This is a genomic window from Pedobacter jejuensis (assembly GCF_003725795.1).
GTDB lineage: Bacteria > Bacteroidota > Bacteroidia > Sphingobacteriales > Sphingobacteriaceae > Pedobacter > Pedobacter jejuensis.
In genome coordinates this window covers 1-166,544 of sequence record NZ_RBEE01000008.1, presented here as the reverse complement: position 1 = coordinate 166,544, position 166,544 = coordinate 1, and the positions used below count along the sequence as shown (strand labels likewise).

Here is a 166,544-nt window from a genome sequence, read left to right as displayed (position 1 = left end):
CAATGAAATGGATAATGTATATAGCGATAGTTATATGGCATTAGCCTAATTTTCATAGCGTTTCAACCAAGGAAAGGGCAAAAAATTGGATGATTTATTTAACGATTTGCATAATTCATTACCGTTGGTTGAAACTAACGGCAATGAAATGGATAATGTATATAGCGATAGTTATATGGCATTAGCCTAATTTTCATAGCGTTTCAACCAAGGAAAGGGCAAAAAATTGGATGATTTATTTCACCATTTGCATAATTCATTGCCGTTGGTTTCAACCAACGGTAATGAAATGGGTAATGTATATAGCGATAGTTATATGGCATTAGCCTAATTTTCATAGCGTTTCAACCAAGGAAAGGGCAAAAAATTGGATGATTTATTTCACCATTTGCATAATTCATTGCCGTTGGTTTCAACCAACGGAGAACAGATTAAGAAGAGAAATAATTGGCTTTAGCCAAACCTACTTTCCAAACAGGGTTTTATAAATCGAATATTTATAATTATCCGGAACCTCACTAGCTTTAAAATACGGAGCGCCAAAAAGTTCGATAAGTTTTTCTCTAAGCTTGGCCAAAAACAAAGGTTTTATTTCTTCAAGAAAATCTCCACGCAAAACCTGTCGGTTAGATTTAAACCAAACGCCTCCATAAGTTGGGTCGTTCATGGTTTTTACGATGTACAAATTGGGCTCTACACAAGTTTTGCTGGCAAATTGTTCATAAGCATAAGTATAAAGCAACGTTTGAATCAAAGCTTTGTTAATGTGTTTTCCATCAGAATTAAAAAGTTCATCAATATCTTTGAATGCCAGTTTATCACTCCCTGTTTTGTAATCGATGATTTTAGTAATGCCATCTTTAACATCAACCCTGTCTATGTAACCGAAAATTTTAATGCTTTCTTCTTTACCGTTTAATGGGAAACTAATTTCGGCTTCTATCTTTTGTTCTAAACTGATGATATGGAATGGCGTTTGAGAAATATCCTGATTGAGGATAATGTTTACGTAAGCATCAACAATGGCTAAAATTACTTTTTGCATGCCCTTATATTCCATTACCAAATCCGGGTGTTTAAACATCACAGCATTAAAAGCTTTCTGAATCAATTGTGGAACTTTCTTCCGTTGGCCTTCTATACTTTCTTTCGTAATTTCTGCTTTACGTAAATCGGCGTAGAAGTATTCCATCACTTTGTGCAAAATTGAACCAATTTCATTGGCTTCAACCACAGCACTAATTTCTTTTGGCTCTTTAATTTCAGCGATGTAGTTAAAGAAAAAATCAATCGGGTTGGAAATATATTGTGTAATTGCCGAAGGTGATAGCGATTTTGTTTTATCCAAATAACGTTTCAGTTTATTCTGAATGAAATCATTACCATTTTTTTCGATTTGAACGTCTCTAAATTGTTCTGTTTTGACCTCGAAATTAAGTTCGTTATAGGTGAAATTAAAACCACTTTCATATTCCAGCTGCTTTAAAATTCTACTGGCTTCGCCCGATGTACTTTCATCCGTTAGGCTGTTGTACACGAAGTTGATGTTTTTTGCCCTCTGCATTAATCGGTAAACCATGTAAGATGAAATGGCATCTAGATTTTCTAAAACAGGCAAGCCGTAAACTCTACGAATGGAATCGGGGATAAAACTATTTCCGATGGAAGATTTGGGAATAATGCCTTCATTAAAACCTAAAATTATTACTTTATCAAAGTTTAGATTTCTGGTTTCGAGTAAGCCCATTACCTGGATACCATTAAGTGGGTCGCCGGAAAGCGGTACGGCAATAGACTGCAACGATTTTTGAACCAGATAAATTACGAAAGGAATTTCTTCCTTGCCAATGTGATTGCTAAATGTATCGTGCAGTCGGTTTAACTCTTGAATCGTTTTTACAAAAAGCTCTGCATCGATTTTTTTTAGTGTTTTTGCGTTTGATAACCTGGTTAAAACGAAATCTAAAACCTCTAGTAAATTGGTAACCACAAACTGCGGTTCTTCAATTTTTTTATAAAAAACTTCAAACAAACCACTTTGTCTCAATAGACGTTTGTGGTCAACTTCAACTCTATTTTCTTGTAATAATGCAGTTAGTATTTTATCTCGCATTTTTTGTGATAAACCCGAAAGTGGATGCGTTAGAAATGCCTCAACATTTTTATACATTACTTTATCTGCTTGCAAAATTTCTAGCTGACTGGTTAACCATAGATCAACCAAACCAAAAATGCTCGAAGTAGATAAAGCAAAACCCATGGTTACATTTAGGTCGATTGGAGAACCATTATGACTTGTTGGAATGGTTTGTAAAGTTGGAATCAGTAAGCCTTCATCAGCTAAAACCACAACTGTTTTGCATACAGTTTCTGAGTTCGTATAATCTTCTTCTAAAATTGTGTTAAGGATTTTTGCCTGTGCAGATTGGCCCTGAACTTTAAAAATATTTACATTATGTTCGGCGGTTTTCATTAAACTTTCCTTGCCAGAAAACTCATTTTTTAGTCCAATAAGATGTAAGTTTTTCCTTAAGAATAAACCGGCTTCCTGTTGAGTATCATCTAAATAATAGCTGTCTGCATCAAAGTAAAATAGTGCTTTATCAGCTTCCTGTAACTGTGTAAATATTTTAGCTTCGGCACGGCTTAATGCATTGAAACCAACAAAAATGATTTTTCCTTTATCAAAATTGGAGATGAATTCCTGATGATTTGTGATGTCATCGGCCAAATGTCGATAAACCGAACCGTTAGTTAAATAACCTTGGTCTTTCAACTTCTCATGAAATTTTTGATACAGCTTTGGCATTCTTCGCCACATCTTTATAAATAGTTCCTGCTGTTTTTTATGTTTTCCTTCAGAATAGGAAGTCCAGAATTGAGCAAGAAATTGGTATTGCTCAGGACTTAAATAATCAAACTCTTTATTGATGACAGAAATATCTTCCAAATCGCGATATAGCTTTTCTGCATCGACTAAATCTGCATCAATTTGGTTAAAATCGCTTAAAATAATTTTTGCTAAAGGAAAAAATTTATGGCTGGAAATCGTTTCCAGTTTTTCTTCTGCCAGTAGTTGATTATATATTCGGTGTAAAGTGAAAAACTGCAAATAGAAATCGGCAATTTTATAACTTGTTGAGCAAGCAAAAAATTCCTGAATGGTAAAAACTGATGGGCTGAAAAAAGGTTTACCAATGATATCTGCAAAATGCTTTTGCAAATAAGCAGCTGGCCTTTTATTATTGAAAACAATAGCACAATTTTCCAGTTGATTTCCAAACCTGGCGACTAAATCTTCGGCAACTTCTTGTAAAAATGGTTTCATTTGCGTCTTCATGTTATACCAATTTCAATTTGCCTTTTACTGCATAAAATAAATAGGTTTTTATGTTTTTAAACCCCATCTCGGCTAATAGATTTCTATATTTATCTACTTGTTCGATGTGTTTATTGCTCTCTTCTAAAGTAAATTTATAATCCAGAATAATAACTTCATCGGCATTAATTAAAACCCTATCCGGGCGGTGAAGCTTACCATTTGCATCAATAATATTTTTTTCAGTAATGCTTTCGGTTGCTTTATTCAAAATTTCCTTAAGCTCGGGATGGTTTAATACTTCCAATGCAGAATCAATTAACTTTTGCTTTTCCTCTTCTTTAATAATACCTTGTAAAACAAGATTGGTGGTGTAATCAAAAACTCCTTTTTCGGTTGTTGCACTTGCCAAAATATCATGAAGCAAAGAACCTTTTCTGCCTGATTTTTCGATGTTTACCAAATGCTTTAAATGCTTTTCTTCTGAGGGGATGTAAAGTTCTGATAAACGTGTAGTTGTTGGATAACTGTTTAAAGTAATAAAATTAGCATTGGTGATTTTGTTTTCTACAGTCACATAATCAACGATTTCATAAACGCCATTTTCATCAAACTCGTTATTAAATGTTAAGTTTAATACGTCGCCCATATTAGATAAGTTAACCTCTTTGCTTCCTTTTGCTTCGGCCTTGCCCATTGTAGAAATATAGAGGTAATCTTTTGAGCGTGTTGTTGCTACGTAAAGCATATTTAAGGCATCCATGTTGTTGTAAAGCAACTCTTCGAAATAGGCTTTGGCGATGGATGAATCGGCTAAATCTTTATTGTATTTTAACGGAATTCCACGAAGTTCCTTGTAAACGGTATCTTCTGATGAAACCCAAAAAGTTGAGTTGGGCTTGCCTTTTACTTCCCAATTGCAGAAGGGAACAAAAACTGCCCTGAAAGCTAAACCTTTAGATTTGTGAATGGTAATAATTTGTATCGCATCTGCGCCCTCAGGTGATGGAAGCGACTTTTTGACGCCATCTTCATCCCACCAGGTTAAAAATGAGATTATTCCTTTTTCTCCTAACCTGCCTGCGTTCGCTGTTAAATCTCTAAATGCTAATAAATAAGGAAGATGTTGTGTTAGGGTTTTCACATCATAAGCTTCAATTAAAATTTCTACGAGTTCGGGCAAAGGAAGTTGCAACCATGACTGCCAGTTTTCGCAAAGCGATTTAGGAAGTACATTGCTTAATGAGTTTAAAGTTGCATGATTAAGGTTTAGATAATGGTTTGCATTTGCTTCTTTTCCGTGCAAAGAATGGAAAAGTGCAATGCAATTTGCTTTATACAAAGCCGTTTGCGCATCTAAACCAATTAAAACTTTTAGCGTATTAATGATGAGCTGAATGGCAGAGTTATTTGAAATTAACAAGGCATCTCCAGAGAGTACAGGTGCCTTTTGCTCCATCAATTTCTGTACAGTTAGCAATGCCTCGCTATTGGAGCGAACCAAAATCGCAATGTCTTTTAAATCATAATTTTGCGTGTCTTTGAGGTAAAAAATTTCTTTTATAACATCATCTAAAGCAATATCTCTAAAAATAGTTTCGCTGAAACGTGCTTCGTTTGGCGCATGTTCTTTGCTACACTTTTTGATTTTAATTGTTCCGCCTTTTAATGTGTTTTTAGCGAAATTTTGTTTAGAACCGGCATAAATATCTGTGATAATTTGGTTGTAGTTTTGGCTATTCCACCATGTCGAAATACTTTCGGGTTTGCTGGTTAAATTTTCGTTCAGTTCATTTTGCAAGGTTAAAGGAATGGAGCGATAGAGAAAATTATTAAAAGTGATGATGTTCTCCGCACTGCGATAATTTTCTGCTAAACTTTCTTCGATAACATTGTGTGCGCCAACATCTGTTTTAGCATGTTTATGCAAGATATTCCAATCGCCATTTCGCCAGCGATAAATGGATTGCTTCGTATCGCCGACAATTAAATGGTCAATAGAATTGAGGCTTGGCGTAGCAATCGCATTAGTTAAAAGCGATTTAAAACTTCCCCACTGACTTGTAGATGTATCTTGAAATTCATCAAATAAGAAGTTTTTGTATCGATTGCCAACTTTTTCCCAAATAAATGAGGGATTATCGCCAGCATCTTCTGTAATTCCGGAGATTAATTTTTGGGCATCACTAATTAGAAGATTATCATTTTCGGCTCTATATTCTTTTAATAGAACTGCAATTTCTTGCATTAACCGTAAATAGTAAAGGTTTTTGTTGAACGCAATAGCCAGCTGATAGTTTGGTAAATGCGTTAGATAATGAACTTTAATTTGATGTAAAATAGGATTTATGGTTTCAAATACTTCAGATGAATAGGCATTTTTTTGAAACCACTCTTCGGGTTCATCGATGAGGATAAACGTTGATTCGATCTTCGAAAAGTCGCCTCGAGCTACTGAAATTAACTTGGTTAGCGGATTTCTTGATTTTCCTTTAAGCTGGTCGTTTTCTACTCCTAAAACCTCGAGTGCCGAATGCGCATCAGTTGCCAATCGAATGATTTCATCCTCAAAATTTTTAATTTCCTCTTTGGTAACGTTGATGTATTTTTTGAAGAGTTCATCAATGTTTTCCAATCCCAGTTCTTCAACTGCCGCTTCGAAAATTTGAAAACGTTCAGAGAAAATTTCACCAATCAGGTTATAAAGTTCGATTTTGTAATTCCAGCTTTTGTTATCGCTGATGCGCTCGATGGCTAAATCGATAATCCATTGCAAAAGCTGTTTATTATCGTTTAAAGCATTATCAAGTTTGTTAACTAAATCATCTTTAACCTTATCATAATTCATTTCTAAATTGTAATCGGCATTTAAACCAAGTTCAAAAGCGAAACCGCGAATTACTTTTTGCACAAAACCATCAATAGTACTTACCGAAAAACGACTATAATCGTGAAGGATTTTTCGGTAAATTTTATCTGCTTTAGCTTGTAGCTCTGGAAGAGTTAATTGTGGATAAGCAACTAAAATTAGTTTGCGATAATCATCAATTTTGGCCGATGGATTTCCTTGGGCCAAACCTACAAGCACTTCCAAAATCCTTGATTTCATTTCTTCAGTAGCCTTATTGGTAAAGGTTACGGCCAAAATTTCACGGTATTTATTTTCTCCGGAAAAAAGTAAAGTAAGGTAATGTGCCGTTAAACTGAACGTTTTACCAGAACCGGCAGAAGCTTGAAGAATTTTTACGGGTTGGGGCATGTTGCTATCTTTTTAAACACCCCGCCCTGCGGGCACCCCTCTGGAAGAGGGGAATATTGGATGCAGAAACTTTCTTATCTAATCTTTCTTTGTCGTTTTGTAATTATGCGCTGTGTAATTCCCCTCTTTTAGAGGGGTGGATGCGCAGCAGACGGGGTGTTTCTTATCAAAGTTACCCCGAAATAACTCCATAATGTTCAATAATATATTCTTCTAGTCCCATTTTTACAAAATCCATATTTTTCATTATATCGTCAACCGTAATTCTGTAAATTTTTAATCCTAAAGAAATAAGATAGTCTTCCCTAACCTTATCATAAAGTTCCTTATCATCATGGCTTGAACCATCAATTTCTATTATTAATCCTAAAGCTTTGATGTAAAAATCGACAATGTAATTTCCAATAATTCTCTGTCTATCGAAGTCGATTTTATGGAAATTACCTTTTGTAACCTGCATCCAGAATAGTACTTCGGGTAAATTTCTTGCTCTTCGAAGTAGTTTAGCTCTTTCTTTAAGACGAGGCTGGTAAGGTAAATCTGTAATTACACTTTGCTTTATTTGAATTCCATCAATAGTAATTTCTTTATGCAATACCCCATTCTGAAGATTCCCATCTGGATGATGGAGAAGGTTGGTGCCAGAATTGGCAGGTGTATAATTAGATAGTTGCATTTTTAGGCAATTTGTTTAAGGCGCTTTGTAGTTCCCTTCTTAGAGGATTGCCCGCAAGGCGGGGTGGTTTTTACAACACCTAACTTACAACAATTTAAAATTTTACCGAAATCATTATATCAACAATTGGTTGGAAAGAACCTAAGGACTTTTCTTCTTTTTCTTCGCCAAAGTTTTATGGCTAATCCTTAATGGTCTTTCTGCCATCTCAATTTTTAGTCCTAACAAATCTCTTATTACAACAGAGGCACAAGCCCCACCAAATGCTGCTGGAAGATATGAAACGGTTCCATAAGCAGAGCGCTTGAAATTACTGCCATCAGTCATAATCATGGAGTTTTTATCCATTTCTTCGATAGAGAAAACAGCTTTAATTTTATTGGCACCTACCAATTTATTTAATCGTTTACGAACATAACTTGCAAAAACGCACTGATAAGTATCGGGCAACATGGCAATTCTTAATCTGGTTGGGTCCATTTTTCCGCCTGCACCCATAGAACTTACGATAGGAATATTTTGCTCTAATGCAGTAGATAATAAGGTGATTTTCGGCATCACGCTATCAATACAATCCATTATATAATCAAAATTTGATTGTAAAATCTCCCGGCATTTTTCTGGCGTTAAAAAAGTGTTTACGACATGTAATTTCAATTCAGGATTTATTGCCAGTAAACGTTGTTGCATAATTTCGGCTTTGCTTACACCGTGATTGGTAGCTAAAGCAGGTAATTGTCTGTTTCTGTTTGTAGGGTCAACAACATCACCATCAACAATTGTCATTTCGCCAATCCCCGAACGACAAATAAATTCTGCAGCAAAAGAACCAACACCGCCTAAACCGATTATTAAAACATGTTTGGATTGCAGTTTATCAATCCCATCATTCCCAACTAAAAGTGCAGAGCGTGAAAGCCAGCTTGTATCAGACATTTTGCTTAATTTTTTACTACAGATAAAAAGGATGAACACAGATATTTCAAGCTTTAATCTATAGTTAATTTATTTTTGCCACGGAAAAACGGATTGACACGGAATTTTTTATGTAAATTCTGTGCTCTCGTGGCTAATTATATTTTATAATTTTAAAATTAGACGCCATAATCAGTGTTGATCTATGTCCATCTGTGGTTAAACCAAATTCAATTTTTTCCAGTCGGCAAAAATACGTGCTTTAAGTTCATCAACTGAACATTTTTTTAAACTTGCTGCGGCTTCATAAATTTCTTGTATTGAGATTTTCGAATCATCAGTTTCTAAAAAGAAGTTATTCGTATTTTGGATTAGTTGTGCGGCACCAGAATCCCTTCTTAAAATGGAAGTACCAAATGATAAATAAAAACCATTTGAAATTAATTGTTCTCCAAGCGATTTGTGTTTTTTAAAACCATGAATTATCATCGGTGTATTTACTTTTAACCGTTTTTTAACCTCCAATAATTCTGAGAAACTTTTTACGCAATGGAGGATAATAGGTTTGTTTAATTTTTCTGCCAATCTGATTTGATTTTCCAGTATTATAGTCTGATTGGTAATGCTTTCCCCTCTTAATTTATCCAAACCACATTCGCCAATCATTTTTACGTTCGGTTGCTGTGCTTTACATTCTAGGTGTTTTAATTGAACCTCCAGGTTTTCTAATTTAGCAAACCAGGGATGCAAGCCCACAGAAATCGACCTATTACAAGTTAATGGATATAAATTTCCATCAGTTAATGATAAACTTAAAATACTTTGCACATCTTTTTGCTGTAATGATTGATGTGTATGAATATCAAGATATTGCATTTTGTTAATGGGTGTATTGTATAAATGTAGTCGCTCTGTAAAGAATCAACAAATAATCTATAAAATTAGTAGACTTTATTATTTTTACAGCATCATTCTTAATAAATCATGAAAAAAATATTAATATTACTTACAGCTGTGTTAATTTCTAGTGCAGCGTTTAGTCAGGCGAAACAAGAAGGTGTACATATTTATAACCCTGAAGCAAATGCATTGGCAGATTTAAAAGCTGCTACAGATAAAGCTGCTAAAGCAAACAAACATGTATTGGTACAGGTAGGAGGGAATTGGTGTAGCTGGTGTATCGCTTTTCATAATTTGGTTGATACAACTGTAATTTTAAAGCAAACCATTAACGATAATTACGAATATGTTCTGGTAAATTGGGATAAAGACCACCATAACGATGAAGCTATGAAATATCTTGGCTTTCCAAATCGTTTTGGTTATCCGGTTTTTGTCGTTTTAGATGGAAAGGGTAAAGTGCTACATATCGAAAATTCATCTTATTTAGAAACTGATGAAATTGGATCAAATGGCAAGAAAAAAGTTGGTCATGATGTGAAGAAAATCACGTCCTTTTTAAAAGGGTGGACTGTTGCTGCAGTAAATCCTGAAACTTACAAGCCAAAAGCCAAGTAAGTTAGAGGGTAGAAAGGTGTAAGGTAAAAAGGTGGATGGTTAAACCAAATAACCAAAAAAAGCCGCTGATTTTCAGATATTAATCTGCGAATCAGCGGCTTTCTTTTCTAATCATCTAAATCCTCTTCATCATCTTTAAGGTCATCTACATTCAATTCGTAAGATGCTCTTGATGCTTCATCGGCTTGTTCCAACAAATCTTTATCGTGTTTTATGTTGGTACCATCGCCGTCTAATTCATTAATATTTTCTGTATCATCCTCTCTTCGTAGAGCATCATTCGGGTCGTTCGAATAATCTTCGTCTTTTGGGTCTATCATAACTTTAAGTTTTATAAATAGATAATGATTTAGACCAGATAATTGTTTTAAGTTTTTAGCAGAAGTCTGAAGTTATTGTCATTTAGCTATGCTTCAGTCAAAATGACGAAACGCGAAATCAAGGATGATATATTCAGAAAATCAAAATCTGTGTTTATCCGTGTGTATCTGTGGCAAAAAGAAAATTCACGTAGTTTTACAAACCATCACCAAACTTATAATTCGGCAAAATGCTTACCGGTAATTTTCCTGTTGGTACCAATCGATTATTAATAACGGCTGCGGCCGAAATCTGCATGTAATCTTCTTTTTGATAGCCAATAACCAAGCCTTTACTATTCTCTAATCCTGGTAAACCAGCTAAATTATATGGATTGGCAAATAGTGCGAAAACTGCGTTTTTGCCAGACAGTTCTTTAATAAAATTTTTAACACCAGCATTTAACGGTATATTATTTCCTGGTCTTGCTCTACTATCATGAATGCCCACAATTACCTGGTCAAAAGCGCCAATTTCGCGAGCAATGTTTGAAATTTGTGTTGCAGTTGCATCTTTGTCTAGCACATAGTAAACTGAGTTGTAAAAGCCTTTCGAAATCTCTTTCTGGAATCTCGTAACAAATGGAACGCCGATACTAATAATAGCCGTTCTTCTAATCGGAATCATATTTTTAATATAATCTTTCCCTTTAAGCAAGGTAACCGAAGCGTTCGCCAACTCTTGCACTAATGCGTTGCTAGCGTTACGGTTTACGTTGGCAACAATACCTTGTGTTACAATCGTATCGCGTTTATCCAAGCCTGCCCAATATTTTGCAGTTAAAATCTTACGTACACTTTCATCAATGGTTTTTATATCAATTCTGCCTTGACGCACCGCTTTACGAACTAAGTGAATTGCTCTGTCGCTGTTTTCCGAAAGTTCTAAAATATCGTTACCTGCAATTATTCCCAGTAAATCTGCTTCACCGTTTTTAAAATATTTCACAACGCCTTTCATATCCATCGCATCAGAAATAATTAAACCTTTAAAGCCTAATTTCTCTTTTAAAATTCCGGTAACAATAGGTTTTGATAACGTTGATGGCAAATTTGGTGTATTATCTAAAGATGGAATATTCATGTGCGCAATCATAATTCCAGCTGCACCTTGTTTTATCAGTTCCTTAAACGGATACATCTCCAAACTATCTAAACGGGCAGCACTAAACGTAAGCTGTGGTAAATCGTAATGCGAATCCACATCTGTATCACCATGACCAGGGAAATGTTTTAGCGTGGTTAGCAAACCGCCATCTTGCATTCCTTTCATGTAAGCGGCAGTTTTTGTGGCTACATTATATTTGTTTTCACCAAAAGAACGGTAGTTGATTACGGGATTTTTTGCGTTATTGTTTATATCTGCGTCGGGTGCCAAATTCATTTGCATGCCCATGCGTTTATAATCTTTAGCAACTTCTTGCCCCATTCGGTAAATCAAATCTTTGTTCTGAATGGCGCCTAAAGTCATTTGATAAGGGAAAGAAATTGTACTGTCTAGGCGCATGCCTAAACCCCACTCACCATCGTTTGCTATAAGTAAAGGTACATGACTAACTTTTTGGTAAGCATTGGTTGCAACGGCTTGGCGGACCGGGCCACCTTGAAAAAAGATAACACCACCAAGCTGCTCTTTCTTAATCACCATACCAACAGAATCAGTATATTTCTGCCCTAAATTAGTATGCGCCCGAACAAAAAACATCTGAGCAATTCGCTCTCTACGATTTAATTTTTTAAAAACCGAATCAACCCATTTTGGTTGATTGCTTAATAAATCCAGGTAGGTTTGCTTTTGAGCATTTGCCGAGAAAGTGGCAACACAAAATATTAGTAATAAGAATAAGTTTTTTTTCACGATGTTTTATTGTAACCAGATGGCTAAATTAATAAGTTAAAAGCGAATTAAACAAAAACCAATCCAAGTAATTAATTTAATACAATATATAGCGTTAGGTTTTTTAAAATTTGAAAACGAACGTTCAGTAGTTCTTAGGTAACCACAGCCCCGCTGTTCGCTTTAGCCTCACCCGATAGAAAAAATCGGGTTCGGGCTACCGCTATCATCGGGTTTATTAACAAAGTTAGTGCTAAGCAAAACCTATTAAAGCCCTGTTTTAAAAATCATTTAATCAAAAAATAAAACATAATTTAATGAAAGCGGTTATAATATTAACGCTTTGCAAATATTTAACTAAATTTTATAATTATGAAAAATGTAAGCACACCGAAGAACAATCCTACTACGCAAGGAAGTTCGATAGCAGACAGAGCTAATCACGATGTTAAAGTTGATAAGAAAATTCAAGGTATTACGAATGGCGGCGGACAACGTTCGGACCAAACATCTAACAAAGATAACCAGCGTAAGCACGATAATAAAAAATAACGTAATGGAAGATGTGAAATGTAAAATGGACAATGGTTAACACCTTGAAAGCTCCATCTTACATTTTACCTCTACCATATCCCATTTACCATCTTCCATTTTCCCTAAATTGGTTCACTTGCCAACGCAATAATATCATTTCCTTCCAAAATTTTTCTTCCGTTAGTATGGCTTAAGGTATTTATCATGGCATCAGCTAATTCTTGCATTGTACAAAAACCTGAAGAATAAATCGTTCTTCCTATTGGGAACAGCCAGTTAATGTATTTATAAAATTTATGGGCATGTTTTTGATTTTGTAGTGGCTTTATAAAACCAGGACGGAAATTGTAAACCTGTTCAAAGGGTAATTTCATTAAATCACTTTCCGTTTTACCTTTAACCTGAGCCCATTTTAGTCTGCTATTTTCATTTGTTCCACTGCCTGATACGTAACAAAATGTCATAGCTTCATTCAATTTAACCAGCGTTTTAGCGACGTGCATGGTTAAAGTATAGGTCATTTTGTAATAAGTTTCCTCATCGGCGCCAACCGAAGTAATCCCTAAACAAAAAAAGCAAGCATTGTAACCTGTAAGTTGATTTTCTATTGTTGCGAAATCAAAGAAATCTTGATGGATAATTTCCTTCAATTTGGCATGAATATATCCACAGGGCTTGCGGTTAATTACCAAAACAGAATTAATCTCTGGGTTATTTAAGCATCGCATTAAAACACCTTCTCCAACCATGCCGGTTGTACCTGTAATAATTACATTGTTTTCCGATCTTGATTTTCCCATAAAAAATTTATTTCATCAAACTTAGCACTAATTTTCTTCACCAGGCTTGATAAATTCTCTATAGCTTTTCTTTACATAAAGCAGTATTTGGTAATCGTTCATTTTCCGTACCTCAGTTGCCGATGGTTTATACTGCTTTATAAAGTTTTTTAAAGAATCTCCTTCTAGTTTAGTTATACCGGCAATCTTTTTAGCATCAAAACGGCGGTTAACGTAAGTTGTTTCTTCATCATTTAACTCAACTTTTTGCAACTTAGATATGGATGATTTATTCTTCGTAATTAAGCCAACGGTTTTTAAAACATCTAAGCTTACGATGGATGTAGTGGAATTAGAAACTAAATTATATCCAATTGTTGGATATTGCCAACCTTTTTGCACCAATACATCTTCTAGGGTAGGTGCTTTATAGGCAAATACTTGCTCATTATCTGCTCTCATTTTTAAAGAATCGGCAACGTAATCTCGTTTTGATAATATAGTAACATCATTCAAATCTATTGACGTTGCTTGAAGATAAACATTCAAATCTGGCAAACTGCTGTTTAAATTTAAGTCATATTCGTCATAGCCAAGCTTTTTTATTTTTACGGTTGATATTGATGGAATTTTCTCCAATTTAAATCTTCCATCAGCACCTGTAATTAGTTTGTTTACCATAACTAACAATCACCTGCTCAATCGGTAATTTTGATTGAGCATCTAAAACTTGTCCATTAAACTGTTGAGCATAAAGTTTATTCGATAAAATGAGTATGGATAGGAGGATAAATATTCGCATGCTTCGGGTTAGATTTAACTAAAGTAGAACATAAATTACTGTTGATATTAACTTTAACAAATCTTAACTTTTATAGTTTTATCGTTTAAGATTGTTACAAAAAAAAAGTCTCAACTTTAGTCGAGACTTTCAAAAAATGTTCAATTTACCTCTGTGTTGGTGGTTTCATTTGGTAATCATAAGGTGGTTGTACACCTAATAAATTTTGAACGAAATAATCCCATCTTCTTCTCATCATGTATGGCGAGTACGCACCATAACCATGTGCACTATTCGGAAATATTACCAAATCGAAAGATTTGTTTGCTTTTTCTAAGGCTTCTACAACTAGTAAAGTATTGTATGGCGGAACATTATCGTCCATCATTCCGTGAACCAGCATTAATTTTCCTTTTAAATTTTTAGCATAATTTTGATTGGCTTGTGCTTCATAATCAGCATTTTCAACTAAGCCATTATAACGTTCACCCCAATCATCCTCGTAGTTTCTATTCTCATGGTTTCCAGATTCTGAAATACCAACTTTAAAGAAATCAGGATAACGAAACATGGCTGTTGCAGTTGCAAACCCACCACCAGAATGTCCCCAAATACCAACTTTGGTGGTATCCATTGGATATTTAGCAGATAATTGTTTTATGGCTGTGATTTGATCGGGCAAAGTATTTTCTGCCATATTTCCGTAGCTCATGTCGTGGAAACTTTTTGAACGGTTTGGATTGCTGGTTCCTTCCATAACCACTACTATAAAACCTAATTCTGCCAGGCATTGATTATCTCCGCGAGATGTAGCAAACGACCAGCTTCCAACACTTCCGCCTTGCGGACCAGGATAAATATAGTCGATTACCGGGTATTTCTTGCTGGCATCCATCTTAGTTGGTGTAAAAACCAAGCCATAAATATCTGTCTTGCCATCAGAAGCTTTTACCGAAACAGGTGTTGGCGCTTTCCATCCAGTTGCTACTAATCTAGATATATCTGTTTTCTCTAACTCCATAATTAATTTTCCATCCATGCTGCGGAAATTACTTACAGATGGAACATCAGGCTGAGAATAAGTATCAATAAAATTCTTTCCTGACAGAGATATTGTAACTATGTGATTTCCTTCTTCTGGTGTTAAATCTGTTAATTTTTTTCCATCAAAACCAATTTTGTAAAAATGCCCGAAGTAAGGATTTTTTTTGTCTTGACCGTTTGCTATAAAATAAAGCGTACGGGTTTTTTCATCAACTTTAAGCAATCGGGTTACAACCCAATTTCCTTTAGTAATTTGGTTTTTAACTTTGCCTGTAGTTGCATCATATAAATACAAATGTCCCCAGTTATCTCTTTCCGAATACCACAAAATTTCTTTCGTTGCAGGTAAATAGCGCCAGTTAATAGCTCCCTGACCCGATTCAAATTGTGTTTTCACCGTTTCTTCAAATACTTCGCGTACAGCGCCTGTCGCAGCATTTGCAATGCGAAACTTCTCAATTTTATGGTCGCGAGAGGTGGATACAAATGCAACTTCAGATCCATCAGCTTTCCAGTCGATATCATCAAAAGTTCCACTGCTCGAAATATCGTCGCTCAAAGTGGCACGGTGTGGATCCGGCGGAATATTCAGCGAAATAACTTTCGGGTTTTCTACATCAATAACAACTCTTCTGATGGTAGGAATTTGCTTATCACCCGGTAAAGGATATTTCCATGCACTAAGTTTTGGCGAGCCAACATTTGTGCTTACCAGGTACATATCTTTCGTGTTTCTTTGGTCTTGCTGAAAGGTTGCTATTTTTTTTGAATCTGGCGACCAACGTAAAATTGCTCCATCGCTATGTTTCCAGCCGGCATTATCAGTTGCGTAACCGTAATCTTTTACGCCATCGGTTGTTAATTGGGTTAATTTTCCGGTTGCAATATCTTTAACATAAAGGTTATAATCTTTTATTAATATCGATTTTTTGCCATCTGGAGATACAACTTCCTCACTATTTCTACGTCGTGCTGGTGGTGGAGAAACATTTTTATATTCCGTAGTGATAGCTCTGGTTTTCTTACTAGGATCTACCAAATATGTTTGTACACCACTTTGATTGCGTGATACATACCAGAATTTATCATCTGCTAACCAATTTGGAGAAACTCCAGGGTTATCGATGTATTTTGCAGTATTGTAGCTTAAAAATGTTTCAGCATGTTCATAATCTTTTGCGGTAAGCGATGTGCCTTGTTGTGCATTGGCTGTAACCACTATTGCATAGGCCGCTGCAGACAGTAAATATTTATTCATATTCTTTTTGTTCTTGAGGATAAAAATAACACTGTTTTATAAATTGATTGGTATTAATCATGATACAAATAATTCCTAATCCTCGCTATTTTATCTGTTAGCCAATATTAGCCGTTTGTGATATAAATTTGCTTATTAATAAATGTTATATAGACATTTATCATTTTTTGATAACTTCGTTTTATTGATTTGGTTAAATAATATCGCCAAGTCCACATCAAATAAATTATAATCATACCACCCATAAATCTCAAAAAATGAGTTTTTCAAAACATCATCGCTTGCCGATACTTTTTTTATTGCTATCCGCATTTTTAGTTACAAATACTTCTGCTCAAACCAGGACTGAATATTTATTAGAAAAAAACTGGAAATTTAGTAAAGGCAATCATCCCGAATCTACCAAAGAAAATTTCAATGATAGTAGTTGGGAAACGGTTACAGTGCCACATGATTGGGCAATAAAAGGTCCGTTTGATGGTGCAAATGATAGTCAGGAAGTAGCAATTGTGCAAAACGGTGAGAAACAAGCTTCGAAGAAAACAGGTAGAACAGGTGGATTACCTTTTATTGGAAAGGCCTGGTACCGAAACACATTTACTGCACCAACTTTTAAAAAGGGCAAAAAGGCAGTTGTTTTAATTGATGGTGCGATGAGTTATCCTGTTGTATACCTAAATGGCGAAGAAGTTGGCCGTTGGGCTTATGGGTATAATTCTTTTTCGATTGATGTAACCGCTAAAATGAAAGAAGGTAAAAATGTTTTATCAATTGGATTGGAAAATTTACCAGAAGCTTCTCGTTGGTATCCTGGAGCTGGATTATACAGAAATGTACATGTAATTATAACCGAGGATGTGAGTATTCCAGTTTGGGGAACTTACATCACTACACCCGTAATTAATAAAGATTTTGCAAAGGTTAAGATTAACACCAAGGTGACTGCTGCAAATGGAAAATATGATGGCTTGAGTTTAAAAACCACCATCAAAAATGCCAAAGGAGAAACGGTAGCCACAGCAACCAAAACTTTAAATGATACAGATTTACAAGAATTTGAGCAAGATTTGATTGTTAGAAATCCTGCTTTATGGTCGCCAGAAACACCAAATTTATACCATGCAGAAACAAAGTTATATGCTGGAAAAACCCTTAAAGATGAATATTCAACAACATTCGGCATTAGAACAATTAAGTTTGAAGCCCAAAAGGGATTTTCATTAAATGGTGTTTACCGAAAGTTTAAGGGCGTTTGTAATCACCACGATTTAGGTCCTTTGGGGGCAGCAATAAACGTAGCAGCTTTACGCAGACAACTTACTTTACTACAAGATATGGGATGCGATGCCATTCGAACCTCTCATAACATGCCTGCTCCAGAATTAGTAAAACTTTGTGATGAAATGGGTTTTATGATGATGGTAGAATCTTTTGATGAATGGAAGGAACCCAAAGTTAAAAATGGTTATAGCCATTTATTTGATGAATGGGCAGAGAAAGACGTGGTCAATATGATTCATGCCAATAGAAATAGCCCATGTGTAGTAATGTGGAGTATTGGAAATGAAGTGCCAGATCAAGGAACGAAAAATGGCGGGAAAATCTTAAAATTCCTACAGGATATTTGTCACCGTGAAGATCCGACCAGGCCTGTAACGGTAGGTATGGATAGGATTCAAAATGCTTTGGATAATAACTTTGCTTCTGTATTGGATGTGCCTGGATTTAATTATAAGCCAATGCTTTACGAAAATGCTTATAATCGTCTTCCACAAGGTTTTATTTTAGGTACAGAAACGGCATCAACGGTAAGTTCGAGAGGAGTTTATAAATTCCCTGTAGAATTTTTTAAAATGAAGATGTATGATGATAATCAAAGTTCATCATACGATTTTGAATATTGTAATTGGTCGCAAATTCCTGATGATGAATTTGTAAAACAAGATGATTTAAAATTTGTAATTGGCGAATTTGTTTGGACAGGCTTCGATTACCTTGGCGAGCCTACACCTTATGATGAAAAATGGCCTTCGCACAGTTCGTATTTTGGGATAATCGATTTGGCTGGAATCCCGAAAGATAGATTTTATTTGTACCGTAGTAGATGGAATACCGAAAAACCAACCTTGCACATTGTACCACATTGGACATTTCCAGGTAGGGAAGGACAAGTTACGCCGGTTTTTGCTTATACCAATTATCCATCAGCCGAACTTTTTATTAATGGTAAAAGCCAAGGAAAACAAACTAAAAATAACTCATCTAATACCAACAGATATAGGTTAATGTGGAAGGATGTAAAATATCAACCAGGTACAATTAAAGTTGTAGCTTACGATGCCAGTGGTAAAGCCGTTGCAGAAGAAGTTGTTAAAACTGCTGGTAAACCACACCATATTTTGTTAGAAACAGATCGTAAAGCCTTAACCGCTGATGGTAAAGATTTAGCATATGTAACCGCTAGTATAGTTGATGTAAATGGTAATTTATGTCCGGATGCAGATAACAGTTTATCATTTGATGTTAAAGGAGCTGGACAGTTTAAAGTAGTTGCCAATGGTGATGCTACAAGTTTAGAACCATTTCATTTACCAAAAATGAAAGCTTTTAAGGGTAAATTGGTGGTAACCATACAATCAAGCGAGCAGGCTGGAAAAATAAATTTGCAGGTTTTATCAAAAGGATTAAAAGCAGGTAACTTAACCGTTGCGACTAGAAAGTAAATTCAAAAATGTCTTTGGTTTAAAAACCAAAGACATTTCTTATTTCGCGGAGAGGGCGGGATTCGAACCCGCGGTACCTTGCAGTACACACGCTTTCCAAGCGTGCTCGATCGACCACTCTGACACCTCTCCGTTTTTTTTGCAAAAGTATATTTTTTATTCAAAAAAAAATGCAAAACTCAGGCAAATTAAAACATATTTTGGTGTTAAAATTAGTCGATAACCGTAATTTTCAACATATTGGTTTTGCCTTTAGCTTCCATCGGGATAGCAGCGGTATTGATTATAATATCACCTTGTTTAACCAACTTTTTGCTTTTCAGGAATTCATTTACCTCGATAATTGTATTGTCGGTACTTTCAAATTTATCGTAATAGAAACCTCTCACACCCCAAAGTAAACTTACTGCATTTAATAAAGCCCTGTTGCTGGTAAATATAAAAGTTAAAGCTTCTGGTCTGTGGCTAGAAATTTCGAAAGCCGTATAACCACTTAATGTCATCGAAACAATACCAACAGCATTAGTTTGTTTAGCTAAGAAGCATGCCGAATCACAAATCGCATCACTTAAAAATGATGGAGATTTTGGTTTCAAAAATTTATCAGGATTAAATGGATAATTGTTTTGTTCGATGTTTTGAATAATTTTCTGCATCGTTTCGATAACGATTAACGGAAACTCACCAACCGATGTTTCACCACTTAACATTACTGCGTCAGCACCATCCAAAACAGAGTTTGCAACATCATTAACTTCCGCACGTGTTGGGCGAGGAGTAGTAATCATGCTTTCAAGCATTTGTGTCGCAACAATAACAGGTTTAGAAGCTGCTCTACATTTAGCAACAATCATTTTCTGTAACAACGGAACTTCTTCCATCGGGCATTCCACACCTAAATCTCCACGGGCGACCATAATACCGTCCGAAACAGCGATAATTTCATCGATGTTGGCAATAGCTTCAGGTTTCTCTATTTTAGCAATTACGCGAGCAGTTTTACCACGTTCGGCAATTATTTTTTTAAGTTCGATGATATCATCTGCCTTACGAACGAATGATAAACCAATCCACTCTACATCATTCTCTAAAACAAATTCTAAATTTTCACGATCTTCTGGTGTTAATGAAGGAATAGAAACTTTAGTATTTGGAAGATTTACACCTTTTCTTGAGGTTAAAATACCACCATGAACGATTTCGCAAACAACCTCATCTTTTAAGTTTGTAGAAATAACTTTCATTTGAAGCTTTCCATCATCCAAAAGGATTATTTCTCCTGCCTGAACATCTTGAGGAAAACTTTGGTAGGTGATATAAATACGTTCTTCATTACCAATACATTCCGTAGTAGTAATTACGGTTGTTTTGCCATTAATTAAGTTGATACCGCCTTCTTTTACCAAGCCGATACGAATTTTCGGGCCTTGTAAATCAGCCAGGATACCAACGTTATATTCGTATTTTTTATTTAAATCGCGAATGGTATCTAAAACTGCTTGATGATCGGCTTGAGAACCATGAGAAAAGTTTAATCGACAAACATCTAAGCCAGCGTTAAACATGCTATATAATACTTCTGGTTTAGCTGATGCAGGGCCGAGTGTGGCTACAATTTTTGTTCTGGAATGAAAAGGTTTCATTTAATATTTGATTTAGCAATGCAGTTTATACTCTTAATTAATTAGCTAAAATTAATTAAACTGCATTAAATTTTATAGATATTTTGTTGTGTATAGTTTTTTATAACCCTCAAATATAGTGTAATTAATACACCAAGTATATAATTTTTATATTACCAAATTCTCTTTCGATTTTAATTTAGTAGGTTCTATTTTTGCAGCTACCTGTATATCAGGGAGTTTGTTAAGTCCGTTAATTAAATAATCAAGATCTTCTTTATCAATAAATTCTTTTATAATAATAAAAAAATCTACGTTACTCATTTCCGGAACCAACACGCCATCGCTACTTTTATTGCTAATAAGGTAGTATTCTACATCGCCTTGCTCAACAAAAAAGTAATATTTAGAGAAAGACCAGGCCGGTTCATCAATGTTAAAAAAAATTTCATGATCCTCTACTTTAGCAAACTGTGTATTTAATCGCGTATTAATTTTGTGGCACAACACATAGTCTTTTAGCGGTGCGGTTACTGCAATTAATATGAAATCAAGGTCTAACGTTAATTTTAGATAAGTTTTATTCAAGTCGAAATAAATTATTTACAGAACGAAATTAAAAAACTAATTCTATATTCGCTTGTTATTTGAGAGCCAAATTTAGGTATCGAAATAAAAACATTTGAAAATTGTAAGAATTTATTTTTCTTTGCACAGAATTATTTAACCATTAAATTATAAAATTATGTCTGATATTGCTTCAAGAGTTAAGGCTATTATCGTAGAAAAACTAGGTGTTGACGAAAGCGAAGTTACGCCTGAGGCTTCATTCACCAACGATTTGGGTGCAGATTCTTTAGATACCGTAGAATTAATTATGGAATTTGAAAAAGAATTTAATGTAGCTATTCCTGATGATCAGGCTGAAACCATCGGTACAGTTGGTCAAGCAATCGCTTATTTGGAAAAAAACGTTAAATAGAATTACGCTTTTTCAGTATAAATGGAATTAAAAAGAGTAGTAGTAACAGGGTTGGGTGCGCTCACTCCTATAGGCAATAATGTTCCTGATTTTTGGGAAGGATTGACTAACGGGGTGAGTGGCGCTGCTCCTATTAAAGGTTTTGATACTGAAAAGTTTAAAACCAAATTTGCTTGCGAGGTAAAAAACTTTAATCCTGAAGATTTTTTGGAGAAAAAAGAAGCTCGTAAATTAGATCCGTTTGTACAATATGCTTTGGTAGCAACTGAAGAAGCTGTGAAAGATGGTGGTTTTGATTTTGAAAAATTAGATACCAACAGAATCGGCGTTATTTGGGGCGCAGGCATAGGTGGATTGAAAACTTTTTTAGATGAAATCTCGAATTTCGCTAAAGGAGATGGTACACCAAGATACAATCCATTTTTTATCCCTAAAATGATAATTGATATTGCTCCAGGGCACATATCTATTAAATATGGCTTACGCGGGCCAAATTTTGCAACTGTTTCGGCATGTGCTTCATCTACAAACGCAATGATAGATGCATTTAACTATATCCGCTTGGGTATGGCTGATGTGATTATCAGCGGTGGTTCTGAAGCCATTATCAACGAAGCTGGAATGGGTGGCTTTAATGCCATGCATGCATTATCTACGCGTAATGATGATCCACAAACTGCTTCTCGCCCTTTTGATAAGGATAGAGACGGTTTTGTTGCTGGTGAAGGTGCAGGAACAATTATTTTGGAAGAACTAGAACACGCCAAAGCAAGAGGTGCAAAAATTTATGCAGAACTTGTTGGTGGAGGTATGAGTGCTGATGCTAATCACATTACAGCTCCACATCCAGAAGGTTTAGGTGCCAGAATGGTTATGACTAATGCTTTAAAAGACGCGGGTTTAACTACTGCCGATATAGATTATATTAATGTTCATGGTACTTCTACACCGCTTGGTGATATTAGTGAAACCCGTGCCATTGCTGATTTATTTGGAGAAGATGCCTACCGCTTAAACATCAGTTCAACAAAATCGATGACTGGTCACCTGTTGGGTGCAGCCGGAGCTATCGAAGCCATTGCTGCAATTCTTTCTGTTAAAAATGATATTGTACCACCTACAATTAATCACTTTACAGATGACCCGGCATTTGACCCTAAACTAAATTTCACATTTAATAAAGCTCAAAAACGTACTGTTAGGGCTGCATTAAGCAATACTTTTGGTTTTGGAGGTCATAACGCTTCTGTGATTTTCAAAAAATATGAAGATTAGTTAAACCACTCCTGCTATATAATTTTGTATGCTAATTAAAAATAGATAACTTAGTTAAATATGCTGATTAGCCGTTAATTGTGTTATTTATTTAATGCCGATATTAAGATTATATAAACTTTATCTTTCTCCTGAAAAGGAGTTTGTTAAAAAGCTGAAAAACATTTTGGGATTTGTACCGGGAAATGTAACGCTATATAAAATGGCGTTCAGGCACCGTTCTGCTGCAAAAGTTCTAAAAAATGGATCACGCAGTAGCAACGAGCGATTAGAATTTCTTGGTGATGCTGTTCTAGGTTCTGTAATTGCTGAATTGCTTTTCAAACATTACCCATATAAAGAAGAAGGCTTTTTAACAGAAATGCGCTCGAAAATTGTAAATCGGGCAAATTTAAATCAACTGGCTAAAAAAATGGGTTTTGATAAGTTAATTCAATTCGACCAGCGTTCTGTAAGCATTCAAACCAAACACAACTCTATGTTAGGTGATGCATTCGAAGCAGTTATAGGCGCCGTTTACATGGACAAAGGTTATAACTTCACTAAAGACTTCTTACTTCGGAGGATAGTTAAACCACACATCGATATCCACACTTTAGAATTAACGGAAACCAATTTTAAAAGTAAATTAATTGAATGGTGCCAACGCCATGGTAAAGATGTGCTTTTTGAACTTGCTGCAAATGGCGAAGGCGAAAGTGCGAAACTATTTACAATTAGTGCAGTAGTTGAAGGTAAAAAAGTAGGCGTTGGTAGAGATTATAATAAGAAAAATGCCGAAAAGCTTGCCGCCGAAAAGGCGTGTGAAACACTAGCAATTTAACCCATTCATTAGTACAATTTAGTAATCAGAAATTAAAACTGAGCACTCGATTACTTTCCTTTTCCTAAAGTATCTATAAATTTCTTTGAAGATTCTTTTATATATTTTATGTAATCGTAGCTATTCCAATATTGTGCCTTTTGGAATTCCGGTCGATAATCTATCATGTATTTCTCTAAAGTATCTCCTCGTAGTTCGGTATTGTTTTTTATGATGCTTGGGTTAAAATACACATCAATTTGCGATTGTTTAATTTCATTATCTGCATATCTGCTAAACCTCCTTGCATTTTTAGGATCTTTACCAATCAAATTGTACAATCCGTTAATCGGATTAAATACAGCTGAAAGGAAAGATGATTTACCTCCATTAAAAACTCCTTTGCTTTGAAAATCTCTTTTAATATCAGCTAAATCTTGCTTTTTTGTACTCCCAAGGATGGTAACCTCATTTAGTGTTGTACTACCCCGAATCATATAAATCAAAATGTCTTGCCTTCCAAGAACCAAAATTCGTTGATCGTTTAAGTATGTTTTACCAATTTGTAGTGTATCGCCAATTGCAGCTTTAAGCTGAAACATGCCTAAATCATTACTGGTTACGCCCGTCTTTGTACGTAAGTTGGTAATGCTGGCAAGTGCAACCCGTACATTCGAACCTTTCTCCAGTACAACACCTTTTACAATAAAATCTTGCGCATTAACAATTGAAGAAATTGTAATCAAGCAAAGTAATATCGTTATAAATGGTAAGCGAACTTTCATTGAAAATAGTGTTTTGGGTAAAATTAACAAATGTTAACGTAGTAAACTGTTAAAATAACGTTAATGCTAGCGTTAATGTTTGTAGCTTATTCTTATTTAAGTATTAAAATTAATTTAAAATGACAGCACATAGTTAACGTCTGATTGCTACAACAAAGCAAAACTGTATATTAATTTTTTCTATCTTTGCGCATGATAAAATCCATGACAGGATACGGCTTAGCAACAGCCGATTATGCCAATGCAAAATATAGTGTCGAAATCAAATCGCTCAATAGTAAATTTCTAGAGCTGAATTTAAAATATCCTAAAGCCTTTTCTGATAAAGAATTAATTCTGCGTAATGTTTGTAGTAAAGACATCGAACGTGGAAAGGTAAGTTTAAGCATTACAGTAGAACGTAGTTCGGGTGAGGTTACTGGTGCTACTATAAATACAGTTTTACTAACTCATTATTATAATCAATTAATCGCCGCTAATGAACAGTTGAATGCAAATAGTACTAATTTGTTGCAAACCGCATTAACGTTTCCTGAGGTTATCAGCTATAAAGAAGAAAGCGTAAGTGAAGATGAATGGAATCAATTGTACGCTATATTTACTGAAGCTTTAGCCAATTTCAATAGGTTTAGAGAAGATGAGGGTGCAGTTCTAAAAGCTGATTTAGAATTAAGAATCAAAAATATTCTTTCCTACTTTAAATCTGTTGAAGCATTAGAACCTAAAAGACTAACTGCTATTCGCGATAAGTTTTCACAGTTTTTAGATGATGCTGTAGGTAAAGTGAATATAGATCAGAATCGTTTTGAACAGGAATTAATCTATTACATCGATAAAATAGACATTACAGAAGAAAAAACCCGTTTAAAAAGTCATTGCGATTATTTTGTTCAAACTTTAACAAGTAAAGAAGCTAATGGCAAGAAACTTGGTTTCATATCTCAGGAAATTGGTAGAGAAATAAATACCATGGGTGCCAAAGCAAATGATGCGCAAATGCAACAATTTGTAGTTGGTATGAAAGAAGAATTAGAAAAGATAAAGGAACAATTACTGAATGTATTATAAAAAGCTTAAAGTTTAAAGCTCAAAGACTTAAGCTTTGGACTTTCTGCTTTGAGCTTTATGCTTAAAAAAAATGAAACAAGGTAAATTAATCATATTTTCAGCACCATCGGGAGCAGGAAAAACCACAATAGTACATCACTTATTAACGAAGTTTCCTGAACTTAGCTTTTCTATTTCTGCAACAACCCGCGAACTTAGAGGTGCAGAGCAACATGAAAACGATTATTATTTCATTACTAAAGAAGAATTTCTTCATAAAGTTGCCCGTCAGGAATTCGTTGAATTTGAAGAGGTTTACAATGGCACTTTCTACGGCACATTACGATCAGAAATTGAACGCATTTGGAATGAAGGAAAACATGTTATTTTTGATATTGATGTTGAAGGTGGAATTCGTTTAAAAAGAAAATATGAAGATGATGCTTTGGCAATTTTTGTCCAGCCGCCATCATTAGAAGTTTTAAAAGAGCGTTTAAGCGGCCGTGGAACGGATAGTCCTGAAAAATTACAGGAACGTTTTGTTAAAGCAGAAAAGGAATTACTCTATGCTGATAAGTTTGACGTGATTTTAAAAAACTATGATTTGGCAACCGCCTGCGCTGAAGCTGAAAAACTGGTAGGAGATTTTTTAAGAAGTTAGCAGTTCGCAATTAGTAATTATCAGTTTTGGATCCATAATCCTCCGAGAGTAAATACCTTGGAAAACAATTTGAATATCTAACAAAGTATATGGGCGGTTTCTCTGATTTGTTGGCTTATAAAAAATCATTTGATTTAGCAATGTGTATTTTTGAAGTGAGTAAGTCTTTTCCAAAAGAAGAAATGTACTCTTTAACGGATCAAATAAGATGGTCTTCGCGTTCAACAAATATTTGTATGGTTGAAGCATATAGGAAAAGAAGATATAAGGCACACTTTATAAGCAAACTTTCTGATAGTGATATGGAAAACAGCGAAACTAAGGCGTGGTTAAAATTTGCGCTTGCGTGTAAATACCTTGGTGAGAATGAATATAATAAATTGACGTTACAAAGCGACGAGGTTGGAAAATTATTAAACCACATGATGAATAACCCTGAAAAATATGGCGTTGTTTAATTATTTTTTGGGAGCATCTAATTAAAAATTGCGAATTGAAGGTAATAACTGAAATTTCAAACTGAAAACTGAACAATGTCAACTGAATAATGTCAACTGAAAACCGTAAACTGAAAACTGGCCTATTCTTTGGTTCTTATAATCCCATACATACTGGGCATTTAATTATTGCAAATTACATGGCTAACCATACTGAACTTGATGAAGTTTGGTTGGTTGTTTCTCCACATAATCCTCTAAAAGATAAAAGTGGCTTAACCAATATGTACGATAGGCTTGAAATGGCAAAACTGGCAACCGAAAATGCAGAAAATATTCGTGTAAGCGATATTGAGTTTTCGCTACCCCAACCATCTTATACAATTGATACGCTGACTTATTTACATGAAAAATATCCTGAGAAGGAGTTTGTACTTATCATGGGGGCAGATAATTTGGTTTCGTTTAAGAATTGGAAGAATTATGGAATTCTGTTAAAAAACTACCAAATTTATGTTTATCCTCGGCCAGGTTCTGATGTTTCAGAATGGGAAAATCATCCTTCAATAACTTTTACAAAAACACCATTGATGGAAATTTCTTCAACTTTTATCCGCAAGGCGACAAAAGAAAAGAAGAATGTTCAATTTTTCTTACCTGATAAAGTTATAGATTTTATTGAAGGCAAGGGGATGTATCGTTAAAGGAAATTTAGTCGACTATTTCTTTAAGGTCTTTATACCTCAGAATAGCACCATTAGGATTTTCTTCAATGCCTACTTTCAAACCTTTTAATTCTGCTCCAGAATAACCTAAGCCTTTCGTTCCTTTAATTTTTTCAAGCTTATTCCAATTATCGACTAAAATGATACCTGTCGCATTAAAATCAGGGCCTTCTATATTTACATTTAAGAATTCTTTACCGTTATTTTCTTTGTAAGAATTTAAGATATAAATAATATTATCTGTGTCTCCTGCAATTTTTCTAGCTAATGCATCCTTGTAATTTTTGTTACTCGGCTCTAATCTTGTAAAAATTGAAGTTTGACTTTCATTGTTTTTACACGATGAAAGGATAGTTAAACAAATCGAGGCAATTATAAAGAGCGAGTTTTTCATTGCGTTCATTTTAGAAGTTTAATTATTCTAAGTTAAACATTTATAAGTAAACCCGATAGGTTTTTAAAACCTATGAGGGTTTAGATAGCGCACAATGATTAATACAACAAAAATATTGCTGGCTTTTTATGCAAATCTATCTCTTCTTTACGCCAGTTATAAATGCTTTGCGTTTTTATAAATTCATCTTCAGCGGTTAAATTACAAGCAATGCAAAGTTGTGTTTTAGGGTTACAACTTTTTAAAACTTCTTCGAGCATTTGATTATTACGAAAAGGTGTTTCGATAAAAATTTGTGTCTGTTTGTATCTACTAGCTGATAAATCTAAATCTTTAATGCGTTTGGTTCGTTGTTCTTTATCAATGGGCAAATAGCCCCAAAAGGCGAAACTTTGTCCGTTAAAACCAGACGCCATTAATGCCAAAAGTATAGAGCTTGGGCCAACTAGAGGTACTACTTTAATACCTCGCTTATGTGCTTCAGCTACAATATCAGCACCAGGATCTGCAATACCTGGGCAACCGGCCTCACTCATTAATCCAACATCTTTACCAGCTTTTAATTCTGTGAAAAATTGACCTAAGTCGGTTCTGTTATGCTTACCGTAATCATGAACTATTAAATCTTTCTGAGGAGTTTTCAAGCCTGCTTCTTTTAAAAATCTACGGGCTGTTTTACTATTTTCTACAATGTATGTATCAATTTGATTTATCGTATCAACCAGGTATGGTGTGAAAGTTTTGTGGGCTACCTCTTCTGCCAGAGGTACAGGAATTAAATATAGTGTGCCGTTTTGCATGTCACAAAAATACTTACAATTAATATAATTTAAGTTCTAAAATTCATTGTATATGCAATATAATCTCTTTCGCAAATATCGGTGTAGCAAATTTTATTTTTTTATGACTTATTTTCTGCACAATTATGCCAAGGCTAAAACGTTAAATAATAGTTAAATATGCATTTAGAAGCCATAATAACAGCAATTACTAGAAACTATGCTTGCATATTAAACCATCAGCATTTTTGGTTCTCTAATTGATACACACATGTTAGGTTATTAAATATAAACACACAAATGAAAACACCGAAAACTACGGCACTTGTGCTGGGGCTTTTTGCGCTCCTTGCCGGAACCACAACCTTAGCCAGGGCACAAGGCTACGAAGAAAATTACCAGGATGATGGTTACAACACCGGTAATGTTTCTCTTCAAACATTTTACGATGAACTTTCGCCCTATGGTACCTGGATTCAGGATCCACAGTATGGTTATGTTTGGCGTCCTGATGTAGATCAGAATGAATTTCGCCCTTACTATACTAATGGTCGTTGGGCAATGACAGAATATGGCAATACTTGGGTTTCTAATTATGACTGGGGTTGGGCACCATTCCACTACGGCCGTTGGGTAATTAACAGCTACAGACAATGGATTTGGTTGCCAGATACAAACTGGGGACCAGCATGGGTAGATTGGAGAAGTGGAGACGGGCAATTCGGTTGGGCTCCGATGGCACCAAGTATAAATATCAATTTAAGTTTTGGTCGCCGTTATGTGGTTCCAGAATTTTGCTGGAATTTTATTCCGCAATCAAATATTTATATTAATGCTTTTCCAAGATATGATTATGGAAGAAACAATGTTTTCATCCGCAACACTACCATCATAAACAACACTTATGTTTACAATAGAAGAAGTTATTATGGTGGCCCAAGGATAGAAGATATTAGGAGAGCTACAAACCGTAATGTAACTGTTTACAGATATGCACAAAGTAACAGGCCAGGTGCAAGCAGGATAGATAATCGATCTGTTTCTATTTACAGACCAAGGCCAGAACGTGGTGCGGTTGATAATCGTAGTGCTGCTCCAAGAAAATTTGAACAAGGTAACGCCGGCTTTAATAGAAATGGTAGGGGTGATAACAGTTATAGTCGCGACCAAAGAGGAGGCAGTAACGATCAACGATTTGGTCAGCGGAATGATAATAATAGAATGGCTCAACCCAGTAGAGGTGATAATGGAAATGTAGATAATCGTAGGGAAAATGGAAATCAGCCAAATACCAGAGGAGATGTATTAAATCGCAATACTAACGGAAGATCTGAAAGAGGTAATCAAAACCTTGGTTCTACCGACCAAAGAAACAGACAAATTGGTGAGCGTACTCCAGAACAAGGTAATCGTGATCAGCAACGCATACAGCAGATGCAGCAAAGGACTCAACAAGATAGAATGAGCCAGGACCAACAACGTGTGCAACGCGATGTACAAGGTCAGCAGCAACGTACTCAACAATCAGATCAGCAACGTCAGCAAATGCAGCAACAACGTTCGGCACAAATGGAACAACAAAGAGCTCAACGCGATCAGCAAATGCAACAGCAACGCAATCAGCAGGTAGAACAACAACGTTCAGCTCAAATGGAACAACAAAGAGCTCAACGTTCTCAACAGGCAGATCAACAACGTCAGCAACAACAAGAGCGTTCGCAGCAAATGCAGCAACAGCGTAATGAGCAGGCTCAGCAACAAAGAGCTCAACAATCTCAACAGCGTGAACAAATGCAACAACAACGTCAGCAAAGAGCAGAACGCCCAGCTGAAGTTAGGCAGCAAGCACCTCCTCAACAACAAAGTCGTGGTGGAGAAAGAAGCGTTGAAGGCGGAAGACCAGGTAGAGGTGGAAGATAAAATGAATTAAAAATAAAAAGTCCCGACTAAAATCGGGACTTTTTATTTTAAGTATAAATGTTTTTCAGTAACGTTTTCTTACAATATTAAACTTGACCAGCAGCCTGATGTAAATTACTAAAGTCTTTCCCTCTAAAAGTAGTTTCAGCATCTGGGTGCAGGTTTTCAGGATCTAACAAAAAAGTGGTTAACCCTAATTCCAGCCCAAATTTTATCTCCGATTCTGCATCATCACCAATTACTAAAATTTCTTCTGTATTTAAACCGTATTTACTAATTAGCGCTTCAAAAGCATCTTTTTTGTTTTGGTTAGATGTTGTAACATCAACAACATAAACTTCTTCAAAATCATTTTCAATGCCAAGCATTTTAACTTTTGTCGTTTGCTTTTTTAAAAACCCTGCGGTTACAACAAATTTACGTCCTCTTAACGATTTTATGTAATGATAATCTTTACTCGGAGTTAAGGGTTTTGTTACTTCGCCAGTAATTAAATAATCTATCGCATTATCAATTGCCGCTTGTTTAAAACCATATTTTTCTGCAACTTTTTGGAAAGGCATTCTCAACATATCTTTCTTTGCCAAAAGATATAATTCCTCGGAAATCCCCAAGTCTTGCTGCTCTAAAACATTGTACAAACCACGCATAAGCTGCTCTTCATTAGGTTTGGTAAAGTAAATTGTATTATCTAAATCAATAAAAAAAATGCTTTTCATTATGGACTGGTTTTTGTATTGTTAAAAAAATAAAACAGCAAGAGCTTATTTATGTTTATTAATTAAAAAAAATAAAGTTATGACAAAGGAAACAAAAATTATAGTTGGTGTATTAGCCGGAGCGGCATTAGGAGCAACAATTGCATTAGCATTATCTTCAGATTCTACTGATGATTTAAAAGGAAAAGTATCTGATTGGTTAAGCGATATTTTAGATTCATCTAAAGATAAGCTAGCAGGACTTGCTGATAAAGCATCTGGAGTAGCAGACAAGGTAAAAGATAAAATAGCTGATATAAAAGCTTAAAAATAATTGGAGATGCCGGATAATTCCGGCATTTTTATTCAATTATAATTTCTAACCATTTAAAAATGAAAATCTCTTTTCATGGTGCTGCCCGAACAGTTACAGGAAGCAAGCACCTTATAACGCTCAATAACGAAACTCAAATTTTATTAGATTGTGGCCTTTTTCAAGGCATGGGCAGCGTTACTAATAAGCTAAATAGCTATTTCGGTTTCGATGCCAAGAAGGTTACCTACCTAATCTTATCTCATGCACATATAGATCATTGTGGATTACTGCCTAGATTAGTGGGAGAAGGCTTCGAAAGAAAAATTTTCTGTACCTCAGCAACAATGGATTTGGCTCGTATTTTAATGATGGATTCTGCAAAAATTCAAATGCAGGATGCCGAATTTTCAAACCGTCATTTAAAGCCAGGACAAGAAAGAGAAGAACCTTTATATACTGATGAAGATGTTGTAAAGACAGTTGGTAACATGAAAATTGTGGAGTATGAGGAAGATTTTGAAATTGAACCTGGTATAAATTTAAAATTTACAGATGCCGGGCATATTTTAGGTAGTGCGGCAGTGCATTTAACAATTACAGAAAACAACAAACCTACTCACATCACTTTTAGTGGAGATGTTGGTCGTTATGGTGATTTACTACTTAAAAGTCCACAACAATTCGACCAGGCAGATTATATTTTATTGGAATCTACTTATGGCGATTCGCTGCATAAAGATTTAGATCCGATTGAAGATATGCTGCTCCAAATAATCGAAAACACCTGTAATGTTAAAAAAGGCAAAGTAATTATTCCGGCATTTAGTGTTGGGCGAACGCAGGAACTTTTATATGCGCTTAACGGGTTAGAGTTAAAAGGTAAGTTACCAGATGTTCTTTATTACGTTGATAGTCCGCTATCATCTAAGGCTACCGAAATTTTAAGAAACCATCCTGAAGTGTATAATAACGGAGTCAAGGAAACACTTAAAATAGATCACGATATTTTCGGTTTCAAAGGATTAAGGTTTGTAGAAACGGTTGAAGAATCAAAAGCCTTAAATAACGATCCTCGCCCTTGCGTAATTATTTCAGCGTCTGGAATGGCAGAAGCCGGCAGGGTAAAGCATCACATTCGTAATAACATCAGTAATTATAAAAATACCATCTTAATGGTTGGCTATTGCGAGCCCACCTCGCTGGGTGGAAGATTAATTGCCGGACAAAAAGTTGTTGATATATTCCATGATGATTATGAAGTAAAAGCTGAAGTACGCTCTATAAAATCAATGAGCGCTCATGGCGATTATGATGATTTATTACAGTTCTTATCTGGTCAAGACCCACAAAAAGTTAAACAACTATTTTTGGTTCATGGTGAATATGAAGTGCAACAGAAATTTGCTGAACGCTTAAAAAATCACGGATTTAAAAATGTAGCAATTCCAGAATATCATCAAGAATTTACCCTAACCTAAGCCGTCTCCGAAGGAGAAGGAGGTTAGTATGTTAACTATGGTCTTTGATCTTTGATCTTTAATCTTTTAGCTTTATTCTTTGGTCTTTATTCTTTTAGCTTTAGTCTTTAATCTTTCATCGCTATCTTTGGAACCATGGATGTTTTTGGCAAAGCTTTAACAGATTTCTATAAAACCGGCGAAGCTGAGGTACTTTGGTTAAATAATTCTTACGGTGAACCAGAAGAAATGCCTGTTGATTTTTTCTTTCGTGACGATGAAGATATGCCTGTTATGGAACTTCAGGCATTGCAAATGTGTGAAGGAAAAGTTTTAGACATTGGCGCCGGTGTTGGAAGTCATGCTTTAGTTTTACAGGCTTTTAACGTGGATGTTACTGCAATTGATGTTTCAAAAGCTGCGGTTAATATTATGAAAGATAGAGGTGTTAAAAAAGCCTTTTTACAAGATGTTTTCACTTTAGATGCTAAATTCGATACCATTATAATGCTGATGAACGGCATCGGTTTAACTGGAACATTATCGGGGTTTAAGGATTTTTTAATCAAGCTTAAAAACTTAATCAATCCTGGCGGACAAGTACTTTTCGATACTTCCGACATCTCTTATTTGTATGATGATTTGGAAAAACCTGCAGATAAATATTTTGGTGAGGTTTCTTATCAATATGAATACAAAGGCGAAAAAGGCGAATCGTTTAATTGGTTATATGTTGATATAGAAACTGTAAATAAAATTGCTTCAGAAACCGGATGGAAAAGTGAAGTCATTTTTGATGATGATGAAGACCAATATTTGGTGAGATTAACGTGAAATGCATTTTGACTCACGAAGTTCTAATAGTTAAATTTTAGAACTTCGTAAGTCTCATATGTCTTTAAAACCTAAAAAAGGTGTCTTTTCCACCAACTTTTCCACCAAAGTTTTGAATGTTGTACGTAAAGGTCAACATCGAATATCTACCTAAATTATTATAACGAGCATCGCGGATTGAGTTTTCGGTAATCGATACATATCTTCTTGTATTGGTATTCAAAATATCATTAACAGAAAACTTTAGTTGAGCCCTATCGTTCTTCATGAATAGATATGTTAAACCGGCATTCCAGATTTGAATTTTATTATTAAAACCGGCAACCGTTTATGTGTTATAATTTATGCGATAGGTCGTTTCCCACACCAATTTTTTAGGTAAACGAACTATCAACTCGCTTTCGCTTAAATGGGTAAAATAGTTTATGCTGGTAAAATAGCTATCGTCATACCTGCTGCTATTTATGCCTAAATTATAGCTGGTAGAAATCTCTAATTTATCATTCAAGTTTAGTTTACCGCTCACCCGCGGATTAAAACTTAAAATTTTGGCATAGCTGCGTATATCGTTTACAAGAACTAGATTTCTGGTAAAGTTTGTATAAAAACCTGTACCAATAGTAACCTGTCTTTTGTCCTGCTTAATATCTTTACTAAAATTTAAGCCAGCATTTAATCTTATTATTCCATCAACATTTATTGGTGTAGAAGTTTGTAACCCATTTGGAGCAATAGTTCTTGCCATAATCACAGCATCATTATCAATATTTGCGCTTCCATAGGCATTGTAATTGAGTGTATGTTTAACATCGTATTTGTATAAGTTTAAATAAATTTGATGGGTTTTTGTAGGCACCAAATTTGGGTTTCCATTTTGAACATATAATGGATTTGTATTGTTTGCAACTGGTTGGATGTAACTTACATCAGGCTCACGAAAGCTCGGAGTATAATTTATGCTAAGGTCTTTGTAGCGAATTACAGCAGATGGTGCAAAGAAATTAAAGTTTTGATTAAAAGAAGGGAAACTAGAGAAACTGTTTTCTAAATTAATGGTATTAAAAACTAAACCGGGTTGAATGGTAAAAAATTTGGTAAGTGCCCATCTTAGTGATGCACGGTTGTTGGTTTTATAACCTTGTTGGTTTACCGTTTGCGAAAGCGTTGGCACTGCAATATCATACGCTTGGTTGTTTGGGTCTTTATAAAATGTCACTAAAGCATTCTCGTTATCCAGGTAATTTCCAGTTGTTGATAGCGTTAAACTTAGCTTTTTGGTTAGCGTTTTAGTAAAATTTACGCTTAAATAAACTCCCTGATTCCTGATATTGTTATCTCTTAATTGATCCAACACTTGTGTAGAGTTGGGGTTATAGAAATTGCTAATCGTATTGTTAAAATAATCAATCAGATTATCTTTTCTTGTTAAATCTAATGTTGCATTTAAGCTTCCTTTGCTTTTTCTTAAATCTTTCCAGTAATTTGTTGAAATCTGATAATCAATATTATCGCCCACATTTCTCGATTCGTTAAAGCCATTATTTAAGAGATTGTTATTAATATTTCTTGTCTCTGTTAACAGCAAACCACTGTTTCTGGTATTGGTAATGGATACTGACGGCGAAATAATCAATTGGGTTAAGCTATCCAATTTAAACTCGCCACGTCCGCTAATGTTGTGGTTGTAATTTTTGTTTCTTTGGTTTTGATTGGTTGATGACAATAAATCTCCAGTTCCCAAACTTTGTCTACTATCTGTTAAGGTAATAATCTCTTGGTCATTTGCTCCAAAGAAATACTTAAGGTTAAGTTTTGCTCCTTTTTTGGTTAAAGTATTAAAGTTTGCACCAGCACCGGCAGATTGCTGAATACCGCTTGCAGCACCACCGAATGAAATGCCATTGAGTGCATAACCACCATCACTGTTTACCATCATTGAGTTAACTCCAGTACGTTGCATCCCGCCAATTCTCATCACATCACTTACCGAAAACCCTGGTTTATTTACATTATTGCCGTAACCTAAAATACTTACCTGGGTAGTATCTCTAAAAAAATTAATGATTCCCCCGGTTTCATAGCGGCTGTTTGGTAAGCCAAAGCCACCATATATTTTTCCAAAAGCACCTTGTTTAATAGCTCTTTTAAGCTTTAAATTAATTACCTGAGGTGTATTTACAGCAAGCAAATCAGGATCGGCTCGTTTTGCATCTTTATCATCCATTACCTGTACTTTATCTATAATATTAGCAGGCAAGTTTTTGGTAGCAATTTGTTGGTCGCCACCAAAAAATTCTTTTCCATCAACCAATATTTTACTTACTGCTTTACCATTAACTTGAATAGAACCATCTGCAGCTATAGCAACTCCGGGCAGTTTTTTCAGTAAATCTTCTACTACAGCAGATGGCAATGTTTTAAACGATTCGGCATTAAACTCAATGGTATCTTTCCGAACGATAACTGGCGGTCTTTCTGCAATGATGTTTACTTCATTTAAATCGTTAGCTTTTGTTGAAAGATAAATTGTGCCTAAGTTTGCTGTTGGTTTATCAGCTGTTAATTCGATTTCTTTGCGATACGTTCCATATTGCCAGGCAGTTATAACCAATCTATACTTTGTTCCGGTTAGCAAATTATTGATTTTAAAAACTCCTTTATCATCAGATAATTTGTAGGTTGTTAGTACACTATCGCCAACTTTATAAACGGAAACCGTTGAATAATTTAACGTGGTTTTATGGTTTGCACTATCTGCAAGGACGCCACTAATGCTACCGTTTTTTTGCGCAAAGATTACTGTTGAGATAAGAAGCAAGGATAAAATAGAGAAAAGTTTCTTCATAAAATGTTGGTTTGTTGGCAAGTTTAACGAGTATTTTTTTATCAATACCTATAATGTGATGAACCGGGTTTTAAATGTGATGAGCGCTATTTAATTCTATATTTTCAATAAACGACAGTCTAAATATCAAGATGTTGCATCAAAACCAAAAATTAACTAAACTTTTAGGTAAATATAGTTTTGGGATGATATAATTGCAACCGGCAACAAGAAAATTACATAAATAAAAAACCCCCATCATTTTTGTGATGGAGGAATAGTCGTCAAATTTAGATTTAAAAGTTGCTTTAATAGATGTGTTGATGGAGGTCTTCTTTATGATAAAAGCTTACTTTAAATCGTTATAATTCACAATTTTTACGTCTTTATTTTTGGCTAAAATTTCTTCCATCCATGTTCTGTGCCCTGCGCCAACACCAACAACCACTCTTTTAGCATTTTTTGTCTTTGCTTGCTCGATAATGTTTTTGCACATGCCTTCGTTTCTTAAAGTCCACTGAGCTACCATATCTTTAACATTATCGGTTGGAAAACCTGCGTATCCATAAAATTTTCGTCCACCGTAAAAATTCCAGGCTTCTATTAATGCGCCGTATTTTTCGGTATTCATGCCTGCATATTGGTCGGCATTAAATTGTTTAGCTTCTTCAGGATTAAAGCTCCAATATTTATCAATGGCGCTCATAGTTTTGCCCTCAGGCGATAGAGAATCGGCTTTTGCTTTTGTTGCCATAATTTTAAAAAGCGAATCAGTTTTCGCCCAGGCAACGCTCCAGGGTTTATCATACGTTTGGCAATCCATATTGTAAATTTGATTTTGACCAAGTTGATATATTAGCGGAAAATATATTTTGTTGTATTCGCTTCCTGGTCTGTTAATGCCTAATTTTTTCAAAGAATCGGTGCTTCCAAACATTTTATTGTACTCTGCCAATTCTTCTTTGCCGAATTTTGGTTTCATGACGTTTTCTAACACAAACATTTGATAATCGAAATTTCCTCTATCCCAAATTTTGGCGTATTCTAGTGCCAAATTCATTCTGGTTTTGTGGTAAAATGCAAATGATGCTAATGCCTTTTGATTCCTTTTTATTAGGGATGGAATATTCTTTGGCGTTTCTGGGTTTAAGCGATTAACGTAATTTACTTTTTTTTGGAATGCCTCTTTAGCCCAATTATCGTCTTCTAGTTTAGCATAATCTTCGGCTGGTAAATATTCGCCAAAAACCATATCAGGTTTAAAGTTTTTCAACTTATCTATAACAGCCTGAAAGTTTTGATTGGATTTAGAATTATCGTGACTTGATGCAACAATCACAATTTCAATTTGAGCATTCGACTTTACAGCTAAAGAGATAAAGAATAAAAATGCTAGGCTAAGTTTTTGTATGGTTTTCATAATGAATCTTGTTTTTGATTTGTTGATTCAAAGATGATTATACAAAGGCTGGTGTTAAATTCAATTATCCCAAAGGCTTAGAATATTATCCCAATTAACAGCGATAGATTTGAATCGTTGATAACTCTAAATCCCATGTTTATACCTAGATTCAAAGCTTTCGTCCTAAAAACTAGGACTATTCCATCAGCTTTTTATTAAAAGATATTATCAGTTTAAATAAGTCGTTATACTCGGTTAAAGGCAATGTTTCAGCTTTATCAAATACATCATGGTAGGCGGAAATTCCTCCTTGAGTATAGAAAAAGAATGCCGGAACACCTTTTTCGGTAAAAAAATAATGGTCGCTGTTCGCTGCCTTACCTCTCGAATTAATTTTAGTAATTAACTTCTGCTCAGCATTAATTTGATTTAAAATTGAAAACGCTTTAGGATAAACACTAGCATTAACGACCGTCATTCCACTTTCGCCTGTACCAACCAAATCAAGATTTATCAAAAACTTAATTGTACTTAATGGCAATAATGGGTTTTCAGTAAAATATTTCGAACCGAGCAAGCCTGCTTCTTCGCCTGCAAAACAAATAAAACCAACCGAATAAGGCTTTGGATTTACCGCATAATATTTTGCTAAACTTAGAAGCGTTGCTACGCCTGCTGCATTGTCATTTGCGCCAGGGAAATAGGTGTCATTTCCCATTCCGCCTAAATGATCGTAGTGAGCGGTTATCAACAATACCGAATCGGGATATTTTGTGCCTTTTACAAAACCGCAAACGTTGGAAGCCTTGAAATCAGGAATGAATTTATTTTCTATATCAACATTAATCGTTTTTGGAATTTCTGCAAATGCTTTCTTATTGATTTGAATAATGGTTTTATCAGCAACTTCTGTAGCTACCGACCAGGTAAGCTTGTCTTTTAACACAATCTGAAGATTTAAACCAGCCTGGTAATTAACTGAATCTATCTTATCAACAGTAGCTTGTTTTTTCAGAGAAGGGCTTTCATTGTTGATGATAAAATCTTTCCCGGGTATTAGTTTTTTTCCATTAATTATAACCAGCATTTTCCCGGGAAACGTATTTACAGGATAATTGAAAGATTGCTTATAATCTCCTTGAAATGGTAGAAGGCCAATTTTTTTATATTCAGCAGATAGGAAGTCGGCCGCTTTTGTCATTCCATCCTTAGTATAACCTCTTCCCCAAAATGTTTTGGATGTTAGTTGCTTAATCGTTTGCCTTACATAAACAGAGTCTTGTGCGAAACCGTTTAATGAAGATAATAGAAAAAGCAGTAAGATAAACCTTTTAACCAATGAGCTTTGCATGCAGCAAATTAAGCATTGTATCTGAATTTGACATTATCTTCAATTTCAGTGAGCAAAAATTTCGAATTTGTTGATAAATCTACATCGATTTAAAAAGCGTTTGCTGCGGCTTTCTTCTTCTTTTTACTTCTGCCAATCCATATTAATACACCCGTAATTGGCATACTTGCGGCAATTAAACTTGCAAAAAAGGCGATAACTTTTCCTGTTAAACCAGCAATAGAACCAACATGTATGTCGTAATTCATCCTATAAATTTTATCGGCTACCGTGGTGTTTTTTAATTTTCCATAAGCATGGTTAACTTCAATCTCCTTTAATGTATGCTGATCGAAATATCGGTAATCCGATTTCCAATAAGTTTCTGGGTCGGGGTTTTTAGCAATTTCTATCGAAGCTTTTTCATTTTCAGGAACATGGACATCCAAACTACCTTTAAATTCAGGGTCGGCTTTTAAGTAACCCAACCAAATTTTATCTGCAGCTGATGTATTGATGGCAAGTTTTGCATTTCTGGTTGTATCAGAATAGGTTTCTTTAAATTCTATTAGCGATTTACCGCCAGAGCTTACAAAATAGACTGATTTAGCAAACCATTGAAAGCCCATAACCATTCCGGTTAATGCGATAAATATTATTACCCAGGTAATGTAAAAGCCTAGAACATTGTGAAAATCATAGTTCACTCTTCTCCATTTAGCGTTCCACTTTACCGTAAATCGTTGTTTAGAAGCCGCTTTATTTTTTGGCCACCACAATATCAAGCCGGATATAAGTAGTAATACAAAAATTAAAGTAGCACTAGTTAAAATTGGCTGCCCAATTGCTGGGGGCAGCCATAAATAATAATGTCCCATTATCACAATCCTGAAAAAATCATCATTCATGTTTTTAACTTTTACCACTTCGCCAGTGTATTGATTTACAAATACGATATAGTAATATTCAGGATCGAAATTATAGTAAACTACCTGAGCAGTTTTGCCTGGTTGGTAATTAATGCTGTGGGCTTTTTTGTTGGGTAAAGCTTTATCAGCAATTTGCTTTAGCAGTGTTGGAGGCAGTAAAGCTTTGTTTTGCACTGCTAAATTTCTATAAGGTTGAGAAACGTTTTCAATTTCTCTTTCAAAAGCCAAAATACAGCCTGTAATTCCTAAAAAGCACACAAATAGCCCGGAAATTAATCCGAGCCATAAGTGTATTCTTCCTACCCAATATTTAAAGGTTTTGTTTTTTTTCTTTTCAGACATGTAAGCTGATTAAAATTTGTATGCAATACTTACTCTGTAATTTCGAGGTGCTTCTGCCTGGTAGTAATAGGCATTTAACCATTGATAGTATGAACCGCTGAATAAGTATTTATCTAGAATATTGAAAGCATTTCCAGTAATTCTAAACTTAGAACGTTCATAAAATAACCCACCATCTAGTTTAAAATAATTTGGTAATTTCTGTAATCCAACGCTCCAAGTATCTGTTGCACGGTCGGCTAGATATGTAAATCCGGCAGAAATACCCGAACCTTTAAGCATGCCTTTTTGCAAAGTATAGGTTAACCAGGCATTAGATACATGTTTGGCAAAACCAGGTACAACATCGCCAACATTAATGCCTGTAACACCTGGTGTAACTTCGGTAACTTTAGAGTCTGTATAAGCATAATTTGCGATTAAAGTTAATCCATCAGTTATTTTTCCTCTTAAATCAAACTCAATTCCTTGCGATCTTTTTTCGCCCAAAACAACATTAAAATTTTGCCCTGGCGTATTTGTTGGATCGGCTGTTAGTTCATTTTGTTTAAGAATTCTGTATGCCGATAGTGTTGTATTCCATTTTCCATCAAACCAATCTTTTTTAATTCCAATTTCATTATTTGTACCAGTAATTGGCTCAACTTTACCGCCATCTCTAACCAGGCCGCTTTGAGGTGTGAAGGCTTCATCACGCACAGCATAAATTGCCGTGTTTTTATCTATAGAAACACTTAAGCCTACGCGAGGTGTAACTTTTTTGGCTTTATCTGCTGCTGCTCCAAAAGCCGATTGGCTTACATAAGTATATCTTCCTGCTAATGTTAAACGTACTTTATTGTTGAAAAAACCCAATTCATCTTGAGCATAAGCACTTAAATATTTCGAATCCATTAATCCGCCTGCATTAATTGCTCTTTGCTCCAATGAAGTAATTCGATCGAAGTTTGGATAACCATTTGATGGAAAACCATAGTTGGGATTATTTAAATCGAATGGAGAAGTTGGTAAATCTAAATTATGAGATTGACCCCAATCTGCCATATAGTTTTTATTACCTCCGTCAAAGCCTGCTAAAATTCGATGGTTTATGCCACCAGTTTTAACCTGTCCGTTAATAAACAATTGTGCAAGTTTCATACTGCTGGCTGCATCCCAAATACCAACATTTCTAATCACGGTTCCGTTTGTATTTACTGCCGATGGCCATGAACTCATACCAACTTGATCGTAATTAAAATAGGCTGCTTGTGCGGTCATTTTCCAGTTATCATCAAAGCTGTGTTGTAAATTTAAAAACAAGCTTTGGTCGTTAATTCTTGTTGCTGGCAAACCTGGCTGTGTCATTGTTAATTCTCTTGGATAGGTTGCATAACCATTGGGCGAGAAGATATAATATGAACCAACCTCGGTCATTTTTGCATTTTGAAAAGTATATTCAGCCGTAATTTTAGTTTTATCTGTTATTTGATAGCTTAGAACCGGTGCTATGCTGTAGCGGTCATTTTGCTCATAAGGACGAAACGAACCCTTGTTTTGAACCGCTCCATTTAACCTGAAAAGCAATTTGCCATCACTTGTTAATTTATGGTCGAAATCTATTGTTGTCCTGTATAAATCATAACTGCCCAAGGTAAAGGATACTTCTCCACGGTTAAAGCCTGTAGGTTTTTTTGTAACCACGTTGTATAAACCACTCGGGTCGCCGTTACCTAACATAAAACCTGCCGGACCTTTAACAAATTCTATATGGTCAACAAAACTCATGTCCTCGGTTAATGGTCCCCAAAAAGATGAAACCACATTAAAACCGTTTCGCATTGCTTGAATTTGCGATCCACGCATCGTTATATTCGTGTACATGTCTCCCCAGTGCTCAACCCTTACCGCTCCACTCACATTCCTGATTAAGCCATCACTCATGCTAATAATCTGTTGATCTTTTATAACCTGATCACTTACGGTTTGAATATTTTGAGGAGCTTCTAAAAGTGGCTCATTTAGCCTTAAAGATGCTGATGGAAGACTTATTTTATACCTGTTATTTTTTCCGGCTACGGTAACTTCTTCTAAAGCCTGGTCATTTTCTGATAAAACAAAGTCAATTGTTTTATTCTCACCAGCCAAGAGCGTAACCGATTTTTCGGAAGCATTTATGCCCACTGCTGATGCTTTAATAGTGTATGTTCCGGGTTTAATGCGATGGATGGTAAATTTTCCATTGTCATCGGTAGTTGTTCCATTGCCATTTCCTTTCAAACCTACTGAGATGTAAGCGGCAGGTTTGCCATTTGATGTTGTTATTGTTCCCTTTATGGTTGCAAGTTGTTGTGCAAATGTTGTTAAACAAAAAAGGGAGAGTAGAAACGTAAAGCTAATAGGTACGATTTTATGCATCTTAAATTTATTTGGATTAATTCTAAACTGCTGCAAAATAACGGCGCAAAAATTTATAATCCAAATTATTTTGAATAATTCTAAATAAGGTGTGTAAAAAATACAATATGTCCAATTCAAGAAATATGAATAATCAAATCTTTTGAATGAAAAATGAAAAAAAAAGGATTATCCCAATTAAAGGACAATCCTAACTATTGCAATTTTTGGATTAAGGGTTTTATTTGATGGTTAATACGTGTAAACCAATTGGTCTTTCAGTATCATTAGCAGGATTAACTAACCCACCGCAAATCACATCGTAATGATATCCGGCTACGAATACGGCGTCGGTTATCGTTGTTTTTACCGAACCCGTTGTGGTATCTTTCGCATCCAATGAATAGGTTCCTGCATCAACAGCAATAAATCCGCTAGCAGCTTTAAAAGCTTTGTTTGTTGCGTAAGATGTTGTTGTTGAGGTTTTAAACAGGTCAAGCGCTGGTGCATCTGGCGATAAATTGATGAAACGGATGTAAGCTTTATCTGTTGCTGGCATACTTAAATCATCGCCAATTAATAAACCATCCAATTGGCCAGGCTTGTTAATCAAATAATAAGAATATCTAGTGTTTTGATTTAAGGCAACATCTTTCGTCAACAAACTTTCTGTGTTGCTGCCAGATGTAAACTTTAAGCTATACGTTCCTGCAGTTTTTGAAGTATAGGCCAAAGCACCCGCAAAAGGTAATGAAGCTGAGTTTATTGCGCTACCATTTAAATATACATTATAGGTTGCCAAGCCTGGAGATGAATTTACCACCCGTAAATAGGAAATAGTTGTATCTATAGCATCAGTTTTACCACATGAGCTGATGATGGCCACCATAAGCAATATCGCTAATGAATAAAAATTTGATTTTCGAAAAAAGGAGTTTGTAGATTTTTGCATAACTAAGTTGGGATTTGATTTATTATTGATTGCAATTAAAACGACTGCAGGAAAGCATTCGCTACAGCTCTACAAATATTGTGTTTAAAGGACTTTGGAGGATGTTAAATGTTGTTAAGCGGATGTTAAAGTTTTAAGGGTTTTTTTAACAATAATTAGTTGATGTGAATTTGTACACATACTAGATCCTAAGAACTGCAATAAATAGGGATTTTAAAACGTAAATTATTTGAGTGTTTTTACTTCACAGATTTGTATTAATTTTTAAAAAAATTAAAAAACATTGTGTAACTCGATTTTTATTTAAACCTTTGCACCTCAATAGAGTTAAAGTCGTTTTAATACGCAACGGATGATAAAACAATTTTTACATAAACTTTCTGCATTTACAGCAATACACATTGCTGCGAAGAGTTTGTTTATTAATCGTTTTCAGCCTGTTTTCTATTATCCCTTAAGTCGGCAAAATTTTACGCCGCGTATTTAGTACATCTTACTAATACTTATGAGGAATTGATCCTCTCTAAAAACCCAATTAACAAGAATACCTTAATTTTTCGTTAGAAAACGAATGGATATTAATGAATTTATAGTACAAGTAGCCATTGCTGAGCATCATGTCTTTGCAGAGCAGATTGTTACTGAAATGGCAGAATCTGCAAAAGCTCGTGGAACTGGTATTGCAAAACGTTCGCCAGAATATGTTGCCAATAAAATGAAGGAAGGTAAAGCTGTTATCGCCTTTCATAAAGATGGCTCCTGGGCTGGCTTTTGCTATATCGAAACCTGGAGCCATGGTCAATTTGTGGCTAATTCTGGTTTGATTGTTTCTCCTGAATATAGAAAAGCGGGTTTGGCCCATGCTATTAAAGAGCATGTTTTCGAACTCTCTAGAAAATTATATCCGAAGGCGAAAATTTTTGGTTTAACCACTGGTTTGGCGGTAATGAAAATCAACTCTGATTTAGGTTACGAACCGGTTACTTATTCTGAGTTAACGCAGGATGAAGAGTTTTGGAAAGGATGCCAAAGCTGTGTAAATTTCGAAATTTTGAAAATGAAGGAGCGTAAAAATTGCATGTGTACCGCTATGCTTTACGACCCAGCCACTCAAAAACACGATGCAGCCAAAAAATTTGCAGAAGAGTTACAACGGAAACCCAAGTTATACGAGCGCTTTATGCGCATTAAGCAACGTTTGGTTGTAAAACCTAAGCCAAAAACGGGCTTAAAATCCCTTTTATTTTTACTTACCCTTTTATTTCATAAATGATGAAGAAAGTTGTTTTAGCATTTAGCGGAGGTCTTGACACCTCATTTTGTTGCATCCATTTAGCAAAAGACCGCAATTTGGAAGTTCATTCTGTAATTGTAAATACGGGTGGTTTTTCTGAAGAAGAATTACAAGAAATTGAAAAACGTGCTTATGCTTTGGGTGTAGCCTCTCACGCTGTAGTTGATGAAACTGAAAGTTATTATAAAGAATGTATTAAATATTTAATTTTTGGTAACGTATTAAAAAATGCTACTTATCCGCTTTCTGTTAGTGCAGAGCGTGTAAGTCAGGCTACGGCAATTGCAAACTACGTTAAAAAAGTTGGTGCTGATTACGTTGCTCACGGAAGTACAGGTGCGGGTAACGACCAGGTTCGCTTCGATATGATTTTTAACATCCTAATTCCAGAAGTTGAAATCATTACTCCGATTAGAGATTTAAAATTATCCCGCGAAGCGGAAATAGAATATTTAGCGAAACATGGTGTAGAATATAGTGCGGAGAAAGCAAGATATTCAATCAACAAAGGCCTATGGGGAACCTCGGTAGGTGGAAAAGAAACTTTAACATCGAACGAAACATTACCAGAAAGCGCTTGGCCAACTCAGGTTTCGGAAACGGAATCTCGTAAAATTGAACTGACTTTTGAAAAAGGCGAATTGGTAGCCATTGATGGTGAAACTTTGGAGCCTGTTAGAGCAATTCAGAAATTACAAGCCATTGCGCAACCTTTTGGCATAGGTAGAGATATTCATGTTGGAGATACGATTATCGGTATTAAAGGTCGAGTGGGTTTTGAGGCTGCGGCACCGGTTTTAATTATAAAAGCACACCATACTTTAGAAAAACATACTTTAACCAAGTGGCAGTTAAGCTGGAAAGAACAATTGTCTTCTTTCTATGGCAACTGGCTACACGAAGGTCAATTCCACGACCCAATTATGCGGAATATTGAAGCTTTTCTAACCGATACCCAGAAAATGGTTAGCGGTAAAGTTTTCATCGAATTATTGCCTTACCGTTTCCAAATTATCGGTATTGAATCTAATCATGATTTGATGAGCAATAAATTTGGCAGCTACGGCGAAATGAATAACGCCTGGAGCGGAGAAGATGTAAAAGGTTTCTCTAAAATATTTGGCAACCAGGTAATGATTTGGCATAAAGTTAACGGAGAAGAAGCAAAAAGCTAAAAGACTAAAGGGGAAAGCTTTCCTTCCACGTTGTCATCCTGAGCTTGTCGAAGGACCATCAATAAAATATGATAGAAATCCTTTCAAAAGAAAATTGTTTAAGCCATTACAAATGGGGTGATAGTTGTGATGGATGGAATTTTGTAAGTAAACCTGAGGCTGCAATTAAACAAGAATTAATGCCTGCTCAAACTGCTGAGAAATTACATTATCATACTTATGCAGAGCAGTTTTTTTATATTTTGAAAGGACAGGCAAAATTTTTAATTGAAGGCGAAAGCGTTTTAGTCAACGCAAATACTGGACTGAAGATTAAGGCAGGCGACAAACATAAAATCTCGAATGAAACAAATCAAGATTTAGAATTTATACTTTTCTCTTATCCATCAACACAAAATGATAGAACAGACTGTGAATAGTAAAAAAATAAAAGCAGGTATAATTGGCGGTGCCGGATACACAGGTGGCGAAATGCTCCGTATTTTGGTTAACCATCCAAATGTTGAAATTGCTTTCGTTAATAGTACCAGTAACGCAGGAAATTTAATTTCTGATGTGCATACTGATTTAATTGGCGATACAGATTTGCGCTTTACAGATAGTGTAAATTTTGATGGGCTTTTTGAAGCCTCACCTTCTGGGGGAGGTTTGGAGGGGGCTGTACTTTTTTTATGCGTTGGCCATGGCAATGCAAAGAAATTTTTAGCAGCAAATTCAATAAATGAAAACATCAAAATCATCGATTTATCTCAGGATTTTAGGTTAAAGGCCAACTCCCTCCCTTCTGGGGAGGGTCGGGGTGGGGCTTTTATTTATGGTTTGCCTGAGCTAAATCATGATGCAATAGAATCAGCAAAAAACATTGCTAACCCAGGATGCTTCGCAACTTGTATTCAGTTAGGTTTATTGCCTTTAGCTGCAAAAGGTTTGATAAAAAGCGAAGTTCATATTAATGCAACAACTGGTTCAACCGGCGCCGGACAAAGCTTATCAAAAACATCTCATTTTAGCTGGAGAAATAATAATCTTTCCATTTACAAAGCTTTTGAGCATCAACATTTGAATGAAATCGGAGAAAGTTTATTGCAATTGCAGCCATTGCCGATAGATGCTTTGAGTTTCATCCCACAACGTGGTGCTTTTACTCGAGGTATTTTAGCAGCAACATATTTAGAAAGTGATTTAACTTTAGAGGAGGCTCAAAGCATTTACGAGGACTATTACAGTACGCATCCTTTTACGCATGTGAGCCGGAATAACATTGATTTAAAGCAGGTTGTTAATACGAACAAAGCGCTGGTTCATTTAGAAAAACATGGTAACAATTTATTCATCATCAGCATTATCGATAACCTGCTCAAAGGCGCCAGCGGACAAGCGGTTCAAAATATGAACTTAATGTTTGGATTGGAAGAAACGGCAGGGTTGAAGTTGAAAGCGGCTTATTTTTAGTTGTACGTTATAAGTTTTAAGTAATAAGTGTATGCAAAATTTCAAAGAATTAAAAGTGTGGGAAAAAGCGCATCAAATTACACTTAGTATTTATAGAGTTAGTGCAAATTTTCCCAAAGAAGAGGTGTATAGTTTGACAAATCAACTCCGGAGGGCTGCTTCATCAATCCCAGCTAATATCGCAGAAGGATGTGGTAAAAATACCCAAGCAGATTTAGCTAATTTTTTAAATATATCTTTAGGTTCGGCTAATGAAACAGAATATTTTTTGATTTTATCTAAAGATTTAGATTATTTAACCCAAGAACAGTTTTCAATTTTATCAAACAGTATTAATGAAGTTAAGGCAATGCTTATCAGCTTGATTGGAAGAGTGAGAAGTAAATCTGCTTCCAAACCTACAACTTAAAACGTACTACTTATAACTTAAAATACAATGCAACTATTCGACGTTTACCCACTTAACGATATAGAAATAACTAGAGCATCTGGCAGCAATGTTTGGGATGCTAACGAACAAAAATATTTAGATTTATATGGCGGTCATGCTGTGATTTCAATTGGTCACACCAACCCGCATTATGTAAGTCGCTTAACCGACCAGTTAAGCAAAGTTGGCTTTTACTCCAATTCAGTTAAAATTCCTTTGCAGGTTCAGCTTGCAGAGAAATTGGGTCAGGTTTCTGGTAAAAAAGATTTCCAGCTGTTTTTAGTAAACTCTGGTGCTGAGGCGAACGAAAACGCCCTTAAATTGGCATCTTTCTATAATGGCAGAAAGAAAGTCATCGCTTTTACGGGTGCTTTCCACGGACGTACTTCTTTAGCGGTTGCCGTTACCGATAATCCAAAAATTGTTGCACCAGTTAACCAAACTGAAAATGTAATTTTCTTGCCTTTTAACAATGAAGTTGCTTTGGAAGAAACTTTCAAAGCACAGGGAAATGATATTTCAGCCGTAATTATTGAAGGTATTCAGGGCGTTGGTGGAATTAAAGAAGCCTCAAAAAGTTTCTTACAAAAAATTCGCTCGCTTTGCGATGAATACAATGCAGTTTACATTGCCGATTCAGTTCAATGTGGTTATGGCAGAACTGGTTTGTTTTATGCCCACGATTATGCTGGTGTAGAAGCTGATGTTTACACCATGGCGAAGGGAATGGGAAATGGATTTCCCGTATCCGGAATTTCTATTGCACCAAAATTTAAACCATGGCATGGTGAATTGGGTACTACTTTCGGTGGCAACCATTTAGCTTGTGCAGCCGCTTTGGCCGTTTTAGAGGTAATGGAAAGAGATAGCCTGATGAAAAATGCAGAAGAAGTTGGGGATTATTTAATCACAGAACTGAAAAAATTTGAGCAGGTAAGAGAAGTTCGTGGTCGCGGATTAATGATTGGAATTGAATTACCAGAGGAATTAGCACATGTAAAAAAGGAATTGTTATTTAAACATTTCATTTTCACAGGCGAGGCTAAACCAAATGTAATTCGTTTATTGCCAGCCTTGAATTTAACTAGAGCACATGCTGATGAATTTTTGGCAGCTTTTGGAAAGTTAGTAAAGTAGCTTAAAGCTTAAAGCTGAAAGGAGGTTGCAGTTAGCAATTATGATGGTAAAGAACTAAATTAGAGGAATCCCTATTTTCAATTGCAAAGACTTTGTCTGTTGCTAAACACTAAGTTTAAACGAAAATGAGAGATTATCAAAAATTAGAAGTTTGGAAGAAAGCTCACTTGATGGTGCTATTTGTTTATTCAGATATCCTTCCATTGTTCCCATCATCAGAAAAGTATGATTTGCATAGCCAAGTTAAAAGGGCTGCATATTCGGTCCCTTTAAATATTGTCGAAGGAGCTGGAAGAAATTCTGCAATGGATTTTGCTAAGTTCTTAGACATGGCATTAGGCTCTTGTCACGAAATTGAATATGCTTGTTTACTCGCAAAAGATTTGAGATACTTGAATGAAGAAAAGTATAAAGAGGTAAATAATAAAACAAACGAGGTTAAAGCAATGCTGATTGGCTTGCTGAAACGTTTAAGAAATAATTGACTAAGGTCTGGGTCTGTTTTTTGCATTGGCAGGAAGCTTTCAGCCTTTAACTTTAGTCTTTAAGCTTTAAAAAATGAAACTTTTCACTTCCGTACATGATGTTCCAAGCATCAAACAATTTGTAAAAGATGCGCTTGAATTAAAGGCGAATCCCTATGCATATCAAGAATTGGGTAAAAACAAAACTTTAGGGTTGGTTTTTATGAATCCAAGTTTGCGTACCCGTTTAAGCACTCAAAAAGCAGCGCTCAATTTGGGTATGAATGTGATGGTGATGAATCTGGATAAAGAAGGTTGGGCTTTAGAAACGCAGGATGGCGTGGTCATGAATGGTTCAACAGTTGAGCATATTCGTGAAGCTGCCGCGGTGATGGGGCAGTATTGTGATATTTTAGGATTACGTTCTTTTCCCAAATTGAACAACCGTGAGGAAGATTACAGCGAAGATTTCTTTAATAAATTTGTAAAATATTGTGCTGTTCCTGTCGTAAGTTTAGAAAGTGCTACTCGCCACCCGCTGCAAAGTTTCGCTGATATTACTACGATAGTGGAAACTTGGACGAATAAACCTGTTGATTCAAAACCAAAGGTAGTTTTAGCTTGGGCGCCACATGTTAAAGCTTTACCACAGGCGGTTCCAAATTCTTTTGCCGAATGGATGTGCAAAGCCCAAGAAGAAGGATTGATTGATTTTAAAATTGCTCATCCTGCAGGCTATGAACTAGCAGAACAATTTACAACTGGAGCTACTATTGAACATAATTTAGATGAAGCTTTAGCTGGTGCTGATTACGTTTATGTGAAGAATTGGAGTAGCTATAAAGATTATGGTAAGGTGTTAAATTATCCAGATGGCTGGATGATGAATAATGAAAAATTAAAACTGACTAATGATGCTAAAGTGATGCATTGCTTGCCAGTTCGCCGTGATTTGGAATTATCTTCCGAAATTTTAGATGGACCGAATTCTTTAGTTATTCATGAAGCGGGAAACCGATTGTGGGCTGCGCAAGCGGTGATTAAGGCAATGCTGGAGAAAATGTAAATCTGTGGTGAGTTACCAGTTGTGAGTTGCCGGGCTGGATGCTTAAACCTTGAACCTATAACACCGTTCAAAAGAAAAATTGTAACAATGCCTAAACCAATTAAAAATATTTCATCAGATTTTGAGCAGGTAATTCTGCTTATTACTGAAGCCCGTAACAGGGTTTACAGTAAGGCAAATGCCGAATTGGTGTTGTTGTATTTTAATATTGGTAAAATTGTATCAGAAAAAGTTTCGTTAGGTAATTGGGGCGATGGAACTGTAAATGATTTAGCAGATTTCATTACCGAAAAGCAGCCTTTATTAAAAGGGTTTAACCGTCGCGGACTTTATAGAATGAAACAATTCTATGAAGTTTACAGCGATGAAGAAATTGTGTCACCACTGATGACACAATTGAGTAACGAAAAAGTGTCACCAGTGGTGACACAAATGGAAAATCTGGTTCAAAGATTTTGTGATAAGATATTATCGAAAATTAGCTGGACACACCATTTATTAATATTATCAAAAACAAAAAGTATTGAAGAGAAATTATTTTATCTCAATCAATGTTTAAACGAGAAGCTATCTAAACGAGAACTCGAGCGCCAGTTAAATTCAGCTGCCATCGAGCGAACGATGCTCGGAAATAAATTTAGTAATGCAATAACTTCAAAATTACCAACTGGAATTTTTAAAGACCCATATGTCTTTGAGTTCCTGGCATTGCCTGAAATACATTCTGAAGATGATTTACAACATGCTCTAATTAAAAATCTTCAAAATTTTATTTTAGAAATGGGCAAAGGTTTTACTTACATGGGCAGCGAATATAGGTTGCAAGTTGGTAATAAAGATTATTACACCGATTTACTTTTTTATCATCGAGATTTACAATGCATGGTTTTATTTGAATTAAAAATTGAGGAATTTCAACCAGAATTTTTAGGTAAACTAAATTTTTATCTGGAGGCACTGGATAGAGATGTAAAAAGACCACATGAAAACCCGAGTATTGGTATTTTATTGTGCAAAGGTAAGGATGAAGAGGTGGTAGAATATGCCCTTTCCAGAAATATTTCCCCAGCATTAATAGCCGATTATGAAACCAAGTTGATTGATAAAAAACTGCTAGCAGAAAAATTGCATCAACTCTCTGAAATTTTTTATAGAAATGAACAATAAACAACTTACCATCATCAAAATCGGCGGAAACGTAATAGATAATTCTGAAAAGTTACATGAATTTTTGATAGATTTTACTGCTTTACCGGGTGATAAAATCTTGGTTCATGGTGGCGGAAAAATTGCAACAGAGCTGGGCGAAAGTTTGGGTATTGAGACCAAGATGGTAGAAGGGCGAAGAATAACCGATATTGAAACTTTGCGCATCGTTACGATGGTTTATGCCGGTTTGATTAATAAAAACATGGTTGCTCAGTTACAAGCAAAAGGTAGTAATGCCATTGGTTTAACTGGTGCAGATGGAAATATTATCAAAGCTAAAAAGCGACCAATCATTAAAGTTTCCCCATCAGGGGGAGATTTAGAGGGGGCAGAAATTGATTATGGTTTCGTAGGAGATTTAGATGATAACTCTGTTTCGGCTGAAATGATAGATAGTTTGCTTAAAGCAGGATTGGTTCCTGTTTTGTGTGCAATTACGCATGATGGAGCTACTCAACTGCTAAATACCAATGCCGATACCATTGCATCATCGGTTGCGGTGGCCATGTCTTCACTTTATGAAACGCGTTTGGTATATTGCTTTGAGAAAAAGGGTGTTTTGAAAGATGTAAATGATGATGCATCCGTTGTGAGGGAAATTAAAGCCGCTGAATTTGAGGGTCTGAAAGCTGATGGAACCGTTCAAGGTGGGATGATTCCTAAATTGCATAATGCTTTCGAGGCGATTAAAAAAGGTGTATCAGCGGTTTATATTGGCAAAGCCGATGAATTAAATGAACTTGCAAATGGAACTTTTGGAACTAAAATGTTGAAATAAGATAGAAGGTTAAAGGTCTATGGTTGGAGGTCTTTGCGATGAGCATAAATAGTATAACGTAAATAATTACCACAAAGACACCAAAAACTTCAAGAAAATAGATATTGTGAACTTTTGCCTTGGTGGAACAAATAACGCGAAAGTTATTGGCTACTGAAATGAAAAGGAACCGATTGCTACTGTATTTGCAATTTAAACCTGATAGCAGTGAAAAGCTTTTGTTTGTCAGTCTGAGCTTGTCGAAGACCAAACAAAACTTGTAACGAATAGCAGGACTAACATAAAATAGTATTCCAAAAATTGCTTTTCGTAAAACGATTATGCTCTTTAAAACATTGTAAATCTGTGAAATCATATAATCGGTGTAATTAATCCGAAGGAAAATATTCTAATCATGACAAAAAAAATAGCAATTATAGGTTCTGGAAATATTGGAATTTCTTTAGCAAAGGGATTGGTGAAGGCCGACTTTGCGCAAGCTGCCGACATTACGCTAACCCGAAGAAATATCGATAATTTAAAATCTTTCGCTGATGCAGGATTTATAGTGAGTAGTGATAATAAACAGGCCGTAGCCGCTGCTGATGTTGTAATTCTGGCGGTATTGCCTCAACAATTAAACACGGTTTTAGACGAAATTCAACCGTCGATTAATGCTACAAAACACTTGGTTATTTCGGTGATTTCTGGGGTAAGTTGTGCTGCGGTTCGTGAGAAATTGGGTGATGATGTTGAAGTGGTTAGGGTAATGCCAAATACGGCGATTGCGATTGGCCAATCAATGACTTGTATGGCTAGCGATAATGCATCGGCAGAAAATATTGCCGACGTGACTAGAATGTTTGAAACGGTGGGTTCGGTTGTGAAAATTAATGAAGATTTAATGACTTCTGCTACAGCACTTTGTGCCTGCGGAATTGCCTTCTTTTTAAGGGCAATCAGAGCAGCCTCCCAAGGTGGAGTAGAAATCGGTTTTCATGCAGATGAGGCTTTAAAAATGGCAGTGCAAACGGCAAAAGGTGCGGCAGATTTGCTTTTATTGCATGGCACTCATCCAGAATCAGAAATAGATAAAGTAACTTCGCCAAAAGGTTGTACCATTGCCGGTTTAAACGAAATGGAACATAACGGCTTTAGTTCATCACTGATAAAAGGAATCAAACTTTCGGCTTTAAAGGCAGGGAATTTATATACAAAAGAAGGTTAACAATCTATGTAAAATGGAAGAGGTAAAATGGAAAATGTGCCGAACCAATAGTTTAAATTTTTTGAGGCAATGTGGATTTTGGACAATGTCTTGATACTTGATACTCAGTATTTGATACTATGATAGAAAATATACAAAAGGAATGTCTGGATTTGTTGCGTCAGCTGATTCGCATCCAATCTTTTAGTAAAGAGGAGGATAAGACAGCTAATTTAATCGCTCAGTTTTTGGAGGAGAGGGGGATTAAAACCCACCGTAAAATGAATAATGTTTGGGCTTACAACAAACATTTTGATGCAAGTAAACCAACATTGCTTTTAAATTCACATCATGATACGGTTAAACCAAATTCTGGCTACACCCGCGACCCTTATGATGCCGCAATTGAAGGCGATAAGCTTTTTGGTTTGGGCAGTAATGATGCTGGTGGTTGCTTGGTTTCTTTAATCGGCACGTTTTTATACTATTTTGACAAGGAAAATTTAAAATATAACATCTGTTTAGCTGCAACTGCTGAAGAGGAAATCTCTGGCAATAATGGTTTGGAATTGGTTCTGCCAGATTTAGGAGAACTGGAATTTGGTATTGTGGGTGAGCCAACAGAAATGAATTTGGCCATCGCTGAACGAGGTTTGTTGGTTTTGGATTGCGTTGCTCATGGTAAGGCTGGTCACGCGGCACGAGAAGAAGGCGAAAATGCAATTTACAAAGCTTTGGCAGATATCGAATGGTTTAGAAACTATCAGTTCCCGAAAGTTTCTGAGGTGTTTGGTTCGCTAAAAATGACGGTTACCATTATTAATGCAGGCTCTCAACACAATGTGGTGCCAGCAAATTGCACTTTTACGGTTGATGTTCGCGTTACAGATGCCTACACAAATGAAGAGGTTTTGCAAATTATCAGAGCGAATGTGAGTTGTGATGTTACCCCGCGTTCTATCCGTTTAAAGCCATCATCGATTGATAAAAATCATCCTGTTGTACAAGCTGGCGTGAGTTTGGGTAAAACAACTTATGGTTCACCAACTACGTCAGACCAAGCTCTATTAGATATTCCATCAGTAAAATGTGGTCCAGGTTTTTCTGGTCGATCGCACATGGCTGATGAATTTTTATATGTTAAAGAAGTTGCCGAAGGTATAGAGGGTTATGTAAATATGCTAAAACCCGTGATTAAAGGTTGAAGGTAGAGGTTGTAAGTTTGAGGGATTGGATGCTGATTTCATATGTTATTATATATCTTACATGGTTAAACTACCATAAAATAGCTTTGTGTGCTTTGCGAAAAACTTAGCGACCTTTGCGTCTAAATTCAAATCATTATAATATTGTTTATCTTTGTGTTATGAAAACTTATTCTAATTTCATAGAAATTAATGCTAACAAACGATTTGGAAAGCCATGCATTAAGGGTACTAGGATAGCTGTTTACGACGTTTTGGGATGGTTGGCCAACGGTATGAGTATTAATGAAATTTTGGTTGATTTCCCTGAAATTACTGAAGTTGACGTCTTATCGTGCCTTGCTTATTCAGCAGATAGGGAGCATAAAATAAGAGTTGCCTAGTGAAATTGCTATTTGACCAAAACATTTTACACAGAATCATCAAAATTCTTGAGGCTGGCTTCTCATCTTGCGACCAAATAAGACGATTGAGATTAGAGGACAAATCTGATAAGGAAATATGGACTTTTGCAGGTAAGAACGATTATGTTATTGTTACTTTCGATGCGGATTTCTATGAGTTCTCCAATCTTTACGGTCATCCACCAAAAATAATCTGGTTACGTTTCGGAAACAATACAACATTTGGAATTGCAGAAGTATTGATAAAGAAAAAACAATTGATAAATGATTTTATTGAACAAGATGAGTTTTCTTGCTTGGAAATACAATAATACTTAGTTAGTCGTCATTGCGAGGCACGAAGCAATCTATTTTGCAAATGTTTAGCATTAATTTTTTTAAAACCAAAGAGGATTGCTTCGTGCCTCGCAATGACGAAGAAGGAATATGAAAATCTGGCAAAAAAATATAGATGTAAATAAATTTGTAGAAACTTTTACCGTTGGGAAAGACCGCGAATTGGATTTACAAATGGCAAAATTTGATGTTTTGGGTTCTTTAGCACATACTCAAATGTTAGAAACCATTAACTTGCTTACCGCTGATGAATTGAAAACCGTTCAGCAGGAACTTAAAAATATTTACGCAGAAATTGAGGCTGGTAATTTCATTATCGAAGATACCGTTGAAGATGTACATTCTCAGGTAGAATGGCTATTAACTCAACGCATCGGTGAAGCCGGTAAAAAAATTCATAGTGGGCGTTCCCGTAACGACCAGGTTTTGGTCGATTTAAAGCTATTTTTTCGTGCGTGCATCGAGGATATGGTGAACCAAACGTCAACATTGTTTAACCAATTGATTGAGTTGAGCAATACACATAAAGATAAGTTGATGCCAGGTTATACCCATTTGCAAATTGCAATGCCATCATCTTTTGGTTTGTGGTTTGGTGCTTATGCCGAAAGCCTTGCCGATGATATGGAATTAATGCTTGCGGCTTGGAAGATTACCAACAAAAATCCATTGGGTTCTGCAGCGGGTTATGGTTCATCTTTCCCTTTAAACAGAACCTTAACCACAAATTTATTGGGCTTTGAAAGCTTAAATTATAATGTGGTTTATGCACAGATGGGGCGTGGAAAGACAGAAAGAATTTTGGCTCAGGCGATGAGTGCCGTGGCAGCAACTTTGGCCAAAATGGCAATGGATGTTTGCTTATTCATTAATCAGAATTTCAGTTTTATCAGTTTCCCACCAGAATTAACTACCGGTTCGAGCATTATGCCGCACAAAAAAAATCCCGATGTTTTTGAATTGATTCGTTCGCGTTGTAATAAAATTCAGGCATTGCCCAATGAAATTGCGATGATGATTACCAATTTGCCATCTGGTTACCACCGCGATTTGCAGTTGTTGAAAGAGAACCTTTTTCCTGCAATTGCTTCATTAAACGAATGTCTTGAAATCGCGACTTTTATGTTCCAAAACATCACTATAAAAGATGATATACTAAAAGATAAAAAGTACGATTACTTATTTAGTGTTGAGGTTGTTAATGATTTGGCTTTACAAGGCGTTCCGTTTAGAGAGGCTTATAAAATAGTTGGCGAGCAAATTGAAAATGGTACTTTTGCACCATCAGGCCAAATACATCATACACACGAGGGGAGCATCGGCAACCTTTGTAACGAGCAAATTTCTGCAGCAATGGAAAACATTTTGGCTCAATTTGGTTTTGAGAAAGTGAATAAAGCAATAGAAGATTTGGTTAAATAAATTGATATTGCCAGATACTTTAATCCTAAATGAGATGAGAAGAAAAATTAAGACTAATATAGTTGCAGAAATTATTCGAGCTTTAAAAGAGATAAAGGCAATGCAAGCAGGTAATAGAAAGGCTCTTTCATTAAAAGATATTTAGAATCATTCTGACTAATGGTACTAACAGATAAAGTATATTTTGAGCAATATCGAGCTTTAATTGGAAAGGATATAGAAAATCTGGTCAGCCAATTTGATTTTATTGAACAAAATGGAGATTTGGGCTACCAAACTCAAGTATCCGCAGTATATTCTTCAAACATTGAGGGAAATACTATTGATTTAAATTCCTACATGAATTTGACTTTTGCTAAAGAAAAATTTAAGCCTACAAAAGAAATACAGGAAATTGAAGATTTGATTTCAGCTTATAAATTGGCTCAAGAAACCAATCTTAATGAGAAGAATTTTTTAAAGTGCCACAAACTTCTGTCAAAAAAATTGGTTATTGCAAGTTTAAGAGGTAAGTATAGAAACGATAAAGTAGGTGTCTTTGGTCAATCAGGATTAGTTTATTTAGCAGTAGAGGCAGAATTTGTTGCAGAAGTTATGAAGGAGTTCTTCGAGGAAATAAATCAACTACTTTCTTCAGCCATAACTATTGAAGAAGTATTTTATTTCGCCTCATTAATTCATCTGCGTTTTGCTCATATTCATCCATTTAGAGATGGGAATGGCAGAGCGGCAAGATTACTCGAAAAGTGGTTTTTAGCAGATAAACTCGGATTAAATTTTTGGAAAATTCCATCAGAAAAATATTATAAAGAACATCAGTCTGAGTATTATCAAAATATTAACTTAGGCATAAATTTTTACGAACTAAACTACAACAACTGTTTGCCATTTTTAACGATGTTACCAAATAGCTTGAAGTAGAATTAAGAATATAAATATGAAAGTTTCAATATTAGCCAGCGCTTTAGTTGGTTCAGAAATTATAAAAATTGGTAACGAAGTTAATGAGATGAAACGCAAAGGCGCATCAATCGCTAACTTAACCATAGGTGATTTCGATTCAAACATCTACCCAATACCAACCGAATTAAAAGCTGGAATTGTAGATGCATACCATGCCAATCAAACCAATTATCCACCTGCAGATGGCGTTTTGCAATTAAGAGAAACCGTTTCAGAATTATTAAAAGAAAGGTTTGGTTTGGAATATAATACCAACAGCATTTTAGTTTCAGGCGGTTCTCGTCCGTTAATTTACGCAACTTATCTGGCACTAATAGACCCAGGCGATACCGTAGTTTTTCCGGCACCATCTTGGAATAACAACCATTATTGTCACTTAACTTCGGCAAAAGCAATTGCGGTAGAAACTGATGCAGAGCATAATTTTATGCCAACCGCTGCACAATTGAAGCCACATTTAAAAGGTGCAACTTTGTTGGCTTTGTGTTCACCATTAAATCCAACAGGAACCATGTTCGACGCAGATTCTCTTGCAGAAATTTGCGACGTTGTTTTGGAAGAAAACGCATATCGTGGAGCGGATGAAAAGCCATTGTATTTAATGTACGATCAGATTTACTCATTGCTTACTTTTGGTAAAGAACATGTAAATCCCGTTTCTTTACGTCCTGCAATGCGTGAGTTTACTGTTTTTGTTGATGGCAGTTCGAAGTGTTTGGCAGCAACTGGTGTACGTGTGGGTTGGGGTTTTGGTCCAGAAGATATTGTAAACAGAATGAAAGCTTTGGTTGGACACATGGGTGCTTGGGCGCCAAAAGCTGAGCAAGTTGCCATGTCGAATTATTTCAATGACAAAACACAGGTTGATACGTTCTTAACCAACTTTAAGAGCCAAATTCAAGATAGCTTAAATGCACTTTACAATGGCTTTAATGAATTAAAAAATGAAGGCTTTAATGTTGATGCAGTTGAACCGATGGGTGCCATTTATTTAACAATTAAAATTGACTATATCGGAAAAACTACGCCAGATGGTCAGCTTTTAAAAGATAGTGCTGATGTAAACTTCTACTTAATTAAGGAGGCTGGAGCAGCATTGGTTCCTTTTTCTGCTTTTGGTAATGAACACAGTATGCCATGGTTTAGGGCATCTGTTGGCGCATGTACTTTGCAAGATATTAAAGACATGTTGCCGAGAATTAAAGCTGCACTTAGTAAGTTGAAATAAAATATTTAAATATCCTTACGGGTTTTTAAAAACCTGTAAGGATTGAATACCTTAAAGCTCTGAGAATATAGATTTTTAAATTTATATTTTCTTAATTCGTTAATGTGTGCAAGCATCATAAAAGGATAATTTTTAAATTTGTATATTAGTTTAAAATCAAAGTCAATATGGAAACTTATCTAGTCCATCCAAATAAAATTCAAGAAAAAGCCTTGAAAGCTTTTTAAAAGCTTTGGAAGTCCCTTACGAAATTAATAGTGATGAAGCCCTTCCTGCTCATGTCATAGCCGGAATTAAAAAGGGGCAGGAAGATATCAAATCTGGTAAAAGTTTATCATTTGACGAATTCAAAGAAAAAATTGTCATTATTTGATGAGCTTACCAATAGTAATATCAAATACAGCATTCCAAACTTTTGAATCAATTTGTGTTCAAATTAAGGATAGGCTTGGAGATAAAGCTTTAAAAGATTTTAAAAAAAATACAATTAAAACTCTTGAATTAATTAGCAACTCACCATTAATCTATAAGGAAACCGAGTTCAATCCAAACATCAGACAAGCAGTAATAAAAAAGCTTTCATCAGTATTTTATGAAGTTAAATCTGATAGGATAGAGTTCTTTTCTTTTGGGATAACAGACAAGAACCACTACTTTATTAAGAAATTGGAAATTATATTTTAAATGCTTTCCATTAAATAAATACAGAAAGTCCTATCAAGTTTGAAAAGATGATAGGACTTTTTTGCTTGTAAAGCCCCTTTAGTGGTTTAGGTTATTTAAACTCGCTAGTTTTATGGAAATCAATATCAGGATAATCCTGTTTCGTTAAATTTATCATATAATCACTATCCGATAAATAAACAGGATTTGCTTCTTTATCGAAACCGATGTGTTGTTGTTTACGTTTAACAAACTCATCTAACTTCTTTCTATCACTTGATGTTACCCAGCTCGAACGTGTATAACTCAATGTACGGAAGCGACATTTTGCACCATACTCATGCTCTAAACGGAAGTTAATTACCTCGAACTGAAGTTCTCCAACGGCACCAATTACTTTTCTGTTTCCTGGCTGCATGACAAATAATTGCGCAACACCTTCATCGGTTAATTGTTCAATGCCTTTTTCCAACTGCTTGGTGCGCATTGGGTCCATGTTTTCAACCTCTTTAAAAATAGACGGAGAGAAACTCGGAATTCCCTTAAACTGCAACTTTTCACCTTCGGTTAAGGTATCACCAATTTTAAAATTGCCACTATCATACAAGCCAACCACATCACCTGGCCAAGCCTCTTCCACAATACTTTTTTCGTTCGCCATAAAATCCATCGGGTTCGAAAATTTTAGTTTCTTATCCTGGCGGGTGTGGTAATAAAATTTGTTTCGCTCAAATTTGCCCGAACAAATACGCAAGAAAGCAATTCTATCGCGGTGTTTTGGGTCTAAATTGGCGTGAATTTTAAATACAAAACCACTAAAATTTTTCTCTTCCACCAGCACATCACGCTCTTCAGCCTCTCTGTGTCGCGGACTAGGAGCAATATCAATAAACGTATCTAAAAGCTCTTTAATCCCGAAATTGTTAATCGCACTGCCAAAAAATACGGGTGCTACTAAACCTTCGGTATATAAATCTTTCTCAATTTTTCCGTAAATCCCATCTACCAATTCCACATCATCTTTCAGAGTGTTTATTTCGTTTTCCTTCAAATAATTTAATAATGATGGGTCGTTTAAATCGTTAGCTGCCACAACCGAATCCGTCACTTTAGTTTTATCCGAATTGAATAAATTTAAGTGTTTATTGTAAATGCTATAAACGCCTTTAAAGGTATGTCCTTGCCCAATTGGCCAAGAAAGCGGGCACAAACTGATGTTCAGTTTTTCCTCAATTTCATCCAATAAATCGTAAGCTTCTTTACCCTCACGGTCCATTTTATTAACGAAAATGATTACAGGCGTATTCCTCATTCGGCAAACCGACATCAGTTTTTCGGTCTGTTCCTCTACACCCTTCACACAATCTACCACCAAAATTACGCTGTCCACAGCCGATAAAGTCCGGTACGTATCTTCCGCAAAATCCTTGTGGCCAGGCGTATCCAGAATATTAATCCGCTTGCCGCTATACTCAAAACCCATTACCGAAGTTGCTACCGAGATACCACGTTGTTTCTCAATTTCCATAAAATCGGAAGTATTGCTTTGGTTCGCTTTATTCCTTTTTACCGCTCCGGCAGTGTTAATTGCACCACCAAAAAGCAGAAATTTTTCTGTTAATGTGGTTTTGCCTGCATCGGGGTGACTTATAATGGCAAAGGTTTTACGTTTTTCTATTTCAGGGTTAAGCATAATAAAATTTTGGGTAAAAAGTGGCGATGAAACCTGGTTAAAGGAATTTAACTGCGATAAGATTTGAATAGTGTTGTTTCATCTGGCTGCAAAGATAGCAAATTTGCTCAACTGTTTGAACTGGTTAATCGAGAATACTATGAGACCATAATTCTGTTCATAAAAGATTTTTAGAGATAATTTTAAGAAAAGCAGTTCTAGTGATTCTTGGGTTGCTTCAATCCCGCCATACATTCCAATCTTTTTTAAACTCCTGTCATTTTATGGTTGAAAGCATTTGTTCTATCGGCTGATTTGCAAGTATAACTCAGGTTTCTGCAATAAAAAGGATTTCCATTTCTGTCGGGTTTGGATAACTTCTTCAGTAATTCTTTGGATTGTTTTTAAAACCTATAGTCTGTAAATTTTTCATGCTCGAAGTTTCGATGTTGCCAAATAGCCCAGGGTTTAAACCCTGGGCCATATTTTTATTAATCTACGGTATGCTTGCTTGTTTTACAGGTTTCATCGGTATAAAGCGAATGGCAGGACTGCTTTTCCAAAGAAATACGGAACGCTCATTTCCAAGAAATCAGAATCGCATTTTAATAGTTAACGATGCGAAAAACCTTCATATAAACGATAATCTTACAAATCATACTTATTTTTGTGCTAAAATTGTTAGCTTTAAATATCCCTTCAAAATAAAGCAACCAAAAATCTTATTGCCAATGCCAGAATTAGAAGAAACTTCTATGGCCGCAGAAATTGCGACTAAATTTGTGAATTATACCTCCAAACATGTTTTCTTAACGGGAAAAGCCGGAACAGGTAAAACTACTTTTTTGCGGAAACTGATTAAGCTAACCCATAAAAAGGCAGTAATTTGTGCGCCAACTGGTATTGCTGCTATTAATGCCGCAGGTGTTACCATTCATTCACTTTTTCAGCTGCCATTTGGGTCGTTTTTTCCTGATGCTGCAGCAAATATCATCAACCAAAACATCACTTTTAACTTCAATACCCCACGCTCAATTGTTAAGCATTTAAATATGCAAACCAATAAGCGGCGTATGATTCAGGAGTTGGAACTACTGGTTATTGATGAAGTGAGTATGCTTCGAGCCGACATGCTTGATGCGATTGATTTTGTTTTACGCTATGTTCGGAGGAATAGAAATGTGCCTTTTGGCGGTGTCCAGCTTCTTTTTATAGGCGATTTGCACCAATTACCACCCGTTGTAAAAAACGATGAGTGGCGGGTAATGTCGGTTTTTTACAAAAGCATTTACTTTTTTGATGCATTAGCATTGCAAAGTAATCCTCCGATTTACATCGAATTGGATAAAATTTACCGTCAGAGTGATTCGGTTTTTATCAACCTATTAAATAACCTCAGAAATAATCGGATTACCGCCGAAGATACTGCTTTACTAAGGCAGCATTTTAAGCAAGACTTTAAGCCATCGGAAGACGAAAATTACATCACGTTAACTACCCACAATAATAAAGCTGACACGATAAACCGGGAACGTTTAACACAACTGAAAACCAAATCATACTTTTTTGAGGCGAAAGTTACCGGCGAATTTAACGAATATGCTTATCCGAACGATAAAAGTTTAGAGCTTAAAGTTGGTGCTCAAATCATGTTTATTAAAAATGATATGTCTGCCGAAAAGCGCTATTACAATGGTAAAATTGGCGTTGTTCATCACATCGAAAAGGATATTATTGAAATTGAATTGCCTGAAGATAAGGTGGTAATTGATGTTTCCCCATACACCTGGGAGAACGTAAAATATAAACTGAACGAAGCTACAAATGAGATTTCAGAAACTGTTGCTGGTTCTTTTGTTCAGTATCCAATAAAGTTGGCTTGGGCCATTACTGTTCATAAAAGCCAGGGTTTAACTTTCGATAAGGCGATTATAGATATTGGTGATGCTTTTGCCCCCGGACAAGCGTATGTTGCTTTATCGCGTTTACGCTCATTGAATGGTTTGGTTTTGACCTCGCATTTGCGGGAAAACGGTTTGCAGCAAGACCAAAACATTCATTATTTTTCTAAAACTAAACAACCTGCCGAAGTGCTGAATCAGCAGATTAGTTTTGAGAGTTACGATTTTATAAGGACGTATTTATTAGCAGCTTTCGACTTGAATCTGGTTCGCTATTATTTAAAAGAGCATGTTCAAACTTTTGATAAAGGAGAAAAATCTACCAAGCAGAAATACGATGAGTGGACGATGGAACTTTATCGTGATTTTCAAAAAATTACGGCAACTGCTGATACTTTTATTAACCAACTTAAAAATTTATTTGCTACACAAACGGAACACACTTTATTTAATGTTTCTAAAAGAGTGGGAGCAGCTTTGAAATATTTTAATCCGTTGGTAAGAGAAATTTCCGATAGGCTTTTAGCTCATATTGAGTTAATTAAGGAAGATAAACAGATTAAAACTTATTTAACAGAATTGCTGGAGCTAGAGATTTTAGTGTACGAGCAATTGAAAAAAATGCACAAGAGTAAAGCACTTTTGCAAGCTATTATTGACGGCAAGGAATTTAGCAAAGCTGACACCGATGCTTTATTAAATACTGCCGAACGCAATCAACAATTGCAGAAGGCAATTCAGTTGAAAGGCATGACAATAAAAGTAAAATCTGCTACAGAAAAGAAAAATAAGGAACCAAAAGTTGATACGAAATTGGTAAGCTTTGAACTATACGAAAAGGGGAAAAGCTTAGAGGAAATAGCCAAAGAGCGAGGTTTTTCTGTCGGGACTATCGAAGGGCACCTGGCGTATTATGTTTCTACGCAACAAATTGATGTTGCTAAATTGGTTAAACCGAATAAAATAAAAAATATTGCAGATGCGGTTGAAAGTCAGAAAACAAAATCGATGGCCGTGATACGGGATTTTTTAGGGAAAGATTATTCATTTGGAGAGATTAAGTTAGTGTTGGCATCATTGTTTCCATCGGAAGAGTAGGGAAAATCTAATCGTAAAGTAGATAGTTTTAAAAAAATAGGAAGCTTGTTAATAGAAGATTTATTAACTAAATAGGATTTTTACCACAGAGCAAACAGAGCTAAGGCACAGAGAACACAATGAATTTATTTGGTAAATTTTTTTAGTATCATTTCACATTGTGTTTTTCTTAAGGCCCACTAAGAATAAGAATATGAAAGAAGATTTGTTAACAAGAACAATTATAGGGTTAGCTATTGATGTTCATAAAGCCCTTGGGCCTGGATTACTCGAAAGCGCATATAAAGAATGCTTATTCTATAAAATCGAAAATGCAGGGTTTTTAGTTGAAAAGGAAAAAATGATGTCTTTAACTTTTGAGGATATTAAAATAGATTGTGGTTATAGAATAGATATTTTAGTGGAGAATAATTTAGTTTTAGAGTTGAAAAGTGTAGAGAAAATCGCCGATATACATTTAGCGCAAACCTTAACATATATGAAATTAGGTGGGTTCAAATATGGTTTGCTGATAAATTTTAATGTTTTACTCTTGAAAGATGGAATAAAACGAGTTATTAATGGTTATTGATTAAACTTAGTTTCCTCTGTGAAAATCTATGTGACCTCTGTGGTAAAAAGAACCATGCATGTCTGGTCATCTCAAGTGTTTAGAGTAATATATAATTGTGTTTATTGTGTGAAAATCTTAATGGCCTCTGTGGTTAAAAAATTGAAAAAATACTATCTTAGCATTCGTGGAGAAAGTTAATGTTTTAGCGCAATATATGCCTGCCCAGGCTGCACCACTAATTGCAAAATGGATAGATTATTTTCAGTGTGAATTTAAAATTGCCAAAACCCGTTCTACCAAACTTGGCGATTACCGACATCCATATCAAGATAAAGGACATCGAATTTCCGTAAATTTCAATTTAAATCATTACGCTTTTTTGGTTACTACCGTTCACGAATTTGCACATCTTTTAACTTGGAACGATTTCAAAAATAAAGTAAAACCACATGGGTTAGAGTGGAAAAAAAACTTCCAAAGAATGATGGTTCCATTTTTTGAAATGAATATTTTTCCAGATGATATTCATAAGGCGATAGATAATTATATGTCGAATCCTGCCGCGTCCAGTTGCTCAGATTTACATTTATCAAGAGCTTTAAAAAAATATGATTCTGGTAAGACCGAAACCTTACATTTAGAACAATTGCAAGTAAATACCATTTTCAGAATAAAAGATGGAAGGCGGTTTACCAAAGGAGAGCGAATAAGAAAGCGGTATCGATGCGTTTGTTTAGACGACAAACGGATTTATCTTTTTAATCCTTTGGCGGAGGTTTTTGTGGTGGATTAACCTATTACCGAAAATAAAACTAATTGATTAACTTTACTTTATGGAACAAATTTTCGACCGTATTTATATTGATAGTGATATTTGTAATGGAAAACCAATTATTAGAGGTAAGCGGATTACTGTACAAACGATTATGGAATTTTTATCGGCCGGAGAATCTGCAGAAGAAATTTTAAAGCAATATCCATCGTTAGAACCAGAAGATATTACAGCCTGCATGCGTTACGCAACTGAACTTTTGAACCACAGCTTTGTTATTAAACAGTCAGTTGCTTAAATGACTCAAAAGTTTTTAATTGATGTAAACCTACCTCGATTTTTCGCTTTGTGGAATTCAAATGAATATATTCATCAGTATGATTTAGGGGATGAATGGACAGATTCAAAAATATGGCTTTATGCCAAAGAAAATAATTTAACCATTGTCACAAAGGACAGTGATTTTTCTTCGCGTATACTTTTACATGTTCCTCCGCCAAAAGTGATTCACATTAGATTAGGAAATATGAAAATGTCTTCCTTCTATAACACACTAAAAGCATTATGGCCAGAAGTTATTCAATTAAATATTGACTATAAATTAGTAAGTGTATTTAGCGATAGAGTTGAAGGTTTTAAATAAACCTAAATTCATCCCCATCAAATAAACCTTTATTGCTCAATTTTAAATGTGGAATAACCAGTAAAGCCATAAAAGAAAGCGTCATAAAAGGAGCTACTAATGTAGAGCCAAGTTCTTTTGAAAACCTATCAATAGACGTATATAATTCAGCTACCTCATAACCATTGTGGTTGCTCATTAAACCTGCCACAGGTAGCGGCAAAACTTCTTCTTTTCCATTTCCTACAGCCACTACACCACCAGTTTCTTTGATAACCAAGTTTACCGCCTCACAAATACTTTTATCATCTACACCCACGGCAATAATGTTATGACTATCATGCGCTACGCTCGATGCGATTGCACCTGCTTTTAAACCGAAATTTTTAACAAAGGCCACGGCAATTGGTGCATCAAAGTAACGGTTAACCACAACCATTTTTAAAACATCATTGTCTAAATCGCTATTGATATTTCCCTTTTCTACTTTCGGTAAGCAAAACAATTTATTGGTAATTAACTGCCCATCTAAAGCTTCGATAACTGGTATTTGCTCTTGACCTGCAAAGGGAAACACAAAATCTGCCTCTTTTTTTGAGCTGCATTTAAAATGATTTACAGATGCTTTATCTTCAACTTTTTGTATCCAATTACCAACTGTCTTGCCGTTTTCTGCCAATAAAATTCCACCAATATAGGTTTGCTTTACCTTAAAATTTATTAAATCTTCAATGACGATGAAATCGGCATAGTCGCCAACCTGCAAAGCGCCAACATCTAATTTATAGTGTAGAATTGGATTGATGCAGGCAGCTTGTAAAACATTAAAAATATCGATTCCTCTTGAAATTGCTCTGGCGCAAAGTACGTTAATGTGACTTTCAACCAAGCTATCAGGATGTTTATCATCACTGCAAAACATCATCATTTCTGGCCAATCGTTTAATAAATCAATTAAAGCATCGAAATTTTTTGCAGCACTTCCTTCGCGGATTAATATTTTCATACCCCTTTGAAGTTTATCCAAAGCCTCTTCAGCAGTAAAACATTCATGGTCGGTAGAAATTCCGGCATCAATATATTGCTGAACAGTATCGCCGCGTAATCCTGGTGCATGTCCATCAACAGGTTTGCCCAATTCGTGGGCAGCTGCTATCTTCTTTAGAACTTCTTCATCCTTAAAAAGTACACCAGGGAAATTCATCATTTCACTCAGGTATTTTATCTCCGGTCTTTCTAAAAGTGCCTTAACATCATCGTGGTTTAACTCAGCACCAGCTGTTTCAAAAATGGTTGCCGGAACACAACTCGGTGCACCAAAGTTGAATTTAAAAGGAACGGTATTTCCATTATTTATCATAAATTCAACACCTTCCATTCCGCAAACGTTGGCAATTTCATGTGGGTCGCTGATGGTTGCAACCGTACCGTGAACAACAGCAAGCCTCGCAAATTCACTCGGAATAAGCATGCTGCTTTCGATGTGGACATGGCTATCAATAAATCCAGGCAGGATGAAAGGAATTCCATCCCTTTGCTCAGCAATTTTATTGATGGATTTTATCTTCCCATCTTCAACTTCAACCTCGCCAAAGAAAATACTTCGCTTTGTAATATCTATAATGTTTCCTTCAACCTTAAAATTACTCATCGTATATGTCTTATTTTAACGTCACCCTAAATTCATTTCAGGGTCTTAATAGCAAATAAGATGCTGAAATAAATTCAGCATGACGATACGGAAATAACCGTTTCTAAAATTTCAATAATTTTTCTATCGTTTCAGCTAATCTGGCTTTTGCCAAAAAGTTATCTTCTAATGCTTTATTCATGGGTATTGCCGTATCTAAACTTGCGCAACGCATTACCGGTGCATCCAAATGCAGAAAGCAATGTTCTCCAATCCATGCAGAAATTTCGGCTCCGAAACCATTGGTTAAAGTGTCTTCATGTAAGATTATAACTTTTCCAGTCAATTTTACAGCCGCTAAAACTGTTTCCTTATCCCAAGGCTGAAGTGTGCGTAAGTCAATCAGAGTTGCATCAAATTCAGGGTTATTTTTCAGGTAATCTAAAGCCCAATGAACACCTAAGCCGTAAGTAATTATCGTGAACTGTTTTCCATCAGTTAGCTTAACCGCTTTGCCAATTTCCGTTGTAAAATAACCATCGGGAACGGGACTGCTTAAACTTCTATATAAATATTTATGTTCGAAATACAATACTGGATTTGGGTCTTCAATTGCAGCCAGCAATAAACCTTTTGCATCCTCAGGGAAAGCGGGATAAACGATTTTCAAGCCGGGCGTTTTGGTAAACCACGCCTCGTTACTTTGCGAATGAAAAGGACCAGCAGCTGTTCCGGCGCCTGTTGGCATTCGAACTACAACATCGGCCTTTTCGCCCCATCGGTAGTGCGTTTTAGCCAAATTGTTTACAATCTGATTAAAGCCAACGGTTACAAAATCTGCAAACTGCATTTCTACAATGGCCTTAAAACCATTGATGGATAAACCCAATCCTGCACCCACAATTGCCGATTCGCAAATTGGTGTATTGCGAACCCTACCTTTTCCGTATTTAGCTGTAAAGCCATCAGTAATTTTAAATGCACCGCCATAATCTGCAATATCCTGACCCATTAAAACCAGATTGGGATACTTCTGCATCGCCAAATCCAAGCCATCTGTTATTGCATCTAAATATCTTTTTTCTGTTGAAGATGAAGCAGGTTCAATTACTTTTTGTACAAAAGGAAAATACATATCGCTTTCCTCTATAATGGAATCCACTTTAGGTTCTGGCTCTTCAAAAGCTTCTTCCACTTCTAATTCGATAGCCTTTTTGATTTGAATTTTGATATCAATGATTGAATCGGATGTTAAAATCCCCTGAGTAATTAAATAAGATTCATAATTGCTTAAAGGGTCTTTCTTTTCCCATTCATCAAATAATTCTTGCGGAACATATTTTGTACCCGACGCCTCCTCATGGCCACGCATCCTAAAAGTAAGGCACTCTACCAAAACTGGTCGTGGGTCTTTTCTAATTTCGGATGCCAGTTGATTGATGGTATCGTAAACTTCCAAAATATTGTTTCCATCAATTTGAACACCTTCAATGCCGTAACCAATCGCTTTATCTACCAAATGTTTACAGCGGAATTGTTCGGATTTCGGAGTAGATAAGCCATAACCATTGTTTTCAATAATGAAGATAACAGGCAAATTCCAAACAGCAGCTACATTAACCGCCTCATGAAAATCGCCTTCGCTTGTGGCGCCCTCACCAGTATATACCAAAGTCGCTTTTTGCTTGTTGGCTAATACATCGGCTAGTGCAATACCATCTGCCAAAGCCATTTGCGGACCAAGATGAGATATCATGCCAATAATTTTATAGTCTTGTGTACCAAAATGAAACGAGCGGTCGCGGCCTTTGGTGAAACCCGTTGCTTTGCCTTGCCATTGTGCCATCAATTTTTTAAGCGAAATATCGCGACTGGTAAAAACACCTAAATTCCGGTGCATGGGTAGAATATATTCATCGCTTTGCATGGCTAAAGTGGAGCCAACCGCAATGGCTTCTTGTCCAATACCCGAAAACCATTTACCAATTCTACCCTGACGCAAAAGTTTGAGCATTTTTTCTTCAACCATTCTCGGATAAAGCAGTCTCTTGTATAAATTCAATAAGAATTTGTCGTCTTTATCTTTTCGATTGAATTGCATTTCGGTTCTCAGTTTTTAGTGAGCAGTTGATAGGAAACCTAAGATTCCTTACTTTTCTTCAAATCTTCCCACTGTTTTGCAAAAGATTTATCTGCTACTTTTGGCATTTCACGGTACTTACCCCAGCTTTTTTTGAAGAAACTTTTAAGCATGAAATTTTTAAATTTCCCACCAAATAAATCCATCCACTTGCGTTTTTGCATCATTCGGTTAAACATTCCCCAGCCAATTTCTTCAACTTTACCATTTTCGTGGCTGGTTGCCGCATCTCGGCGATTGAGTAAAAGCATTTTGTGTATGTCGATTTTAACCGGACAAACTTCAGAACATTTTCCACACAGGCTGGAGGCATAGCTTAAGTGCTTAAATTCTTCCATACCCTTTAAATGCGGCGTAATCACCGAGCCTATTGGTCCGCTGTAAGTGGTGTTATAAGTATGACCGCCGATATTTTTATAAACCGGACATGCATTTAAACATGCACCACATCGAATGCAGTATAAACCTTGTCGCTGGTCTTTTTGAGCCAAAAGATTCGTACGCCCGTTATCTAAAAGGATAACATACATTTCTTCCGGTCCATCGGTTTCATTTGGTTGGCGTGGTCCGCTTAAAATAGTATTGTAAACAGTTAAATTTTGTCCAGTTCCATGTGATGCTAATAAAGGCCAGAACAAGTCCAAATCTGCCATCGATGGAATTATTTTTTCGATACCAACTATGGCAATATGTATCTTCGGAAATGTTGTACTTAAACGGGCATTTCCTTCATTTTCGGTAATGGCGATACTACCAGTATCGGCAATTAAAAAGTTTCCTCCACTAATTCCAATATCAGCATTTAAATATTTATCGCGAAGTAACTCTCTGGCTTTTTGCACCAATTGAGGAGGCGTTGCATCAATGGGCGTTCCGAACTTATCATGAAACAATTTTGCTATATCTGTCGCACTTAAATGCATTGCAGGTGTAACAATATGGTAAGGCGCTTGGCCAAGCAATTGAACAATGTATTCGCCTAAATCACTTTCTAACGATTCAATTTGATTACTTTCCAGGAAATCATTCAAATGAATCTCTTCGGTCGTCATCGATTTTGATTTGATAACCGTTTTGCCGTTATTCCTTTTGATGATGTTTAAAATCTCTTGTTGTGCTTCTTCGGCATCATTTGCCCAAATAACTTTTCCACCTCTGCGTTGAAAATTCGATTCAAATTCGGGTAAAAATTTATCCAGATTTTCCATCACACGCCATTTTATAACATGAGCTTTCTTTTTTGATGCCTCCAGGTTTTCGAATTTTGATAATCCGCGTTCTACAGCTACATTGTATTTGCCAATATTGTAATTGATGGTTTTACGATGTGGCAAATCGAAAGCTTTCTCATCAGACTTCTCTAAAAATTCCTCGGCAGTTTTCATCATAACTCAAAGATAGGAATTTCTAATGCTGCCTAAAGTAATGTGCATAAAAAAGCCTCCCGAATAATCAGGAGGCTTAATATTTTGACTTAATTATTTCTTTGGATTTCCTTTTCCATCCATATCAACGGCTGGTCGTTTTGCTTGGTTAGCCAATTCCCATGCAGTATAGTAGGTTAACTGTGCTCTTTTTGCCAACAGCGGGAAGTTAATTTTGCTAACCTCATCACCTGGTCGGTGATAATCTTGCTGCAACATACCATCGTAAAAGAAAATAATCGGAATACCAAGTTTTGCAAAGTTATAATGGTCTGAACGATAATAAATTTGTTCTGTATCGTTTGGATCATCATATTTATAATCTAGTTTCATTTTGGTGTACGTTGCATTTACGCGTTCGCTTAAGTTAGCCAGCTCACTACTCAACATTTTAGAACCAACTGAATAGATGTAATTTGCAGAATCCGGTTTGCCTAAATACTCCTCACCAATACGACCAATCATATCTGTATTTAAATCGGCAATTGTGTTTTCAACAGGAAAAACCGGATGCTCAGAATACCATTCAGAACCCCATAAACCTTTTTCCTCACCAACAACTGTCATGAATAAAATGCTACGTTTAGGGCCTTTACCTGCTTTTTTCGCATCCATAAAAGCTTTAGCCATCAATAAAACGCCGGTTGTACCAGAGCCATCATCATCGGCGCCATTATTTACTTTATCAGTTGCATTTGGGTCGGTTACTAAACCAATATGATCGTAATGGCCAGTTAGCACCAATACTTCTTTTTTAAGCACAGGATCTGAACCTTCTAAATATCCAAGTACATTTTCGCATCTAACAGGAACTTCATTTTTAGCAGCACTTGCAGAGAAAGGAACATTTAATACTGATGAAGATGGAGCTTGACTATCTACAATTTTCTTTTGCAAATCTGCAGCTGTAGTGTTCGATGCTTTTAATAATTCATTTGCTACTATGGTAGAAATAGAAATACGAGGAATTTCATTTTGTTTTTGCGCTTCAATAGCTGCATTGGTTTTAACCATTACTCTGCCTTTATTTTGAGCATTTTTGGTATTTTCAGTTATTCTATCCACCATTGGGTCGATAAGGATAATTGCTTTTACCTGGTTATCTGCAAAATATTTTGCTCTCTTCTCTAGCATCGCTCGGTAAGCTGCCCTGTCAATCCTCGTTCCCGGTTTCATTGTTGGGTCGCCAGAACTAAACATCATTACCACTTTGCCTTTGATATCTACACCTGCAAAATCGTTATAGTTATCTTTATTGATGGCGTAGCCTACAAAAACAATTTGATCTGTCGAAAAAGTAAATCCTTTATCGCTAATTAAGCTAGGCGATACAACATAATCTTTTTGGTATTCTTTTGGCTGCCCATTTACGGTTACCTGGCTTTGCTTTAAAGTAACATTTACCAAATCGATTTTTTGAAAATATCCACCATCTACTGGACCTTTTAAGCCAATAGATTTAAAATAATCGCGGATGTAGTCTGCAGCCATCCAAGCACCTTTTGTTCCTGTCTCACGACCTTCATATTCATCAGATGATAAAACAGAAAGATGTTTAAGTCCATCCGCAGGATTTATAGCCTTGCTAAACTTCATTGCATCTTTATTAGGCGCAAGTGGTTTAACTTGAGCAAAGCAACTCGCTGTAAGGAGCGATGCAATACTAAGGGTTAAAATTTTTTTATTCATTATGTAGTAAAAGTTAGTTTTTTATTAAATCAACACGAGATTTTATTAACCCGATTTTGGTGACGACCGCCTTCAAATTCGGTATTTAAGAAAGTTGTGGTAATTTCTTTTGCTTCTTCTTCTGAAACAAACCTGGCGGGAATGCATAAAACATTTGCGTCGTTATGTTTTCTAACTAAAGATGCAACTTCATTTACCCAGCATAAGCCAGCTCTGATGTGTTGATGTTTGTTTGCTGTTATAGCTACGCCATTGGCCGAACCACAAAGTAAAATGCCGTATTTGCAATTTCCATTCTCTACTGCAGATGCCACTGGGTGTGCAAAATCAGGGTAGTCAACAGAATCTAACGTATGTGTTCCGAAATCTTCAACCTCATAATCATAAAGGAATTTCTTAAGCATTTCTTTAAATTCAAAACCAGCATGGTCTGCACCGATGGCAATTTTTATTTTATCGTTTGGCATTGTTCAAATTTATAGAGAATTATGAAATCTGTTCGTAATGTTTTTGTTAGTTAGCATAGAAGGCAGCATCGGCTTTTTTCTTCTTTTTTTCTATATATGCTGATACAAAAATACTCGCTTCGTATAATAAAAATAGTGGTGCTGCTACGGTAAGCATTGTTAAAATATCCGGCGTTGGTGTAACAATTGCTGCAATAATGAGGATGATAACAGCAGCATATCTTCTGCTTGATCTCATTAACTTTGGTGTCATTAATCCAAGTTTGGATAATATAAATATGATGATTGGCAGCTCAAATATAATCCCGGTTCCGAGTGTAAGTGTTGTTATCGATGACACATAAGAATCTATAGTGAACGTGTTTTTAATTTCAGAACTAACCGTGTAACCAGTCAAGAAATTAATTGACAGTGCACAAATTATAAAATAGCCGAATATGATTCCAATTATAAATAGAACTGAAGCAAAAAACACAAAACCGCTTGCAGATTTCCTTTCTTTTTCGTGTAATGCAGGTTTAATAAAGCGCCATATCTCCCAAAGTAAGTAAGGGAAACCAAGTACAATACCACACATTACGCATACATTTAATTGCAGGTTAAATTGTCCTGCCATTTCTGTGTTAATAATCTCACCATTTATTTTGGTGATACACATATCTTTACCTAGTGATGGGAAATGTTCTACCAATTTACACATCATTCTATAGGTCCAGAAATCAGGCTTTTTAGGGCCAAAAATTACCTTGTCTAGTATTTCTTCGTTAAAATAGAAGGCAATTCCGGTAAATACGCCGATGGCAATTACAGCTCTGATTAAGTGTTTACGCAGTACATCGAGGTGATCAAAAAAAGACATTTCTGCCTCTAAGGTTGTTCCTTTACTCCCGATAGCTTTTAATAGTGATGATTTGTTAGTGTCGCTCATGTTGAAAACAAAAATACCATTCTAAATGAATAGAATGGTATGTACGTGCTAAATATAGAAATAGTTTAGGTTATTCTGAGAATTCAAATGTTTCCATAAATTTTGTTGTGAAATTTCCAGCTCTAAAATTTGGATCTTTCATCAACTGCAAGTGAAATGGAATTGTTGTTTTTACCCCTTCAATTACAAATTCTCCTAATGCTCGTTCCATTGTACAAATCGCTTCTTCACGTGTTTGTGCAACGCAAATTAACTTTGCAATCATCGAATCGTAGTTGGATGGAATTTGATAACCAGCGTACACATGTGTATCTACGCGAACTCCATGTCCGCCTGGTGAGTGAAAGTTGGTAATCTTGCCCGGTGAAGGGCGGAAATTATTCGCAGGGTCTTCTGCATTTATGCGACATTCAATCGCATGCATATTTGGAAAATAGTTTTTACCTGAAATTGGAATTCCGGCCGCAACTTTAATCTGTTCTTTAATTAAGTCGAAATTAATAACTTCTTCTGTAACCGGATGTTCTACCTGAATTCGGGTATTCATTTCCATAAAATAGAAGTTACGGTGCTTATCTACTAAGAATTCTATTGTTCCCGCACCTTCGTAATTTACAGCAGTTGCACCTTTAATTGCAGCTTCACCCATTCTTACACGAAGTTCATCCGTCATGAAAGGCGATGGCGATTCTTCAACTAATTTTTGGTGACGACGTTGAATAGAGCAGTCGCGTTCTGATAAATGGCAAGCTTTTCCATATTGATCGCCAATAACCTGAATTTCTATATGGCGTGGGTCTTCGATATATTTCTCTAAATACAATCCATCGTTACCAAATGCCGCACCTGATTCCTGGCGAGCACTATCCCAGGCATTTTCGAAATCTTCATCTTTCCAAACCACACGCATACCACGGCCACCACCACCGGCAGTTGCTTTAAGTATAACCGGATAGCCCATTTCATTAGCAATCGAAATACCTTCTTTTACACTTGTCAATAATCCTTCAGAACCTGGAATGGTAGGAACACCTGCAATTTTCATCGTTTCTTTAGCAGATGCTTTGTCGCCCATGCCATTTATTTGCTCTGGTGTAGCGCCAATAAATTTGATGTTGTATTCGCGGCAAATATTTGAAAATTTAGCATTCTCAGATAAAAATCCGTAACCAGGATGAATTGCATCTGCATTGGTTAGTTCTGCAGCAGAAATAATATTCGGGATATTTAAATAAGAATCTTTACTTGGTGGTGGGCCGATACAAACTGCTTCATCTGCAAAACGTACATGCAAACTTTCTCTATCTGCTGTAGAATAAACAGCAACCGTTTTAATGCCCATTTCCTTACAGGTACGGATGATACGCAAAGCGATTTCGCCCCTGTTGGCAATTAGTATTTTTTTAAACATAGTTTTTTAATTGTTGATTACACTGATTATTCGATTACACTGATTTATTCAGTGAAAAATAATATACATAATCAAATTCTAAATTAAATGCCATGAATCGTGTCTCTACGAACCATTTTATATTTTATTCGATTTGTGCAAATACAAAATCGAGGCGTAAAATAGACAATTTACTAAATAGGTTCTACTAAAAATAGCGGTTGGTCATATTCAACCGGAGATGCATTATCTACCAATATTTTAACAATACGGCCAGAAACTTCACTTTCAATTTCGTTAAAAAGTTTCATTGCTTCAATAATACAGATTACTTTGCCAGTACCAATTTCATCGCCAACATTAACAAACATTGGTTTATCAGGACTTGCAGAACGGTAAAAAGTACCAATCATTGGTGATTTTACTGTAATGTAATTTGATGTATCTTCTGCAGCAGGTGCAACTGGAGTAGCAGCAGGAACAGTAGGAGCAGTAGCAACCGGTGCAGCTGCCTGTAAAAGCGGAGCTTGTGGTACGGTAGCATGCACAACTGTTGGTGCTTGGTTGGTTTTAATCGTAATCTTAAAGTTTTCTTGCTCTATGGCAACTTCGTTTACACCCGAACGAGAAACAAATTTAATAAGTTCCTGTATTTGTTTGATATCCATTTTTTAAGCTTGTTATGTAAAAAATAGTGTTAATGAATTAACTAAGTTATACTTTTTTTGTTTTATTTTTAATTGTTTAGTTTTTGGATGTTTCGTTGTTTAGTCAACTATGTTCGATATTTAACTTACAAACACAAAAGAACTAAACCAAACAACCAACTAACTATTGTAAGCCCATTTAAGGTAGATAGAACCCCAGGTAAAGCCACCGCCAAAAGCAGCTAAGATGATATTATCGCCTTTTCTTAATTTGCTTTCCCATTCCCATAAACATAAAGGAATAGTGCCATTGGTCGTGTTTCCGTAGCGTTCTATATTTATCATTACTTTATCGGTGCTTACACCCATACGGTTTGCAGTGGCATCAATAATTCTTTTGTTGGCTTGGTGAGGCACTAACCATGCAACGTCATCGGCTGATAAGCTATTGCGTTCCATAATTTCTGCAGCAACATCTGCCATATTGGTAACCGCAAATTTAAATACAACTGGTCCTTCCTGATGAGCATAATGCAATCTTGCATCAATACTTTCGTGTGTAGCTGGGATAACTGATCCACCTGCCTTCATGCCTAAGTAATCTCTTCCAGAACCATCTGTTCTTAAAATTGAATCTAAAACACCTAATCCTTCTTCATTTGGTTCTAGTAAAGCACAGCCACAACCATCTCCAAAAATGATACAAGTTGTACGGTCTTCATAGTTTATGATAGATGACATTTTATCGCCACCAACAACCAATACCTTTTTATGCCTGCCAGATTCTATGAATGATGCTCCTGTTGATAAGCCGAAAATAAAGCCAGAACATGCTGCCTGTAAATCGTAACCCCAGGCATTTATTGCACCAATTTTATCAGCTAAAACATTTGCTGTTGCTGGAAAAGTAAAATCAGGAGTTGTAGTGCAGAAAATAATTAATTCAATTTCTTTGGCATCAATACCTCTTTTTTTTAGCAAGCCATTAACAGCATGAACTGCCATATCTGAAGTGCCTAATCCTTCTCCTTTTAAAATTCTACGTTCTTTAATACCCGTTCTGCTGGTTATCCATTCATCCGAAGTTTCAACCATGGTTTCTAACTCTGCGTTTGTAAGCACATAGTCGGGGACGTAACCATTTACTGCGGTAATAGCAGCGTGAATTTTACTCATTTTAATAAATTATTTAAATGCCATTCTAATTTTTTCTACCAATCCGGTGGTAATCATTTCTCTGGATTGAAGAACCATATTTTTCACGGCACGTGGACTTGAAATTCCATGTCCGATAACTACCGGAGCATTAACACCTAAAACCGGACTTCCGCCATATTGCTCGTAGTTAAAACGATCAAAAAATTCATCTTTCATCCCTTTCTTAACAGTTAATACATAAAATGATTCTGCTAATTTAAGTACTACGTTTCCTGTAAAACCATCGCATACAATAACATCAGCCTTCTCATTAAATAAATCTCTGCCTTCTACGTTACCTACAAAATTGAATAGATTGGTTTCTTTCATTAAAGGAAAAGTAGCCATACTTAGCATATTGCCCTTTTCATCTTCCTCGCCTATGTTTAATAAAGCTACTTTTGGCGAATTTATTTGCCACAAGTTTTCTGCATATAAACTTCCTAAAACACCAAATTGTAGTAAAATATCAGGTTTACAATCTGCATTTGCACCAACATCAAGCAATAAGCCTGTGCCGCCTTTAATTTTCGGAAGTATGGTACATAAACATGGGCGTATAATGCCTGGAATGGTTTTAACGCTGAAAACTGCGCCTACCAGCATTGCTCCAGAATTACCTGCACTGGCAAAAGAATCGATTTTTCCTTCTTTTAATAAGTTAAAACCAACAGCAATGCTCGAATTTGGTTTCTGAACAATTGCTTTTGTGGGATGTTCGCCCATACCAATTACTTCATCAGTATGAACGTATTCAAAATGATCCGGATTAAAACCCTCTTCAGCAAGAATTGGTTTAATCAGTTCGGTATCGCCGATAAGAACTAAATGTTCACCAGCGTTTAGCGATTGATGAGCTGCTATTGCTCCTAAAACAATTGCTTTAGGAGCATAGTCTCCGCCCATTATGTCGAGGCCTATTTTCATAGAAAAAATCTGTCTGTGTTAGTTTTAGGTTAATCCTAAAATTTTCAGTTGACTAAGGTATGACTAAAGCCGCTGAAAACACAAACAATTTTTTAAGAAAATTACCCGATTTGAGTATTTTCGATAACCAATTTACCGTTATAGTATAGGTTACCATCAACGTTGTAAGCACGGTGAGGTACGTGGATAGCACCTGTTGCTGAGCATGTTGCTAAAGAAGGAGTTACTGCTTTATAGTGCGTTCTTCTTTTATTTTTTCTCTGTTTCGAGATTTTCCGTTTTGGATGTGCCATTGGTGTATAATCTAATTATTTTTTTAACTTATTAAGTGCTTCCCAACGTGGGTCGCTATTTTGTTTATTTTCTTCTGCTTGCTTATCGATGGATAGTTGCTCCAATCGCTCAATCATTTCCTGGTCGCAATCTTTATCTGCTTGCTCACAGTTTTTAATATATGGTACTGCTACGTTAATCATTTCGTATAGCGGACCTGAAATATCAATTGCGGTTTCTTTTCTGCTCAGCGAAATAATTTCATCATCATCGCTTTCTAAATCATCACCTGCAAATTTTACAATCTGTCTTTCGTACAAATTTATTGGTAGAGGAAATTCAGATAAGCATTTGTCGCAATCTAAATTTACGGTGCCAATAACTTTAAATCTCAACAGCAACATGGTTTCTTGTTTATCAAGTTCCAGGTCAACTTTTAAATTACCGCTTTTAATTAATGAGTACTCGAAAGCATTAAAAAAGGTGTCATCAAGCTCATATTCAAACTGATGGATTCCCAATTTTAATCCGGTAAACGGTACTGAAAATTGTTTTAGCGGGTTCAAAGTACTATAAAATTTTAGCCTGCAAATGTAGGGATAAATAAATTAGATAAAAAATGTTTTTTATAAATTGTTGGCTGTTAAAAATCTGCTGAGTTTTAATAACCACACAGATTTACTCTTTTAGAATCATCTCCTTATCATTTCTACTCCATTCGCTCCATGAGCCAACGTAAAGTTTTGGAATGTCCAGACCAGCATAATCCATAGCTAAAAGCGTGTGACAAGCGGTAATGCCTGAGCCGCAATGTACAATCACATTTTCGGCATGTACATCATTTAAGGCTTTAAAATATTTATCTTTTAATACTTCTGGTGATAAAAATAAGCCATCAGCATCAAGGTTTTCGGTAAATGGAATATTCGTTGCGCCAGGAATATGGCCGGCAATTAAATCTATAGGTTCGGTTAAGCCAGCAAAACGGTTGGCATCACGAACATCAACAACAATATATTCATCTGTTTTAGCTACTTTTTCAACTTCGTTAATGTCTGATAGCGGTAAATTCCAAGAACTTACCTCGTATTTTTCAACAGTTCGTGGTATTTCAACTTTGTTTGATGTTGGGAAGCCTGATTTAATTGCTGCCTGAAATCCACCATCAATTACCTGAACTTTTTTGTGGCCGATTGATTTTAACATCCACCATAACCTTGCAGCAGCATTACTACCGCTTTTATCATCATATACAATTACGCGAGAATCTTTCGTAATGCCAAGCTTCTGTAAAACGTTTGAAAATTGTTCGAAAGTTGGCAATGGGTGTCGCCCGCCTATTGCAAAGTCTCCAATATTGGCTAGGTCTTCGTTCACATCTGCAAATAATGCTCCGACTAAATGTTGTGCATCATATCTTGCTTTCGAACCGGCACTGGCATCTACAATAACAATTTCTTCATCCTGATTTAGCCAGGTTAACTCTTCTGGCTTTATAATTGGCGATAGTGACATGTCTTTATAAATTTCTTATTATTTTCAATACTTCAATACTACTGAAATCATTTTATTTTGAAATTAAGTTTAATGCAAAACTTTAACAAAAATAAACTTAGAAGTGAAATACTTCTGATAAAACCAATAAGGTTTTTAAAACCTTATTGGTTTGAAAAAGATTCGAACGCTCGCCTGTTAGAGGGGTTGAGAAAGCAGGACTACAGGAACCGATAAAAACCGAACCTTGCTTTACAAAACGTATCTTAAGAATACTAATTAGTTTTATGTTTTACCTCAAACCTTCATGCCTTCAGCCTTATGAAGCATCATCCTTAATGTCGAATTGTGTTTCTACCACTTTACCACCGCCGCGTAATTGGTTGCTTAGCAATTCTTCTTGTTCTCTGCGATTTTTAACAATGTGGATAGCTGAAAATAAAGCTTCGGTAAATGAGGTAGAATCGGCTAAATTTTTCCCCGCAATATCGTAACCTGTTCCGTGGTCGGGAGAGGTGCGTACGAAATTTAAGCCAGCTGTATAATTTACGCCATTGTGGAAAGCCAACGTTTTGAAAGGAATTAAACCCTGGTCGTGGTACATGGCCAATACAGCATCAAATTTTTTATAACTGCCGTTACCAAAAAAACCATCTGCGGGATAAGGACCGAAACAAACAATACCTCTATCGTAAGCTTCTTGGATAGCAGGAGCAATAATTTCTGCTTCTTCGGTACCCAACAAACCATTGTCGCTAGCATGTGGATTTAAGCCTAAAACTGCTATTTTTGGTTTCTCAATCCAGAAATCCTTTTTTAAACTCTCGTTAATCAGTCTGATTTTGTTAACTATTTTTTCTTTGCTAATTGATGAGGGAACAAATGAAACGGGAATATGTCCGGTAACGACACCAACACGCAAGTTTTCGCTGATTAAAAACATCAATACATCTTTACTTCCGCTTTTTTCTTGCAAATATTCGGTATGACCCGGAAAAGAAAATGTTTCTGATTGAATGTTGTGTTTATTAATTGGAGCCGTAACTAAAGCATCAATATCTCCAGCTACTAAATCTGCTGTTGCTCTTTCTAAAGATAAAAGCGCATATTTTCCGCCTGTTTCAGTAACCTGGCCAAGTTCTATTTTAACATCTTCTTCCCAGCAATTAATCATGTTTGCTTTTTTAAGCTGCGCTTGATTGGCATGATTAATTACGTTAAAACTAAAATCGCCAAGGTTATTGGCTTTTCTGTGAAAAGATGAAACTTTAGTGTGGCCATAAACAATTGGTGTACAATAATTTAGAATGGCAGGATTAGATAATGTTTTAATAATTACCTCCAAACCTATGCCATTTACATCGCCTATACTAATACCAATTTTAAGTTTATTGCTCATAATTACCGGAAAATTTTAGCGCAAATTACTGATTTTCGTTTAAAGACTTTAAAAAAAATGAAACACCAAAAAAACACTAAGTCATTTGCAAAGAAATATTAAGCCTATCTTTGAAGCTTAATTTAATTTTAAAAGTCCTGATTTATCGGGATTCGAGGTATGAGTTTAGTAAAAGCAAAGAAACATTTAGGTCAGCATTTTTTAACCGATAAAGGCATTGCCAAACGCATTGTAGAAAGCTTGATAAGTACCGATAAGTACAACCAGGTTTTAGAAGTTGGCCCAGGTATGGGAATTCTTTCTGATTTTTTGTTGCAGCGCACAGATTTGCAAACTTACCTAATCGATATCGATACAGAATCTTTTCATTTTTTAAACGAAAAATATCCGCAGCTTGGCGATAAGTTAATCAATGGCGATTTTCTTAAGTTAAACTTCGATGATATTTTTCCTGATAAATTTGCCATTATAGGCAACTTTCCTTACAATATTTCCTCGCAAATTTTATTTAAAATTTTAGATAATCGGAATAAGGTGGTTGAAATGGTGGGTATGTTTCAAAAAGAAGTCGCCCAGCGATGTGCTTCGCCTGCCGGCACCAAGGAATATGGTATTTTAAGTGTGTTTCTACAAGCATATTATAAAATTGAATACCTTTTTACGGTAAAGCCAGGCACTTTTAATCCGCCTCCCAAAGTTCATTCTGCCATAATTCGTTTAACCAGAAATGAAGTTGAGGCTTTAGATTGCGACGAGAAATTGTTTTGGCGTGTAGTAAAAGCCGGTTTTAATCAAAGAAGAAAAACCTTGCGAAACGCACTTTCTGCAGCCATGCCCAGAGATAAAATGGATGACCATATTTACTTTGAAAAGAGAGCCGAGCAGTTAACTGTTGAAGATTTTGTTGCTTTGACAAAACATGTGAGTTCTTTAACTACAATTTAATTTTTTTGAAAAGCAGGTTTCGGAGCTTTTAGGTTACAGCAGCCCCGCTTTACATTTCAAGTCCTTGCTACGCCGCGGGCTTTCCATTTCAATCGGGTTTAGAAACCAAAATAAAATGCAATAAACACAAATTAAAGGTAATTTGCATAATATATTTCTTGCAAATGGATGATTAATCTGATTGATTTTCTGCTTTCCTTTGCATCATAATTTAAAAATCATGGTTAATTACAGCGAAATTTTCAGCGGTCAAGGAATGGATTATTTAACATATCGTGCCTTGATAGATAAACTTTTGTTAGAGGGAAAAGCCACGGGCGATGTAACTTACGATTTGCATTATACTAAAATGAATGTGCAAAGGATGAGTCGTGTTGATAAGACGATTAACTTAACAGATGAATTAACATCAACTGTAAATCAACTTAAAGAAAATTATAAGTTTTTAGTAATTACCGAAGGTTGGTGTGGTGATGCCGCACAAATAGTCCCGGTGTTTAACAAAATTGCAAATGCATCTTCAGGTAAAATCGATTTAAAATTTGTTCTTCGCGATAAAAATTTGCCTTTAATCGATGCGCACTTAACCAATGGTGGTAGAGCAATCCCTGTTTTAATCATTCTTAATGAAACTGGCGATAAAGTTTTGGCAACTTGGGCGCCACGGCCACAAGTTTTGCAAGAGCTTTTAAAAGAGTGGCGTAAAGAAACTACCGAAATGACAATTTTATCAGAAAAACTTCATGGTTGGTATGCTAAAGATAAAACGCAAACTACACAAGCAGAATTAAATCAGCTTTTGAAGGGCTTGGAAAATTAATTAATCTAGAGATTTTAAAACAGAATGAAGTTGGTGATCAGAGATGGAATCTCGATCAGATTTATCATAAATAGAGAGCAAATAGATTGTTTTATTAACAACCCTTACTCGGGTAATTAACCTCGCTCCAGAAGATTTACCTCTCCCTTTGCTAGTAATGGCGATTCTAATTTTGAAACAATCATCTCCAATAGATATGCCTTGTTTAGGATTTAATTTGAGTTGCTCAACAAAGGAGATTACATCATGTTTAGCAGATTTATGTTTTTTACATAATTTTTTAAATTCTTTATCGAAAAGGGATGAAGTTAAAACTTCATATTTCATTAATTAAATCTTCAAAACTTTTTAACTTCAATTTTCCTTTCTCGGCTAATTCAGATTCCTTATAAGCCTGGGCTAAATCATTAAGATACTTATCTTTGGTTTTAGAAAAATTTTTAATTTTAATGCCTTTCATAGTTCTCAATGTTTCCAATATCGAAATGGCTTTATCGTCTTTTATTTCCAATGTAACTTCCATAAAAATCTAGTGATTACTTAAAGATACAAATATTTTATTGCGTATTATACGTTCTAATCAACAGTAACACTTAAACCTTCTTGCTGCAAAATTTTTCTATAAACTTCCATTTCGGTAAATGAACCTTCCAAAACCGGGCATTTGCCTTCATTATGAACTTTCCAGGCAATTTTTTCTGACTGAGATTCGTTGTAATCCAAATACTTCATCATGCAATATATAACATGTTCGAAAGTATTTACATCATCATTCCACAAAATAAGGCGATGTACGGTTTTTAGAGAAGTTAGAATTTCTTCGAGCGTAAAGGTCTCTTCTTTGGTTTCTGTAGACATGGCGCAAAAATACTAATTTTATGGAAGATGTAATAGTTTATGTAAGATGGAATAGGTAAAATGGATTAGGATTAAAATAACAAGCGCATTTCTCATCTTCCCTTCTACATTTTACATATTCTTCCATCAGTTTTAATACATTTGTTAACCAAATAATATAAGAGCATGCACCAATCCAAAATCGCAGGAATCGGATACTACGTTCCTAAAAATGTATATACCAATAATGATTTAAGTCGCTTTATGGAAACCAGCGATGAATGGATTCAGGAACGCACCGGAATAAAAGAACGCCGATTTGCAGATAGGTATGAAGAAACCACTACAACAATGGGTATCGAAGCTTCCAAAATCGCGATAGAACGGGCAGGAATCACAGCTAAAGATGTTGATTTTATTGTGTTTGCAACTTTAAGTCCTGATTATTATTTCCCGGGTTGTGGTGTTTTATTGCAACGCGAAATGGGTATGGGCGAAATTGGGGCATTGGATATTCGCAATCAATGTTCAGGCTTTGTTTATGCATTATCTGTGGCCGATCAGTTTGTTAAAACTGGCATGTATAAAAACGTTTTGGTTGTTGGTAGCGAAAAGCATTCTTTCGCAATGGATTTTGAAACCCGAAGCCGAAACGTATCTGTAATTTTTGGTGATGGTGCTGGAGCTGTGGTTTTACAACCAACTGATGAACCGGGCAAAGGAATTTTAAGTACGCATTTGCATAGCGATGGTGCGGATGCCGAAATATTGGCTATGTACTATCCCGGTTCTCATGCAAATAAATGGATGAAAGATAAACCTGCGTTTCCAGATCAGGAATTGGGAGGTTTGTTTATGACGCCCGAAATTTTAGCAAGTGGTGCCGCGTTACCTTATATGGACGGGCCATCGGTTTTTAAAAAAGCAGTTGTAAAATTCCCCGAAGTAATAAAAGAAGCTTTGGCTGCAAATAATTTAACAGAAAAAGATATAGATATGTTGGTGCCGCATCAGGCAAATTTAAGAATCAGCCAATATGTACAGCAATTGCTTGGTATAAAGGATGACCAAGTATTTAACAACATTCAAAAATATGGCAATACAACTGCTGCATCGGTACCAATTGCATTGTGTGAGGCTTGGGAAGCAGGCAAAATTAACGATGGCGATTTAGTCTGTTTAGCGGCTTTCGGGTCTGGCTTTACCTGGGCAAGCGCCCTATTACGTTGGTAAATTCCGTTTTAGTATCTAATTTTTGATATTTCGTGTAAAATAACTGTGATTCAACAAGATAATGTTTAGTTTTATCTTGTCCCTACAGTTACTATATGGCAATAAACGTTTACTCAGGAAATTTCGGGTCTAAAGAGTTAAATCATTTACTAAAACGCACATTATTTGGCGCCAAAAGAAATGATATTAATACGCTTGTGGGTCAATCGGTAACGCAGGTTGTCGATTTGCTTTTAAAAGATTTGCCACTTCCGAATCCTCCAATAAATAATTATAATGATACTGGTTACACAGATGCAAATGTACCAGCTGGGCAAACCTGGGTAAATGCAATTTATACCGATGGAACTGCCAATAGTCGTCGCGTTGCTTCCTTTAAATCCTGGTGGTTAACGCAAATGCTTAATCAACCAATATCTTTAAGAGAGAAAATGACGCTTTTTTGGCACAATCATTTTGCCACAGAGGCCGATACAATTGATGATGCTCGATACATTTACAAACACAATAATTTACTGCGCAGTTTAGCCTTCGGTAATTTTAAAACTTTAGTTAAGCAAGTAACCATCGACCCAGCAATGGTTCGTTATTTAAATGGTTATGCAAGTACAAAATCGGCTCCTGACGAAAATTACAGCAGAGAGTTACAAGAACTTTTCACGGTTGGTAAAGGCCCTGATTCTAAATACACCGAAGCAGATGTAAAAGCTGCTGCTCGCTTATTAACAGGTTATAAGTTAGATGGTATAGCAATAAATACAGTTTTTGATGCCAACAGGCACGATGCTACCGACAAACAATTTTCATCATTTTATGGCAGTAAATTAATTAAAGGAAGAACAGGTGCCGACGGAGCAAAAGAGGTTGATGATTTGCTTGATATGATTTTTACGCAGGTTGAAGTAAGCAAATACATTTGCCGAAGATTGTACCGCTTTTTTGTGTATTATGATATTGCATCTGATGTTGAATCGAATATTATAATTCCGTTAGCCGAAATATTTCGAAATGCCAACTACGAGATTAAACCTGTTTTAAAAGCATTGCTCACTAGTAGTCATTTCTTTTTACCGCAAAACCGTTCTTGTAATATTAAATCGCCAGTAGATTTTGTAGTTGGATTGGCTAGAGAATTCGAAATCGTTTTCCCGGATGCTTCTGATTATGTGAATGTTTATTACATGAGTGATTATTTACGAAGTACGGCGTCGAACTTGCAGCAAAACCTGGGTGATCCACCCAATGTTTCTGGTTGGCCTGCGTATTATCAGGTACCTCAGTTTTACGAACTTTGGATTAACTCCGATACATTACCTAAACGAAATATTTTTACCGATAGATTTATCAGTACAGGTTATACCAGAAATGGCAAAAAAATAGTAATCGACCCAATAGCTTACACATCAAAATTTAGCAAACCCGAAGACCCAAATGTTTTGGTTGATGAAGCTATTGCTCATTTATACACAATTGATGTAAGTGCAGAGGTTAAAAAGTTTTTGAAAAGTATTCTTTTAAGCAATCAGGTTACGGATAACTATTGGACAACCGCCTGGTTGGATTATAAAGCTGCACCAACAACTATGAAAACCACCATCGTGCAAACCCGATTACAGGAGTTTTATAAATACATTATGAACCTTGAAGAATATCAGTTATCATGAAAAGGCGTGACTTTTTAACCAAGGCAATGCCAGCAGGTGTGGTAATTCCTTCATTACTGGGTGGGTTTTCACTAAAAGCTTTTGGTGCGTCGAGTTTGTTATCTGCAATAACGGCTGCTAATCAGGAAACAGATCATGTTTTGGTTATCATTCAATTAAATGGTGGAAATGACGGTTTGAACATGATTCTACCGTTGGATCAATACGATAATTTAACTTTGGCCCGCCCAAATATTATCCTTCCGAAGAATAAAATTATAAAGCTATCTGGCTACAATACAGGCATTCATCCAGCCATGTCTGGCTTAGCTGGCTTATATGATGATGGTAAAGTACAGGTTGTGCAATCTGTTGGTTATCCGCAGCCAAATTTTAGCCATTTTAGGGCTACTGACATTTGGCTTTCTGCATCAGATTCTGACCAAGTGGTTGATAGTGGTTGGGCCGGAAGATATTTGGCAGAAGAATATACCAATTTCCCGATAGGTTATCCGAACTCGGTTATGCCCGATCCCTTAGCCATTCAAATTGGATCTTTTATTTCACCTGCTTTTCAAGGTCCATCTGTAAATATGGGCATGGCGATTTCCGATCCGGTAAATTTTTACAATCTGATAAATGGCATACAATCTCCGGCACCAAATACAAATGCAGGCAAGGAGCTAACTTACGTGAGGCAAGTTGCGCAACAAACGCAGCAATATGCTTCAGTTATAAAAACAGCTGCCGGCAAAGTTACCAAGCAGGGCACGTATCCAAGCAATAACTCACTAGCCGACCAACTAAAAGTGGTAGCTCGCTTGGTTGGCGGAGGCTTAAAAACCAGGCTTTACATGGTAAATATCGGTTCTTTTGATACCCATGCATCGCAAGTTAATACTGGTGCAAACGAAACAGGAACTCATGCGGTTTTGCTTCAAAAAGTAAGCGATGCCATTAAAGCTTTTATGGATGATTTGAAAGGCTTGGGTGCTGCTAAACGAGTTGCAGGAATGACTTTTTCTGAATTTGGCAGACGTATAAAATCCAATGCAAGTAATGGAACAGATCATGGCGCTGCGGCTCCGTTAATCGTCTTTGGCGATGCCATTCAAGGTGGTGTTTTAGGGAAAAATCCAACGATATCTGCTACAACATCTGTCAACGATAACATTCCGATGCAATATGATTTTAGGTCGGTTTATGCAACTTTGTTAGAGAAGTGGTTCTGTGTAGACAAGGCAACTTTATCGGGCGTAATGCTTAAAGATTTTCAATCTTTACCACTTATTCAGGCGGGTACAAATTGCATGTCAACCAGTTTGGCTCAGGCAAATCATTTAAGTGGCGAAAGTTTAATATCAAATTATCCAAATCCATTTTCAACCTCAACTACTATAAAATATTCATCCAAAGGCGGTCATGTTTTAATCCAGGTTTTTAATACGATGGGTAAGTTAATTACCACCGTTGTTGATGCCGTAAAGGAGGAAGGCAACTATAATATTACCTTCGAAAATCAAAACTATTCACCAGGTGTTTATTATGCTCGTCTCCAAAATGGCGAATTGCAGCAGGTTAGAAATATGCTCATCGTAGCCTAATCTAAAAATCGGTACCTTTGTTGAAACGAAGAGCTGAATCATAATCGATTTATCCTAAGGTCTTGTCGTGTTGAGCTTGTAAAAACGCCTTCACAAATTCTTCTACAGGCCTAAGATTACATTTCGAATTTATGCTAAAGTTCTTAATTCAATATTTTTAAAATGAAATTTAAGCTGGGTGATTTTGTGCGTTTTGTTGATGAAAAACGTGAAGGCTATGTAACCAAGGTTATTGATGCGCAAACGTTGGGTGTTACGGATGAAGATGGATTCGAAATTCCTGTAGCCATTAGTAATTTAACTTCCGTTCATGGGCATGGCGTTATTGCCGAAGAAATTGATGTGCCAAAACCTATTCAGGTTAATATAGCAAGCATAAGTACGTTAGAAAATGGAATTTACCTAGCTGTGGCAACAGATGATAAAGCTGGAAATGTTGTTCATTTTCACTTACAAAATCAATCGGCAAATGTACTTTTAACCACACTTACAACAGAGCGTAAAGACAAATATGCAGGCTCTTTTTACGGTATTTTAGAGGCATATCAATCTAAACTGGTTTATTCTGCTTCCCTTGCCGATTTAGATATCTGGCCTGAATTTACTTTTCAGGTTTTACTGTTTAGCAAAGCTGATGTAAAACCTGCTGAACCTTTAGTAATTAAAAAGAAATTTAGAGCTAAAGATTTTTCTGGTGAACAAAAAGAACTGCCTCAGTTAAAAAACAAAGGATGGTTAATTCGCTTGGATGAATTGCCTTCTATTACCATAGATGCTCAGAAATTAAAAGAAAGCTTTTTTAAATCTCCTGCTGAGAAGAAAACTGTTGATGTTCCGTTAAAAGAGATTGATTTGCACATAGAAAAACTTAGGGATGATCACCATTTTTTAGAAGCGGATGAAATGTTGCAAATTCAATTATCTCATTTCCAAAATGCATTAGATGCTGCAATTGTACACCACTTCGATAAAATGATTTTTATCCATGGTTCTGGAAATGGAACGTTAAGAGATAAAATTCACAAACTGATAAGCAAAAATCCTCACATTAAAACCTATATGGATGCAAGGAAAGAAAAGTTTGGTTATGGCGCTACCGAGGTAATTTTTAAATAATTGAACATTGTCTTTGTAAAATGAGCAAATAAGTTTGTTAATTGGCGGCTTAAAACTTCCTTAGAAAACGGGCGGTTTTAGCTCCAATACCAATACAACTGCATTATTGCTTAGTGCTGCTAAATTTACAATACTCGTATTCCAAAGGGCTAAGCCATCTCTTGCATGCAAAAGGCTACCTTCAATTTTAAAAGCGCCATCAATAATGAATGCATAAAATTTATTTTCAGGATTTTGCATTTTATAAATTGCTTCTTCTTGTCCGGCAAAAATTCCTGCACTAAATTTAAATGGCAATTTTGGGCTTGAAATAATTTCAATAAGTTGATTTTTATTTTGTTCAAAATCAATATTATACAGCATTTCACTATTTCTCAGTAGAAATATATCGGTGCTTATTCCAATTTGAAGATAGTTGACAACATCATCTTTATAGGGATTGCTAATTTCTAGAACCTCACCTTTGCTAACATTTAGCACTTGAATTTGTCCGGTTTCCAATTGATATTCTTTGCCATTTGATACAACGTCCAATCCACCGGTAATTGGCATAAGTATCTGTAGCGAATCTTGTTTTGACAGGAAAAAAGTCATTTTTCCACCCGATATCGAATCATCATTTAATAGAAATAATTCTGCGAAAGGTTCTTTATGCTCGTTGTAAAATTTTTCAAAATTGAAAGTACTATATCTTCTCAGTATCGGTGACTCATCCAAGCCTCGTTGGTCTGCTAAATAAATTTTTCCTGGTGAATCCATTATGCAATTGTTTTGATAGAATGAATGCTTACAAAGGTTGAAGTTGAGATATTATTTGTAATAACCTCGCTTCCTCTCTTTTCAGTAATTTGAGAAACCAAAAGGTGTTCTCCTATTATATCGTGCCAAATTAATGGTTTTGAAAAGAAGTTTAAAGCAGTTTTATGTTTTTCGATAATATGGATATCTGAATTAATAATTGAAACTTATCAAATAGCGAAAATGCCTACCAGAATGGTTCAAAATATAAGGTGTTATGTTTTGGATGCAATGGAATGCGAATCACTTAAATAGCTATAACTCGAGGTTTTGTGCAAATGATTTAATTTATCATGAAGCAATATAACCGATAATTTAGAATATATCCTTAATTTTAGCCGCTGATAACTGCCAAACTGACTTAGCAATAGCTATGGCGTGGTTGTTGTAACACACCAATTTTTAAAATAAATACGATTTAAAATATAATGTTAGGATTTTTAGCGAAGGTTTTCGGAAGTAAATCAGAAAGAGATATAAAAAGCATACAGCCTTTGGTTGTTAAAATAAATGAAGAGTACGCTAAGTTATCTTCAATTAGCAATGATGAGTTGCGTGCTAAAACAATAGAATTTAAAGGTAGAATTTCTGCTTTTTTATCAGATATTGACGGTAAAATTTCGGCTTTGAAAGCTGATGCCGAAAATGAAGATTTAGATCTTCATCAAAAAACAGCTTTGTATGATCAGGTTGATGCTTTAGGTAAAGACCGTGATACAGAATTAGAGAAAGTACTTTTGGAAATTCTTCCTGAAGCTTTTGCAGTGGTAAAGGAAACTTCTCGACGTTTAAGTGAAAACGAATACCTTGAAGTTACGGCAACACAATTCGATAGAGATTACGCAGCAAGAAAAAGTAATGTAAAAATTATTGGCGATAAAGCACATTGGGCAAACCGATGGGATGCTGCGGGTACAGAGGTTGTATGGAACATGGTTCATTACGATGTTCAATTAATCGGTGGTATTGTTTTACACAGCGGTAAAATTGCCGAAATGGCTACTGGTGAAGGTAAAACTTTAGTAAGTACGCTTCCTGCTTATTTAAATGCACTTGCCGGACAAGGCGTTCACATCGTAACTGTAAATGATTATTTAGCTCGTAGAGATAGTGAGTGGAATGGTCCTTTATTCGAATTTCATGGCTTAAGTGTAGATTGTATTGATAAACACGAACCAAATTCAGAAGAAAGAAGAAAAGCTTACGCATCAGATATCACCTACGGAACGAATAATGAGTTCGGTTTTGATTACCTGCGTGACAATATGTCGCAAACACCTGACCAGTTGGTGCAGCGCAAACTACATTTTGCTATGGTGGATGAGGTCGATTCAGTTTTAATTGATGATGCACGTACACCATTAATTATTTCCGGACCAATACCTCGAGGTGATGAACACGAATTTTATGAGTTAAAACCGCGTATCGAACGTTTGGTAAATGCTCAGAAGGCTTATGTTTCTTCTGCTTTAAATGAAGCTAAAAAATTAATTAATGCAGGCAATACCGGAACCGAAGAAGGTGAAGGTGGTTTAGCATTATTACGTGCTTATCGTGGTTTGCCTAAAAACAAAGCTTTAATCAAATTTTTAAGTGAAAGCGGTGTTCGTGGTTTATTATTGAAAACAGAGAACCATTACATGGCAGATCAATCGAAGAATATGCCTAAGGTAGATTCTGAATTGTTCTTCTATATTGATGAAAAAAATAATCAGGTAGAATTAACAGAAAAAGGTATCGAATTGATTACGCAATCAGGCGAAGACCCTAACTTTTTCGTTTTGCCAGATGTGGGTACTGAAGTTGCAGATTTAGAGAAATCTGATTTGCCACTAGAAGAAAAAGTGATTACAAAAGATGCTTTAATGAGAGATTACTCTGTTAAAGCAGAACGTATTCACTCTGTTAATCAACTTTTAAAAGCTTATACTTTATTTGAAATTGATGTTGAATACATCATTGATGAAGGTAAAATTAAGATTGTTGATGAGCAAACAGGTCGTATCATGGATGGCCGCCGTTACTCTGATGGTTTGCACCAGGCAATTGAAGCAAAAGAAAATGTAAAAGTTGAGGATGCAACGCAAACGTACGCAACAGTAACCTTGCAAAACTATTTCCGTATGTACCACAAACTTTGCGGTATGACGGGTACTGCAACTACGGAAGCGGGAGAGTTTTGGTCTATTTATAAATTAGATGTAGTTGAAATTCCAACCAACAGGAACATTTCTAGGTTAGATGACCAGGATTATGTTTATCGTACAGTTCGTGAAAAATATAATGCCGTTGCAGATGAGATTGTAAAGTTAACGGAAGCATGCAGACCTGTTTTAGTAGGTACAACTTCAGTTGAAATTTCGGAATTATTAAGTCGCATGCTTAAACTTCGCGGAATTAAGCACAATGTATTAAATGCTAAAATGCACCAGAAAGAGGCTGATATTGTTGCCGAAGCTGGTCAGGCAGGACAGGTTACCATTGCAACCAACATGGCTGGTCGTGGTACAGATATAAAATTAGGTGCAGGCGTTAAAGATGCAGGCGGTTTAGCAATTGTAGGTACCGAGCGTCATGAATCACGTCGTGTTGACAGACAGTTACGTGGTCGTGCTGGTCGTCAAGGTGACCCAGGTTCATCTCAGTTCTTCGTTTCATTAGAAGATAACTTAATGCGTTTATTCGGTTCTGAAAGAATCTCGAGCATAATGGTTCGTATGGGAATTGAAGATGGTGAGGTAATTCAACATTCAATGATTACCAAATCTATCGAACGAGCTCAGAAAAAAGTAGAGGAAAATAACTTCGGTATTCGTAAACGTTTATTGGAATACGATGATGTTATGAACTCTCAGCGTACCGTTATTTATGCTAAACGTAAAAATGCTTTATTTGGCGAACGTTTGGATGTAGATATGAACAACATGGTTTATGATGTTGCAGAAGATATCGTTAACGAATATAAACAAGAAGCAAATTACGATGGCTTCAAGCTAGAAGTAATTAAAAACTTCTCGTTAGATACGGCAATTACGGATAAAGAATTTTCATCTACAAACGCTGCTCAATTAACAGAAAGATTATTTGAAGAAGCAGAAACGTTTTATGCCCGTAAGTCAGAATCAATTATTCAGCAATCATTACCTGTTTTAACCCAGGTTTATGAAGAAAGAGGACAACACATCGAACAAATTGTTGTTCCTTTTACTGATGGTATTCGTGGTATCCAGGTAGCGGTAGATTTAAAGAAAGCTATTGATAATAAAGGTAAGGAAGTTGTTCGCTCATTCGAAAAAACAATCGTTCTTGCTTTGATAGATGATAGCTGGAAAGAGCATTTACGTGAGATGGATGATTTAAAGCAATCTGTTCAAAATGCAGTGTACGAACAAAAAGATCCATTAGTAATTTATAAAATGGAAGCTTTTAATTTATTTAAAAACATGCTAACCGCTGTTAATAAAGAAGTTGTAAGTTTCTTATATAAAGGTGGTATTCCTGTTCAGCAAGAAGCTGATGAGGTTAGAGAAGCACCAGCACCTGTTAAGCAACCAAAGCTACAAACCACTAAGCAAGAATTTGGTAACGAAGCGCCAGGTATAGAATTTGGAGATACTAGTGAGGCTGTTCCTCAACAACCGATTCGTAAAGAGGCAACAGTAGGGCGGAATGAGCCTTGCCCTTGTGGAAGTGGTAAGAAATACAAAAATTGCCACGGAGCGAATTTGTAATCCATTAAAATTCATGTAATGCCGAAATTCAAAAGATTTCGGCATTTTTTTCATCTATTTAATAGACGGATAAGATCTTTTCATTTTAACTATCCTTAACTTATAAATAAGAACTATTAGCAATCTAATAGCATTTTTTACTACAGTTTTTATGACCGTAAAATTTGAGTTAATTTTATTATTTTTGATTCATGGAAACATTAACAATAAATATTCCTGATGATAAAAGCTTAATGGTTAAACAAATTCTTAAGGAGTTTGGTGTAACTATTATTGATAAAGCTTCCAAATCTGAAAATTTAGAATTATCCCCCGAGCAACAAAGAGAAATCATTTCATCCCAAGAGCAAATAAAAAAGGGCTTATTTGTAGAGCAATCTACGCTTGATGATGAAATAGAAAAATGGCTAAAAAAATAATTTGGTCGCACCAGGCAAGAATTAAATTATATACAATTTTAGAATTCTATGCCGAGAGAAATGGTAATAAAAAATATTCCTTAAAACTTTATAAAAGATTTAATAAAGAGATTAAACTCCTAATAAAAAATCCTCAAATTGGGATTCAATCTTCCAATAAAAATATTCGAGGATTGATAGTCTTAGAATATATCATTTTTTATGAGTCTAATAAGGAGCATATTATAATTCATACGCTTTGGTCAACCAATCAAAATCCTGATAGCCTGGTTCTTTAATTAATCCATTTGCACAACCCACAAAGAATGCCGAATTTTGCAGAAAGTTCGGCATTCGTGTTATTAGCCAACTTTAAGTCAACAAAAATGAAAATAATTTATACCATTGCATTCTTGCTCATCATAATCAATACTTCCTTCGCTCAAAAAGGTGTAGTTACTGTAGTAAAAGATCCTTTAATTGATAGCCTGATTGCTAAACGAATAGAAGTTTACAGAACCGGAGGCGATGTAACAACAAAGCCAAACAAACCAGTTGTGTCTGATTATGGTTATCGGGTACAGGTTTTTTATGGCTCCGATAGAAGGGAAATTTTTAACCAGCAATCACGTTTTAAAGGGAGTTATCCAAAAATTAATACCTACATCATTTACAAAGAACCTAATTATTATTTGCGTGTTGGTGATTTCCGCACACGTTTGGAGGCTCAACGTTTAATGAGCGAACTTCGGTCAACCTTCCCAACTTTATTTATTTTTAGGGAAAAAATTAATGCACCAACTTTAGATACAACAACTGATGATCAAAGATAAAATTAAAGACTTAGCCAGAAGCATTTTTAATGATGTGGTAGGCTATCGTCGCCATATACATGCAAACCCCGAATTATCTTATAAAGAATTTGAAACCTCATTGTTTATTAAAGATAAACTAGCAAAATGGGGAATAGAATTTACCGATTGTGCAAATACAGGTGTAGTAAGTTTAATAAAAGGAAATCTTGCTTCAGATAAAGTTATCGCACTTCGAGCTGATATGGATGCTTTACCAATTCACGAAGCGAATGATAAACCTTACCGTTCTAAAAATCAAGGTGTAATGCATGCCTGCGGTCATGATGTTCACACTTCTTCATTGTTAGGAACTGCCTATATTTTAAACCAGTTAAAAGATGAGTTTGGCGGAACCATTAAACTGATTTTTCAACCTGCAGAAGAATTGTTACCAGGTGGCGCAAGCATAATGATTAAAGAAGGTGTTTTAGAAAACCCTAAACCAGATGCTATAGTTGGCCAACACGTTATGCCTTTAATTGATGCCGGTAAAGTAGGTTTTCGTTCAGGAATTTATATGGCTTCAACTGATGAATTATACGTTACCGTAACGGGTAAGGGTGGTCATGGAGCACAACCACATCAAAATATCGATCCGGTTGTAATTGCATCACATATCATCATAGCATTACAACAAATCGTTAGTCGCAATGCAGATCCGCGTTTGCCTTCCGTTCTTTCTTTTGGGAAGGTGATTGCGAATGGTGCAACGAACATTATCCCAAATGAAGTAAAAATTGAAGGCACTTTTAGAACTTTGGATGAAGACTGGAGAAATGAAGCGCACAAACGCATGAAAAAAATGGCCGAAGGTATGGCTGAAAGTATGGGTGGAAGTTGTGATTTTGATATCCACAGAGGTTATCCTTTTTTAATCAACGAAGAAAAATTAACTGCCAACGCAAGAAGTTTTGCAGAAGATTTTTTAGGCAAAGAAAACGTTATTGATTTAGACATTTGGATGGCTGCCGAAGACTTTTCTTTCTATTCTCAGGTAACTGATGCCTGTTTTTATCGTTTAGGAACAGGGAATTTAGAGAAGGATACCAGCTACTCTGTACATACTCCTAAATTTGATATTGATGAAGATGCACTAAAATTATCTACTGGTTTGATGGCATACATCGCGGTTAAACAATTAGGAAATTAATTAAGATGTAATGAGATGTAAAATGTAATGATGTAAGATGGAGTCCTGAGTTTTCCATTTACAATCTCACTTCATCCTTATTCCATTTTACCTCATACATATTTTAAATGGGCATCATTTTTGAACACATAGCCAATACATGAAAAAATTACTTTTTTTAATAACCTTATCGCTTTTTTTTCTACAAAGCTATAGTCAGGTTATCGATAGATTCAATCCTGATACAGTTAAAACCATCACATTAGATTCGACCGTAAATATTAAAGCTGAACGATTAAACGTTGAAACTTTTATTAAAGCGGTAATGAATGACACGTCTTTCTATCAGGCTTTCCGGGATATGAAGCGATATACATTTATCGCCGAAAACCGCATTTACAGTTACGATAAGAATAACAAAGTTGATGGAAAAATTTATCGTAAGATAAGACATAACAATAGTGGGCCTTACAAAATGGAATATTTGGTAAAGGAGGACGAAGGCAAGATGTATAAGAAGAATGGTAAGTATCAGCTTTATACGGTAGAAATGTTTGATTACATTTTTATGAATGCTTACAATACTGATTTTGTTCCAAATGCACCGGCTGCAGATGGCAAAGGTGGCACCAACGAGAGCTACAAAAACAAATTAAAAACCTTAATCTTTAATCCTGGTCGCCCAGTTAAAGTACCATTTATTGGAAGCAAAACAGAGATTTTTTCTGCAAATATGCGCCAATATTACGATTATGCTTTTACAAGTGGAACTTATCTGGATTCTATTCCGGTTTATCGGTTTAAGGTTTCTATAAAACCCGATTTAAGCAGCTGGACTAAAGATGGCCTTATGATTAAGGATTTGGTGACCATTTTTGATAAGCGAAACTTCAATATTTTAGGTCGCTATGTTGACATGAAATATAGCAACATGATTTTTGATTTCGATGTTCAAATGAACATCGAAATGGGTTATTTTGGTGAAGATAAGCTACCTACAAAAATCACCTACCAGGGAAATTGGGATTATCCTTTTAAAAAGGAAGAACGGGCAAGTTTCCTCATTCTACACAAAGATTATAAAATGGAAAAGGGTAAGTAACATCATTTTTAGGATTAAAAGATTTATTATCTTTAACATTCTAAAATGTTTGTGAATGCAGTCCAATTTTTCATCAAAAAATATATTTGTCTATTCTGCTTAATTCATTAATTATTGGCATTTCAAAGGCTAATATTTTAACAAAGCTGATAGATGACTTTGTCGAGAAATCTTTAAAGACATTTAATATTTGTGAAATTGTTTTTCATTAAGCTACAATGCAATTAGCAATATTTTACAATGGAAGCGATTTTACCACCCGTATTTTAGCTTTGATTTTTAGAACCAGGATTTGGAACCAATAGATACAAAATAATCATTATGAGAACCACATTAAAAATCACCCTATTCTTTGCAAGTTGTATTTTATTATTTACTTCAATGACGTTTAAACCGAAGCGAATTATATTTTTTGGCGATTCGATTACACAGCAAGGTGTATCAGCAAAAGGCTACGTTACTTTAATCAAAAAATCTTTAGATTCTACTAAATATACTGTAATGGGCGCTGGTATTGGCGGCAATAAAGTGTATGATTTGTACCTGCGTTTAGAAGATGATGTATTGAATAAGAAACCAGATTTGGTAGTGATTTATGTGGGCATTAATGATGTTTGGCATAAGCAATCATCGCATACCGGAACCGATTACGATAAGTATTTAAAATTTTATCAGGCACTAATCAACAAAATTCAAGGTGTTGGCAGTAAAGTCGTTTTGGTAACACCATCTGTAGTTGGCGAGAAAAAGGACGGTACGAACGAATTAGATGCTGACTTAAACAAATATGCTGAAGGCATTAGACAACTTGCTGCTAAAAACAATTTGCCCGTTTGCGATTTGAGAAAAATATTTGCTGACTATGAAGCTAAAAATAACCCTGAAGATAAAGAAAAGGGAATTTTAACAGTAGATAGAGTTCATTTAAATGAGATCGGTAATAAACTGGTAGCCGACCAATTGTTACCTTTGGTAAAATAGATCTTGGGTTACAAGTTAACGGTTGTGGGTTTCTCAAACGTTTAACTTGTCACCTATCTTGATACTCGATGCCACATAACTGATACAACATTCTTAATACTACATTGATAAACCGCGAAACTATAGATAAAATCATGGACACCGCTCGAATTGAGGAGGTAGTCGGTGATTTTGTGCACTTAAAAAAACGCGGAACCAGTTTAATTGGAAATTGCCCTTTTCATGGTGAGAAAACGCCATCATTTCACGTATCGGTAACAAAGGGTATTTACAAGTGCTTTGGCTGTGGTAAAGGTGGCGACTCGGTTCGTTTTATCATGGACCACGAGAAGTATAACTATCCAGAAGCACTTAAATTTTTAGCCAATAAATATAATATTGAGGTTGAAGAAACTGAATTAACACCTCAGGATACAGAAGCTCAAAATGCTAAAGAAAGCTTATACATTGTTTCTCAATTTGCGGCATCATTTTTTGTAAAACAGCTTTGGGAAACCGATGAAGGTAGAGGTATTGGGTTAAGCTATTTCAAAGAGCGTGGTTTTAGAGAAGATATTCTAAAGAAATTTGAAGTTGGTTATTCACCTGATGTTTGGGATGCAATGACTCAAAGCGCCATTAGCAGTGGTCATAAACTTGAATTTCTGGAGCAAACAGGTTTATCTATAAAAAATGATAATGGCAAAATTTACGATCGTTTTCGCGGGCGTGTAATGTTTCCCATTCATAATTTTACAGGTAGAGTGATTGGTTTTGGTGGTAGAACTTTAAAAACAGATAAAAATGTTCCTAAATATGTAAACTCACCAGAAAGTGAAATTTACCACAAATCGAACGTGCTTTATGGTTTGTTTCATGCCAAAAAGGCCATCCGCGATTTAGACAATTGCTATTTAGCAGAGGGATATGCCGATGTGCTTTCGGTTCATCAAGCGGGGATTGAAAATGTTGTTGCTTCATCAGGCACGTCTTTAACGGTAGAGCAAATCAAACTTATCGGTCGTTTTACACAAAATGTTACCATTCTTTTTGATGGAGATGCCGCTGGTATTAAAGCGTCGCTTCGTGGTTTAGATATGATTTTGGAGGAAGGCTTAAACGTTAAAATCGTTTCTTTTCCTGATGGTCATGATCCCGATTCATACATGCACCATGTTGGTGCAGGTGCCTTCAAAACTTACATCGAAGACAATCGTAAAGATTTTATACTGTATAAAGCAAACGTACTTTTAAAAGAAGCAGGAACCGACCCGATTAAACGGGCAGGAATTATTCGTGATATTGTAGAAAGTATCGCAAAAATTCCAGATCAGATTAAAGCTTCTGTTTTTATTCGTGAGTGCAGCAGTTTATTGGAGATAGAAGAGCGTGTTTTGCTTTCCGAACTCAATAAAATCCGATCGGCCAAAAGCAAAAAATCTTTCGAAAGCAATCAAAGGGCTAGTAATTCCAATCAAAAATCATATACTTCGGGTGCTCCAGAACCGCTTGGTCCGCCAGATGATTTATGGGATGATAATGCAGGTGCATCTGTAGAAACTTTGGATAACGATGAGCACCAGGAAAAGGAAATCATTCGTTTATTACTCGCTTATGGGCATGAATTTGTAAACTGGGATAACATTGATGACATGGTTATCGGTTCTTTTGTAATGCAAAATTTAGCTGATGTAGATTTTGAAAATCAACTTTGTAAGAAAATAATCGATTATTATAAATCAGAGATTGATAATGGAAGGTTGCCTACCGCAAATCATTTTATTAAACATGAAGATAGGGCGATTGCAGATTTAGCAATTACGCTTTCCACTTCCGAATATTCGTTAAGTGAAAATTGGTTAAACAAGCATCAGATTTATGTTAAAGATGAAACGATGCATTTGAAGGCTACAATTCTTGGTGGAATTTTTCATTTAAAAAAACGTAAAGTGGATAAAATTTTATCTAATTTATTAAAGGAAATTAAGGATGAAACCGATGGGGATAATCAGATGATATTAATGCAACGATATGGCGTTATAAAAGGAGTAGAGCGTGAAATTTCCAAATTTTTAGGTTCTGTAATTGTTAAATAGGTTAGCATTTACAAGATTATTCTATTTTAATTGGTGCGTTATTTTATGATATAGGATTATGCTATATTCACTTCATTATTGACATAAATGGCTACTCACAATGAACTCGGTCAGAAAGGTGAACAGATTGCAAAAGCATATCTTGAAGAAAACGAATATGAAATTTTGGATGAAAACTGGGTGCACGGCAAAGCGGAGATCGATTTGATTGTTTACAAAAACGGCATAATAGTTTTTGTTGAAGTTAAAAGCAGAACCTCAGTAGCATTTGGTCAGCCCGAAGACTTTGTTCAGCAAGCAAAACAGAAACAAATGGAAATTGCTTCGCTTGAATATATTGAAATTATGAACCATCAAAACGAAATACGTTTTGATATCATTGCAATAACATTTAAAAAAGATAATACTTACACATTAAAACATATTGAAGATGCTTTTTGGCCTGAAGATTAACCAAATAAAAGTTCTGTTTCTTGTTGCTATAGCTATAAATCTGGCCAGTTCTTGTAAAGATGAGCCGGCTGTTGGATACAGCAGTTTTGTTAGTCCTTCGGCAGGTACAAATATTACCTCAGGAAAGGTAATTGATGTCAAAGTCGACTTTGCTAAAACGAGTAAGATAGATTCTGTAGTTTATTTTATGGATTCAACCAAAGTAGTTATAGCCAAAGATACACTTGGTTTACAGCTTAAATCTTTAGGATTGAAATTAGGCAATCACCTAATTACTGCAAAAATTTATCAAGGCGAAAAGTCTGATGACATCACCTCAAATATTGTCGTTTTGGCGTCTAAAGCACCAGATTTATATACGTACAAAGTCGTTACAAAATTTCCGCATGATACTGCAGCTTACGTTGAAGGTTTAGAATACCACGATGGCTTTTTTTATGAAGGAACAGGCGAAAAGGGAAAATCAGACTTGCGGAAAGTAAATATTCAAACCGGTAAAATTTTGCAGCAGGTTAAACTAGATACTGCTTACTTTGGTGAGGGTATTACTGTTGTAGGAAATAAAATTTTACAGTTAACGTGGCAGGAAAAAACAGCCTTTGTTTATGATAAAGATAGCTTTAAACTATTGTCAAAGTTACCATATACCGTTGGCAGAGAAGGTTGGGGATTGACGTTTGATGGAGAAAAAATTTATACTTCAGATGGTTCCAATACCATCTATTTTATGGATAAAAATACCTATCAAAAAATTGGTTCGATTGATGTTTTCGATGATAAATCGGCAATAGAAAATTTAAATGAATTGGAATACATCGATGGGAAGATTTATGCCAATGTTTACCAAACCAACTCAATCTTAATAATAAACCCACAAACTGGTGCTGTAGAAAGTAAAATTGATTTAACCGGATTGTTTTCTGCAGATAATTTTAAAACAGATTGGGAAAAGGGAAATAATGTTTTAAATGGAATTGCTTACGATAAAGTAAATAAACGCTTATTTGTAACAGGTAAAAAATGGCCTTACATCTATGATATAAAGATGATTAAAAAGTAGCTAGATTTGAATGAACAAAAACAATCTCAATCATTAAAGATTTTCTAGACTCAATAAAATACTATTTATAAAGTAATCTTATACCTCCGGTACAATGCCATATTTCGTTCTGTGAGCATCTGTGTTTTCGTGGCAAAAATGATACTATAAAGATTCTGGTTTCTTTTTCTTTGGTTCCGCTAAAAATCCATTAAAGTTAATTGCCTGTTTATTTACGCTATTTACCATTAATGATGCATAGCCGTTTTGAGATATTCGTAGAAACAGCTGATAATTTTCTGTTTTTAAATCATTAGTGGTAATGCTAACTGTATAGCCACCTTTTTTTGCTTTATCCTCTTTGTAAGTGAAATTTTTTGAAGTGAACTTTATACCGCCATCATTTGGGTTATAAGGTGCATTAAAGGCTCTACCGTAATATGGTAAATAAGCAACAATGCTATCTTTCGTTACTTTTAAATCATACTGAGAGCCCGTTAAGTTTATCGTTCCACCACCACTCATACCTCCGGGAAACTGCATCAGAATTCTATTTATATCGTTACTGGCTAAGGGCATTGCGCTGTTTGCAGTAAATACGTAATTTTTATCGGCTACAATTTTCATTGTAGTTTCTTTATCCGTTTGAGAAAATGCTTGAGATATTGTTAAAGTAAACAGTACGCTCAAAATAAATTTTATGTTTTTCATTTGTGTTGTTTTGAATGTTAACAATTTTAAGATGTTGAAGTTTATTGTTTTCCATAAAATGAATTTAAATTAAAAGCGTTTGTATAAAGATAAGTGATTCATTTCCAATAACAATTGGTTTGATGTACGGGCATTGTAATAATAAATTTATATAAATCTTCGAATAGAATTAAAATTATAACACACAAAAAAACCGCTCATAAATTAATATGAAGCGGTTTTTAAGTTTTTATTTATGCTTAATTAAAATCAGCAGCTTGTATCGCAGGATTAACTTTAGTTTCTTTAATTACAATACTAAATTCTTGTCCACCTTTTGCCGTTTGTACACTTTGAGTAAGCGTGTGGGCAAACATAATATCACCGACTTTTTTATAGTCAGAAAACTCTGTGGTAGATGTTACTTCAACACCATCTTTTGTAGTTACCTTTTCTTCCTTAAGTAATAAGCCAGAATTTACATCGTAATACTCTGTTTTCTTTTTACCTAGTGCATTGGTAACAATAAGTTTATATGCGTCTTTTGTACCTAGCTTTGTTGTTCCAGCTAATTCGAGTTTGGTGCCATCCGTTGCATAATACAATTGATTAAATAAACCCTTATCGGCTTTTGCTTCCAGCACTTCATCAGTCGTCATATCAACCTTTTTGCCCATTTGCATGGTATATCCCGCTGTGCCGTTAAAAGATTGTTTCATAACGCTTTGGCCCATCATCGTTGCTTCCATACTATTTAAGTTAGGTGCAAGTTTTTTCATTGTCAGCCCTAACTTATTTCCTTGAATATCCATGTCTGCTGTTTGTTCTATTGCAGTAATTTTTTTCAAGGCTGCTTCACCACCGATTGCAGTAATGTAATTATTAATAATTTCTTTAGCCGATTTTGATGGCGCTGTGCTTGTTGCAGCAGTTTCTGCTTTAACTGGATTTGCAAAATTATCAAATTGATTTACCGTGAAACCTGCTTTTGTTAAACCCGGTACAAATGCATCGGTTTTACCAACAACAACAACTCTTGTATCATCATAATTGAAATATTTTTTAGCAACCCTTAAAATATCATCCGTAGTTACTGCATTTAACTTTTGCAGGTAAGTGCGATAAAAATCTTTAGGTAAATTATTAATCAAAATACTGCTTGCAAAACCAGCTGTACGAGCTGGGTTTTCTAAACCCAACGCAAACGAACCATTGTATAAGTTTTTGGCATTTTGCAACTCTTCTGCAGATACTTTGGTTGTACGGATGATGTTTATCTCTCTTAAAAATTCTACAACTGCACTATCAACTTTTTCGTTTCTAACTGCGGCAGTTGCCGAAAATTTAGATTGAAAACGACCAGAACCTGTACTAGCATAGGCACCGTAAGTAAATCCGTGTTTTTCGCGAAGATTTGTAAACAATCTCGATTCTGCACCGCCACCTAAAATTTGATTCGCTAGTAAAACAGCGAAATAATCAGGACTGCTCAATGGCAAATCTAAAAGGTTGGTAACTGTGATTTCAGATTGAACCGCATTACTCACATTAACAACATCAACTTCGGTTTTAGCAGGGTTTTTTACTTTTGCTAAAACAGGTAAGGTCAATGTAGTGCCTTTCCAATCGCCAAAGGCTTTTTCTGCCAATGCTTTTGCAGCTTCAGGCTTAATATCTCCAACAAAAGTTAAATAACCTCTTGATGGCGTAACGTATTTCTTGTAAGCTGCTTTTACATCATCTAAAGTAATACCATTAATAGAAGCTTCGGTTGTAAATTCGCCATAAGGATTGTTTTTTCCATAAGCCAACGCATTTACAACACGAGAAGAAATGGCTTTTGCACTTTTCTCGCTCGATTTTAAACCTGTAATGGTTTGTGATTTAATTTTCTCAAATGATGCAACCGGAAATGAAGGTTGGCGAATACTTTCTGCCATTAACATAAAAGCAGGACTAAAGTAGCGTGTTAAAGCCGAAACTGTTCCGCCTGATGCTCCTGCACTAACATCTGCACCTAACTGGTCAACAGCCTCATCAAATTGTGCTTTAGTTTTGGTTGTTGTACCTTCATTTAGCATACTTCCCATTAAACTTACAACACCTGCTTTGGCGCCTTCTGTAATTGGTCCTGCATCAATGCTATAGCTAGCAGAAACTTTTGGAAGTTTATGGTTTTCGACTACCAAAACGGTAATGCCATTGGCTAGTTTATAAATTACGGGGTCTGCTACGGTAATAACTGGTGCTGGACCTGGTTTTGGTTTTTGGCTACGATTTATTGTTTGTGCTGATATACCTTGAGCCAATAAGGAAAATGCAGCTATTATGAATATTTTTTTCATTGTTTTAATTTTTTTTAATGCTGATGAAGCCTAAATAATCGAACAGAAGTTTTGTTCGTTTATCAAATGTTAGCAAGTAAAACGATTATTTTTTTGGTAAGTAATACAAAACAACTCTCTGGTTTTTGTTTAGATATTTCTTTGCAACATCTCTAATTTCTTCGCGAGTGATGGATTGTATAACGTTCAATTCTTCATTAATATCGTTTGTATCCTTATTGTGAAAAGTATAGCCATTGGCTAAATTTTCTGCAACGCCAAGCATTCTGCTGTTTGCACTAACGTAACTGTTTTCAAACTGATTCTGCAATTTCTTGTAGTCGCTTTCGCTAATCAAATCTGTTTGCAAACGCAAAACTTCTTCGTCAATATCTTTTAATAAATCGTTAAGTGGTGTGTTTTTATTTGGAAGTGCTAATGTAATGTAAGCACCATAATCTTCTAGCGTGTAGTTAAAAGCTGCAACTTGTAGAGCAGTTTTCTTTTCATCAACCATTTTGGTGCTTAATCTCGAACTTCCGCCTCCAGATAGAATGGAGCTAATCATACCCAATACTTTACTTTCTCTACTCTTCATACCCGGAACGCGGTAAGCAGCAAAAATTGCAGGTATTTGGATGTTTGCATCATAGGCAGTATCAATAATTTCTTTAGTAATTTCTGGTAATTTATATGTTGTACGTACAACAGGAGCACCCTTCGGAACTTCGGCAAAATATTGTTTAACCAAGGTTTTAGTTTTCTCAATATCTAAATCGCCGGCAATGGTTAACACGGCATTATTAGGCGTATAGAATTTTTTATTGAAAGCAATAAATTCATCCAATTTAGCTGCATCCAAATGTGCCATAGAACCAATTGGCTGCCACCTGTAAGGATGACCGGCAAATAAATGCGAGAATATTTTTTCGGTAAACTTACCATACGGAGAATTATCAACACGTAGGCGTTTTTCCTCTTTTACAACTTCATTTTGAGTTTTTACGCCAACCTCATTTATCACAGGTTGTAACATTCTTTCGCTTTCTAACCACAAACCTAATTCCAGTTGGTTAGATGGAAATACTTCGTAATAAAATGTGCGGTCTTGAGAGGTATTGGCATTGTTTTGTCCGCCGTTACTGCTCACCAATTTCATAAATTCGCCCTTTTTTATGTTTTTAGAGCCTTCAAATAATAAGTGCTCAAAGAAATGGGCGAAACCTGTACGCGTGGTATCTTCATCTTTAGAGCCAACATGGTACATTACCGAAACGGCAACTACAGGAGCGGTTTTGTCTTGATGTAGGATTACGTGGAGGCCATTGTCCAAATCAAATTCGGTGAACTGTACTTTTTGTGCAGATGCACTTAAGCACAAACCGGAAATGGCCAGAGCAAAAAGAATTCTTTTTTTCATTAGATAATTTGTTTGGATACCATTGCAGTTAACACAACGATATCATTTTGTAAATAATAAGTTAATTGGTTGTTGTTTAAAACTAAACAGATAGGTGATTATGCTAAAGTAACAATTTTATAACAAAAAAAAAGCGAATGTTCAATTCGCTTTTTTATTTTTTATCTCCAGGATTTATATTGGTTGATTAATCCGTTGGTAGAGCTATCATGACTGGAAACCTTTTCATCACCTTCCAGTTCTGGTAAGATTTTTTTAGCCAGTTGTTTGCCTAGTTCTACACCCCATTGGTCGAAACTAAAGATGTTCCATATCACTCCTTGTACAAATATCTTGTGCTCATACATAGCAACAAGGCTTCCCAAACTATAAGGAGTAATCTTTTTTAATAAAATTGAATTTGTTGGTCTATTTCCTTCGAAAACTTTAAATGGTGCGAGTTTTGCAATTTCATCTGTTGTTTTGCCATCTTTCTTCAATTCTGATGAAACTTCTTCTTCGGTTTTGCCATTCATTAAAGCTTCGGTTTGCGCAAAGAAATTTGATAATAATATTGGATGATGCTCACCTAAAGGATTTAAACTTTGAGCAGGTGCAATGAAATCAGCAGGAATAATTCTTGTTCCCTGATGAATTAACTGGTAGAAAGCATGCTGACCATTTGTGCCTGGTTCACCCCAAATAATTGGTCCAGTTTCGTAATCTACTTCATTACCGTTTCTATCTACATGTTTACCGTTGCTTTCCATATCACCTTGTTGAAAATAAGCAGCAAAACGATGCATATATTGGTCGTAAGGTAAAATTACCTGCGTTTCTGCGTTGTAAAAATTAATGTACCAAACACCCAATAGGCCTAAAATTACGGGTAGGTTATTTTCAAATTCTGCGGTTTTAAAATGGTTATCTGTTGCGTGTGCACCGGCAAGTAATTCTTTAAAATTATCAAAGCCAATGCTTAAAGATATCGATAACCCGATTGCGCTCCATAACGAATAACGACCGCCAACCCAATCCCAAAACTCAAACATGTTTTCGGTATCAATACCAAAAGCCGATACATCTTTTGCATTTGTTGATAGGGCAGCGAAGTGTTTTGCAATGTCACCTTCTTTACCACCTTTACCTAAAAACCAACTTCTGGCAGAATGTGCATTGGTCATAGTTTCTTGCGTAGTAAAAGTTTTAGATGCAACCAAGAATAGTGTTGTTTCAGCATTTAATCCAGCTAGTGTTTCAGCGATATGCGTTCCATCAATATTAGAAACAAAATGAATGTTCAGGTGATTTTTATAATGCTTTAATGCCTCCGTTACCATTACCGGACCCAAATCAGAACCTCCAATACCAATATTTACCACATCGGTAATGGCTTTGCCAGTATAGCCTTTCCAATCTCCGCTGATAATGCTGTTGCTAAATTTTTCCATTTTGGCTAAAACCGTATTTACATCTGGCATTACATCCTTGCCATCAACAATAATTGGTGTATTGCTTAAATTACGCAAAGCAATGTGAAGCACAGAACGATCTTCTGTTTCATTAATTTTATCGCCCGCATACATTGATTTTATTGCTTCATCCAATTTACATTCTCTAGCAAGTTGAATTAATAGCGCAAATGTTTCATCATTAATCCTGTTCTTACTATAATCCAGTAAAATATCTTCAAAAAAAACAGAAAATTTACTAAAGCGTTCCGCATCTTCAGCAAAAAGTTCTTTAATACTTTTCTGGTTTATATCTATAAAATGGTCTGCCAAATATTTATATGCTGCAGTTTCTGTGAAATTTATTTTAGGTAACATATTTTTTTCTTTTCTGTAAAAGTAATAAAGCAAATATTTAAAATGGTCTTTTTAGTGTTCAAAAAATAACATTTCATTATTTATTTTAAACAAGTAACTTAGGGCTAATATCCCCATAGTTTTACATACATCCTATTTTGTATTTGTTTAACTAAAAAAATATGATAGAAAATTTAAATGAATTGGTGCGTGAAAACGTACAGGAAAGTGTTGTTAACAATAGCGCAATTCCAAACGAAAAGAATGAAGCTGTAATTCAAGCTGCTTCGGGTTCTATTTTTGATACTTTGAAAGATCAGCTTTTTAATGGAAATGTAGGTGGGTTAGCCGAAATTTTTAACACAGGTAAGGCAGAGGGCTCGGCAGTAACGCAGCAAGCAGCCGGAAACTTTACCGATAAGTTGGCAGGCTTAGGTATTAATGCAGAAACTGCAAAAGGTTTAGCTGCATCAATCATTCCGGTTATTTTAGGCAAATTAACGCAAAAAACTGCCGATCCGAATGATAGCTCTTTTAATATAAAAGATGTTTTGGGTAGTCTGGCTGGTGGTGCTGATGGTAAATTGGATATCGGGGATGTTATCGGAATGTTCAATGGCGGTGGACAAGCGCAAGCAGGCGGAGCCGCTTCCAGTGGTGGTATAATGGATAAGCTTAAAGGCTTGTTTAATTAAAAAATATTTCTCTAAAGGTGTTTTTTCATTTAGATTGATTTTCTACCTTTAGAGAAATTTAAAATTAATGCTAAGATCGATCTCACTAAAGACAACAATATTTTTAGCCGCAATTTCCATTTTGTTTCTGTCCTGCGAAAAGGAAGTTCAAACTCAGATTGAAATCAAAACAATAAGAGATACTATTAGGATAGTCGACACATTAAATGTTGATAGACCAATAAATCTTAAAGCTAGCAAAGGTGCATATGGTTCAAAAATTACCATTTCCTGGACACCTATGCCTCTCGCTCAAAAATATCAGATTTGGAAATTTAATGATTTGACGCAAAAATATGATTTGCTTAAAGAACTTGCTGACACTACATTTGATGATATTAATATAAATAAACCTCTAACTAAAAATTTCTATAAAGTAAGAACATTTAACACATCGTCATCTTTTAGTAGATTTAATGATGCAGATTATGGATATACTTCGATATCTAACTACTACAAGCTATTAACTTTTGGGTCAGAGGGATCTGGGGCTTCGCAGTTTAACTTTAATATGCACATTGAGGTTGATAAAATAGGAAGTATTTACGTCAGTGATGAAGGTCTGAATAGAGTTTTGAAGTTTAGTGCTGCTGGAAGTTTTATTGAACAGTTTTACAGTGGATCTGGAGCCAGAGCTATGGCATTTTTCAACAACGGCAATTATATCGCTACACGTACGCAAAGTAGTTCTTATGTCCAAATATTTAATCCTAATAAACAGCTGATAAAGGAATGGGGTACATATGGAACTGGAGATAGCAATTTTGGCAACATTGAATGCTTAACAATTGATGATGAACAAAACATATGGATCGTTGATGGAGTAAATCACCGAATTAAGAAATATGACCAGAACGGGAATTTATTGCTGAAGTTTGGAAAGCAAGGAAAAGCCGAAGGAGACTTTGATGCTCCGTTTGGCATATGCTATTTCAAAAGCAAAATATACGTTTCAGATACAAGAAATAATCGTATTGAAGTATTTGATAAGAATGGTAAATTTTTAAAAGTATTTACTATAAGAGGATATATTTTTGGTATTAGAGCTTTTGGTGACAATATTTATTTAGCCAATTCTGGAGAGGGTACTATTATCAAAACTGATGAAAACGGCGACATTCAAGAAAAAATTGGTGCTGGCTCATTTTTAAATCTTGTGGATGTGACAATTGCTCCGAATGGGGATGTTATAGCTTGTGATGTTTATGGCAGAAGGATAATCGTGTTTAGAAAAGGTTAATACCTTTATTTTTGAATTTTTTAATAGGAGAACATAATTATAACCGACAGTGTTATTCTTTATACAATTTTATCTTTCTCAAAAATGTTTAGATTAGTGCATCTAAACTAAACAATCATTCCATGAAAAAAATCTATACTCTATTTCTTCTAGCATTTACTTCTGGAGTTTATGCCCAAAAATCGCCATTGAATGCCGCTGTTTCTAAAAAAGCTGATGCTATTGAACAAAAGGTTATTACTTGGCGTCGCGATTTTCATGAGCATCCTGAACTGGGTAATAATGAAGTTAGAACCGCAGGTATCATAGCAAAACATTTAGAGTCTCTAGGTATACAAGTTAAAACCGGTGTTGCAAAAACAGGTGTTGTAGGTATTTTAAAAGGAGGGAAGCCTGGGCCCGTTGTAGCATTAAGAGCAGATATGGATGGTTTGCCAGTTACTGAAAGAGTAGATTTACCTTTTGCCTCGAAAGTAAAAACTCAATATAACGGTCAACAAGTTGGCGTAATGCATGCCTGCGGTCATGATAGTCATGTAGCTATATTAATGGGTGTTGCCGAAGTTTTAGCATCAATGCAAAAGGATATTTCGGGTACTGTAAAATTTATTTTTCAACCTGCAGAAGAAGGGGTTTCTGCAGGCGAAGAAGGTGGTGCTGCTTTAATGATTAAAGAAGGTGTTTTAGAAAATCCAAAAGTTGATGTGATTTTCGGTTTACACATTAATTCTCAAACAGAAGTTGGTGATATTACCTATAAACCAGGAGGTACAATGGCTGCAGTAAATGATATGAAAATTACAGTTACAGGCAGACAGGCGCATGGCGCTTATCCCTGGAGCAGTATCGATCCCGTGGTAATTTCTGCACAAATTGTAAATAGCTTGCAAACCATTGTAAGCAGAAATTTAAACGTTACAGAAAATCCAGGTGTGGTAACCATCGGAGCCATTAATGGTGGTGTTCGCTCGAACATTATCCCCGAAAAAGTAGAGATGCTTGGTACGGTTCGTAACTTTAGTAAAGAAGATGAGGCCATGTTTATCGATAGAATAAAAACCATTGTTACCAAAACCGCCGAGGCTGGTGGCGCCAAAGCCGAAGTTAAAATACCTTATAGTAACCATTACCCGGTTACCTTTAATGATATTGCGCTAACAGAAAAAATGCTACCGAGCATGCAAGCTACAGCAGGTGCATCACATGTAAAATTGAGACCGCCAGTTACGGGTGCAGAAGATTTTTCATTTTTTCAGGAAAAAGTGCCGGGCTTATTTGTCTTCTTAGGTGGAATGCCAAAAGGGAAGGACCCAGTAAAAGCGCCCTCACATCATACACCAGATTTTTATTTAGATGAAAGCGGTTTCGTATTAGGCGTAAAATTATTATCCAATTTAACATTGGATTATATGGCTTTGAAAAAGTAGTTTAACATGTTAAATTTTATGACTTGCTGATGTTGGCTTTCAGCTTTTCATTAATTATTTCGGAGTTTAAGCAACTATTCATGCGCTAAAAAGCTACATTTGCAATTATGACCAAAGAACAAATTCAGGATTTAAGAGACAGAATAACGTCTCTGAGGAGGCATCTTTGACGTTGATGAGCTACTTTACGCCATTCGCGAGGAAGAAAAATTAACCATGGCGCCCGATTTCTGGGACGACCCTAAAAAAGCAGAAAAAATTCTTGCAGATATTAGTTCAAAGAAAAAGTGGACTGATGGTTTCGAAAAAACCAATAACGCTGTTGAAGATGCAGCCGTTATGTTTGATTTTTTTCAATCGGGTGATGCATCAGAAGAAGAATTGCAAGAGCAGTTTGAAATCAGCAAACAAGCTGTTGCCGATTTGGAACTCAAAAACATGCTTCGGAATAAAGAAGATCAGCTTTCTGCAGTAATGCAAATTACTGCAGGTGCCGGTGGAACCGAAAGTTGCGATTGGGCTTATATGCTCATGCGTATGTACATGATGTGGGGTGAAAAGAATGGCTACAAAATTACAGAACAGGATAGTCAGGAAGGCGATATAGCCGGAATTAAATCGGTTACGCTTCAATTTGACGGAGATTTTTCTTATGGATTTTTGAAAGGCGAAAATGGTGTACATCGTTTGGTGCGTATCTCTCCTTTCGACTCTAATGCTCGCAGGCATACTTCATTTGCGTCGGTATATGTTTATCCATTAGTTGATGAAACGATAGAAATATATATAAATCCGGCTGATGTTGAATTTGAAACATTTAGAGCTGGTGGTGCAGGCGGACAAAACGTAAACAAAGTGGAAACTGCGGTTCGTTTATACCACAAACCATCAGGTATTGTAATTAAAAACCAAGAATCTAGGTCTCAATTGCAGAACAAAGAAAATGCTTTGCGGTTGCTAAAATCTCAGCTTTATGAGATAGAACAACGTAAACGGAATGAAGAGATTGCTGCTATTGAAGGCTCCAAAAAGAAAATTGAATGGGGTTCGCAGATAAGAAGTTATGTTTTAGACGATAGGAGAGTAAAAGATCATCGTACGAATTACCAAACTTCAAATCCACAGGCTGTTTTAGATGGAGATATTGATGAGTTTTTAAAGGCGTACTTAATGGAGTTTTAAATCAAAATTCATTTTTTAGATTTTGTATATTTGTTTTAGTACTCGACATTTAAATTTATTAAAATGGATACTTTGATTATAGAAGTGACAGATAAAAAGGCTTACAAGCTATTAATGGATTTGGAAGAATTACATTTAATCAAAGTCATAAAAAAAAGCTCTGAAAAATTATCATCCATTCGCCTTAAAATAAAATCGCCTATGGATAATGCTGATATTGATAAGCAATTGGATCAACTACGTGATGAATGAACCAGAGATATTTAATTGACACATCAGCAGTTATAAAATATCTTAATTCAACATTTCCTTTAAGTAATCCATTTACTCTAAATATCTCTAGCAATGAATAAATCATTCCTGTTCACAATCTTATTGGCTATGTCTATTTCTGTTCTTCATGCTCAGCAAGTTATTCCGCTTTATTCAGGAGCAATTCCGGGAGCAAAGCCAACTCCTGATAGTTACGTTGAAAATACGGAAGTTCGGCAAAATGGTACGCTAAGTATAACTAAAGTATCTGTTCCAACAATAACCGTTTTCGAAGCTCCTCAAAATATATCAACTGGTACAGCTGTGATTATTTGTCCGGGTGGGGGCTACGGTGCATTGGCTTTCAGTCATGAAGGGATTGATGTTGCCAAACGTTTTAATGAAATTGGCGTTACTGCTTTTGTACTAAAATATCGTTTGCCGAGTGATGAAATAATGGTAGATAAAACCTATGCACTTTTGCAGGATGTTGAACAGGCGATTTATTTAATTCGGAAAAATTATAAAAAGTTCAATATTAAACCTAATAGAATCGGTGTGATGGGTTTCTCTGCTGGAGGGCATTTAGCATCAACTTTGTTAGCTCATTATAATGATATCAAAATAATAACCCTGAAAAAAAATCTTTAAAACCTGATTTTGCAGCATTGATTTATCCGGTAATTAGTTTTGAAAAATCTGTTCATGCAGGAACAATGAAAAATTTATTAGGTTCAGATCCATCTCAGGAATTAAAACATTATTTTTCTGCTGATAAGAACGTAAATAAGAATACGCCACCAACGTTTTTAGTACATGCTAAAGATGATAAATCTGTTCCGGTAGAAAATAGCGTAATGCTAAGCAATGTATTAAAAGCAAATAAGGTTAAAACAGAAATGTTTTTATACGAAAAAGGTGGACATGGTTTCGGCTTAATTAATCCAACTTCTGATGTGGATTGGTTTAGTTTGTTGGCCAGCTGGATGAAAAAGGAAAAGTTATAAAGAAGCATTTTCCATCTGAATTAAAAGAAAAATATTCCCCATTTGTTTAAATAATTTCCCCAACTTGGGGCTTTATTTGCATATTATCTGCTTGTCTTTTTTGTTAACTAATTGATATTCAATATTTTTTCCTTCTGGCACTCCATTTTCATTACGAAGGAAAAAAAACTAACATGAACAAACAATTAAAATTTTTAATGGTGGCAATGGTTGCTGCTATAAGTATCGCAAGTTGCAAGAAAAATGATACTGTTGAGCCAGAAAAGGAAAGTAATTGCAAAATTACAACCATTATTCCTAAAGAAGGAACCAAGCAAGGAAGTTTTGAAGTTGTTTACAATAGCAATAGCAAAATTATAAAGCTGTCAGGAAAGGATCCAGATGGTGTGCCAGTACTATATGAACTAACCTACAATCCAACTAATATATATGGGGTGGAGACAAACGGATCCAATAAGAATTTAATTGTATATAATCAAGATAATCAAAGCAGGGTAATTAACATAGTTGAGGCGGGGTCTCAAATTGCTGTACTAAAATATAATACAGATGGGTATATCAGTGAAGTGAATTATGGAGGTACTCCAATATCAGATGTGGCAAAATTAAATTATAACGATGGTAATTTAGTACAAGCACTTATCTATGATTATAATAACATCTTGATAAATGATATAAAATTTGAATATACTAGCGAAAGCGCAATTACTTCGGTAAATTTTACAGATCCATTATTCCTTAATTCTGGTCTAAGTTTAGTAGATGCTATCGTGCCTAACGGAGTATTTGGAAAGGTTTCGAAAAATCAAATTAAAAAGATAACTAATACGAGTTATCAAAATGGAAATAAAGAATTTGTTATTGATACTTTCACTTACACTAAAGATTCGAGTGGTAAAATAATTGATATATTACAAAACAACTTGCTTCAAAGGCAAACAGGCAGTAATGCTATTGTTACACTTGATAATACGAGTTTTAGTTTGGGATTAAAATATACTTGTAACTAGTTAAAATCTAATTTCGGTATATCTGAATTAAGGGAATAACCATAAAGCTTTAGCAAAATTCTTTGCAGATCGCAGAGATTGTTTTGCTAAAGCTTTTTTAATTCTTTAAAGAAGCATCAATCACACTCAATAACCCATCCGAGTAAGCATCATCCGTCAACTCCCAAAACATAATCCCATTAAGCTTTTTATCTATAACGTATTTAGTTTTTAAAGCTATTGATTTTGGATCATCGAAAGTAGCCATTCGGCGAGTGGTCGCATTGTAATAGTAGGGCGCCTTGGCTTCATCATCCCAATAATATTTGTATCCGTTTGCTTCTGAAAACTCTGTTTTAAAATTTTTGTAAGATACGCCACTTAAAAATTTGGTGGGCTGGTATAAACCTTGGTTTGCATCAGTTGTATTCTCGAAAATTCTGGCGTAGAATGCAGCTCCTAAAGCGATTTTACTTGCAGGTACGCCTAATTTAATTAATTCGTTAATGGCGTAATCTGCCGAGAGCGGCAATTCTTTGGTAGAATATAATGGCGTATGATGTCCGCTCTTTGTAGCATAACCGCTCACCAAATCATAACTCATCAAATTTACCCTATTGACGAAAGGCATTACTTTATCCCATTCGAAACAAGAATCGATGCAGTTTTTTGTTCCTCCGGCTGCAAAACTAATTTCGGCTTTTTTGCCAAGTTTTTTGCGCAATTCTGCAATAAGTAAAGTAAAGTTGTGTTTATCATCTTCGGTATACCTGTGCCCGGGAAAGCCCACAACTGCTGGATATTCCCAATCAATGTCAATCCCATCTGCCTGAAAATAATCGAGCAGATTCTTAGTTGTTTTAGCGAAAGTTTTTCTGCCTTCAGCTCGGCTAAACACTTCCGAACAATTTGCACATGCACTCCATCCACCCATAGCCATCATAACTTTTAAATTAGGGTTACGACTTTTTAGTGAAATCATTTTAGCAATCAAAGCAGAATCTTTTGCAGAACTGATATGCATGCTATCGCCTTTTAAATGCCCGAAACTGTAAATTAAGTGGCTTATTTTCTCCACTGGAAAGCTATCGAGAACTGTTCCACCGCCACCCGTGTAATAGGCTATAACATTTGGTTTTACTGTTTTTTGGGCGTTTAAATTAATGCTGCAAAAGAGGAATAATAAGATTGTAATCAAGAATTTTAATTTGGGATGGTTGTTCATAAATACGGAAGGGTTGGGATAAAATAATTTAGTAATAAGGATACGGATTATCGTCTTATAAAGAATGAACCAATCTCGGTTATTGTAGTTTTAAAATTTAAGTTATTCTTTGCCATCTTGTGCGATGATTTTCTGCAGCTCATTAAGTTCTGCCACTTTTTCTGTTGCACCAGCATTTTCATAAGCAGATATTAAGTTTCTAATTACCCGGCGAATGATATCCGTGTTGCTACATGGCCTATAATATTCTGGTAAAGCTTCTAAATTTAACTGGCGAAGAAATTGGTCAACATCATGTTTGCCAAAAATATTACCTTTATTAAAAGCATTTATGTAAAATAAAACGCCATATTCTTTACTCTCCTGTTTGCTTTCATCAATAAAACCTAAAATAAAATGCTGCGGTAAATTGATGCCATAAATAGGCATATCTAACCGCTGTGCTAATGTAGAATAGATGATGGCCAAAGAAATCTGATTTCCTTTTTTACTCTCTAAAACCTGGTTGAGATAAGAATTTTGTGGGTCGTGATGGTTTTTGGTATTGCCACCAAAGCCAAACTGCTGGTACAAAACATGATTGATGAGTTTAACTTTTTCAACAGAACTCATTTCATATTGCAAGCCCAACCAAATTTCACGCTTTATTTCTTCCAGCTGAACGATGATTTTCTGCTCATCTAAATCGGGATATTGATAGCGATTAATGATTAAAGCACCTTGAAGCAAATCGAAAGCACCACTCAAATACCATAGATTTAAATCTTCCTTTACCGTATTGAACTGAATTTTATGAACAATATTCTCTATTCGCTCTTGCAAAAGTCCATCGAACGATTGTTCCCAGGCATTCTCTAAAAAATGGATTACTTCGCCGCCATATTGCAGCAGTTTTTCCTCAACATGCTGAAAAACCTCTTCATCCGGGTCATCAAGCAATTTAACTAAGGCGCTTATTTCTGTGTTATTTTCCATAAAACATACATACGTTTGCGGCGATTAATTACTTTTGCAATATATGATAATTCAATTTATTACAGATTACTTAAAGCACCATTTAACTGCAAAAACCAGGCATGGTACGCATTCGCCTTTTGTATATAAGCTTGCAGACGAGGTAATTTACGATTTTAGCGATAAACCTGAATACAAAAATATAGAAGCACAGCGAAAAAAACTTTTTAATGACGATTCTATAATCACCGTTACCGACCTTGGAGCAGGTTCTCATTTAAATAAAAATAGGACTAAAAAGGTAAGTGAAATTGCCAAAAACGCTTTAAAAAGTCCGCGATTAGCGAAATTAATTTATCGTTTAGCCCAACAAACAAATCCAAAAACCGCAATAGAATTGGGTACTTGCCTGGGGATCACCTCCGCTTACTTATCAAAATCTAGCCCTTCTTCAAGATTAATAACGATAGAAGGTTGTCCAGAAACTGCTAAGGTTGCAAAGCAGAATTTTAAAGATTTGAATCTGAATAATATAGATTTACACGTCGGAAACTTCGATTTAATCTTGCCCGATATCATTAATAATCAACAAACTTTAGATTTTGTGTATATAGATGGCAACCATCGTAAAGATGCAACTCTGAATTATTTTAAATGGTGTTTGCCAAAAATTACCGAAAACTCTTTGCTTATTTTTGATGATATTTACTGGAGCCAAGGTATGAAAGAAGCATGGACAGAAATTAAAAGTCATCCTGAAGTTACGATTACCATTGATTTGTTTTGGATCGGCTTAGTTTATTTTAAAAAAGGGCAGGCAAAAGAACATTTTAAGTTGAAATTTAAGCAATGAAACCAGAAGCAAAATTAAGCGGTATTCAAAAGCGGTCTGCATTGCATACGCTATTAATAAGTTTCTGCTTTGGACTCAGCGTTTACCTTATTTCATTTTTATTAAGCATTGGTGTGCTAGCCCAGATTATGTTGGGTTGGGATTCTTTCTGTGTAATGCTTATTTCCCTACACTGGTATATGTTTTTCCATACGTCTCCAGCTCAAACCCATCTAAAAGCAAAAATGCAAGATGAAACCCGAGGAGAAATCTTTGCAATCGTTGTAGTTTCAACCTTCGCAGGTCTGCTTGCTGTAATTCTGGTTTTGCTCGATAAAGAAGTAAAAACCCTCGATTTAATCGTTGCCATAGCAGGAATGTTTTTATCATGGGCTTTGGTGCACACAACTTTTACCATGCGTTATGCACATTTATTTTATGGAGATGCCGAAAGTGAAGGAACAGGTTTAGAATTTCCAGGTAATGAAAAACCAGACTTTATAGATTTTGCCTATTTTTCATTTGTAATTGGTATGACTTTTCAAGTTTCGGATGTCGAAATTTCTTCCAGAAAGATTAGACGAGTTACATTATTGCATAGCGTAATCGCATTCATTTTTAATACTGTAATTGTTGCATTAACCATAAATGCATTGGCTGGTATGAGTAAATAAATTCTCTTTTTTAGGCGTCGAGTTTTTTTAGTATCTGTTTAGATTTTTTGGAAATGTAGGTTTCTGTGTGCTTGGGGGTGTGCAGTCCCGCTCCCGCTTCTGCTCCCGATGAAAAATCGGTAGCATCTCGCTTCGATCGGGTTTAGGTACGAAGGTTAACGCCATTGAATGTGCCAAAACAAATTATCTGCTTAATTTTTTTGGAAATGTAGGGTTCTGTGTGCTTGGAGGTTTTCAGTCCCGCTTCTGCTCCCGATGAAAAATCGGTAGCATTTCGCTTCGATCGGGTTTAGGCACAAAGGTTAGGTGCCTTTGGAGGCATTAATCTTTTGAATTTTAAGTTGAGTTGTACCATCCTTTCACTCTAAACCTGGCAGAAGCGGCAGCTCCGAATTTCTTCAATGAGGGCTACAACGAATGACAAGAATGCTATTCCCGATGAAAAGTTGAACGCTCATTTCCAAAAAAAAACATATTCTTTTTCGGGCATCAAACTCTTTGATAAATATTTAACGTCATTAGAGAATTGAAAATCACTTATTAGTAATCTAAAAAGATTTTTTGGAAACTTAGGGTTCTGTGTGCTTGGAGGTTTTCAGTCCCGCTCCCGCTTCTGCTCCCGATGAAAAATCGGCAGCATCTCGCTTCGATCGGGTTTAGATACAATGGTAAATACCGTTGAAGGCATTAATCTTATGAATTTTAGGCTGTGCCATCCTTTCACTCTAAACCTGGCAGAAGCGGCAGCCCCGAATTTCTTCAATGAGGGCTACAGCGAATGACAGGACTGCTGTACCCGATGAAAAGTTGAACGCTCATTTCCAAAAAAAACATATTCTTTTTCGGGCATCAAACTCTTTGATAAATATTTAACGTCATTAGAGAATTGGAAACCACTTATTAGTAATCTAAAAAGATTTTTTGAAAATTTAGGGTTCTGTGCTTTTGGAGGTCTGCAGTCCCGCTCCCGCTTCTGCTCCCGATGAAAAATCGGTAGCATCTAGCTTCGATCGGGTTTAGTTACAAAGGTTAGGTGCCTTTGGAGGCATTAATCTTGTGAATTTTATTTGTACCATCCTTTCACTCTAAACCTGGCAGAAGCGGCAGCCCCGAATTTCTTCAATGAGGGCTACAGCGAATGACAGGACTGCTGTACCCGATGAAATACTGAACGCTCATTTCCAAAAAACTATATTGTTTTTCGGCTCATCAAACTCTTTAATAAATATTTAACGTAACTAAAGAATTGAAAATCTAAAAAGATTTTTTGGAAATTATGGGTTCTGTGTGCTTGGAGGTTTTCAGTCCCGCTCCGGCTTCTGCTCCCGATGAAAAATCGGTAGCATCTCGCTTCGATCGGGTTTAGGTACGAAGGTTAGATGCCTTTGTCGGCATTAATCTTGTGAATTTTAAGGTGAGTTGTACCATCCTTTCACTCTAAACCTGGCAGAAGCGGCAGCCCCGAATTTCTTCAATGAGGGCTACAGCGAATGACAGGACTGTTATTCCCGATGAAATACTGAACGCTCATTTCCAAAAATGACACGTATTAAAATCTCTTGTAAATTGCCCAACAGCATTATTTTCAGTTTTTTAAATCTTAAAACTGATTTTTAAGGTAATTAACTTAAATTTAAGTTGTATAACTGAAAATTAAGTTATACATTTGATTATGGAAGAATTAACTAAAACAGAAGAGCGTATTATGCAGGTTTTTTGGAAGCTGCAAAAAGCTTTTGTTAAAGATATAATTGATGAACTGGATGATGAACCAAAACCACCATATAATACGATATCATCTATTGTTCGGTTGCTCGAAAAAAAAGGCTATTTAAAATATAAAGCCTACGGTAAAACTTACGAATATTTCCCTGCTATAACCAAAGAACAATACGCCAAAACAACCTTTTCCAAATTGTTTTCAGGATATTTTGATAGTTCTCCAGCTAGTCTATTATCATTTATGGTAAGGGAAGAAAAATTGAGTGAGAAAGATATAGAAGAGATTAAGAAAATTATTAATCAAAATTAAATATGATGCTAATTTATCTTTTAAAGGTATCAACCTGCACAGCAATCTTTTTCGCAACTTATCAATTGCTTTTGGCTAAACTAACATTTTTTAAGTTAAATAGGGCGTATCTAATTCTTGCACTTATTGTTAGTTTCGTAATACCTGCCTTAACTATTGAAAACACTCAAGAGGTTTTTGTAAACAAAAATGCAAGTCAGTTAAACATTGCTTACAGCACCGACACAGCCATCGAAGAGAATATTGAAAATAACATAGGAAATATTTCTAATCCATCCAATTGGATGCACATACTAGAATACTGTTATTACGCAATTGCATTACTATTTCTGCTGAAATATTTGGTAAGTATGGGATATATAAAATACAGCTTACATAAGCATAAGGTGTCTCAAATAGGTTCTGTTATTTTAGTAAATACGTTCTGCAAACTAAAAAATTGCTCTTTTTTTAACAAGATTGTCGTTGATGCTTCACTTTCTGAAGAGGAAAAAAACTTGGTTACAGCACATGAAATGGTGCATGTTGCACAGATGCATAGTGTTGATAAAGCAATAGTAAATATTGCCGCTTGCATTTTGTGGTTTAACCCAATAGTTTATCTCTGGCGCTTTGCGGTTGAGGCTAATCATGAGTTTCTGGCCGATGAAGAAACAAATACCAGAACTGATAAAAAATTGTACGCTTCACTATTATTGAGTTTAGCTAAACCATCAGATAATTTTGCAACACATAACTTTAGTAAACTACCATTAAAAAAACGAATTACTATGATGTTTAAAAAACCTAATACACCCGAAAAAAAGATTGTTTATTTAGCAATCATTCCTGTGCTGTGTTTTTGCTTTATGGCTTTTATCAATAAAAAGCAGATAATTATTGAAAAGCAAATACTACGTAATGGTTCTGTTTTACCAAACAGAGTTATACCAGCAGAAGTGCCCTTGTCCAATAATTTAACTGCTAAAAAACTTGATGGTTCTACCAGATTATTGAAAGGCAATTTAAATAGTAGCCAAAATCAATTGGCCGCGATTAATTTAGATAACATACTCAATATTAATGAGCATCAAAATTCAGTATCGATTAATAAGGATATGAAGGTTTTGCAAACTGGAAAGGAAATAATATTGGTTGTGGATGCAGGTCATGGCGGGAGAGATGGTGCTTCGGTTGGTGTTGGAGGGGTGAAGGAGAAGGATTTGAATTTAAGAGCGGCTCAAATTCTTAAAGAAGAGGCTAACAAAAGAAATATAAAAGTTGTATTAACTAGAAGTAATGATACCATGATAGCACTTCGGGAGCGATTGCCTAATGAAGATGCAACCGCTTTTATATCCATTCATCATAATTCTATGCCAAAAGCGAGTATGAAACCCAGTTTTGAAGGAATAGAGATATTTGTAACTAAATCGAACCCAAATATTAAAATGTCTAAAAAATTTGGTGGTTATTTATTAACTTCTTTGAATCAATTGGGAGATTTAGAAGTTCGAGATAGTCTTAAAAATGCAAATTTGCTTTTAACCAGAGAATCAAAAATTCCAGCTGTAGTTATTGAACTGGGCAATATCAGTAGCGAAAAAAGTCTGACTTATGTAAGCGATGAGAAAAATTTAAGAAGGATTTGTAATCTGATTTTAGACGGTTTCGTTAAGTTCTCTAGATTATAATTTAGGAATAAAAATAGAATGCAAAAACTTTTGTTCTCGTTTTTATTCCTAATGATTGCAATTGAGATCAAGGCTCAACATAAAATCTTTGGACACATTTATAATGAAAATAATGTATTGCAATCGGTATCTGTAGCAATAAAAGATAAATCAAAGAACTCTCATTTTACCCAAACCGATAGCCTTGGGCAATATTTTTTTTCAGAACTAAAGCAAGGTGCTTATGTTCTTAAATTCTCTTCAGTAAGCTTTAAAAGTAAAGAAATTTCTATTTTCCTTCAAGGAGATACGACAATAAAAACCATTCTTGACGTATTTTCATATAATCTTAAAGATGTTCAAGTCAATTTAAAAAAGCAACTAATTGAGAAAAAAGTAGACCGAACTGTTTTCAATGCCGAAATTAGTACGGCAGCAATTGGTACAGATGCATTGGAATTGCTTGCTAAAGTTCCTGGTATAACGGTTTTAAATAATAAAGTTTCATTAGTTGGGAAGGGTAATGTTAACGTAATGATTAATGATAAACTGATTCAATTATCAGAAGATGATTTATCAAACTACCTAAAATCTATTTCTGCTGAAAGCATTTCGAAAATAGAATTGATTACAAATCCACCTGCTAAATACGATGCGCAAGGGAACAACGGTTTAGTCAATATCGTGCTAAAGAAAAATACGATAGAAGGTTTTCGTGGTTCGGTAAATTTAACTTTTACACAGGCAAATTACTCTACCATTGCTACTGGCGGAAGTCTCAATTACAAAAGAGATAAGCTAACGCTTTATACAAATTTTAATGTCCGTAAAGGTTCATTAGTTCCATTCGAGCAAAGCAATATTTTTTATCCTTCACAAACTTGGAATATTGTAAATAAGGATAGAAATTTCAGAATAGTTCCAGGCGGTCAATTTGGTGCTGATTATCAATTATCAAAAAAGACACTTTTAGGATTATCCTACAATGGTGGTTTAACCAAATTTCATTCTGAAGAGAACATTAAAACGAGTGTTTATAATACTATTGGAATTATCGATTCTATTCTTAATTCTGATGCAAATGCGAAAATCAAATCACATTCCAACGCTGCAAACTTTTACATAAAGCATGCGTTAGACTCTGCAGGTAAACAAATTACCATTACAGGCGATTGGTTTAAATATAATGATGAAAGAAACCGATTTTTTAATAACACAAGTTATCTGAAGGATGGCGTTATCATTCCAAATTCATTTACAGAGTATTTATCTGAAAGCGCTCAAAATATTGATTTATTTACGATTAAGGCTGATGTAGATTTACCATATAAATCTTTTAATTTATCTTTCGGTACAAAACTAAGTCTTATTAAGAACGAAAGTAATTTGGCGTTTTATAAAAAACAGAGCGATTTTTATCAGCAGGATTTATCACAAACAGATGAATTTAATTATAGTGAGAATACGCAGGCCGCTTACATAAACATAAGCAAAAAGAAAAGAAGATGGGATTTTCAGGCCGGTTTGAGAGGAGAATATTCACAGATTAATGGCATCTCCACTAATGAAGCCAATAAAAGTAGTTATTTCCAATTGTTTCCAACAGTTTTCCTTACTTATCGAGCTAATGAAAATAGTACATTCTCAGCAAACTACGGTCGAAGAATTAATCGGCCGGCCTATAGAAAATTAAATCCTTTTCGCTGGTATAGTAATCAGTATACTTATGCAGAAGGAAATCCATTTTTGCAACCATCTTACAATAACAATATAGAACTATCGCACATTTATAAAAATAGTTTCACAACTACTGTTTCTTTTAATAAACTATCAAATGGCTATAATGATATTAATTTCGTGGCTTTTAATTCAAACATTCAAATATCAAAACCTGTAAACGTCATTAGTGGTTACAATTATCAATTAAGCAATTCGGTTGTTTTTAATCAGTTAAAATGGTTAGAAAGCATCAATCAGTTCGACGTGTTTTACAACGTTTCAAATTCAAACCTGCCGGAAACTTTAAATAATTTAAGGGGTTTTGGTGCTTACTTGTCTACGGTTAACCAGTTTATTTTTAACCAAACGAAAACGATTTTGTGCGATGTTAGCTTTTGGTATCAATTTCCAACTATTGAAGGTTTGAATAAAAACAAGAGTCAGTATAACTTGGATTTGGGATTGAAAATGTTGCTGTTGAATAAAAAAATTCAGCTGGCCGTAAATGCTTCAGATGTTTTAAAATCAAATAAATATCTTTTCAGTAATATAGTTAATAATATCAGCCAGGAATACAATAATTATTACGATAGTCGCCAAATACGAATTAGTGTTCGTTTTAATTTTGGAAACGAAAAAATTAAGCAGGTGGAAAGAAAAGTAGGAAATGAAGAGGAGCGAGGAAGAGGCAATTAGTTTATAAATTAATCCCTGGCATTTGTTAAAATAAATTATCAAACTAGCTTCATACTATGAAAGATAAAAGCGATGTTCAGAAACAAACTGGCGTTTCCGTTCACCACTTTCCAACCAGCGATAAACAATACAAAGCAAGTGCAATTAATGATAAAGATAAAATTGCTGATAACGCATTTTCATTCATGTTTTCAGCCCCGCTCACGCTTCTGCTCCCGATGAAAAATCGGTAGCATCTCGCTTCAATCGGGTTTAATTACAAAGGTTGGATGTCGTTGGGAAGAATTTAAATAGCTTAAAGGATGTTTTTGTTGTACTATCCATTCAAACTAAACCTGGCAGAAGCGGCAGCCCCCGAATTTTTCATGAGGGCTACAGCGAATGGCAGGACAGCTATTCCAGATGAGAAACTGAACGTTAATTTCCAAAAAAATACCTACTCTTTTCTATTTACAATCATTTAAGCGACATTAAGAATTGAAATCACTTATTAATAATCTGAAAAGATTTTTTGAAAATTTAGGGTTCTGTGCGTTTGGAGGTTTTCAGCCCCGCTCACGCTTCTGCTCCCGATGAAAAATCGGTAGCATCTCGCTTCGATCGGGTTTAGTTACAAAGGTTAGATGTTGTTGGAAACAACTTAAATAGCTTAAAGGATGTTTTGGTTGTACTATCCATTCAAAGTAAACCTGGTAGAAGCTGCAGCCCCGAATTTTTTCAATGAGGGCTACAGCGAATGACAGGACTGCTATTCCCAATGAAAAATTGTACGCTCATTTCCAAAAAAAATATTCTTTTCAGTTCATCAAACTCTATTTATAGTTTAAACGGTATTTGAAATTTTAAAACGCCTCGGCTAAACTTATATAAAATCCGCTTTGACGTTTTTCATTTGCTAGTTTTTCACCTAAACCATAATCAACACGCACACTTAAACCTTTCGCGGTATCAAAGAAATACCTGCCACCAGCACCAAAATTTGGCTTTAAACTTTTCAGGTTAGCATTATTATTGTCGAAAACTTTGCCCACCCCTGCGAAGGCAACAATTCCAAATCGGTTCATAAAGCGATAACGCAACTCAACTTGTGATGCAAGAAGATTTTCATCACGATAGCGACCACCATAATATCCACGCATAATTTGGTCATTGCCCAATTGCTGCAACAAGTAAAATGGCGTATTTGTGCCCTGGATGGTGTAATAAATGCCTTGAGCACCTACAATTAATTTTTTACTTATTGGCCAGAAGTTTCTTATGTCGAGTTTAATCTGGCTTCCGGTAAAATTATCACCACCAAAAAAATGAGGTGCAAATTGATAGGTAACACGGCCAAAAAAGCCTTTTGATGGATAATTATTGGAATTCCGGGTATCGTAACTTTGACTAACTCCGGCATAAATCACAGAACCTCCATCTCTATCTAAAACTGCAGGATTATTGCTAAAAATTCCTCCGCTAACCTCATCTGTAAATTTATAGTTTTCAAAACCCAATGAAATACCGGTATAAGCGTTTTTTAAGAAAGTTTTTTCAACATCGAAAAGTGCTTTTATTTGGTTCATTACTAATTTGTCTTCATCTGTTTTTTGGGTGTTATTTCCTAGGCCATAGAAGTTAAAAGGCATGCGCTTAAAACGAACATCGCCAATAAAATGATATTTATTGCCCGGCGACCATGCATCACCTTTTAAAGAAATATTATATGTTTTTTTTGTTGAATAAGTTGCGTTTAGCGAAAAATTTGAGCTTCTAGTTATCGTGTCAATTCTATCGGTGTAGTAAGAGTAAATGGCACCCACACCAAATTCAAGTCCTGTTTCTTGAGAATAGCCGAATGATGGAATGGGTAAAAAACTGGCTTTTCTGGTCGTATCTTTTTCATTTGAAAGCATTTTTGTTATCAATTTCATTTGTGCCATTCCTGAAAAAGAAATTGCGAATAAGGAAAGTAAAAGCCCCAGTTTTTTCATTTTGCAAAGAAAAGAAATTTACAGCATACCAAGAGTCTGTAAAATGTTTGAATTTGAATATTGAACCTATTAAGCTTAAACAGTTTATTGCGAATTGAAGTTTGTTTATCTATTTTTGCGCCAAATAGATAAAAAAATGAGCAACACAAGAGGACCAATATCTCAATTTATGGAGCGTAATTATCTCCATTTTAATGCTGCGGCTATGATGGATGCAGCTAAAGGATATGAAACGCATTTGGATGAAGGTGGCAAAATGATGATTACTTTAGCAGGTGCAATGAGTACGGCAGAGTTAGGAATCTCGCTTGCAGAAATGATTCGTCAGGATAAGGTTGCGATTATATCGTGTACAGGAGCCAATCTTGAAGAAGATATCATGAATCTGGTTGCGCATTCTCATTATAAACGCGTTCCAAATTATAGAGATTTAAGTCCACAGGATGAGTGGGATTTGTTAGAAAACCACTACAACCGTGTTACTGATACGTGCATTCCCGAAGAGGAAGCATTTCGCCGGTTGCAAAAACATATTCATAAAATATGGAAAGATGCAAACGATGCTGGTGAGCGATATTTCCCGCATGAGTTTATGTACAAAATGCTTCTAAGCGGCGATTTGGAACAATACTATGAAATTGATCCAAAAAATTCGTGGATGTTGGCCGCGGCTGAAAAGAATTTGCCAATTGTGGTTCCAGGATGGGAAGATTCTACAATGGGTAATATCTTCGCTTCTTATGTAATGAAAAAGGAAATGAATGCTACTACTATGAAAAGTGGTATCGAATATATGGGTTGGTTGGCCGATTGGTACATTGCCAATAGCGAAGGTAAAGGAATTGGTTTCTTTCAGATAGGTGGTGGTATTGCTGGTGATTTCCCAATATGCGTTGTGCCAATGCTTTATCAGGATATGGAAATGCCGAATATTCCTTTCTGGAGCTATTTCTGTCAGATTTCAGATTCAACAACATCATACGGTTCATATTCTGGTGCAGTACCGAACGAAAAAATCACTTGGGGTAAATTAGATATTCATACACCAAAATTTATTGTTGAAAGCGATGCGACTATCGTTGCACCTTTAATGTTTGCCTGGATTTTAAAGCAGTAAAAATAAAATATTATAAAACCAAATGGTTTTATGCATGCCCATTGGAGATAAAATCGAAAATGGGCATTTTAGTTGACTGAATGAGCTGAATCGGCATTTGTTTAGAATGATTATAAATTGTATTTGAGGTCAGTATTATGTCATGGGATTTCCTAATAAGTTATACTTTTGTTCAAGTTTTGATGGAGATATATCAGTCTTAGCATCAATTTCACAACAAAAAGTAAATTAAATAAGTATAAAGTGTTCATTATGAGAGATATCTCGATGATTTTAAAAAATGTTTGGAAGTCGTTATTACTGTTTACAGCTATTTCTGCAATAGCGGTTTCTACCGTTAGTGCTCAAGATGCTGCAGCTGGTAGAACACTATTCAAGGCGAAGTGTACATCTTGCCATGCGTTAGATCAAAAAATGGTTGGTCCGGCGTTAACGGGTGTTAGCGATCGTCACTCAGAAGCATTCCTGTTAAAATGGATTCCAAACTCACAAGGTTTAATTGCATCAGGCGATCCTGAAGCTGTTAAACTTTATAATGAGAATGGTAAAGTTGCGATGACTTCTTTTCCTGAATTGGATGAGACTAAAGTTAAAGACATTTTAGCTTACATTAAAGAAGGAGAGCCAAAACCAAAAGCTGGCGTTGCTGGTGCTGGTGGAACTCAAGCTGTCGATAATGGCGATGTATCTGGTTTATCAATTGCTGGTATTGTTGCTATCGTAGTAGTTGCTGTTGTAATCTTAGTAATTTTAGGTCGTGCTTCTAAATTGTTGGAACGATTAATTTTACAAAAACAAGGCATCGAAACAGAAGAAGATGTGCCTTTGAAAGTTGGTGTTCGTAAAATGTTCAAGAACAAGAAGTTTGTTATGTTCTTCATTTTATGTTTAATCATTGCATTAGGTTCTTGGGGATGGATGGGAATGTGGAACACTGGTGTTCACACAGGTTATCAGCCAGTTCAGCCGATTAAGTTCTCTCACGAGTTGCATGCTGGTATCAATCAAATTGATTGTCAATATTGTCACAATGGAGCATTTAAATCAAAAAACTCAACAATTCCATCATTAAATGTTTGTATGAACTGTCACAAAGCTGTTCAGGCAAGAGATAATTATGAAGGTGAGATTTCTCCAGAGATTAAGAAAATTTACAATGCTTTAGGTTACGATCCTGAAACTCAAAAATACGACAAGAGCAAAGAAAAACCAATGGAGTGGGTACGTGTACACAACCTTCCTGATTTTGCTTACTTCAACCACTCGCAACACGTTGTTGTTGGAGCTGATGCAATTCGTAAAGCAAAAGGACTACAACCAAATGAGCCTGTATGTTTCGCTTGTCATGGTCCGGTTAATACAATGGAAGAGATTTATCAATATTCTCCATTAACCATGAAATGGTGTATCAATTGCCATAAAGAAACAGATATTTCTGGTCAGAAAAATAATGCTTTCTACGCTAAAGTTATTGAAGCGCATGAGAAAATTAAAAAAGGCGAGAAAATTACACCAGCTTTATTGGGTGGTTTAGAGTGTGGTAAGTGCCACTATTAATAGATTAGAGTTTTAGTAAGAACGTTCGATAAACAGTAATATAGCTTAAATGGAAAGCAATAAAAAATACTGGAAAGGCTTAGAGGAGTATAACAATACACCCGATTTTGTTAAAAATAACAAAAACGAATTCGCCGAGCCACTTCCAATAGAAGATGTTTTAAATGAAGCAGGGTTAAGTACCGTTACCCCACGCCGCGACTTTTTAAAGGCGTTAGGTTTTGGTTTAGGTGCTGTAACTTTAGCTGCATGTCAAAGTACACCTTTAAAAAAATCAATACCTTACCTGGTAAAACCTGAAGAGGTTACACCTGGTATTCCTAACTATTATACTTCTAGCTTTAATGGCCAAAGTATTTTAGTTAAAACCAGAGAGGGTAGGCCAATTAAAATTGAACCAAACCCAAATGCAGGTGCATACTTCCGTGGAACGGATGCAAGAGCACAGGCTTCTGTTTTAGATTTATATGATGTATCAAAATTAAAAGCACCAGTTCTTAAATCAAAAGAAGCAACATGGGCAGAGGTTGATACTTATGTTAAATCAGAACTGGCTAAAGCACAAGTTTCTGGAAAGAAAATACGCTTGGTTGCTTCAACAGTAAATAGTCCATCTACTAATGCAGTAATTGCTCAATTTGTAGCAAAATATCCTGCTGCTAAATTGGTTCAGTATGATGCAGTTTCTTATACTGGTATCATTCAAGCAAATCAAAATAGTTTTGGTAAAGCAGTTTTGCCAAAATACAATTTCGATAAAGCTGATTTAATAGTAAGTTTTGGTGCCGATTTCTTAGGAACCTGGATTAGTGGTGAAGAGTTTACTGCTCAATACACTGCTAACCGTAACTATAAATCATTAGAAAATAAAAAAATGAGCCGCCACATTCAGATTGAAAGTGGAATGAGCTTAACAGGTACTAATGCAGATACCCGTATTCCAATTAAGTTATCGGAAGAAGGTCCTGCTTTAATCGCTTTATATAATGCAATTACCGGTCAGTCTTTACCTGGTGGAACTTTGCCAAATAATGCTACTGTAGATAAGGTAATTAAACTGGCTGCAAAAGAATTGATACAAGCTAAAGGTAAATCTTTGGTAGTTTGTGGTTCTAACGATGTTTCTACGCAAATTTTAGTTAATGCAATAAATGCTGCGATTGGTAGCTACGGAACAACTATAGATTTGGATAATCCTTGTTACTTATACGCTGGTAACGATGCGGAATTTAACGGTTTGGTCGCAGAAATGGGTCGTGGAGAGGTTGGAGCAGTAATGTTTTTAAATAGCAACCCTGCTTACGATTTTATTGATAACAAAAAATTCGCTGATTCACTTTCGAAAGTTCCTGCTAAAATATCTTTTGCAGACAGAGCTGATGAAACTGCGTCATTATGTGATGCAATTGCCATTAATCATAACTATTTAGAATCGTGGGGCGATGCTCATGCATACGAAGGATATTATTCTATCGTTCAGCCAACCATCAATCCTGTTTTCAATAGCCGTCAGGCAGAGGAAAGTTTGTTAATTTGGGCTGATGCTCCGGTTAAAGATTACTATCAGTTTGTACGTAGCAATTGGGAAACTCAAATGCTTCCTGCCCTTGGACTAAAATGGAATGATGTTTTAGAAAAAGGTGTTGTTACAGCTGCTGCAAAACCAGCAGGTACGTATTCATTTAGCCTTTCATTAGCAGCAGTTGCTACTTCAATTGTTAATAGCAGCAAAGCATTAGCAAAGGATGTACAATTGCAAGTTTATGAAAGCGTTCCAATGCGTGATGGTAAAAATGCTAACAATGCATTCTTGCAAGAATTACCAGATCCTGTCTCGAAAGTAACCTGGGATAACTTTGTTGCAATTGCACCTAAATATGCAGAAACATTAAAAATTAGTGAATTTGATGTTGTAACTGTTAAAGGAAGCAATGGATATTCAATCGATTTGCCTGTTCTTATCCAACCAGGTCAAGCTCAAGGTACAGCATCTATTGCTTTAGGTTATGGCCGTACTAAAGTTGGTAAAGCTGGTAATGATGTTGGTAAAAATGCTTTCCCTTTCGTTTCTTTTGTAAACGGAACAATGCAATATGCTACAACCGTAACCATTACGCCAACTGGTGGAACTTACGAATTGGCGCAAACACAAACGCACCATTCATTTGAAGGTCGTAATGTAATTCGTGAAGCTACCTTTAAAGAATACTTAAAAAACCCAGCAGCAGGTACAGGTAAAAGTGAAGAAGGGCATAAAAATTATGACCTTTGGGATAAATACGAGCAACCAGGCAATAGCTGGGTTATGGCTATTGATTTAAATGCTTGTACAGGTTGTGGTTCTTGTATCGTGGCTTGTAACGTAGAAAATAACATTCCTGTTGTAGGTCGTGATGAGGTTCGCCGTCGTCGTGAAATGCACTGGATTCGTATCGACCGTTACTATAGCTATGAAACACCAACAGGTGATGTAACAAGAGAAAAAGAAATTGATAAATTGGAAGATTTAGATAACGTTTCTGTTGTTCACCAGCCAATGTTATGCCAGCACTGTGATCATGCTCCGTGTGAAACTGTTTGCCCTGTATTGGCAACAGTACACTCATCAGACGGATTAAACCACATGGCTTATAACCGTTGTGTAGGTACTCGTTACTGTGCAAATAACTGTCCATATAAAGTTCGTCGTTTTAACTGGTTTAACTACTGGAACGATTCTCGTTTCGATAACTATTTAAATAACGAGTTTACTCAATTGGTTTTAAATCCTGATGTAACTACACGTTCACGTGGTGTTATGGAAAAATGCTCTATGTGTATCCAGAGAATACAAGCAGGTAAATTGAAAGCTAAAATTGAGAAACGTCCATTAAAAGATGGCGATATTAAAATGGCTTGTCAGGAAGCATGTTCAGCAAATGCAATCATATTTGGTGATGCTAATGATCCTAATTCTGAAGTTTCAAAAGCTTTACGTTCTGAGCGTATTTATTACGTATTAGAAGAAATCAACGTGAAACCAGGTATCGGATATATGACAAAAATTAGAAATACAGATACAACAGTACAAGCGTAAGCTTTAGTATAAAGAAAATACAAATTATGTCAGGACATAACGAATCAATACTTAGAGAACCATTAATTACCGGCAATAACATCACGTATGCAAAAATTACGGATGATATTTTAGGCCCGGTAGAGAATAAGCCAAATAAAGCTTGGTGGATTGGTTTCATCTTTGCCTCATTGGGTGCCTTACTTTGGGTTGTAGCAGTTAGCTATACATTCTGGACAGGTATCGGAGCTTGGGGTTTAAATAAAACTGTTGGATGGGCTTGGGACATCACCGGTTTCGTGTGGTGGGTTGGTATTGGTCACGCAGGTACACTTATATCTGCAGTATTATTACTCTTCCGTCAAAACTGGCGTAACTCAATTAACCGTTCTGCTGAGGCAATGACAATCTTCGCGGTAATTTGTGCGGCAACTTATGTAGTATCTCACATGGGGCGCCCATGGTTGGCTTATTGGGTATTACCATTACCAAATCAATTTGGTTCACTTTGGGTGAACTTTAACTCACCATTGGTTTGGGATATGTTTGCAATCTCTACTTATTTCTCTGTATCATTATTATTCTGGTACACAGGTTTATTGCCAGATATTGCTACCATCCGCGACCGTGCTGTAGGAACACGTAGAAAAATATATTCTATCTTCTCTTTTGGATGGAGTGGAAGTGTAAAAACCTGGCAACGTTTTGAAGCAGTATCATTAATTCTAGCAGGTATTTCAACACCTCTTGTATTATCGGTACACACAATTGTATCAATGGACTTTGCAACATCTGTAATTCCAGGATGGCACACTACAATTTTCCCTCCTTATTTCGTTGCAGGAGCTATCTTTTCAGGCTTTGCAATGGTGTTAACCTTATTATTGGTTGCTCGTAAAGTATTAGGTTTGGAAAATTACATCACCATGTTCCATATAGAGTCGATGAATAAAATCATCATTTTAACAGGTTCGATAGTAGGTGTTGCTTACTTAACTGAGTTTTTCATTGCTTGGTACTCAGGTTCTGAATACGAGCAGTATGCGTTTATAAATAGATCGACTGGTCCGTACTGGTGGGCGTATTGGATGATGATGACGTGTAACGTAATTTCACCGCAATTACTTTGGTTTAAAAAGATTCGTTTAAGCATCAGAGCAACTTGGATTTTATCAATCGTAGTAAATATTGGTATGTGGTTCGAACGTTTTGTAATTATCGTTACGTCACTTCACCGTGATTATATACCATCAAGTTGGGCAATGTTTTCACCAACTTGGGTTGATGTAAGTGTTTTCGTTGGTTCAATCGGACTATTCTTTACTTTGTTCTTATTGTTCTTAAGGGTATTACCATCAATAGCAATTGCTGAGGTTAAATTATTATTGAAATCAGCAAGTGAGCAAGCTAAGATGAAGCAGATTAAAGAGGGACATGAGAATAAAGAATATGTAAATGAATACGTAGAATCTTTAGAGAAATTTGATAGTGTTAAACAAGAAGAATACGCAAAAATATAACAATGAGTAATATCAAATATATTTTAGGCAGCTTTGGCGACCCTGATGAAATGATGCATGGCATCGAGAAACTTCAGGAAAATAACATCACCATACATGATGTATATACCCCAATGCCTATACACGGAATAGAAGCCAAATTAGGAGTTAAAAGATCGAGAATTGATATCGCTGCATTTTGCTTTGGTATTACCGGTACATGTGCAGCATTTGCTTTGATTTATTTTTGCGCAGTAATCGATTGGAAAGTTAATATCGGTGGTAAGCCATCGTTTGCATTACCAGATTTTATTCCGATAATGTTCGAATTAACAGTTTTATTCTGTGCGTTCGGGATGGTTTTAACCTATTATGCTTCTACGCATTTGTTTCCAGGAAGATCACCAAGAGTAATGGATCTTCGTGCAACTGACGATCGTTTTGTTATTGCTGTAGATGCGCAAGAAAATGTATCTCACACAGTGATTGATGGTTTATTAAAAGATGCTGGTGCATTAGAAGTAAAGTATAATGAAAGGAAGTACATTAGCTATGAATAAGAATAAATTTGTTTATGCAGCGTTTTTAGCTATCGCTTTTGCAGCTACTTTTTCTGCTTGTAGTGATAAACGTAGTACAGGGTTAGAATATGCAAGGAACATGTACGATCCTATCGCATACAACCCTGATCAGCCAAATAAAAACTTTAAGGATGGTAAAACTGCACAACTACCTCCTGCAAACACAAAGCCTGTAGGTTTTGAGGAATATGATGTTTATCCTAATACTTTAGAAGGATATAATGAGGCAGGGGCTAAAATGGTTAATCCATTAACTGCTGATAGTGTTAACCTTGCAGAAGGTAAACATTCATTCGTAGTGTTTTGTGCACCATGTCATGGTGAAAAAGGAGATGGTCAAGGTCACTTAGTTAAAATTGAGAAATTTGCTGGTGTTCCTTCGTATCAAACAGGTGCATCATCTAGAGGTGGTAATATGGTTGATCTTACCGCTGGTAAAATTTATCATACCATTACATACGGTGTAAATAACATGGGCTCGCATGCTTCGCAAATAACACCAACAGATCGTTGGAAAGTTGTGATGTATGTTCAACAATTACAAAAAGGACAATAAGTAAAGCAGAATATAAATGGGAACTCACAATATTAATTTTAGTGAACAATTTGAGTTTACAGGAAAAGTAAAAACCTTAAGTATCGTTGGTATCGCGTTAGGTATCGCTGCTATCGCTTATGGTTTTATTGCTGGTGATAAAGTTATGCACGAGCGTACTTTTGCCAACCTGTTACTTATGGGATATTACTTTGCATGCGTATGTATGTCGGGTATGTTTTTCCTTGCTGTTCAATTCGTTGCTCAAGCAGGTTGGTCTGCGTCAATTTTACGTGTACCGCAAGCTATGGCGAAAACATTGCCTATTGCAGCAGTAATACTAGTTGTAATTATTTCTGCTGGATTATACACGCACAATTTATATCACCACTGGAATGCTGATGGTTTAACTGACCCGAATAGCCCAAACTACGATGCGCTGATTGCAGGTAAGTCAGTATTCTTAAATGTGCCTTTCTTTTTAGGTCGTCAGGTATTATTCTTAGGTGTGTATAGCTTTTTCGCTATAATGTTTGTAAAGCTTTCTTATAACGAAGATTTGGCTGGCGGATTAAATTCATATAGAAAAAGTTTTAAAAATGCTTGTATTTTCTTAGTAATTTATGGCTTTACAACTCCAATATTTGCATTTGATACCATCATGTCTTTAGAAGCTCACTGGTTCTCTACAATGTTTGGTTGGTATAATTTTGCTGCCATGTGGGTAAGCAGTTTAGCAACTATTGCTATTATTATCATCTTATTGAGAAGAGCTGGTTACATGCAATGGGTTAACAATAGCCATTTACATAACTTGGGGCAGTTTATTTTTGGTTTCTCTATCTTTTGGACATATGTATGGTTTGCTCAATTCTTATTGATTTATTATGCAAACATGCCCGAAGAAACGGTATATTTTTACAGACGTTTCGAATACTATAAATTCTGGTTTTTCTTAAATTTAGCAATGAATTTCTTAGCGCCAGTTTTATTATTGATGGATAGAGATAACAAAAGAACCGATGTTAGATTGTTATTCGTTTCGATAGTTGTGTTACTAGGACACTGGGTTGATTATTATCAAATGATTATGCCAGGAGCTGTTGAGGATGGTCATAACGGTTTTGGAATTATTGAAATTGGTACAGCTTTAGGCTTTGTTGGATTGTTTACTTTTACAGTTCTTACTTCATTAAGTAAAAAACCTTTGATTGCCAAAAACCATCCACTTTTACAAGAAAGTTTGCATCATCAGTTATAGTTGATGATTTAGAAAAGCGAATATTTAATTATTATATAGAAGTACAACGTACTACTTTTAAGAAAATGAGTTTAAGAAAGTTTATAACGAGTAAAACGACCGCAGCTTTAGCAGTATTATTTACTGTTTTTGCAAACACTAGCGTATTTGCGCAAGATGCAGCAGCTGGTGCTGCCGCGGCACCTAAGGTTGATATGGGAGAGGTTTATAAATCAGTAGTATTTTATATTCTGGTATTCCTTGCAATATGTTTATTTATTGCCATCATAGGTAAGGCAATTCGGGTTTATGAATTGAGTCGTGAAGCTCAAGGAAAACCTGTTGGTATCAACTGGAATAGAGTAAACTCAAGTTTATTTGCCCTGTTTTTAGTTGTAGGTTTATATGGTGTGTATTGGGAATATACCGTTCATGGCTCAATGTTGCTACCTGATGCAGCATCTGTGCATGGAAAGCGTATTGATGATATGTTTAACTTAACATTAATCATTACTACGATTGTATTTATCGCAACACATATCCTGTTATTCGGATTTTCTTACATCTACAAATATTCTGCAAAGAGAAAAGCATATTATTATCCTCATAACAATACAATTGAGAAAATCTGGACGATCGTTCCTGCATTAGTTTTAACGGTGTTGGTGTTGATGGGATTCTTGACATGGAGATCTATTTTTTATAAGGTAGAGGATCCTAAAAATATGCCTATCCAAATTGAGATGACCTCAGAACAGTTTAAATGGTCTATTCGTTATCCAGGTGCGGATGGTATTGTAGGGCATAAGAACTACAAGCTAACTACAGCATCAAATACATTAGGTATCGATTTTAAAGATTTAAAATCTCGTGATGATCAAATGGCTGATGAAATGGTTATTCCGGTAGGTAAGCCAATCAAACTTTTATTAACGAGTAAGGATGTTATTCATAGTTTTTACATGCCTCACTTTAGAGTGCAATTAAATACTGTACCTGGTATGCAAACCGTATTTGAATTTACGCCGACGATTACAACTGCAGAGATGCAGCAGAAAACAAATGATCCTAATTTTGAATATCTTTTCTATTGTGCCAAAATCTGCGGATCTGGTCACTACAATATGAAAAAAGTTGTTCGCGTAGTTTCCATGGCAGAATACAAAACATGGTTAGCTGAACAACAGACTTATTTAAACGACGATTTAAGAAAACAATTTAATTTGCCAGTAGCCCCTTCGAAAGTTGAGGCGGGAACAGATTCAGCAGCTACAGATTCTGCAGCTGTTAAAACTAACCAAATGGCTTTAAATAAATAATATACCGAAGAGCGAAGAATTATGTCAACAATAGCACTACACGACGAACACAATCACGATCACGCTGATCACGGTCACCATAAAGAAACTTTGATATCAAAGTATATCTTCAGTATGGACCATAAGATGATTGCTAAGCAATTTTTGATAACCGGTATCATTATGGCGGTTATTGCGATGGGTTTATCAATTCTATTCCGTATCCAACTGGCATGGCCTGATAAGAACTTCCCTTTCTTAGAAACATTTTTAGGTAAATGGGCAGAAGGCGGTCGTATAAAATCAGACTTTTACCTTGCACTTGTTACCATTCATGGTACCATTATGGTATTCTTTGTACTAACTGCAGGTTTAAGTGGAACATTTAGTAATTTATTAATCCCGCTGCAGATTGGAGCAAGAGATATGGCATCGCCGTTCTTGAATATGTTATCATATTGGTTCTTCTTCTCTGCTTGTGTGGTAATGATGGCTTCATTTTTTATTCAAACAGGTCCGGCATCGGGTGGTTGGACGGTGTATCCACCATTATCAGTAATTGAAACTGCTATTCCAGGCTCTGGCTTAGGGATGACCATGTGGTTAATTAGTATGGTACTTTTCGTTGCATCATCATTAATGGGTGGTATCAATTATGTAAGTACAATATTAAACATGCGTACCAAAGGAATGGATCTTTGGAAAATGCCTTTAACAATATGGGCATTCTTCTTAACTGCAATCTTAGGTATATTATCCTTCCCAGTTCTTGTTGCTGGAGTTGTGTTAATGGTATTTGATAGAAGTTTTGGTACAAGTTTTTACCTTTCTGATATCGTTATGGGTACCAACATTTTACCAAATGAAGGTGGTTCGCCAATTTTATGGCAACACTTATTCTGGTTCTTAGGTCACCCAGAGGTATATATCGTAATTATGCCGGCTTTAGGTATATCATCAGAGGTTATTTCTGTAAATTCACGTAAGCCTATTTTTGGTTACCACGCAATGGTTTATTCATTGATAGGTATTACCGTACTTTCATTTATTGTATGGGGACACCACATGTTTGTAACTGGTATGAATCCTTTGTTAGGTGGTGTATTTATGATTACCACTTTAATTATTGCGGTACCATCAGCGGTAAAGACATTTAATTATCTGGCAACTTTATGGAGAGGTAACATTCGATTTACTCCAGGAATGTTATTCGCTATTGGTTTAGTTTCATTCTTTATTTCAGGCGGTTTAACTGGTATTTTCTTAGGAAATGCATCATTAGATATCAACTTACATGATACATATTTTGTAGTTGCTCACTTCCACTTAGTAATGGGTTCTGCCGCAATTTTTGGTATGCTTGCTGGTGTTTATCACTGGTATCCAAAAATGTTTGGTAGAATGATGAATGCTAAATTAGGGTACTTGCACTTTTGGTTAACATTTATTGCAGCATACTTAGTGTTCTTCCCGCTTCACTTTTTAGGTTTAGATGGTGTACCACGTCGTTATTATGCATTTACTGAATTTGAATTCATGAAAAAATGGTTAACTGTGAATGTATTTGTAACATGGGCAGCAATTATGGCTGCATTAGCACAAGTAGCATTCTTATTTAACTTTTTCTACTCTATTTTTAAAGGTAAAGTTGCACCTCAAAATCCTTGGGAATCTAACACATTAGAGTGGACGGCTCCTGTTGAACATTTACATGGTAACTGGCCAGGTGAAATTCCAACGGTTTACAGATGGCCTTATGATTACAGTAAGCCGGGTCATGATGTTGATTTTATTCCTCAAACAGTACCATTCTCTCAAACAATGAGTTCTAATTTACCTCATGATTTTGAAGGAAATGCTGAAGCAGAAAAAATACAACAAGATTGGGAATTAGCCAATCCTGTGACGGAAAATAAAGGCTAATTAGGTAGCTTTAACAAATTTTTAAAGGGGTATCTGATTAAGTTTCTGCTTATCCGGATACCCTTTTCATCTTATTAGATATAATGATCAGTAGATCAGAACAACGTTTTATCAGAATTAATTTTATAACCATTATAGTTACGCTATTGGTTATACTAGCGGGAGGAATTGTTCGCAGTACCGGTTCTGGTATGGGTTGTCCGGATTGGCCAAAATGTTTTGATAGATACATTCCACCAACAGATGTATCTCAACTTCCATCAGGCTATAAAGAAAAGTATGTAGCTGGAAGAATTAAGAAGAATGAAAAATTCGCCAAATATCTGGATGGAATTGGTAAAAAGGAATTAGCAGATAGTATTAGAAACGATAAAGCCATTACATTACCAGAGGAATTTAATCCTGCTAAAACCTGGACTGAATACTTAAATCGTTTGATTGGTGTTTTTGCAGGTATTTTTATGTTGCTAACTGCAGCTTTTGCGTTTGTATATAGAAAGACTGCAAAGCGAATATTAATATTAAGTATTCTTAACGTATTTGTTATTGTTTTGCAGGCATGGTTAGGTGCATTTGTGGTCTCAACTAATTTAACACAATGGGTGGTTACAGCACATATGTTGATAGCCTTGCTTATTTTGGCAATATCCATTTACACCTATAGTTATGCAAAGCAATTACATAAGGAACGCTCGGTAATTATGTACAGAATATTGTGGCTAAAGGGGTTTTTATTTTTTACCATACTAGTAAGTATAGCACAGATTATTCTGGGAGCAGAAGTTAGGGAAAGTGTAGATATGATTGCAAAATCGCTTCTGTTGAATGGAAGAGAAACCTGGATTCAAAAAGTTGGTAACGTTTTTAACTATCATAGAGATTTAGCCATTTTGGTAATTATAACAAATGGCATTATTTATAAAATGGTAATAGATAGGTTTAGTGGAAAGGCAGCACCATTGCTAACTGCGAGATTTATCTTGTTAACATTGCTATTACAACTTTTAAGTGGATTTGCACTAGCATATTTATCTTTACCACCAGTTGCACAAGCAGTGCATATATTATTTGCAACATTGCTATTTAGTTTACAATATTATTTGTACTTGCTGGTTTATCGCACAAGTACATATAAACAATAATAATAAGAAGGTTGAAACAATTTTTTTCAGATTTTTCTAAACTTGTGAAATTCAGGCTATCGTTTACGGTGGTTTTCTCTGCATCAATTTCATTTTTAATTGGGCAGAAAATGCAACTTGGTAGAGGACACATACCTTCCATTGACTGGGGGAACTGGTTTATACTTATTGTTGGAGGATTTTTAGTAACAGCTGCAGCGAATTGTTTTAATGAAATTATTGAAGTTGACTTGGATAAGTTAATGACACGTACAAAAGATCGTCCAATGCCTGCTGGAAGAATGACCACAGGGCAAGGTTTAGTTCTCGGTATTTTTATGGCTTTTTTAGGAACATGGTTATTAGGGCAATTGAATCTAGAAACAGGTTTACTATCTGTGTTCTCTATTTTGCTTTATGCATTTGCCTACACGCCTTTGAAAAGAAAATCGCCAATAGCAGTTTTTGTTGGTGCAATACCTGGAGCTTTACCACCACTTATCGGATATTTGGCTGCTTTTGGTAGTTTAAAAGCAGATTTGTTTTTAGATATAGATTATAAAATTGCTGTTATCTTATTTCTGATTCAGTTTGTATGGCAATTCCCACATTTTTGGGCCATTGCCTGGGTTTTAGATGAAGATTATAAAAAAGCAGGTTTTAGATTACTGCCAACTAAAAAGAAAGATAAAACATCTGCCTTATTTACTTTTGTAAGTACATTAATATTAATCCCGGTTAGTCTCTTGCCAACGTTTTATGGCTTTGGAGGTTATTATATTACTGGCTTATCAATTATTGCAGGTGTAACATTTAGCTGGTTGGCTTTTAAGTTATTAATGAACAGAGAATTGGCTGATGCGAAGAAGGTTATGTTCTGTTCTTTTTTTTATATACCAGCTGTACAGCTGGTATTAATGTTTGATTTCATAGCAAAATAATTAATATGGTTTTATCAATGGAAAACACACAAGATATATTCGACCCGAAGCCTAAAAAGTTTATTGTATGGCTTTTTGTTGTATCATCTACAATTATGTTTGGTGGCTTTACCAGTTATTATTTGGTATTTGCAGCATCAAAAGGTAAGGGACACGGCCTAGTTTTGCCCGATGCATTTATATACAGTACTCTTTTAATTATAGCAAGTAGTGTAACACTCACACTTGCTTCCAGAGCGCTAAAAAAGTTAAACTTTAGTTTGCAGAGGAAAATGCTGTGGCTAACGGTTATTTTAGCCTTAGGTTTTGGCTGCATGCAGTTTGTCGCTTGGAATAGTATGGTTAATACAGGGGCAACAATGGTTGGAAATAATGCTGCAATTTCCTTTATTTATGTTGTTCCTTTGATGCACTTATTTCATATAATTGCTGGTTTAGGCTTTATTTCCAGTAGTTTAGCTGGAAGTTACAGGAATATCCCTTTGGCAAAAAATAGGTTCCGCATGGAAATCACATCTATTTTTTGGCATTTTATAGATATATTATGGATATATCTGTATGTTTTTTTACTTTTGAACCGTTAAATTTGTTAACAAACTATTATACTATTTGCAATGAATTCAGTATCACAATTAGATCAAGTTAAAACCGGGCCATGGAACGGTGGTCGTTCTCCCTGGTCGGTAGAATATGGTAAAATCATGATGTGGTTTTTCCTTTTATCAGATGCTTTTACATTTTCGTCTTTATTGATCTATTACGGCGCTCAACGCTTTTCTAAATCAGAATGGCCTGATCCGGATTTGGTTTTTCAATCTATACCAGGTTTAAAAGATAGCGGTGCTCCACTTGTTTTTGTGGGTATTATGACTTTTATACTAATTTTAAGTTCTGTAACAATGGTTATGGCTGTAGAAGCTGGTCATCGTAGAGCTAAAAAAGAAGTTATAGGATGGATGATTGCAACCATTATTGGTGGTTTTATGTTCTTAGGCTGTCAAGCGTTAGAATGGACTCACCTTTTCCACGAAGGATTTGGTTGGGGTAAAATTCCGCCAGTTGAGACTTTACATCATTTATTTACCGGTGAGGTTTCGTTAGTTTCAGCACAACAGTTTTCAAACTTATTTTTTACCATTACTGGTTTTCACGGTTTTCACGTATTTACTGGTGTTTTAATTAACATCATTATTTTAGTAATGACAATCAATGGAACTTTCGAAAAAAGAGGTCATTATTTAATGGTAGAAAAAGTTGGTTTATATTGGCACTTTGTTGATTTAGTTTGGGTGTTTGTATTTACATTCTTCTATTTGGTTTAATTTTCATTTGTAAAAATATTTAATATGTCAGAACAACATTCACATACAGCTGAAGGTCACGAACACGATGAGCATTCAGGTATGAGTAAATCAAAAATCTGGAAAGTAGCAGGAATCTTATCTTTAATTACAGCTATTGAATTTATAATAGCACTTTGGGCAATTCCTGGCGGCCATATTCCACAGCATGTAGGAAACTACTTATATATTGCCTTAACATTAGTAAAAGCATTTTATATCGTAGCGTATTTTATGCACCTGAAATTTGAAAAACTCGGACTGCAATTAGCACTTACAGTATCATTCATTTTTATTATATACTTTATTGTTTTAATGCTAATTGAAGGTGGCTTTTTAAATATTCACATGGCAACTCATTCATGAGATCATTCTCAATAAGAAAATCATTAATCCTGGTAAGCATATTAGCTATACCGGGATTTTTATTTTTCTACCTTTTGCCGCACTTTGCTAAAAATCGATACAAAAGTTTACCAATTTTTGGAGAAAAAATTGTTGCGAAAACATATCACACCAAAAGGGGAAAAAAAATACCTGATACAATTTACCACACTGTACCTGAATTTAGTTTGGTAAACCAAATAAATGAAACTGTTAATTGGACCTCTTTAAAGGGTAAAATAGTTGTCATTAATTTATTTTACAAAGATAGCCCACTAAAGGATGTTAATGAAAACGTTAAGAAGATTGCTGAAGGTTACGAAAGAAATCCATTAATTCGTTTTCTTAGTATATCTGTAGATCCGAAAGATAATCCTTCAAATATCAAACCTTTAGCAAATAATCTAAAGGCAAAATCTGGAAAGTGGGATATTTTGAGTGGCGATAGTTCAATTGTGTATCCTCTTATTCGAGAAGGATTGATGCTTGATATGATCTATCACGAAGAGGCTGGTAAATCTAAATTTATTTATGGTAATCAAATCGTTTTGCTTGATAATCAACATAGAATTAGAGGTTACTATGAAGCGACCAATGCCGATGCTCTAGCTAAGCTTGATGATGAAATTAAAGTTTTGGTTGCAGAAGATTTAAGAAATCTGAAAGACGGAAGGTAATTAATATCCCTGTTAAGAATAAACCTTGAGGTATATGGAAAATAAATCAATAGAGAAAAAATACAGCATCTGGATAATTATATTATCTATTTTTATACCAGTTGCAGTAGCCGTATTATTTATGGTTAAATTGAAAGATTTGGGCGTAGATGTGAGTCCACTTCCATTTCTTCCGCCAATTTATGCAACTATTAATGGTATAACAGCTTTAATTTTAATTGTAGCGGTAAGAGCGATTAAAAACGGTAAAGTGCAACTTCATCAAAATTTAATGAAGGCTGCAATTGGTTGCTCGTTGTTGTTTTTAGTGATGTACATTGCTTATCACATGACAACACCTTCAACAAAATTTGGAGGAGATGGTGCTATTAAATATGTATATTTTTTCATATTGCTTACGCATATTCTCTTATCAATAGCAATTATTCCTCTTGTGTTGGTAACCTATGTTAGGGCATTGGCAGAAAGATTTGATAAGCATAAAAAAATTGCAAGAATTACATTTCCATTGTGGCTTTATGTAGCTGTTACAGGCGTAGTTGTTTACTTAATGATATCTCCTTATTACCAATATTAGAATACAAAAGTATTGTGTAATTGGAGTTTTTTATGACATAATTTTTAAACGCTTAGCATCGTTTATACTTATATTTGTTATGATGAAGAAAAAGGCATTTTATATCTTAATTATTGTTGCTTTAATATTTACAGTTGTTACTGAAGTTAATGCTCAATGTGCAATGTGTACCATCAACGCCGAGCAAGGTGTTAAAAATGGAAATACACAAGCTGCTGGTTTAAATACTGGGGTTTTATACCTTTTGGCTATTCCATATTTATTATTTACAGCGGTTGGAATTTTATGGTACAAAAAATACCGTAAAAAGAATGTTCATCTCAATATGAAATCCAGACCGATTAATATGAACTAAGCATGGCCAAGAAAGCCTCAAAACTGTATGCAATTGTTCATGCTAAATGTCCGCATTGCCGCAGAGGAGATGTTTTTACGGGTACCATGTATGGTTTCAATATTCAACATACCAAAGAAATTTGTTCTCGTTGCGGACAAAGAATTGAAATAGAGCCAGGCTACTTTTATGCCGCTATGTATGTTAGTTATGCAATGAATGTAATCGAAATGCTGGTGGTAAGTTTTATAATTTATTTACTGGTTGGTGCATTAGAAGACAACACATTCTGGACTTATTTAATTGTTATTTTTGCTGGCTGCTTTATCATGTCGCCATTTAATTATAGATACTCCAGGATTATTCTGCTCCACGTTTTATCACCTAATATCAAATACAAACCTTATTACGATATTCCTTAGTAATTCGGCTCCTTTGCTTTTATAAAAATCCATATTTGAAGATGTTAAAGAAAGAAACGCTCGTTTTTTTAAAAAACGTTATTGAAAATAACAATAGAGAATGGTTTGCTGAAAACAAAGTAAAATATGAAGAAGCTAAAGAAGATGTATTAGAGCTTGTTGCTAAGATAATCCCTGAACTTTCTAAAATTGATCCTCTGATATCTTCAGATACAGACCCAAAAAAATGTGTAATGCGAATTTACAGAGATGTTCGCTTTGGTAAAAATAAAGACCCCTACAAAAATAATTTCGGTATTTGGTTCTCTTCTAAAACAAAGGGGAGTAATGAACCTGGTTATTATTTACACATCCAACCTGGAAAAAGCTTTATCGCCGGCGGTTATTGGATGCCAGAACCACCACATGTTAAGTTAATTCGCCAGGAGATTGATTATAATATTGATGAATTTAAGGATATTATAAACAATAGAGACTTTAAAAATAATTTCAAATTAGGTACCGGTTCTGCTTTGAAAAATGCGCCTAAAGGCTACGACCCCGCAGATCCTAATATAGAATATTTAAAACTCAAAAGCTTCGAAGCATCGATGAGCATTAATGATGAAGAATTTTTTAAGCCAACACTCGTTAATAAGTTAGTAACTTCTTTCACAACGGTTAGTCCTTTAGTTGCATTTTTACGCAATGCTATAGATGTCTAAATCTAATAGGTTTAAAAAAATATAGTATAATTATCAATTAAGAACATCGTTATTCAATTAAAATATGAAAAATACCTTTCTAGCTTTTGCAGTTTTACTTCTAGCCTCCACATTTTCGTCTTGCGTAATCCTTTCTCCAAAAAAATACAAAGCGTTGTTGGGTACCAAGGATTCTTTATATACTGCATTTAGTGAAGGACAGATTAAAATAGAAAATTTAGAAGACGAGGTTAAAAGGTTAAAAAAGGATACAACTTTAATTGCAGAAGATCTTCGTGATTTACAGAGCAGATTTAATGATGTAAACGCGAATTATAGCAAACTTAAAAATAATAGTTCAAGCGAAATTACCAAGCTATCTGGTGATTTAGCTGCAAGAGAACAGCGATTGAAAGAGGTTGAAGAAGTTTTGCGTAAACGCGATGAAGCAACAAATCAATTAAAAGAGAAATTGCAACAAGCTTTGCTTGGATTTACAAAAAGTGGTTTAACGGTTGATATCAAAAACGGCAAAGTTTACGTGTCATTAATGGATAAACTATTATTTCCATCAGGAAGTATAGTTATTGATGAAAATGGTAAAAAAGCACTAGCTCAGCTAGCAAAAGTTTTAGAGGAGCAGCCTGAAATTAATATCGCTGTCGAAGGTCACACAGATAATCAAAAAGTTAATAATCTCGGGCAGATAAAAGATAACTGGGATTTAAGTGTATTGCGTTCTACATCTGTTGTTCGTTATTTAACAGAGACTGAAAAAGTAGAAAGTGTGCGCATGACAGCAACTGGTAAAGGTGAATTTCAACCACTTGGGTTAAATACAGGTGCAGATGGGCGAAGTAAAAATAGAAGGATAGAAATTGTACTCTCACCTAAATTAGATGAATTGTACAACCTGATAAAATAAGATACATATGATACTATGGGCCTTGCAATGATTTTGCGAGGCTTTTTTTTGACTTAGATTTTGGCTAGCGTTTTAAAATCATATTTACGCCGTTTAATTCTATGGTATTAAATTAATCTTTGTAATTTTCGCTACTCATTCCCTTTCATGAAAGTAAAAATATATCCCGACGTAGTTTTTAGAACACCTAAATTCTCTTATAAATCAACACTGGTAGATTGCTGGGATGACTTGAAGGCTGCCATTTCAATTTCTTCAGATGCCTTTTATCAAACAATTAAAGATGTAACTGCAGAAGAATTGACTTTACTACCATCGAAGGTTTTTTTTACCATTTGGAAATATTATAACAGAGCAAAGTTTAGATCAACACCTTACGGAACTTTTGCCGGTTTTAGCATTCTAAATGCTGCATTTAATCCTTCAGAAACAAAAATTGTTGTTCAGGAAGATCAAACTGTTCACAAATTTATAGATTGGCCTTATAAAAATAGCCTAAATTTTTCTTTAGCCGATTTACTTAAAAGCAATTGCTTGCTCTTTGCAAATAGCTCATATTATTTTACAACTTCCAGTATCCGGTATATTGCCTGTACTGATGGATTATTTGAGTTGGCAGAAATAGATAAAGATGAATTTGTTATTCAGATTTTAGAAGCATGTTTAGTGCCAATTACAGTTACCGAGCTTATAGAAAAGCTAAATCCTCTGGATAGTAGAGAAGAAATTTTCTCTTTGCTGGAGGATATGCTTTCTTTCCAACTCTTGCTCAGCGATAATGACCCAAATATTATTGGTGAGGATTATTTTCAACGTATTGGCATCGAAAAAGATATCGATATGCCAAAATATTTAATAGCTGAACGAAAAGTGATTTCTGGTGGAATTGATGAGAAACTACTCAATAATATCCCGGGCTTAATTAATTTTATGCAGTATTTGCAACCAATTGAAGGTAGAGATGCACTTACACAGTTTATTAATAAATTCAGGAAAAAATTTGAGCAGAAGGAAATCCCACTTTCATTAGCCTTAGACCCCGAAATGGGAATTGGATATGATGAATTGGAGCAAGCTAATCAAGGTGATGATTTTGTAGCTCAGTTTTATGGCAAGCAAAATAAAAAGGATAATTCAACAAACAACTTAAAGGAAAACTTTAAAAAACTATTAGAATCTAAGGGCTTCATTTCAAAAGAAGTAATCCGGTTAGACAAGCTGAATCTTCCTTTGGCGGATAATGCAACCAAAATACCCAATTCTTTCAGCATGTTAATGTCTATTGCCGACGAAACAATCTATGTTGATCAAACAGGTGGTAGTACAGCAAATGCGCTTAGCGGGCGATTCACTTTGGCAAGTGATAAAGTTTTTCAGCATTGTAAAAATATAGCAAAGCTAGAGCAAGCAGCCAACCCGGATGTTTTGTTTTTCGATGTGGCATACATGGTTGAAACGAATGTAGATAATATTAACAGGCGTAAGCTGGTTTATGGTAAGCAATTATCTATTTTAAATTTCGATACATCTGAAGACCCCATCACAATTGATGATGTCATGCTCTCCATTCAAGGTAGTGAAGTGATATTGCGATCGAAAAAACTAAATAAAAGAATAGTTCCGCGGATGGCTTCTGCCTATAATTATTCCAGGTCAGATTTGTCTGTTTTCAGACTGCTATGCGATTTACAACATCAAAATGTTCAAACAAACCTCTCATTTTTTATAGAAAATTTATATCCTGAATTACCGTATTACCCAAAAGTTCAGTATCAAAATATCGTACTTTCTCAGCAAAAATGGCAAATTAAAAAGGAAAATATTGTTAAATTTGCTGTTTCCGAATGTATTGAATACCTAAATAAAATTGGCGTTAGCAAGTACTTTAAAGCTGGTTTATCAGATCAAACCTTATGTTTTGAGCGAGATAATGATATTGATATAAATGCCTTTATCCAATACATGCATAAACAAAATACTGTTTATCTCGAAGAGGTTATACTGCCAGAAAGTAGTGTTGTAGTTGATGAAAGTGGAAAGCCATACTTGGCACAGTTTATACTGAACCTTTACCACGAAGAAAAAATTTACGATGGCTTTGAGCATGATGATGAGTCCAAAACTGATGTAGTGCAAATCTTTCCTCCTGGAAAGGAATGGCTATATTTTGAAATTTATTGTCACCAACAACGCTCTGATTTATTGTTGAGTGGACCGATAGCTGCTTTTCTGGAAAATCATAAATTGAAAATAAAGAGCTGGTTCTTTATTAGATATAATGAGAATGGTTACCATTTGCGGGTAAGATTTCTATTAAATGATATTAAAGATGGACAAGAATTGACGACTGCTTTTGCAGATTATTTGGAAGAAGATTTGAACGCAGGCTTGATTTCTGATTTACAGCTTCGCACCTATAAAAGAGAAACACATCGATATGGTAACGATTTGATAGAGAAAATTGAAAGTCATTTTTCGGTTGACAGCAAATTCGTTTTAGCGCTTTTAGAAACCCAATTTTCTGCTAATGCTAAGTATAAAATAGTTGCTGATTTGATAGAAGTGTTGCAAAGTTCTGAATTGTTCGACAATCAAATTTTTGCCAATGTGATTAAAACCATGTCTGATTCATTTAACACCGAGCATAATTTGGAGCCGGCTGATTTCAAGAAAATAAATGCTCAATATCAAATTTACCGAAAAGCAGATGCTGAGGAATTAAACGAAAAGCAAAATGCAGCATTCGTTAGTTTTCAGCAATCATTTATTGAAATTTTAAAGGCCTGTGAAGGCACCAGAAGAGTTCAGTTGTTTAGCGATTTGTTGCATATGTATGTTAATCGTTTATTCAATAAAGACCAACGTACACATGAAATGGTTATTTATTATTTTTTGCTAAAAGATGTACAACGTAGAAACGCAATGAATAAAGTCTAATTTAATCCTGCCAACGGGTTATCAATTTCAACTTTTATTTCCGTGAAATATCTATTGATATCATCTTTATAAAATTTAAACGAATATTTGTCTTTAAAAAAGTTGTTTAAGCGTTTGTCTATATTTTCCAAACCTACATGGTGGCTTTCTAACTCCTTCTTTTTAACCTCATTAATCATATTGATGGTAGTGATGCTTAAACTCGTTTTGTCGTAGTTTATCTTTACAATTGACGGTTGTGTAGAATGTGCTATATTTCCGTGTTTAAACATGTTTTCTACTAGTGTTAATAATATAAGCGGAGGGAAACGAATGCCAAATAAATCACCCTCTATTTCTAAATTGAAATTGATGGTATTGGCAGTACGCAATTTATGTAGGTTAATAAGGTGTTCAATTTGTTCTACTTCCTCACTTAACGGAACCAACTCTGAAGCTTCTGGTCTTTTGAGCGCATAACGCATCATCTCCGAAAGATTCATTATTGCATCTGCAGCTAATGGTGCCTTCTTTCTTGCATCGTTATAAATAAAATTTAAGGTATTAAACAAGAAGTGTGGGTTAATTTGGCTACGTAAAAAGTTATTTTGAGATTGTACCAAATCATTTTCTAGAGCTTGTTTTTCTATGGTATCAACCAGGTTTTGTCTTTCAAGCTTTTGTACTCTTTTTCTTTCTATTACTGAATTTAATAGGAAAACGTATCCTGTACTGAAACCAATAAAATATATCGCTCTCCATGATACTCTTAACACATACAGGCTATTAAATATTAGCTTATTTGGATCGCCATGGTCAATAACAATGAATACCAAATAATCAATAGGATAGGCTAATGAATAATATATCAACAATTCTAATGCTACGAATGGAAGAATTAACCAAATTTTATACTTGAAATTTCTGGATAAAATTTTTCTTATTCCTGCAGCATGAAAATAGAATAGAGAAATATTTAGCAAATAGTGTAAAAAGTAATTTTCGAATGTTCCCCATTTCTGGGTAATTAAACCTGTTATAAACGCGTCATAAAGTATGAAAAAGAACCATGCTTTTATGTGAATATGATTTCGGTTATACCAGGTTTTTAAATTAAGAATGTTCATTTAAATGTGTTTTATCTACTAAAACTAGGGTTTTATCTGTAAAAATAGCGGGTTTGTGTAAAAATTTCTAGCTGATTCATTTTTCGCTGCACCTTTACATCAGTTAATCGAAACAACAATATTTAACGGCAACAATATTATATAACATGAAAACGCAAAACACAACTAAACTAAAAAAGAGCACTGCATTTGTTTTTAAAAATGTAAAAGGTCAAAACAACTTCAGTACAGATCCAACTGCAAACACAGTTTTAATCACTAACTCTTCAATGTCTAATATCTTCAACAAATAATCATATGAAAACTCAAAATATCAGCAAATTAATAAAGAGCACTGCATTTGTTTTTAAAAATGTAAAAGGTCAAAATAACTTCAGTACAGATCCAACTGCAAATACAGTTTTAATCACTAACTCTTCAATGTCTAATATCTTCAACAAATAATCATATGAAAACTCAAAATATCAGCAAATTAAAAAAGAGCACTGCATTTGTTTTTAAAAATGTAAAAGGTCAAAATAACTTCAGTACAGATCCAACTGCAAATACAGTTTTAATCACTAACTCTTCAATGTCTAACATCTTCAACAAATAATCATATGAAAACTCAAAATATCAGCAAATTAAAAAAGAACACTGCATTTGTTTATAAAAATGTAAAAGGTCAAAATAGCTTCAGTACTGATCCAACTGCAAATACAGTCTTGATCACTAACTCTTCAATGTCTAACATCTTCAACAAATAATCATATGAAAACTCAAAATATCAGCAAATTAAAAAAGAACACTGCATTTGTTTATAAAAATGTAAAAGGTCAAAATAGCTTCAGTACAGATCCAACTGCAAACACAGTCTTAATCACTAACTCTTCAATGTCAAATATTTTCAATAAATAATTTTACACTTAATAAGAATATCAATTTTTTTTAATAAATAGCACTATGAAATCTCGGAACTCTAATAAATTGAAAAAGAATACAGCATTTGTTTACAAAAATATTAAAGCTCAAAATAATTTTAGTACTGATCCTACTGCTAATACAGTTTTGATTACTAATTCTTCAATGTCTAATATCTTTAACAAGTAGTTTTAACTTCTACCAGATTTTAATAAACTACTTTGTATATAGGCGAAAAAAGCTTCTTTATAGCCTTCTCCAATCTGAATCATTTCGTTATTAACCAATCTAATAATATTGCCATCTACTTTCTTAATGGCAGCTTTAGCAACGATATTTGATTTGTTTACGCGAATAAATGCGTGATTCTCTAAAGCCTTTTCAATTTCTTTTAAAGTAAGATAAGTTGTGTTGGTTTCGGTTTTCGTAATTATCTGAATGTAATTCTGCAAAGCCCTGATATATAAAATATCATCTATCAAAATATTCGAGAAAGCATATTTATGGTCGCCCTTAATATACAAGGCTGCAACCTGGTCAGCTTCTTTCATTGAATTTTTAGCATTATTTGCTTCTTTTTTCAAAATTCTATCTATCCCTAAGGCAAATTTTGCAAACGAAATGGGTTTAAGCAGATATTGGTCTGATTGTACATCAAATGCTTGTAATGCGTAATCGGGATGTGCAGTTGTAAAAATAAGGTATTTTGCTTTTTCTCTAATGTTTTTGGCAAGGTCCAATCCGTTAATTCCTGGCATATCTATGTCCATGAATAACAAATCAATCTCATCTCCAACACTAATTTCAGTTAGGGCTTGCACAGGGCTTGTGAAGGTTTTAAACACAGTTAACCCCGGCATCTCAGCTATATGGTCAGTTAATACCTCAATAGCATGTTGTTCATCGTCAATAACAACGCATTTTAAATTCATGATGTGTACTAAGTGTGTTTGGTATGATTTGAATGCAAGTTAGCTAAAAAAAGAATTCCTTTTTATTATCAGTCGAAAAAAAAACATTATCGGATTCTACCATTTACTAAAACGGTTTTGATGTAATATTCTGGCAGGTTGATGTAAAAAATGCAACAACTAAAAGCTATTTTTTAATCTTTATTATTGTTTGCCAAAAACACATAATTGTTATGTCCAATATCATTAAAAAATATTGTGCTTTCAATTATTAAATCATCTACCTACCCATCGTTTGTGTAGCCTGTAAATAAGCTTAACAGGCCATACATACTTGGGTAAAGTAGAAGATGAAATGCAAATTAGAATTGATTTAGGTTAGAATAACATATTTATTGCTAGTAAGATTACACACACATTTACCAAAAAAATACTATCATGGAACTTAAAGACGAAATCGGTGAATTTGCCGTAAGAATCAAGAAAATGCTTCCTCAAGTTCAGTCTGAAGATTTGACAAGAAATGCTTTAGTTATGCCATTCATTCAGATTTTAGGTTATGATGTCTTCAATCCTTCTGAAGTACAATCGGAAGCTGTTTTGGATTTTGGAATTAAAAAAAGTAAAAAGGTTGATTATACCATTATGAAAGATGGTGAACCTGCCATACTTGTTGAATGTAAACACCATGAAGATAGTTTAGATATTAACGATTCTCGTTTATCAAAGTATTTTAGAAAAACTAAAGCTAAATATGGTTTATTAACAAATGGCTTAGAGTATCGTTTCTACACAGAAAAAATTATTAGAAGCAAGAAAAACCAAGAACCTCTTTTCGTTTTTAATATTAAAGATACCAAAGCAGCAACTATTGCTAAAATGTTAGAAGAGCATAAAGATTATTTCAATGTTAAAGAAAACATTGCCAGTTAAGAAATCAATTTGTTGATATAAAAAAGTCCCGATGCAAATCGGGACTTTTATTTTTTAAACCAATCTGAGTTATTAATTAAATTAACTCAACACTTCTGCTCACAAAGGCTGTTAGTTCTGCTCCTGTAAGCATTCCTTGCGCAAGCAAAGCTAAATCTATAGCTTGTTTAGCTAAATCACTTTGCTCTTGTCCTTCGGCTTTTAAAATTTTGCTAACCAATTTATGGTTTCCGTTTATAGCAACTTTGTAGTTATCAGGCATTTGGCCATAGAAATTCATTCCGCCACCCATTGCAGCCATTTCTTTCATGCGGCGCATAAATTCATCCATGGTAATGGTAACGGGCAATTCTTCAGGATGTAGAGCTACAACTTCCACTTGCATACCTGGTTTTGTAATGGCTTTTTCGAAAATTGTAGTTACTTCTTTAACCTGATCTTCAGTTAATACATGCTCATTAACTTCATCTTTTTCGATTAATTTATCAGCAACGCTTGAGTCCACTCGTTTTATAGAAGTTTTTTCTAGTTTTTGCTCTAATTGATTAATAAAGTGATTATCAATAGGCGAATCTAAAACCAATACATCGTAGTCTTTTTTGTTTGCCGATTGAATGAAAGCATCTTGTTTTGAAGCATCATTGGTGTACAAATAAACTACCGAACCGTTTTTATCTGTTTGCAAAGGCGAAACTTTTTCTTTGTATTCTGGCAAAGTAAAAAGCTCATTTTTTGTATTTCCAACTAATGCAAAATCTTTTGCTTTATCATAAAATTTATCTTCGCTAATCATTCCGTATTTAACGAACATGCCAATGTCTTTCCATTTATCTTCGTAAGATTTACGGTCTTTAATAAAAAGCTCACCTAATTTATCGGCCACTTTTTTAGTAATGTAGCTGTTAATTTTCTTCACATTGCTATCAGCTTGTAAGAAACTACGCGATACATTTAATGGAATATCTGGTGAATCGATAACGCCATGCAGTAACATCAAAAATTCAGGAACGATATCTTTAACCTCGTCGGTTATAAAAACCTGGCGAGAGTATAATTTAATTTTATTGCGTTGCATTTCAAAGTCGTTTTTCAACTTAGGGAAATACAGCACACCGGTTAAATTAAATGGATAATCTACGTTTAAGTGAATCCAAAATAATGGCTCTTCGCTAAAAGGATATAATTCGCGGTAAAAACTTAAATAATCTTCATCTGTTAACTCTGACGGTGCTTTAGCCCAAATCGGATTGGTGGTATTGATAATGTTATCAACTTCTACATCCTTAAATTTCGCTTTTCCTTCTTCATCTACACCATCTTCTACCGATTCTGTTTTGGTACCAAATTTAATCGGAACAGGTAAAAACTTAGCGTATTTGTTTAAAATTTCCTGCAGTTTAGATTCTTCCAAAAACTCTTCAGAATCTTTATTTACATGCAAAATAATGTCAGTTCCACGTGTGGTTTTCGTGCCTTCAGTAATTTCAAATTCTGTACTACCATCACAAATCCAGCGAGCTGGTTCTGCACCATCTTGATATGATAAGGTTTGAATTTCTACTAAATCCGAAACCATAAAAGCAGAATAAAAGCCTAAACCGAATTTACCTATGATTTCATTGGCATCTTTAGCATCTTTAAATTTTTCTACAAACTCGCTTGCGCCAGAAAATGCAACTTGGTTGATGTATTTTTTGATTTCTTCGGCAGTCATACCCAATCCATTATCACTAATGGTTATAGTTTTTGCTTCTTTATCTACAGCAACCTGAACCAAAGGCGCACCAATTTCTCCGTTAAACTGACCTAATGAACCCAGTCTTTTAATTTTCTGAACCGCATCTACAGCGTTAGAAACCAACTCACGAAGAAAAATCTCGTTATCAGAGTATAAAAACTTCTTAATTATCGGGAAAATATTTTCTGTGTGTATCGAAATATTTCCTTTTTCTTGTATGCTCATATTGTAAATAATTGTTTAATCTACAACGTGCATATCAAGGGTTGTTCCAAATCAATTTATTTGCCAAAATGACAGCAATAGTTTAGAGGTTAATTTCGGATGGGGGTAATGAAGTAATTTGTTAAGGTTTTAATTTTTTATAATCAATGAACTGATTTTTAAAAATTTTTGGAAAGCAAAACCTGTTTTTTAATTAGTGTTAGTCCCACTTTACGCTATAGCCCCGATAGAAAAAATCGGGGGCTGCCGCTGCAATTGGGTTTATTAAATTAAGCCTATGCTCATCTGTAAATATTTCATGCATTATTGATTAAACAAAGAAGCCAAAAAACATCTCTATTTTTTGGCTCCTGTTTATATTTCTAAGATGACTAATTCATTAGATAAGTTTCATCTTGTTCCAAAGAAAGTATTTTGCTAATCTTTTTCATTAAAACATCCATTTGAAATGGCTTAGATAGAAAATCTACCTGACCATAATTTAGAGTTGTAAAATCTTTCGGGTCATACAAACCAGAAATTAATAAAATGGGTATTTGTGAAGTACTTTCGATTGATTTTAGTTGTTCGCACAGTACACGACCGTCAATGTGTCCCAGAGAAATATCAAGTAATATTAAATCTGGATTAAAGCTTTCTATCCGATTAAATACATCTTCACCATTATTTAATGCCGAAACTTTGAATCCGCCTATTTCAAGTATTAATTGTATGGTTTCTAAAACCTCAATATCATCATCAACTACCAGTATTCTCTTCATATTCTATAAGCGCCTTATACGCTTTGTAATTATAACAAAATGATTAATGTTTAGTTTATATCTTTTTAATAATTATTTATTGTCAAACAATTTGCTTATTTCCGAGGTATGTACAAATCTTAGGCAAATCAGTTCTAGCAAAGGTCCTTTACTGAAATAGTATTGCTTACACAGATTGCTTTACAATACCTTCTTTTTGCAAAATAAAGTTATAAAGATCTTGAATTGGTTTTTGCAGAATTTTACGAACGGTAATGCCATTTTCAGCCAACACAGCTTTTAAAACATCTTGATAATAATAAGCAATAGAGCCAACGAAATGGCAGGGAACGTTTTTATAGTTAGGATAATCTTTAACATTTGTATCAACAAATTCCTGAAATCCTTTTTTTAAGATATCGTGAATAAAAGAATGTTCGTGATTATTTGCTAAAAACCGACTAAATCCAGCCAGATAAATATTTGGAAAAGGTTTTTGATATACATTGGTTATTATCTGTTCCTTTTCAGCAGGGAAGGTTTTTTTAAATTCTGCTTCCAATTCTACCGGCATTTTTTTGTACAAATAGCTTAATAGTACTTTTTTGCCAAAAAATGTTCCCGAGCCTTCATCACCCAAAACATAGCCTAAACCGTGGTGCCCTTCATGTATTTTTTTACCATCGAAGTAGCAAATATTAGAACCAGTGCCTAAAATACAATTCAAGCCTTCTGTATCGCCGCAAGTTGCATAAACAGAGCCAAGTAAATCATGCTCTACTGAAATAAAGGAATTTGTAAATACTGCCGATAAACCATTTGATACAACTTCATGCTTATCGGGTGATGAACAACCAGCACCAAAAAAATAAATCTCTTTTACATCTTTAGCCAGAGGAGCTATAACTTCGTTTTTTAAAATTATGCGACTAATATCCTGCTCATTTAAAAAATATGGGTTAATTCCTTGAGTATCAAACTTAATGGTTTCGCCATTCAAATAACCCATCCAATCGGTTTTTGATGAGCCACTATCTGCAACAAGTATCATAGCAATAAATATAAAAATTAATTGGATAAGTTAATATTTCCGCTAATTTCTTTTAGCGTTATTTCTGCAAGTTTTGCCTGATATTGTATTTCAATAAATCTATTTTGAGCATCAATCGAATTTCGCTGGGCTTCCCTTAATTCTAATGGTGCAATGCTACCCAAGCGATATTTTGCTAAAGTGATATCAAGATTCTCTTTTGCAATATCTACATTTCTCTGCTCTAACTTTACCAAATCTAAATAAGTGCTGTAATTTTGATAAGCGGTAAGCAATTGTGTGCTTACATCAAGTTTAGCCTTATCCAGGTTAAGTGTAGAATTTTCTATCTCTATTTTAGCATTTCGTTCATTTTGCCGCTGTAAAAAACCATTAAATAAATTCAAACTGGCTGTTAAACCATAAGTAAAACCATTTGCAGCAAATTTTTGGTTAAAGCCAGTAGGACTGGTGCTATTGTTTCGGCTGTAGCCAGAGTTTAAACTTACTACGGGATATCTGGCACCTTTTATTGCCTTTAAATTTAATGCAGCCACCCTTTGGTTTATAAAGGCATTTTGAACATTTGGATTTTGTTTAGCAGACAATTCAGCAAGCTCGCTATAAACCAAAGATTGGTCTGTATCTATGTTATTATCAACAGAAAAGGTAAGATTTACATTGCGAACCATTAATTGATTTAAACGCACTTTGGCAACCTGCAGCGCATTTTTTTGTTGTAAATAGTTGGATGTATCGGTATTATAATCTACCTGTGCAGTCAAAACATCTAATTTAGAACCACGACCCAGTTGTAATTTTGTCTTGGCAATTTTTTCCCTGAAAACAGAAATATCTATCGCACTATCTGCTGCAATTACTAATTTTTGTTGTCTGGCCACATCGTAATAGGCTGTTATTACATCAGAAACTGTGGTTAAAATTGCCAAACGCGAATTTATCTCACCTTGTTTTTGAAGCTCCTTTAATCTATCGTAATTGGCAAACATGGTAAAACCATCAAAAATAGTCCAGTTTAAATCTGCGTCAATATCATTGTTTGTACTTCTAGCTCCAGTAATTACTCTGTCTGCACCCGTGGCAGGTGTTTGGCGAGTGTTTTGAATACTTCCACCATTTGAATAAGTAGCAGCAAGATTTGGAAGCATGCCAGCATTGCCAATATTTGCATTATTTTTAGCTATAGTAACATTGTTCTTACCGATTTTTATATCGTAATTATTTTGCATTGCAATGGTAATGGCTTCTTGTAGCGTCAATTTTTCTTGCGCTTTTACAGCCATAGAAAAAATGCTTACAAGCAATACAAGCAGTTTAATTTTTTTAATCATTTTATTTATTTTGCTCCTTCTAAAGCTTCGTGCTCAAAGCGTTCTGCTTCTTTTAAATCTTTATTTGGTTTGTATGGTTTTGCCCAGTACGAGTAAATGGCTGGGATAACAAATAGTGTTAAAATTAAAGAAAACATTGTACCACCAACGATAACTGTACCCATACTCATTCTGCTTTTTGCTGCCGCACCTAAGGCTAATGCAATGGGTAATGCACCAATTGCAATGGCTAAACTGGTCATTAAAATTGGGCGCAAACGCGATACAGATGCTTCTCGTATGGCTTCTGGAATTGCTACTCCTTTTTCTTTTAATTGATTGGCAAATTCTACAATCAAAATACCGTTTTTGGTTACTAAACCAATAAGCATAATGGTACCAATCTGGCTAAAAATATTCCAGCTTTGACCACACAACCAGAGCGACAAAAATGCGCCAGCAACCGCCATTGGCACAGTTAGTATAATTATAATTGGGTCTTTAAAGCTTTCGAACTGTGCAGAAAGAATCAAATAAACCAGCAACAATGCTAAACCGAATGCAAAGAATGTATTGGACGAACTTTCTTTAAAATCTCGCGATTCGCCACTTAAATCTGTAGAGAAGCTTTCATCTAATACCTTTTTGGCAATTGCATCCATAGCATCTATACCTTCGCCAATACTTTTGCCCGGTGCTAAACCTGCAGAAACTGTAGCTGAAATAAAACGATTGTTACGGTATAATTGCGGTGGACTACTTTCTTCTTTCGCTGTTACAACGTTATCCAATTGCACCAAAGTTCCATTATCGCTTCTCACATATACAGAACTTAAATCTAACGGGTCTTTTCTGTCGGTTCTATCAAACTGGCCAATAACCTGGTACTGTTTTCCATTCATAAAGAAATAAGAAAACCGCTGACCACTTAAGCCTAAGTTTAAGGTTTGTGCGATTGCAGAAATAGAAACGCCTAGGTTTTTGGCCTTATCTCTGTCAATCGTTAAATTAATCTCTGGTTTATTAAATTTTAAATTTACATCCGAAACGGTGAAAGTTGGGTTTTTACTAACCTCATCCATAAACAATGGAACTTTCTCTCTAAGTTTTTCGAAATTTTGAGCCTGTATAATATAACTGATTGGTAAACCACCACGCCGACCCACAGAAATTGTAGGTTGCTGATTGACAATCGTTTTACCTTCGCTATATTTTTTGGTAATCTTAGTTAGCATGTCGGCAATCTCTTTCTGAGATCGTTCTCTATCTTCGGGATTTACCAAACCCATACGAACAAAACCGGAGTTGGTAGAACCTGCGCCACCAAAACCAGGTGAAGTAATGGTAATATTTACATTTTTTTCTGGAACAGAATCAATTACCATTTGGTTAATCTTCATGATGAACTTATCCGTGTAAGTAAATGATGAACCTTCGGGTGTGGTAACATTTATATTTATGGCACTTCTATCATCATAAGGAGCAGTTTCTTTTGGCAACACCTTCCAAAATAAGAAAATCATACCCATACAAACCAGAATAATTGGTATCGATAACCATCTTCTATCCAAGAACTTATTCAGATTAGATTCGTAAGCATCATTTAATTTAACGAAGTAGGGCTCTGTCCAATTGTAAAATTTGGATGGTTTATGTCCGCCTTTTTTCATTAAATAGGCATTCAGCATTGGCGTTAATGTTAGCGAAACAAATGCCGAAACCAGCACCGCAGCACCAATTACAACACCAAACTCTCTAAACAATCGGCCAACAAAACCTTGTAAAAATATAACCGGTAAAAATACAGCAGCAAGCGTAATTGAAATAGAAATTACCGCAAAGAAAATTTCGTTGGATCCTTTAATTGCAGCCTCAAATGGCGACATGCCTTCTTCTACCTTTTTAAATATGTTTTCTGTAACTACAATACCATCATCAACCACTAATCCTGTAGCTAATACAATGGCCAATAAACTCAATACGTTTATGGAAAAACCAAAGGCATACATGATAAAGAAGGTGAAAATTAATGATACCGGAATATCAATAAGCGGACGGAAAGCAATTCCCCAATCTCTAAAAAATAAATAAATAATAAGAATTACCAGTACCAGTGATAAACCGATGGTTTCAGCAACTTCGGTTACTGAACGCTTAATAAATAATGTGGTATCTAGCGCAACTTTTAACTTTATATCCTGAGGGATATCTGCTTTAAGCTTATCAAATCGCTTGTAAAATTCGTTGCTAATATCCAGGTAATTTGCACCAGGTTGAGGAATAATTGCTACTGCAACCATCGGTCTGCCCGATTCGCGTAATATGGTTTCTTCATTCTCAGGCCCTAAAACGGCGTAACCCACATCCTTTAACTTTATAACCTGATTGCTATCGGTTCTTAAAATTAAGTTGTTAAATTCTGTTTCGTTAGTAAGTTTACCTAAAGTTTTAACAGTTAATTCGGTTGTAGCACCAGTAATTTTGCCTGATGGTAACTCCACATTCTCATTATCCAATGCAGTTACAATGTCTTGAGATGTTAATCCGTAAGCACTTAACTTATTTGGGTCCATCCAAATTCTCATGGCATATTTCCTCTGACCCTGAATTTGAACACTACTAACTCCTGGAATGGTTTGAATTCTATCTGCAATTACGTTTTCAGCAAAATCACTCAATTCTAGCGTGTTTCTCTTATCACTTTGGATAGTCATTGATAAAATCGCATCAGAGTTCGCATCAGCTTTACTTACAATTGGCAAACCATCAATATCTCTAGGCAATGTTCTTGCGGCCTGAGAAACCTTATCACGAACATCGTTTGTTGCTTCTTCGATATTCTTATCCAAGTTAAACTCTATAGTAATATTGCTCGTTCCCTGGTTACTCGATGAAGAAATGTTTCTGATTCCATCAATTGAGTTAATGGATTTTTCCAGAGGCTCTGTAATCTGTGATTCGATAATATCGGAATTTGCACCAGGGTAAGATGTTCTTACCGATACAACAGTTGGATCGATAGATGGATATTCGCGAACGCCAAGAAAATTATAACCAATTATCCCAAAAAGGACAATCAGCAAGTTCATAACTATGGCAAGAACCGGCCTCTTTATACTCGTGGTTGAGATACTCATAATTATTGTTTAACCAAATTAACTTTAACCGGAGCGTCTTTTTTCAATGCCATAGAACCTGTTGTTAAAACGGTATCACCTACTTTTAATCCCGAAGTGATTACAATGCGATCATCAGTTCGTGTACCAGCTTCTACTTTAACCTCTTGCGCTTTACCATCTTTTTGGATGTAAACAATTTTACCTTTCAAAACTGGTATTACGGCTTCATTGGGGATTAATATAGCGTCTTCTAATGTGTTTAAAGCCAGTTTGATTTTAGCAAATGAACCTGGCAAAAGCATATTATTTGCATTCGGAGCTAAGGCTCTAATTTGTAAGGTTCTAGTTGCTGCGTTAATACCTGGCTCAATTGCATAAACTTTACCGGTATTTTGTTTTGATGAACCATCGGTGGTAAATGTGATTTCTGAACCTAATTTTATCTGACCAGCATATTTTTCGGGTACCGAAAATGTAATTTTAACCGGATTTGTACTTACTAAATTCGCGATTACAGTAGCAGGAGTTAAATACGTTCCCGATGAAATGCTTCGTAAACCAATTCTGCCACTAAAAGGTGCACGAATGGTAGTTTTGGCCAATTGGGCTCTTATTAAATTGGTTTGAGATTGAAAAGATTTCAAATCGGCAAGAGAAGTATCATATTCTTCCTGACTAATAGCACCTTTAGCCAATAACTGTTTGGCTCTGCTTTCGTTAGTGCCAGAAAGTTTTTGCTTGGTAAGTGCATCTTGCAATTGTGCTTGAATATCTCTATCATTTACTTTTACTAAAACAGCACCTTTAGATACCGAAGTACCTTCTTTAAAAAATATTCCGGTTACCAAGCCTGAAACTTCGCTTTTTAAAACAACAGATTCGTTTGCTTCGATAGCACCAGTCACTTCTAAATCGTTATCAAATTTAGATGGTTTTACAATAATACCTTCAACTGTCATTGCTGGTGCAGCTTTGCCATCCTTACCTCCTTTACCTGTGCTGGCTGCAGCACCACCTTTGCCTTCTAATTTATTATTGGCATTAATTCGATAGTAAATAAGATAGGCCAAACCTAAAGCCAAAACAACGTAAATAATATATCTTTTTTTCATTTGTATGTATGTAGTCTTTTCATCTTGTAATTAAAAATTATTCAAGAATAGCCTGTAAAAATATTCAATTAGTTTAATCATCAATTTGTTGTATTAAGGATGTTACTAAATTGGTTTTTATATGAGGCAATAATCTGTGAATAATGGATTATTTGTACAATCAACAATAAGAAGCTTATAACTGGAAATGAAACCTAACAAGTCATAATTATTTTACACCTCAAATTCTTTTTTCGTATTAAAACATCGTCAATAAATATAAATTTGTGGCAAAACACAATTTATATGTTTATTAAAAAGTCAATTTTAAGTTTAGTTGTATTACTAACATGTATTATGGCAGGTAAGGCGCAAGTAAAAATAGGTTTCGAGGTTTCCTTTAAAGAGCCTCAGGCGCATTATGCCGAGGTACAAATGAACATTTCGGGTTTGCCAAAAGATTATGTCGATGTTAAAATGCCGGTTTGGACACCGGGTTCTTACTTGATACGTGAATTTGAAAAAAGTGTAGAAGGATTTACAGCATCTGCTGCGGGCAAAAAATTAAAGGTAGAAAAGGTTAGAAAAAATATTTGGCGTGTTTTCTCGGCTAAGGCGAATGATATAAAAATTAATTATCGTGTTTATGCTTTCGAAATTTCGGTTCGAACAGCTTTTATCGATGAATCTCATGCATTTCTATCGCCAACAGGAATTTTTATGCACCCGGCGGGAATGATAAAATCGCCAAGTACTGTAAAAATTATTCCTTTTAACACTTGGAGTAAGGTTTCTACGGGCTTACCTGTAGTTGCTGGCGAAACATTTACCTATAGAGCAAGCGATTTTGACATTTTATATGATAGCCCGATTGAAGTAGGTAACCAGGATACATTTGAATTTATGGCTTCGGGCGTTCGCCATGAAGTTGCCATGTATGGCGGCGGTAACTACGATAAGGAAAAACTTAAAGTAGATATGGCTAAAATTGTAGAACAGGAAACTGCAGTTTATGGCGAAAATCCGAATAAGTATTATTTATTTATTGTTCATAATTTCGCACGTGGTGGAGGTGGTTTAGAGCATTTAAACTCCACAACATTAGGTGCAAGTAGAAATGCGTATAGCACAGAAGCTGGTTACAAGGGCTTTTTAGGTTTGGTTGCACACGAATACCACCATTTATGGAATGTAAAACGCTTACGTCCTGTAGCCTTAGGTCCGTTTGATTATGACAACGAAAATTATACCACTAACCTTTGGGTTGCCGAAGGATTTACATCATACTACGAAAATAAATACATTTTAAGAGCAGGTTTTGATGATCCGAATGGCTTTGTGAACGCACTTGCTGGTGGAATTGCAACAGTTTTAAACACTCCAGGAGCTAAAGTTCAGTCGGCTTCAGCATCTAGTTATGATGCATGGATTATCGGTTATCGCCCAAATGAAAACTCGAAAAACAATTCTATATCTTACTATAATAAAGGTGAGGTAATTGGCATTTTAATGGATTTGGAAATCATCAACGCCACCAAAGGAGCAAAGAGTTTAGATGATGTAATGAAAGCGATGTATTTACAATGCAAAACCCTTAAACGCGGTTATACTGATGCCGAATTTAAAGCGATGGTTGAGAAAATATCTGGTATAAGTTTTACAAATTTCTGGGCCAAATATGTTAATGGCGTAGATGATGCAGAATATGTTAAATATTTTGGGTATGCTGGCGTTAACGTATCTACAGAAAATGCAACACCAGATAAACCTGTAACCGGAGCATCTGGTCAATTAGGTAATGAGGGAATCACTGTAACTTCTACAACTAGAGGTTCAGCAGCATGGGATGCTGGCTTAAATGTTAACGATATTATTTTATCTCTTGACGATACTACAGTTGGCGATGCTTTAACCAACATTAAATTGCGTTCGACAATGGTTTCTTTAGAATCTTTACCAATTGTTGCTAAGAAGAAAATTGGTGATGTTTTAAAATTGAAAGTAAAACGCGATGGTCTTGAAAGGGACATTTCATTAACCTTAAAAGCAAATCCTAGTGTTCGATTAAAAGCTACTATAGATGACAATGCTTCGGCAGCACAAAAAACGGTGCTTAAAAAGTGGATGGGTATCTAATAAATAGTACAGCTTACATAAACAAAAAAATCCCGCTGAAAATAT

Annotated in this window: 148 protein-coding genes, 1 tRNA gene and 1 pseudogene; 93 read left to right on the top strand and 57 right to left on the bottom strand. The window is 35.3% G+C overall.

The features are described from left to right. Positions 1-463 precede the first annotated feature (463 nt). The 5 genes from D7004_RS05715 to D7004_RS05695 form a co-directional block, all read right to left on the bottom strand. A complete protein-coding gene (locus D7004_RS05715; RefSeq protein ID WP_123204916.1) occupies positions 464-3,328 on the bottom strand; it encodes a PD-(D/E)XK nuclease family protein in 2,865 nt (954 codons plus the stop codon). Between the two features lie 13 nt (positions 3,329-3,341). Further along, positions 3,342-6,578, bottom strand: a complete 3,237-nt coding sequence (locus D7004_RS05710; RefSeq protein WP_123204909.1) for a UvrD-helicase domain-containing protein — start codon at positions 6,576-6,578, stop codon at positions 3,342-3,344. Positions 6,579-6,750: 172 nt separating this feature from the next. After that, a complete protein-coding gene (locus D7004_RS05705; protein ID WP_123204908.1) occupies positions 6,751-7,254 on the bottom strand; it encodes an endonuclease domain-containing protein in 504 nt (167 codons plus the stop codon). A 141-nt stretch (positions 7,255-7,395) separates the two neighbouring features. Continuing rightward, positions 7,396-8,190, bottom strand: a complete 795-nt coding sequence (locus D7004_RS05700) for a tRNA threonylcarbamoyladenosine dehydratase (RefSeq protein ID WP_123204907.1) — start codon at positions 8,188-8,190, stop codon at positions 7,396-7,398. A gap of 198 nt (positions 8,191-8,388) precedes the next feature. Further along, positions 8,389-9,045, bottom strand: coding sequence for a TatD family hydrolase (locus D7004_RS05695; RefSeq protein WP_123204906.1), 657 nt, complete (start codon positions 9,043-9,045; stop codon positions 8,389-8,391). Positions 9,046-9,153: 108 nt separating this feature from the next. Here D7004_RS05695 and D7004_RS05690 point away from each other — a divergent pair, with 108 nt between their 5' ends. Beyond that, entirely contained in the window at positions 9,154-9,687 is a 534-nt protein-coding gene (locus D7004_RS05690) for a thioredoxin family protein (RefSeq protein WP_123204905.1), read from the top strand. Between the two features lie 107 nt (positions 9,688-9,794). Here the strand turns inward: D7004_RS05690 and D7004_RS05685 are convergent, their stop codons facing one another. Continuing rightward, positions 9,795-10,007 carry a hypothetical protein gene (locus tag D7004_RS05685; protein WP_123204904.1) on the bottom strand — a complete coding sequence of 71 codons (213 nt, stop codon included), beginning with the start codon at positions 10,005-10,007 and terminating at the stop codon, positions 9,795-9,797. Between the two features lie 196 nt (positions 10,008-10,203). Beyond that, complete coding sequence (locus D7004_RS05680; protein ID WP_123204903.1) at positions 10,204-11,904, bottom strand: glycoside hydrolase family 3 protein; 1,701 nt, start codon at positions 11,902-11,904, stop codon at positions 10,204-10,206. Positions 11,905-12,255: 351 nt separating this feature from the next. Here D7004_RS05680 and D7004_RS05675 point away from each other — a divergent pair, with 351 nt between their 5' ends. Then, positions 12,256-12,435 (top strand): hypothetical protein, encoded by a 180-nt coding sequence (locus D7004_RS05675; RefSeq protein ID WP_123204902.1) that lies wholly within the window; start codon positions 12,256-12,258, stop codon positions 12,433-12,435. Between the two features lie 104 nt (positions 12,436-12,539). Here the strand turns inward: D7004_RS05675 and D7004_RS05670 are convergent, their stop codons facing one another. The 3 genes from D7004_RS05670 to D7004_RS05660 form a co-directional block, all read right to left on the bottom strand. Continuing rightward, on the bottom strand, positions 12,540-13,217 hold the full coding sequence (locus D7004_RS05670) for a Rossmann-fold NAD(P)-binding domain-containing protein (RefSeq protein ID WP_123204901.1): 678 nt from the start codon (positions 13,215-13,217) through the stop codon (positions 12,540-12,542). A 27-nt stretch (positions 13,218-13,244) separates the two neighbouring features. Continuing rightward, entirely contained in the window at positions 13,245-13,877 is a 633-nt protein-coding gene (locus D7004_RS05665; RefSeq protein WP_123204900.1) for a hypothetical protein, read from the bottom strand. A gap of 266 nt (positions 13,878-14,143) precedes the next feature. After that, a complete protein-coding gene (locus tag D7004_RS05660; RefSeq protein WP_123204899.1) occupies positions 14,144-16,279 on the bottom strand; it encodes a S9 family peptidase in 2,136 nt (711 codons plus the stop codon). Between the two features lie 257 nt (positions 16,280-16,536). On the opposite strand from D7004_RS05660, the gene galB reads away from it, so the two are divergent. Further along, positions 16,537-19,002, top strand: a complete 2,466-nt coding sequence (galB, locus tag D7004_RS05655; RefSeq protein WP_123204898.1) for a beta-galactosidase GalB — start codon at positions 16,537-16,539, stop codon at positions 19,000-19,002. A 47-nt stretch (positions 19,003-19,049) separates the two neighbouring features. On the opposite strand, the gene D7004_RS05650 is transcribed toward galB, so the two are convergent. The 3 genes from D7004_RS05650 to D7004_RS05640 all read right to left on the bottom strand — a co-directional run bounded on the left by D7004_RS05650 (position 19,050) and on the right by D7004_RS05640 (position 21,212). Further along, positions 19,050-19,134, bottom strand: a tRNA-Ser gene (locus D7004_RS05650). 80 nt (positions 19,135-19,214) lie between these two features. Further along, positions 19,215-20,645, bottom strand: coding sequence for a pyruvate kinase (gene pyk / locus D7004_RS05645; RefSeq protein ID WP_123204897.1), 1,431 nt, complete (start codon positions 20,643-20,645; stop codon positions 19,215-19,217). 147 nt (positions 20,646-20,792) lie between these two features. Beyond that, complete coding sequence (locus tag D7004_RS05640; RefSeq protein ID WP_123204896.1) at positions 20,793-21,212, bottom strand: IPExxxVDY family protein; 420 nt, start codon at positions 21,210-21,212, stop codon at positions 20,793-20,795. 157 nt (positions 21,213-21,369) lie between these two features. On the opposite strand from D7004_RS05640, the gene D7004_RS05635 reads away from it, so the two are divergent. The 3 genes from D7004_RS05635 to rnc all read left to right on the top strand — a co-directional run bounded on the left by D7004_RS05635 (position 21,370) and on the right by rnc (position 23,704). Continuing rightward, positions 21,370-21,606, top strand: a complete 237-nt coding sequence (locus tag D7004_RS05635; protein ID WP_008508386.1) for an acyl carrier protein — start codon at positions 21,370-21,372, stop codon at positions 21,604-21,606. Positions 21,607-21,627: 21 nt separating this feature from the next. Further along, the gene (gene fabF / locus D7004_RS05630) at positions 21,628-22,881 is read left to right on the top strand and encodes a beta-ketoacyl-ACP synthase II (protein ID WP_123204895.1); all 1,254 of its coding nucleotides are present in this window, start codon (positions 21,628-21,630) and stop codon (positions 22,879-22,881) included. Positions 22,882-22,975: 94 nt separating this feature from the next. Beyond that, entirely contained in the window at positions 22,976-23,704 is a 729-nt protein-coding gene (rnc, locus tag D7004_RS05625; RefSeq protein WP_123204894.1) for a ribonuclease III, read from the top strand. A gap of 50 nt (positions 23,705-23,754) precedes the next feature. Here rnc and D7004_RS05620 read toward each other — a convergent pair whose 3' ends face one another. Continuing rightward, entirely contained in the window at positions 23,755-24,468 is a 714-nt protein-coding gene (locus tag D7004_RS05620) for a hypothetical protein (RefSeq protein WP_123204893.1), read from the bottom strand. 204 nt (positions 24,469-24,672) lie between these two features. Between D7004_RS05620 and D7004_RS05615 the strand changes: the two genes are divergently transcribed. From D7004_RS05615 to nadD, 4 genes are all read left to right on the top strand, one after another. Continuing rightward, positions 24,673-25,536, top strand: a complete 864-nt coding sequence (locus D7004_RS05615) for a YicC/YloC family endoribonuclease (protein WP_123204892.1) — start codon at positions 24,673-24,675, stop codon at positions 25,534-25,536. Positions 25,537-25,606: 70 nt separating this feature from the next. After that, positions 25,607-26,176 carry a guanylate kinase gene (gmk, locus tag D7004_RS05610; protein WP_123204891.1) on the top strand — a complete coding sequence of 190 codons (570 nt, stop codon included), beginning with the start codon at positions 25,607-25,609 and terminating at the stop codon, positions 26,174-26,176. Positions 26,177-26,265: 89 nt separating this feature from the next. Beyond that, a complete protein-coding gene (locus D7004_RS05605; RefSeq protein WP_123204890.1) occupies positions 26,266-26,634 on the top strand; it encodes a four helix bundle protein in 369 nt (122 codons plus the stop codon). 89 nt (positions 26,635-26,723) lie between these two features. Beyond that, positions 26,724-27,317, top strand: coding sequence for a nicotinate (nicotinamide) nucleotide adenylyltransferase (gene nadD, locus D7004_RS05600; protein ID WP_123204889.1), 594 nt, complete (start codon positions 26,724-26,726; stop codon positions 27,315-27,317). 7 nt (positions 27,318-27,324) lie between these two features. Here the strand turns inward: nadD and D7004_RS05595 are convergent, their stop codons facing one another. Further along, a complete protein-coding gene (locus D7004_RS05595; RefSeq protein WP_123204888.1) occupies positions 27,325-27,741 on the bottom strand; it encodes a hypothetical protein in 417 nt (138 codons plus the stop codon). A gap of 89 nt (positions 27,742-27,830) precedes the next feature. Continuing rightward, positions 27,831-28,532, bottom strand: a complete 702-nt coding sequence (locus tag D7004_RS05590) for an SAM-dependent methyltransferase (RefSeq protein WP_123204887.1) — start codon at positions 28,530-28,532, stop codon at positions 27,831-27,833. A 279-nt stretch (positions 28,533-28,811) separates the two neighbouring features. Between D7004_RS05590 and D7004_RS05585 the strand changes: the two genes are divergently transcribed. Then, the gene (locus D7004_RS05585; protein WP_123204886.1) at positions 28,812-30,431 is read left to right on the top strand and encodes a DUF6600 domain-containing protein; all 1,620 of its coding nucleotides are present in this window, start codon (positions 28,812-28,814) and stop codon (positions 30,429-30,431) included. An 86-nt stretch (positions 30,432-30,517) separates the two neighbouring features. On the opposite strand, the gene D7004_RS05580 is transcribed toward D7004_RS05585, so the two are convergent. Continuing rightward, positions 30,518-31,150: an HAD family hydrolase gene (locus tag D7004_RS05580; RefSeq protein ID WP_123204885.1), complete on the bottom strand. Its 633-nt coding sequence runs from the start codon at positions 31,148-31,150 to the stop codon at positions 30,518-30,520. 79 nt (positions 31,151-31,229) lie between these two features. Here D7004_RS05580 and D7004_RS05575 point away from each other — a divergent pair, with 79 nt between their 5' ends. The 3 genes from D7004_RS05575 (at position 31,230) to D7004_RS05565 (ending at position 33,736) form a co-directional block, all read left to right on the top strand. Beyond that, positions 31,230-31,457, top strand: a complete 228-nt coding sequence (locus D7004_RS05575; RefSeq protein WP_123204884.1) for a YtxH domain-containing protein — start codon at positions 31,230-31,232, stop codon at positions 31,455-31,457. 65 nt (positions 31,458-31,522) lie between these two features. Next, on the top strand, positions 31,523-32,923 hold the full coding sequence (locus D7004_RS05570; protein WP_123204883.1) for an MBL fold metallo-hydrolase RNA specificity domain-containing protein: 1,401 nt from the start codon (positions 31,523-31,525) through the stop codon (positions 32,921-32,923). Between the two features lie 135 nt (positions 32,924-33,058). Then, positions 33,059-33,736, top strand: a complete 678-nt coding sequence (locus D7004_RS05565; RefSeq protein ID WP_123204882.1) for a class I SAM-dependent methyltransferase — start codon at positions 33,059-33,061, stop codon at positions 33,734-33,736. A gap of 64 nt (positions 33,737-33,800) precedes the next feature. Here D7004_RS05565 and D7004_RS20960 read toward each other — a convergent pair. From D7004_RS20960 to D7004_RS05530, 6 genes and pseudogenes are all read right to left on the bottom strand, one after another. After that, positions 33,801-35,696: pseudogene (locus D7004_RS20960) on the bottom strand (outer membrane beta-barrel protein). Between the two features lie 1,213 nt (positions 35,697-36,909). After that, positions 36,910-37,980 (bottom strand): DUF5694 domain-containing protein, encoded by a 1,071-nt coding sequence (locus D7004_RS05550; protein ID WP_123204879.1) that lies wholly within the window; start codon positions 37,978-37,980, stop codon positions 36,910-36,912. Between the two features lie 178 nt (positions 37,981-38,158). Continuing rightward, the gene (locus tag D7004_RS05545) at positions 38,159-39,313 is read right to left on the bottom strand and encodes a M28 family metallopeptidase (RefSeq protein WP_123204878.1); all 1,155 of its coding nucleotides are present in this window, start codon (positions 39,311-39,313) and stop codon (positions 38,159-38,161) included. Between the two features lie 89 nt (positions 39,314-39,402). Further along, the gene (locus tag D7004_RS05540; RefSeq protein WP_123204877.1) at positions 39,403-40,563 is read right to left on the bottom strand and encodes a PepSY-associated TM helix domain-containing protein; all 1,161 of its coding nucleotides are present in this window, start codon (positions 40,561-40,563) and stop codon (positions 39,403-39,405) included. A gap of 9 nt (positions 40,564-40,572) precedes the next feature. Next, positions 40,573-42,960: a TonB-dependent receptor gene (locus tag D7004_RS05535; protein WP_123204915.1), complete on the bottom strand. Its 2,388-nt coding sequence runs from the start codon at positions 42,958-42,960 to the stop codon at positions 40,573-40,575. 220 nt (positions 42,961-43,180) lie between these two features. Continuing rightward, positions 43,181-43,891 (bottom strand): DUF4397 domain-containing protein, encoded by a 711-nt coding sequence (locus D7004_RS05530; RefSeq protein ID WP_123204876.1) that lies wholly within the window; start codon positions 43,889-43,891, stop codon positions 43,181-43,183. Positions 43,892-44,462: 571 nt separating this feature from the next. On the opposite strand from D7004_RS05530, the gene D7004_RS05525 reads away from it, so the two are divergent. From D7004_RS05525 to D7004_RS05440, 19 genes are all read left to right on the top strand, one after another. Next, a complete protein-coding gene (locus tag D7004_RS05525; RefSeq protein WP_123204875.1) occupies positions 44,463-45,164 on the top strand; it encodes a GNAT family N-acetyltransferase in 702 nt (233 codons plus the stop codon). Then, entirely contained in the window at positions 45,161-46,360 is a 1,200-nt protein-coding gene (gene argG, locus D7004_RS05520; protein ID WP_208646795.1) for an argininosuccinate synthase, read from the top strand. Before D7004_RS05525 ends, argG begins: the two co-directional genes overlap by 4 nt. Before the next feature lie 68 nt (positions 46,361-46,428). Next, entirely contained in the window at positions 46,429-46,779 is a 351-nt protein-coding gene (locus tag D7004_RS05515) for a cupin domain-containing protein (protein WP_123204873.1), read from the top strand. Then, the gene (gene argC, locus D7004_RS05510) at positions 46,757-47,812 is read left to right on the top strand and encodes an N-acetyl-gamma-glutamyl-phosphate reductase (protein WP_123204872.1); all 1,056 of its coding nucleotides are present in this window, start codon (positions 46,757-46,759) and stop codon (positions 47,810-47,812) included. Before D7004_RS05515 ends, argC begins: the two co-directional genes overlap by 23 nt. A 31-nt stretch (positions 47,813-47,843) precedes the next feature. Beyond that, entirely contained in the window at positions 47,844-48,221 is a 378-nt protein-coding gene (locus tag D7004_RS05505) for a four helix bundle protein (RefSeq protein ID WP_123204871.1), read from the top strand. 27 nt (positions 48,222-48,248) lie between these two features. Then, the gene (locus D7004_RS05500; RefSeq protein ID WP_123204870.1) at positions 48,249-49,379 is read left to right on the top strand and encodes an aspartate aminotransferase family protein; all 1,131 of its coding nucleotides are present in this window, start codon (positions 48,249-48,251) and stop codon (positions 49,377-49,379) included. Between the two features lie 125 nt (positions 49,380-49,504). Beyond that, entirely contained in the window at positions 49,505-49,864 is a 360-nt protein-coding gene (locus D7004_RS05495) for a four helix bundle protein (protein WP_123204869.1), read from the top strand. 73 nt (positions 49,865-49,937) lie between these two features. After that, positions 49,938-50,909 (top strand): Rossmann-fold NAD(P)-binding domain-containing protein, encoded by a 972-nt coding sequence (locus D7004_RS05490; protein WP_123204868.1) that lies wholly within the window; start codon positions 49,938-49,940, stop codon positions 50,907-50,909. 87 nt (positions 50,910-50,996) lie between these two features. Then, positions 50,997-52,076 carry a PDDEXK nuclease domain-containing protein gene (locus tag D7004_RS05485; RefSeq protein ID WP_123204867.1) on the top strand — a complete coding sequence of 360 codons (1,080 nt, stop codon included), beginning with the start codon at positions 50,997-50,999 and terminating at the stop codon, positions 52,074-52,076. Further along, complete coding sequence (gene argB / locus D7004_RS05480; protein WP_123204866.1) at positions 52,066-52,896, top strand: acetylglutamate kinase; 831 nt, start codon at positions 52,066-52,068, stop codon at positions 52,894-52,896. Before D7004_RS05485 ends, argB begins: the two co-directional genes overlap by 11 nt. 394 nt (positions 52,897-53,290) lie before the next feature. Continuing rightward, a complete protein-coding gene (gene proC / locus D7004_RS05475; RefSeq protein WP_123204865.1) occupies positions 53,291-54,103 on the top strand; it encodes a pyrroline-5-carboxylate reductase in 813 nt (270 codons plus the stop codon). A 119-nt stretch (positions 54,104-54,222) separates the two neighbouring features. Then, positions 54,223-55,287: a M20 family metallo-hydrolase gene (locus tag D7004_RS05470; RefSeq protein ID WP_123204864.1), complete on the top strand. Its 1,065-nt coding sequence runs from the start codon at positions 54,223-54,225 to the stop codon at positions 55,285-55,287. 161 nt (positions 55,288-55,448) lie between these two features. Next, positions 55,449-55,670: a DUF433 domain-containing protein gene (locus D7004_RS05465; protein ID WP_123204863.1), complete on the top strand. Its 222-nt coding sequence runs from the start codon at positions 55,449-55,451 to the stop codon at positions 55,668-55,670. Next, positions 55,670-56,002: a DUF5615 family PIN-like protein gene (locus D7004_RS05460; RefSeq protein ID WP_123204862.1), complete on the top strand. Its 333-nt coding sequence runs from the start codon at positions 55,670-55,672 to the stop codon at positions 56,000-56,002. The genes D7004_RS05465 and D7004_RS05460 overlap by 1 nt, the downstream gene beginning before the upstream one ends. A 115-nt stretch (positions 56,003-56,117) precedes the next feature. Further along, positions 56,118-57,449, top strand: coding sequence for an argininosuccinate lyase (gene argH, locus D7004_RS05455; RefSeq protein ID WP_123204861.1), 1,332 nt, complete (start codon positions 56,118-56,120; stop codon positions 57,447-57,449). A gap of 159 nt (positions 57,450-57,608) precedes the next feature. Next, positions 57,609-58,370 carry a Fic family protein gene (locus D7004_RS05450; RefSeq protein WP_123204860.1) on the top strand — a complete coding sequence of 254 codons (762 nt, stop codon included), beginning with the start codon at positions 57,609-57,611 and terminating at the stop codon, positions 58,368-58,370. 16 nt (positions 58,371-58,386) lie between these two features. Further along, positions 58,387-59,640 (top strand): pyridoxal phosphate-dependent aminotransferase, encoded by a 1,254-nt coding sequence (locus D7004_RS05445; RefSeq protein ID WP_123204859.1) that lies wholly within the window; start codon positions 58,387-58,389, stop codon positions 59,638-59,640. A gap of 232 nt (positions 59,641-59,872) precedes the next feature. Beyond that, positions 59,873-60,013, top strand: a complete 141-nt coding sequence (locus tag D7004_RS20585; RefSeq protein ID WP_167459422.1) for a hypothetical protein — start codon at positions 59,873-59,875, stop codon at positions 60,011-60,013. Then, positions 60,013-60,324, top strand: coding sequence for a hypothetical protein (locus D7004_RS05440; protein WP_123204858.1), 312 nt, complete (start codon positions 60,013-60,015; stop codon positions 60,322-60,324). Before D7004_RS20585 ends, D7004_RS05440 begins: the two co-directional genes overlap by 1 nt. A 91-nt stretch (positions 60,325-60,415) precedes the next feature. Here the strand turns inward: D7004_RS05440 and D7004_RS05435 are convergent, their stop codons facing one another. Beyond that, the gene (locus D7004_RS05435; protein WP_123204857.1) at positions 60,416-61,996 is read right to left on the bottom strand and encodes a peptide chain release factor 3; all 1,581 of its coding nucleotides are present in this window, start codon (positions 61,994-61,996) and stop codon (positions 60,416-60,418) included. Between the two features lie 710 nt (positions 61,997-62,706). On the opposite strand from D7004_RS05435, the gene D7004_RS05430 reads away from it, so the two are divergent. From D7004_RS05430 to D7004_RS05410, 5 genes are all read left to right on the top strand, one after another. Further along, positions 62,707-64,974 carry a helix-turn-helix domain-containing protein gene (locus D7004_RS05430; protein WP_244214255.1) on the top strand — a complete coding sequence of 756 codons (2,268 nt, stop codon included), beginning with the start codon at positions 62,707-62,709 and terminating at the stop codon, positions 64,972-64,974. 193 nt (positions 64,975-65,167) lie between these two features. After that, positions 65,168-65,545, top strand: coding sequence for a GxxExxY protein (locus D7004_RS05425; RefSeq protein WP_123204856.1), 378 nt, complete (start codon positions 65,168-65,170; stop codon positions 65,543-65,545). A 166-nt stretch (positions 65,546-65,711) separates the two neighbouring features. Then, positions 65,712-66,320 (top strand): SprT-like domain-containing protein, encoded by a 609-nt coding sequence (locus D7004_RS05420; RefSeq protein ID WP_208646794.1) that lies wholly within the window; start codon positions 65,712-65,714, stop codon positions 66,318-66,320. A gap of 40 nt (positions 66,321-66,360) precedes the next feature. Beyond that, positions 66,361-66,597, top strand: coding sequence for a DUF433 domain-containing protein (locus D7004_RS05415; protein WP_123204854.1), 237 nt, complete (start codon positions 66,361-66,363; stop codon positions 66,595-66,597). Continuing rightward, positions 66,598-66,942 (top strand): DUF5615 family PIN-like protein, encoded by a 345-nt coding sequence (locus tag D7004_RS05410; RefSeq protein ID WP_123204853.1) that lies wholly within the window; start codon positions 66,598-66,600, stop codon positions 66,940-66,942. Here the strand turns inward: D7004_RS05410 and ade are convergent. From ade to pdxA, 14 genes are all read right to left on the bottom strand, one after another. Beyond that, the gene (ade, locus tag D7004_RS05405; RefSeq protein ID WP_123204852.1) at positions 66,935-68,572 is read right to left on the bottom strand and encodes an adenine deaminase; all 1,638 of its coding nucleotides are present in this window, start codon (positions 68,570-68,572) and stop codon (positions 66,935-66,937) included. The two genes, D7004_RS05410 and ade, sit on opposite strands and share 8 nt — an antisense overlap. 103 nt (positions 68,573-68,675) lie before the next feature. Then, on the bottom strand, positions 68,676-70,652 hold the full coding sequence (locus tag D7004_RS05400; RefSeq protein ID WP_123204851.1) for an alpha-ketoacid dehydrogenase subunit alpha/beta: 1,977 nt from the start codon (positions 70,650-70,652) through the stop codon (positions 68,676-68,678). Between the two features lie 38 nt (positions 70,653-70,690). Continuing rightward, positions 70,691-72,079: a LutB/LldF family L-lactate oxidation iron-sulfur protein gene (locus D7004_RS05395; protein WP_123204850.1), complete on the bottom strand. Its 1,389-nt coding sequence runs from the start codon at positions 72,077-72,079 to the stop codon at positions 70,691-70,693. A gap of 90 nt (positions 72,080-72,169) precedes the next feature. After that, positions 72,170-73,804: a M28 family peptidase gene (locus D7004_RS05390; protein ID WP_123204849.1), complete on the bottom strand. Its 1,635-nt coding sequence runs from the start codon at positions 73,802-73,804 to the stop codon at positions 72,170-72,172. Positions 73,805-73,833: 29 nt separating this feature from the next. Next, the gene (rpiB, locus tag D7004_RS05385) at positions 73,834-74,271 is read right to left on the bottom strand and encodes a ribose 5-phosphate isomerase B (RefSeq protein WP_123204848.1); all 438 of its coding nucleotides are present in this window, start codon (positions 74,269-74,271) and stop codon (positions 73,834-73,836) included. Between the two features lie 46 nt (positions 74,272-74,317). After that, the gene (gene tatC, locus D7004_RS05380) at positions 74,318-75,199 is read right to left on the bottom strand and encodes a twin-arginine translocase subunit TatC (RefSeq protein ID WP_123204847.1); all 882 of its coding nucleotides are present in this window, start codon (positions 75,197-75,199) and stop codon (positions 74,318-74,320) included. Between the two features lie 70 nt (positions 75,200-75,269). After that, on the bottom strand, positions 75,270-76,610 hold the full coding sequence (gene accC, locus D7004_RS05375) for an acetyl-CoA carboxylase biotin carboxylase subunit (protein WP_123204846.1): 1,341 nt from the start codon (positions 76,608-76,610) through the stop codon (positions 75,270-75,272). Between the two features lie 173 nt (positions 76,611-76,783). Beyond that, positions 76,784-77,257: an acetyl-CoA carboxylase biotin carboxyl carrier protein gene (gene accB / locus D7004_RS05370; RefSeq protein WP_123204845.1), complete on the bottom strand. Its 474-nt coding sequence runs from the start codon at positions 77,255-77,257 to the stop codon at positions 76,784-76,786. A 159-nt stretch (positions 77,258-77,416) separates the two neighbouring features. Next, positions 77,417-78,412, bottom strand: coding sequence for a beta-ketoacyl-ACP synthase III (locus D7004_RS05365; RefSeq protein WP_123204844.1), 996 nt, complete (start codon positions 78,410-78,412; stop codon positions 77,417-77,419). 9 nt (positions 78,413-78,421) lie between these two features. Next, entirely contained in the window at positions 78,422-79,360 is a 939-nt protein-coding gene (plsX, locus tag D7004_RS05360) for a phosphate acyltransferase PlsX (RefSeq protein WP_123204843.1), read from the bottom strand. Between the two features lie 101 nt (positions 79,361-79,461). Further along, positions 79,462-79,653 carry a 50S ribosomal protein L32 gene (gene rpmF, locus D7004_RS05355; RefSeq protein WP_025143959.1) on the bottom strand — a complete coding sequence of 64 codons (192 nt, stop codon included), beginning with the start codon at positions 79,651-79,653 and terminating at the stop codon, positions 79,462-79,464. Between the two features lie 15 nt (positions 79,654-79,668). Beyond that, positions 79,669-80,199 carry a YceD family protein gene (locus D7004_RS05350; RefSeq protein WP_123204842.1) on the bottom strand — a complete coding sequence of 177 codons (531 nt, stop codon included), beginning with the start codon at positions 80,197-80,199 and terminating at the stop codon, positions 79,669-79,671. 112 nt (positions 80,200-80,311) lie between these two features. Continuing rightward, a complete protein-coding gene (locus tag D7004_RS05345; RefSeq protein WP_123204841.1) occupies positions 80,312-81,148 on the bottom strand; it encodes a sulfurtransferase in 837 nt (278 codons plus the stop codon). Between the two features lie 298 nt (positions 81,149-81,446). Next, positions 81,447-82,526, bottom strand: a complete 1,080-nt coding sequence (pdxA, locus tag D7004_RS05340; protein ID WP_123204840.1) for a 4-hydroxythreonine-4-phosphate dehydrogenase PdxA — start codon at positions 82,524-82,526, stop codon at positions 81,447-81,449. Between the two features lie 159 nt (positions 82,527-82,685). Between pdxA and rsmA the strand changes: the two genes are divergently transcribed. Together rsmA and D7004_RS05330 are read left to right on the top strand one after the other, a co-directional pair. Continuing rightward, on the top strand, positions 82,686-83,471 hold the full coding sequence (rsmA, locus tag D7004_RS05335; RefSeq protein WP_123204839.1) for a 16S rRNA (adenine(1518)-N(6)/adenine(1519)-N(6))-dimethyltransferase RsmA: 786 nt from the start codon (positions 82,686-82,688) through the stop codon (positions 83,469-83,471). Positions 83,472-83,691: 220 nt separating this feature from the next. Beyond that, a complete protein-coding gene (locus D7004_RS05330; RefSeq protein ID WP_123204838.1) occupies positions 83,692-84,291 on the top strand; it encodes a thioredoxin family protein in 600 nt (199 codons plus the stop codon). On the opposite strand, the gene D7004_RS05325 is transcribed toward D7004_RS05330, so the two are convergent. From D7004_RS05325 to D7004_RS05315, 3 genes are read right to left on the bottom strand one after another with little or no spacing between them, the layout of a single operon-like run. Continuing rightward, positions 84,292-84,618, bottom strand: a complete 327-nt coding sequence (locus D7004_RS05325) for a type II toxin-antitoxin system RelE/ParE family toxin (RefSeq protein ID WP_123204837.1) — start codon at positions 84,616-84,618, stop codon at positions 84,292-84,294. Further along, on the bottom strand, positions 84,608-84,814 hold the full coding sequence (locus tag D7004_RS05320) for a hypothetical protein (protein ID WP_123204836.1): 207 nt from the start codon (positions 84,812-84,814) through the stop codon (positions 84,608-84,610). Before D7004_RS05320 ends, D7004_RS05325 begins: the two co-directional genes overlap by 11 nt. A gap of 53 nt (positions 84,815-84,867) precedes the next feature. Further along, on the bottom strand, positions 84,868-85,149 hold the full coding sequence (locus tag D7004_RS05315; RefSeq protein WP_123204835.1) for an ATP-dependent Clp protease adaptor ClpS: 282 nt from the start codon (positions 85,147-85,149) through the stop codon (positions 84,868-84,870). A 165-nt stretch (positions 85,150-85,314) separates the two neighbouring features. Here D7004_RS05315 and D7004_RS05310 point away from each other — a divergent pair, with 165 nt between their 5' ends. The 4 genes from D7004_RS05310 (at position 85,315) to D7004_RS05295 (ending at position 90,724) form a co-directional block, all read left to right on the top strand. After that, positions 85,315-86,361, top strand: a complete 1,047-nt coding sequence (locus D7004_RS05310; protein WP_123204834.1) for a 3-oxoacyl-ACP synthase III family protein — start codon at positions 85,315-85,317, stop codon at positions 86,359-86,361. A 95-nt stretch (positions 86,362-86,456) separates the two neighbouring features. Continuing rightward, entirely contained in the window at positions 86,457-88,025 is a 1,569-nt protein-coding gene (locus D7004_RS05305; RefSeq protein WP_123204833.1) for a DUF1800 domain-containing protein, read from the top strand. Beyond that, the gene (locus D7004_RS05300) at positions 88,022-89,608 is read left to right on the top strand and encodes a DUF1501 domain-containing protein (protein ID WP_123204832.1); all 1,587 of its coding nucleotides are present in this window, start codon (positions 88,022-88,024) and stop codon (positions 89,606-89,608) included. The genes D7004_RS05305 and D7004_RS05300 overlap by 4 nt, the downstream gene beginning before the upstream one ends. 162 nt (positions 89,609-89,770) lie before the next feature. Then, positions 89,771-90,724 carry a Smr/MutS family protein gene (locus D7004_RS05295; protein ID WP_123204831.1) on the top strand — a complete coding sequence of 318 codons (954 nt, stop codon included), beginning with the start codon at positions 89,771-89,773 and terminating at the stop codon, positions 90,722-90,724. Positions 90,725-90,784: 60 nt separating this feature from the next. On the opposite strand, the gene D7004_RS05290 is transcribed toward D7004_RS05295, so the two are convergent. Further along, on the bottom strand, positions 90,785-91,483 hold the full coding sequence (locus D7004_RS05290) for a pirin family protein (protein ID WP_123204830.1): 699 nt from the start codon (positions 91,481-91,483) through the stop codon (positions 90,785-90,787). A 467-nt stretch (positions 91,484-91,950) separates the two neighbouring features. On the opposite strand from D7004_RS05290, the gene secA reads away from it, so the two are divergent. From secA to D7004_RS05240, 10 genes are all read left to right on the top strand, one after another. After that, entirely contained in the window at positions 91,951-95,253 is a 3,303-nt protein-coding gene (gene secA, locus D7004_RS05285; RefSeq protein WP_123204829.1) for a preprotein translocase subunit SecA, read from the top strand. Between the two features lie 191 nt (positions 95,254-95,444). Beyond that, the gene (locus D7004_RS05280) at positions 95,445-95,672 is read left to right on the top strand and encodes a hypothetical protein (RefSeq protein WP_123204828.1); all 228 of its coding nucleotides are present in this window, start codon (positions 95,445-95,447) and stop codon (positions 95,670-95,672) included. Next, a complete protein-coding gene (locus D7004_RS05275; protein WP_123204827.1) occupies positions 95,657-95,950 on the top strand; it encodes a type II toxin-antitoxin system RelE/ParE family toxin in 294 nt (97 codons plus the stop codon). Before D7004_RS05280 ends, D7004_RS05275 begins: the two co-directional genes overlap by 16 nt. Before the next feature lie 27 nt (positions 95,951-95,977). Next, positions 95,978-96,484 (top strand): SPOR domain-containing protein, encoded by a 507-nt coding sequence (locus D7004_RS05270; RefSeq protein WP_244214254.1) that lies wholly within the window; start codon positions 95,978-95,980, stop codon positions 96,482-96,484. Beyond that, positions 96,471-97,655, top strand: a complete 1,185-nt coding sequence (locus tag D7004_RS05265) for a M20 metallopeptidase family protein (RefSeq protein ID WP_123204826.1) — start codon at positions 96,471-96,473, stop codon at positions 97,653-97,655. The genes D7004_RS05270 and D7004_RS05265 overlap by 14 nt, the downstream gene beginning before the upstream one ends. Positions 97,656-97,794: 139 nt before the next feature. After that, positions 97,795-98,736: a hypothetical protein gene (locus tag D7004_RS05260; protein WP_123204825.1), complete on the top strand. Its 942-nt coding sequence runs from the start codon at positions 97,795-97,797 to the stop codon at positions 98,734-98,736. A 321-nt stretch (positions 98,737-99,057) separates the two neighbouring features. Beyond that, positions 99,058-99,717, top strand: coding sequence for an SGNH/GDSL hydrolase family protein (locus D7004_RS05255; protein WP_123204824.1), 660 nt, complete (start codon positions 99,058-99,060; stop codon positions 99,715-99,717). Positions 99,718-99,851: 134 nt separating this feature from the next. Further along, entirely contained in the window at positions 99,852-101,792 is a 1,941-nt protein-coding gene (dnaG, locus tag D7004_RS05250; protein ID WP_244214253.1) for a DNA primase, read from the top strand. 87 nt (positions 101,793-101,879) lie between these two features. After that, positions 101,880-102,245, top strand: coding sequence for a YraN family protein (locus tag D7004_RS05245; RefSeq protein ID WP_123204822.1), 366 nt, complete (start codon positions 101,880-101,882; stop codon positions 102,243-102,245). Next, complete coding sequence (locus D7004_RS05240; protein ID WP_123204821.1) at positions 102,223-103,305, top strand: glutaminyl-peptide cyclotransferase; 1,083 nt, start codon at positions 102,223-102,225, stop codon at positions 103,303-103,305. Before D7004_RS05245 ends, D7004_RS05240 begins: the two co-directional genes overlap by 23 nt. 144 nt (positions 103,306-103,449) lie before the next feature. Here D7004_RS05240 and D7004_RS05235 read toward each other — a convergent pair whose 3' ends face one another. The 4 genes from D7004_RS05235 to pgi all read right to left on the bottom strand — a co-directional run bounded on the left by D7004_RS05235 (position 103,450) and on the right by pgi (position 109,526). Next, positions 103,450-103,995: a DUF4251 domain-containing protein gene (locus D7004_RS05235; RefSeq protein WP_123204820.1), complete on the bottom strand. Its 546-nt coding sequence runs from the start codon at positions 103,993-103,995 to the stop codon at positions 103,450-103,452. 239 nt (positions 103,996-104,234) lie between these two features. Then, complete coding sequence (locus tag D7004_RS05230; RefSeq protein ID WP_123204819.1) at positions 104,235-106,319, bottom strand: insulinase family protein; 2,085 nt, start codon at positions 106,317-106,319, stop codon at positions 104,235-104,237. A gap of 85 nt (positions 106,320-106,404) precedes the next feature. Continuing rightward, entirely contained in the window at positions 106,405-107,718 is a 1,314-nt protein-coding gene (locus D7004_RS05225) for a M16 family metallopeptidase (RefSeq protein ID WP_123204818.1), read from the bottom strand. Between the two features lie 161 nt (positions 107,719-107,879). Beyond that, a complete protein-coding gene (pgi, locus tag D7004_RS05220; protein ID WP_123204817.1) occupies positions 107,880-109,526 on the bottom strand; it encodes a glucose-6-phosphate isomerase in 1,647 nt (548 codons plus the stop codon). Positions 109,527-109,687: 161 nt separating this feature from the next. On the opposite strand from pgi, the gene D7004_RS05215 reads away from it, so the two are divergent. From D7004_RS05215 to D7004_RS05185, 8 genes are all read left to right on the top strand, one after another. Next, entirely contained in the window at positions 109,688-110,200 is a 513-nt protein-coding gene (locus D7004_RS05215; RefSeq protein WP_123204816.1) for a hypothetical protein, read from the top strand. 121 nt (positions 110,201-110,321) lie between these two features. Beyond that, on the top strand, positions 110,322-111,479 hold the full coding sequence (locus D7004_RS05210) for an NHL repeat-containing protein (RefSeq protein WP_167459421.1): 1,158 nt from the start codon (positions 110,322-110,324) through the stop codon (positions 111,477-111,479). 122 nt (positions 111,480-111,601) lie between these two features. Next, entirely contained in the window at positions 111,602-112,906 is a 1,305-nt protein-coding gene (locus tag D7004_RS05205; protein WP_123204814.1) for an amidohydrolase, read from the top strand. Between the two features lie 107 nt (positions 112,907-113,013). Next, positions 113,014-114,088, top strand: a protein-coding gene (gene prfB / locus D7004_RS05200) for a peptide chain release factor 2 (RefSeq protein ID WP_123204813.1) whose coding sequence is annotated in 2 segments (ribosomal slippage) — positions 113,014-113,073 and positions 113,075-114,088 — 1,074 coding nt in all. Because the reading frame shifts where the segments join, the coding sequence is not laid out codon by codon here. Between the two features lie 63 nt (positions 114,089-114,151). After that, positions 114,152-114,340, top strand: a complete 189-nt coding sequence (locus D7004_RS05195; protein ID WP_123204812.1) for a hypothetical protein — start codon at positions 114,152-114,154, stop codon at positions 114,338-114,340. Positions 114,341-114,433: 93 nt separating this feature from the next. Then, positions 114,434-114,991, top strand: a complete 558-nt coding sequence (locus D7004_RS20955; RefSeq protein WP_244214252.1) for an alpha/beta hydrolase — start codon at positions 114,434-114,436, stop codon at positions 114,989-114,991. 65 nt (positions 114,992-115,056) lie between these two features. After that, complete coding sequence (locus tag D7004_RS20950; protein ID WP_244214251.1) at positions 115,057-115,347, top strand: alpha/beta hydrolase family protein; 291 nt, start codon at positions 115,057-115,059, stop codon at positions 115,345-115,347. 173 nt (positions 115,348-115,520) lie between these two features. Beyond that, complete coding sequence (locus D7004_RS05185) at positions 115,521-116,357, top strand: hypothetical protein (RefSeq protein WP_123204811.1); 837 nt, start codon at positions 115,521-115,523, stop codon at positions 116,355-116,357. Between the two features lie 97 nt (positions 116,358-116,454). Here the strand turns inward: D7004_RS05185 and D7004_RS05180 are convergent, their stop codons facing one another. Then, complete coding sequence (locus D7004_RS05180; RefSeq protein ID WP_244214250.1) at positions 116,455-117,534, bottom strand: glycoside hydrolase family 18 protein; 1,080 nt, start codon at positions 117,532-117,534, stop codon at positions 116,455-116,457. Positions 117,535-117,663: 129 nt separating this feature from the next. Then, complete coding sequence (locus tag D7004_RS05175) at positions 117,664-118,536, bottom strand: transglutaminase-like domain-containing protein (protein ID WP_123204809.1); 873 nt, start codon at positions 118,534-118,536, stop codon at positions 117,664-117,666. A 43-nt stretch (positions 118,537-118,579) separates the two neighbouring features. Here D7004_RS05175 and D7004_RS05170 point away from each other — a divergent pair, with 43 nt between their 5' ends. The 6 genes from D7004_RS05170 to D7004_RS20580 all read left to right on the top strand — a co-directional run bounded on the left by D7004_RS05170 (position 118,580) and on the right by D7004_RS20580 (position 126,353). Continuing rightward, positions 118,580-119,368 carry an O-methyltransferase gene (locus D7004_RS05170; RefSeq protein WP_123204808.1) on the top strand — a complete coding sequence of 263 codons (789 nt, stop codon included), beginning with the start codon at positions 118,580-118,582 and terminating at the stop codon, positions 119,366-119,368. Continuing rightward, a complete protein-coding gene (locus D7004_RS05165; RefSeq protein WP_123204807.1) occupies positions 119,365-120,021 on the top strand; it encodes a DUF1345 domain-containing protein in 657 nt (218 codons plus the stop codon). The genes D7004_RS05170 and D7004_RS05165 overlap by 4 nt, the downstream gene beginning before the upstream one ends. Positions 120,022-121,693: 1,672 nt before the next feature. Beyond that, entirely contained in the window at positions 121,694-122,053 is a 360-nt protein-coding gene (locus D7004_RS05160) for a BlaI/MecI/CopY family transcriptional regulator (protein WP_123204806.1), read from the top strand. A 2-nt stretch (positions 122,054-122,055) separates the two neighbouring features. Further along, positions 122,056-123,726 (top strand): N-acetylmuramoyl-L-alanine amidase, encoded by a 1,671-nt coding sequence (locus D7004_RS05155; RefSeq protein WP_123204805.1) that lies wholly within the window; start codon positions 122,056-122,058, stop codon positions 123,724-123,726. A 51-nt stretch (positions 123,727-123,777) separates the two neighbouring features. Then, a complete protein-coding gene (locus D7004_RS05150; RefSeq protein ID WP_167459420.1) occupies positions 123,778-126,120 on the top strand; it encodes an outer membrane beta-barrel family protein in 2,343 nt (780 codons plus the stop codon). Between the two features lie 56 nt (positions 126,121-126,176). Beyond that, a complete protein-coding gene (locus D7004_RS20580) occupies positions 126,177-126,353 on the top strand; it encodes a hypothetical protein (protein ID WP_167459419.1) in 177 nt (58 codons plus the stop codon). A 609-nt stretch (positions 126,354-126,962) separates the two neighbouring features. On the opposite strand, the gene D7004_RS05145 is transcribed toward D7004_RS20580, so the two are convergent. Beyond that, positions 126,963-128,093 (bottom strand): BamA/TamA family outer membrane protein, encoded by a 1,131-nt coding sequence (locus tag D7004_RS05145; RefSeq protein WP_123204803.1) that lies wholly within the window; start codon positions 128,091-128,093, stop codon positions 126,963-126,965. Between the two features lie 136 nt (positions 128,094-128,229). Between D7004_RS05145 and D7004_RS05140 the strand changes: the two genes are divergently transcribed. The 21 genes from D7004_RS05140 (at position 128,230) to D7004_RS05040 (ending at position 151,239) form a co-directional block, all read left to right on the top strand. Beyond that, entirely contained in the window at positions 128,230-129,210 is a 981-nt protein-coding gene (locus tag D7004_RS05140; protein ID WP_123204802.1) for a deoxyhypusine synthase family protein, read from the top strand. A 252-nt stretch (positions 129,211-129,462) separates the two neighbouring features. Then, positions 129,463-130,767, top strand: coding sequence for a c-type cytochrome (locus D7004_RS05135; protein WP_123204801.1), 1,305 nt, complete (start codon positions 129,463-129,465; stop codon positions 130,765-130,767). Positions 130,768-130,816: 49 nt separating this feature from the next. After that, the gene (locus tag D7004_RS05130; protein ID WP_123204800.1) at positions 130,817-133,843 is read left to right on the top strand and encodes a TAT-variant-translocated molybdopterin oxidoreductase; all 3,027 of its coding nucleotides are present in this window, start codon (positions 130,817-130,819) and stop codon (positions 133,841-133,843) included. 26 nt (positions 133,844-133,869) lie between these two features. Next, the gene (gene nrfD, locus D7004_RS05125) at positions 133,870-135,342 is read left to right on the top strand and encodes an NrfD/PsrC family molybdoenzyme membrane anchor subunit (protein ID WP_123204799.1); all 1,473 of its coding nucleotides are present in this window, start codon (positions 133,870-133,872) and stop codon (positions 135,340-135,342) included. 2 nt (positions 135,343-135,344) lie between these two features. Further along, positions 135,345-135,881: a DUF3341 domain-containing protein gene (locus tag D7004_RS05120; protein WP_123204798.1), complete on the top strand. Its 537-nt coding sequence runs from the start codon at positions 135,345-135,347 to the stop codon at positions 135,879-135,881. Then, positions 135,853-136,458 carry a c-type cytochrome gene (locus D7004_RS05115; protein ID WP_123204797.1) on the top strand — a complete coding sequence of 202 codons (606 nt, stop codon included), beginning with the start codon at positions 135,853-135,855 and terminating at the stop codon, positions 136,456-136,458. Before D7004_RS05120 ends, D7004_RS05115 begins: the two co-directional genes overlap by 29 nt. A gap of 16 nt (positions 136,459-136,474) precedes the next feature. After that, positions 136,475-137,698: a quinol:cytochrome C oxidoreductase gene (locus tag D7004_RS05110; RefSeq protein WP_123204796.1), complete on the top strand. Its 1,224-nt coding sequence runs from the start codon at positions 136,475-136,477 to the stop codon at positions 137,696-137,698. 65 nt (positions 137,699-137,763) lie between these two features. Next, a complete protein-coding gene (locus tag D7004_RS05105; RefSeq protein ID WP_123204795.1) occupies positions 137,764-138,996 on the top strand; it encodes a cytochrome c oxidase subunit II in 1,233 nt (410 codons plus the stop codon). A gap of 21 nt (positions 138,997-139,017) precedes the next feature. Next, positions 139,018-140,898, top strand: coding sequence for a cytochrome c oxidase subunit I (locus D7004_RS05100; RefSeq protein WP_208646793.1), 1,881 nt, complete (start codon positions 139,018-139,020; stop codon positions 140,896-140,898). An 83-nt stretch (positions 140,899-140,981) separates the two neighbouring features. Beyond that, positions 140,982-142,040 carry a COX15/CtaA family protein gene (locus D7004_RS05095; protein ID WP_123204793.1) on the top strand — a complete coding sequence of 353 codons (1,059 nt, stop codon included), beginning with the start codon at positions 140,982-140,984 and terminating at the stop codon, positions 142,038-142,040. 11 nt (positions 142,041-142,051) lie between these two features. Beyond that, complete coding sequence (cyoE, locus tag D7004_RS05090) at positions 142,052-142,960, top strand: heme o synthase (protein WP_123204792.1); 909 nt, start codon at positions 142,052-142,054, stop codon at positions 142,958-142,960. A gap of 17 nt (positions 142,961-142,977) precedes the next feature. Further along, positions 142,978-143,544, top strand: a complete 567-nt coding sequence (locus tag D7004_RS05085; protein WP_123204912.1) for a cytochrome c oxidase subunit 3 — start codon at positions 142,978-142,980, stop codon at positions 143,542-143,544. 30 nt (positions 143,545-143,574) lie between these two features. After that, on the top strand, positions 143,575-144,282 hold the full coding sequence (locus D7004_RS05080) for a cytochrome c oxidase subunit 3 (RefSeq protein ID WP_123204791.1): 708 nt from the start codon (positions 143,575-143,577) through the stop codon (positions 144,280-144,282). Positions 144,283-144,306: 24 nt separating this feature from the next. Then, positions 144,307-144,666 (top strand): cytochrome C oxidase subunit IV family protein, encoded by a 360-nt coding sequence (locus D7004_RS05075; protein WP_123204790.1) that lies wholly within the window; start codon positions 144,307-144,309, stop codon positions 144,664-144,666. Further along, a complete protein-coding gene (locus D7004_RS05070) occupies positions 144,663-145,361 on the top strand; it encodes an SCO family protein (protein ID WP_123204789.1) in 699 nt (232 codons plus the stop codon). The genes D7004_RS05075 and D7004_RS05070 overlap by 4 nt, the downstream gene beginning before the upstream one ends. A gap of 34 nt (positions 145,362-145,395) precedes the next feature. Continuing rightward, the gene (locus D7004_RS05065; protein WP_123204788.1) at positions 145,396-145,938 is read left to right on the top strand and encodes a DUF420 domain-containing protein; all 543 of its coding nucleotides are present in this window, start codon (positions 145,396-145,398) and stop codon (positions 145,936-145,938) included. A gap of 79 nt (positions 145,939-146,017) precedes the next feature. Beyond that, positions 146,018-146,293, top strand: coding sequence for a hypothetical protein (locus D7004_RS05060; RefSeq protein WP_341867665.1), 276 nt, complete (start codon positions 146,018-146,020; stop codon positions 146,291-146,293). Between the two features lie 2 nt (positions 146,294-146,295). Then, on the top strand, positions 146,296-146,694 hold the full coding sequence (locus D7004_RS05055; protein ID WP_123204786.1) for a DUF983 domain-containing protein: 399 nt from the start codon (positions 146,296-146,298) through the stop codon (positions 146,692-146,694). A gap of 41 nt (positions 146,695-146,735) precedes the next feature. Further along, entirely contained in the window at positions 146,736-147,398 is a 663-nt protein-coding gene (locus tag D7004_RS05050; RefSeq protein WP_123204785.1) for a DUF2461 domain-containing protein, read from the top strand. Between the two features lie 64 nt (positions 147,399-147,462). Further along, a complete protein-coding gene (locus D7004_RS05045; RefSeq protein ID WP_123204784.1) occupies positions 147,463-148,302 on the top strand; it encodes an OmpA family protein in 840 nt (279 codons plus the stop codon). A gap of 147 nt (positions 148,303-148,449) precedes the next feature. Next, complete coding sequence (locus D7004_RS05040) at positions 148,450-151,239, top strand: lantibiotic dehydratase (protein WP_123204783.1); 2,790 nt, start codon at positions 148,450-148,452, stop codon at positions 151,237-151,239. On the opposite strand, the gene D7004_RS05035 is transcribed toward D7004_RS05040, so the two are convergent. After that, positions 151,236-152,345 carry a sensor histidine kinase gene (locus D7004_RS05035; protein WP_123204782.1) on the bottom strand — a complete coding sequence of 370 codons (1,110 nt, stop codon included), beginning with the start codon at positions 152,343-152,345 and terminating at the stop codon, positions 151,236-151,238. The two genes, D7004_RS05040 and D7004_RS05035, sit on opposite strands and share 4 nt — an antisense overlap. A gap of 146 nt (positions 152,346-152,491) precedes the next feature. Between D7004_RS05035 and D7004_RS20575 the strand changes: the two genes are divergently transcribed. Together D7004_RS20575 and D7004_RS20570 are read left to right on the top strand one after the other, a co-directional pair. Next, a complete protein-coding gene (locus tag D7004_RS20575; protein WP_167459418.1) occupies positions 152,492-152,638 on the top strand; it encodes a hypothetical protein in 147 nt (48 codons plus the stop codon). Positions 152,639-152,793: 155 nt separating this feature from the next. Continuing rightward, positions 152,794-152,940 (top strand): hypothetical protein, encoded by a 147-nt coding sequence (locus D7004_RS20570; protein ID WP_167459417.1) that lies wholly within the window; start codon positions 152,794-152,796, stop codon positions 152,938-152,940. A gap of 496 nt (positions 152,941-153,436) precedes the next feature. Here the strand turns inward: D7004_RS20570 and D7004_RS05030 are convergent, their stop codons facing one another. Beyond that, a complete protein-coding gene (locus D7004_RS05030) occupies positions 153,437-154,177 on the bottom strand; it encodes a LytR/AlgR family response regulator transcription factor (protein WP_123204781.1) in 741 nt (246 codons plus the stop codon). A 417-nt stretch (positions 154,178-154,594) separates the two neighbouring features. Here D7004_RS05030 and D7004_RS05025 point away from each other — a divergent pair, with 417 nt between their 5' ends. Continuing rightward, positions 154,595-155,089, top strand: coding sequence for a type I restriction endonuclease (locus tag D7004_RS05025; RefSeq protein ID WP_123204780.1), 495 nt, complete (start codon positions 154,595-154,597; stop codon positions 155,087-155,089). A gap of 76 nt (positions 155,090-155,165) precedes the next feature. Here D7004_RS05025 and htpG read toward each other — a convergent pair whose 3' ends face one another. The 6 genes from htpG to D7004_RS04995 all read right to left on the bottom strand — a co-directional run bounded on the left by htpG (position 155,166) and on the right by D7004_RS04995 (position 164,384). Further along, entirely contained in the window at positions 155,166-157,052 is a 1,887-nt protein-coding gene (htpG, locus tag D7004_RS05020) for a molecular chaperone HtpG (protein WP_208646792.1), read from the bottom strand. 371 nt (positions 157,053-157,423) lie between these two features. Further along, the gene (locus tag D7004_RS05015) at positions 157,424-157,813 is read right to left on the bottom strand and encodes a response regulator (protein WP_123204779.1); all 390 of its coding nucleotides are present in this window, start codon (positions 157,811-157,813) and stop codon (positions 157,424-157,426) included. 166 nt (positions 157,814-157,979) lie between these two features. After that, positions 157,980-158,843 (bottom strand): N-acetylglucosamine kinase, encoded by an 864-nt coding sequence (locus tag D7004_RS05010; RefSeq protein WP_244214249.1) that lies wholly within the window; start codon positions 158,841-158,843, stop codon positions 157,980-157,982. Positions 158,844-158,860: 17 nt separating this feature from the next. Further along, entirely contained in the window at positions 158,861-160,174 is a 1,314-nt protein-coding gene (locus D7004_RS05005) for a TolC family protein (protein WP_123204778.1), read from the bottom strand. A gap of 5 nt (positions 160,175-160,179) precedes the next feature. Continuing rightward, the gene (locus tag D7004_RS05000) at positions 160,180-163,290 is read right to left on the bottom strand and encodes an efflux RND transporter permease subunit (protein ID WP_123204777.1); all 3,111 of its coding nucleotides are present in this window, start codon (positions 163,288-163,290) and stop codon (positions 160,180-160,182) included. A 2-nt stretch (positions 163,291-163,292) separates the two neighbouring features. After that, positions 163,293-164,384 (bottom strand): efflux RND transporter periplasmic adaptor subunit, encoded by a 1,092-nt coding sequence (locus D7004_RS04995; RefSeq protein ID WP_123204776.1) that lies wholly within the window; start codon positions 164,382-164,384, stop codon positions 163,293-163,295. A 285-nt stretch (positions 164,385-164,669) separates the two neighbouring features. Here D7004_RS04995 and D7004_RS04990 point away from each other — a divergent pair, with 285 nt between their 5' ends. Then, on the top strand, positions 164,670-166,499 hold the full coding sequence (locus D7004_RS04990) for a M61 family metallopeptidase (protein ID WP_123204775.1): 1,830 nt from the start codon (positions 164,670-164,672) through the stop codon (positions 166,497-166,499). The last annotated feature ends 45 nt before the right edge of the window (positions 166,500-166,544 follow it).

Coding starts and splice junctions, on each gene's coding strand:
- D7004_RS05055 (WP_123204786.1), top strand. CDS start 146,296: ATGGCCAAGAAAGCCTCAAAACTGTATGCAATTGTTCATGCTAAATGT.
- proC (WP_123204865.1), top strand. CDS start 53,291: ATGACAAAAAAAATAGCAATTATAGGTTCTGGAAATATTGGAATTTCT.
- D7004_RS05685 (WP_123204904.1), bottom strand. CDS start 10,007: ATGATAGACCCAAAAGACGAAGATTATTCGAACGACCCGAATGATGCT.
- D7004_RS05315 (WP_123204835.1), bottom strand. CDS start 85,149: ATGTCTACAGAAACCAAAGAAGAGACCTTTACGCTCGAAGAAATTCTA.
- D7004_RS05100 (WP_208646793.1), top strand. CDS start 139,018: ATGTCAACAATAGCACTACACGACGAACACAATCACGATCACGCTGAT.
- D7004_RS05425 (WP_123204856.1), top strand. CDS start 65,168: ATGAAAGAAGATTTGTTAACAAGAACAATTATAGGGTTAGCTATTGAT.
- D7004_RS05305 (WP_123204833.1), top strand. CDS start 86,457: ATGGCAATAAACGTTTACTCAGGAAATTTCGGGTCTAAAGAGTTAAAT.
- D7004_RS05260 (WP_123204825.1), top strand. CDS start 97,795: ATGAAAAAATTACTTTTTTTAATAACCTTATCGCTTTTTTTTCTACAA.
- rsmA (WP_123204839.1), top strand. CDS start 82,686: ATGAGTTTAGTAAAAGCAAAGAAACATTTAGGTCAGCATTTTTTAACC.
- argG (WP_208646795.1), top strand. CDS start 45,161: ATGATGAAGAAAGTTGTTTTAGCATTTAGCGGAGGTCTTGACACCTCA.
- D7004_RS05120 (WP_123204798.1), top strand. CDS start 135,345: ATGAGTAATATCAAATATATTTTAGGCAGCTTTGGCGACCCTGATGAA.
- D7004_RS05545 (WP_123204878.1), bottom strand. CDS start 39,313: ATGCAAAGCTCATTGGTTAAAAGGTTTATCTTACTGCTTTTTCTATTA.
- D7004_RS05080 (WP_123204791.1), top strand. CDS start 143,575: ATGAATTCAGTATCACAATTAGATCAAGTTAAAACCGGGCCATGGAAC.
- D7004_RS05530 (WP_123204876.1), bottom strand. CDS start 43,891: ATGCAAAAATCTACAAACTCCTTTTTTCGAAAATCAAATTTTTATTCA.
- D7004_RS05395 (WP_123204850.1), bottom strand. CDS start 72,079: ATGATGAAAACTGCCGAGGAATTTTTAGAGAAGTCTGATGAGAAAGCT.
- D7004_RS05135 (WP_123204801.1), top strand. CDS start 129,463: ATGAGAGATATCTCGATGATTTTAAAAAATGTTTGGAAGTCGTTATTA.
- D7004_RS05615 (WP_123204892.1), top strand. CDS start 24,673: ATGACAGGATACGGCTTAGCAACAGCCGATTATGCCAATGCAAAATAT.
- D7004_RS05030 (WP_123204781.1), bottom strand. CDS start 154,177: ATGAATTTAAAATGCGTTGTTATTGACGATGAACAACATGCTATTGAG.
- D7004_RS05070 (WP_123204789.1), top strand. CDS start 144,663: ATGAGATCATTCTCAATAAGAAAATCATTAATCCTGGTAAGCATATTA.
- D7004_RS05320 (WP_123204836.1), bottom strand. CDS start 84,814: ATGGAAGTTACATTGGAAATAAAAGACGATAAAGCCATTTCGATATTG.
- D7004_RS05165 (WP_123204807.1), top strand. CDS start 119,365: ATGAAACCAGAAGCAAAATTAAGCGGTATTCAAAAGCGGTCTGCATTG.
- D7004_RS05235 (WP_123204820.1), bottom strand. CDS start 103,995: ATGAAAAACATAAAATTTATTTTGAGCGTACTGTTTACTTTAACAATA.
- D7004_RS05035 (WP_123204782.1), bottom strand. CDS start 152,345: ATGAACATTCTTAATTTAAAAACCTGGTATAACCGAAATCATATTCAC.
- D7004_RS05365 (WP_123204844.1), bottom strand. CDS start 78,412: ATGAGTAAAATTCACGCTGCTATTACCGCAGTAAATGGTTACGTCCCC.
- D7004_RS05075 (WP_123204790.1), top strand. CDS start 144,307: ATGTCAGAACAACATTCACATACAGCTGAAGGTCACGAACACGATGAG.
- rpiB (WP_123204848.1), bottom strand. CDS start 74,271: ATGCCAAACGATAAAATAAAAATTGCCATCGGTGCAGACCATGCTGGT.
- D7004_RS05430 (WP_244214255.1), top strand. CDS start 62,707: ATGCCAGAATTAGAAGAAACTTCTATGGCCGCAGAAATTGCGACTAAA.
- D7004_RS04990 (WP_123204775.1), top strand. CDS start 164,670: ATGTTTATTAAAAAGTCAATTTTAAGTTTAGTTGTATTACTAACATGT.
- rnc (WP_123204894.1), top strand. CDS start 22,976: ATGCCGATATTAAGATTATATAAACTTTATCTTTCTCCTGAAAAGGAG.
- D7004_RS05620 (WP_123204893.1), bottom strand. CDS start 24,468: ATGAAAGTTCGCTTACCATTTATAACGATATTACTTTGCTTGATTACA.
- D7004_RS05150 (WP_167459420.1), top strand. CDS start 123,778: ATGATTGCAATTGAGATCAAGGCTCAACATAAAATCTTTGGACACATT.
- D7004_RS05140 (WP_123204802.1), top strand. CDS start 128,230: ATGAGCAACACAAGAGGACCAATATCTCAATTTATGGAGCGTAATTAT.
- D7004_RS05040 (WP_123204783.1), top strand. CDS start 148,450: ATGAAAGTAAAAATATATCCCGACGTAGTTTTTAGAACACCTAAATTC.
- D7004_RS05175 (WP_123204809.1), bottom strand. CDS start 118,536: ATGGAAAATAACACAGAAATAAGCGCCTTAGTTAAATTGCTTGATGAC.
- D7004_RS05215 (WP_123204816.1), top strand. CDS start 109,688: ATGATAGAAAATTTAAATGAATTGGTGCGTGAAAACGTACAGGAAAGT.
- D7004_RS05195 (WP_123204812.1), top strand. CDS start 114,152: ATGGATACTTTGATTATAGAAGTGACAGATAAAAAGGCTTACAAGCTA.
- D7004_RS05230 (WP_123204819.1), bottom strand. CDS start 106,319: ATGAAAAAAATATTCATAATAGCTGCATTTTCCTTATTGGCTCAAGGT.
- D7004_RS05330 (WP_123204838.1), top strand. CDS start 83,692: ATGGTTAATTACAGCGAAATTTTCAGCGGTCAAGGAATGGATTATTTA.
- D7004_RS05145 (WP_123204803.1), bottom strand. CDS start 128,093: ATGAAAAAACTGGGGCTTTTACTTTCCTTATTCGCAATTTCTTTTTCA.
- D7004_RS05660 (WP_123204899.1), bottom strand. CDS start 16,279: ATGAATAAATATTTACTGTCTGCAGCGGCCTATGCAATAGTGGTTACA.
- dnaG (WP_244214253.1), top strand. CDS start 99,852: ATGGACACCGCTCGAATTGAGGAGGTAGTCGGTGATTTTGTGCACTTA.
- plsX (WP_123204843.1), bottom strand. CDS start 79,360: ATGAAAATAGGCCTCGACATAATGGGCGGAGACTATGCTCCTAAAGCA.
- D7004_RS05435 (WP_123204857.1), bottom strand. CDS start 61,996: ATGCTTAACCCTGAAATAGAAAAACGTAAAACCTTTGCCATTATAAGT.
- D7004_RS20580 (WP_167459419.1), top strand. CDS start 126,177: ATGAAAGATAAAAGCGATGTTCAGAAACAAACTGGCGTTTCCGTTCAC.
- D7004_RS05280 (WP_123204828.1), top strand. CDS start 95,445: ATGGAAACATTAACAATAAATATTCCTGATGATAAAAGCTTAATGGTT.
- D7004_RS05500 (WP_123204870.1), top strand. CDS start 48,249: ATGCAACTATTCGACGTTTACCCACTTAACGATATAGAAATAACTAGA.
- D7004_RS05450 (WP_123204860.1), top strand. CDS start 57,609: ATGGTACTAACAGATAAAGTATATTTTGAGCAATATCGAGCTTTAATT.
- D7004_RS05185 (WP_123204811.1), top strand. CDS start 115,521: ATGAACAAACAATTAAAATTTTTAATGGTGGCAATGGTTGCTGCTATA.
- D7004_RS05535 (WP_123204915.1), bottom strand. CDS start 42,960: ATGCATAAAATCGTACCTATTAGCTTTACGTTTCTACTCTCCCTTTTT.
- D7004_RS05590 (WP_123204887.1), bottom strand. CDS start 28,532: ATGCAAAACGGCACACTATATTTAATTCCTGTACCTCTGGCAGAAGAG.
- D7004_RS05550 (WP_123204879.1), bottom strand. CDS start 37,980: ATGAAAACCATACAAAAACTTAGCCTAGCATTTTTATTCTTTATCTCT.
- gmk (WP_123204891.1), top strand. CDS start 25,607: ATGAAACAAGGTAAATTAATCATATTTTCAGCACCATCGGGAGCAGGA.
- D7004_RS05265 (WP_123204826.1), top strand. CDS start 96,471: ATGATCAAAGATAAAATTAAAGACTTAGCCAGAAGCATTTTTAATGAT.
- D7004_RS05000 (WP_123204777.1), bottom strand. CDS start 163,290: ATGAGTATCTCAACCACGAGTATAAAGAGGCCGGTTCTTGCCATAGTT.
- argC (WP_123204872.1), top strand. CDS start 46,757: ATGATAGAACAGACTGTGAATAGTAAAAAAATAAAAGCAGGTATAATT.
- D7004_RS05095 (WP_123204793.1), top strand. CDS start 140,982: ATGATCAGTAGATCAGAACAACGTTTTATCAGAATTAATTTTATAACC.
- D7004_RS05025 (WP_123204780.1), top strand. CDS start 154,595: ATGGAACTTAAAGACGAAATCGGTGAATTTGCCGTAAGAATCAAGAAA.
- nrfD (WP_123204799.1), top strand. CDS start 133,870: ATGTCAGGACATAACGAATCAATACTTAGAGAACCATTAATTACCGGC.
- D7004_RS05485 (WP_123204867.1), top strand. CDS start 50,997: ATGCCTAAACCAATTAAAAATATTTCATCAGATTTTGAGCAGGTAATT.
- D7004_RS05415 (WP_123204854.1), top strand. CDS start 66,361: ATGGAACAAATTTTCGACCGTATTTATATTGATAGTGATATTTGTAAT.
- D7004_RS05490 (WP_123204868.1), top strand. CDS start 49,938: ATGAAACTTTTCACTTCCGTACATGATGTTCCAAGCATCAAACAATTT.
- D7004_RS20950 (WP_244214251.1), top strand. CDS start 115,057: ATGAAAAATTTATTAGGTTCAGATCCATCTCAGGAATTAAAACATTAT.
- D7004_RS05065 (WP_123204788.1), top strand. CDS start 145,396: ATGGAAAATAAATCAATAGAGAAAAAATACAGCATCTGGATAATTATA.
- D7004_RS05085 (WP_123204912.1), top strand. CDS start 142,978: ATGGAAAACACACAAGATATATTCGACCCGAAGCCTAAAAAGTTTATT.
- accB (WP_123204845.1), bottom strand. CDS start 77,257: ATGGATATCAAACAAATACAGGAACTTATTAAATTTGTTTCTCGTTCG.
- D7004_RS05240 (WP_123204821.1), top strand. CDS start 102,223: ATGCTTTTTGGCCTGAAGATTAACCAAATAAAAGTTCTGTTTCTTGTT.
- D7004_RS05515 (WP_123204873.1), top strand. CDS start 46,429: ATGATAGAAATCCTTTCAAAAGAAAATTGTTTAAGCCATTACAAATGG.
- D7004_RS05010 (WP_244214249.1), bottom strand. CDS start 158,843: ATGATACTTGTTGCAGATAGTGGCTCATCAAAAACCGATTGGATGGGT.
- D7004_RS05410 (WP_123204853.1), top strand. CDS start 66,598: ATGACTCAAAAGTTTTTAATTGATGTAAACCTACCTCGATTTTTCGCT.
- argB (WP_123204866.1), top strand. CDS start 52,066: ATGAACAATAAACAACTTACCATCATCAAAATCGGCGGAAACGTAATA.
- D7004_RS05290 (WP_123204830.1), bottom strand. CDS start 91,483: ATGGATTCACCAGGAAAAATTTATTTAGCAGACCAACGAGGCTTGGAT.
- D7004_RS05110 (WP_123204796.1), top strand. CDS start 136,475: ATGGGAACTCACAATATTAATTTTAGTGAACAATTTGAGTTTACAGGA.
- D7004_RS05225 (WP_123204818.1), bottom strand. CDS start 107,718: ATGAAAAAAAGAATTCTTTTTGCTCTGGCCATTTCCGGTTTGTGCTTA.
- D7004_RS05300 (WP_123204832.1), top strand. CDS start 88,022: ATGAAAAGGCGTGACTTTTTAACCAAGGCAATGCCAGCAGGTGTGGTA.
- D7004_RS05275 (WP_123204827.1), top strand. CDS start 95,657: ATGGCTAAAAAAATAATTTGGTCGCACCAGGCAAGAATTAAATTATAT.
- D7004_RS05470 (WP_123204864.1), top strand. CDS start 54,223: ATGATAGAAAATATACAAAAGGAATGTCTGGATTTGTTGCGTCAGCTG.
- D7004_RS05505 (WP_123204871.1), top strand. CDS start 47,844: ATGCAAAATTTCAAAGAATTAAAAGTGTGGGAAAAAGCGCATCAAATT.
- D7004_RS05565 (WP_123204882.1), top strand. CDS start 33,059: ATGGATGTTTTTGGCAAAGCTTTAACAGATTTCTATAAAACCGGCGAA.
- D7004_RS05695 (WP_123204906.1), bottom strand. CDS start 9,045: ATGCAATATCTTGATATTCATACACATCAATCATTACAGCAAAAAGAT.
- D7004_RS05525 (WP_123204875.1), top strand. CDS start 44,463: ATGGATATTAATGAATTTATAGTACAAGTAGCCATTGCTGAGCATCAT.
- D7004_RS05170 (WP_123204808.1), top strand. CDS start 118,580: ATGATAATTCAATTTATTACAGATTACTTAAAGCACCATTTAACTGCA.
- D7004_RS05445 (WP_123204859.1), top strand. CDS start 58,387: ATGAAAGTTTCAATATTAGCCAGCGCTTTAGTTGGTTCAGAAATTATA.
- D7004_RS05045 (WP_123204784.1), top strand. CDS start 147,463: ATGAAAAATACCTTTCTAGCTTTTGCAGTTTTACTTCTAGCCTCCACA.
- D7004_RS05310 (WP_123204834.1), top strand. CDS start 85,315: ATGCACCAATCCAAAATCGCAGGAATCGGATACTACGTTCCTAAAAAT.
- D7004_RS05495 (WP_123204869.1), top strand. CDS start 49,505: ATGAGAGATTATCAAAAATTAGAAGTTTGGAAGAAAGCTCACTTGATG.
- ade (WP_123204852.1), bottom strand. CDS start 68,572: ATGAGTAATTTTAAGGTTGAAGGAAACATTATAGATATTACAAAGCGA.
- D7004_RS05465 (WP_123204863.1), top strand. CDS start 55,449: ATGAAAACTTATTCTAATTTCATAGAAATTAATGCTAACAAACGATTT.
- fabF (WP_123204895.1), top strand. CDS start 21,628: ATGGAATTAAAAAGAGTAGTAGTAACAGGGTTGGGTGCGCTCACTCCT.
- D7004_RS05710 (WP_123204909.1), bottom strand. CDS start 6,578: ATGCCCCAACCCGTAAAAATTCTTCAAGCTTCTGCCGGTTCTGGTAAA.
- D7004_RS05665 (WP_123204900.1), bottom strand. CDS start 13,877: ATGGTAAACAAACTAATTACAGGTGCTGATGGAAGATTTAAATTGGAG.
- D7004_RS05005 (WP_123204778.1), bottom strand. CDS start 160,174: ATGATTAAAAAAATTAAACTGCTTGTATTGCTTGTAAGCATTTTTTCT.
- D7004_RS05325 (WP_123204837.1), bottom strand. CDS start 84,618: ATGAAATATGAAGTTTTAACTTCATCCCTTTTCGATAAAGAATTTAAA.
- D7004_RS05245 (WP_123204822.1), top strand. CDS start 101,880: ATGGCTACTCACAATGAACTCGGTCAGAAAGGTGAACAGATTGCAAAA.
- D7004_RS05705 (WP_123204908.1), bottom strand. CDS start 7,254: ATGCAACTATCTAATTATACACCTGCCAATTCTGGCACCAACCTTCTC.
- D7004_RS05105 (WP_123204795.1), top strand. CDS start 137,764: ATGAGTTTAAGAAAGTTTATAACGAGTAAAACGACCGCAGCTTTAGCA.
- D7004_RS05570 (WP_123204883.1), top strand. CDS start 31,523: ATGAAAATCTCTTTTCATGGTGCTGCCCGAACAGTTACAGGAAGCAAG.
- D7004_RS05675 (WP_123204902.1), top strand. CDS start 12,256: ATGAAAAATGTAAGCACACCGAAGAACAATCCTACTACGCAAGGAAGT.
- rpmF (WP_025143959.1), bottom strand. CDS start 79,653: ATGGCACATCCAAAACGGAAAATCTCGAAACAGAGAAAAAATAAAAGA.
- D7004_RS05700 (WP_123204907.1), bottom strand. CDS start 8,190: ATGTCTGATACAAGCTGGCTTTCACGCTCTGCACTTTTAGTTGGGAAT.
- D7004_RS05015 (WP_123204779.1), bottom strand. CDS start 157,813: ATGAAGAGAATACTGGTAGTTGATGATGATATTGAGGTTTTAGAAACC.
- D7004_RS05050 (WP_123204785.1), top strand. CDS start 146,736: ATGTTAAAGAAAGAAACGCTCGTTTTTTTAAAAAACGTTATTGAAAAT.
- D7004_RS05690 (WP_123204905.1), top strand. CDS start 9,154: ATGAAAAAAATATTAATATTACTTACAGCTGTGTTAATTTCTAGTGCA.
- argH (WP_123204861.1), top strand. CDS start 56,118: ATGAAAATCTGGCAAAAAAATATAGATGTAAATAAATTTGTAGAAACT.
- secA (WP_123204829.1), top strand. CDS start 91,951: ATGTTAGGATTTTTAGCGAAGGTTTTCGGAAGTAAATCAGAAAGAGAT.
- htpG (WP_208646792.1), bottom strand. CDS start 157,052: ATGAGCATACAAGAAAAAGGAAATATTTCGATACACACAGAAAATATT.
- D7004_RS05060 (WP_341867665.1), top strand. CDS start 146,018: ATGATGAAGAAAAAGGCATTTTATATCTTAATTATTGTTGCTTTAATA.
- D7004_RS05715 (WP_123204916.1), bottom strand. CDS start 3,328: ATGAAACCATTTTTACAAGAAGTTGCCGAAGATTTAGTCGCCAGGTTT.
- D7004_RS05540 (WP_123204877.1), bottom strand. CDS start 40,563: ATGTCTGAAAAGAAAAAAAACAAAACCTTTAAATATTGGGTAGGAAGA.
- D7004_RS05605 (WP_123204890.1), top strand. CDS start 26,266: ATGGGCGGTTTCTCTGATTTGTTGGCTTATAAAAAATCATTTGATTTA.
- D7004_RS05160 (WP_123204806.1), top strand. CDS start 121,694: ATGGAAGAATTAACTAAAACAGAAGAGCGTATTATGCAGGTTTTTTGG.
- D7004_RS05130 (WP_123204800.1), top strand. CDS start 130,817: ATGGAAAGCAATAAAAAATACTGGAAAGGCTTAGAGGAGTATAACAAT.
- D7004_RS05400 (WP_123204851.1), bottom strand. CDS start 70,652: ATGCAATTCAATCGAAAAGATAAAGACGACAAATTCTTATTGAATTTA.
- D7004_RS05580 (WP_123204885.1), bottom strand. CDS start 31,150: ATGAAAAGCATTTTTTTTATTGATTTAGATAATACAATTTACTTTACC.
- D7004_RS05205 (WP_123204814.1), top strand. CDS start 111,602: ATGAAAAAAATCTATACTCTATTTCTTCTAGCATTTACTTCTGGAGTT.
- D7004_RS20575 (WP_167459418.1), top strand. CDS start 152,492: ATGAAAACGCAAAACACAACTAAACTAAAAAAGAGCACTGCATTTGTT.
- D7004_RS05295 (WP_123204831.1), top strand. CDS start 89,771: ATGAAATTTAAGCTGGGTGATTTTGTGCGTTTTGTTGATGAAAAACGT.
- D7004_RS05585 (WP_123204886.1), top strand. CDS start 28,812: ATGAAAACACCGAAAACTACGGCACTTGTGCTGGGGCTTTTTGCGCTC.
- nadD (WP_123204889.1), top strand. CDS start 26,724: ATGTCAACTGAAAACCGTAAACTGAAAACTGGCCTATTCTTTGGTTCT.
- D7004_RS05345 (WP_123204841.1), bottom strand. CDS start 81,148: ATGTCACTATCGCCAATTATAAAGCCAGAAGAGTTAACCTGGCTAAAT.
- D7004_RS20955 (WP_244214252.1), top strand. CDS start 114,434: ATGAATAAATCATTCCTGTTCACAATCTTATTGGCTATGTCTATTTCT.
- D7004_RS04995 (WP_123204776.1), bottom strand. CDS start 164,384: ATGAAAAAAAGATATATTATTTACGTTGTTTTGGCTTTAGGTTTGGCC.
- D7004_RS05440 (WP_123204858.1), top strand. CDS start 60,013: ATGAGCTTACCAATAGTAATATCAAATACAGCATTCCAAACTTTTGAA.
- D7004_RS05155 (WP_123204805.1), top strand. CDS start 122,056: ATGATGCTAATTTATCTTTTAAAGGTATCAACCTGCACAGCAATCTTT.
- accC (WP_123204846.1), bottom strand. CDS start 76,610: ATGTTTAAAAAAATACTAATTGCCAACAGGGGCGAAATCGCTTTGCGT.
- pdxA (WP_123204840.1), bottom strand. CDS start 82,526: ATGAGCAATAAACTTAAAATTGGTATTAGTATAGGCGATGTAAATGGC.
- D7004_RS05115 (WP_123204797.1), top strand. CDS start 135,853: ATGAAAGGAAGTACATTAGCTATGAATAAGAATAAATTTGTTTATGCA.
- D7004_RS05670 (WP_123204901.1), bottom strand. CDS start 13,217: ATGGGAAAATCAAGATCGGAAAACAATGTAATTATTACAGGTACAACC.
- D7004_RS20570 (WP_167459417.1), top strand. CDS start 152,794: ATGAAAACTCAAAATATCAGCAAATTAAAAAAGAGCACTGCATTTGTT.
- D7004_RS05255 (WP_123204824.1), top strand. CDS start 99,058: ATGAGAACCACATTAAAAATCACCCTATTCTTTGCAAGTTGTATTTTA.
- D7004_RS05270 (WP_244214254.1), top strand. CDS start 95,978: ATGCCGAATTTTGCAGAAAGTTCGGCATTCGTGTTATTAGCCAACTTT.
- D7004_RS05635 (WP_008508386.1), top strand. CDS start 21,370: ATGTCTGATATTGCTTCAAGAGTTAAGGCTATTATCGTAGAAAAACTA.
- D7004_RS05575 (WP_123204884.1), top strand. CDS start 31,230: ATGACAAAGGAAACAAAAATTATAGTTGGTGTATTAGCCGGAGCGGCA.
- pgi (WP_123204817.1), bottom strand. CDS start 109,526: ATGTTACCTAAAATAAATTTCACAGAAACTGCAGCATATAAATATTTG.
- galB (WP_123204898.1), top strand. CDS start 16,537: ATGAGTTTTTCAAAACATCATCGCTTGCCGATACTTTTTTTATTGCTA.
- D7004_RS05390 (WP_123204849.1), bottom strand. CDS start 73,804: ATGAATAAAAAAATTTTAACCCTTAGTATTGCATCGCTCCTTACAGCG.
- D7004_RS05595 (WP_123204888.1), bottom strand. CDS start 27,741: ATGAACGCAATGAAAAACTCGCTCTTTATAATTGCCTCGATTTGTTTA.
- pyk (WP_123204897.1), bottom strand. CDS start 20,645: ATGAAACCTTTTCATTCCAGAACAAAAATTGTAGCCACACTCGGCCCT.
- tatC (WP_123204847.1), bottom strand. CDS start 75,199: ATGAGCGACACTAACAAATCATCACTATTAAAAGCTATCGGGAGTAAA.